The organism is Rhodococcus sp. NPDC060090, assembly GCF_042729855.1.
Lineage (GTDB): Bacteria > Actinomycetota > Actinomycetes > Mycobacteriales > Mycobacteriaceae > Rhodococcus.
This window is the reverse complement of record NZ_JBHWXB010000012.1, coordinates 1-218,393: the sequence shown is the minus strand read 5'-3', so window position 1 is coordinate 218,393 and position 218,393 is coordinate 1. Positions and strand designations below refer to the sequence as shown.

Annotated in this window: 209 protein-coding genes, 1 tRNA gene and 8 pseudogenes; 112 read left to right on the top strand and 106 right to left on the bottom strand. The window is 66.3% G+C overall.

The annotated features are described in order from the left end of the window. Positions 1 to 90: 90 nt before the first annotated feature. Positions 91 to 384: pseudogene (locus tag ACFWCF_RS18170) on the bottom strand (response regulator); the annotation flags it as partial. Between the two features lie 909 nt (positions 385 to 1,293). Between ACFWCF_RS18170 and ACFWCF_RS18165 the strand changes: the two are divergent. Beyond that, positions 1,294 to 1,701, top strand: coding sequence for a four-helix bundle copper-binding protein (locus tag ACFWCF_RS18165; RefSeq protein ID WP_378564044.1), 408 nt, complete (start codon positions 1,294 to 1,296; stop codon positions 1,699 to 1,701). A gap of 66 nt (positions 1,702 to 1,767) precedes the next feature. On the opposite strand, the gene ACFWCF_RS18160 is transcribed toward ACFWCF_RS18165, so the two are convergent. Further along, positions 1,768 to 2,658, bottom strand: coding sequence for a potassium channel family protein (locus ACFWCF_RS18160; RefSeq protein WP_378564041.1), 891 nt, complete (start codon positions 2,656 to 2,658; stop codon positions 1,768 to 1,770). A gap of 372 nt (positions 2,659 to 3,030) precedes the next feature. On the opposite strand from ACFWCF_RS18160, the gene ACFWCF_RS18155 reads away from it, so the two are divergent. Further along, positions 3,031 to 3,594: a DUF421 domain-containing protein gene (locus ACFWCF_RS18155; protein ID WP_378564038.1), complete on the top strand. Its 564-nt coding sequence runs from the start codon at positions 3,031 to 3,033 to the stop codon at positions 3,592 to 3,594. A gap of 7 nt (positions 3,595 to 3,601) precedes the next feature. Beyond that, on the top strand, positions 3,602 to 5,011 hold the full coding sequence (locus ACFWCF_RS18150) for a DUF2254 domain-containing protein (RefSeq protein WP_378564094.1): 1,410 nt from the start codon (positions 3,602 to 3,604) through the stop codon (positions 5,009 to 5,011). A 104-nt stretch (positions 5,012 to 5,115) separates the two neighbouring features. On the opposite strand, the gene ACFWCF_RS18145 is transcribed toward ACFWCF_RS18150, so the two are convergent. From ACFWCF_RS18145 to ACFWCF_RS18110, 8 genes are all read right to left on the bottom strand, one after another. After that, entirely contained in the window at positions 5,116 to 5,535 is a 420-nt protein-coding gene (locus ACFWCF_RS18145) for a PRC-barrel domain-containing protein (protein WP_378564035.1), read from the bottom strand. 300 nt (positions 5,536 to 5,835) lie between these two features. Next, positions 5,836 to 7,062: a glycosyltransferase family 87 protein gene (locus ACFWCF_RS18140; protein ID WP_378564032.1), complete on the bottom strand. Its 1,227-nt coding sequence runs from the start codon at positions 7,060 to 7,062 to the stop codon at positions 5,836 to 5,838. Positions 7,063 to 7,067: 5 nt separating this feature from the next. Further along, positions 7,068 to 8,297, bottom strand: coding sequence for a Na+/H+ antiporter NhaA (gene nhaA, locus ACFWCF_RS18135; protein ID WP_378564091.1), 1,230 nt, complete (start codon positions 8,295 to 8,297; stop codon positions 7,068 to 7,070). A 91-nt stretch (positions 8,298 to 8,388) separates the two neighbouring features. Then, positions 8,389 to 9,294, bottom strand: coding sequence for an alpha/beta fold hydrolase (locus ACFWCF_RS18130; protein ID WP_378564029.1), 906 nt, complete (start codon positions 9,292 to 9,294; stop codon positions 8,389 to 8,391). A 206-nt stretch (positions 9,295 to 9,500) separates the two neighbouring features. After that, positions 9,501 to 10,571 (bottom strand): potassium channel family protein, encoded by a 1,071-nt coding sequence (locus ACFWCF_RS18125; RefSeq protein WP_378564026.1) that lies wholly within the window; start codon positions 10,569 to 10,571, stop codon positions 9,501 to 9,503. Between the two features lie 212 nt (positions 10,572 to 10,783). Further along, positions 10,784 to 11,560, bottom strand: coding sequence for an ABC transporter permease (locus tag ACFWCF_RS18120; protein ID WP_378564023.1), 777 nt, complete (start codon positions 11,558 to 11,560; stop codon positions 10,784 to 10,786). Continuing rightward, positions 11,557 to 12,291 carry an ABC transporter ATP-binding protein gene (locus ACFWCF_RS18115; RefSeq protein ID WP_378564020.1) on the bottom strand — a complete coding sequence of 245 codons (735 nt, stop codon included), beginning with the start codon at positions 12,289 to 12,291 and terminating at the stop codon, positions 11,557 to 11,559. Before ACFWCF_RS18115 ends, ACFWCF_RS18120 begins: the two co-directional genes overlap by 4 nt. Then, positions 12,288 to 12,842, bottom strand: coding sequence for a TetR/AcrR family transcriptional regulator (locus ACFWCF_RS18110; protein ID WP_378564017.1), 555 nt, complete (start codon positions 12,840 to 12,842; stop codon positions 12,288 to 12,290). Before ACFWCF_RS18110 ends, ACFWCF_RS18115 begins: the two co-directional genes overlap by 4 nt. Positions 12,843 to 12,998: 156 nt before the next feature. Between ACFWCF_RS18110 and ACFWCF_RS18105 the strand changes: the two are divergent. After that, positions 12,999 to 13,391: pseudogene (locus ACFWCF_RS18105) on the top strand (potassium channel family protein); the annotation flags it as partial. Positions 13,392 to 13,412: 21 nt separating this feature from the next. Here the strand turns inward: ACFWCF_RS18105 and ACFWCF_RS18100 are convergent. Next, complete coding sequence (locus ACFWCF_RS18100; RefSeq protein WP_378564014.1) at positions 13,413 to 15,074, bottom strand: ABC transporter permease; 1,662 nt, start codon at positions 15,072 to 15,074, stop codon at positions 13,413 to 13,415. Beyond that, the gene (locus ACFWCF_RS18095) at positions 15,071 to 15,991 is read right to left on the bottom strand and encodes an ABC transporter ATP-binding protein (RefSeq protein WP_378564011.1); all 921 of its coding nucleotides are present in this window, start codon (positions 15,989 to 15,991) and stop codon (positions 15,071 to 15,073) included. The genes ACFWCF_RS18100 and ACFWCF_RS18095 overlap by 4 nt, the downstream gene beginning before the upstream one ends. Positions 15,992 to 16,071: 80 nt before the next feature. On the opposite strand from ACFWCF_RS18095, the gene ACFWCF_RS18090 reads away from it, so the two are divergent. Next, positions 16,072 to 16,608 (top strand): GbsR/MarR family transcriptional regulator, encoded by a 537-nt coding sequence (locus ACFWCF_RS18090; protein WP_378564008.1) that lies wholly within the window; start codon positions 16,072 to 16,074, stop codon positions 16,606 to 16,608. Here ACFWCF_RS18090 and ACFWCF_RS18085 read toward each other — a convergent pair. Beyond that, a complete protein-coding gene (locus ACFWCF_RS18085; RefSeq protein ID WP_378564005.1) occupies positions 16,602 to 18,143 on the bottom strand; it encodes a SulP family inorganic anion transporter in 1,542 nt (513 codons plus the stop codon). The genes ACFWCF_RS18090 and ACFWCF_RS18085 overlap by 7 nt on opposite strands. A 200-nt stretch (positions 18,144 to 18,343) precedes the next feature. Between ACFWCF_RS18085 and ACFWCF_RS18080 the strand changes: the two genes are divergently transcribed. Then, complete coding sequence (locus ACFWCF_RS18080; RefSeq protein WP_378564088.1) at positions 18,344 to 18,715, top strand: MerR family transcriptional regulator; 372 nt, start codon at positions 18,344 to 18,346, stop codon at positions 18,713 to 18,715. A gap of 431 nt (positions 18,716 to 19,146) precedes the next feature. Here the strand turns inward: ACFWCF_RS18080 and ACFWCF_RS18075 are convergent, their stop codons facing one another. Next, positions 19,147 to 19,659 (bottom strand): SPW repeat protein, encoded by a 513-nt coding sequence (locus ACFWCF_RS18075; RefSeq protein WP_378564002.1) that lies wholly within the window; start codon positions 19,657 to 19,659, stop codon positions 19,147 to 19,149. An 89-nt stretch (positions 19,660 to 19,748) separates the two neighbouring features. Then, the gene (locus tag ACFWCF_RS18070) at positions 19,749 to 20,075 is read right to left on the bottom strand and encodes a PRC-barrel domain-containing protein (protein ID WP_378563999.1); all 327 of its coding nucleotides are present in this window, start codon (positions 20,073 to 20,075) and stop codon (positions 19,749 to 19,751) included. A gap of 491 nt (positions 20,076 to 20,566) precedes the next feature. Here ACFWCF_RS18070 and ACFWCF_RS18065 point away from each other — a divergent pair, with 491 nt between their 5' ends. Further along, positions 20,567 to 21,340 carry a GNAT family N-acetyltransferase gene (locus ACFWCF_RS18065; protein WP_378563996.1) on the top strand — a complete coding sequence of 258 codons (774 nt, stop codon included), beginning with the start codon at positions 20,567 to 20,569 and terminating at the stop codon, positions 21,338 to 21,340. Here ACFWCF_RS18065 and ACFWCF_RS18060 read toward each other — a convergent pair. Beyond that, positions 21,286 to 22,653, bottom strand: a complete 1,368-nt coding sequence (locus ACFWCF_RS18060; protein WP_378563993.1) for a polysaccharide pyruvyl transferase family protein — start codon at positions 22,651 to 22,653, stop codon at positions 21,286 to 21,288. The genes ACFWCF_RS18065 and ACFWCF_RS18060 overlap by 55 nt on opposite strands. A 190-nt stretch (positions 22,654 to 22,843) precedes the next feature. On the opposite strand from ACFWCF_RS18060, the gene ACFWCF_RS18055 reads away from it, so the two are divergent. Further along, complete coding sequence (locus ACFWCF_RS18055) at positions 22,844 to 24,226, top strand: glutamate-1-semialdehyde 2,1-aminomutase (protein ID WP_378563991.1); 1,383 nt, start codon at positions 22,844 to 22,846, stop codon at positions 24,224 to 24,226. A gap of 5 nt (positions 24,227 to 24,231) precedes the next feature. Here the strand turns inward: ACFWCF_RS18055 and ACFWCF_RS18050 are convergent, their stop codons facing one another. The 6 genes from ACFWCF_RS18050 to ACFWCF_RS18025 form a co-directional block, all read right to left on the bottom strand. Continuing rightward, positions 24,232 to 24,930, bottom strand: coding sequence for a MazG family protein (locus ACFWCF_RS18050; RefSeq protein WP_378563989.1), 699 nt, complete (start codon positions 24,928 to 24,930; stop codon positions 24,232 to 24,234). Then, positions 24,899 to 28,555: a transcription-repair coupling factor gene (mfd, locus tag ACFWCF_RS18045; protein WP_378563987.1), complete on the bottom strand. Its 3,657-nt coding sequence runs from the start codon at positions 28,553 to 28,555 to the stop codon at positions 24,899 to 24,901. Before mfd ends, ACFWCF_RS18050 begins: the two co-directional genes overlap by 32 nt. A gap of 83 nt (positions 28,556 to 28,638) precedes the next feature. Continuing rightward, on the bottom strand, positions 28,639 to 29,241 hold the full coding sequence (locus tag ACFWCF_RS18040; protein ID WP_378563985.1) for a PIN domain-containing protein: 603 nt from the start codon (positions 29,239 to 29,241) through the stop codon (positions 28,639 to 28,641). 24 nt (positions 29,242 to 29,265) lie between these two features. Continuing rightward, positions 29,266 to 29,595: an excisionase family DNA-binding protein gene (locus ACFWCF_RS18035; RefSeq protein WP_378563983.1), complete on the bottom strand. Its 330-nt coding sequence runs from the start codon at positions 29,593 to 29,595 to the stop codon at positions 29,266 to 29,268. Positions 29,596 to 29,604: 9 nt separating this feature from the next. Beyond that, complete coding sequence (locus ACFWCF_RS18030) at positions 29,605 to 30,243, bottom strand: ScbR family autoregulator-binding transcription factor (protein ID WP_378563981.1); 639 nt, start codon at positions 30,241 to 30,243, stop codon at positions 29,605 to 29,607. A gap of 211 nt (positions 30,244 to 30,454) precedes the next feature. Next, positions 30,455 to 31,048, bottom strand: a complete 594-nt coding sequence (locus ACFWCF_RS18025) for a TetR/AcrR family transcriptional regulator (protein ID WP_378564085.1) — start codon at positions 31,046 to 31,048, stop codon at positions 30,455 to 30,457. Positions 31,049 to 31,257: 209 nt separating this feature from the next. Between ACFWCF_RS18025 and ACFWCF_RS18020 the strand changes: the two genes are divergently transcribed. The 5 genes from ACFWCF_RS18020 (at position 31,258) to ACFWCF_RS18000 (ending at position 35,380) form a co-directional block, all read left to right on the top strand. Next, a tRNA-Gln gene (locus ACFWCF_RS18020) sits at positions 31,258 to 31,329 on the top strand. Positions 31,330 to 31,411: 82 nt separating this feature from the next. Next, the gene (glmU, locus tag ACFWCF_RS18015; RefSeq protein ID WP_378563979.1) at positions 31,412 to 32,890 is read left to right on the top strand and encodes a bifunctional UDP-N-acetylglucosamine diphosphorylase/glucosamine-1-phosphate N-acetyltransferase GlmU; all 1,479 of its coding nucleotides are present in this window, start codon (positions 31,412 to 31,414) and stop codon (positions 32,888 to 32,890) included. Then, entirely contained in the window at positions 32,887 to 33,864 is a 978-nt protein-coding gene (locus ACFWCF_RS18010) for a ribose-phosphate diphosphokinase (RefSeq protein ID WP_378563977.1), read from the top strand. Before glmU ends, ACFWCF_RS18010 begins: the two co-directional genes overlap by 4 nt. Positions 33,865 to 33,893: 29 nt before the next feature. Then, on the top strand, positions 33,894 to 34,523 hold the full coding sequence (locus ACFWCF_RS18005) for a DUF2461 domain-containing protein (protein WP_378563975.1): 630 nt from the start codon (positions 33,894 to 33,896) through the stop codon (positions 34,521 to 34,523). 191 nt (positions 34,524 to 34,714) lie between these two features. Beyond that, positions 34,715 to 35,380: a hypothetical protein gene (locus ACFWCF_RS18000; RefSeq protein ID WP_378563973.1), complete on the top strand. Its 666-nt coding sequence runs from the start codon at positions 34,715 to 34,717 to the stop codon at positions 35,378 to 35,380. A gap of 82 nt (positions 35,381 to 35,462) precedes the next feature. On the opposite strand, the gene ACFWCF_RS17995 is transcribed toward ACFWCF_RS18000, so the two are convergent. The 3 genes from ACFWCF_RS17995 to ACFWCF_RS17985 all read right to left on the bottom strand — a co-directional run bounded on the left by ACFWCF_RS17995 (position 35,463) and on the right by ACFWCF_RS17985 (position 39,322). Beyond that, the gene (locus tag ACFWCF_RS17995) at positions 35,463 to 36,527 is read right to left on the bottom strand and encodes a hypothetical protein (RefSeq protein ID WP_378563971.1); all 1,065 of its coding nucleotides are present in this window, start codon (positions 36,525 to 36,527) and stop codon (positions 35,463 to 35,465) included. Positions 36,528 to 36,670: 143 nt separating this feature from the next. Continuing rightward, entirely contained in the window at positions 36,671 to 37,630 is a 960-nt protein-coding gene (locus ACFWCF_RS17990) for an alpha/beta hydrolase fold domain-containing protein (protein WP_378563969.1), read from the bottom strand. A gap of 36 nt (positions 37,631 to 37,666) precedes the next feature. Then, positions 37,667 to 39,322 carry a flavin-containing monooxygenase gene (locus tag ACFWCF_RS17985; protein WP_378563967.1) on the bottom strand — a complete coding sequence of 552 codons (1,656 nt, stop codon included), beginning with the start codon at positions 39,320 to 39,322 and terminating at the stop codon, positions 37,667 to 37,669. A gap of 208 nt (positions 39,323 to 39,530) precedes the next feature. On the opposite strand from ACFWCF_RS17985, the gene ACFWCF_RS17980 reads away from it, so the two are divergent. The 3 genes from ACFWCF_RS17980 to ACFWCF_RS17970 all read left to right on the top strand — a co-directional run bounded on the left by ACFWCF_RS17980 (position 39,531) and on the right by ACFWCF_RS17970 (position 44,605). Continuing rightward, a complete protein-coding gene (locus ACFWCF_RS17980; protein WP_378563965.1) occupies positions 39,531 to 41,801 on the top strand; it encodes a LuxR C-terminal-related transcriptional regulator in 2,271 nt (756 codons plus the stop codon). 354 nt (positions 41,802 to 42,155) lie between these two features. Then, a complete protein-coding gene (locus ACFWCF_RS17975) occupies positions 42,156 to 42,830 on the top strand; it encodes a twin-arginine translocation signal domain-containing protein (RefSeq protein WP_378490429.1) in 675 nt (224 codons plus the stop codon). 2 nt (positions 42,831 to 42,832) lie between these two features. Beyond that, positions 42,833 to 44,605 (top strand): GMC family oxidoreductase N-terminal domain-containing protein, encoded by a 1,773-nt coding sequence (locus tag ACFWCF_RS17970; RefSeq protein ID WP_378563963.1) that lies wholly within the window; start codon positions 42,833 to 42,835, stop codon positions 44,603 to 44,605. Positions 44,606 to 44,700: 95 nt separating this feature from the next. Here the strand turns inward: ACFWCF_RS17970 and egtD are convergent, their stop codons facing one another. Genes egtD through egtA form a run of 4 tightly spaced genes read right to left on the bottom strand, consistent with a single transcriptional unit; the run spans position 44,701 to position 48,932 of the window. Then, the gene (gene egtD, locus ACFWCF_RS17965; RefSeq protein ID WP_378563961.1) at positions 44,701 to 45,657 is read right to left on the bottom strand and encodes an L-histidine N(alpha)-methyltransferase; all 957 of its coding nucleotides are present in this window, start codon (positions 45,655 to 45,657) and stop codon (positions 44,701 to 44,703) included. Continuing rightward, positions 45,654 to 46,403, bottom strand: a complete 750-nt coding sequence (egtC, locus tag ACFWCF_RS17960; protein ID WP_378563959.1) for an ergothioneine biosynthesis protein EgtC — start codon at positions 46,401 to 46,403, stop codon at positions 45,654 to 45,656. The genes egtD and egtC overlap by 4 nt, the downstream gene beginning before the upstream one ends. Next, a complete protein-coding gene (gene egtB / locus ACFWCF_RS17955) occupies positions 46,396 to 47,703 on the bottom strand; it encodes an ergothioneine biosynthesis protein EgtB (RefSeq protein WP_378490453.1) in 1,308 nt (435 codons plus the stop codon). The genes egtC and egtB overlap by 8 nt, the downstream gene beginning before the upstream one ends. Before the next feature lie 2 nt (positions 47,704 to 47,705). Further along, positions 47,706 to 48,932 carry an ergothioneine biosynthesis glutamate--cysteine ligase EgtA gene (gene egtA / locus ACFWCF_RS17950; RefSeq protein ID WP_378564082.1) on the bottom strand — a complete coding sequence of 409 codons (1,227 nt, stop codon included), beginning with the start codon at positions 48,930 to 48,932 and terminating at the stop codon, positions 47,706 to 47,708. Between the two features lie 154 nt (positions 48,933 to 49,086). Here egtA and ACFWCF_RS17945 point away from each other — a divergent pair, with 154 nt between their 5' ends. The 3 genes from ACFWCF_RS17945 to pth all read left to right on the top strand — a co-directional run bounded on the left by ACFWCF_RS17945 (position 49,087) and on the right by pth (position 51,872). Further along, the gene (locus ACFWCF_RS17945) at positions 49,087 to 50,343 is read left to right on the top strand and encodes an aminotransferase class V-fold PLP-dependent enzyme (RefSeq protein WP_378563957.1); all 1,257 of its coding nucleotides are present in this window, start codon (positions 49,087 to 49,089) and stop codon (positions 50,341 to 50,343) included. A 208-nt stretch (positions 50,344 to 50,551) separates the two neighbouring features. Then, entirely contained in the window at positions 50,552 to 51,151 is a 600-nt protein-coding gene (locus tag ACFWCF_RS17940) for a 50S ribosomal protein L25/general stress protein Ctc (RefSeq protein ID WP_378490433.1), read from the top strand. Between the two features lie 148 nt (positions 51,152 to 51,299). Next, entirely contained in the window at positions 51,300 to 51,872 is a 573-nt protein-coding gene (gene pth, locus ACFWCF_RS17935) for an aminoacyl-tRNA hydrolase (RefSeq protein WP_378563954.1), read from the top strand. A 61-nt stretch (positions 51,873 to 51,933) separates the two neighbouring features. On the opposite strand, the gene ACFWCF_RS17930 is transcribed toward pth, so the two are convergent. After that, entirely contained in the window at positions 51,934 to 53,565 is a 1,632-nt protein-coding gene (locus tag ACFWCF_RS17930; RefSeq protein ID WP_378563951.1) for a fatty acyl-AMP ligase, read from the bottom strand. A gap of 205 nt (positions 53,566 to 53,770) precedes the next feature. Here ACFWCF_RS17930 and ACFWCF_RS17925 point away from each other — a divergent pair, with 205 nt between their 5' ends. Then, the gene (locus ACFWCF_RS17925) at positions 53,771 to 55,474 is read left to right on the top strand and encodes a peptide chain release factor 3 (protein WP_378563948.1); all 1,704 of its coding nucleotides are present in this window, start codon (positions 53,771 to 53,773) and stop codon (positions 55,472 to 55,474) included. A 105-nt stretch (positions 55,475 to 55,579) separates the two neighbouring features. Continuing rightward, positions 55,580 to 56,215, top strand: a complete 636-nt coding sequence (locus ACFWCF_RS17920; RefSeq protein WP_378563945.1) for a hypothetical protein — start codon at positions 55,580 to 55,582, stop codon at positions 56,213 to 56,215. A gap of 23 nt (positions 56,216 to 56,238) precedes the next feature. Here the strand turns inward: ACFWCF_RS17920 and ACFWCF_RS17915 are convergent, their stop codons facing one another. From ACFWCF_RS17915 to ACFWCF_RS17900, 4 genes are all read right to left on the bottom strand, one after another. After that, on the bottom strand, positions 56,239 to 57,276 hold the full coding sequence (locus ACFWCF_RS17915) for an enoyl-CoA hydratase/isomerase family protein (protein ID WP_378490438.1): 1,038 nt from the start codon (positions 57,274 to 57,276) through the stop codon (positions 56,239 to 56,241). 63 nt (positions 57,277 to 57,339) lie between these two features. Continuing rightward, positions 57,340 to 57,771, bottom strand: a complete 432-nt coding sequence (locus ACFWCF_RS17910; protein WP_378563942.1) for a VOC family protein — start codon at positions 57,769 to 57,771, stop codon at positions 57,340 to 57,342. Positions 57,772 to 57,812: 41 nt separating this feature from the next. Beyond that, positions 57,813 to 58,313 (bottom strand): nuclear transport factor 2 family protein, encoded by a 501-nt coding sequence (locus tag ACFWCF_RS17905; RefSeq protein WP_378563939.1) that lies wholly within the window; start codon positions 58,311 to 58,313, stop codon positions 57,813 to 57,815. Positions 58,314 to 58,396: 83 nt separating this feature from the next. Then, positions 58,397 to 59,056 carry a TetR/AcrR family transcriptional regulator gene (locus ACFWCF_RS17900; protein WP_378563936.1) on the bottom strand — a complete coding sequence of 220 codons (660 nt, stop codon included), beginning with the start codon at positions 59,054 to 59,056 and terminating at the stop codon, positions 58,397 to 58,399. Positions 59,057 to 59,149: 93 nt separating this feature from the next. Here ACFWCF_RS17900 and ACFWCF_RS17895 point away from each other — a divergent pair, with 93 nt between their 5' ends. From ACFWCF_RS17895 to ACFWCF_RS17865, 7 genes and pseudogenes are all read left to right on the top strand, one after another. After that, positions 59,150 to 60,685, top strand: coding sequence for an acetyl-CoA acetyltransferase (locus tag ACFWCF_RS17895; RefSeq protein WP_378563933.1), 1,536 nt, complete (start codon positions 59,150 to 59,152; stop codon positions 60,683 to 60,685). A gap of 153 nt (positions 60,686 to 60,838) precedes the next feature. Continuing rightward, positions 60,839 to 61,315: pseudogene (locus ACFWCF_RS17890) on the top strand (TlpA disulfide reductase family protein); the annotation flags it as partial. Further along, positions 61,312 to 62,139, top strand: coding sequence for a cytochrome c biogenesis CcdA family protein (locus tag ACFWCF_RS17885; protein WP_378563930.1), 828 nt, complete (start codon positions 61,312 to 61,314; stop codon positions 62,137 to 62,139). The pseudogene ACFWCF_RS17890 and the gene ACFWCF_RS17885, both read left to right, overlap by 4 nt. Further along, positions 62,136 to 63,759 (top strand): annotated as a pseudogene (locus tag ACFWCF_RS17880) (cytochrome c biogenesis protein ResB). The gene ACFWCF_RS17885 and the pseudogene ACFWCF_RS17880 overlap by 4 nt, the downstream one beginning before the upstream one ends. 4 nt (positions 63,760 to 63,763) lie before the next feature. Beyond that, the gene (ccsB, locus tag ACFWCF_RS17875) at positions 63,764 to 64,726 is read left to right on the top strand and encodes a c-type cytochrome biogenesis protein CcsB (RefSeq protein WP_378563927.1); all 963 of its coding nucleotides are present in this window, start codon (positions 63,764 to 63,766) and stop codon (positions 64,724 to 64,726) included. A gap of 80 nt (positions 64,727 to 64,806) precedes the next feature. Beyond that, complete coding sequence (lnt, locus tag ACFWCF_RS17870; RefSeq protein WP_231780572.1) at positions 64,807 to 66,363, top strand: apolipoprotein N-acyltransferase; 1,557 nt, start codon at positions 64,807 to 64,809, stop codon at positions 66,361 to 66,363. 283 nt (positions 66,364 to 66,646) lie between these two features. Continuing rightward, positions 66,647 to 67,408 carry a M23 family metallopeptidase gene (locus ACFWCF_RS17865; protein ID WP_231780571.1) on the top strand — a complete coding sequence of 254 codons (762 nt, stop codon included), beginning with the start codon at positions 66,647 to 66,649 and terminating at the stop codon, positions 67,406 to 67,408. Positions 67,409 to 67,816: 408 nt separating this feature from the next. On the opposite strand, the gene ACFWCF_RS17860 is transcribed toward ACFWCF_RS17865, so the two are convergent. Beyond that, the gene (locus ACFWCF_RS17860) at positions 67,817 to 68,428 is read right to left on the bottom strand and encodes a TetR family transcriptional regulator (RefSeq protein ID WP_378563922.1); all 612 of its coding nucleotides are present in this window, start codon (positions 68,426 to 68,428) and stop codon (positions 67,817 to 67,819) included. 78 nt (positions 68,429 to 68,506) lie between these two features. Here ACFWCF_RS17860 and ACFWCF_RS17855 point away from each other — a divergent pair, with 78 nt between their 5' ends. Then, complete coding sequence (locus ACFWCF_RS17855) at positions 68,507 to 69,961, top strand: MFS transporter (RefSeq protein ID WP_378563919.1); 1,455 nt, start codon at positions 68,507 to 68,509, stop codon at positions 69,959 to 69,961. 200 nt (positions 69,962 to 70,161) lie between these two features. Here ACFWCF_RS17855 and ACFWCF_RS17850 read toward each other — a convergent pair whose 3' ends face one another. The 5 genes and pseudogenes from ACFWCF_RS17850 to ACFWCF_RS17830 form a co-directional block, all read right to left on the bottom strand. Then, a complete protein-coding gene (locus ACFWCF_RS17850; RefSeq protein ID WP_231780568.1) occupies positions 70,162 to 71,487 on the bottom strand; it encodes an MFS transporter in 1,326 nt (441 codons plus the stop codon). Further along, positions 71,484 to 72,596, bottom strand: a complete 1,113-nt coding sequence (locus tag ACFWCF_RS17845) for a PLP-dependent cysteine synthase family protein (protein WP_269456318.1) — start codon at positions 72,594 to 72,596, stop codon at positions 71,484 to 71,486. Before ACFWCF_RS17845 ends, ACFWCF_RS17850 begins: the two co-directional genes overlap by 4 nt. 110 nt (positions 72,597 to 72,706) lie before the next feature. Continuing rightward, the gene (locus ACFWCF_RS17840) at positions 72,707 to 73,126 is read right to left on the bottom strand and encodes a hypothetical protein (protein ID WP_231780567.1); all 420 of its coding nucleotides are present in this window, start codon (positions 73,124 to 73,126) and stop codon (positions 72,707 to 72,709) included. 138 nt (positions 73,127 to 73,264) lie between these two features. Beyond that, positions 73,265 to 74,196, bottom strand: a pseudogene (locus ACFWCF_RS17835) (M56 family metallopeptidase). Next, on the bottom strand, positions 74,193 to 74,555 hold the full coding sequence (locus tag ACFWCF_RS17830; protein ID WP_231780565.1) for a BlaI/MecI/CopY family transcriptional regulator: 363 nt from the start codon (positions 74,553 to 74,555) through the stop codon (positions 74,193 to 74,195). The pseudogene ACFWCF_RS17835 and the gene ACFWCF_RS17830 overlap by 4 nt, the downstream one beginning before the upstream one ends. A gap of 295 nt (positions 74,556 to 74,850) precedes the next feature. Between ACFWCF_RS17830 and ACFWCF_RS17825 the strand changes: the two genes are divergently transcribed. Further along, entirely contained in the window at positions 74,851 to 75,258 is a 408-nt protein-coding gene (locus ACFWCF_RS17825; protein WP_231782058.1) for a four-helix bundle copper-binding protein, read from the top strand. A gap of 126 nt (positions 75,259 to 75,384) precedes the next feature. Here ACFWCF_RS17825 and lgt read toward each other — a convergent pair whose 3' ends face one another. The 3 genes from lgt to ACFWCF_RS17810 all read right to left on the bottom strand — a co-directional run bounded on the left by lgt (position 75,385) and on the right by ACFWCF_RS17810 (position 78,559). Then, entirely contained in the window at positions 75,385 to 76,362 is a 978-nt protein-coding gene (gene lgt / locus ACFWCF_RS17820) for a prolipoprotein diacylglyceryl transferase (protein ID WP_231780564.1), read from the bottom strand. 353 nt (positions 76,363 to 76,715) lie between these two features. Beyond that, positions 76,716 to 77,861, bottom strand: coding sequence for a sensor histidine kinase (locus ACFWCF_RS17815; RefSeq protein WP_378563912.1), 1,146 nt, complete (start codon positions 77,859 to 77,861; stop codon positions 76,716 to 76,718). Then, positions 77,858 to 78,559, bottom strand: a complete 702-nt coding sequence (locus ACFWCF_RS17810; protein WP_378564079.1) for a winged helix-turn-helix domain-containing protein — start codon at positions 78,557 to 78,559, stop codon at positions 77,858 to 77,860. Before ACFWCF_RS17810 ends, ACFWCF_RS17815 begins: the two co-directional genes overlap by 4 nt. Positions 78,560 to 78,771: 212 nt before the next feature. On the opposite strand from ACFWCF_RS17810, the gene ACFWCF_RS17805 reads away from it, so the two are divergent. The 5 genes from ACFWCF_RS17805 to ACFWCF_RS17785 all read left to right on the top strand — a co-directional run bounded on the left by ACFWCF_RS17805 (position 78,772) and on the right by ACFWCF_RS17785 (position 84,410). Then, a complete protein-coding gene (locus ACFWCF_RS17805; RefSeq protein WP_138846397.1) occupies positions 78,772 to 79,053 on the top strand; it encodes an SHOCT domain-containing protein in 282 nt (93 codons plus the stop codon). Then, on the top strand, positions 79,046 to 80,566 hold the full coding sequence (locus tag ACFWCF_RS17800) for a multicopper oxidase family protein (RefSeq protein WP_231780562.1): 1,521 nt from the start codon (positions 79,046 to 79,048) through the stop codon (positions 80,564 to 80,566). Before ACFWCF_RS17805 ends, ACFWCF_RS17800 begins: the two co-directional genes overlap by 8 nt. A 76-nt stretch (positions 80,567 to 80,642) precedes the next feature. Further along, a complete protein-coding gene (locus ACFWCF_RS17795) occupies positions 80,643 to 81,305 on the top strand; it encodes a DUF305 domain-containing protein (RefSeq protein ID WP_231780561.1) in 663 nt (220 codons plus the stop codon). A 51-nt stretch (positions 81,306 to 81,356) separates the two neighbouring features. Then, on the top strand, positions 81,357 to 83,522 hold the full coding sequence (locus tag ACFWCF_RS17790; RefSeq protein WP_231780560.1) for a heavy metal translocating P-type ATPase: 2,166 nt from the start codon (positions 81,357 to 81,359) through the stop codon (positions 83,520 to 83,522). A 39-nt stretch (positions 83,523 to 83,561) separates the two neighbouring features. Beyond that, positions 83,562 to 84,410, top strand: a complete 849-nt coding sequence (locus ACFWCF_RS17785; protein WP_231780559.1) for a F510_1955 family glycosylhydrolase — start codon at positions 83,562 to 83,564, stop codon at positions 84,408 to 84,410. Here the strand turns inward: ACFWCF_RS17785 and ACFWCF_RS17780 are convergent. Continuing rightward, a complete protein-coding gene (locus tag ACFWCF_RS17780; RefSeq protein WP_378563905.1) occupies positions 84,315 to 84,788 on the bottom strand; it encodes a Tn3 family transposase in 474 nt (157 codons plus the stop codon). The genes ACFWCF_RS17785 and ACFWCF_RS17780 overlap by 96 nt on opposite strands. A gap of 132 nt (positions 84,789 to 84,920) precedes the next feature. Between ACFWCF_RS17780 and ACFWCF_RS17775 the strand changes: the two genes are divergently transcribed. From ACFWCF_RS17775 to ACFWCF_RS17745, 7 genes and pseudogenes are all read left to right on the top strand, one after another. Continuing rightward, positions 84,921 to 86,504: a multicopper oxidase family protein gene (locus tag ACFWCF_RS17775; protein ID WP_231780558.1), complete on the top strand. Its 1,584-nt coding sequence runs from the start codon at positions 84,921 to 84,923 to the stop codon at positions 86,502 to 86,504. Positions 86,505 to 87,272: 768 nt separating this feature from the next. Next, positions 87,273 to 87,479 carry a heavy-metal-associated domain-containing protein gene (locus ACFWCF_RS17770; protein WP_231780557.1) on the top strand — a complete coding sequence of 69 codons (207 nt, stop codon included), beginning with the start codon at positions 87,273 to 87,275 and terminating at the stop codon, positions 87,477 to 87,479. A gap of 53 nt (positions 87,480 to 87,532) precedes the next feature. Next, on the top strand, positions 87,533 to 87,715 hold the full coding sequence (locus ACFWCF_RS17765) for a hypothetical protein (protein WP_231780556.1): 183 nt from the start codon (positions 87,533 to 87,535) through the stop codon (positions 87,713 to 87,715). 25 nt (positions 87,716 to 87,740) lie between these two features. Next, positions 87,741 to 90,002 (top strand): heavy metal translocating P-type ATPase, encoded by a 2,262-nt coding sequence (locus tag ACFWCF_RS17760; RefSeq protein ID WP_378563900.1) that lies wholly within the window; start codon positions 87,741 to 87,743, stop codon positions 90,000 to 90,002. Between the two features lie 292 nt (positions 90,003 to 90,294). After that, complete coding sequence (locus tag ACFWCF_RS17755; RefSeq protein WP_378563897.1) at positions 90,295 to 90,642, top strand: metal-sensitive transcriptional regulator; 348 nt, start codon at positions 90,295 to 90,297, stop codon at positions 90,640 to 90,642. A 218-nt stretch (positions 90,643 to 90,860) separates the two neighbouring features. Continuing rightward, a pseudogene (locus ACFWCF_RS17750) lies at positions 90,861 to 91,213 on the top strand (type II toxin-antitoxin system RelE/ParE family toxin). 20 nt (positions 91,214 to 91,233) lie between these two features. Beyond that, positions 91,234 to 91,548: a helix-turn-helix domain-containing protein gene (locus ACFWCF_RS17745; RefSeq protein WP_378563894.1), complete on the top strand. Its 315-nt coding sequence runs from the start codon at positions 91,234 to 91,236 to the stop codon at positions 91,546 to 91,548. 314 nt (positions 91,549 to 91,862) lie between these two features. Here the strand turns inward: ACFWCF_RS17745 and ACFWCF_RS17740 are convergent, their stop codons facing one another. Further along, positions 91,863 to 92,360 carry a DUF2269 domain-containing protein gene (locus ACFWCF_RS17740; RefSeq protein WP_378563891.1) on the bottom strand — a complete coding sequence of 166 codons (498 nt, stop codon included), beginning with the start codon at positions 92,358 to 92,360 and terminating at the stop codon, positions 91,863 to 91,865. 35 nt (positions 92,361 to 92,395) lie between these two features. After that, a complete protein-coding gene (locus ACFWCF_RS17735; protein ID WP_378563888.1) occupies positions 92,396 to 92,650 on the bottom strand; it encodes a hypothetical protein in 255 nt (84 codons plus the stop codon). Positions 92,651 to 92,746: 96 nt separating this feature from the next. Here ACFWCF_RS17735 and ACFWCF_RS17730 point away from each other — a divergent pair, with 96 nt between their 5' ends. The 5 genes from ACFWCF_RS17730 to ACFWCF_RS17710 all read left to right on the top strand — a co-directional run bounded on the left by ACFWCF_RS17730 (position 92,747) and on the right by ACFWCF_RS17710 (position 96,756). Further along, positions 92,747 to 93,316, top strand: a complete 570-nt coding sequence (locus tag ACFWCF_RS17730; protein ID WP_378563885.1) for a TetR/AcrR family transcriptional regulator — start codon at positions 92,747 to 92,749, stop codon at positions 93,314 to 93,316. Positions 93,317 to 93,585: 269 nt separating this feature from the next. Further along, positions 93,586 to 93,963: an ArsR/SmtB family transcription factor gene (locus ACFWCF_RS17725; protein WP_378563882.1), complete on the top strand. Its 378-nt coding sequence runs from the start codon at positions 93,586 to 93,588 to the stop codon at positions 93,961 to 93,963. Next, positions 93,960 to 95,918, top strand: a complete 1,959-nt coding sequence (locus ACFWCF_RS17720; protein ID WP_378563879.1) for a heavy metal translocating P-type ATPase — start codon at positions 93,960 to 93,962, stop codon at positions 95,916 to 95,918. Before ACFWCF_RS17725 ends, ACFWCF_RS17720 begins: the two co-directional genes overlap by 4 nt. After that, positions 95,915 to 96,412 (top strand): signal peptidase II, encoded by a 498-nt coding sequence (lspA, locus tag ACFWCF_RS17715; protein ID WP_378563876.1) that lies wholly within the window; start codon positions 95,915 to 95,917, stop codon positions 96,410 to 96,412. The genes ACFWCF_RS17720 and lspA (ACFWCF_RS17715) overlap by 4 nt, the downstream gene beginning before the upstream one ends. After that, positions 96,409 to 96,756: a DUF3703 domain-containing protein gene (locus ACFWCF_RS17710; RefSeq protein WP_378563873.1), complete on the top strand. Its 348-nt coding sequence runs from the start codon at positions 96,409 to 96,411 to the stop codon at positions 96,754 to 96,756. Before lspA (ACFWCF_RS17715) ends, ACFWCF_RS17710 begins: the two co-directional genes overlap by 4 nt. Before the next feature lie 187 nt (positions 96,757 to 96,943). Here ACFWCF_RS17710 and ACFWCF_RS17705 read toward each other — a convergent pair whose 3' ends face one another. The 5 genes from ACFWCF_RS17705 to ACFWCF_RS17685 all read right to left on the bottom strand — a co-directional run bounded on the left by ACFWCF_RS17705 (position 96,944) and on the right by ACFWCF_RS17685 (position 101,031). After that, positions 96,944 to 97,219 (bottom strand): hypothetical protein, encoded by a 276-nt coding sequence (locus tag ACFWCF_RS17705; protein WP_226435567.1) that lies wholly within the window; start codon positions 97,217 to 97,219, stop codon positions 96,944 to 96,946. 50 nt (positions 97,220 to 97,269) lie between these two features. After that, positions 97,270 to 97,926 carry a translation initiation factor IF-2 N-terminal domain-containing protein gene (locus ACFWCF_RS17700; RefSeq protein WP_378563870.1) on the bottom strand — a complete coding sequence of 219 codons (657 nt, stop codon included), beginning with the start codon at positions 97,924 to 97,926 and terminating at the stop codon, positions 97,270 to 97,272. Between the two features lie 344 nt (positions 97,927 to 98,270). Further along, on the bottom strand, positions 98,271 to 100,067 hold the full coding sequence (arsA, locus tag ACFWCF_RS17695) for an arsenical pump-driving ATPase (RefSeq protein ID WP_378563867.1): 1,797 nt from the start codon (positions 100,065 to 100,067) through the stop codon (positions 98,271 to 98,273). A gap of 58 nt (positions 100,068 to 100,125) precedes the next feature. After that, a complete protein-coding gene (gene arsD / locus ACFWCF_RS17690; RefSeq protein WP_378563864.1) occupies positions 100,126 to 100,521 on the bottom strand; it encodes an arsenite efflux transporter metallochaperone ArsD in 396 nt (131 codons plus the stop codon). An 87-nt stretch (positions 100,522 to 100,608) separates the two neighbouring features. Continuing rightward, complete coding sequence (locus ACFWCF_RS17685; protein ID WP_378563861.1) at positions 100,609 to 101,031, bottom strand: low molecular weight phosphatase family protein; 423 nt, start codon at positions 101,029 to 101,031, stop codon at positions 100,609 to 100,611. A 63-nt stretch (positions 101,032 to 101,094) separates the two neighbouring features. On the opposite strand from ACFWCF_RS17685, the gene ACFWCF_RS17680 reads away from it, so the two are divergent. From ACFWCF_RS17680 to ACFWCF_RS17665, 4 genes are read left to right on the top strand one after another with little or no spacing between them, the layout of a single operon-like run. Further along, entirely contained in the window at positions 101,095 to 101,502 is a 408-nt protein-coding gene (locus tag ACFWCF_RS17680) for an ArsR/SmtB family transcription factor (protein WP_378563858.1), read from the top strand. A gap of 35 nt (positions 101,503 to 101,537) precedes the next feature. Then, a complete protein-coding gene (gene arsB / locus ACFWCF_RS17675) occupies positions 101,538 to 102,578 on the top strand; it encodes an ACR3 family arsenite efflux transporter (RefSeq protein ID WP_378564076.1) in 1,041 nt (346 codons plus the stop codon). Positions 102,579 to 102,603: 25 nt separating this feature from the next. Further along, positions 102,604 to 103,254, top strand: a complete 651-nt coding sequence (locus tag ACFWCF_RS17670; protein WP_378564073.1) for an arsenate reductase ArsC — start codon at positions 102,604 to 102,606, stop codon at positions 103,252 to 103,254. 48 nt (positions 103,255 to 103,302) lie between these two features. Beyond that, positions 103,303 to 103,737 (top strand): arsenate reductase ArsC, encoded by a 435-nt coding sequence (locus ACFWCF_RS17665; RefSeq protein ID WP_378563855.1) that lies wholly within the window; start codon positions 103,303 to 103,305, stop codon positions 103,735 to 103,737. Positions 103,738 to 103,833: 96 nt separating this feature from the next. Here the strand turns inward: ACFWCF_RS17665 and ACFWCF_RS17660 are convergent, their stop codons facing one another. Beyond that, a complete protein-coding gene (locus tag ACFWCF_RS17660; protein WP_378563852.1) occupies positions 103,834 to 104,166 on the bottom strand; it encodes a thioredoxin family protein in 333 nt (110 codons plus the stop codon). Then, positions 104,163 to 105,050 carry a helix-turn-helix domain-containing GNAT family N-acetyltransferase gene (locus tag ACFWCF_RS17655; protein WP_378563849.1) on the bottom strand — a complete coding sequence of 296 codons (888 nt, stop codon included), beginning with the start codon at positions 105,048 to 105,050 and terminating at the stop codon, positions 104,163 to 104,165. Before ACFWCF_RS17655 ends, ACFWCF_RS17660 begins: the two co-directional genes overlap by 4 nt. 100 nt (positions 105,051 to 105,150) lie before the next feature. On the opposite strand from ACFWCF_RS17655, the gene ACFWCF_RS17650 reads away from it, so the two are divergent. From ACFWCF_RS17650 to ACFWCF_RS17625, 6 genes are all read left to right on the top strand, one after another. After that, complete coding sequence (locus ACFWCF_RS17650; protein ID WP_378563847.1) at positions 105,151 to 106,497, top strand: FAD-dependent oxidoreductase; 1,347 nt, start codon at positions 105,151 to 105,153, stop codon at positions 106,495 to 106,497. 5 nt (positions 106,498 to 106,502) lie between these two features. Then, positions 106,503 to 107,738, top strand: a complete 1,236-nt coding sequence (locus ACFWCF_RS17645) for an MFS transporter (protein ID WP_378563844.1) — start codon at positions 106,503 to 106,505, stop codon at positions 107,736 to 107,738. Continuing rightward, a complete protein-coding gene (locus ACFWCF_RS17640; protein ID WP_378563841.1) occupies positions 107,735 to 108,808 on the top strand; it encodes a flavin-containing monooxygenase in 1,074 nt (357 codons plus the stop codon). Before ACFWCF_RS17645 ends, ACFWCF_RS17640 begins: the two co-directional genes overlap by 4 nt. 272 nt (positions 108,809 to 109,080) lie before the next feature. Next, on the top strand, positions 109,081 to 109,263 hold the full coding sequence (locus ACFWCF_RS17635; RefSeq protein WP_378563838.1) for a hypothetical protein: 183 nt from the start codon (positions 109,081 to 109,083) through the stop codon (positions 109,261 to 109,263). Between the two features lie 184 nt (positions 109,264 to 109,447). After that, entirely contained in the window at positions 109,448 to 109,963 is a 516-nt protein-coding gene (locus ACFWCF_RS17630) for a hypothetical protein (protein ID WP_378563835.1), read from the top strand. Positions 109,964 to 111,048: 1,085 nt separating this feature from the next. Then, a complete protein-coding gene (locus ACFWCF_RS17625; RefSeq protein WP_378563832.1) occupies positions 111,049 to 111,237 on the top strand; it encodes a hypothetical protein in 189 nt (62 codons plus the stop codon). Positions 111,238 to 111,631: 394 nt separating this feature from the next. On the opposite strand, the gene ACFWCF_RS17620 is transcribed toward ACFWCF_RS17625, so the two are convergent. The 18 genes from ACFWCF_RS17620 to ACFWCF_RS17535 form a co-directional block, all read right to left on the bottom strand. Then, the gene (locus ACFWCF_RS17620; RefSeq protein WP_378563829.1) at positions 111,632 to 112,525 is read right to left on the bottom strand and encodes a hypothetical protein; all 894 of its coding nucleotides are present in this window, start codon (positions 112,523 to 112,525) and stop codon (positions 111,632 to 111,634) included. Between the two features lie 386 nt (positions 112,526 to 112,911). Next, complete coding sequence (locus ACFWCF_RS17615) at positions 112,912 to 113,034, bottom strand: hypothetical protein (protein ID WP_378563826.1); 123 nt, start codon at positions 113,032 to 113,034, stop codon at positions 112,912 to 112,914. A gap of 173 nt (positions 113,035 to 113,207) precedes the next feature. Next, a complete protein-coding gene (locus ACFWCF_RS17610; RefSeq protein WP_378563823.1) occupies positions 113,208 to 113,534 on the bottom strand; it encodes a hypothetical protein in 327 nt (108 codons plus the stop codon). 20 nt (positions 113,535 to 113,554) lie between these two features. Beyond that, positions 113,555 to 115,504: a Fic/DOC family protein gene (locus ACFWCF_RS17605; protein ID WP_378563820.1), complete on the bottom strand. Its 1,950-nt coding sequence runs from the start codon at positions 115,502 to 115,504 to the stop codon at positions 113,555 to 113,557. Further along, positions 115,501 to 115,734 carry a hypothetical protein gene (locus ACFWCF_RS17600; RefSeq protein ID WP_378563817.1) on the bottom strand — a complete coding sequence of 78 codons (234 nt, stop codon included), beginning with the start codon at positions 115,732 to 115,734 and terminating at the stop codon, positions 115,501 to 115,503. The genes ACFWCF_RS17605 and ACFWCF_RS17600 overlap by 4 nt, the downstream gene beginning before the upstream one ends. Before the next feature lie 77 nt (positions 115,735 to 115,811). Then, on the bottom strand, positions 115,812 to 116,360 hold the full coding sequence (locus tag ACFWCF_RS17595) for a DNA helicase (protein WP_378563814.1): 549 nt from the start codon (positions 116,358 to 116,360) through the stop codon (positions 115,812 to 115,814). A gap of 250 nt (positions 116,361 to 116,610) precedes the next feature. After that, the gene (locus ACFWCF_RS17590) at positions 116,611 to 118,086 is read right to left on the bottom strand and encodes a ParB/RepB/Spo0J family partition protein (protein WP_378563811.1); all 1,476 of its coding nucleotides are present in this window, start codon (positions 118,084 to 118,086) and stop codon (positions 116,611 to 116,613) included. A gap of 155 nt (positions 118,087 to 118,241) precedes the next feature. Then, on the bottom strand, positions 118,242 to 118,601 hold the full coding sequence (locus tag ACFWCF_RS17585; RefSeq protein WP_378563808.1) for a hypothetical protein: 360 nt from the start codon (positions 118,599 to 118,601) through the stop codon (positions 118,242 to 118,244). 514 nt (positions 118,602 to 119,115) lie between these two features. After that, positions 119,116 to 119,439, bottom strand: coding sequence for a hypothetical protein (locus tag ACFWCF_RS17580; protein WP_378563805.1), 324 nt, complete (start codon positions 119,437 to 119,439; stop codon positions 119,116 to 119,118). Next, a complete protein-coding gene (locus ACFWCF_RS17575) occupies positions 119,436 to 120,236 on the bottom strand; it encodes a ParA family protein (RefSeq protein ID WP_378563802.1) in 801 nt (266 codons plus the stop codon). Before ACFWCF_RS17575 ends, ACFWCF_RS17580 begins: the two co-directional genes overlap by 4 nt. Before the next feature lie 86 nt (positions 120,237 to 120,322). Next, positions 120,323 to 120,664 carry a hypothetical protein gene (locus tag ACFWCF_RS17570; protein ID WP_378563799.1) on the bottom strand — a complete coding sequence of 114 codons (342 nt, stop codon included), beginning with the start codon at positions 120,662 to 120,664 and terminating at the stop codon, positions 120,323 to 120,325. 168 nt (positions 120,665 to 120,832) lie between these two features. Continuing rightward, complete coding sequence (locus ACFWCF_RS17565) at positions 120,833 to 121,786, bottom strand: DUF3560 domain-containing protein (RefSeq protein ID WP_378563796.1); 954 nt, start codon at positions 121,784 to 121,786, stop codon at positions 120,833 to 120,835. A 79-nt stretch (positions 121,787 to 121,865) separates the two neighbouring features. Continuing rightward, on the bottom strand, positions 121,866 to 122,078 hold the full coding sequence (locus tag ACFWCF_RS17560; RefSeq protein ID WP_378563793.1) for a hypothetical protein: 213 nt from the start codon (positions 122,076 to 122,078) through the stop codon (positions 121,866 to 121,868). Between the two features lie 25 nt (positions 122,079 to 122,103). After that, positions 122,104 to 122,295 carry a hypothetical protein gene (locus ACFWCF_RS17555; RefSeq protein ID WP_378563791.1) on the bottom strand — a complete coding sequence of 64 codons (192 nt, stop codon included), beginning with the start codon at positions 122,293 to 122,295 and terminating at the stop codon, positions 122,104 to 122,106. A gap of 735 nt (positions 122,296 to 123,030) precedes the next feature. After that, the gene (locus ACFWCF_RS17550) at positions 123,031 to 123,861 is read right to left on the bottom strand and encodes a DUF2637 domain-containing protein (RefSeq protein ID WP_378563788.1); all 831 of its coding nucleotides are present in this window, start codon (positions 123,859 to 123,861) and stop codon (positions 123,031 to 123,033) included. Between the two features lie 431 nt (positions 123,862 to 124,292). Continuing rightward, positions 124,293 to 124,862: a GNAT family N-acetyltransferase gene (locus ACFWCF_RS17545; RefSeq protein WP_378563785.1), complete on the bottom strand. Its 570-nt coding sequence runs from the start codon at positions 124,860 to 124,862 to the stop codon at positions 124,293 to 124,295. 532 nt (positions 124,863 to 125,394) lie between these two features. Then, positions 125,395 to 125,670 carry a hypothetical protein gene (locus ACFWCF_RS17540; RefSeq protein ID WP_378563782.1) on the bottom strand — a complete coding sequence of 92 codons (276 nt, stop codon included), beginning with the start codon at positions 125,668 to 125,670 and terminating at the stop codon, positions 125,395 to 125,397. Next, on the bottom strand, positions 125,667 to 125,930 hold the full coding sequence (locus ACFWCF_RS17535) for a hypothetical protein (protein WP_378564070.1): 264 nt from the start codon (positions 125,928 to 125,930) through the stop codon (positions 125,667 to 125,669). Before ACFWCF_RS17535 ends, ACFWCF_RS17540 begins: the two co-directional genes overlap by 4 nt. Positions 125,931 to 126,178: 248 nt before the next feature. On the opposite strand from ACFWCF_RS17535, the gene ACFWCF_RS17530 reads away from it, so the two are divergent. The 4 genes from ACFWCF_RS17530 to ACFWCF_RS17515 all read left to right on the top strand — a co-directional run bounded on the left by ACFWCF_RS17530 (position 126,179) and on the right by ACFWCF_RS17515 (position 129,221). Continuing rightward, the gene (locus tag ACFWCF_RS17530; RefSeq protein ID WP_378563779.1) at positions 126,179 to 127,078 is read left to right on the top strand and encodes a replication initiation protein; all 900 of its coding nucleotides are present in this window, start codon (positions 126,179 to 126,181) and stop codon (positions 127,076 to 127,078) included. Continuing rightward, a complete protein-coding gene (locus ACFWCF_RS17525; protein WP_378563776.1) occupies positions 127,078 to 127,347 on the top strand; it encodes a helix-turn-helix domain-containing protein in 270 nt (89 codons plus the stop codon). The genes ACFWCF_RS17530 and ACFWCF_RS17525 overlap by 1 nt, the downstream gene beginning before the upstream one ends. Positions 127,348 to 127,503: 156 nt before the next feature. Then, a complete protein-coding gene (locus tag ACFWCF_RS17520) occupies positions 127,504 to 128,100 on the top strand; it encodes a hypothetical protein (RefSeq protein WP_378563773.1) in 597 nt (198 codons plus the stop codon). A 749-nt stretch (positions 128,101 to 128,849) separates the two neighbouring features. Next, positions 128,850 to 129,221: a hypothetical protein gene (locus ACFWCF_RS17515; protein WP_378563770.1), complete on the top strand. Its 372-nt coding sequence runs from the start codon at positions 128,850 to 128,852 to the stop codon at positions 129,219 to 129,221. Positions 129,222 to 130,281: 1,060 nt separating this feature from the next. Here the strand turns inward: ACFWCF_RS17515 and ACFWCF_RS17510 are convergent. From ACFWCF_RS17510 to ACFWCF_RS17500, 3 genes are all read right to left on the bottom strand, one after another. After that, a complete protein-coding gene (locus tag ACFWCF_RS17510; RefSeq protein WP_378563767.1) occupies positions 130,282 to 130,458 on the bottom strand; it encodes a hypothetical protein in 177 nt (58 codons plus the stop codon). 468 nt (positions 130,459 to 130,926) lie between these two features. Further along, positions 130,927 to 131,115 carry a toxin-antitoxin system HicB family antitoxin gene (locus tag ACFWCF_RS17505; RefSeq protein WP_378563764.1) on the bottom strand — a complete coding sequence of 63 codons (189 nt, stop codon included), beginning with the start codon at positions 131,113 to 131,115 and terminating at the stop codon, positions 130,927 to 130,929. Positions 131,116 to 131,253: 138 nt separating this feature from the next. Continuing rightward, positions 131,254 to 131,706 carry a helix-turn-helix domain-containing protein gene (locus ACFWCF_RS17500; protein ID WP_378563761.1) on the bottom strand — a complete coding sequence of 151 codons (453 nt, stop codon included), beginning with the start codon at positions 131,704 to 131,706 and terminating at the stop codon, positions 131,254 to 131,256. A 299-nt stretch (positions 131,707 to 132,005) separates the two neighbouring features. On the opposite strand from ACFWCF_RS17500, the gene ACFWCF_RS17495 reads away from it, so the two are divergent. The 15 genes from ACFWCF_RS17495 (at position 132,006) to ACFWCF_RS17425 (ending at position 152,426) form a co-directional block, all read left to right on the top strand. Beyond that, a complete protein-coding gene (locus tag ACFWCF_RS17495; protein ID WP_378563758.1) occupies positions 132,006 to 133,211 on the top strand; it encodes an insoluble domain protein in 1,206 nt (401 codons plus the stop codon). A 26-nt stretch (positions 133,212 to 133,237) separates the two neighbouring features. Beyond that, a complete protein-coding gene (locus ACFWCF_RS17490; RefSeq protein ID WP_378563755.1) occupies positions 133,238 to 133,978 on the top strand; it encodes a hypothetical protein in 741 nt (246 codons plus the stop codon). A gap of 6 nt (positions 133,979 to 133,984) precedes the next feature. Then, a complete protein-coding gene (locus ACFWCF_RS17485; protein ID WP_378563752.1) occupies positions 133,985 to 135,988 on the top strand; it encodes a cutinase family protein in 2,004 nt (667 codons plus the stop codon). A gap of 148 nt (positions 135,989 to 136,136) precedes the next feature. Beyond that, positions 136,137 to 137,741, top strand: a complete 1,605-nt coding sequence (locus tag ACFWCF_RS17480) for a peptidoglycan DD-metalloendopeptidase family protein (RefSeq protein ID WP_378563749.1) — start codon at positions 136,137 to 136,139, stop codon at positions 137,739 to 137,741. Between the two features lie 66 nt (positions 137,742 to 137,807). After that, positions 137,808 to 138,452: a hypothetical protein gene (locus ACFWCF_RS17475; RefSeq protein WP_378563746.1), complete on the top strand. Its 645-nt coding sequence runs from the start codon at positions 137,808 to 137,810 to the stop codon at positions 138,450 to 138,452. Beyond that, positions 138,449 to 139,057, top strand: a complete 609-nt coding sequence (locus ACFWCF_RS17470) for a hypothetical protein (protein WP_378563744.1) — start codon at positions 138,449 to 138,451, stop codon at positions 139,055 to 139,057. The genes ACFWCF_RS17475 and ACFWCF_RS17470 overlap by 4 nt, the downstream gene beginning before the upstream one ends. Positions 139,058 to 139,067: 10 nt before the next feature. Next, on the top strand, positions 139,068 to 140,471 hold the full coding sequence (locus ACFWCF_RS17465; RefSeq protein ID WP_378563742.1) for a MinD/ParA family protein: 1,404 nt from the start codon (positions 139,068 to 139,070) through the stop codon (positions 140,469 to 140,471). Between the two features lie 102 nt (positions 140,472 to 140,573). Further along, the gene (locus ACFWCF_RS17460; RefSeq protein WP_378563739.1) at positions 140,574 to 140,900 is read left to right on the top strand and encodes a hypothetical protein; all 327 of its coding nucleotides are present in this window, start codon (positions 140,574 to 140,576) and stop codon (positions 140,898 to 140,900) included. A gap of 43 nt (positions 140,901 to 140,943) precedes the next feature. Then, a complete protein-coding gene (locus ACFWCF_RS17455; RefSeq protein ID WP_378563737.1) occupies positions 140,944 to 141,681 on the top strand; it encodes a hypothetical protein in 738 nt (245 codons plus the stop codon). A gap of 3 nt (positions 141,682 to 141,684) precedes the next feature. Further along, entirely contained in the window at positions 141,685 to 143,811 is a 2,127-nt protein-coding gene (locus ACFWCF_RS17450) for a hypothetical protein (protein WP_378563734.1), read from the top strand. Then, positions 143,811 to 145,403: a hypothetical protein gene (locus ACFWCF_RS17445; protein ID WP_378563731.1), complete on the top strand. Its 1,593-nt coding sequence runs from the start codon at positions 143,811 to 143,813 to the stop codon at positions 145,401 to 145,403. The genes ACFWCF_RS17450 and ACFWCF_RS17445 overlap by 1 nt, the downstream gene beginning before the upstream one ends. 182 nt (positions 145,404 to 145,585) lie before the next feature. Next, positions 145,586 to 146,893 (top strand): ATP/GTP-binding protein, encoded by a 1,308-nt coding sequence (locus ACFWCF_RS17440; protein ID WP_378563728.1) that lies wholly within the window; start codon positions 145,586 to 145,588, stop codon positions 146,891 to 146,893. Further along, on the top strand, positions 146,890 to 148,701 hold the full coding sequence (locus ACFWCF_RS17435) for a type IV secretory system conjugative DNA transfer family protein (RefSeq protein ID WP_378563725.1): 1,812 nt from the start codon (positions 146,890 to 146,892) through the stop codon (positions 148,699 to 148,701). The genes ACFWCF_RS17440 and ACFWCF_RS17435 overlap by 4 nt, the downstream gene beginning before the upstream one ends. After that, complete coding sequence (locus tag ACFWCF_RS17430; RefSeq protein ID WP_378563722.1) at positions 148,698 to 149,378, top strand: hypothetical protein; 681 nt, start codon at positions 148,698 to 148,700, stop codon at positions 149,376 to 149,378. Before ACFWCF_RS17435 ends, ACFWCF_RS17430 begins: the two co-directional genes overlap by 4 nt. Positions 149,379 to 149,411: 33 nt before the next feature. Continuing rightward, the gene (locus ACFWCF_RS17425) at positions 149,412 to 152,426 is read left to right on the top strand and encodes a Tn3 family transposase (protein ID WP_039583599.1); all 3,015 of its coding nucleotides are present in this window, start codon (positions 149,412 to 149,414) and stop codon (positions 152,424 to 152,426) included. A gap of 23 nt (positions 152,427 to 152,449) precedes the next feature. Here the strand turns inward: ACFWCF_RS17425 and ACFWCF_RS17420 are convergent, their stop codons facing one another. Continuing rightward, positions 152,450 to 153,118 carry a TetR/AcrR family transcriptional regulator gene (locus tag ACFWCF_RS17420; RefSeq protein ID WP_039583585.1) on the bottom strand — a complete coding sequence of 223 codons (669 nt, stop codon included), beginning with the start codon at positions 153,116 to 153,118 and terminating at the stop codon, positions 152,450 to 152,452. Between the two features lie 189 nt (positions 153,119 to 153,307). Between ACFWCF_RS17420 and ACFWCF_RS17415 the strand changes: the two genes are divergently transcribed. The 3 genes from ACFWCF_RS17415 (at position 153,308) to ACFWCF_RS17405 (ending at position 155,859) form a co-directional block, all read left to right on the top strand. Beyond that, on the top strand, positions 153,308 to 154,819 hold the full coding sequence (locus ACFWCF_RS17415; protein ID WP_096824222.1) for an MFS transporter: 1,512 nt from the start codon (positions 153,308 to 153,310) through the stop codon (positions 154,817 to 154,819). 12 nt (positions 154,820 to 154,831) lie between these two features. Continuing rightward, the gene (locus tag ACFWCF_RS17410; RefSeq protein ID WP_225623914.1) at positions 154,832 to 155,113 is read left to right on the top strand and encodes a universal stress protein; all 282 of its coding nucleotides are present in this window, start codon (positions 154,832 to 154,834) and stop codon (positions 155,111 to 155,113) included. A gap of 128 nt (positions 155,114 to 155,241) precedes the next feature. Then, positions 155,242 to 155,859 carry a recombinase family protein gene (locus tag ACFWCF_RS17405; protein WP_006553200.1) on the top strand — a complete coding sequence of 206 codons (618 nt, stop codon included), beginning with the start codon at positions 155,242 to 155,244 and terminating at the stop codon, positions 155,857 to 155,859. A 749-nt stretch (positions 155,860 to 156,608) separates the two neighbouring features. Here the strand turns inward: ACFWCF_RS17405 and ACFWCF_RS17400 are convergent. The 3 genes from ACFWCF_RS17400 to mobF form a co-directional block, all read right to left on the bottom strand. After that, complete coding sequence (locus tag ACFWCF_RS17400; protein ID WP_378563719.1) at positions 156,609 to 157,205, bottom strand: RloB family protein; 597 nt, start codon at positions 157,203 to 157,205, stop codon at positions 156,609 to 156,611. 2 nt (positions 157,206 to 157,207) lie between these two features. Continuing rightward, positions 157,208 to 158,548 carry an ATP/GTP-binding protein gene (locus tag ACFWCF_RS17395; protein ID WP_378563716.1) on the bottom strand — a complete coding sequence of 447 codons (1,341 nt, stop codon included), beginning with the start codon at positions 158,546 to 158,548 and terminating at the stop codon, positions 157,208 to 157,210. A 138-nt stretch (positions 158,549 to 158,686) separates the two neighbouring features. Then, on the bottom strand, positions 158,687 to 163,114 hold the full coding sequence (gene mobF, locus ACFWCF_RS17390) for a MobF family relaxase (protein ID WP_378564067.1): 4,428 nt from the start codon (positions 163,112 to 163,114) through the stop codon (positions 158,687 to 158,689). Between the two features lie 322 nt (positions 163,115 to 163,436). On the opposite strand from mobF, the gene ACFWCF_RS17385 reads away from it, so the two are divergent. The 3 genes from ACFWCF_RS17385 to ACFWCF_RS17375 all read left to right on the top strand — a co-directional run bounded on the left by ACFWCF_RS17385 (position 163,437) and on the right by ACFWCF_RS17375 (position 164,644). Then, entirely contained in the window at positions 163,437 to 163,850 is a 414-nt protein-coding gene (locus ACFWCF_RS17385) for a hypothetical protein (protein WP_378563713.1), read from the top strand. Between the two features lie 35 nt (positions 163,851 to 163,885). Next, on the top strand, positions 163,886 to 164,356 hold the full coding sequence (locus tag ACFWCF_RS17380; protein ID WP_378563710.1) for a hypothetical protein: 471 nt from the start codon (positions 163,886 to 163,888) through the stop codon (positions 164,354 to 164,356). 123 nt (positions 164,357 to 164,479) lie between these two features. After that, positions 164,480 to 164,644, top strand: a complete 165-nt coding sequence (locus ACFWCF_RS17375) for a hypothetical protein (protein WP_378563707.1) — start codon at positions 164,480 to 164,482, stop codon at positions 164,642 to 164,644. A gap of 230 nt (positions 164,645 to 164,874) precedes the next feature. Here ACFWCF_RS17375 and ACFWCF_RS17370 read toward each other — a convergent pair whose 3' ends face one another. After that, entirely contained in the window at positions 164,875 to 165,867 is a 993-nt protein-coding gene (locus tag ACFWCF_RS17370; protein WP_378563704.1) for a DUF4192 domain-containing protein, read from the bottom strand. Between the two features lie 554 nt (positions 165,868 to 166,421). Next, positions 166,422 to 167,030, bottom strand: a complete 609-nt coding sequence (locus ACFWCF_RS17365) for a recombinase family protein (RefSeq protein ID WP_378563701.1) — start codon at positions 167,028 to 167,030, stop codon at positions 166,422 to 166,424. 517 nt (positions 167,031 to 167,547) lie between these two features. Between ACFWCF_RS17365 and ACFWCF_RS17360 the strand changes: the two genes are divergently transcribed. From ACFWCF_RS17360 to ACFWCF_RS17335, 6 genes are all read left to right on the top strand, one after another. Beyond that, positions 167,548 to 167,964, top strand: coding sequence for a hypothetical protein (locus tag ACFWCF_RS17360; RefSeq protein ID WP_378563698.1), 417 nt, complete (start codon positions 167,548 to 167,550; stop codon positions 167,962 to 167,964). A gap of 159 nt (positions 167,965 to 168,123) precedes the next feature. After that, positions 168,124 to 169,029: a hypothetical protein gene (locus ACFWCF_RS17355; RefSeq protein WP_378563695.1), complete on the top strand. Its 906-nt coding sequence runs from the start codon at positions 168,124 to 168,126 to the stop codon at positions 169,027 to 169,029. A gap of 610 nt (positions 169,030 to 169,639) precedes the next feature. Further along, a complete protein-coding gene (locus ACFWCF_RS17350) occupies positions 169,640 to 169,975 on the top strand; it encodes a hypothetical protein (RefSeq protein WP_378563692.1) in 336 nt (111 codons plus the stop codon). A 54-nt stretch (positions 169,976 to 170,029) separates the two neighbouring features. Beyond that, positions 170,030 to 170,641 (top strand): hypothetical protein, encoded by a 612-nt coding sequence (locus ACFWCF_RS17345; protein WP_378563689.1) that lies wholly within the window; start codon positions 170,030 to 170,032, stop codon positions 170,639 to 170,641. Further along, complete coding sequence (locus ACFWCF_RS17340; protein WP_378563686.1) at positions 170,638 to 171,084, top strand: hypothetical protein; 447 nt, start codon at positions 170,638 to 170,640, stop codon at positions 171,082 to 171,084. The genes ACFWCF_RS17345 and ACFWCF_RS17340 overlap by 4 nt, the downstream gene beginning before the upstream one ends. A 138-nt stretch (positions 171,085 to 171,222) precedes the next feature. Next, a complete protein-coding gene (locus tag ACFWCF_RS17335) occupies positions 171,223 to 172,047 on the top strand; it encodes an SURF1 family protein (RefSeq protein ID WP_378563683.1) in 825 nt (274 codons plus the stop codon). A gap of 461 nt (positions 172,048 to 172,508) precedes the next feature. Here ACFWCF_RS17335 and ACFWCF_RS17330 read toward each other — a convergent pair whose 3' ends face one another. Genes ACFWCF_RS17330 through ACFWCF_RS17315 form a run of 4 tightly spaced genes read right to left on the bottom strand, consistent with a single transcriptional unit; the run spans position 172,509 to position 175,682 of the window. Beyond that, positions 172,509 to 172,856, bottom strand: a complete 348-nt coding sequence (locus ACFWCF_RS17330; protein WP_378563680.1) for a DUF3703 domain-containing protein — start codon at positions 172,854 to 172,856, stop codon at positions 172,509 to 172,511. After that, positions 172,853 to 173,368: a signal peptidase II gene (lspA, locus tag ACFWCF_RS17325; RefSeq protein ID WP_378563677.1), complete on the bottom strand. Its 516-nt coding sequence runs from the start codon at positions 173,366 to 173,368 to the stop codon at positions 172,853 to 172,855. Before lspA (ACFWCF_RS17325) ends, ACFWCF_RS17330 begins: the two co-directional genes overlap by 4 nt. After that, positions 173,365 to 175,323: a heavy metal translocating P-type ATPase gene (locus ACFWCF_RS17320; RefSeq protein ID WP_378563674.1), complete on the bottom strand. Its 1,959-nt coding sequence runs from the start codon at positions 175,321 to 175,323 to the stop codon at positions 173,365 to 173,367. The genes lspA (ACFWCF_RS17325) and ACFWCF_RS17320 overlap by 4 nt, the downstream gene beginning before the upstream one ends. Then, the gene (locus ACFWCF_RS17315) at positions 175,320 to 175,682 is read right to left on the bottom strand and encodes an ArsR/SmtB family transcription factor (RefSeq protein ID WP_378563671.1); all 363 of its coding nucleotides are present in this window, start codon (positions 175,680 to 175,682) and stop codon (positions 175,320 to 175,322) included. Before ACFWCF_RS17315 ends, ACFWCF_RS17320 begins: the two co-directional genes overlap by 4 nt. Before the next feature lie 295 nt (positions 175,683 to 175,977). Between ACFWCF_RS17315 and ACFWCF_RS17310 the strand changes: the two genes are divergently transcribed. From ACFWCF_RS17310 to ccsB (ACFWCF_RS17290), 5 genes are read left to right on the top strand one after another with little or no spacing between them, the layout of a single operon-like run. Then, entirely contained in the window at positions 175,978 to 176,610 is a 633-nt protein-coding gene (locus ACFWCF_RS17310) for a TlpA family protein disulfide reductase (protein WP_378563668.1), read from the top strand. Positions 176,611 to 176,657: 47 nt separating this feature from the next. Further along, positions 176,658 to 177,230 (top strand): TlpA disulfide reductase family protein, encoded by a 573-nt coding sequence (locus ACFWCF_RS17305; protein WP_378564064.1) that lies wholly within the window; start codon positions 176,658 to 176,660, stop codon positions 177,228 to 177,230. Beyond that, positions 177,227 to 178,045 carry a cytochrome c biogenesis CcdA family protein gene (locus ACFWCF_RS17300; protein WP_378563665.1) on the top strand — a complete coding sequence of 273 codons (819 nt, stop codon included), beginning with the start codon at positions 177,227 to 177,229 and terminating at the stop codon, positions 178,043 to 178,045. The genes ACFWCF_RS17305 and ACFWCF_RS17300 overlap by 4 nt, the downstream gene beginning before the upstream one ends. Continuing rightward, a complete protein-coding gene (locus ACFWCF_RS17295) occupies positions 178,042 to 179,664 on the top strand; it encodes a cytochrome c biogenesis protein ResB (protein ID WP_378563662.1) in 1,623 nt (540 codons plus the stop codon). The genes ACFWCF_RS17300 and ACFWCF_RS17295 overlap by 4 nt, the downstream gene beginning before the upstream one ends. Before the next feature lie 3 nt (positions 179,665 to 179,667). Further along, on the top strand, positions 179,668 to 180,630 hold the full coding sequence (gene ccsB / locus ACFWCF_RS17290) for a c-type cytochrome biogenesis protein CcsB (protein ID WP_378563659.1): 963 nt from the start codon (positions 179,668 to 179,670) through the stop codon (positions 180,628 to 180,630). 205 nt (positions 180,631 to 180,835) lie between these two features. On the opposite strand, the gene ACFWCF_RS17285 is transcribed toward ccsB (ACFWCF_RS17290), so the two are convergent. The 7 genes and pseudogenes from ACFWCF_RS17285 to ACFWCF_RS17255 form a co-directional block, all read right to left on the bottom strand. Beyond that, positions 180,836 to 181,429 carry a cadmium resistance transporter gene (locus tag ACFWCF_RS17285; RefSeq protein ID WP_378563656.1) on the bottom strand — a complete coding sequence of 198 codons (594 nt, stop codon included), beginning with the start codon at positions 181,427 to 181,429 and terminating at the stop codon, positions 180,836 to 180,838. Continuing rightward, entirely contained in the window at positions 181,426 to 181,785 is a 360-nt protein-coding gene (locus ACFWCF_RS17280; protein ID WP_378563653.1) for an ArsR/SmtB family transcription factor, read from the bottom strand. The genes ACFWCF_RS17285 and ACFWCF_RS17280 overlap by 4 nt, the downstream gene beginning before the upstream one ends. Before the next feature lie 394 nt (positions 181,786 to 182,179). After that, entirely contained in the window at positions 182,180 to 182,593 is a 414-nt protein-coding gene (locus ACFWCF_RS17275) for a DUF302 domain-containing protein (protein ID WP_378563650.1), read from the bottom strand. A gap of 34 nt (positions 182,594 to 182,627) precedes the next feature. After that, on the bottom strand, positions 182,628 to 182,897 hold the full coding sequence (locus tag ACFWCF_RS17270) for a metal-sensitive transcriptional regulator (protein ID WP_378563647.1): 270 nt from the start codon (positions 182,895 to 182,897) through the stop codon (positions 182,628 to 182,630). Positions 182,898 to 183,015: 118 nt separating this feature from the next. Continuing rightward, positions 183,016 to 183,174 (bottom strand): annotated as a pseudogene (locus ACFWCF_RS17265) (MBL fold metallo-hydrolase); the annotation flags it as partial. A gap of 325 nt (positions 183,175 to 183,499) precedes the next feature. Further along, entirely contained in the window at positions 183,500 to 184,378 is an 879-nt protein-coding gene (locus ACFWCF_RS17260; RefSeq protein ID WP_378563644.1) for a sulfite exporter TauE/SafE family protein, read from the bottom strand. A gap of 2 nt (positions 184,379 to 184,380) precedes the next feature. Continuing rightward, positions 184,381 to 184,980, bottom strand: a complete 600-nt coding sequence (locus ACFWCF_RS17255) for a rhodanese-like domain-containing protein (RefSeq protein ID WP_378563641.1) — start codon at positions 184,978 to 184,980, stop codon at positions 184,381 to 184,383. A gap of 512 nt (positions 184,981 to 185,492) precedes the next feature. Between ACFWCF_RS17255 and ACFWCF_RS17250 the strand changes: the two genes are divergently transcribed. The 6 genes and pseudogenes from ACFWCF_RS17250 to ACFWCF_RS17225 all read left to right on the top strand — a co-directional run bounded on the left by ACFWCF_RS17250 (position 185,493) and on the right by ACFWCF_RS17225 (position 190,711). After that, positions 185,493 to 186,872 carry a rhodanese-like domain-containing protein gene (locus tag ACFWCF_RS17250; RefSeq protein WP_378563638.1) on the top strand — a complete coding sequence of 460 codons (1,380 nt, stop codon included), beginning with the start codon at positions 185,493 to 185,495 and terminating at the stop codon, positions 186,870 to 186,872. Positions 186,873 to 186,903: 31 nt separating this feature from the next. Then, a pseudogene (locus ACFWCF_RS17245) lies at positions 186,904 to 187,278 on the top strand (thioredoxin family protein). A 628-nt stretch (positions 187,279 to 187,906) separates the two neighbouring features. After that, complete coding sequence (locus ACFWCF_RS17240) at positions 187,907 to 188,734, top strand: M23 family metallopeptidase (RefSeq protein WP_378563635.1); 828 nt, start codon at positions 187,907 to 187,909, stop codon at positions 188,732 to 188,734. A 202-nt stretch (positions 188,735 to 188,936) separates the two neighbouring features. After that, positions 188,937 to 189,644, top strand: coding sequence for a DUF3105 domain-containing protein (locus ACFWCF_RS17235; protein WP_378564061.1), 708 nt, complete (start codon positions 188,937 to 188,939; stop codon positions 189,642 to 189,644). 7 nt (positions 189,645 to 189,651) lie between these two features. Beyond that, positions 189,652 to 190,380 carry a DUF305 domain-containing protein gene (locus tag ACFWCF_RS17230; protein ID WP_378563632.1) on the top strand — a complete coding sequence of 243 codons (729 nt, stop codon included), beginning with the start codon at positions 189,652 to 189,654 and terminating at the stop codon, positions 190,378 to 190,380. A 58-nt stretch (positions 190,381 to 190,438) separates the two neighbouring features. Beyond that, positions 190,439 to 190,711 (top strand): DUF4229 domain-containing protein, encoded by a 273-nt coding sequence (locus ACFWCF_RS17225; protein WP_378563629.1) that lies wholly within the window; start codon positions 190,439 to 190,441, stop codon positions 190,709 to 190,711. A 24-nt stretch (positions 190,712 to 190,735) separates the two neighbouring features. Here the strand turns inward: ACFWCF_RS17225 and ACFWCF_RS17220 are convergent, their stop codons facing one another. Together ACFWCF_RS17220 and ACFWCF_RS17215 are read right to left on the bottom strand one after the other, a co-directional pair. Then, positions 190,736 to 191,971 carry an Nramp family divalent metal transporter gene (locus ACFWCF_RS17220; protein ID WP_378563626.1) on the bottom strand — a complete coding sequence of 412 codons (1,236 nt, stop codon included), beginning with the start codon at positions 191,969 to 191,971 and terminating at the stop codon, positions 190,736 to 190,738. 124 nt (positions 191,972 to 192,095) lie between these two features. Then, the gene (locus ACFWCF_RS17215; protein ID WP_378563623.1) at positions 192,096 to 192,677 is read right to left on the bottom strand and encodes a copper resistance protein CopC; all 582 of its coding nucleotides are present in this window, start codon (positions 192,675 to 192,677) and stop codon (positions 192,096 to 192,098) included. A 175-nt stretch (positions 192,678 to 192,852) separates the two neighbouring features. Between ACFWCF_RS17215 and ACFWCF_RS17210 the strand changes: the two genes are divergently transcribed. Together ACFWCF_RS17210 and ACFWCF_RS17205 are read left to right on the top strand one after the other, a co-directional pair. Further along, positions 192,853 to 193,521, top strand: coding sequence for a DsbA family protein (locus ACFWCF_RS17210; RefSeq protein ID WP_378563620.1), 669 nt, complete (start codon positions 192,853 to 192,855; stop codon positions 193,519 to 193,521). Positions 193,522 to 193,556: 35 nt separating this feature from the next. Then, complete coding sequence (locus ACFWCF_RS17205) at positions 193,557 to 194,144, top strand: vitamin K epoxide reductase family protein (RefSeq protein ID WP_378564058.1); 588 nt, start codon at positions 193,557 to 193,559, stop codon at positions 194,142 to 194,144. Between the two features lie 334 nt (positions 194,145 to 194,478). Here the strand turns inward: ACFWCF_RS17205 and ACFWCF_RS17200 are convergent, their stop codons facing one another. From ACFWCF_RS17200 to ACFWCF_RS17175, 6 genes are all read right to left on the bottom strand, one after another. Then, positions 194,479 to 194,991 carry a hypothetical protein gene (locus ACFWCF_RS17200; RefSeq protein ID WP_378564054.1) on the bottom strand — a complete coding sequence of 171 codons (513 nt, stop codon included), beginning with the start codon at positions 194,989 to 194,991 and terminating at the stop codon, positions 194,479 to 194,481. Positions 194,992 to 195,042: 51 nt separating this feature from the next. After that, entirely contained in the window at positions 195,043 to 196,839 is a 1,797-nt protein-coding gene (ctaD, locus tag ACFWCF_RS17195) for a cytochrome c oxidase subunit I (RefSeq protein WP_378563617.1), read from the bottom strand. Between the two features lie 93 nt (positions 196,840 to 196,932). Further along, positions 196,933 to 197,880: a M56 family metallopeptidase gene (locus tag ACFWCF_RS17190; protein ID WP_378563614.1), complete on the bottom strand. Its 948-nt coding sequence runs from the start codon at positions 197,878 to 197,880 to the stop codon at positions 196,933 to 196,935. After that, positions 197,877 to 198,239, bottom strand: coding sequence for a BlaI/MecI/CopY family transcriptional regulator (locus ACFWCF_RS17185; RefSeq protein WP_378563611.1), 363 nt, complete (start codon positions 198,237 to 198,239; stop codon positions 197,877 to 197,879). Before ACFWCF_RS17185 ends, ACFWCF_RS17190 begins: the two co-directional genes overlap by 4 nt. A 47-nt stretch (positions 198,240 to 198,286) precedes the next feature. Continuing rightward, positions 198,287 to 199,222, bottom strand: a complete 936-nt coding sequence (locus ACFWCF_RS17180; protein WP_378563608.1) for a M23 family metallopeptidase — start codon at positions 199,220 to 199,222, stop codon at positions 198,287 to 198,289. 117 nt (positions 199,223 to 199,339) lie between these two features. Continuing rightward, the gene (locus ACFWCF_RS17175) at positions 199,340 to 201,328 is read right to left on the bottom strand and encodes a cytochrome c oxidase assembly protein (RefSeq protein ID WP_378563605.1); all 1,989 of its coding nucleotides are present in this window, start codon (positions 201,326 to 201,328) and stop codon (positions 199,340 to 199,342) included. A 213-nt stretch (positions 201,329 to 201,541) separates the two neighbouring features. On the opposite strand from ACFWCF_RS17175, the gene ACFWCF_RS17170 reads away from it, so the two are divergent. Beyond that, complete coding sequence (locus ACFWCF_RS17170) at positions 201,542 to 202,465, top strand: cation diffusion facilitator family transporter (protein WP_378563602.1); 924 nt, start codon at positions 201,542 to 201,544, stop codon at positions 202,463 to 202,465. Positions 202,466 to 202,608: 143 nt separating this feature from the next. On the opposite strand, the gene arsA (ACFWCF_RS17165) is transcribed toward ACFWCF_RS17170, so the two are convergent. Genes arsA (ACFWCF_RS17165) through ACFWCF_RS17155 form a run of 3 tightly spaced genes read right to left on the bottom strand, consistent with a single transcriptional unit; the run spans position 202,609 to position 205,335 of the window. Beyond that, complete coding sequence (gene arsA / locus ACFWCF_RS17165) at positions 202,609 to 204,405, bottom strand: arsenical pump-driving ATPase (protein WP_378563599.1); 1,797 nt, start codon at positions 204,403 to 204,405, stop codon at positions 202,609 to 202,611. A 57-nt stretch (positions 204,406 to 204,462) separates the two neighbouring features. Then, positions 204,463 to 204,855: an arsenite efflux transporter metallochaperone ArsD gene (arsD, locus tag ACFWCF_RS17160; protein ID WP_378563596.1), complete on the bottom strand. Its 393-nt coding sequence runs from the start codon at positions 204,853 to 204,855 to the stop codon at positions 204,463 to 204,465. A gap of 57 nt (positions 204,856 to 204,912) precedes the next feature. Next, complete coding sequence (locus ACFWCF_RS17155) at positions 204,913 to 205,335, bottom strand: low molecular weight phosphatase family protein (protein ID WP_378563593.1); 423 nt, start codon at positions 205,333 to 205,335, stop codon at positions 204,913 to 204,915. A 53-nt stretch (positions 205,336 to 205,388) separates the two neighbouring features. On the opposite strand from ACFWCF_RS17155, the gene ACFWCF_RS17150 reads away from it, so the two are divergent. From ACFWCF_RS17150 to ACFWCF_RS17135, 4 genes are read left to right on the top strand one after another with little or no spacing between them, the layout of a single operon-like run. Continuing rightward, positions 205,389 to 205,796, top strand: a complete 408-nt coding sequence (locus ACFWCF_RS17150) for an ArsR/SmtB family transcription factor (RefSeq protein ID WP_378563590.1) — start codon at positions 205,389 to 205,391, stop codon at positions 205,794 to 205,796. A 32-nt stretch (positions 205,797 to 205,828) separates the two neighbouring features. Further along, complete coding sequence (gene arsB / locus ACFWCF_RS17145) at positions 205,829 to 206,869, top strand: ACR3 family arsenite efflux transporter (RefSeq protein ID WP_378564051.1); 1,041 nt, start codon at positions 205,829 to 205,831, stop codon at positions 206,867 to 206,869. Between the two features lie 25 nt (positions 206,870 to 206,894). Beyond that, on the top strand, positions 206,895 to 207,545 hold the full coding sequence (locus tag ACFWCF_RS17140; RefSeq protein WP_378564048.1) for a three-helix bundle dimerization domain-containing protein: 651 nt from the start codon (positions 206,895 to 206,897) through the stop codon (positions 207,543 to 207,545). 27 nt (positions 207,546 to 207,572) lie between these two features. Continuing rightward, a complete protein-coding gene (locus ACFWCF_RS17135; RefSeq protein ID WP_064063742.1) occupies positions 207,573 to 208,007 on the top strand; it encodes an arsenate reductase ArsC in 435 nt (144 codons plus the stop codon). A 135-nt stretch (positions 208,008 to 208,142) separates the two neighbouring features. On the opposite strand, the gene ACFWCF_RS17130 is transcribed toward ACFWCF_RS17135, so the two are convergent. Beyond that, positions 208,143 to 209,288 (bottom strand): cell wall metabolism sensor histidine kinase WalK, encoded by a 1,146-nt coding sequence (locus ACFWCF_RS17130; protein WP_064063741.1) that lies wholly within the window; start codon positions 209,286 to 209,288, stop codon positions 208,143 to 208,145. After that, positions 209,285 to 210,061, bottom strand: a complete 777-nt coding sequence (locus ACFWCF_RS17125) for a response regulator transcription factor (RefSeq protein WP_084421683.1) — start codon at positions 210,059 to 210,061, stop codon at positions 209,285 to 209,287. The genes ACFWCF_RS17130 and ACFWCF_RS17125 overlap by 4 nt, the downstream gene beginning before the upstream one ends. A 127-nt stretch (positions 210,062 to 210,188) precedes the next feature. Between ACFWCF_RS17125 and ACFWCF_RS17120 the strand changes: the two genes are divergently transcribed. The 5 genes from ACFWCF_RS17120 (at position 210,189) to ACFWCF_RS17100 (ending at position 215,859) form a co-directional block, all read left to right on the top strand. Continuing rightward, on the top strand, positions 210,189 to 210,476 hold the full coding sequence (locus ACFWCF_RS17120) for an SHOCT domain-containing protein (protein WP_064063740.1): 288 nt from the start codon (positions 210,189 to 210,191) through the stop codon (positions 210,474 to 210,476). Then, positions 210,469 to 211,986, top strand: a complete 1,518-nt coding sequence (locus ACFWCF_RS17115; RefSeq protein ID WP_064063739.1) for a multicopper oxidase family protein — start codon at positions 210,469 to 210,471, stop codon at positions 211,984 to 211,986. Before ACFWCF_RS17120 ends, ACFWCF_RS17115 begins: the two co-directional genes overlap by 8 nt. A 77-nt stretch (positions 211,987 to 212,063) precedes the next feature. Then, on the top strand, positions 212,064 to 212,783 hold the full coding sequence (locus tag ACFWCF_RS17110) for a DUF305 domain-containing protein (protein WP_378563584.1): 720 nt from the start codon (positions 212,064 to 212,066) through the stop codon (positions 212,781 to 212,783). Between the two features lie 49 nt (positions 212,784 to 212,832). After that, on the top strand, positions 212,833 to 214,980 hold the full coding sequence (locus ACFWCF_RS17105; protein WP_084421671.1) for a copper-translocating P-type ATPase: 2,148 nt from the start codon (positions 212,833 to 212,835) through the stop codon (positions 214,978 to 214,980). Positions 214,981 to 215,019: 39 nt separating this feature from the next. Then, positions 215,020 to 215,859 (top strand): F510_1955 family glycosylhydrolase, encoded by an 840-nt coding sequence (locus ACFWCF_RS17100; RefSeq protein WP_064063736.1) that lies wholly within the window; start codon positions 215,020 to 215,022, stop codon positions 215,857 to 215,859. Positions 215,860 to 215,932: 73 nt separating this feature from the next. On the opposite strand, the gene ACFWCF_RS17095 is transcribed toward ACFWCF_RS17100, so the two are convergent. Continuing rightward, a complete protein-coding gene (locus ACFWCF_RS17095; RefSeq protein ID WP_245207826.1) occupies positions 215,933 to 216,265 on the bottom strand; it encodes a thioredoxin family protein in 333 nt (110 codons plus the stop codon). After that, positions 216,262 to 217,149, bottom strand: coding sequence for a metalloregulator ArsR/SmtB family transcription factor (locus ACFWCF_RS17090; RefSeq protein WP_064063735.1), 888 nt, complete (start codon positions 217,147 to 217,149; stop codon positions 216,262 to 216,264). The genes ACFWCF_RS17095 and ACFWCF_RS17090 overlap by 4 nt, the downstream gene beginning before the upstream one ends. Positions 217,150 to 217,249: 100 nt before the next feature. Between ACFWCF_RS17090 and ACFWCF_RS17085 the strand changes: the two genes are divergently transcribed. Beyond that, positions 217,250 to 218,393 (top strand): FAD-dependent oxidoreductase (locus ACFWCF_RS17085; RefSeq protein WP_378563578.1); only part of this gene is annotated, 1,144 nt, incomplete at its 3' end.

Here is a 218,393-nt window from a genome sequence, read left to right as displayed (position 1 = left end):
AACATGACCCTCAGCAAGTCATATTCTTGCAGTTCAGAGCACCTTTCTTTGTGAGCGACACAGGCCCCCTGCCGATTCGGCGTGAAAGCACGAGGTTAGCACCACCACGGGGATGTGGCACAGGTCCGGATCGGTCTTGATCTCTGCGAGCACTTCGCGCCCGTCGTAACGGGGCAGGTTCAGATCGAGCAGAATCAGATCCGGGCGGGGAGCTTCGGTGTACGAGCCGCGCCGGTACAGGAAATGCAGTGCCTGCTCTCCGTCTCGTACCACGTGCACGGTGTTGGTGAGCTTGTGGTCATCGAGTGCTTCCCTGGTCATCAACTCGTCCTGGGCGTCGTCTTCGACGAGAAGGACGACGACAGGCTCGGCGGACGCGGTCATCCCTTTCCTCCTCGACAAGCGACTGTTGTTCCTCGAAGTCTGTCCACAGTACGTGACCATCATCGTCGGACGGCGCGCTCGCGGCCCCTTCCTGCGCATTCCCTCGCAGCTGGCGCGCACCGTTGCGGTAGCTCATCACCCACCGTGCTGGACCGATTCACAGTGAGCACGCTGCATGATCTACGCGGAGGCTGCCGCCGACTCGAAGGAGATCGGGCCACGCATTGTTAGGCCACAACCGTACGAGACGACCATCTCAGAGTTCGGCTGCGGTGCGTTCAGGACGGCAAGGACTCTACGATCGCTACGCTGCACTCATGCGATCCCACTGATTGCGGCGACGTGCTCTACGTCCAAACGGAGTAACACCGGCACTCCCCGCCGAGATCAACCCAGGACTGGGACGTGATCTCAGTGGTGGGCTACCCGTCACCGCAGATCTTCGGTGGCCGGACCAGCGACCTTTTGCCTTCCCGAGACGTCATGTCGATATCCGGTCGAGATTGCAACCTCGCACTCGGCGAGATTGGCTGCGATCGTGGCGTGCGCACCGAAGTGACCGCAGCCAACCCCTCCCCCATGATGGCCTATCATCTACGGCACACGGCGTCCTTCGAGACAACATGCACCGGCCCATGTGATCCTGCTTCCGAATTTACCAACAGCACACCGTGTTCCGTTCAAAGCACTCCACCGCAGACCAAGTCCGACACGCTGCCGCGGATCGTTTTTGGGGCCGAGTGTGTCCCCATTCGCGTTGACTGCGCACCGCTCGCTGCACAGCCACGATGTCGAATCCCACGAGAAATAACGCGTTCGTTCGTTATCACTCCACTTCTCCGGGTACGCGATCAGTACCGGGGCGGCTCATCTGCCGATCGCCCCAGTCACCGACGAGAGGAGAACTCCATGAGCACCGCAGCGAGCATGCTCGAGACTTACCCGAAGGACGTGGGCCGGATAGACAAAACCACACTGTCCGCCTGTATCGAAGCGTGCATCGAATGCGCGCAGACCTGCACCGCATGCGCCGATGCCTGTCTCGGCGAGGAGTCGGTAGCCGAACTGACCTTCTGCATCCGCACCGACCTCGATTGTGCCGACCTGTGCGAAGCTACCGGCCGGGTGTTGTCCCGGCAGACCGGTAACAACACCGCGGTGACCCGCACAGTTCTGGAGACATGTGCTGCTGCCTGCAAGTCATGTGGAGACGAATGTGCTCAGCACAGTTCTCATCACGCGCACTGCAGGATTTGCGCCGACGCGTGCCGACGTTGTGAGCAGGCCTGCCGTGAGCTGCTCACTTCCATGGGATAGTTCCTGCTGCGCGGTTCGTCGTCGTCGAGCCCGACTCGTCTCGTCACCGCCTCGGCGAGACCCTGCTCATGGCCTCCAGTTCTGGTGTCGGTGGTCGGCGGCGAAGGCGGCACAGATCTGCTCGCACGACCCACCGTTGTGCAGATATCGCTCATCGAGGTGCCCGGTCAACCAGCGCACCTGTTCATCGAGCCGGACCGCGGCGCGCCGCACTTCCATTGCCGTAGATCCTTGCCCGGCCTTCGCCAGGTGCGGCACATACGACAACACCGCTGCCAACGACTGACCCGACTCCGATTCCCGGAAGAAATACGTCTCGCCGTACTGCTCGAGATCCAGATCGACAGTGATCAGCGCATCGGTGACGCCGTCGAGCAGAGCGCACGCCACACTCGACTCTCCGGTGGCCGCGACCTCGGACGAATCGGTCGAAGCCAACAGGTACACGCTGCGGGCGGCGGACCGTCTGCGGATCAGCGCCGGATATATCTGCAGCACCCAGGAAATCGCCGCGGTGAACAACACGAAGCCCATCAACGCCTGCAACGGCATCACCAGCCGCAAGGCAGGATAGGCAGGGGTGATGTCGCCGTAGCCGAGCGTCGCCACAGTCACCAAGGACAAATACAGCGCCGCGATCGGATCGGAAGACAGTGATGGCTGCAGCGACGACGCAAAGTAGAAACCGGCCGGCATGTGCGGAAAATAGATCAATGCCCACCCTACGACGATCATCGCCGACCACAGCACCACCGTCGCCACCATGCCCACCGGCCCGGCCAATCCGAGCGCCCGACCTCGCCGCCGAATCCGAGCAGCACCGCGCCACATCACGTCGAACACCCACCGGCATACCGTGCCCACACCACGCGGATGCCACAGCGTCGCGTAGATGTCGCGCAACGCCACCACGATGAGCACCCCACCGAGCACACTGCACACCCACGTCATGGTCATAGCGCCCTGTCGGCCCGCGCAGGTACGGCCGGAAGTTGTCGTCGCGGCCACCCGATCGAGTACGGGCGCCGAGTCGTTGCAGACGAATCCGTCGGCTGAGCCGAAGCACCGAACGGGCGGGCACATCCAGGGAGCCGAGCAGGGATAGCCAGGTGCCCGCGAGTCGGGTGGAATCGACGACGGACAGCACCCTGCCGAGAGCGCAGAACACCGCGGTCACCACGTCGTTGATGATCGAGGCGGTTTTCGTGACGGTTGTCGATCACGACCTGCTCGCGCCCTCCAGGCAGGCGCAGCGGAAAATCATGCTCGGTGGGCTCGGCAACCATGGGCGTGCGAGTACCCCGACCATCTGCGGGGTATGCGAGGACGATGTGGTTCGGAACATGGTCAGATCTCGTGCGGGTGCTGCTCGTCGGTTCGGCCGCCTATCTCTGCCTGATAGTCATCCTGCGGATCTCCGGCAAACGAACCTTGGCCACGCTCAACGCGTTCGACCTGGTGGTCACTGTCGCATTGGGCTCGACCCTGGCGACCATCCTGCTCAGCTCGGACGTGTCCTGGGCCGAAGGCACCGTGGCATTGGTCCTGCTCGCGACCTTGCAGTATCTCGCCGCGTTCGTCTCGTCGCGGTGGCCTCGCAGTCGCGCCGTCCTCACCGCCCGGCCCACCGTGCTCGTCGACCACGGTGTGATGCTCGACGCGGCGCTGCGCGAGCAACGCGTCAGCCCGGGCGAGGTCCGTCAGGCAATCCGCGCCTCCGGCATCGGTGACCTCGCCCAGGTAGGCGTCGTGGTGCTCGAAACCGACGGCAGTTTCAGCGTGATCGATCGCGAGAAACTCGGTGACGGATCCGCACTCGACGATGTCACCCTCCCCGGCAGATATTCCGGTCCACAAGAACCACGCAGCGGTGGGCGCGGACGGTCCCGGTGAGCCCGCAATGACCCACCACGACCCCGGTGAAAAAGACAGCGAGGGACCGATCTCGGCAGTGCTGACGCGTCGCCGCGTGCTCGCCGAAGCAGTGCGCTCGAGACTGTGGCCGATGCCCACCGCTGCTGTACTGCTCGCGGTACTTGCCGGCATCGGCCTGCCCGAACTCGACGCTGTTCTCGACGACCATCTGCCTACCGAGGTGGCGAGATACCTGTTCGGCGGCGGCGCCGACGCTGCGCGGGAGGTGCTCGGCGCGATCGCAGGATCGTTGATCACCGTCACGTCACTGACGTTCTCATTGACCCTGGTGACCTTGCAGTTGGCCAGCAGCCAGTACTCGCCACGCCTGTTGCGGACTTTCGCGGCCGACCGCGTCGTTCAACGCACTCTGGCATTGTTTCTGAGCACGTTCATCTACGCGCTGACGGTGTTGCGGACCGTGCGCAATGACACCGTCGACGCCCCGGCCAGTGGGTTCGTGCCACAGATCGCGGTGACCACGGCGTACCTGCTGACCGTGGCGAGCGTCGTCGCTCTGGTGCTGTTCCTCGGACACCTGGTGCGCCAGATCCGGGTCGAATCCTTGCTCGAACAGGTGCGCGCCGATACCTGCGCGACCGCGGCGCGCGTACTACCTCTTTCCTCTGCGTCAGCGGATACCACCGGCGTGCCCGTGCCCGAGCCGCCGCCGCACATCGTCGAAGCGACCTCGTCCGGATTCCTGGTCGAGATCGACCACCGGGCTCTGCTGGCTGCGGCCATGCAAGCCGACGCGCAGGTGTGGGTGGACCGCCCGATAGGAAGTCCGGTGCTGGCAGGGACTCCGGTAGCGTTCTGCTGGCCATCGCAGCCGAACGCCGCGTGGGACAACGAGGTCGTCGAGACGCTGCAGGGGCAGGTGCATCAGGCACTGCGCACCGGCAGTGAACGCACGGCCGCACAAGATGTCGGATACGGGCTGCGGCAGTTGACCGATGTGGTGGTGCGGGCGTTGTCCCCCGGAATCAACGATCCCACTACCGCCGTCCACGGGCTCGTCGCATGCACCGCAGTCTTGGCGGACCTCCTGCAACGGCAACTCGGTCCATACTCTCTGCGTGACAAGGAAAATCGGATACGGGTCGTGGTGGCCAGGCCGAGCTTCCCGGACCTGCTGGATCTGGTCTGCACACAACCACGGCTCTACGGCACCGACGATCCGGTCGTACTGGCCGCAATACTCTCGATGCTCAGAGATCTGGCGTGGACCACGACGACCGCCGAGCAACGCACCGCGATCAGCGACCAGCTAGGACTCCTGCGGGAGCACTTCGCCGACCACGGCCCCACAGCCCGCCGGCGTCTGGAGTACGCCGCCCGACAAGTGAGCGAGGCTCTCGAGAGGCGGTGGACCCCGAGAAACAGCGGTTCCTGAAGTGATCGGCCTGTCGCCAGGATGGCGAAAACGCCGTGTGACTTCCCTCGACGCGGCTCGACGCGATGCGTGAACCGGTCCACCGCACTCGAGGTGACTTTCTCCTATCTCGGCGGAGGATACGGATAGATGTACCCGCCTGCCCAGAACGGAGTGTATCCGTAATGGGTATAGAGGTTCTGATAGAAATCGGAGACGGGCACCACCGCCGGATCGTAAGGGTCGCTGCCCGCGACGTGCTCCTTCGTTCGATCGATGTAGACCCTGTCATCTTCGATACGCGTGAGCGCGTCCACCGGTACGAGCCGTTTCGTTTTGCCGATTCCGAGGAATCCACCGGAGCCGATTCGGATGAATCGCACCTTGCGCTCCGCCTCATCGATGATGAGCCCGTCGATGTCACCGAGCTCTTCTCCTCCGCGGTCGTACACGCTGCGCCCACGGATGTCCTGGCCCGGATGCTCGAGCAGCATGTCGGCTTCCTCGAGGTCGATCAACGTCGGTTGGGTCTCCTTCTCTGACATGGTGTCTGTTCCTTTCCTCGACGACCTCATCCGGCCGCGTCGCGGACGTTCCTCGGCTCACGGGTTCCCGATTCGAGGCTTCTCAACCGGAATCTCGAGGACGCACTCGGCAAGAAGGCCGAGACGACGTGTGCCAAGTCCCGCGAGGTAGATGATCACTTCCATGGCTGACAACCGTATTGCGGGGACCGACCTTGCGACATGGCAAAGACCGCAGCACAGTTCGAGATGTCCTCCTTCAGGCGATGCGCTCCCATGTTGTACGTCGTCGTGTTCCGCAGAAATGAGGCCACCATCTCGTCAAGAGGCTCTCGAAACCGAGACTGTGCGGGCCTGGTCCCGGCGTCGGCTACTCAGGCGGCGATCGAGCAACACCGCAAAAATCACGATGAGCAAAAACGACCAACCCAAGGTCGGACGCATATACTCCGCGTACCGTCCAGCCTCGACCCACCGCCCCGAATACCATTCGTCGGCACTGAGGAATCCGTACACCGCGAGCCACGCCGGCCAGTTGCGCATCACCGACTGTGGCAACACAACACTCACCAACAAGGGAAACAGCAGCATCGAGTAATACATCTGACCGAGCGAACCGAGCAGGAACGACGCGGTCATCAAAACTCCGGCACCGGTGACGACGAAGAACACCTCGTCGCGGCGATGGTAGCGATAGAGCAGATACATCGTGGCCGCAGCAAGCACCGCGAAACCGACCCGCAGAAGCAGAACCAGCGGTTCGGGCAGACCGTAGTAGGTGCCATTGCCAGTGATCGAGCTGTTGAAGTAATCGCGGGACTGCAGCAGATAGGGCACGGTGCGAACGACGAACTGCCACGGATCAGCGGCCCATGGCCATGCGAGGGCGGTGAGCAGAATCGGCACCGCTGCAGCTGTAATGAGCACTTTGCCTTGGCGCCGCAGCAGCGGGAGAAGCAACAACGGAGCCAGGATCGGTTTGATAGCGAACGTCAGCCCGATCGCCACACCGGCCCACAGATCCCGTCGGGCGAGCAGCAACACCAAGAACGCGATCTGGCCGAGCAGGATGACTCCGTTGATATTGGTGAACACCAGTGTGTTGATCACCGATTCCGAGGCGAAGGAGATCCCGATCACCACGGGCAGCGCCGCCGACCGTGCAGTGAAGCCGAACATCCGCACCACCAGATACACCGCTACCAGCACCGCGACAGCGTTGACACCGATGAACAGCCACCGTGAACTTTCGGGCTCCACCACCGCGAACGGTGCGATCAGCAAGGACCCGGACGGTGGATAGAGGTAGTGCGGGTCGACATGCTGGTAGACGGCCGTGTACACCGGTTCGCGGTTCCAGAACGCGACTGCGGCCCGGTACACCCCAGTGAAATCGTCGGTGCGTGCCCCATTGACGGCCAGAATCACGGTGCGGTGGATCACGAGCATCACCGCGACCGGCCACATCATGCACTTGACCAGCGCCTCCGAGGAGTCGCCGGTAGCCGCTGACCACCAGGGCGATCTGCTGGACGAAAGAGGAGCCATTCCGGTTACCGATCCTGGTAGACGTCCGGAATCCCATCGCCGTCGTCGTCGACCTGTTCGAGGGCGACAATCCGACGGTAGGCGCGATTACGGACGGTCAGGACCACCGAGGCGAGTACCGCGCTGAGCAACGAACCGGCCAGGACCGCGACCTTGACATGGTCCGCGGCGACCGTGCCCGCACCGTATGCGAGATCGCCGATCAGCAGCGATACGGTGAAACCGATGCCGCCGAGCAGCGAGACCCCGAGAACATCGACCCAGCTCAGCTCGTCGTCCAGATGGGCACGGGTGAATCGGGCCACCAGATAGCTGACACCGAAGATGCCGACGACCTTGCCGAGCACCAATCCGGCGATCACCCCCACGGAGATGGTGTCGGTCAGGGCCTCGGTCAGACCGGTGAGGCCACCGACCGTGACACCGGCGGCGAAGAACGCGAACACCGGTACCGCGAGGCCGGCCGACAGCGGCCGGATCCGGTGCTCGATGTGCTCGGCAACGGAGACCTTCTTTCCGTCGACGTAGCGTGAGACGGGGACGAGGAAACCGAGCAGGACGCCGGCGATGGTGGCGTGCACCCCGGATTCGTGCACGAGCCACCACGTGACGGCCGCGAGAGGTACCAGCAGCCACCATGCGTGCATGCCCCGTCTGAGCGCGAAACCGAAGGCGAGCAGCGGGATCAGCGCTGCGCCGAGGTAGAACAGGTTCAGCTCGTCGGTGTAGAAGATCGCGATCACGGTCACGGCGAGCAGATCGTCAACCACGGCGAGGGTGAGCAGGAAAGTTCGTAGGGCAGACGGCAAGTGGGCGCCGATCACGGCGAGGATGGCCACCGCGAAGGCGATGTCGGTGGCTGTGGGGACTGCCCAACCGTTCAAGGCCTCGGCCCCGCCGCGCAGATTGATCACAACGAAGATCAGTGCCGGGACGACCATGCCGCCGAGTGCGGCGGTGATGGGCATCGCTGCGCGCCTCAGATCTCGAAGACTGCCTTCGACGAATTCGCGTTTGAGCTCCACACCGACGACGAAGAAGAACACCGCGAGCAGCCCGTCCGCCGCCCACGTGCCCAAAGACAAATCCAGGTGCAGTGCGGCGGGACCGACGGTGGTATCGCGTAACGCATGGTAGGAATCGGACCAGGCGGTGTTGGCCCAGATCAATGCAGCCAGTGCACCGATCAGCAGCAATACACCACCGACGGTTTCCTTCCGGAGGATCTCCGCCACTCGGCGGGAGTCATCCCAGGAGCCGCGGGAGAGGAAAGGTAGAGCGGAAAGACTTTTAGGCATGAGGTGTCCTCGGGAGTTGCTGTAGCCATCAGCTGTGATCGTTGCGCGGTGTCGACTCAACTGTCGTCACACCGCTGATCAGCTCGGCGAAACGTTCCGGTGCTTCGAGAGGCAGGAAATGCCCGACACCGTCCAGCGTGCGGACCGATGCCTCGGGCAAACGTGCCGGCAGCGCGCGACGTGCCGGGCCGGCCATGAATGGGTCGTACTCGCCGACCGTCGCAGTGATCGGTGTCCGGCGTGTCCACCGGCGAATCGATTCCTGGGGAAAGCGGCGGGGAATGCGGGGCGGCCGGTAGTGCGCGCCGATGACGCAGAGCACGGCGAGTGTTGCCGGGTCGGGCCGAAAGCCGGGGGCGGTGAGGGATTGCAGGAGCCGACCGGTGGCCTGTTCGTCGGCGTTGACTCTCCACAGCGATCGGCGCCATCTGAGTGGCACCGGCTGCCGAATCGGAGACAGTCCGACCGGGTCGATCAAGACAAGCTGGGTGACCTGGTGTTCACAGGACGACGCCAGGGCAATGCCTGCTCCGAGTCCGTGCCCCACCAGCATCACCGGGTCTGTCGTGAGCAACGGAAGCGTCGTGTCGAGCCAGTGCCCGTACGCGGACCAGAAATGCCGTTCCGGTCGTCTCGGTGCACTCAAACCAGGCATCCCGGGTGGGTCGGGGACGAAGACCTGCCTCGACCGGCCGACTGTCTCGATCGCTGCGGTCATGGTCGCGGCCGTGGCCTCTGCGCCAGGAATGAGCACTGCGGGAGGCAATGAGGTTCGCTGTCCGGCGACCAGCACACCGGTGGCTCCCAGCTCAGTGTCGACGAGCCGTACCTCGCATCGAGTCCGCGAGGCTTGCAGCGCACGGCGGCATGCCGCCTGCACCGTGGCGTGGTCGCCGGGACTGCGGTACGGGTACCTCGTTCGAGGGTCGGTCACTGCGCCGATCGCGCATCGCCGCAGTCAGGGCAGGCGGGCACAGGACAGGCGTCTACACGATGGGACGACGAGAACATGGGGGCCTCCGGGGTCGACAGCAACAATGACGTTCTTGCCGACCAGACTTCCCGGCGCACCGCCGCTTACCGTACAGCACGGGAATCGATCTCTGCGCCGTAGCGCGTCGACCACCGGGTTCGACGGTGTCAGTCGGAGTTGCGGCGGATGTAGAGCAACCTGTCGCCGACCTCGATGGTGCTCACCTCAGGGGAACCGACGTGCAGCAGATGGCCGCCGCGCACGACACCGAGCACGATGTCCAGCAGGTCCCGCGGCGCATGGCCGATCTCGTCGGGCTCTACTGGCCGTTCGGCGATGGAGTATCCGGCTTCGGGGGTGAGCAGGTCTTCGAGTGTCTGCACCACGCTCGGTGCGGCGGTGGCGACCCCGAGCAGACGACCTGCGGTTTCAGAGGAGATCACCACGGTGTCCGCTCCGGACCGGCGTACTACGTGGGTGTTCTCCGATTCGCGGATCGCCGCGGCAATCTTCGCGGTGAGGGCGAGTTCGCGGGCGGTGAGGGTGATCAGCACCGCGGTGTCGTCGCGGTCGACGGCGACGACGACCGACCTGTAGCGCGGCACCCCGGCGAGGCGGAGCACGTCGGATTTCGTGGCCGAACCCTGCACGGTGACCAGACCTTGCCCTGCGGCGGTTTCGAGGGCGGTCGGGTCGGTGTCGACGACGACGATTTCCGAGGGGGGTAGGCCGTCGCCGAGCATTGCGTCCACCGCGGCGCGTCCCTTGGTGCTGTATCCAACGACCACAGTGTGGTTGCGCACCCGGCGGCGCCAGCGTTGGACGCGCCACGCGTCACGAGAACTCGCGGTCAGGGCCGACAGAGTGGTGCCGACCAGCACGATGAGGAAGAAGACCCGCAGGGGCGTGATGATCAGAATGTTGACCATCCGCGCGTGGTCGGTCGCCGGGGCGATGTCGCCGTAGCCGGTGGTCGAGAGGGATACCGTGGCGTAGTAGATGCAGTCCAGCAGTGACAGCTCGTTGCCCTGTGAATCGGTGTAGCCGTCGCGGTCGAGGTAGACCACCAGCACCACCAGGGCCAGGGCGGCCAGGGCGTATCCGATCCGGCGGACGATCGCTCGACCGGGGCTGGTCTGGTCCTGTGGCACCTGCAGCACACCTACCAGCGCGAACCAGGGCTGATGAGTGAGGGCGTCTGAGCGTCTCGTGTGTCGACGCCATCTCTCGGCGACCATCACGACACCCGAGCCGGTGTGCGTCCGGCGTCAGTGAGGATCACCCGGGCACCCGGCCCGGGCCTCTGGCTGTGCTCAACGGTGCCTCCTGCGTCTGTCCAGCGCTCATCTGCTCGCCGACCAGACTTCCCGGCACACCGCCGATCACCGTATCTTGTGTAGCGCCCGTTCCGAAACGATTCGTACCGGCGCGCGTATGGTCCGACGACGCCCTAGTTCGCGAGGGTGAGCCGGCGCCACGATTGGACCGTCAATGCCGAGAAGGCGACGGGAACGACGAGAGTGAAGGCCAACTGCGCTCCGGTGACCGTGCCGGCCTGCGGACCGGCCGCCCACAGTCCGGGGGCAGCGAACGGAAACCAGCCGCCGGCCCCGGCCATGACCGCCATCTGGGCGACGAGCACGATGGCGATGACCGTTCCGATCGCGGGAAGGTAACCCCGGCCCACGGTGGCAACCCACGCGCACGGCGTCGCCAACCCCGCGGTCAGCACGGCAATCACCATGAATTTACCTGCCAGTGCGGCAGTGGAGGTATCAGCAGCAGCGGTGTCCAGCAGCAGGCTCACGATCGTCAGCGCCGCAGCGAGCACGGCCGTGGTGGCCAAGCTCCACGCAAGCAGCAGCAACAGTTTGGCGGTGGCGACGGCAGACCGCGCGACTGAGGTGGCCCACAGACCGGTGATCGTACCGTCGGTGAACTCCCGACCGAAGACCCAGCCCGCGACCACTCCGAAACCGAGCAGGCCTCCGGCCGAGACGATCGTGGCGGCGGCGGCGAACAAGCCCGCTTGTCCGCCGCCGTCGACCATCGACTGCGCTTTTCCCGCGATGGCCGGATTGGCGCCATCGACGGCACCGAGGGTGAGGACAGACAAGGCGATCATGCCGATCGTGAGCAATGCGGTCGCTGTCCACACCGGCCGTGCCCGCCGGAATTTCATCCATTCCACGGCAAGGGCGACGCGGAGTTGCTCGGTGGCGGTCATGGTCTCGCCTCGCTGTCGTGGTACACCAGGTCGAAGAACTGCCGCTCGAGATCGATCCCGTCCGGGTCCAGTGAGCCGACAATACGACCGGCATTGACGACCGTGATGCGGTCCGCGACGCGAGCGACCTCATCGAGATGGTGGCTCGACACCATCACCGCCGCACCGCGCTCGCGGCACCGCTGCAACTGGGTGCGCACCAGAATGACCCCGGCCGGGTCGAGTGCGTTGGTCGGCTCGTCCAGGATCAGCAGATGCGGGTCGGCGATCAATGCCGCGGCTAGTCCCAGCCGTTGGCGATTGCCCATCGACAGTTTCCGCACTCGCGCCGTCGCCCACCGTGTCAGCGCCAGTTCCTCGATGCAGCGGTCGGCAGCGGCGTGGGCGTTCCGGATGGACAGACCGGCGAGACGTCCCGCCATGCGCAGGTTCTCTCGGACGGTCAATTCCGGGTAGGCGAAAGGCGTTTCGACCAGGTGCCCGATCCCGGTCCAGTACCGTGCGGGCATCGTCGTCGGCGCACGCCCGTCGACGAGGACGGTGCCCTCGTCCGGTTCGATCATGCCGAGAAACAGGCGCATCAAAGTCGTCTTCCCGGCACCGTTGAGACCGACGAAGGCATGCACTTCCCCGGATTTGACCTCGGTGCTGACATCGTCGAGCACGACGGCCGCGCCGTAGCGGGTGCGCACATTTCGGCATTCGAGTAGCGCAGCTCCGGTGTCGATCATGACTCGGCCTGCGGTACCAGTAGGTGCATCGCCTGTGTGATCCGGGCGCCGAGGGCTTCTTCGCCGTGTCGGGCCCAGTCGGTCAATGCCGCCATCAAGGCCCCCACGCACGCCCCGGCGGCCACGTCGGCATCGAGTGTGGACACTCCGTGGGATCGGAGTGCGCCGGCGATCGCTTCCTGGGTGTCGAGGGTGTTCTCCCACATCCGTGCCCGCAGGACCGGGTGCGATACCGCGATCTGCAGGCGGAGTCGCACGTCGCCGAGGTGCTCCTCGGGAATGCGTGTCCAGGCGGTGAGAATGCCGTGGCAGGCACGTTCGAGGGGGCTGTTGTCGGCCGGTTGCGCGGCCACTGCCTCTGCGATGACCGGGTCGTACGGATCATCCAGTAGCACCGCGTCTTTGGATGGGAAGTGCCGGAAGAACGTCATGTGGGACACGCCGGCGGCGGCAGCGATCCGGTCGACGGTGACCGCGTCGTAGCCTTCCTCGGCGAACAGGCTGACTGCTGTTGCCTGGAGTCGTTCTCGGGTGCGTTCGGAGGGACCCATCTCATTATGTTAGTGACTAACATTAAGCGATGGCAACAGCACACCCGCCCGGGGTTCTTGCGGCCACTGAACGCACGGTTCGCAGGACCTCAATGCGGATATGTTGAGCGGTATAGCGCCCCGGCAGACCTCCCCCTGCCTGCAGACCAACCTAGGGCGCTGATCAACATGGAGGTCCCCAACATCTGGGCCAAGGCCATCAGCAACGCCCACGCCAAGATCCTCACCCAGATCGGCGTGCACCACGTCGTCAGGCCCGAGCACGACATGGGTAAACGTGTCGCGCACCTGGTCCGCGGAAGAATGAGCGATTACATCGAATTCGACGACGGCTTTGCCATGGTCAAGACCGCCCCACCGGCCTTCACGATCGGAAAGCGCCTTGCCGAGACCACCATCCGATCGACGTACAAAGTCACCGTGGTGGCAATAAAACGACCCGGCGAAGGCTTCACCTACGCCACCGCCGATACCGTCCTCGCCCCGGGAGACACCATCATCGTCTCGGGCCAGGTCCGTGACACCGAACGTTTCGCCGACCGGAGCTGAGCTGTCCAGACCAGAGTGTGGTCAGGTGGTCTCCAGGTCGCGGTGGCGGAAACCCGCCAGGCCGATCGCGGAGACCGCGAGCGCGACGATCGTGAGCACGATCAGCGGGGTCCAGGACAGCGTGTCCATCGGCAGGCGCGCGATGTGCTCGAACGGGGACAGATCAGCAACCCACGACGGAAGGTCCATCAGCGGCCCGAAGGTGCCGATGATCATTGCGAACCCGAACACAGCCCATACTGCACCGACAGCCCGCGGCAGGACCCCGTACAGGCACGCCGCGACCGCCAGCACGACCCACACGGCCGGAACAAACGCCAGGTGACCACCGAGAATCGTCCACACGTAGCCGAGGTCGCCGACCGACATCGCGCTCGCCGCCCCCAACGCCACACCGACGACACCCAGCAGCGCGGCCGCGCCTGCGACGAGCACCAGAATGTAGCCGCCCATCCACGCCACGCGCCCGGTTGCGGTGGCCAACACCGGCTCCACCCGTCCTGTGGTCTCCTCACCGCGCAGCGACTGGACGCCGAGGATCACGAAGACGACCACGATGAGGGCATCGAACAACGCCATCGTGGCGAGGTAGCCGTCGAGCATGCGGGTCGGGTCGCCGCCCATGACCTGCACCATCTCTTCGGGCATCTCCTCGAATGCGTCGACCAGGGGTTGGGCGATGGCGCCGTAGACGACGCCGGCCAGAGCGAGGGCGAACGCCCACCACACCAGCGCGGACCGCTGCAGCCGGAACGCCACAGCGGCCGGCGAATTCAACCATGCCGGCGCTTCGCGGTTCCCGCGCCGCGGCGCGATCATGCCCGCGCCCAGGTCGCGCCGCGCCGACAAGGCGTAGCCCACGGCGGCGGTGGCCACGAAGAAGCCCACCGACAGCAGCAACGGCCACCAGCGGCCGTCTGCGTACGGCCTGGTCTGCTGCGACCACGCCAACGGAGAAAACCAGGACAGCGGGCTGCCACCGTCCCGGAGCATGTCACCGGCGGCACGGACAACATACGCTGCACCCAATGCGGCACCGGCCAACCCTGCTGCTGCGCGGGAGAATTCGGTGACCTGAACCGTGACTGCAGTGACACCGGCGAACACCAGACCGGCGGCGCCGACACTCGCACCGAACAGCAGTCCATCGCTGGTGTCGAGACCCGCAGCCGCCATCGCACCGGCCAGCAGCACGCTGAGCACGATGTTGGCCGACGCGGCGACGATCAGAGTTGCCGATAGCGGCGCGTGCCGGCCGACGACATCGGCGCGGACCAGTTCGGCGCGGCCGGTCTGCTCCTCGACTCGGGTGTGCCGCGAGACCAGCAGGATGTTCATCAGCGCGGCGAGCAGCATCACATACAGGCCGTACACGCCGACGATGACCAGTTCCAGAGTGGGGTTCGCGAGTCCGAACCCAGGCCCGGAAATGAGAGCCCCCATGACGCCTCGGCCGAACTGGCCCACCGACTGCAGATCCTCCGGCGTCTGGTAGAGCTGTTGCAGCACAACGCCGTAGTACAGCACCACCAGAGTGATTCCGAGGATCCACGCCGGCAACTTGATCCGGTCGCGGCGCATGATGAAGCGGATGAGGGTGCCGGTGCCGGCGAACGATTCCTTCTGTCCGAAACCGGATCGGGGAGCACGCCCGGCCTTGTGCGCAGTAGCCATCGTGGTCATCGCGGCACCGCTTCTTCGTGGTCGTTTCCTGCGAGTTCGTCTCCGTAGTGACGGAGCATGAGTTCTTCGAGGGTGGGTGGGTGACTGATCAACGACCGGATGCCCGCGTCCTTGAGGACACCGATGGCGGCGTCGATCGCGGCTCCGTCAACGGAGAATCGCACACGATCGCCTTCGGTGACGACGTCGTGGATCCCGTCGAGCTGATCCAGCCCGGCGACGTGCTCGACGGTCACGGCCTCGACCGCTGTTCTTGTCAGGTGCCGCAGTTGCACCAGGGTGCCGGATTCGATGGTCTGTCCGTGCCGGATGATGCTGACCCGGTCGGCGAGTTTCTCCACTTGGGCCAGGATGTGGCTCGACAGCAGTACCGTCGCGCCCGCGGAGGTGGCTTCGTGGACGATGTCCTGGAAGACCACTTCCATCAGCGGGTCGAGGCCGGTGGTCGGCTCGTCGAGGAGCAGCAATTCGGTATGGGACGCCAGAGCGGCGATCAGCGCCACTTTCTGGCGGTTTCCCTTGGAGTAGGTGCGGCCCTTCTTGGATGGATCGAGGTCGAACCGTTCGATCAGGTCGTCGCGCCGTCGCGTGTCGACTCCGCCGCGCAGTCTCGCGAACAGGTCGATCGATTCGCCGCCGGTGAGAGTCGGCCACAGTTCGACATCGCCGGGTACGTAGGCGAGGCGTCGGTGCAGTGACACCGCGTCGTGCCAGGGGTCTCCGCCGAGGATTGTGCAGGTGCCCCGATCGGCTTTGAGCAGGCCGAGCAGAATCCGGATGGTGGTGGTCTTTCCGGCCCCGTTGGGCCCGAGGAAGCCGTACACCTCGCCCTGCGCGACCTCGAGGTCGAGGCCGTCGAGCGGGTGGACGCGACCGAACGATTTGTACAGCCCCGCAACAGCAATGGCGTTGGTCATGAGAGCTATGCTACGATCATTTCATAAGTTTGTGAATGTTCTGAATGCACTGAATGTTGTTGAAACTCGAGGAGGTTCGGGTGCAGTCCACCCATGACGATCCGCACCAAGAGGCGGTGCTGCGGTTTGTCGAGCAGTTCGCCCTCTTACTCACAGATGGCGGCATGCCCCGCATGCCGGCGCGGGTGTTCGCGTTCGTCCTCGCCGACGACGCCGAACGATATACCGCGAAGGAACTCGCCGACGGGCTGCGGGTGAGTCCGGCTGCGATCTCCGGTGCGGTGAACTACCTGGTTCACACCGGTTTGCTCGGTCGTGAGCGCGAGCCCGGCGCCCGGAAGGACAGCTACCGCGTCTACGACGACGACGTCTGGTCTGCGATCAGCCGCCAACGCCAACAGGTGATGGAGCGGTGGGTCGCGTTTCTGGCCGAGGGTGTCGAATTGCTGGATCAGGCCGGCCCGGGGGCACGTCGTGTCCGGGAGACGTTGGAGTACTACCGGTTCATGTGCGCCGAGGTTCCGCAGGTGATGCAGCGCTGGCAGGAACACCGTCTCGAGTTGTTCGCTGGCGCACCCACAGACCCCGGCACGCAGGAACGCGGGGGTGGTCAGTGACTCTCACCGAGACGCCCGGAGAGCCGATCCAAACGATCGAGACTGGCCCCGTCGAGACCGATGATCTCGACGTGCTTGCCCTTGCTCGCGTATTTGCGCTGGATCGAATCGAGGGTCGCTACGGTGGAGGCATCCCAGATATCGGCTCTGGTGAGGTCGATGACCACATTCTCCGGGTCGTCGACATAGTCGAACTGATAGACGAGATCGTTCGACGAGGCGAAGAACAACTCGCCGTGCACCCTGTAGACGCGGGTGTCGAGCGTGCCGTCCTGGTCGGTGTCGGCGTCCCCGATCTTCTCGATGGTGGTCATGTGTGCGACCCGGCGGGCGAACAGCACCATGGCGGTGACCACGCCCAGGATCACCCCGACCGCGAGGTTGTGCGTCACGACGGTGGCGATGACGGTGACGACCATGACGAGGGTTTCGCTGCGCGGCATCAGCTTCAGCGTGCGCGGATGAATACTGCGCCAGTCCAGGGTGGCCACGGAGACCATGATCATCACCGCCACCAGCGCGGCCATCGGGATCAGCGCGACGATATCGCCGAGACCGACCACGAGGATCAGCAGGAACACCCCGGCCAGGAACGTGGAGATGCGGGTGCGGGCGCCGGAGACCTTGACGTTGATCATGGTCTGGCCGATCATCGCGCAGCCGCCCATGCCGCCGAAGAACCCGGTGACCAGATTCGCCACACCCTGTCCCCAGCTTTCACGGGTCTTGTTCGAGTGGGTGTCGGTGATGTCGTCGACCAATTTGGCGGTCATCAGCGATTCGAGCAGGCCCACCAGCGCCATCGCCAGCGCGTAGGGCGCGATGATCGACAACGTCTCGAGATTGAGCGGCACATCGGGGAAGAACAAGGCCGGCAAGGATTCGGGGAGTTCCCCTTCGTCGCCGACGTTCGGGATGTCCCAGCCGAAGACAAGCACCGCCCCGGTGAGCAACACGATCGCCACCAGCGGCGCCGGGACGAGCGAGGTGACCTTCGGCAGGAAGAACATCACGACCAGCCCGACCGCGACCAGCGGGTAGACCAGGATGGGCACGTCGATCAGGTGCGGCAGTTGCGCGGTGAAGATCAAGATGGCCAGGGCGTTGACGAAGCCGATCATCACGCTGCGCGGGAGGAACCGCATCAGTTTGGCCACGCCGAGCACCGAGAGCACTACCTGCAGCAGGCCGGCGAGGATGACGGTGGCGATGAAGTAGTCGAGTCCGTGTTGCTGGGCGACAGGGGCGATGACCAGTGCGATGGCGGCGGTGGCGGCGGAGATCATCGCCGGGCGGCCGCCGACGATGGAGATGGTCACGGCCATCGTGAACGAGGCGAACAACCCGATCCGGGGGTCGACCCCGGCGATGATGGAGAACGAGATCGCCTCCGGGATCAGTGCCAGTGCAACGACGAGACCGGCAAGGACCTCAGTTTTCAGACGGCGTGGGGAACGAAGAGCAGCGCGCACCGAGGTGGTCTGATCGGTGCGCGCCTCGTGGAGGCCCGGGGTGTTTTCGGCAGGTGTGGTCACAGGACTGTCTTCTCTCCGGCGAAGGGATGGGAAACCGGGCGGGGCCCGCATGTGGCCGGGAAGGCGATGTCGCGACCACAGATCGCACGAAACACTACCCTCCCGTAAGGGTAGAGTTCGAATTGGTAGGTCTTGGCCCGCTACGGTGGATGTTCGACCAGGACGAGAGGGTGCAGGCAGTGATGATCGATTCGGGCCACATGCAGATCGGGCAGGTGGCCGCGCGCACGGAGCTGTCGATCAAGACGATCCGTCACTACGACGAGCTGGGCCTGGTCACCCCGTCCGCCCGTAGCGCCGGGGGTTTCCGTCTCTACACCGAGGAGGACGTGCAGCGGCTGTTGGTGATCCGGCGGATGAAACCGTTGGGGTTCACCCTCGAGGAGATGCGTGAGGTGCTCGACGCCCTCGATGTCATCGCTGACTCCGACGCGGCGCGCAAGTCGGTGGTCGCCGCGCGGGCGGTGCTGGCGGTGTTTCATGAGCGCGCCGAGGACAGCTGCGCACGGCTGCGCATCCAGCTCGCGTATGCGGAAGAGCTGACGTCCATCCTGAAGACACACGCCGGTTGAACACGGCAGCATGGTCCGCAGATTCGAGCGTGGTCATTCTCTGCCGTTGATCCGTGGTCATTTCAAGAGTGCTACACCGGGCCGGTACGAGCTGCGCAGAAGCGAGGTCGTGCAGTGCGTCGGCGCCGACCCAGCTCGGTAGCCTGCAGCGGGATCGCTGAGTAACAGTCGGCAAGCTCGCGGCGGACTTCGAGGATCCGGGCGAGTGCCTGGCCCCCTTTACCCGACGCAGCAGCGCCCCGGGCGGTTCGGGGTCCGCGAGGAAAGTTGTTGTCCGTCCATGCTCACGGCTCAATGCCGCGCGTGCGCTTTACAGGTCACGCCCGCCGGGAGCATCGGCACCAACCGAGAGTGAGCCGCGCGACACGGCGCACTGTGCCTCGTGACCCCTACCCGCAGGCAGTGATGACGGCAGGCGCCGATAGGGATGATCAGTCGGTGGCGGTGAGGGTGGCGCGGGCGTCGGCGTGCCCAAGGGCAGTGACAGCAAGAATAGTCAGGCCGACGACGAAGTCGTTGACGGTGGCGGGGGTGGCATCGGCACCGGGACCGTAACCGAATACGAAAGGTGAGAGCATCAGCCATCCCCCGGCCAGCCCACCGAGCGTGGTGGCGGTGAGCACGCGCACGGGCCGGGCCAGCCGGACCAGCCCGAGGACAACGAGTACGGATCCGATCAGGAGCTCGTTCCAGCGGGCAGCGGTCCAGAAGTCGGTGCCGGGTTCGTGCCACAGGAACGGCGACATCGCCACCCAGAACCCGAACAGCATGGTGATGGTGCTGACCATGCCGGGGGTCTGCGGGCCGGGGAGCCGTTGGTGCCAGCGGGTGTTCTGATCGGGGCGTTCGGCCGGACCGAGAACCAGACGCTCGACGTACCCGCGGTGACCGCGGGCGTCGATCAGAGGTAGGGGTCCGGTCGGTGGGTGGTGGCTGCTGGTCATGTCGATTCCTTGGTGGTGGTTCCCCCTTATCCCCGGGTTCGAGTGACTGGATCTGCCGGTTGCGCGAGCCCGAGCATCGGCAGAACATCTCAGCGGGCGTCGACGACCACAGCGTAGGAGCCGACCCCGACCAGGCCGATCCCGGCCACGTCCCCGGCCTCGCCGAGCAAAGCGACGATCGCCCCGGATCCAGGATCGAAATCGACGTCGGCGACGGTACCCAGCTCGTTTCCGGCCGCGGTCAGCATGCGTTTGCCGACCACTTCGTGGTCCTTACCGGTCAGGGACGCGATCGCTGCGTCAGGTTCGCCGACCGCGTCCGGCCCGCGCACGATGACCGCGTCGTCCCCGAACGTGCCGATGCTCGCCCACGGCACGATGGTGCCCGGTCCGGCCTTCTTCAGCCGCACCGCCATCCGGGAGGTCCGTGAGTGAGTGGAGCTTGGCTTGATAGGCGGAATCGTTGAAGATCTCGACGAATCCACGCACCAGCACGGCGTCCTGCTCCGGAGATCTGGCGGAGAGGATCAACGCTGATTTGCCGGTGTAAAGGGTTTCGCTGCGAGCAGTACTTGCGACCGAGGCGAGTGTGGCCAGGAGCGCAATGGCGAGCACCAGCGGCCAGCGACGTAGGACCCAGCCGATCTGGGTGTTGAGCGTGGTCACGGGACCTCCAACGCAATCCGGAGTGTGGAGCGGTTCATAGGTGTCGCATTCCGGTGTCCGGGTGTGGTGCCGGCGACTTCGCGTCGCCACCAACCGACATCGAACTTCAAATCCTGCCGAACACTATGTAACAGGATTGAAGTTTGTTTTACAACAGTTATTGTGTGCTATTCCCTGTTTTCTTGGTGGATTCTCTCCATGACCGACGCGCACCGGCGCGACCCGACGGCAGGAGTTCCCCATGAGCTCGACATTGCCCTCCAGAGCGCTGGCCATCGCGGAATACCGTCTCCGGCCGCTCCGCCGAGCCCTGGCCCCGCACCGGCGCAACCGGAACACGCGTACCCTCGGTCCCGTGAACGTGCACGGACACCACGTGGTTCTTCGCCCCCCTCGGATGGCAGACGCCGCAGAGTGGAGTGCACTGAGAATGCGCGACCGCGCCATACTCGAGCCGTTCTGGGTCACCTCCGAGCTGTCTTGGGAACGACAACATTCCGAGCACGAATGGATCGGTCACATCATCCGCATGCGGATTGACGAAAGATCCGGTACCGGAATCTATTTCGCCCTATCCGTCGACGGACAATTCTCCGGACAGTGCGATCTGCTGCACATCGATACCGCCGCACGCACCGCTGAGATCGGCCTGTGGATGTCGTCCGAACTCGCGCATGAGGGTATCGCTTCGGACACCGCAACCCTGTTCCTCGACTTCGTCTTCGGTGAGCTGGGCATCCGACGACTCGCCGCAGCCATTTGTGTGGACAACGTTCCCGCGCGGCACCTTGCCCTGCGAGCCGGCCTCGAGTACGAAGGCACCATGGCCGACTACCTCGACGTCGGAGGCCGGCGACGAGACCACGACCTGTGGGCGATCACGGAACCGATGTGGCGGGCCGACCACGATCTCCGCGCAAGCACGCCTGCCGACATCGCAGACGGGCCTGCACACGGTGGCTACCGCACAAGCTCGGCGATGGAATCGAATGACCTTCTGCCGGAATCTATCTGAATCACTGCCCGCTTTCGAAGCGGAGCTCGCAGTACTTCCGCTTCATGCCACAGCCGTCGTACAGCGTCGTCCAGTCGGTCCGACAGGTCGGGACTGTCGAGGTGCACGAGGTCGAAACCCAGGCCGAACATATCCCCCAGTCCACCGAGCTTGTCGTCGTAGTACCGCGATGCAGACAGACCGACCACCGGAATTCCCTGAGAAAGCGCGAAGACCGCGACATGATAGGCACCTGTGACGAGAATCCGGCACCGCGATACCTCGGCCGCGAGCCGCTCGGCGCCCACAAACCTGTGCAACGGCCGTAATGCCGAGGGATGCCCCGCAATCAAGGGCATCGTCGCGCGGCGATCCTCATGTTCATGCTCGGACACGATCAACGGCACCAACGCGGCCCCGGTCCGATCCGCGGTCGCACGCACCACCCGCCCGACGGTCTCCTGTGCGCGTGGATGCACAGGTGAATAACCCGCCACCCGCAGGCATACGCCCAGGTCCGTACCGAATTGCTGCCGGCGAGCACCGTAGCCGAGTTCGACCGCGTCGTCGCCGGTTATCACGACCCGTGAGTCGGAAACACCGATCTTCCGAAGAAGATCCGGACCCTTGTGACGTTCCCGCAGGGCGATATGGTCGACGCGGGGCAGTACTCTGCGGGCGTGCGCGAGCAAGGCCGGGTCCTGCATCGGGCCGATTCCCTGCCCGAGCAGCGCAGTCGGCACGCCCCGTTCGACGGCCCGCTCGAGGAGCGCAAGGGTTCGATGCGCCTGGTAGCCGTCGACGTCGGTAAGATACCCGCCGCCCATTGCGATCACCAGCGACGCATCGTCGACGGCGTCAGGCAGCAGACCCCCGTCTCGCCGGACCACGGGAACCTCGAAACTCTCGGCGTCAGGACGGTTCCGCACGTCCGTGCCCCACTCCGACGAACCCCTCGCTGCAGACACCACGTCGCGGGCTCGGCGCACAACGTTTCGCGGAGGTGTCGATGCGCTCCACCACAATTCGGACGCGGTACCGACAACTCGCGGCCCCGCGAATCGCGTGATGCCCCACAGTCCCCCGGCCGTCGTCCAGCTTCCCCCTCTGCGATAGCACACCGGCACGGCCTCGCCTTCGAAAGCACGAAGCAGCGCCGGAGCATTGGTGAGCACACCGATACGCGCCTGCGGCCACCGTTCACGTAACCGTCGCACGGTGACGTGCAAGATCGCCAGATCTCCCTTGTTGTTGAGCCAATACTCGCCGTTGTCCACGAGAATCCGCAGATCCTCGCGAGTACGAAAAGAAGAATCCACTGTGCTGTCGGTCATCACACGTCCGTCGTCGAAGGATCTCGGGTGGCAGGATTCGACAGGCGCGACAAGTGCGATTTCTACGCTACCGTACCGATACCGGTGCGTCCATGGCACTTCCGAAAGGACTTTCGTGCCGGTACTCGACCCGCGACCACAACGGGTGCACACTCGGTTCTACGATTTCTTCTGAGTTCGGAGACTTACCATGGCACGCTACGAATCGCCCGGCGCTCCGGTATTTACTCGCTCCAACGCCCTGCAAGCACGCCTGCACGACCTCGTTCCCGGTGGCGCACACACATATGCGCGCAGCGCCGACCAATACCCGGAGTCGATGGCACCCATAATCGATCACGGCAGCGGGGCGCGCGTATGGGATGCCGACGGCAACAGTTTCGTCGAGTACGGGATGGGTTTGCGCGCGGTCACGCTCGGTCACGGATACGGACCTGTGGTCGACGCTGTCTGTGCCGAGATCGCGCGCGGTACCAGTTTCACGCGTCCCAGCGTTCTCGAAGCAGCGGCAGCCGAGGAATTCCTGACTCTCGTGCCCGGCGCAGACATGGTCAAGTTCGCGAAGAACGGTTCGGATGCGACCACCGCTGCCGTACGCCTGGCCCGTGCCGTGACAGGACGCGAACATGTGGCGGTGTGCGAACAACCGTTCTTCTCGGTAGACGACTGGTTCATCGGCACGACACCGATGCGTGCGGGTATACCGAATTGCACAGTGGAACGGACAGTCCGTTTCCGCTTCAACAATGTCGCTTCTCTCGAAGATGCACTTACCACTCACCCCATCGCGTGCGTCCTGCTCGAAGCTGCCACCGCCACACAGGAGCCCGAACCCGGTTTCCTCGAACAAGTCCGTCGACTCTGCGACCGGCACGGTGCACTTCTGGTCTTCGACGAGATGATCACCGGTTTCCGGTGGTCCGAGCACGGAGCGCAGGGGCTGTACGGTGTGCGCCCCGACCTCTCGTGCTGGGGTAAGGCGATGGGCAACGGATTTCCCATTGCGGCGCTCGCCGGACGCCGCGAGATCATGGAGTTGGGTGGACTGCGAACCGACGCCGACCGGGTTTTTCTGCTCTCGACCACCCACGGCCCTGAAAGCGGTTCGCTCGCGGCCTTCCGGGCGGTCGTTCACGCCTACGCCACCGAAGGCCCCATCACGAAGATGGAACGGGCCGGCCGGACACTTGCCGACGCGATCAATGCCGCGGCCACGGAACTCGGCGTCGACGAGTTCGTCGAGGTGGTGGGCCGGCCGTCGTGTCTGCTGTTCGTCACCCGCGACGCACAGCACCGCCCATCCCAGGAGTTCCGGACGCTGTTCCTCCAGGAACTGCTCATGCGCGGCGTTCTGGCCCAGTCGTTCGTCGTTTCGGCTGCCCACACCGACGATGATCTGGCCGTCACCATCGAAGCGACTCGCGGTGCGATGAGAATCTACCGGCAGGCACTCGACGCCGGCTCCGTCGACGGTCACTTGCGCGGGCGTCCCGTGGCTCCGGCCTTACGCGCCAGAGCCGAACCGCGCCGCCTGGCATCGGGTTCACTGTCGTCCGGCCGGCCCAGCAGCTGACCGGTTCACTCGACCCAGTACCGCGTCCACGCACCCGCGTCGAGGCCGCCGCACCCGATGCCCTCGGCGTGCGCAGCACGTTCGGTTGCCCGGATCGCCGAGATGAAGCGTCTCGTCGCGGTGCGCAGGCTGTCCTCGGCGCTGCCGTCACCACTGATCCGGATCGTGCGCAGTGCGGCCGGTACGAGATGTTCCGGCAGACCTGCCTTCGTAGCACGGTCGATCACCTTGTCTGCCAATGCAAGTGCCGGTTGCGCAAAGGCGATTCCGTCCAGGCACGACACACGGGCTTTCTCTGCGGCCTTCGCCGCCTCCCACGCCGCTTCCTGTTCGGCGACATCGAGCGGACCGGTATGACCGTTGGTCAGGTGCGGACTACGCGCAGCCAGCTTCGCCACCAACGTCGCCGCCACATCGTCGACGGTGAACTGCCCCGCAGCCTCGGCGATCCGCGAGTGGAACAACACCTGCAACAACAGGTCTCCGAGCTCTTCACGCAACAGGTCGGGATCACCCGAGTCGATGGCGTCGAGAACTTCGTAGGTCTCCTCGACCAGGTAGCGCCGCAGGCTCTCGTGCGTCTGGGTGACTTCCCAGCCGCCGAAGGACCAGAGGCGGTCCATCACCTCGGCGGCTCGACTCAGTGCGTCTCCCGTGTCCGTCATCGCTCGCTCAGACCTGCGTCCCGGCCTCGACCCGCACATCCACCGAACCCTGCGGCTTCCCATCCATGGCGAGGAGGAAATCGGCGATGAACTGAAGAAGTTCGACGTCGCGCACGCGATCGGACGCAATCCCACCGGTCCGCGGTAGCGGCAACTGCACGGTGCCGCTCGTGGCGCGGTACTGCGCCGTCGGGTACAGACGCTTGAGTCGCATCTGCTTCGAGTCGGGAAGCTCCATCGGCGAAATCTTCAACTGCGTACCGGCAACCGCTATTTCCTCGAGTCCGTACTCACGCGCGAGCAACCGCAGCTTCGCGACCGAGACGAGCCTGCGCACCTCCTCGGGCAGCGGACCGTAGCGGTCGACGAGTTCGTCGATGACTGCGCTGATCGCCGAGTCGTCGGTGGCGGCGGCGAGCTTCCGGTACGCCTCGAGCCGCAGGCGATCGGAGGTGACGTAATCGGCGGGGATGTGCGCGTCGACGGGCAGATCCACCCGCACCTCCTTCGGGGCCTCGTCCGTCGTGACCGGTGTGCCGTCGGCGGCGGCACGGAACGCCTCGACCGCTTCGCCGACGAGCCGCACGTACAGATCGAAGCCCACGCCCGCGACGTGACCGGACTGTTCGGCGCCGAGCACGTTGCCTGCGCCGCGGATCTCGAGGTCCTTCATCGCGACCGCCATACCGGCACCGAGATCCGAGTTCTGTGAGATCGTCGCGAGCCGGTCGTATGCCGTTTCGGTGAGCGGTTTCTCGGGCGGATAGAGGAAGTACGCGTAGCCGCGCTCACGCGAACGGCCCACGCGGCCACGCAACTGGTGCAGCTGCGACAGGCCGAGCGCGTCGGCACGCTCGACGATCAGGGTGTTGGCATTGGAGATGTCGAGACCGGTCTCGACGATCGTCGTACACACCAGCACGTCGAACTCGCGTTCCCAGAATCCCTGCACGGTCTTCTCGAGGGTGTCCTCGTTCATCTGCCCGTGCGCCACCACGACACGTGCCTCGGGGACGAGCTCACGAATCTTCTTGGCGGCCTTCTCGATCGAGCTGACCCGGTTGTGCACGTAGAACACCTGGCCGTCGCGCAGCAGCTCGCGGCGGATGGCCGCGGCCACCTGTTTGTCGGCGTATCCACCCACGTACGTGAGGATCGGGTGCCGCTCTTCCGGCGGTGTGAGGATCGTCGACATCTCACGGATCCCCGCCATGCTCATCTCGAGTGTGCGCGGGATCGGAGTGGCAGACATGGTGAGCACGTCGACGTGGGTGCGCAACGCCTTGATGTGCTCCTTGTGTTCGACGCCGAATCGTTGCTCCTCGTCGACGATGACCAGGCCGAGATCCTTCCACCGCACACCCGTCTGCAGCAGACGGTGGGTGCCCACCACGATGTCGACCTCGCCCTCGGCCATACCCGCGAGGATTTCCTTGGAGTCGCCCGCGTCGGTGAAGCGGCTCAAACCCTTCACCGCCACGGGGAACGCCGCCATCCGCTCGGTAAATGTCTGGAGGTGCTGCTGCGCGAGCAGAGTCGTGGGCACCAGCACCGCGACCTGTTTGCCGTCCTGCACCGCCTTGAATGCGGCACGCACGGCGATCTCGGTCTTGCCGTAGCCGACGTCGCCGATGACGACGCGGTCCATCGGCACAGCCTTCTCCATGTCGTTCTTGACCTCGGAGATGACCGTGAGCTGGTCCTGCGTCTCGGTGAAGGGGAAGGCGTCTTCCATCTCCTTCTGCCACGGGGTGTCGGGGCCGAACTGATGACCGGGCGAGGCCTGGCGCGCCGCGTACAGCCGTACCAGCTCGCCGGCGATCTCCCGAACTGCCTTGCGCGCTTTACGTTTCGTGTTGGCCCAGTCGGATCCGCCGAGCTTGCTGATGGCGGGCAGCTCGCCGCCGACATAGCGGGAGAGCTGATCGAGCGATTCCATCGGGACGAACAGACGGTCGCCGGGCTGACCACGCTTGCTCGCGGCGTACTCGATCACGAGGTACTCGCGTCGGGCGCCGCCGATGGTGCGTTCGACCATCTCCACGAAGCGGCCGATGCCGTGCTGATCGTGGACCACATAGTCGCCGGCGGTCAGTGCCAGCGGATCGACCTGATTACGACGCTTGACCGGGGTCTTGCGGCCTTCCGCTGCGGTGACGCGGTTGCCGGTGAGATCGGCTTCGGTGACCAGCACCAACCCGGGGACCTGATTGTCGCCGCCCCCTGCGAGCACGAGCCCCTCGTGGAGCGCGCCCTTGATGACCCCGACCTGCCCGCGGACGGGCTCCGCTCCGGGTTCGAGCTTGGCCGCGGGGACCTCGTTCTCCTTCAGCCGCTCGAGGACGCGCAGCCCTGTGCCGGTACCCGCGACCACGATCGCGGCGCGTCCACCTGTGGTGACATGTGCGCGCAGGTTCACGAACAGCATCGACAGCAGGTCCTCGGAGCCGCGCACCTCGGGGGCCGACTGCACGTCGAGCACCGTTTCGGTGTCGGCCCCCGAGGCGAGTGGCGACAGCGTCCACCACGGTGTGCTGTTCGCCTGGGCGGTTTCGCGGACCTGCCGCAGAGACCGGTACGACGATGCCGCGAGGTCCATCGGTTTGCCGTCGACACCCTTGAGGTTGCTTGCATCCAGAGGTGCGGCGCCGCCGATCGACGCCGCCGTCCACGATGCCTCGAGGAATTCCTGGCCGGTGCGCATCAGATCGGTGGCGCGGGTCCGTACTTTCTCCGGATCACACAGCAGTACGTGCGTGCCGGACGGCAGGACGTCGGTGAGCAACTGCAGCTCGCCGGGCTGCAGGACGGGTAGGAGCGCCTCCATGCCCTCGACGGGAATGCCGCCGGACATCTTGTCGAGCATCTCGACGAGCGAGGCGTCGGCCGGGTTGTCCTTCGCGAGTTGTGCCGCCCGTTCCTTGACCGCCTCGGTGAGCAGCAGTTCCCGGCAGGGAGTGGCGATGACGGTCGCGACCTCGACGTCGGGAATCGATCGCTGGTCGGCCACGGAGAACGGTCGCAGCTCGGTGACCTCGTCGCCCCAGAATTCGACACGGACGGGATGGTCGGCGGTGGGCGGGAAGATGTCGAGGATACCGCCGCGGACGGCGAACTCGCCGCGTTTGCCCACCATGTCGACGCGCGCGTAAGCGAGCTCGACGAGGCGCTCGACGAGCGTGTCGAAGTCGTGTTCCGAGCCGACCCGCAGGGTGACCGGCTCGATCTCACCGAGCCCGGGCGCCATGGGCTGTACGAGCGAGCGCACGGTTGCGACGATGACGCGCAATTCGGAACCGAGGTCTCGGTCGTCGGGCCTGGCCAGCCGGCGCAACACCTGGAGTCGCTTACCCACGGTGTCGGCGCTCGGCGACAGCCGCTCGTGCGGCAGCGTCTCCCACGATGGGAACTGCACCGCGGATTCACCGAGTATCTCCGCGAGTTCGGCGGTGAGGTCGTCGGCCTCGCGACCGGTGGCGGTGACGACGAGTAGTGGAGCCTTCTCGGCGAGGGCCGCGGCGACGAACGGACGTACGGCGGGCGGCGCGACCAGTGCTTGTTCGGCGGAACCGGCGAGTTCGGCGACCTTGCGGAACTGGTCGTCGGCGAGCGCGATCCGCGCCAATCCGGACAGAGGGGTGGCGGCCGGGAACACAGCGGACAAGGAAGGCGCTCCTGAGTATGAGACGAAGACCGTGACGAGTCTATGCCGTGGGGGCGACAGGTGTGGACGGCCAGGGCATAGAGCTACCGGAACCGCGCCTCATCGGCATAGGCGGCGAGGAGGCTCGCGCTGCTGCCACCGAGCGCCCGTCCCGCCCATTCGGAGAGCCGGCCCAGCAGCTCGGCGTCGGTGGGGCCGTCGGCCTCGGTGGCGCCCGGCTGCGCCGGCAGCCATCGGCGGCGCACCACACGCAGCAAAGTGCGCTGCGCTGCGTCGGGAGCCGCGTCGAGAACGAAGGTGACGAAAGCGTCTGCGGTCCACGGCTCGACGTCGACTCGCTCGAGGGCCTTCGCGAGCATCGGTGTTTCGGTGACCACGGCGTCGGCGTGGGAAAGCAACGCCACCGACATCATGTGTGTCTCCGCGGGGTCGACGACATACGGCACCTCCCGCAATACGGTGGTCGGCCACGTGACCCGCGCCTCGGGGAACGCCCGCTCGAGTTCCGCGAAGAGATAGTCCCGGGTTGCGCGCGGCAGATCCGACGGCAGCCGACGGTCCACCTCCGCGACGATGCCGTCGCTCCAGAACGGTTGGCAGTGACCGTCTTCGGCGAAAGCCAACGCGATGTCGCGAACTCGCGGTCGGACCAATGCGGTCGCCCCCAAGACCACCCGAACCGGCACGCCCGTCCCCCTTTTTCGAAATCGTCAGAACTCGTCGTACAGACCTTCGCGGCGTGACAGTTCGGCAAGACTGTCGAGCACCTCTGTACGGATCCGCCCCTGTCGATCGGCGTAGGCAAGCACATCGGCACGCGACATCCTGCGGTGCAGTCCGTGAAACTCGGCGGGCAGGGCACCGGTATCGATCAGCTGTGCGATGTGCTGCCGTGAGCCGCCGAGGACATCCGCTGCCTGCCGGACGGTCAACAGAGCAGGCACCGCCGAGAATGTGACCACGACGTCGGGTCCGAGATCGTCGATGGCGCGCGCGAGTGCGCTCGGGGCCTGCTTCGCGTCGAAGGGTCCGAAGTTCACAGCGCGACCTTACGAGACGCGCAACCGTCGCGAGACGAACTGACGGAAATACCCGAGTTTGTCTGCGGGTACGAGCGCGGGCAGCAGGATCGACCACAGCGATTCGATCTGTTCGGCCAGTTGATCCGGACGGCCCAGCGCCTCGGACACGATCCGCGCACCGGTGACCGTCTGCATGAGCAGAAGAGATACCGCGTCGACGTCGACGGACTCCACCAGGTCGTCTTCGTCGCGGGCGCGCTGGATGAGCCCCTGCACAGAGTCGAACCAGAGGCCGAACGGTGCGGCGTCGACCCCGCGGTAATCGCCGATCTCCACGAGCAGCCTGTACATCGCACGCACGATTTGGTCGGACTCGGACAGGGTCGCGTTGAGGACCGAGACCTCGATCGCGGTTTCGAGTGCAGGCGCGCGTTGCTCCATCTTGCTTCGCGCGGCGGCACCGAATCGCTCGACACCTGCATCGATGACACCGCGGGCAAGCTCTTCCTTGGAACCGAAATGGAAGTAGAGCGCACCCTTGGTGACGCCCGCCTCGTCGATGATCTCGTTGAGGCTCGCATTGGCGTATCCGAGCCGCACGAAGACTTCTGCTGCTCCACCGAGTACTGCGTCGCGCGTTACTTCCGCCCGAACCTGGCGCGCCATGCCCACCGCCTCCCTCGTGCAACGACCGTGACAGCCGAACCACCGAACCCAGCGTCAAGTATGAGAATGGGCAGTTTACCTCATACCGACCTTGCTGTGGCCTCGATAGGCGACAGCCCGCATACCGTAACACCGACAGACAAACCGCATGCAGGTGACATAGGTCCCGAAAACGACACAATGCGGTGAAGCAATGAAGATCTACGGCGATTCAGTCGGTTCCCAGCGTCGGATCGGCTTCCAGGCGGGTCAAGCCGTTCCAGCACAGATTGACCAGATGCGCGGCCACCACTTCCTTCGAGGGCGTCCGCTCGTCGAGCCACCACGTGGCCGTCGTCGCAACCATGCCCACCAGCGCCTGCGCGTACAACGGCGCGAGCTCGGGGTTCAGTCCTCTACGTGAGAAGTCTCCGGTGAGCAATTGGCCGACCTGACGCATGGCTTCGTTGAGCAGGCTCGAGTAGGTGCCTTCCTCGGCCGCCATCGGCGAGTCCCGCACGAGAATGCGGAAACCGTCGGTACGCTCCTCGACATAGGTGAGTAGTGCGAGAGCGGCACGCTCCACACGGACGCGCGACCGGTTGCGTGTCAGGGATTCGGTGACCATCGACATCAGGATCGTCATCTCCCGATCCACGACCACCGCATACAAGCCTTCCTTACCTCCGAAATGCTCGTACACCACAGGCTTGGACACCTGCGCCCGCTGTGCGATCTCTTCTATCGACGCCCCTTCGTACCCACGTTCGGCGAACAGGGCACGCCCGATCTCGATCAGTTGTTCACGCCGCTGGGTGCCGGTCATACGGATGCGCGGATTGCGTTCGGCGGAAGGTTGCGATGATCGCGACACCTGACTCCTTCTCCCACGGCACCACACCGGCACCGTTGTCCGGCTTGTTCCGACCACCCTAGCTACACCCGCGATATCCGCCCCCACATTCGACCTCCGTTCCGTCTCGTGCGAGGATCAGGGGCGCACGCCCGGGGATCGATGCCACGGGGGTGTCGTAGTCCGCCGTGGTGTAATCGGCAGCACCTCTGATTTTGGTTCAGATAGTTCAGGTTCGAGTCCTGGCGGCGGAGCGGGGGACATTTGCCGGAGCCGTCGAGCTCCAGTGCGCACGTCGTCGGGGCGTACGCACGCACGCCGCGCCGAGGGAGCTACATGCAAGTGCAGACCGCGATGATCGTCCTGGCCGCTGGAGCGGGAACGCGAATGCGATCCAAGACACCGAAGGTCCTGCACACACTCGGCGGCCGCTCGATGCTCTCGCATTCCCTGCACGCCGCCGCCGCCGTCGATCCTGCTCACCTCGTCGTGGTGGTCGGCCACGAACGCGAACGTGTCGAGGAAGCCGTCGCCGACCTCGCGAAAGAACTCGGACGCACCGTTACCATCGCGGTCCAGGACGCCCAGAACGGCACCGGTCACGCCGTCCAGTGCGGTCTGACGCAACTCCCCGAGGACTTCACCGGCACCATCGTCGTCACCGCGGCCGACGTGCCGCTGCTGGGTGCCGACACCATCGGTGAGCTTCTCGAGACCCACGCCGATCCCGAGCCCGCGGCAGTCACCGTCCTCACCGCGACGGTGACCGAACCCACCGGCTACGGACGCATCGTGCGCACCACCGACGGAGACGTCGCCTCGATCGTCGAGGAGAAGGACGCCACCACCACCGAGCGCGCCATCACCGAGGTCAACTCCGGTGTGTACGCATTCGACGCCGCACGGCTACGGACATCGCTCGGCGAGCTGAGCACCGACAACGCTCAAGGCGAGCTGTACCTGACCGACGTGATCGGCATCGCCCGTGGCCGCGGCGACGTCGTCCGTGCCGTGTACACCGATGACGCGATGCGCGTAGCCGGCGTCAACGATCGTGTGCAGCTCGCCGCGCTGACCTCCGAACTCAACCGGCGTCTCCTCGAGCGCTGGATGCGGGAGGGCGTGACCGTGCTCGACCCGTCGACGACGTGGGTGGACGTCGAGGTCGTCCTCGCCCCCGATGTGACGCTGCATCCCGGTGTCCAGCTCCTCGGCCGTACCGCGATCGCCGAAGACGCCGAGATCGGCCCCGACACCACACTCACCGATGTGCAGGTGGGCGCGGGAGCATCCGTGGTCCGCACACACGGCTCGGGCGCGACGATCGGCGCGTACGCGACCGTCGGCCCGTTCAGCTACCTGCGCCCCGGCACCGAGCTCGGTGCGCACGGCAAGCTCGGCGGCTTCGTCGAGACCAAGAATGCGCAGATCGGCGCCCATTCGAAGGTCCCCCACCTCACCTATGTCGGCGACGCCGAGATCGGTGAACATTCCAACATCGGCGCCTCGAGCGTGTTCGTGAACTACGACGGTGTCGAGAAGTACCGCACGGTGGTGGGATCGCATGTCCGCACGGGTTCCGACACGATGTTCGTAGCGCCGGTGAACGTCGGTGACGGGGCCTACACGGGTGCCGGAACGGTGCTGCGCCGCGACGTCCCGCCGGGGGCACTGGCGGTGTCGGGTGCGCCACAGCGCAATATTGAGGGGTGGGTCCAGCGAAACCGCGCTGGGACCGACGCTGCCGAGGCAGCATTGCACGCACAGCAAGCAGAGCACGATCACGAGCGCCAGAAGGACGGCCAGGACCTGTGACCAATTGGATCGACAACCAGAAGAACTTGATGCTCTTCTCCGGCCGGGCACATCCCGAGCTGGCAGAGCAGGTCGCTAAGGAACTCGGCGTCCCCCTCACCCCGCAGACCGCCCGCGACTTCGCGAACGGCGAGACCTTCGTCCGTTTCGAGGAGTCGGTGCGCGGCTCCGACGCGTTCGTGCTGCAGAGCCACCCGTTCCCGCTCAACGAGTGGGTCATGGAACAGCTCATCATGATCGACGCGCTCAAGCGTGGGTCTGCCAAGCGCATCACTGCGATCCTGCCGTTCTACCCGTACGCACGCCAGGACAAGAAGCACCGCGGACGCGAGCCCATCTCGGCCCGCCTCATCGCCGATCTGCTCAAGACCGCAGGCGCCGACCGCATCATCACGGTCGACCTGCACACCGACCAGATCCAGGGCTTCTTCGACGGCCCGGTCGACCACATGCACGCGCAGGGTCAGCTCGCCGAGTACATCCGCGGCAAGTACGGCGTCGACAACATCGCCGTCGTCTCCCCCGATTCGGGTCGCGTGCGTGTCGCGGAGAAGTGGGCCGACACTCTCGGCGGCGCTCCCCTCGCGTTCATCCACAAGACCCGCGACCCGCTGGTGCCGAACCAGGTGAAGTCGAACCGCGTGGTCGGTGAGGTCGAGGGCCGCACCTGCATCCTGATCGACGACATGATCGACACCGGCGGCACCATCGCCGGCGCCGTCAAGATCCTGCGCGAGGCCGGCGCGGGCGATGTCATCATCGCCGCCACGCACGGCGTGCTCTCCGACCCGGCCGCCGAGCGCCTCGCCGCATGCGGCGCGCAGGAGGTCATCGTCACCAACACGTTGCCGATCCCCCCGGAGAAGCAGTTCGATTCGCTCACCGTGCTCACCATCGCACCGCTGCTCGCGCAGACGATCCGCGAGGTGTTCGAGAACGGCTCCGTCACGTCGCTCTTCAACGGCGTCGCCTGACCGGTTCCAACGCAGGGCAGACTGACGGGATGTTCACAGGATTTCCCGTCGCGGCGCTCGACTTCTACGAGGATCTCGAGGCCGACAACAGCAGAGCATTCTGGGCCGCGCACAAGGCCGTCTACGACGACTGCGTGCGCGGCCCGATGCTTGCCCTGCTCAGCGAACTCGAAGGCGAGTTCGGTGAGGGTAAGGCGTTCCGTCCGTATCGAGACGTCCGGTTCAGCAAGGACAAACTCCCGTACAAGACCCATCAGGGCGGCTACGTCGCTACCGGTCCTGGTATCGGGTTCTACGCCGAGATCAACGCTGCGGGGCTACGGATCGCCGGCGGATCCTATGCCGCGACGTCGGCTCAGCTCGCCGGGCTCCGCTCTGCGATCGACGACGAGCGTCGTGGCAGCGAACTCGACAAGATCGTGCGCCGCATGACACGCGCCGGATATGAGATCGACGGCGAGCAATTGAAGACACGTCCGCGGGGGTTCTCGGTGGATCATCCGCGCATCGACCTGTTGCGGTACAAGACACTGCATGCCGGCCGCACCGAGGTGTCACCGCCGTGGCTCGACACCGCTCGCACCCTCGACGAGGTGCGAGGTTCGTGGCGGGAGTTCCGTCCCCTCGTCGAGTGGCTCACGGCTGCCATGGCGACGTGATCGGCCTCGCGGCCGACCAAACCGTTCGGTTTGCAAATGTCGTGCAGCACAATGGTTTGTCGTCACACTCACGTCACACAACCGTCACCGCACGTACATCGATGATCTTCATCACGCCGCCGTGGAACGTCGCAGGTCGAATCAGACCCCGGGCAGCGGACACCGGGTCGTTTGACCTAGGGTGGCTCCTCGTGATCGACGCGCAGACTCTCGAGGCCTCCCTGGAAACCCCGACAAATCGGATTGCGCAAAGGTGGTCGCCCGGCGCCTGCGTGTGGTGCGGCGACACCGACTCGGTAGAAGAGTTCCGAAACGAACCTCGTTGCACCACTTGCCGCGGACACGAATCTGTGATCGACGAGGCCCGACGTTTCATGGGCACCTACGGCCTGCGTCCCATCGGCGGCACTCTGCAGTCCGACGACGAGGAAGAGTACGACCACCGGGTCGCCGCACGCGATGCGCGCCGTGCCCTCAACGACATTCGCCTCGACGAGCAGCCGGATCCCGCGCTCGTCCGTAAGGCCCTGCGCCCCCGCGCGGCAGCCATCGTCGCCGACAAACCGGCCGCCACGAAGTCGAGCTCCACGTCGCGCTCGTCGAGCCCTGCGGCGTCGGCTTCCCGCCGTACCTCCGCTGCGGCCGCAGCCACTACGAGCGTCGACCTCGACGAGATCCAGAGCCGCGCACTCGCGTTGCTCGATCAGCTCTCCGCGATCGATGCCCAGCTCGCGCTGGTCGCCGAGCAGTCGGGCCTTGCGGCCCGTGCTCGCCGCAGCGATCTCGAGAAGCAGAAGGCGACCGTGCTGCGCACCCTCGCCGCGTTGGAGAAGGCTCGGCTGAGCGCCGCGAAGTAAGAGCACCGCCGCGGCGTTCTCGGGCACTTTTCGATCACAAGCCCGAGAACGCATCCGGCAGGCCGACTACGACGGCGAGCCGTCAGGTCAGAGCACCATCGGCGATTTCGACCGTGAGCGGGACCAGTTCGTCGCAGTTCGGGGTGTCGCTGGTCAGGACGACCACCGGAACGTTGCGTCCACCCGACCAGTTGTGCCGTTCCACTCCGGGCCGATTGGTGTCGATCACCGATTCGACCGGTGCCGAGATCCGGCAGGAATCGCCGGACTCGCGAATGTGCAATGTCAGGCCGTCGAACATCACTTCGCGGGTGTCGTCGCCTTCGGTGGGCACGAATTCGGGCTCGAGTCCGTAGTGGATGCTCCACGTTTGCGGCGCGGCGTTGTCCGCGTGCGGTGTGAGGACACACCGGTACGGATCGCTGCCGATCTGCCATCCGACCAGATCTTCCGGTGCGAAGCTGCCGACGATCTCGCACGGATCGGCCGCTGCCAGCCGGATTCTGCCCTGACCGCTGGTCGGTCGTGCCGGCAACGACGGCACCCGCGCCAGCGTCACCGAGAGGACGTCCGCTGCCACATCGCACACCGGCACCACGTCGCCGATCGATTCGTCGGAGCGGTACTGCGTGGCCTCGATCGTGGCGAACCGCGTGGGTGGAACCGCGTCGGCAGTCACGGTGACGGGGATGTCCAGCGCGAATCTCAACGTGCAGCCTGCGGAGTTGTCGCGCGCTGTGGTGGTCCGATAGACCTCGGTGTCGCCGAACGACCTGTCGAGTCGGCCATCCGTGGTCGGCGCAGGCGACAGGTCGATGGTGACGTTCAGTTCGTCGTGCTTCGCTCCCCCGGGCGGGTGTGCGACGGCCGTGCACGTGTCGAGTGCGAGTTGCGGCCCGAGTTGACGCACTTCGCCGTATCCGGCAATCACCTTTTCCGGTAGCAGTCCGCACGGGTCGAGCCGTCGCAGTCTCTCTGCGACTTCGAGCAGCATCTTGTCGGCCGGGATGATCGAACGACTGTGAGTATTGGGGGCGAGGTACTCGACGGGAGCGGACGGTGTCTCGGTCGGTGTTCCTGCCATGACAGTCGCGCATCCCGTGAGCGCGGACGGCACGACAACGGACGCGACGACGGCAACCGCCATCGACCGTGTGCCTCCCCGCACGCCGACCACCGACTTTCCCAAAGAATCGTCAACCGATCGTCAAGGTCGACGTCACCAACGTACGGCATTTCCGACGAATCGGCTCGCTCGGCGCGCGACATGTCGCGCGCCGGGCCGTCCGTTCACTGCACTGCGCTGGGCACCGTGATCGAGCCGATGTAATCACAGACGGCAGCAAGAACCTCGTTGCTCCGAGGCACCGCCCCCGACATCCAGAACACACCGTGCACGAGCCCGTCGAATCGGCGAACGGTCGCGTCGACGCCCGCGGCCTCCAACCTGGCCGCATAGTCCTCGGCCTCGTCTCGCCCGACCTCGTACTCGTTGGTGAGCACGAGCGCCGGAGGAAGACCACTCGGATCACCGGCGCGGGACGGTACTGCGTACGGGTTGCTCGCGTCGCCGGGCGCGTCCAGATACTGCATCCAGAACCAGTCGAGCCCCCGCTTCGTGATGACGTAGCCCTCCGCATATTCGCGGGTCGACGGGAACTCCGCGCTCGGGTCGATCACCGGATAGATCAGCACCTGCCCACGCAGACTCGGCCCTGCCTCGTTGCGGGCGCGCAGCGCCGTCACGGCCGCGAGGTTGCCACCGGCGCTGTCGCCGGCGATCACGATGTTGTCCGGGTCACCGCCGAAGTCCGCAATGTGCGCGGCGACCCAGTTCAGTGCCGCGCAGGCGTCGTCGGGCGCGGCAGGGAATCGGTGCTCGGGGGCCAATCGGTACTCGGCGGACACCACGATGGCTCCCGTGCCGTTGGCGACCGCACGGCAGGGTTCGTCGGCGACGTCGATGCTCCCGCCGATGAAGCCGCCGCCGTGGAAGTAGAGCACCACGGGCAACGGCGTCTCGGGCACCGGCCCTGCCGCCGCGGGAACATAGATGCGCACCGGCAGATCACCGCCGCCTCCCGGGAAGGTGAGGTTCACGACACGCGCGACGTCCTGCGCGGGAGCCTGAAGTCCGGTGAAAGTGTCGATCACTGCGCGTGCCTGCTCGACGGAGAGTTGTTCGAACGAGGTGAACCCCTGAGAGTTCAGTGCCTCGATGAGCTGGGCTACGTGGTCGTCCAGAGCCATGGGAATTCCTCGATGTCCAGGTGTGGGTAGGTCGGATCAGGACGCGAGCGAGACGCGCTTCGCGCCTGTGTCGGCGCCGACGAGAGTGAATCCCTCGTAGCCGCGTTCGATCACCTCGGCGCACTTGGCCCGGTAGGTCGGCGCGCCACCGAGATACACGAGGCACACTCGGGGTTTGCCCGGAATATTTGCGCCCATGTACCAGGAGTCGGTGTTCGGCATCAACGTCGAGTTCGCGAGTTCCGCGCAGTGTTCGACCCACGCGTTCTCCGCGTCCGCGACCGGTTCGATCGTGTCGAGGTCTCGGCCCCGGAGGTACTCGATGGACGCCGCTGCGAAGTCCACGTGGTCCTCGATCGCCAACGGCATGTTGTAGAGCACCGACGGGGACTGCGGCCCGGTGATCAGGAACAGGTTCGGGAAGTCGTGCATCATCAGGCCCAGATACGTGCGGGGACCGTCCGCGAACTTGTCTTCGAGGCGCAGCCCGTCGCGTCCGACGATGCCCATGGCCAGCAGCGGGCCGGTCATCGCATCGAATCCGGTGGCCAGGACGATCACGTCGAGTTCGTGCTCGATGCCGCCGGTACGCACGCCCGAAGTGGTGATTTCCTCGATCGGTGCGTTCTTGACGTCGACGAGTGTCACGTTGTCACGGTTGTACGTCTCGTAGTAGTTCGTCTCGAGCGGGGGCCGCTTCGTCGCGTACGGGTAGGTCACCGGTGCGAGGAGCTTCGCGACCTCGGGGTCGTTCACCCGCTCGTGGATGCGCTCACGGATGTACTCCGACACCGTGTCGTTGGCTTCCTTGTCGAACAGGATGTCGCGGAAGCTGTCGATGAACAGCCGGAAGCCGCCGGCGTCCCAGCGCTCGTCGAACACTCGGCGTCGCTCGTGCGCGAAGACCTCGAGTGCCGAATCCTGCACCTGGTCGTACGGCACACCGAGGAAGTGCTTGCGCGCGGCGTCGCGCAACTCCTTGTAGTTGGCCTTGACCTGGGCCATCTCTGTCTCGTCCGTCGGGGCGTTGCCGATCGGGGTCGCGTAGTTCGGGGTCCGCTGGAACACGGTGAGGTGCCCGGCTTCCTTTGCGATCTCCGTGATGGCCTGGATGCCACTCGAGCCCGTACCGATGATGCCTACCCGCTTACCGGTGAAGTCGACGCCTCCGTGCGGCCAATTGCCCGTCAGGTAGGTCTCGCCTGCGAATGCGTCGATGCCCGGGAACTCCGGTGTCTTCGGCACCGACAGGTTGCCTGCACCCGAGATGAAGTACCGGCCGGTCACGGTCTCCCCGGTGTGCGTGGTCACCGTCCAGAAGCGGGCATCGTCGTCCCACACCACCGACTCGATGCGGGTCTCGAACGTGATGTCCTTGCGGAGGTCGAATCGGTCCGCGACGTGATTCAGGTACTCGAGGATCTCGGGTTGTGCAGCGAACTTCTCGCTCCAATGCCATTCCTGCTGGAGTTCCTCCGAGAAGGAGTACGAGTAGTGCACCGACTCGATGTCGACGCGAGCACCGGGGTACCGGTTCCAGTACCACGTCCCGCCGACGTCGCCTGCAGCATCGAAAACCCTGGTCGACAGGCCCATCAGGTCGCGGAACTTGTGCAGGGCGTACAGCCCGGTGAAGCCGGCGCCCACCACGATGACGTCGACATCGGGGGTCGTGGAACGGGGGAAAGGCATAGCGTGGCTCCTCGTGAATCGCAGTGGAGAAGGTCGAGAACAACCATGACGCGCATCACACCCGCCGGACACGGGGTGAATTACCCCCTTCGCTACCTGTGTTACCCGTCACAGCGAGTGGGGTATGTTCGGCGGCGTCCCCGAGAACACCCAGGAGTCCGCGCTGCCTTCGCACACATCCCCTCCTCGATCCATGGCCGGTAGGTCCATGACGAGCTTCGTCGGGCGTCGACACGAACTCGACGCTGCCCGCTCATGCCTGCAGCAATCTCGGCTCGTCTCGTTGGTCGGCCCCGGAGGTGTGGGTAAAACGCGGTTCGCCGAGGAACTCGTCGACCGCACCGGGCGTGTCTTCCGCGATGCACCTGCGTGGATCGACCTGGCACCCGTAGGCGATCCGGGGGCGGCCGCGGCTGCCGCAGCTGCGGCCCTGGGGGTGACGGACCAATCGAGCAAACCGGTGGTCGACAAGCTCACCGACCGGGTGCGCGGACGGCAGATGCTCATCGTCATCGACAATTGCGAACATCTGCTCTCGCCCGTCGTCGAACTTGTCGCCGCCATCCTCGCGGCTGCTCCCGAGATCCGGATCGTCACGACGAGCCGTGAGCCACTGCGCATCGCCGGTGAGCAGATCTACGATCTGCCGCCGCTCTCCCTACCGGAGCATTCGGAGCACTACCGTGCAGCCGAGGTCGCTCACTTCGAAGCCGTGTCACTGCTCGTCGAGCGAGTCCGCAGCACGGTATCCGATTTCGAGCTCACCGACGCCAATGTCATTGCAGTGGTTCAGCTGTGCCGAAGACTCGACGGTATTCCGCTGGCAATCGAGCTCGCCGCCGCGAAGTTGCGCTTGCTCTCTCCCGCTCAGCTCGTCGAACGGCTCGACCGGCGTTTCGCCCTGCTCACCGGCGGCGATCGGAGCGCACTGCCTCGCCAGCAGACGTTGCGTGCGCTCGTCGATTGGAGCTACGAATTGTGTTCCGGCCCAGAGCGCTCGCTGTGGGCACGATTGTCGGTTTTCGCAGGCGGGTTCGATCTCGACGCTGCGGAGGCCGTGTGCGGGTTCGGCGACATCCGTTCGGGCGACGTCCTCGACCTGCTGGACCGGCTGATCGCGAAGTCCCTCGTGATCGTGGACCGGTCATCGGATCCGGTTCGCTACAACCAGCTCATGACCGTGCGGGAGTATGGAAGCGAACTGCTCGAGGCAGCCGGCGACACCGACATCCTCTGCCTTCGGCACCGCGACCACTTCGCTGCTCTCGCGTCGACGTCCGTCCGACATTGGTGCGGCCCGGACCAATCCGGGGTTCTGGCGCAGCTGCGAGGCGACCACGCCAACCTCATGGCCGCCCTCGACTGGTCTCTCCGCACGGCCGGCGAGGTACCCGTCGCAGCGGAATTCGCGGTCGCATTGCGCTATCACTGGATTGCAGGTGGCTACCTGTCGTACGGTCGGCGCCGCGTCGAGCAGGTTCTGGACCATCTGGCCGATCCGGTGCGTGAGCGTGGCGATGCACTGTGGGTGGCCGCGTGGATCGCGCTCATCCAGGGCGACCACGACGCAGCCCATCGCTACCTCGCCGAATGCAGCTCTCTCGCCACCGCACTCGGCGACGTCACGCTTCGCGCGCATGCCGACCATTGGCGGGGTCTGCACGAATTGTTCAGCGGGCACACCGCGCACGCGATCACCCTCTTCCACGCCGCAATCGCGGTGCACCGCGACAACGACGACACCGCGTCGGTGCTCACCGCCGAGTTCCAGCTCGCGATGGCGCAATGCTACGAAGGCCTCCACGACGAAGCACTGGCCACCTGCTCCCGGGTGTTCGAACTGGCAGATCGATACGGGGAGAAATGGAACCACGCCTATGCGCTGTGGGTGTCCGCGCTCGTGCACGTCCACCGGGGTGACACCACCGCTGCAGTGGATGCTTCTCAGCAAGCTCTGCGCATCCAGCAGCATTACAAGGACAAGATCTGCACGGCTCTGTCCATTGAGGTCCTTGCGTGGGCCGCGGTCGCCCGCGCCGACGCCGAGCTGTCCGCACGGTTGTTCGGGGTCGCCGCAGTCGTGTGGACACGACTGGGCACCACCGTGGGCGCGTTCGGCCCGCACACGACCGACGATTCGCATGCCGCCCGTGACGCGGCCCGGAATTCCCTCGGCGACAGTACGTTCGACAAGCTGTCATCCCCACCGGAAGGCATGACCATCACCCAGGCCGTGTCGTTCGCCCTGGGTGAGCAGCCGTCGCTGCCAGTCCGGGTGGTCAAGGACACCTCGCCGTTGACCAAACGAGAATTCGAGATCGCCCGGCTCGTCGCAGACGGCATGAGCAACCGCGCCGTCGCCGACAAACTCGTCATCTCTCCCCGCACCGTCGACGGGCATGTCGAGCGAATCCTCGCAAAACTCGGCGTCACGTCCCGGACACGGATCGCGACCTGGGTGACGGCTCACAACGGCTGAGCCTCATGCCGAACCACCACAGCGACGACCCGCCAGCGGCGAGCGCACCCAACGAGGCGATGAGCACGACGACGCCGAACGCGGTGGTTGCCGGGTGCGAAGCCGCGGATACCTCCGCACGAGCGTGACGAGCAACCGGAGGGTCGCGCCGTAACTCTCGTGGTCGAACGGTGGGAGTGCTGGGTGGCAGCATCCGGTCGCGACCGCCATGAGCAAGAGGGTGGGGGCGGGACGTCGTGGTTCCGAAGTTTCCGTGTCGAGGCGCCGCTGTGCAACCGGGCCGGGTGGACGCGCCGTTCCCGGAGATCCGCGGGGAACTTCCGTAAGCTTCGCCCGGACCGAGAAGGGTGGGGCGTGGAGACGAATGCACTGTGGAGTCGACGACGATTCCTTACGGGTGTTGCGGCGACCGGCGCGGCACTGACCAGCGTGGCCTGGTCGTTCAGCGGTGAAGCGGCGGCACAGCCTGCGCAGTCGAACCCTTCCGTCCGCGACACGATCAACGGAATCCTGGCGTTCGTCGTCCCTGGAAGCGACCCGTACTCGCAGCACCAGGGTGTGGCGACCGAGTCACCGGGCGGCGTCACACCGGGCACCGCCCAGACGCTCGAGCGCACGTTCGACCTGGCAGTTCCCATCCCGCTTCTCGGAGATCTCGGCATCGACGTCACGGGCTCTGCCGCGATCGCGGCGCTCGTCGATCTCTTCGCGGTCACTGCCGATCCCGCGTCCGTCGCGGGGCCGTTCGCGTCACCGTTCGCGAATCTGTCCTACGACGTCAAAGCGCACGTGTTCGAATTGCTCGACACCGAGCCGCAATTCCCGGGTCGCCCCATCGAGTACGCGGTCAATGCCATCCCCACGCTGGCCGCGTTCGTCGCCTACTCGGAGGTCTCCGCGTTCGATCTCGAACGCCGTGAACTCACCGGACGTCCGGTGGGCTGGGAGCTGTCGGGCTACGAAGGCGTCAGCGACGGGTGGGACGAGTTCCAGGGCTACTACGGTGGCGTCGATCGAGCGGAGGGGTGACGTTGACCGATGTGATCGTGATCGGCGCCGGAGGCGGCGGGCCGGTCGTCGCGAAGGAACTCGCCGCACGGGGTCTCGACGTGCTGGTGATCGAATCCGGGCCACGCTTCGACGACCCCGAGAACCAGTGGACGCACTTCGAGAACGACGCCAACAACCCGATCACCGGGTTCCTCCGCGAAGGTCCCGGCGACCGGTCGAAAGGGCCGTGGCTGCGCGACCTCCCACAGAATTCGTTCGTGTGGCAGGTCTCCGGTGTGGGCGGCGCGACGCTCCACTACTTCGGCAACTCGCCCCGCGCGATGCCCGGTGTGTTCGAGGGTTACGACGGCGCCGACCGCGACATGTACGACACCGAGCACCTGTTCCCCTTCGGGTACGACGAACTGCGCCGCTACTACGAGTGGGTCGAGGCGACACTGCCCGTGCAGACCGCGCCCATGGGCACGAAGGAGAAAATCTTTCTGCGCGGCGCGGCAGCGATGGGTCTCCCCCACCAGACGTCGCTCGATACCACCGGCCCGGCGCATCGCGCGCAGCAGAACGCGATCCTGCAGCCCGGCGGTACCGCCGGACGCACCCGCGACCCCGCGCTGCTGCATCATCCGCAGGCTCGCGGCTGCACGATGTGCGGGCATTGCTATCAGGGCTGTTCTCTGCCGCTGGGTGCGCCGCGGAATCTCAAGGCCCGAAGATCCACGGACAACTCGTACGTGCCGATGATGCTCACCGCCGACGCGTGGTCACCGCACGGCAGGCCCGTCACTCTCGTGACCGACGCCGCGGTCACGAAGATCCTCGTCCACGAGGTCTCCGGGGAGACGGTGGCGCACGGCGTCCGATTCCTGACGGCGGACGGTGAGGAGCACGAAGCGGAAGCTCCGGTCGTCGTATTGGCTGCGGGAGCAATCGAATCGCCGCGCCTGTGGCTCAACTCGGAACTACCCGACCCACACGAGTGGGTCGGACGCGGCCTGACCGACCACCACATGGATGCGGTGTTCGGCGTATTCGACGAGTACACCGGCGAAACCCGTGGTGCCGGCTCGAATGCGCGTGTCGACCTTCCCGGATACGGTGCGATCGAGCAGGTGGGCATGCCGCCGGCGCTGCTGGCGTACTCGCTGGGCTACAGCGACTCGGGGATCCACGGCTACGGTCGCGCGGGTGGTGTGGTCGATACTGCGGGAGCCGACAGCCTCGGCCGACTGGTCGGTCGCGATCTGCTGAGCACACTCTCCGATGCCGACCGTGTCCTCGGCGCACTCGTGATCACCGACGACGACGTCGAACCCGGCAACCGCGTGAGCGTGCCCGGTCTACTACCTGCCGACGAGCACGGAGTGGTTCCGCGCGTGACGATGCAGCACCGCACGAGGTCCGACCGCACCCGGCGCAACCGGGAGTACTGCACCCGCAAGGCCATCGAGTTGATGCGCGCGGCGGGTGCGAAGTCGGTGCACCGCTGCGACTGGCCGCCGTTGATCCTGCATGCACAGTCGAGCATGAGAATGGGTTCTCGCGAAGAGAACTCCGTGCTGGATGCGTCGGGGGAAGCCCGGTGGGTCAAGCGTCTCTACATCGCCGACAACTCGGCGCTCCCGAACAGCCTGGGCGGCCCCAACCCGACCCTGACGACGCAGGCCCTCGCGACACGCACCGCCGAGAACATCGTCGAGACGTACTTCGGTGGTGAGAGGTGGGTGGGACGCGAGGACCCGGTCTCGTCGATCGACGACCGCGTCACGCATGCGGTGGTGGCGCGAGGGTTGTAGACGCGAAAGCGACTTTCCTCAGGTTGTCCGGGTTTCCGTGGGTCGTGAGTCAACGGAAACCCGCACGACAGGAGGAAACTCTCCTTGATTCGACGCTACCGCCGGGATGCAGCGAACAGCGCGAATCTCCCGTCCGGATCGACCCATTCGTGCCGGACGGTGAATCCCGCCTCGTCGAGCTCCTTCCCGATGCCCGCCAACCGGAACTTCGCGGAGATCTCCGTGCACATCTGTTCCCCCGCAGCGAAGGTCAGTTCCAGATCGAGATCTCGGACGTGCACCGTCATCGCCTCTGTCGCTTCGAGTCGCATCTCGATCCATTCGTTCTCGGCGTCCCACACAGCGCGGTGCACGAACTTGTCGGGATCGAAATCGGCGTCGAGCCGACGGTTCAGCACGCGCAGCACGTTGCGGTCGAATTCGGCTGTCACCCCGGCAGCATCGTCGTACGCCGGGATGAGGACATCGAGGTCGACGACGAGACCGGCACCGAGCACCAGCCATTCGCCGGTGTTCAGGATCGTCCCGAGGTTCGACAGGAATTCGGCGCGCTCGCCGGGCGCGAAGTTGCCGATCGTACCGCCGAGAAACGCGACCATGCGGTGTCCGCCCGCAGGCAGGTGCTCGAGAGAACCGGTGAAATCGCTGACCACGCCGCGCACCGCCAGGTCCGGATACTCGGCAGACAGGCGACGCACCGCCGCGCTCAGTGCCGGCTCGGACACGTCCTGCGGAACATACGTATGGATGTACGGTTCCAGCGCGTCGAGCAGCACCCGGGTCTTCTCCGACGAGCCCGACCCGAGCTCCACCAGCATCTCGGGTTTCGCCGCTTCCGCGATGTCCGCGGCGTGTTTCTGCAGCAACGCGAATTCTGTTCGGGTGGGGTAATACTCGGGTAGCGACGTGATCCTGTCGAACAACTCGCTTCCCCGCTCGTCGTACAGCCACGTCGGCGACAAGCGTTTGGGAGTGGACGTGAGTCCACTGCGCGCATCAGCGCGCAGTGTCTCGTCCAACTCTTCGGGCGTGATGTACACGTCGATGGTCACGTAGCGGACACCTCCAGTGGAGTGACGACGAGCTTGCCGGGTATCGCATGGACGAGGTGCTTGTCGGGGACCTGCTGCCAGCGCTGGTCGTCGTCGAACGGTTCCGAACTCACAATGGCGACATTCTCGTCCACGAGCGTCCACAACGAGTGATACCACGCGGTCGCCCACAACCCGGATCCGTTGCACAGCAACATGTTCAGGCGGGACTCCGGCGACCGCGTGACGACGTCGTGGACGAGCGAGATCAACGCGGGTTCCGGTTCCGCCGAACGCAGTCGCGAGCGCAACAGCATCCACAGCGCAGCAGAATCGGTGGGTGAGTCGAGTTCGAGGAGTTCGGACACCGGGAGATTCTCCGCGAGTTCGACGAGCGAACCCGGCCATCCTCGCACCACCCCGTTGAAACTGAAAGCCCACCGGCCATCCGAAAACGGTGCGCTGGCAGAACGTTCCACCGGCATTCCCACCGTCGCGGAACGGAGCGCGATCATCACGGCTTCGGATCTGATCGTCGGCAGCCCCTCGATGACGAACGGGTCGGCCCAGACCGGTTGCGGCGAGCGGTAACGGCCGAGAACACCGAGGTCCGACCACCAGGCCACCCCGAAGCCGTCTGCGTTGACGGTGCCACCGCCGCGCATGTCGGTCGGTGTCCACGATTGCCGCACGAGCGAATTCGGACCGTCAGTGAGCAGGGACGCCACCGACTCGTCCGGGCCGAGGTACCCCAGGTGTCTACACATCCGGCGCCTCGTCCGACTCCGGCGCATCGTGTGCAAGACGGAAACCGGCGAAGATCTGGCGGCGGATCGGATGATCCCAGTTCCGGAATGTACCGCGACAGGCAACTTGGTCGGTCCCGAAGGAACCACCGCGGAGCACACGGAAGTCGCCGCCGAAGAACACTTCCGAGTACTCCCTGTACGGGAACGCACGAAATCCCGGGTAGGGCTCGAAGCGCGACGACGTCCACTCCCACACGTCACCGATCAACTGATGCACGCCGAGCGGTGATACCCCCGCCGGGTAGGCGCCCACCGCAGCCGGACCGAGGTGGCGCTGGCCGAGATTGGCGTGCTCCGGATCGGGGTCGTCGTCTCCCCACGGGTACCGCCGGCTGCGTCCTGTCTCGGGATCCCACCGTGCGGCCTTCTCCCATTCTGCCTCGCTGGGAAGGCGCGCTCCGGCCCAGCGCGCGAACGCGTCGGCCTCGTGGAAGCACACGTGCACGACGGGTTCGTCCGGATGCACGGGTATCTCACGACCGAAACTGCGCCGCCACCAACGACCCTCGGTGTCGCGACGCCAGAACTGAGGTGCTTCGAGGTCCGCGTCGCAGCGGTGCGCCCACCCCGCGTCGCTCCACAGGTCGCGGCGCCGGTAGCCGCCGTCGTCGATGAATCCGGCGAAGCGCCGGTTGGTCACGGGCACCGTCTCGAGCAGAAAAGCGGGCACATACACCCGGCGCGCGGGTTTCTCGTTGTCGAGCGCCCCCGGGTCGGTCGAGGTGCCCATCTCGAACTCTCCCGCCGGGACCAACACTCGACCATGCTCCGGCGGAGTCGCGGCATGTGGCGCCTCCGGGGCGTCGAGCACGGGAGGACCCACACGCAACTGGTGGGTCGCGAGCATCGTTTCGTCGTGCTGCTGCTCGTGCTGCGCCATCATCGAGAAGACGAAACCGTCGCGAGTGAGCTCGGAGTCGAAGTTGCTGTCTTGCAGAACCTTCCATGACAGTTCGCGCACCTCGTCCGCGTACCGACGCGCCCCGTCGGGATCGAGCAGCGGAAGCTCGGTTCTGCTCGCGCGGGGATGCAGGAACGCATCGTAGAGTTCATCGATCCCCTCGCGCACCGGCCCGCCGCCCGCGACTTCACGCAGCAGCCAGCGTTCCTCCTGATTGGCGATGTGCGCGAGATCCCACACGAGAGGACTCATCAGCGGTGAATGCTGCCGAGTCAGTTCGGTATCTGCGATATCCGTCAGCGCGCATGTCCGAGCACGAGCGCGTTGGAGATCGCGTTCGAGGCGGTCCCGCAGCATCTTCACCGCTCGGCCACCCCCGGCGACTGTCCGCGCATACAACGCGTCGCGGCGGCATCGAGCGCCGCGGTGAATCTCATGTCCGGTGAGGACTCCGCGGCCAACGACAACAACCCCACTGCGGCGGCGCGCAACTCGACGGCAGCCAACCCCTGTCGCGCCGACTCGGCCCACAGCTCACGTACCGGCCGGGCGATCGCCGCCGCCTCCGTCATGACCTCCGAACTCCTCAGCAGCGCTTCGATGGTCGCGATCGGCACCTGCCACAGATCGCCCGGCTGCGCGTCCAGGTACCGGACCTCGAGATGACCGCACGGACGCACGGGCGGAAACAGCGTGGTCAGGTGATAGTCGAGATCGGCGAAAGTCGGCCTGCGACGGAGCTCGTCGTCGAGACCGCCGTCGAGCCACTCCGCGAACGAGGCCCCGGGTGGCGCGTGCCACTCCTGGTCTGCCGATCGGACACACAACAACGGGGCGTCGAGCGCCCACGCCGGATACTTCTGGGGATCGGTCACGATTGCGGTGCGCTCGGGATCGAGCGAGAGCCACGTGCGCATCCGCTGCGACACCCACTCCCCTTCCGGAGCACCTCGCAGCACAGGCGAACACCCGAACGCGGCGATCAGGGCGGGGCCGATCGCGTGGAGCAGCTCCCAGCGACGAGCGAGTTCGGCGTCGTCGACTCCCACGTCGACGCTGACCTGTACCGCGGCCGTGCTGTTCATCATCAGACGCCCGAGGGGGCCGATCCGGTCGAATCGCAATTCCATCGCGGAGTACCGCGGTGTGCGGAGCAGACGGTGCGGCGGCCGGATCTCGTCGGTGGCACTGCCGAGCATCGACACCGCGCGGCGTGCGAGCAACGACCGCAGCATCTTCGCATCGGCACCCAGACGATCCACCGTCTGCCGCGCCGACGTGCAGGGCACGCTCGCCAACTCCACCTGTCCGCCCGGTTCCAGACTGACCGAACTCCCCGACGGCAGCGGGCGAGCCGAGGACGACGGCGCGACGGCCTTCGGAGCGTGAGGTCCGAGTGCTTCGACGATCGACGTGAGTTCCGGCCTGGAAGCCGTTCCGTCGGCACGTGAAGTCAGCCATTCGAGCTCCGCGCCGATCAGCCGCGGCGGGCCGAATCGGAAGCTCACCCGCCGTACGTACTCCTCTGCGGAGGCGCGCGGACCGAGTTCCCTGTCGGCGCGCGGCATCGCCGCATCCATCGCCATCACCACTCGATCCACCCTCCTCTGTCGGTGGGCCCGGTCACTGAGCGAGCCTAACGCGCGTATCGGCGCAACGCCCGTAGAACGCTCCGGCGCCGCATCGACCACACTAGATTCGGCAGGAGATCGTGACGACAGGAGAGGGAGGCCCACTTCCATGCTCGACGTGCAGCAGGCCCGCCGCGACACTCCCGGGTGTTTCGAACGGGTGTTCCTCGACAGTGCGGGGTCGTCGCTTCCACCGGCCCCGGTCGTGGATACCGTCGTCGCTCACCTACGACGCGAGGCCGAGATCGGCGGATACGCTGCCGCCAACGAACGCCTCGACGACCTCGCCGGGGTCAAAACCTCCCTCGGACGGCTGTTCGGAGTCGACGCCTCATCCGTTGCGTTGTCCGACAGCGCATCGCGGGCATGGACGTCGTTCTTCTACGCGGTGCCGCTCGAACCGGGCGACCGCATTCTGCTGTCGCAGGCCGAATACGCCGCCAACGCGGTCGCGGCGCTGCAACGCGCCCGCGCCACCGGCGCGCGAGTCGAGGTGGTCCCCTCCGACGACACAGGACGCATCGACATCGAGGCATTGCACGATCTGCTCGACGAACGCGTCAAGCTCGTCTCGGTGGTGCATGCACCGACGAACGGCGGTCTCGTCAATCCGGTCCGCGAGGTATCCGACGCCGCACACGCCGTGGGGGCGCTGGTGCTACTCGATGCGTGCCAATCGGTGGGACAGTTGCCCGTGAGCGTGCCCGAACTGGACGTCGATGCCCTCTCCGGCACCGGTCGCAAATGGTTGCGCGGCCCTCGGGGTACCGGGTTCCTCCACGTGCGTCCCCGGTTGATCGCCGACCTCGAGCCTGCGGCGATCGATCTGCACAGTGCGACGTGGACGTCCCCCGACACGTACGAGCTCGCTCCCGACGCGTCGCGTTTCGAGATGTGGGAGGCCGACGTCGCGGCCCGGCTGGGTCTGGGCGCCGCCGTCGACTATCTGCTCGATCTCGGAGTCGACGCCGTGGTGGAGGCCATCGCCTACCGAGCCGAGCACACCCGCGACGGGCTCGGACGGATCCCGGGTGTCACCGTGCACGATCGTGGTGCCCCACTCGACGGGCACGATCGTGGTGCCCCACTCGACGGGCACGATCGTGGTGCCCCACTCGACGGGCACGATCGTGGTGCCCCACTCAGCGGGATCGTGTCGTTCACCGTCGACGGCATGGAGCCGACGGCCGTGCGCGACGCGCTGGCCGCACAGTCGATCACCGTGACCGTCAGCTCACGCAGCTCCACACTCCTCGACATGTCGCAGCGGAAACTCGAAGCGGTGGTGCGTGCCTCACCGCACTATTTCGTCTCCCCCGCCGATGTCGATCGCTTCCTCGTCGCGGTGCGCACGCTCGCACAGTGAGGCCCGTTCGCATTGCGCATTCGGATCCGGTAAAGTATGTCGAGTTGTCTCGGCGAGGGTGAACCGTGAAATCGTCGGTTTACCGTGATCGACGCGGCCGCGGCTCCTCAGAGCGTGGAAATCGCTCCTACTGCCGTGCGTGTCCGGTCCCGCATTCGCCGAGAAGACCGACCCCGTGAGAGTTCACTAGCGTAGGAGCCGTTGCATCATGTCCAACGAGAACCGTCTCGTAGCCGCTGTCCGCACCGAGTTCGGTAAGGGCGCCGCCCGCCGTACCCGTCGTGCCGGCCAGGTCCCCGCCGTCCTGTACGGCCACGGCACCGACCCCAAGCACCTGTCGCTGGGCGCCCTCGAGTTCGCAGCAGTCCTGCGTAACCACGGCACCAACGCCGTCCTGACCCTCGACGTCGAGGGCACCGAGCAGCTCGCGCTCACCAAGTCGGTCACCATGCACCCGATCCGCCGCAACATCGAGCATGCCGACCTGCTCGTCGTGAAGAAGGGCGAGAAGGTCACCGTCGAGGTCCCCGTCGTCCTCACGGGCATCGCCGGCTCCGGCGCGCTCGTCGTCACCGAGGCCAACACCATCAAGATCGAGGCCGACGCCTTCAACATCCCCGAGGAGATCTCGGTGTCGATCGAGGGCGCTCCCGTCGGTACCCAGATCCTCGCGGGTGGTGTCGAGCTTCCCGCAGGCGCGACCCTGCAGGACGATCCCGAACTGCTGCTCGTGAACATCGTCGAGGCCGCTGCACAGGCGAACGCCGACGATGCAGCTACGACCGAGGAAGCAGAAGAAGAGGCCTGAGCCTCTCTCCTGCTACCTGAACCTTTCGGGCTCAGTGAAATCTTTCGTGCGGCGCGTCATCCTTCGGGGTGGCGCGCCGTACGCGCATTCTGCCGAGCAGAACGCCGAGCAGAACGCAGCCACACACAGTTCGAGGAAGGACCTGCACGTGAGCGAGGACACCGCGCTCGTCGTGGGCCTGGGAAACCCCGGTCCCAAGTACGAGACCACCCGGCACAACATCGGCTTCATGGTTGCCGACGTGCTGGCCGACCGGGTCGGCGGGAAGTTCGGCGCACACAAGAAGAGCAACGCCGAGATCGTGCAGGCCCGCCTCGACGGACGGCAGGTGATCGTCGCGAAGCCCCGCACCTACATGAACGTGTCGGGTGGCCCGGTCGCAGGTCTGGCGAAGTTCTTCTCGGTCTCGCCCGCGAACATCATCGTGATCCACGACGAACTCGACCTCGACTACGGCACGATCCGTCTCAAGCAGGGTGGCGGCGAGAACGGGCACAACGGTCTGCGGTCCACGTCATCGGCGCTGGGCACGAAGGAATACCTTCGGGTGCGCATGGGGATCGGCAGGCCTCCCGGTCGTCAGGATCCGGCGGACTTCGTGCTGAAGCCGTTCTCCTCCGCCGAGCGCAAAGACCTCGGGGTGCTCTGCGAGGAAGGTGCCGACGCCGTCGAACTGCTCCTGAAGCTCGGTCTCGAAGGCGCTCAGAACCGGATCCACTGACCTCCGTCACCTCGGTGGAATTCTGACCGGTGGACGAACACCGATCCACCGAAGATCCGCATCAGCGGAGCAGTGATGCCGACGTTCCGCGCCGCAGCTTGCCCGACGACGTCTTCGGGATGTGGCCCGGCCCGAGCACCGCAACCGTGCGCGGACGTGCACCCACCTCCGCACACACCGCGTGCACGACGTCGTGCTCGATGCGGCGCACTTCGTCGAGATCGTCGATGAGGTTGGTCTCCACCGCCACAGCGAACGACTCCCGCTTGTCTCCCGCGTCCAGCCGGATCGCGACGGCATTGCCCGGTCGCACGCCCGCCACACCGCACGCGACGCGCTCGATATCGGTGGGATAGATGTTGCGTCCGCCCATGATGATGACGTCCTTGACCCGGCCGCACACGACGACGAGTCCTTCTTCGGTGAAGTAGCCGACGTCGCCGGTGTCGAGCCAGCCGTCGCTGTCCTGTGCGGGTACCAGCCCGTCGACCGTGACGTATCCGTGCGTGACGGCCTTGCCTCGCAGCTGGATGACCCCGACCCCGCGGGTGGGAAGTTCCTGCCCGTCGCGACCCACGACCCGGCCTTCGAGGCCGGAGACGAGGTGCCCGAGTGTCGGTAGACGGCGGGCGTTCGAATGGGCCGACGGCACGGCCATCCCTCCCGACTCGAGCAGATCCGGATCGACGACGTCGAGCACCTGCCCGTGACCGGGATCGGGTACCGACACCGCCAACGTCGTCTCCGCCATCCCGTAGACGGGGGCCAGCGCCATGGGGTCGAGCCCGAAACGGGTTCCCGCCTCCGCGAGCGCATCCATGGTGTCGGGGTCGACGGGTTCTGCGCCGTTCCACATCCACTTGACCGACGACAGGTCCACCGCACCGTCCTCGGCCTGCGCCAGCTTGCGCGCCAGCAACGAGTACGCGAAATTCGGTGCAGCCGTCACAGTTCCGCGATACTTCGTGATGAGATCCGCCCACAACATCGGTGCCCGAAGGAAGTCGAGCGGAGTCACCGATACGACCTCCCCGCCCATCTGCATCGGGACGCTGAGGAAACCGACCATGCCCATGTCGTGGAAGAGCGGCAGCCAGCTGATCATGACGTCGTCGTCGAGCGAGAACTTGATGCGTTCGAACATCGCGTAGCCGTTGACGTAGAAGTTCTCGTGCGTGATCTGTACGGCCTTCGGCGATCCTGTGGATCCGGAGGTCAGCTGCTGCAGCACAATGTCGGATTCCGCGGTCTCGACCGGGTCGATCGCCCTACCCGCGCGCAGATGCTCGACGGTGACGACCTCGATCTCCCGCTCACGCAGCAGTGGCTCTGCAATGTCGAACGGCGCGCCGAGCACCACGATCCGCGCCCCGATCATGTGCAACACGGTCTCGGTGTCGCGCGTCCACCTGTCGAGATCGGTGCGCGGGGTCGGCTGGTGCAGCATCGTGATGCTTCCGCCGCGCATCCATACGCCCTGGCAGATCGGGGCGATGTCGGCCGGGAACCCAGCGAGGATCGCGACTGCATCGCCCGGTCCGATCCCGTCCGCGGCCAGGCAACCCGCCATGCAGCGCGCCTGCTCGTGGATCTGCATCCAGGTCTGCCTGCGCGGCGAGTCCGGCTCGCCGGTGATCAACCCTCGTGTACTCGTGCGCCCCGTCGCGTACATCTCATCAGTGAATCTGCTCACGAAACACTCCTCGCTCCGATGCGGCCGGGCTCTTCCGTGCCGAAATCCCGGCCCTACGAATCAGAGTGGCCCGGAATCGGGCAACCGGAAGCCTCCCCGGAGAAACGTGATCGAATGTGAGGGAAAACGACACCGAATCGCCTAGTAACATGGAGAAGTTGCCTGCGATAGAACACCGACCAAAAAGTTTCGAGAGGTTTCCGCGTTGAGTACCCCGCCCGCCTCCGCCAGCGAATCCACCAACGCCGCGAAGCCCGCTTCGTCGAACGCAGTCCGTTCCGAGGCGCTGCGACGGCGCACGTTCGCCGTCATCTCCCATCCGGACGCCGGTAAGTCCACTCTCACCGAGGCCCTCGCACTGCACGCGAAGGTCATCTCCGAGGCAGGCGCCGTGCACGGCAAGGCGGGCCGCAAGTCCACCGTGTCCGACTGGATGGAGATGGAGAAGGCCCGCGGTATCTCCGTCAGCTCCACCGCGTTGCAGTTCAACTACGCGTCGTCCGAGGCCCCGGAGACGGAAGACGGTGTCACCGCTGTCGACACAGTCAACGTCATCAATCTCGTCGACACGCCCGGTCACTCCGACTTCTCGGAGGACACCTACCGGGTACTCACCGCGGTCGACGCGGCAGTGATGCTCATCGACGCCGCAAAGGGCCTCGAACCGCAGACGTTGAAGCTGTTCCAGGTGTGCCGCCACCGCGGTATCCCGGTGATCACGGTGATCAACAAATGGGACCGGCCCGGTCAGACGCCTCTCGAGCTGCTCGACGAGATCGAGGAGCGCATCGGTCTCACCCCCACGCCGCTGTTCTGGCCGGTGGGTATCGCGGGCGATTTCCGTGGTCTCCTGCGACGCGGCCAGGACGATCATGCGGGCGAAGCCGTCGAATACATCAAGTTCACGCGCACCGCGGGTGGCGCGAAGATCGCCCCCGAGGAGCATCTGTCCCCCGAGGTCGCGCTCGAACGCGAGGGCGACACCTGGGTCGAGGCCGCCGAGGAATCGGAGCTGCTGTCGGCGAGCGGGCAGGATCACGACCAGGAGCTGTTCCTGGCGGGCCAGACGTCGCCGGTGATCTTCGCGTCCGCCATGCTCAACTTCGGTGTCCGGCAGATCCTCGACACTCTCGTCGCACTTGCGCCGCCGCCGCGGAGCCGCCTCGCGATCGACGACACGCCCCGCGAAGTCGACGACCCGTTCAGCGCCGTGGTGTTCAAAGTCCAGGCCGGGATGGACACCGCCCACCGCGACCGGCTCGCCTTCATGCGCGTCGTATCGGGTGTGTTCGAGCGCGGCATGGTCGTCACCCACGCCCAGACCGGCAAGCCGTTCGCGACGAAGTACGCCCTCACCGTCTTCGGACGCGAACGCACCACGGTCGAGAACGCCTACCCCGGCGATGTGGTCGGGCTGGTCAACGCCACCGCCCTGGCACCCGGCCATACGTTGTACGTCGACAAGAAGGTCGAGTTCCCGCCCATTCCGTCGTTCGCGCCCGAGCACTTCGCGATCCTGCGGGCCGAGAGCGCCTCGAAGTACAAGCAGTTCCGCAAGGCCGTCGACCAGCTCGATTCCGAAGGCGTCGTGCAGATCCTCCGCAACGACATCCGTGGCGATGCGTCGCCGGTGATGGCGGCGGTCGGGCCCATGCAGTTCGAGGTGGTCGCGGCGCGGATGAAGGCCGAGTACAACGTCGACCCGAAGATCGAGCCGCTCGGGTATGCGCTGGCGCGCCGCACCGACGCGGGGTCGACCGTGGAACTCAACCGTCAGCGTGGCGTCGAGGTGTTCGAGCGGTCCGACGGTGTGCTGCTCGCGCTCGTCAGTGACAAGTGGCGGCTGCAGTACATCCAGAAGGAACTCCCCGATCTCACTCTCGAGCCCCTGGTCGCCGCGACGGATTGACCCGCCGACGGCAGATACCGGACATACGGGGTGACGCGGACACCCTTCGGCTGGTATTTTGCTGCCGTCGAGCACGCACGCTCGGGTGATTTCAGGAGCTTGTCAATGAACGACGATGCATCGTCCGTGCCGTCGGAAGAACTGCCGAAGAGCGGGGAGACCGAGACCAGCACCAACGAGACCCGACAGTCCGGGTCCGGTGGCCGGTCGAAGGGTCCGAAGAGGTCGGGCACCTTCGTATACCCGCTGCCGAGCACACCGCTCCCGAGTAGTACACCGATGACTGTGCTCACCGTGGAAGACCCCTCGGGTGTGCACGCGATCGACCGCAACCCGGCCGGCGGGGTGGCCGCCGGAACCACGAACGAAGGGACGTCCTCGGTGACGAGCACCAGCACCAACGGCAGCACGACCAGCACCAACGGCTCGACGACCGATACCTCGGGTACGGTCGGCACCACCTCGGCGAACACGCTCGGCACCGCCTCGGCGTCCGGCGTGCCCTCACGCCGCAACTCGATGGGTGTCGCGTCGGTGCGGATCGCTGCGCGTCTGGCCCACGGCGAGCTCGGTTCGCGGTCATCCCACGGAATCGACCCGACCATCGACAACGACGAACTGCTCCAGCTCCTCGGTGAGTACCTCGTGGCCGGTGGTCTCGAGAAGCCCGAGATCCACGCGAAGCTCGGTGGTCAGTCGATCGTGGTCGACCTGCAGTCACCGCATCGCTTCACTCGCTGAGCCACTCGGGACGCCGACCCCGCTCAGGCGAACAGTGCGGCGATGGTCGCCGGGTCGATCTCCTCGACCTGCGATGGCGACCATCGCGGTGAGCGGTCCTTGTCGACGAGCACGGCGCGCACGCCTTCTGCGAAGTCGGGTTCCGCGCTGATCCGCACGGCCACCTCGAGTTCGCGAGCGAGGCATTCGTCGAGGGTGCTCTCGGCACCGCGCCGCATCAGGTCGACGGTGGCGCACACGCTGGTCGGCGACAGTGCGCGCACCGCCGCGCGCGTCCGATCGGCCCACTCGGCATCGATTTCGGAGTCGGCATTCGTGAGCCGGTTCAGCATGTCGTCGATCGTGCCGTCTCCGAACACGGTCTCGATGTCGGCGAAGCGCTGTTCGAGTTCGGATTCCGGTGCAGGCACGACGAATTCGTCGAGCGCATCCTGCCAGTGACCCGCGCGGATGCGCTCGGCAAGGTCGTCGACGCGGTCGCTGGGAACGAAATGGGTGGCGAGGCCCACCGCCAGAGCATCACCGGCTCCGATGCGAGTTCCCGTCACCGCCAGGTACATCCCGACCGCGTCGCACCGCACAGCGGTGCCGCGCAGGCGGGGAAGGAAGTGGCTCGACCCGACATCGGGGATGAACCCGATCGCGGTCTCGGGCATCGCGAACGACGCCTTCTCCGTCACGACCCGCACGGCACCGTGCACCGAGATCCCGAGTCCACCGCCCAGGGTGACGCCGTCGAGGACCGCGAGATACGGCTTCGGGTAGGTGGCCACGAGTTCGTCGAGCCGATATTCGGCCGCGAAGGACGCGCGCACCGTGTCGAAGTCGCCTGCCAACACCGCGTCGCGGGCGGGTTTGATGTCTCCACCCGCGCAGAAAGCCCGGTCGGAGAGGCTCGTGACGAGCACCGCCGTCACGGCGGGGTCGTCACGCCACTGCAACAGTGCAGCGTGCATGTCTCGGATCATCGACCCCTCGAGCGCGTTGAGCGCTTCGGGCCGGTCGAGTTGCACCTCGCCGACCCCGTTGGCGACGTGTGTGCGGATGAACGACTCTTTCACGGGCCGGAGCCTACCGGTCGTGCGCGACTCGAGCGTGAGGTGCGCGCGCGGGTCGGTGGAATTCTACGGTTCGCCGGTCGCTGGGTCGCCGGTGATCGGGCCGACGAGCATCCACCGATGCCCGAACGGGTCGATCAACGTGGCGTTGCGGTGACCGTGGTTCTCCGAGATCCACCGTTCGACCCGACCTCCGGCAGCACGGGCGCGTTCGAGGACGGTGTCGGTGTCGGCGACCGGAAGCATCAGGCTCACCGATGTGGCTCCCCCGGCCGGTGCGGTCATGCCCATCTCCGGGAACTCTTCCGCGAGGTACACCATGCCCGTCGGGAAGCCGAGTTCGGCGTGGCCGAGCCTGCCGTCGTCCATGAAGATCGGCTCGCCCTGCAGAGTCGCACCGAATGCGCTTGTGTACCAGTCGATTGCGTCGCGCCCCCGCGCCACCGTGAGATACGGGATCGCGCCGGCGGGAGGAAACACCGTGTCGGGAGTCGCCATGGACATCTCTCCTTTCGGACGTCACATCACTGTGGTGCAGTTCAGGACGCGCGTGGTTCAGGACGCGCTGGTGGCTGTTGAAGCAGCGTCCATCGGTTACTGCTCAACCGGAACGACGGCATATCTGCGAGGGAGACGACCGTCTCCCAGTTGCGTTCGTATCCGGTGTGCGTGATCCGCCAGGCGCCGTCGTCGCAGCGGACGTACCGGTCGTGGTAGTACGCCGATCCGCGCAGGATCATGCCGTCTTCCGGAACGATCACGGTATCGGCGAGCAGCCAGGTGCCCGTTGCGCTTCGGCCGCTCTCCTCGATCCGGATCTCGGGGTGACTGCAGTGATGTTCTGTGACCATATGGAGTCCGAGCGTGTTCTCGAGGAAGTTGATGAAGACGTCTCGAGATTCGAAACTGAGATGCTCTCCGTACACGGCTGTCGCCTCGGGAACGAGGGTGTCGGAGAGTTCTGCCCAGTTCTTCGTATCGAGAGTTCTCGCGTAGCGATACTTGACCTGCGCAATCTGCTCCATCGCCTCCAGATCCATCGCTGATCTCCTGTCACCGTGTACCTGTTTGCCAGGCTAGCCCGGATGACGGTCGGGCGACGCCCGATTCGAAGACCCGCCGATCAGCTCGATTGCAGTTCGGTCACGGACCGGTTCCGGCGTTTCGGATCGAACCCGCGGGCGGCATTTTGCAGCGCCGCGAGAACCACATCGACGACGAGGTCCGCGTAGGCGTCGTCGTCGCCCGGCGCGGGCTCGGCCAACCCGAACAGTGCGTGACTGAGGACCGCGCCGGTCACGATCTCGAGCAGCAACGTGACCGAGGTGCCCGCGTCGAGTTCGCTGCGCTCGACCGCCCGATGCACAATGGTGCGCGCTGCGAGGACCCGGCTGCGGTTGAGTGTCTCGGTCAAGCGGGCGAGCAGTTCGGGGTTGACCCGCGAGTCGAGTGCCACGCGCAAGCTGACCAGACCTGACGGTGTGCGATACCCGTGCAGGAGTTGTCGTGCCAGCTCGATGAGGTCGGAGCGGAGCGCGCCGGTGTCGATCGGTTCGGGCAGTGGGCTGCGGGCCTCGAGGGCCTGGACGAGGAGGTCGTCCTTGGTGTCCCACCTCCGGTACAGCGCCGCGCGGCCGACACGTGCCCGGCGCCCTACCGCGTCGAGAGTGAAGCCGCGCCAGCTGGTCTCGGCGTAGACCTCGAGCACGGCATCGAAGACCCGGTCCTCGAGGTCGGCGTCGCGGGGTCGGCCGCGACGCCGGGGAGCAGGTCCATCGGTCACGTCACGAGTGTGCCAGACCGCACCCATATATACAGACTGAATCAGTCCGTATTACGCTCCGGGGTGCCACTCCCCGACCATCCGGAGGCAGCCATGACAGATCCGGCACGGACACCCGTCGTCATCGGTGTCGGCGACCTGCGATCCGGACGCGCCGGCTCGCCCGCCGATCCACGAGAACCACTCGACCTCATCGTCGAGGCAACACGCGCCGCGCTGGCCGACACCGGTGCAGCCGACGAACTGACCGCCCGCATCGATACCGTCCGCGCGGTGAAGACGGCGAGCTGGTCGTACGACGACCTGCCCGGACTGCTCGCCGAACGCATCGGTGCCACACCCGAGCACACGTCGACGACCCCAATCGGCGGCCACTGGCCGGCAGCCCTGCTCGACCGCATCGCGCACGACATCGCGGCCGGAACCAGCTCCGTCGCGCTGCTCGTCGGCGGCGAGACGCAGGCCTCGGTCACCAACGCTCTCAAGGCCGGGACCGACCCGACCGCACTCGGCTGGGTCACCGCTCCCGGCGGTCCCCCAGCGTTCGATCCGGACGATCTGGGCAGCGCCGCGATGCAGCACGCCGCGATGGTAGTCCCCACTCGCGTGTATCCGCTGTTCGAGAACCGGTTCAGCCACCGGCTCGGACACTCCCGCGAGAAGTCGATCGAGTGGTCCGCGCAGCTCTACGGCGCCTTCTCCGCGATCGCGGCAGACAACCCCGCCTCGTGGAATCCGGACCTGCGCACCGCCGAGGACATCCGCACCGTCGGACCGAAGAACCGCGCGGTGACCGATCCGTACCCCCTGCTGATGAATGCGATGCCGTTCGTCGACCAGGCAGCGGCCGTCGTCGTCACCTCACTTGCGACCGCACGTGAACTCGGCGTCGCCGACGATCACGTGCTCTACGTGTGGGGCGGCGCGGGCGCGACCGAACCGGCAGACATTCTCGCCCGTGCTGATTTCGGCCACTCCGCCGCGCTCGCCGACGCCCTCCGGCGCACCCTCGACCGCGCCGACCTCCGCGCAACCGACTTCGACGTCATCGATGCCTACAGCTGCTTCCCGGTGGTACCCAAGCTGCTCGTCGAGCATCTCGGCCTCCCGCGCGACACCGTCCCGTCGGTCACCGGTGGCCACTCGTTCTTCGGTGGCCCGCTCAACAGTTACACACTGCATTCGATCGTCGCGGTCGCGCGTCGCCTACGCACCGACGGCGAGCTCGCGCTGGTACACGGCAACGGCGGATACCTCACCTACCAGCATGTCGTGGTGCTCGGATGCGCACCGCACACCGACGGGTACATCGGCGATCCGGAACCGGTACTGATGCCCGCGTCGGCACCGGAGGCCGCAGTCGACTATTCAGGTGAGGTCGAGATCATCACGGCCACCGCGGAATTCGGCCGCGATGGCACCCCTTCGGTCGGCTTCCTCATCGGTGCGACCCCGGATGGGCGACGCGTGTCGGGTCATACCGACTCGGGCGGCGCACAGATTCTCGCCGGTGGTGCCGACATCATCGGCACCAGCGTGCACGTCGTCGACCGCGGTGGCAGTCTGACCCTCACCTCGACGACCGCCGCGGGCAGTCATCACCGCCCGGAGGGCGAGACCCACCGCTGAACCCGAGGGCGCACGACATCGAGATCCGATACCGCGACGGTCCATGCCGTGCAGTTCTGCGTCGGCGACGTCATCGGATCGACGAGGTAAGGCCACGGCCGCAGGAACAGCGGACTGCAGTCGCACGAGATGTCCGGCCGTTTGCTGTGATCGATCGACCACGATCCGCCCTCCGAGCGCGGAACCCTCGGGCCCTTGTCCGGCCCGGACCTGATGGCCGACGATGTCACGGTCGATCTGGCCGACTACGCCGGTCAGGTGGTGGTGATCAATCTGTGGGGCCAGTGGTGCGCACCGTGCCGCAGCGAAACCGACGACCTCGGCCGGGCGTTCGACGCCACCCGCGACCTGGGGGTGCAGTTTCTCGGCATCAACGTCCGTGACCCCCAACGCGATAAGGCGCAGGACTTCGTCATCGACAACCAGGTCACCTACCCGTCGATCTATGACCCGCCGATGCGCACGCTGACCGCCCTCGGCGGCAATTTCCCCACAAGTGTCATCCCGTCCACACTCGTGCTCGATCGGCAGCATCGGGTGGCCGCGGTGTTCCTACGGGCGCTGCTGACCGAAGACCTGCAACCGGTCATCGAACGAGTAGCGGCCGAACCAGGGGCGGTCGAACAATGATCGTGCTTGCTCAAGGAATCGGTGCGAGTTTTCAGGACGCGGCCGCGTCCGGGCCGTTGCTGTTGGCGGTGGGCGCGTGCGTGTTGGCCGGGTTGATCTCGTTCGCTTCCCCGTGCGTGGTGCCCCTGGTGCCGGGTTATCTGTCGTATCTGGCCGGGATCTCCGGCGCTGACGCCCCGGCGCTGACCGCCGAAGAGCGGACCACCTCCACCACCACTACCGGTGTGCGTACCGCGGGACGGTGGCGGGTCACCGGCGCCGCCGGTCTGTTCGTCGCGGGGTTCACCGTGGTGTTCGTGCTGGCCACCGCCTCGGTGTTCGGGGTGATCGGGGCGTTGCGGATCAACCAGGAGTTGCTCCAACGCGTCGGCGGGGTGGTCACCATCGTGATGGGGCTGGTGTTCATCGGGCTGGTTCCGGCGCTGCAGAAAGACACCCGGTTCGCGCCCCGGCGCATTTCCTCGCTCGCCGGGGCTCCCGTGCTCGGCGGAGTGTTCGCCCTCGGGTGGACACCGTGCCTGGGCCCGACGCTGGCCGGGGTGCTGTCCGTGGCCGCCGGCACCGAGGGCACCACCGCGGCCCGCGGAGTGCTGTTGATCGTCGCGTACTGCCTGGGACTGGGCCTGCCGTTCGTGGCCATGGCGTTCGGGTCGGCCTCGGCCCTGCGCGGTGTCGGATGGCTACGTCGCCATTCGCGCCACATTCAGATCGTCGGCGGCGTGATGCTCATCGCCGTCGGGATCGCCTTGACCACGGGAGTGTGGGAGATGTTCATCGCCTGGATCCGGGACGAGTTCGTCACCGACGTGGTGCTGCCGATATGACCGTCACCGACCCCGACCTGCCGCCGGCCCCGCCGCTTTCGCGGCCGTCCCCGGGGCGGCGCGCCCTCGCCGAAGTCCGGAACCTGTGGCGTCAGCTCACCTCGATGCGCACCGCGCTGGTGCTGCTGTTCCTGCTCGCGGTCGCCGCCATTCCTGGGGCGCTGCTGCCCCAGCGCAACCTCAACGCCGGCAAGGTCGACGAGTACATCGCCGACCGCCCGGTTCTCGGCCCGATCCTGGATCGGCTCGAGATGTTCGACGTGTTCGCCAGCTTCTGGTTCACCGCTATCTACGTGCTGCTGATGATCTCGCTCATCGGATGTCTGCTGCCGCGGCTGCGCGAACACCTGCGGGCCGTGCGCAGCGAGCCGGTGCCCGTGCCTCGAAATCTGGTCCGGCTGCCGCATCACCATCAGGGTGAGGTGAATACCCCGATCGACGAAACCGCCGAGCAGGTACAGACCGTGTTGCGGCGGTGGCGCACCATCACACGCACCGGACCTGACGGACAGCAGTCGATCTCGGCGGAAAAAGGGTATCTGCGCGAGGTCGGGAACCTGGTCTTCCACTTCTCCCTGGTGGGGGTGCTGGTGGCCGTGGCCACCGGGCGGTTGTTCGGGTATGAGGGGTCGGTGATCGTCATCGCCGACGGCGGGCCGGGATTGTGCAACACTTCCCCGGCGGTGTACGACTCGTTCCGTCCCGGTACCGCCACCGACGGCACCGGCCTGGATCCGTTCTGCCTCAAGGTCGAAGACTTTTCCGCCGACTACCTCGACAACGGCCAAGCGGAAATGTTCACCTCGAACATTTCCTACCAGCGCGGCGCGGACATCGGCACCGACCGGTGGCACCCGTACCGGCTGCGAGTCAACGAGCCGCTGCGCCTCGGAAACGAACGGGTCTATCTCACCGGCCACGGGTATGCCCCCCCGGTTCACCGTGATCTTCCCCGACGGACAGTCGCGCACCGAAACGTTGCAGTTCGCGCCCGAGGACGCCACCACGTTCCTCAGCAGCGGGGCTATGCGTTTCGATCCTCCCGGCGGTACCTATCCGGATCCGGATGAGCGGCGCCGCAACCAGATCGCGCTCGAGGGGCTGTTCGCCCCCACCGCAGCATTCGACGGAACACTGCTGACCTCGGCGTTTCCCGACATGCTCGATCCGGCCGTGGCCATCGACATCTACAAGGGTGACACCGGTCTGGACACCGGCATTCCGCAGTCGATCTTCACACTGAACTCCGAGATGATCAATCAGGGCCGGTTGGTCAAACAGGCGCGGGTCAACCTGCGGCCCGGCGAGTCCACCACCTTGGCCGATGGCACCGCGGTGCGGTTCGACGGCGCCGAGGAATTCGCCTACCTGCAGGTGTCTCACGATCCCGCTCAGAACTGGGTGCTGGTCTTCGCGATCACCATGATGGGCGGGCTGTTGGCCTCGCTGGTGATCAAGCGCCGCCGGATCTGGGTGCGGCTGCGCCCCGCGGGCGGCGGCACCGCCGTCGAGCTCGGGGGGTTGGCCCGCACCGACCAGGCTGGGTGGGGATCGGAGTTCACCGACCTGTGCCAGCGTCTGCTGCCCGAGACCCCCTCTGCTGCGAAAGAAGGCCGATAGAGCCATGCCGATCGACGAGACCCTCGCTCGCTACTCCGATCTGAGCTTCGAAACTGCCTTTGTCGTCTATCTGCTGGCGCTGGTGCTGTTCGTCGCCGAGTTCGCGGCGGTGCGGGTACGCCGCACCGCACCGGAACTGGTACCTGTGGCCGCTGCTGCTGCCGGTTCGGCCGACGAGCCCGGACGGGTCGTCGAGCCACCCCGACGGGAGGTATCGGACCGGCTCGGCCGCATGGGTGTCAGCGTGCTCACAGTCGCCCTGGTCCTGCACGTCGGTTCGATGGTGCTGCGCGGGCTGGCCACCTCCCGTTTCCCGTGGGGCAACATGTACGAGTTCGTCACCGTCACCTGCGCGATCGGGGTGCTCGCCGGGTTGATCGTGTTGCGCCGCCCGGCGCTGCGGGTGCTGTGGGCTTTCGCGCTGATCCCGGTGCTGCTCCTGCTGTTCGTTGCCGGCACCGTGCTCTATGCCGATGCCGCCCCGGTGGTGCCCGCGCTGCAGTCGTTCTGGCTGCCGATCCACGTCTCGGTGGTCTCGGTCTCGAGCGGTGTATTCCTCGTCTCCGGGGTGGCCAGCACGTTGTTCCTGCTGGCGTTGAAGGCCGAACAACGCCCCCAGACGCGGCTGGCCCGACTCGTGCAGCGCCTCCCGGACGCCCGCGCCCTCGACCGCCTGGCCTACCGCACGACGATCTTCGCGTTTCCGTTGTTCGGGGCCGGGGTCATTCTCGGCGCGATCTGGGCCGAAGCGGCCTGGGGTCGGTTCTGGGGCTGGGACCCGAAAGAAACCGTCTCGTTCATCGCCTGGGTGGTCTACGCGGCCTACCTGCACGCCCGCGCCACCGCCGGCTGGCGTGAGACCCGAGCGGCCTGGATCAACATCGCCGGCTTCGTCGCCACGCTGTTCAACCTGTTCGTCATCAACATGGTCGTCTCCGGGCTGCACTCCTACGCGGGCCTGAACTGACCTCTGTCCGCCGCATCGGGCGGAGCTTCGGACTGCTGCGCGCGGGGGCCGTGCACCGTCTCTCGAGAAAGGGTCCGCCGATGACCGTCGCGACCGGGGTCGTCGACATTCCCGCTGCGGTGCTGCGGCGCCGTGGCTCCTGGCCCGGGGTGCTGTGGCGGTGCGCGGCGGCGATCGTGGCGGGGCTGGGGCTCTATGCGAGCTTTCCGCCCCGCACGTCCTGGTGGTTGGCGCCGATCGCGATCGCGGTGCTCACCGCAGCGGTGGCGCACCGCTCCGCCAAGGGCGGATTCGGCTACGGATATCTCGCCGGCCTGGGTTTTTTCCTGCCGTTGCTGCCGTGGGTCGGGGTGTACGTCGGGGCGATGCCGTGGCTGGCGCTGGCCGCCGCCCAGGCGGTGGCCGTCGGCGCGTTCGGGGCGCTGGCCGCGGTGTTGAGCCGCCGCCCGGCCGCACCGCTGACGATCGCCGGTGCCTGGGTGGTCACCGAGGCGGTGCGGGCGCGGATACCGTTCGGGGGCTTTCCCTGGGGGCGGCTCGCATTCGGGCAGGCCGAGGGGCCATTGCTGCCGCTGGCTTCGCTCGCCGGAGCACCGGGGGTGAGCTTTGTCGTGGCCCTGATCGGGACCGCCGTCGTCGCGGGCGTGGGCCGGGTACGGGCCGGACGCGGCCGCGGCGCCCTGGGGTGTGGGCTGCTGGCCGCGGCGCCGTTGGCGCTTGCTCCGTTCGCCGCGGATCTTCAGATCTCGACCGTGGCCGGGCCGACGGTCACCGTGGCCGCGGTGCAGGGCAACGTGCCGCGGATGGGGTTCGATTTCAATGCTCAGCGCCGGGCGGTGCTCGACAACCACGTGGCAGCCACCGAGCAACTCGCCGCCGAGGTGGCTGCCGGACGGTATCCGCGCCCGCAGTTGGTGGTGTGGCCGGAGAACTCCTCGGACATCGACCCGCTGCGACACCGCGATGCCCGCACCGCACTCGACCGGGCGGCCGCGGCGATCGGAGTGCCCATCCTCGTCGGTGCGGTGCTCGGCAACGGCGATGGCACCAGCAGCAACAGCGCGCTGGTGTGGGATCCGGACACCGGTCCCGGCCAGCAGCATCGCAAACGTCATCTGGTGCCCTTCGGTGAATATCTGCCGCTGCGTCCGGTGATCGAACAGCTCGTACCGGCGGCAACGCAGGTCGGCAACTTCGTTCCCGGCACCGGTACCGGCCGGGTCGACCTCAACGGGGTGCCGATTGCGGTCGCGACCTGCTACGAAGTCGCCTTCGACGACGCTGTGACCGAGTCGGTCCGCGCGGGTGCCCAGTTGATCACCGTGCCCACCAACAACGCCACTTTCGGGCGCACCGAGATGACCTACCAGCAACTGGCGATGTCGCGGGTGCGCGCCGTCGAGCACGGCCGCTCGGTGGTCGTCGCGGCCACCAGCGGGGTCAGTGCGCTGATCACCCCCGACGGGCAGGTCACCGAGCAGAGCGCGATGTTCACCGCCGACGTACTCGTCGGAGAGCTCCCGTTGAGCACCGGGTCGACCTTGGCTACTCGGCTGGGTTCGTGGCCGGAAGCGGTGTTCGCTGTGGTGGTCGTTGCTGCCCTGCTGGGCCGTCGTCGCCAGCGCACCACTCCCTGATGAAGTACTAAGAAACGTAGTTTTTAGCGCCGTCTTCGTATATCGTTTCGTTATCTTCAGTGTCCGGCCTCGTGAAGGGATCGGGCAAACCTGCACGTCAAGGAGTACTTCAGTGGGACGACACCGCCTCTCCACACCCCCCAGGACCGAATATCATTGTGATGAAAATGAGACATTCCGGTCGGGGTATCCGGTTCGTGGCGGCCGCCACCGGGCCCAGCCCGCCCGCGCGACGCACACCACCGCCTGGGCGTCCGCGGTCGCGACCGGGGCGTTTTTGGCGGTGGGCTCGCAGCTCGCTGCCCCGGCCGCAGCCGGCGCACACCCGGTCGAGGAGAGCAGCGATATGTACGCCGCCCCGCCCGCGACAGCGCCCCTCGCGGCAGCCGAGACCGTACTGCCCGGGGTCGGCGCCGCCATCGAACAGATCGCCGCCACACACCGCCTGCACCCCGCGCCGGACCACACTGCCCATGACCCGTGGCAGGCCGCCCCGGATCTTGCGGGTCCGGAAAGCACCCCGACTGTCGATACCGCTGCGACGTCCCCTCCGGCCGGGGACCACGTCCACGCGCCCGCCCCGGACCCGGCGGCCTCGTGGAACTGGACGCCCCCGAGCGTCTCGTCGTGGGTGCCGCAGCCCTTGGCGGTCGCGCCGGTGTCGGGTACCGTGACCTCGGCCTTCGGGCCGCGGTGGGGTGCCACCCACTCCGGGCTCGACATCGCCAACAGCATCGGCACACCGGTCTATGCCGCGGCCGCCGGCACGGTGATCGATTCCGGCCCCGCCTCCGGATTCGGCCTGTGGGTCCAGATCCGACACGACGACGGCTCGACGAGCACCTACGGGCATATCAACGAAACCCTGGTTGCGGCCGGCCAGCAGGTCCAAGCCGGCGAGCAGATCGCCACCGTCGGTAACCGCGGCGAGTCCACCGGGCCTCATCTGCACTTCGAAACCACCGATCCGGACGGCACGAAGGTCGATCCGATCCAGTGGCTGTCCGCGCGAGGTGTCGCCCAGACAGACTTGTCGCGCACCTGACCCACCGCCCACAGCACGATCGTTCTGGTGATGCCGAGTCGTCGTCCCGTCCAGGGGCGGGCTCGGCATCACGCGTGGATGCACTGCTCGCCCAGATTCGGGCGACGCCGGAGCGCGGCTACACCACCGCCTCCGCCGCATTCTGGGGATCCCGGTAGTAACGGCACACAACAACCGATATGACGTAGTCCCTGGTCTGGTTTTGATTCGCCGAGTCGAGCTGTGAGCCGGGCGTTCAGTGGTTGGCGGCCGATGTCGTCAGTCGGCATGTCGGAGGTTGGGATTTGTGGCGACGCGGCATTCGCGGATGCACAGTTGGAACGTCTGCGGAATTTCCTGACGGTCAGCCGTACGGAGCTGTTCCCGTTTTACTCTGATCCCGACTGAGCTGGCGTTCCTCGTGTTGCTCTAGACCGGTCGATGATCTGAAGGATCCGGTTGCGCCTGCACCAGGGCGCGCAGCGCCGGTTCGAGGATTCTCTCGAGGTCGCCTCGGTCGGCTTGGGCCATCGCTGGGACTTTCAGCAGGTACCGCGCGATGGTGACCCCCAGTGTGCAGGCGTTCAATACCGCTGCCCGCAATTCGGCGTCGGTGCCGCCGATGGTCGCGGCGACGGTCGCTTGAGCCGGCGCCATGACCTGATCGCGCAAAATCTTCCCAGCCAGGGGGTGAGTCAGGCAGCTGCGCAGCAGCGCCTCGGAGCCCTCTCGCCGTGAAGGGTCCTCGAATCCCGAGAACAGGTGCGCCGCCGCCGCTTCGGGTAGGTCAGCGGCCGGCGCCTCGACCAAGCTGTGCAGGTCGACGCTGGCATGAGCTGCTGCACTGAACAGCTGCTCTTTGTTGCCGAATAGCTGCATCACCAGTGCTGGGTCGATCCCGGCGTCGGCGGCGACGGCCCTGATCGTGGTGCGTTCGAAGCCATGCTCGGCGAACTGTCTGCGGGCCGCCGACAGGACCGCTGCCTCGGTTCGCTTGCGGCGTTCTGCCCGCGAAACCTGCCCCTGATCTGCCTCCACCATGCCGCTCACTCTACGCGCGTTGACCGACTGCGGCGTTCGCTCTACGCTCGTTGAGTAAACGATCGGGAGGGGCAATACATGACCAACGAGGCGAGCGCGGCCCCGCCACAGCCGCACCGAACAGCGCCGGCCCGAAAGCATGGGCGCTGGGCGCTCGCGGTGCTGGCGGGCAGCCAACTACTGATCGTGATCGACGCGACGATCGTGAACGTGGCGTTGTCGGCCATTCGCGACGACTTGGGCTTTCCACTCCAGGACCTTCAGTGGGTGATCACCGCCTACACCCTCGCCTTCGGTGGGCTGTTGCTGCTCGGCGGGCGCCTGGCCGACCGGTTCGGGCGGCGCCGGATGTTCGTCACCGGAGCACTGACCGTCGCCGGTGCCTCACTACTGGGCGGCTGGGCCGATACGGCTGCGCTACTGGTAGCAGCACGGGCGGTACAAGGTATCGGTGCGGCCCTGATGGCACCAGCAGCGCTGGCGTTGCTGCTGATGGTCTTCCCCGTGGGCCGGGCCCGGGCAGTGGCCCTGGGAGTGTGGGCCGGTGTCACCGCTGGCGGCACCGCGCTGGGCCTGATCCTGGGCGGCCTACTGACCCAGATGCTGTCGTGGCCTTGGGTGTTCTGGATCAACGTCCCTGTCGCGATCGCAGCCGCTGGGCTGGCAATTGTCGTCTTGCCGACCGGGGAGGGCGGCCGGGTCGGCAGGATCGATATGGCAGGGGCCCTGACCGCGACCGGCGGCCTGATGGCCCTGGTCTACGGCCTGGTCCGAACCACCGACGCGGGATGGGCCTCGACCGACACACTGGTTGCGCTGGGAGCGGCGCTCTTACTGCTGACCGCATTCGGGTTGTTACAAGCCCGCCACGACGATCCGCTGGTGCCGTTGCGCCTGTTGCGGAACCGCACTGTGCTGGGGGCGGATGTGGTCGGCTTGATCTTCGGCGTCGCGATCTACGCCTTGTTCTACTTCCTCAGCATTTTCCTGGCCACTGTTCTCGGGTACAGCCCGGTGAAGGTCGGGCTGGCGTTTCTACCGATGACGGTCGCCCTCGCGATCGCGGCACGGCTGGCTGGAGGGCCGTTCGCTTCGGCCCGAGCTCACAAACTCGTTGCCGTCGGATCGCTGCTGGTTGCCGCCGGTGTCGGACTATTGATGCGCATCGGGCCGGACGCCGGTTACCTAGGCACTGTGCTGCCAGGGGTGGTGCTGGCCGGGCTCGGCCTGGGCTTGGCCTTTGTACCGCTGACCACGGCCGCTGTGTCGGGCGCGGATCCTGATGATGGTGGGGTCGCTTCGGCGCTGTTCAATGCCGGCCAGCAACTCGGCGGCGCTATCGGACTCGCGGTGCTCACCACGGCCAGCGCCACCAGAACCACCCATCTGGCCGCCGACGGGGAAGCCACACCCGCGGCCATCACAGCCGGGTGGAGCCTCGGGTTCGGCATCGCCGCCGGGCTCGCCCTTGCCGGGGCGGTGATCGCCGCCGTCACCCTCAGGCCATCAGCAAGCCCCACGGATCACCGATGAAGGTGCCCAGCGGTGACCGTTCCGCCGGCCGACCCGTCCGGGCTCGCGGGCGGGCAGCGATAGGCGGGACGAGTCGCTCCTCGGCCCCTGGCCCTCTTCGCGCCTGAGTCGAAGTAGTCGACTCGCCCAGCACGGCGGCCCGCTCACTGCCTCGACGCAGTGAGCGGGCCGCCTGACCGGGAGATTGGCCGGTGGCCGGGTCACCGGCGAGCGCGCACCTCACCGCTGGCCGCCGAATCGGTGCCCGTTTCCCTCTCCGGCTGCACCGCGGCCGGAACCTCCTGCGTTGGTGGGCGCAGCCGCCCGGAGCGATCCAGGACGAGCAGCGCGGCCACACAGATGGCGCCGACACCGGCAAGCGCCACCCAGATCAGCGAGCCCAGTCCCGCGCCGGTGAGAAACCCGAACACCGCCCCGGTGCCGAAGTTGCCCACCAGGATCCCGATGCCGACGATCGTGTTGTAGAACCCGTAGTGAGTGGCCACCAACCGGCCGCCGGCGAGGGCGACGACGGTGTCCATCTCGAACGGGAACACCGCCGCAGTGCCCACGGCCAGCAGGGCTGCCGTGAGGATCAATGCGCCCGCCGCGACCGCGCCGCCCAGCGCCTCCGGGCTGGGGACCAGCACCAACGGCACGAACGCGGACGCCATGATGAGCATGCCGATCACCAGACTGCGTCCCGACCCCCACCGGCGAGCGAACCAGGAGGTGATCCGCAACTGCCCGACGATCGCGACGATCCCGGAGACCACGAACAGGGAGGTCACCAGTGCGGTGTCGGAGCGGCCGTCTCCGACGATCCGCGCCGCTTGCAGCGGCAACGCCAGATACACCTGGAACGAGAGCACATAGGACCCGATCATCGCGACCGCGAACAGCACGAATGGGCGGTTCGCGGCGACGACCCGCCAATCGTCGAGCACGGAGGTCTTGTCGGCGACCGGGGCAGCGCGGTGGGCCGGCAGCGCCCAGATCTGCACCACGGTCAACACGGCGAACACCGCGGCCGCCGCCAGCGCGGTGACCCGGAAGTCGAAGGTGGTCAGGGCGAGCCCGACCAGCGGACCCAGCAGAATCCCGGCCTGGTAGAAGACGTTGAACACCGCGAACGCCTCCACCCGTCGCGCACCGGCATCGGCAGCGAGGTAGGCGCGCACCGCCGGATTGAACAGCGCCCCGGCAAATCCGGTGGCCACCGAGGCGATCAGGATCGCCGGAAGGGACTCGACGGCGGCGAGCAGTCCGAACCCGGCCACCCGCAGCAGGCATCCGGCCACGATCAACGGCTTGTATCCGAGCCGATCGGCGAGGGTGCCGCCGACCAGGAACATGCCCTGCTGGGAGAAGTTGCGCATCCCCAGCACCAGCCCGACCACCCACGCCGCCAACCCGAGCGGCCCGGCGAGGTATCCCGCCAGGTACGGCATCAGCATGTAGAAACCGATGTTGATGGAGAACTGGTTGACCATCAACACCTGTGCGGGCCGGTCGAAGCTGCGGAACTGCGTCACCAGGGCGGTCATGACGCGCCGTCGGTGGGATCGATGACGGTGGCGCACCGGGTCCACGACGACACGACGTGCTCGGTCGGATGGTCGATGGTTGCCGGTGCGGTGGGCGGGTTGGCATCGAGCAGGCCGTGCTCGGCGCAGTAGTCATCGTTGTAGATGGTGTCGAAATAGCGTTGCGGGCCGTCCGGGAAGATCGCCGCCACCCGGGTTTCCGGGGCGCTGGTCCGGGCGATCCACCCGGCTGCCAACGCGACGGCCCCGACACTCCATCCGCCGCTGGCGTGGTGGGTGGCCGCCAGGGTGCGGCAGGACCAGACTGCCTCGTGCGGGGCCACCCAGTGCACCTCGTCGAAGGCCGGGTAGTCGATGTTGTCGGGGTAGATGCTCGATCCGAGTCCGCGCATGAGCCGGGTGTGGGCGGGTTGCCCGAAGATCGTCGAGCCGATGGTGTCGACCCCGACCAGTTTCAACTCCGGGCAGAACCGGCGCAGCACCCGGGCCACCCCGGCGGAGTGTCCGCCGGTGCCCACCGAACAGACCAGCACGTCCACGCGGCCGAGCTGGGCGGCCAGTTCCAGGGCAAGGGTCTCATAAGCGTCGACGTTGTCCGGATTGGTGTATTGATCGGGGCACCAAGAGCCGGGGTGCACGCCGAGCAGTTCGGCGACCTTGTCCCGACGCGCCTGCTGCCAACCGCCGGTCGGATGCGGATCGGTGACCAGTTCGACAGTGGCGCCGTAGGCGGCGAGCATCCGGTGCACGATCGGCTCGAGTCCGGGGTCGGTGACCAGGGTGACCGGATGGTGATGAGTGATCCCGGCCAGGGCCAAACCCAGGCCGAGGGTGCCGCTGGTGGATTCGATGATCATCGCCCCGGGCGCGAGGTCACCGCGGGCTTTGGCGCGTTCGACCATGTGCAGGGCGGGCCGGTCTTTCATTCCGCCCGGGTTACTGCCTTCGAGCTTGGCCCAGAAACCGCGGCCGGTGCCGGCGAACGGTTCCCCGATCCACAGGACGGGAGTGTTGCCGACCATGGTGGCCGGTTGCGGGCAGCGGTGGGCGGTGGTCAGCAGGTGTGCAGACGTCGGTGCAGCGGCTGTGGAGTGAACAGCACTAGTCATATGAGGTGTAATCCCTGTATCGGACTGCGCCGGGCGCAGTTGTGTCGGTGACGGGCAGCGCGAAGCGGGCCACCAGGGGAAGCTCCCGGAGGTGGCCTGCGAGCTGCTGATCAGCACCGATTGATACAGAGTGCGGTGAGAATGGTGCGCCCGGATCGGGCGGGGGGTATCGGCTCCGGTGGGGCCCGGGCGGGCGGCGCCGCAGGGACGAGAATCCCCACCATGATCAGCGCAACGAGAGCGATCACAGCGGCAGTACTCGACAGGCGCAGCGGAGTGTCCGACCGGGACGTGGCGACGACGGTGTGCCCCTCGTGGGCCTGATGCTCTTTTTCCTCGATGTGTGCGTGCCCGGGGGCCTGTTCCTGCGCCGCGACCGCCGTCGACGTGGTCACCACGTGCACGTCTGTGTCGTGGCCATGGATGAGGAAGAGACCGCATTGGGCGATCGTGTGCACGAGCAGATACAACACAGCAGCGGCCGCGATGACCGTCCGCACCCGAGGGGTGCGTATCGCAACTGCGCTCACAACTCCCCGACTGTAGCAGCGGAAAACAGGCCGACCGGTTGGCTTGTGCGCAGCTCACGGCGACGCCCGGAGAACGACACTGCTGTCGTCAGAGGCGTCGTCCACCCGGCCGAGGCACGCACGGTCAGCACCACCGGCTCAGGCGCACACAACGGCGGCCGTGGCGCTGACCCCGAGCATGACAGTGAACACAGGACCGAACATCGAGACCGTGGCCACGGCCGTGTTGGACAGTCGGGGCCAGCGGGTGCGGCCGGCGGTGCGCAGAGCCCACAGGCGCAGCGACATGTCGTTGCTCAATCCCAGGGTTCCGGCCGGCCGGGGCAGTGACGAGTCTGACACCGCCGTCAACGCCGAGTGGACCGTGGCGGCGCTGGTGACCCGGGCCGCATACTGATCAGCGGTCAGTTCGATCAGTATCTTGACGGCAGTCGGCGCCGCGACGAACAGCGGCACACGCGGAAACACCTCGGCGAGAATGGCGCACACACTGACCATGCGATGGTGCTGGCCGCGCAGATGAGCCCGTTCATGGGCAAGCACGGCCTCACGTTCGCCGACGCTCAGGCACGCCGCCAATCCGTCGGTGGCCACCACGATTCCGGGACGACCACCGACGCTGTAGGCCATCGGCACAGGATGATCGAGCCACATCACACCGTCACCCCGCGACCGGGCCACGATCGCCAGCACCTCGCGGTGATACGCCCGCACCCGGGACTGTTCGCGCGTGTGCCGACGTCCCACCACGGTTGCCCGCATCGCTACGGCGGCCAGGGCGAGAACTCCGAAACTGCGCCCGCCTCGATGATCCACGGTGCTGCAGCGTGCGAAATCACCGACCAACACCGCGCCAGTGTCTCGACAGCCGATTCGGCGGGCGCATGATCGGGCCACAGCAGCACAACCACCGCAGAGACACCGAAGAACACCGCTCCGCCGATGCTGCCGAGCCATGCCGAGAGCACCGTTGCCGGGGCCATCGACGTGTCGGTGAGCCGCCGCAACAGAAGCGGCGCTGCCAGCGCGATCGATACGGCACCGATCAGGAGCACCATCGCCAGGATCATCGATCCGGGCTTCCTTCGGCGCGTCCCCGACGCAGCGCATCGAATTCCGGGTCGGTCACCGTCTTGGCGAAATGCAGCAGCACAGCACCCGGGTCTGCGCTGCTGTCGAGCAACGCCCGCAAGGCTTGCGAGGTGGCTTCCTCGCGGCTCCGCGACGGGGAGTAGAAGTAGGCACGACTACGTTTTTCCCGGAGCACCCACCCTTTTTCGTGCAGGTGTGTCACCACGGTCAGGATGGTGGTGTAGGCGAACTGTTTGCGGTCGCTGAGGCGTTCGACGAGGTCATGCACCGACAAGGGCTCCTCCGTGGACCACAACTCGTTCATAACTTCGGCCTCGAGGCCGCCCAATCCCTGCATGGCTCCCCACGTAGACATCGCCGACTATCCGTCCGTCGAGCGCGCATCCCGCACGCTCAGGACTCCACCCGGAATTCAACCATGCCGGAGGCGATGACTCGAGATCCTCGAACTGCCACGTAGGCGATGGGCGTGCACGACGCCATCGGCGTACTGGGCCGGTGCCACTCGCAGATCGGTGCACCCCGACACGAAAAACTATGTCAGACCGTTTTTGGTGGATCGCCGGGGGTATGCGACCGGGACACGGAGTCGACCTCCCGTCGACCCATACTGTTCCTGGAAGGACGAACAGATGAGCACTGTATCGACCATGCTCGAGACCCACCCGAACGATCCGCGTGGGATCGATCCCGCACACCTGACCGCCTGTATCGAGGCGTGTGTCGAATGCGCCCAGACCTGCACCGCGTGTGCCGATGCGTGTCTGAGTGAAGATAAGGTGGCCGACCTGGTCACGTGCATCCGCACCGACCTCGACTGTGCCGACATCTGCGAGGCCACCGGGCGGGTGCTGTCGCGACGCACCGGCTTCGACGCCGCCCTGACACGCTCGATTCTGGAAACCTGCGCGGCCGCGTGCAAGGCCTGCGGTGACGAATGCGCGCGCCACGCCTCTGATCATGCGCATTGCCGCACCTGCGCCGAGATGTGTCGCCGGTGCGAGCAGGCCTGCCGGGAGCTGATCGGCTCACTCGGGTGACCACCCGGGTGCGGTGAGAGCACCCGATGGGCCGCGAAAGAGGACGTGCGCCCGCTCGATTCCCGGCCGGGGCGCCTCCCGCGGGTCGGGGCGGGAGCAGTCGGTGCTGCTGTGGACCTCATCGGTCTAGTCGTCCCGGTCCGGAGTTGCTGCCGCCGGAGAGGGCGGTGCCGCGGCCTTGGCGAGGGTGGTGTCGTCGGACGCGGGCGTCGAGTGGGTCGATGCGAGGTCGTCGGCCGATTCGCGTCCTTTACGGGCGAGCAGGACGTAGGCCACCGCGAGGACGAACACCACTGCGGAGGTGATCGAGTTGATACGGATGCCAGCGATCTCGGTGGCCGGATCCGACCGCATCAGCTCGACCACGAACCGCCCGGCACAGTATCCGGCGACATAGAGTGCGAACAGTCGGCCGTGGCCGATGCGGAAGCGCCGGTCCACGACCACGAGCACCAGCACAATGAGCAGGTTCCACAGCACCTCGTACAGAAATGTCGGATGCACAACCGCGACAACTTGCCCGGTGGAGACGCCGTCGATCAGGTCCGGACCGGTCAGACCTGTGTCGGTGCGACGCTGGTAGATCTCGAGGCCCCACGGCACCGTGGTCTCCCGGCCGTACAGTTCCTGATTGAACCAGTTGCCGAGGCGGCCGATGGCCTGGGCCAGCAGGATCGGTGGTGCGAGCGCGTCCCCGAAGGCGGGCAGGGGAATACCGCGCCGGCGGCAGCCGACCCAGGCGCCGACACCGCCAAGGGCGACCGCACCCCAGATACCGAGCCCGCCCTCCCAGATCTTCAGAGCGTCGAGAGGGTCGGCGCCCTGACCAAAGTAGGTCTGCCAATCGGTGGCGACGTGATAGAGCCGGCCGCCGATCAGCCCGAACGGCACCGCCCACACGGCGATGTCGAGGACGGTGCCGCGCTGGCCACCGCGGGCGATCCAGCGGCGTTCCCCCCAGAAGATCGCCACCGCGATGCCGATAATGATGCACAGTGCGTACGCGCGCACTGCGATCGGACCGGCGAACCACACTCCCTGCGCAGGGCTGGGTAAAGACGCCAGGACAGTGGTGGCGGAGGAGGAGGCGACAGTGAAGGTCACGAGGTGACGGTAGAAGGTCATCGTCGTCGTTCGGTGTTCGCTTGATGAAGGTTTGCTCAAGAACGGCGGTGACCACCCTTCGCGTCTGCCCCGTGCACAGGCACGGGGCAGGAGCTCATCGGATGTGACCGTGCCGAGGGGGCTCGGGCCGTCACGCGTCTGCAGGCGGCGGCGACGTGAGGGCAGGCGCGTGGCGTGGCGGCGACAGAACCGGCAGGACTCGACTCGCCGTCAACCGCCGAATCGAGGTGAACGAGTCCTGCGGCCTGCTTCCCCTACAAATAGGGGAAAGCCCTCTCCGTCTCATCCTACGGCGCATAGCGGGGCGTGAAACCGCGTGATGCACCTGCAGTTCAGAGCCTGATGATCGGCAGATCGAGGGTGAAGCGAGCTCCATGTCCCGGCCCGTCGCTGTCGGCCCGGATACGACCATGGTGGGCTTCGACGAGGGCGCGGGTGATGGTCAACCCGATGCCACTGCCGCCATGCCTGCGGTCGCGGGCGGTGTCGGCCCGGTAGAAGCGGTCGAAGACATGGTCGAGGTGATCAGCGGCGATGCCCTCGCCGGTATCGGCCACCGTGATCTCCACCCGATCATTGTTCGCCCGTCTGCTGGTCACGGTGACCGTGCCGCCGGCCGGGGTGTGGCGCAGGGCATTGTCGAGCAGGTTACCCAGGACTTGGCCGAGCCGATCGGGATCGACAATCACGACCACGGAGTCGTCGAGACGGCTGTGCAATTCGACGCCTTTGCTCTCGTACCGTTCACGCACCGCATCGACCGCGGTGGTGACGAGGGTGCCGGTGGTGGTCGGCACCGGCCGGATACGGGTGAGGTGTTCTTCGGCGCGCGAGACCGCGGTGATGTCCTGGGCGAGACGCCCCAGCCGGTGGGTGGCGCCGCGCAACACCTGCCGGGTGTCGTCGTCGAGGGTGCGGACACCGTCGTCGAGGGCTTCGAGATAGGAGTCGAGGGTCGCAATCGGGGTGCGCATCTCATGGCCGAGATCGGCGAGCATCCGGCGGCGGGTGGCCTCGGTGGCGTCGAGGCGGCGGGCGAGTTCGTTGACGGTGACGGCGAGTTCGTCGAATTCGCGGCCGAGACCGGGGCTGGGTACGCGGGTGTCGTAGTGGCCGCCGGCGATCCGGGCGGTCGAGGTGGTCACCGCCGTCAGCGAGCGTTGGACCCGACGAGTGATGTACCAGCTCACCGCCAACGCCAGCAGCACCGCGATCCCCACCGCCAGGCCCCACGCCAAGACGATCGCCCAGGCAAACGCTTCTTCGACGTGGGCGGCCTGGCTGGAGTTGTGGTCGATGCCGGCCTGGCCGAGGTGATCGTGGAAGATGCCCGGCGCGAGGGCGGAGGCGACGAGCCAGGCGCTGGCGGCGCAGCCGACCACCACCACGGTCAACGCGAGGAACAGTCGGGTGCCGAAACTCGACCCGGTCAGGGCCCGCCGCATCGACGGCCTCGATGGGCGGGTCTGGGGATTCATGCTCCGGTGCCCATCCGGTAGCCGACGCCGCGCACGGTGCGCACGTAGCGGCCGCGGGTCGCGTCGTCGCCGAGTTTGCGGCGCAGATGACCGATGTGCACGTCGACCAGGTGTTCGTCGCCGGTCCAGCTCGGGCCCCACACCGTCTCGATCAGCTGGGCACGGGTGAGCACCACGCCGGGATCGCGCGCCAGCGCGGCAAGGACGTCGAATTCGGTGCGGGTCAACGCCACCGGCATCCCGGCGACGGTGACCTCGCGGCCGTCGACATCGAGGGTCAGGTCACCGACACGGTGAATCAGATCAGCGGTGGTGGTGGTGTCGGCCGGCCTCGGTGCGGCGATGCCGGTGCGGGGGCGGCGCAGCATGGCCTGGATTCGGGCCATCAGCTCGCGGGGGCTGAACGGTTTGCTCATGTAGTCATCCGCGCCGACCGACAGCCCGATGAGGGTGTCGATCTCTTCGGTGCGGGCGGTGAGCATCACGACGTACGCGTCGGAGAAGGTGCGTAGTTGCCGGCACACCTCGACCCCATCGAGTCCTGGCAGGCCGAGATCGAGGACCACCACGTCGGGGTCGACCTGCCGGGCGAGGGTGACGGCGTCGGCGCCGTCACTGGTGATCGCGGTCTCGAACCCGTCGCGTTCGAGATACGAGCCGATCAGGTTCGCCAACGGTGCCTCGTCCTCGACGACCATCGCCCGCAACCCCGTCGGTGGCCGCGGCGGCGCCGGGTCGCCGGCCGGGGTGGGCTGCGAGTGAGAGGAGTCCATGGCGTCCATCATCACCAGCCATTCCTGGTGTCGACGCTGCGGCGGGGCTTCTTGAGCAAATCTTCATACGACCTCCACAGGAATCGGGGGGTACACGCGCCAGGCTGAAGACACGAACTTTGGGAAAGGAGGCGACCATGATGGGCTGGGCAGGTGAGCTGACCTGGACCGGATGGATCGTCATGGCCGTGTGCATGTTCGCGTTCTGGGCGGTGGTGATCTATCTGGTGGCCATGATGTTCCGCACCGACCGCGCCAACGGACCGGGCCGCACCACTGAGGAGGCCGATCCACTGCGACTGCTCGAGGCACGGTTCGCGCGCGGCGACATCGACTCCGACGAATTCGTGGCTCGCCGACAGGTGCTGACACAGACCACCGGCACGCCCGAATTCAGGCAGGCGCAGGGCCGTGGCTAGCGTGACCCGCCGGGCTTTCGTGCTCGGCTCGTTGCTCGCCGGCACCGGAGTCCTGGCGGCCTGCTCCGGATCGGGCTCGCCAACCGGCGCCCCCGTGCAGCCCTCGTCGACTCTGGTGCGCCGCGCCGAGCAGGCGCGCCGCAGCCCGGGCGGCCAGCAGGTGGTCTCGGCCCGGTTGACGCCGCGCCCGGTCCAGGTGGACCTCGGCGGACGTGTCGTGTCGACCTGGGGGTACGACCAGAGTCTGCCCGGGCCGTTGCTCCGCGCCCGCGCCGGGGATCTGCTGCGGGTCGAGGTCGACAACCAACTGCCGGCGCAGACGAGCGTGCACTGGCACGGGCTGGCGTTGAGCAACGACATGGACGGGGTGCCCGGGCTGACCCAGGACCCCATCGCGGCCGGGGGCCGGTTCGCCTACGAGTTCACCGTCCCCGATCCGGGCACCTACTTCTATCATTCGCATTCCGGGCTGCAGCTCGATCGCGGCCTGTACGGGCCCCTGGTCATCGACGACCCGAACGAGCCCGGCAACTACGACCACGAATGGATCGTGGTGCTCGACGACTGGCTCGACGGCACCGGCCGCACCCCCGACGACGTGGCCCGCGACCTCGGCATCGGCGCCGCCACCGGTGACAGTGGCGACGGCGGGATGGGCGGGATGGACCACGGCGCCATGGACATGGATGGCATGGACATGGGTGAGGAGACCATGCTCTCCCCGCTGCTCGGCGGCGCCGGGGACGTGAGCTACCCGCACTTTCTGGTCGGCGGCCGGGTCCCGGACGACCCGATCGTGTTCACCGCGACACCCGGACAGCGGGCACGGATCCGGTTCATCAACGCCGGCGCCGACACCGCGTTCCGCGTCGCCCTCGGTGGGCACCGGATAACCGTCACCCACACCGACGGCTTCCCCGTCGTGCCGCAGGACACCGACGCGCTGCTGATCGGGATGGGCGAACGCGTCGATGTGCTCGTCACCCTCGGCGACGGCGTCTTCCCCCTGTTCGCACAGGCCGAAGGCAAGACCGGGCACGGGCAGGCCCTGGTGCGCACCGCCACCGGCGCGCTGCCCGCCCAGCCTCGCCCCGGCGAGCTGGACCGGCAGGTGCTGCTCGGCACCGACCTCGCGCCCCGGGACTATGTGCGCCTGCCCGAGAAGGAGCACGATGTGTATCACAGCGTGGACATGGGCGGGACCATGTCGCCGTACCGGTGGACCCTTAATGGCCGCGCCCACCCCGACATCCCGCCCCTGAACGTCAACGAAGGGCAGCGGGTGCGCATGCGGATGCGGAACATGTCGGACATGTTCCATCCGATGCACCTGCACGGACACACCTTCGCGCTCACCGACACCGGCCTGCGCAAGGACACCGTCACGATCGGGCCGATGCGCACCGTGGAGATCGAATTCGACACCGACAATCCCGGCCAGTGGGCGCTGCACTGCCACAACGCGTATCACCAGGAAGCCGGGATGATGACCACCGTGTCCTACCTGGCCTGATCCCAGCACGCCGACCGGCCGTGCCCGGGCTCCGTGCCACGGCGGTCTGTGACCGTTCGAGAAAGGAACATATCCCATGAACAAGAAGACTCTCGCCGTCGGCGCGATGGCGCTCGCGGTGGTGTTCGCCGCGGCGGCATGCAGCGATACCGGCGGCGATACCGGCACCACTGCCACCTCGCCCGCCACGACCTCGGCCACCACCACCGCCGCCGACGACGAGGCCGCGGCGCACAACGACGCCGACGTGATGTTCGCGCAGATGATGCTGCCGCACCACACCCAGGCCATCGAGATGAGCGACATGCTCCTCGCCAAAGAGGACATTCCCGCGGACGTGACCGCCCTGGCCGAACAGATCAAGGCCGCTCAAGGCCCGGAGATCGCGCAGCTCGAATCCTGGCTCGAGCAGTGGGGCGAGCCCACCGCGATGCCCGAGACCGGCAACAACGACATGCCCGGCATGGACATGGACGAGGGCATGGACGGTATGGAGGGAATGCAGATGGAAGGGATGATGAGCGAGGAGGACATGCAGGCGCTGTCCGAGGCGCAGGGCGTCGACGCCGCTCGCCTGTTCCTCGAGCAGATGATCGCCCACCACGAAGGCGCAGTCGACATGGCGCAGACCGAGATCGAGGACGGACAGTTCCCCGACGCGGTAGAGATGGCCCGCACCATTGTCGAGACTCAGCAGCAGGAGATCGAGACCATGCGTGAGCTGCTGACCACCCTGTAACCGGGCGCCGCCCGGTTTCCTCTCGGCCCTGCCATCTCAAGGAGGCTTTCGATGTCGCACCCGCAGCACGGACACCCCCACCCGGACCCGGCGCCCGCCGGACACGATCACGGCGCCGATGTCCAGAGCCCGCCACCCGACGAGCATGATGCGCACGCCGGGCACCTCGCCCACGTCGGGCCGAGCGAGCACACCGGGCACGGGGGCCACGATCGGCACGCCGGGCACGGGGCACACGGGGAGATGTTCCGCCGCCGGTTCTGGGTGTCACTGGTGCTGGCGATACCGGTGGTGTTCTTCAGCCACATGGTCGCCGACCTGCTCGGCTACACCATGCCGGACTTCCCCGGCGCCATGTGGATCGCCCCGGTACTGGGCACGGTGATCTTCGTCTACGGCGGCACCCCGTTCCTCACCGGAGGCTGGGCCGAACTCAAATCCCGACGTCCCGGGATGATGCTGCTGATCGCCATGGCGATCACCGTCGCGTTCCTCGCCTCCTGGGTCACCACCTTGGGTCTCGGCGGGTTCGACCTGGACTTCTGGTGGGAACTCGCGCTGCTGATCGTGATCATGCTGCTCGGGCACTGGCTCGAAATGCGGGCCCTCGGCTCGGCGTCGGGCGCCCTCGACGCGCTCGCGGCGATGCTGCCGGACACCGCAGAGAAAATCACCGATAACGGCACCACCGATGTTCCTTTGTCGGAACTGGTGCTCGGGGATCGGGTGCTGGTACGCGCCGGGGCGCGGGTGCCCGCCGACGGCACCGTCACCGACGGCCGCGCCGAGGTCGACGAATCGATGATCACCGGCGAATCCAAGGCGGTCACCCGGCAGGTAGGCGACACCGTGGTCGCCGGCACCGTCGCGACCGACAGCGCCCTGCGGGTGCAGATCACCGCCGTCGGCGAGAACACCGCCCTGGCCGGCATCCAACGGATGGTCGCCGACGCCCAGGCCTCCTCGTCCCGCGCCCAGGCACTGGCGGACAAAGCCGCCGCGTTCCTGTTCTACTTCGCCACCCTCGCCGGCATCCTCACCTTCACGATCTGGACACTGCTCGTCGGCAACGTCGACGAAGCGGTGGTCCGCACCGTCACCGTGCTCGTCATCGCCTGCCCCCACGCCCTCGGGTTGGCGATCCCGCTGGTGATCGCGATCTCCACCGAACGCGCCGCCAGATCCGGGGTGCTGGTCAAAGACCGGCTCGCACTCGAACGCATGCGCACCGTCGACGTGGTCCTGTTCGACAAGACCGGCACCCTGACCCAGGGCCGGCACCAGGTCACCGGCGTCGCCGCCGCCCACGAGGTCACCGACGAGCATCTGCTGGCGCTGGCCGCGGCGGTCGAATCCGACAGCGAGCACCCCGTGGCGCGGGCCATCGTCGCCGCCGCCGACGACCGGGTCCCGGCCGCAGAGCGGATTACCGCCACCGACTTCCGCTCGCTGCCCGGCCGCGGGGTACGCGCGCTCGTCGACGGCACCGAGGTGACTGTCGGCGGCCCGGCGATGCTGGCCGATCTGCGGTTGTCGGTGCCCACCGACGTCACCGCCGTGACCCAGCAGTGGGTAGCGCGCGGGGCGTCGGTGCTGCACGTCGCCGAAGGGGACCGCGTCCTTGGGGCCATCGCGCTCGAAGACGCCGTCCGCGAGGAATCCCGTCAGGCCATCGACGCCCTGCACGCCCGCGGGGTGAAGGTCGCGATGATCACCGGCGATGCCCGGCAGGTCGCCGATGCGGTGGCCGCCGATCTCGGGATCGACGAGGTGTTCGCCGAGGTGCTACCCGAGCACAAGGACGCCAAGGTCACCGAACTGCAGACTCGCGGGCACACGGTGGCGATGGTCGGCGACGGTGTCAACGACGCCCCCGCGTTGGCTCGCGCCGATGTGGGTGTCGCGATCGGTGCCGGCACCGATGTGGCGATCGAATCCGCCGGGGTCGTCCTGGCGGCGAACGATCCGCGGGCGGTGCTGTCGATCATCGCACTCTCGCATGCCAGTTACCGCAAGATGTGGCAGAACCTGGTGTGGGCGACCGGCTACAACCTCATCGCCGTTCCACTTGCCGCCGGGGTGCTGGCGTTCGCCGGGGTCGCGATCTCCCCGGCGGTCGCCGCGATCCTGATGTCGGTCTCGACCATCGTCGTGGCGCTCAACGCCCAGCTGTTGCGGCGCCTCGACCTCGACCCCACCCACCTGGCTCGGACCTGAGCCGCCGCCCGATCGATCCGAAACGAGTTTCTGCTTCTCATGTCGAGTTTTCTCCTGCGCCGGTGGGCGCGTGTCCTGGTGCCTGTTGCTGCTGTGGTTGTGCTCGCCGGTTGTGCGACCGGCGAACAATCCACAACCCCAGCGGATGCGGATTCGCCCACCCCGGCATCGGAAGTGCCTGGCACAGCGTTGGAACCGGCCCTCGACCATCTGCACGGTCTGCACCTGGATGCGGACGGTGTGATACTGGCTGGCACCCACACCGGCCTCGTCGAGATCGCCGACAGCGGGCGCACCAGCCTCGTCGGCGTCTCCGACGACGACTTCATGGGACTGACCGGGGAACCGGGCACCGACCGTCTCTTCGCGTCCGGGCATCCGGGGCCGTCGAGTTCGGCGCCGAATCCGTTGGGGCTGATCGACAGCGCCGATGGCGGCCGCACCTGGATACCGAAATCCTTGACCGGCGAGGTGGACTTTCACGCTCTTGCTACAGACGGTGAGTTGCTGGTCGGATTCGATGGCGTCACCGGATTGCTGGTCTCCACCGACGGCGGCAGCAGCTGGACCCCGGGTGCCCCGGTGGCCGCGGCCGCGCTCGCCGTCACCGACGGCGGGGTGTGGGCGACCACCACCGCCGGACTCCAGCACAGCACCGACGCCGGACTCACCTTCACCGTGGTGCCCGACGCCCCGCGGCTGGCGTTGCTGTCCGCCGCGCAGGACGGCTCATTATGGGGTATCGACACCACCGGCACCGCGTGGCGTAGCCGCACCGGACAGGCCTGGGAGTCACGCGCGGTGGTGGGGCCGGTCGAAGCGGTGCTCGCCGTGGATTTCGACACCGCCTACGCCGCGACCGCCGAGATGCTCTACCCGCTGAACTGACCCGATGAGCACTGGGCTGACCCGATGAGCACTGGTCCGGGTCTTGTTGCGGGAATGGTGGCCCAGTGTGCGCAGCAGCGTCACCGACGACAATCGCCGCTCCCGGATCGAGAGGACAGTGCGCACCAGGTTCGGCCGGTGGGTCTCGAGCAGCGCCCAGTCGAGGACGTTGTCGTCGAACAGCGAATCGATGTGCGGAGAGCGGGCACTCGCCTCGGGTCGGTTGACGTTCAGGTCGTGCCAGTTGCGGATGCGGGCAGCAGATCGAACCCCACCAGAGCGCCTCGGCCGAACACCGGCAGCGACATCGCCTGGAGCGACGCAGTGGGCCTCGGTCGGTGGCAGCCCCTGCCAGCGTCCGGTGTGGAGATTCTGCACCTCAAATGTGTCCTGCGCACGTGATCGGCTCCGACCCGACCTGTGTCCTTCCGATACGGAGTCCGGTCAGCTGTTCTGTTCCCAGCGCGCCCCACATGCCGGCGCGTACCGCATTCTCTTCAGGAGAGTTTCGTGACCCCCTCTGGCAACTTCGGTCCCCGCGTCAGCAGGCGAACATTCCTCACCGCCACCTCGGTGGGCATCGGCGGTCTGGCGCTGACCGCGTGCAGCAAGACACCATCGACGACGCCCGGCACCACAGCAGCGAGCGTCGAGCAGAGCGCGATTCTCGCTGCCGAGGCGAAACGCCCTCACACCGGCCGTACCGTCACCGCCAACCTCACCGCGCAACTGACTGAACTCGACCTCGGCGGACCAACAGTGCGTTCCTACGCCTACGGCGCCACGGTGCCGGGACAGGTGATCCGCGCCGGTGTCGGTGACGAGCTGGCCGTCACGGTCGACAACAAGATGCCTGATCCCACATCGGTGCACTGGCATGGCATCGCTCTGCGCAACGACATGGACGGCGCCGCCCCCGCAAGCCCCGACATCGCGCCGGGCGAGTCCTTCACCTACCGGTTCTCGGTGCCGCACTCGGGCACCTTCTGGGCCCACCCACACGTCGGTGGGCAAACGGACTACGGGCTGTATGCGCCGGTGATCGTCGACGACCCCAACGAACCCTTGTCGTACGACGCGGAATGGATCGTGGTCCTCGATGACTGGACCGATGGTGTCGGTCGCAGCCCTCAACAGATTCTCGACGAACTCCGCCAAGGCGGGATGGGATCGATGGATCACGGCTCCATGCCCGGGATGAGCATGCCAGGTATGTCCAGCATGCCGGGCATGTCGGGCATGGCTCAGCCGCCCACCAGCGGCTTGTCCGATGGGACGAGCGACAACCTTCTCGGCGGTGACGCCGGGGATGTCACCTACCCGCTCTACCTGATCAACGGCCGCGTCCCGGAGTCTGCTTCTTCGTTCACCGCCAAGCCGGGCCAGCGGATTCGGATTCGTCTCATCAACACCGGCGCCGACACCGCGTTCCGGGTTGCGCTCGCCGGGCACCGCATGACCGTCACCCACACCGACGGCTTCCCCGTGGTCCCCACCGAGGTCGATGCACTGTTGGTCGGAATGTCCGAACGCTACGACGTCATCGTCACGGCCGCAGACGGTGTCTTTCCGCTCGTCGCCGCGGCAGAGGGTAAGAACGCGCAGACCCGCGCCCTGCTCCGGACAGGCGCCGGCGCCGTGCCGGATCCCGGTATGCGGCCCACCGAACTCGCCGGGCAGGTCGGCACCGTGCACTCGTTCTCGGCCACCGGAGACGTGATGCTTCCCCAGGGACCGCCGGATGTGAACCTGACGGCCGATCTCGGTGGCGACATGATGAGCTATCAGTGGACGATCAACGGCCGGATGTTCGACCAGATGGAGCCACTGACCATCCGGGAAGGCCAGCATGCCCGATTGACGTTCACCAACATGTCGATGATGTGGCATCCGATGCACCTGCACGGGCACACGTTCCAGGTCATCCGCGCCGATGGCACCCCAGGACCGCGTAAGGACACCGTGATCGTCCTGCCGATGCAGAAGATCGAAGTCAACCTCGTCGCCGACAATCCCGGTTACTGGATGCTGCACTGCCACAACGGCTACCACCAAGACGCGGGCATGATGACCAGGCTCGACTACCGGAGCTGAGTGCCGTGCGGGGGTGCGTCACCGGCACCGGGCACCGGTGATGCACCCCGCCGGGCGCGTTCTTCTCGGTAACCCGGCCGGTTCGGTAACCCGGCCGGTGCGGACCCGATGTCCAACGCCGGATGTAGAGGGTCTGATGGTGTCGTAGAGCATCCGCCACGGGTGTGTGGCCGTGCTCGCGGGGCACCACGCCAGCCAAGACGGACTGCAGGGCCTTGCCCTGATCTCCGGAACTCCCGACGTCGCTGCAACTCCTCGCTCCCGAATACCCGCGTCGCCACGAACCCCAGCCTCCCGAAACGCCGACCACCCTCATCGGCAGCCACGCCAAGCGCCCACCATCCCGATCCGCAGCCCGAACCGAGAAATCACCGCCGACCAGGCACTACGCGAACCTCGTTGTTTTTGCGCCATTACTCCCGGGACCCCTCTCCGATGCGTCAGGCGACGATCGACAGCAGCTGCGGTCCCGCGCTGCGTTGACACAACGGGTACGGGTACAGCTACACAGCGAGACATCCGTAGCGGCATCCAGTATCCAGCGCGTCGGGCCATCGATACCGCTGCATCGTCCTGACTTCGCGCGGACAAGGCGTTGCTCTCCCCACCTCCCAGTCATGCGAGGGCAACGACACGCCTGCACGGCAGGCGGCTGCCTGGCCATTTACATACCCTAGGGGGGTATGGTACACATGGTTGTGGCCCCGATCAGGGGGCCACCACGACACGGATTCCGTGTCCCTGCCCCGATCGAGAAGAGGTATCGACATGAGCACCACCACCATCACCGTGACCGGCATGACCTGCGGACACTGCGCGTCGTCGGTACGCGAGGAAATCGGCCGGATCCCCCAGGTGACCGGCGTGAACGTCGATGTAGCCAGCGGCCGGGTCGAGATCGACGCGACCGCCGAGATCGACCGCGCCGCGATTGCCACCGCGGTCGACGAAGCCGGTTATCAGCTCGCCGACTGACCGACCCGCCTGGAGCAACCCCACCTATCGGACCCGGACAGGAGATTCTCACGATGAAAACATCGACGAAGGTTGCCGGATTCACCGTCGGCCTGGCCGCGGTCTTCGCCCTCGGCCTCGGGGCCGGCGCCGTTCTCGGCCCCGAGGCCACCCCACCAGCGGCCACCCATAGCACCGATACCGCACCCGGTACCGACGCGGCCACCGATCCGGTTCCCGCCGGGCACGGACACTGACCACCGCAGCTCGAGAGGAGTACCAGTGAATCCCGTCACGCATCCCGCCGACGGCCGGATCGAACTCGACATAGGTGGCATGACCTGCGCGTCCTGCGCCAACCGGATCGAGAAGAAGCTCAACAAGATGGACGGCGTCACGGCCTCGGTGAACTATGCCACCGAGAAGGCGCGCGTCGACTACGTCGGTGCAGTGGCGGCCGGGGATCTCGTGGCCACCGTCGAACAAGCCGGCTACACCGCCACACTCCCCGCGCCCCCCGCAACCTCCGGATCCGAGCCCACCGCCGAGGCCGTTGCGCAACCCGATCCGACCGCCGCCCTCCGGCAGCGACTACTGGTCTCGCTCGTCCTCAGCGTTCCGGTGATCGCCATGGCCATGATCCCGGCGTTGCAGTTCCCGAACTGGCAGTGGCTCTCGCTCACCCTCGCCGCCCCGGTGGTCGTGTGGGGAGCGTGGCCGTTCCACAAGGCCGCTTACACCAACCTCCGGCACGGCGCCGCCACCATGGACACACTGGTCTCCATCGGCACCCTCGCCGCTCTCGGCTGGTCGATCTACGCGCTGTTCTGGGGCACCGCCGGCGTCACGGGCATGACGCATCCCTTCGAACTCACCATCGCCCGCACCGACGGCACCGGCAACATCTATCTCGAGGCCGCGGCCGGGGTCACCACCTTCATCCTTGCCGGCCGGTACTTCGAGGCCCGCGCCAAACGCCGCGCCGGCGCCGCACTGCGCGCCTTGCTCGAACTCGGCGCCAAGGAGGTCTCGGTGCTCCGGGGCGGAGTCGAGCAACGAATCCCGGTCGACCGGTTGACCGTCGGAGATGAGTTCGTCGTCCGCCCCGGCGAGAAGATCGCCACCGACGGCATCGTCGTCGAAGGCTCCTCCGCAGTGGACGCCTCGATGATCACCGGCGAATCCGTCCCGGTGGAAGTCGGGCCGGACGACCAGGTCGTCGGTGCCACCGTCAACGTGGGCGGACGAATCATCGTGCGCGCCAACCGCGTCGGATCCGATACCCAACTCGCGCAGATGGCCCGGCTCGTCGAGGACGCCCAAACCGGCAAGGCCCAGGCCCAGCGACTGGCCGACAGGATCTCCGGTGTCTTCGTCCCGATCGTGATCGCCCTGGCGGTGGCCACCCTCGGGTTCTGGCTCGGCACCGGCGGCTCGGTCGCCGCCGCATTCACCGCCGCCGTCGCCGTGCTGATCATCGCCTGCCCCTGCGCCCTCGGCCTGGCAACCCCGACCGCGTTGATGGTCGGCACCGGTCGCGGCGCCCAGCTCGGCATCCTGATCAAGGGTCCCGAGGTACTCGAGTCGACCCGCCGCGTCGACACCGTCGTACTCGACAAGACCGGCACCATCACCACCGGCAAGATGACCCTGCTCGACGTGATCACCGCCGAGGGCGAGGACACCGCCGAGGTACTTCGCCTCGCCGGAGCATTGGAAGACTCCTCCGAACACCCCATCGCACAGGCCATCGCCAAGGACGCCCGCGACAAGGTGGGCGACCTGCCGGCAGTGGAACAGTTCACCAACCTCGAGGGACTCGGGGTACAGGGCACAGTGGACGGTCACGCGGTACTCGTCGGCCGCACCCGACTGCTCGCCGACTACGCGCAACACCTGCCCGGTGACCTCGCCGACGCCATGCAGAGCGCCGAAGCCGACGGCAAGACCGCCGTCGCAGTCGGCTGGGACGGCGTGGCCCGCGCGGTACTGGTGGTCGCGGACGCCGTCAAACCGACCTCCGCCGAAGCAATCACCCAGCTACGTGATCTCGGGCTGACACCGATCATGCTGACCGGCGACAACGCCGCTGCAGCCCGGACCATCGCGGGTCAGGTCGGAATCGACGAGGTCATCGCCGAGGTTCTGCCGGCGGACAAGGTGGACGTCGTCAAGCGTCTCCAGGATCAGGGCAAGGTCGTCGCCATGGTCGGTGACGGGGTCAACGACGCCGCCGCCCTCGCCCAGGCCGATCTCGGGCTCGCGATGGGCACCGGCACCGATGTCGCGATCGAGGCCAGCGATCTGACTCTCGTCCGCGGCGACCTGCGGGCGGCAGTCGATGCGATCCGTCTGTCCCGTCGTACCCTCGGCACGATCAAGGGAAACTTGTTCTGGGCCTTCGCCTACAACGTCGCCGCACTGCCACTGGCGGCGATGGGTCTGCTCAACCCGATGATCGCGGGGGCCGCGATGGCCTTCTCGTCGGTGTTCGTGGTCAGCAACAGCCTGCGGCTGCGCCGATTCCGTTCCACTGCACGCTAACCGGACCGGAGGCGACCGACGGATGAGGACAGGGTGGGTGGCGCGGCCGCGCCACCCACCTGCCTCGCTCTGCACCACACGACCAGGAAGAACAAATCATGTCGACAGTGACCACCGCTCTGATACGGATCGTCCGCCATCCCGCCGCCCGGGCGGCGGCCCGGTGTGCAGCCGGATGCGCCGCGGCCGCGGTCGGCCGCCGCATGGAGGCCTCGCACCCGAACCGCCCGCATACCCCCGGCGGGCATACTCGACAATGCTCGACCTGACAGCCGGATTCCAGGAGGACACCATGGCCACCCCCACCCCCGCGGCCACGCCACCCGAGGTTCCCGCGACCGACTGCCATGAGCACGCCGGACACGGATACATCACCGCCAAGGACGACTACCTCAAGCGACTCAAGCGCATCGAGGGCCAGGCCCGCGGACTACAGCGGATGGTCGACGACGAGAAGTACTGCATCGACATCCTCACGCAGGTCTCGGCGATGACCAAGGCCCTGCAGGCCGTCGCGATGGGGCTGCTCGAAGACCACATCAGTCACTGCGTCGTCGACGCCGCCGTCGCCGGCGGGCCGGAAGCGGACGCGAAGATCAAGGAAGCCACCGACGCCATTGCCCGGCTGGTCCGCTCCTGATCGAGACGCAGGCGTAGCTCTCACCCTGCCGCCACCTGCCCGATCACAGTAGCTCCCCTGTGATCGGCCACCGATCGGAGGAGCGGCCGAGACCTCCCTGCCGTGGCAGCATGTGAGGCGCACCTCTACCAAAATTAGAAGGCAGGCGTTATATTATGGGTGGTTCGCCTGGCCACCAGGGATCACACAGGAGTGCAGAAGCGGAGGTCGGTCGGTCCATGGAGTGCGAAGTTGTACTCCTCGACGACGTGGAGCAGTGGTACCTCTCCCTGGTCGAATCCGGCGACGACGACGCGACTGCGGTGACCGCCGCCATCGACTACTTGGAACGTGAAGGGCCGACACTGGGTCGGCCGGTGGTGGACAAGGTCAAAGGTTCCCGTGTCCACAACATGAAAAGCTGCGCCCCAGCGGAACCTCCATCCGGATCCTGTTCGTGTTCGATCCCCAGCGGCAGGCGGTCCTGCTGGTCGCGGGAGACAAGGCCGGCGAATGGACGCGGTGGTACACCGACAACATCCCCATAGCCGAAGACCGCTACGAATCGTGGCTCGAAGAGCAAGAACACTAAGAAATCAGGAGGTGTGGAACATGGCTCGACATTGGCGCGAGGTGCGGGCGGAGGTCGCCGAGCGGCTCGATGAGCAGGCCGTCAGCAATGCCGGCAAGACGATGCAGGAAGAGGTCCGGGCCCACCGACTGGTGGAGATCCGTCGCGAACAAGGATGGACTCGCCAGGACGCGGTGGCCGAGGTGATGGGGATCTCCCAGTCCCGGGTCTCCCAGATCGAGCGAGGCGACCTCCGGCACACCCAGCTCGGAACACTGGAGTCCTATGTGGAAGCCCTCGGTGGTCACCTGCGCGTCGTCGCCGACTTCGGCGACCGCTCCTTGACCTTGGGTTGAGGACTGGTACCTGGCCCAAGCGCCTCCGCACCCGGCGCTGCTGCATGCGGGGATCGATTTCGGCTATCGCGCCGCTACCCTGCTCCCACGGAGCCGGGTGTCGGTGACAGTCAATCCCACTCCGACCTTCCACGGTGTCGAGCATGGGTCCCACGAGGAGCGGATTGCGGCCACGAGGGCCGGCTGGATGGAGCGCTCCGTCCCGACGATCTCGCGTTCGTCGCCTGTGTGCTGGTAACGCAGAATGGGGCGGACCCCACCCGGGCATACCTTCTCGGGGTCACCATGCCGGGAATCGAGCGCGCCGCCGCGACTCAGGCCGACACACTGGGCACCGCCCGGTTCCGCAGTGCTCTGCGGTGCCCGTATGCGGTCACCCCGCGCGGCTTGTACACCGCCAGCACCAGCGCAACGAGCACCACGATCAACGCGGCGGTGGCATGCACCAGATGGGTCGGGTCCTGCAGGGCGGCCCGGTCGGCCTCGGACCAGGTCGGCTGCGCCGCGACGGTCGCGGCGTACTCGATCGAGCGCGTGTAGAGCACCAGGACGACAGTGGCGACCAGGTTCAGCACCAGCTTGAACAGCACCCAGTAGTGGCGGAGCAATCCCCACGCGGTGCCGAGCGAGCAGATCAACCCGGTGCCCAGTGAGACCACCGCAAACGGCAGCAGCACCGCGTCGGCGAGCATCGCCATCACCTGATAGCCCCCTCGGACCTGTTCCGGATCGGCGCCGATCAACGTGGCCGCGGCCACCACGAGATAGGTGATGACGGCGCCGAGCCACCCTCCCGAGGCACCAATGTGCACGGCTCGCGCGAGGGTGCGCGCCCGTGGCGACAGCGTCACTGCGGGACGGGTCCGGTCCGTGCGTCCGGTGAGAACTCGACGCCGTCAGCGCTGATCATCGGGTGCGCCGCCGCGGCAGGAGCGGACAGATGTCGGCCCGGACCGTGGTTGCCGCCACCGAACAGCATCACGGCAACGACCAGCACGAGGAGAACGCCGACGACGGCGGCGACCATCTTCACCCAACGCGGCATGCGGTGCTCCGGGCCGCCGACGGCGCGGCGCGGTGGCGGGGAGGTGGGATCGGTCATCGGCGGGCTCCCTCATACGCAAGACAACTTTTGCGATACACACTGTCACATAAGGCGTCGGCGTGTCGATAGGGCGCCGCTGCGTACACTTCGGGGGTGCCGAAGCTATGGAACGAGACGATCGCCTCGCATCGCCATGCCGTGCGGGAGGCGACCATGGATGCGGCCGCGGCAGTGGTTGCCGAGTCCGGGCTCGCCGCAGTGACGATGTCGAAGCTCGCCGAACGCACCGGAATCGGCCGGGCCACGCTGTACAAGTACTTCGCCGACGCCGACGCCGTCCTGGCCGCCTGGCACGAACGTCAGATCGCCCACCATCTGCACCATCTCGCCGAGGTCCGCGACCGTGCCGCCGGTCCCGGCGCCCGGCTCGCGGCAGTGCTCGAGGCATACGCGCAGATCCTCGCCCACCATCACAGCGGGGCGATGGCGGCCGGGCTGCACCGTGGTGAGCACGTGGTGCGCGCTCAGCAACGCCTGCACGAGTTCGTCCGTGACCTGCTCACCGACGCAGCGGAAGCGGGGAAGGTCCGCGACGATGCCACCGCCGACGAGCTGACCCGGTACGTGCTGCACGCGGTCTCGGCGGCCGAAGGGCTCGACTCTTCCGCTGCCGTGCACCGGCTCGTCGCGATCATCCTGACCGGGCTGGGGCCGCAGCGCTGACCGCGCTCTCCGCACTGCCGACCGAGGGCCGAATGCGGTCTCAGGGTCGGTCGGCGTGCGCGAGAAACAGCAGAATCGCCACGACCCGCCGCGGTGACGCCAAGGTCGGCGAGTATTTGTCGGTCCGCTGACCGACACGTCGATGCCGTCGAGGATGACGCGCATGCCGCGGTGGCCGAGGTCGATCCGGGATGCCTCCACGACACCCCACAGGGGTATCGCATTGATCGACGCTTTCTTATATCGCCGTATCCGGATATTATCGTCATATGACGATTGATAGTACGGAGGGGTGCCTCGCCGCGGCGGGCACCGGCTCGAACCTCGACGCGGCGGTGGCGCTGTTCCACAGCCTCTCCGACGGCACCCGACTGGCGATCGTGCGCAGCCTGGCCAACAGGGAGTCCCGAGTAGCGGACCTGGTCGGCGAGCTGGGGTTGGCACAGTCGACGGTCTCGGCCCACGTGGCGTGCCTGCGGGACTGCGGGCTGGTGCAGGGCCGCCCCGAGGGCCGGCAGGTGTTCTACTCGCTGACCCGACCGGAACTGCTCGATCTACTCGCCTCGGCCGAAACCCTCTTGGCCGCGACAGGCAACGCCGTCGCGTTGTGCCCGAACTACGGCACCGACACCGGAGAAAAGCCATGAGTGACGCGTGCGGGTGCGGCCCCGACGAACCCCGCGTCGAGGGCGAGGACGACCACGAGCCCGACAAGTGGTGGCAGGTCACCGAGATCCGGGCCGCTGCCGCCGCGGGTGTCCTGCTGATTGCGGCCCTGATCGTCCACGTCACCGGTGGGCCCGACGCTCTCGGGACGGGCTTCGAGGCGGTGGCGCTGATCGTCGCCGGCTACACCTTCGTCCCCTCCACCCTCACACGTCTGGCCCGCGGCAGGATCGGGGTCGGGACCCTGATGACGATCGCCGCCGTCGGCGCCGTGCTGCTCGGCGAGGTCGGCGAAGCCGCGATGCTCGCGTTCCTGTTCGCCATCAGTGAGGGCCTCGAAGAATACGCGGTCACCCGCACCCGACGCGGCCTGCGTGCCCTGCTCAATCTGGTGCCGGACACCGCCACCGTCCTGCGCGGCGGCCGCGAACAGACCGTCGCCCCAGCGGATTTGAGGCTCGGGGAGATCATGATCGTCAAACCCGGGGAGCGGCTCGCCACGGACGGCACCATCCGCACCGGGCGCACCGCCCTGGATACCTCCGCGATCACCGGGGAATCGGTCCCGGTCGAGGCCGGACCGGGCTCCGAGGTGTTCGCCGGGTCGATCAACGGCACCGGTGTTCTCGAGGTCGAGGTCACCGCTGGCGCACAGGACAACTCGCTGGCCAAGATCGTGAAAATCGTGGAGGCCGAGCAGTCCCGCAAGGGCGAGGCCCAGCGCCTGGCCGACAAGATCGCCAAGCCCCTGGTTCCCGGGGTTATGGTCGCCGCGGCACTGATCGCCGCGATCGGCAGCATATTCGGCGATCCGCTGGTGTGGATCGAACGCGCCCTCGTCGTGCTGGTCGCCGCCTCCCCGTGTGCGCTGGCCATCGCGATCCCGGTGACCGTGGTCGCCGCGATCGGCGCCGCTTCCAAACTCGGCGCCCTGGTCAAGGGCGGCGCAGCACTCGAAGCATTGGGCCGGATCCGCACCGTCGCGTTGGACAAGACCGGCACCCTGACCCGCAACCGCCCCGAGGTCATCGACGTCGCCACCACCGGCGACGCCACCCGCGCCGACGTCCTGAATGTCGCCGCCGCGCTCGAGGCACGCAGCGAACATCCCCTCGCTGCAGCGATCCTCGCCGCCGTCGACGACTACACCCCCGCCGAGGACGTCGACGCGCTCCCCGGTGCCGGACTGACCGGACACCTCGGCGGCATCCCCGCCCGTCTGGGCCGGCCCGGGTGGATCGATCCCGGCCCCCTCGCCGCCGATATCGAGCGGATGCAGCACGCCGGAGCCACTGCGGTGCTCATCGAACACGACGGCACCCTGATCGGGGCGATCGCGGTGCGCGACGAACTGCGTCCCGAAGCCCGCGAGGTCGTCGCGGGGCTACGCCGCGACGGTTACACCGTGGCGATGCTCACCGGCGACAACGAGCGCACCGCACGAGCGTTGGCAGCCGACGTCGGTATCGACGAGGTGCACGCCGATCTGCGTCCGGAGGACAAGGCCCGCATCATCGACAGCCTCCGCGGTACGCAGCCGACGGCGATGGTCGGTGACGGCGTCAACGACGCGCCTGCCCTGGCCACCGCCGACCTGGGGATCGCGATGGGCGCGATGGGCACCGACGTGGCCATCGAAACCGCCGACGTCGCCCTGATGGGTGAGGACCTGCGGCACCTGCCCCAAGCCCTGCAGCATGCCCGCCGATCACGAACGATCATGTTGCAGAACGTCGGCCTCTCGCTCGCGATCATCACCGTCCTGATGCCCCTGGCTCTGTTCGGGGTGCTCGGGTTGGCCGCCGTTGTCCTGGTTCACGAGGTCGCCGAGATCGTGGTGATCGCCAACGGGGTCCGCGCCGGCCGTGCCCGCGCCCTCGCCGACTCGTCGCCGGGCACACCCGCACCGGTCCCGGCGCCTACGGCCAGCGCATGACCGGCACACCGATCTCGAGAGCGCGACGGTCGCGGCGCCTGCTGATCATTGTCGCCGCCGGGTTGCTCGCGGTCGCGTTGCTCGTCGACCCCATCGCCCGGCAGGTCCTGACCGGGGGCCGCAGCATCGACCTCGAAGTACTGCAACTACGGCTGATCTACAACACCGGGGTGGCGTTCAGCATGGGGGATCACGTGCCGAGCCCGGTGTTGCTCACAGTGACCGGACTGATCACCACCGCGATCGCGGTATATGCCTGGCGGACCGCCCCTGCCAGTAGTTGGCTCGCCGTTGTGGGGCTCGCCGCGCTTTTCGCTGGCGCCGCCGCCAACGTCATCGACCGCACCCTCGACGGGAAGGTCACCGACTACCTGCACACCGGCTGGTTCCCCACCTTCAACCTCGCCGACACCTTCCTCACGTGCGGTGTCGCCCTGCTGCTCGTGTCCTTGTTCGTCGACGCTCGCACTGAAGCCAAGGAGTCCGCGCGATGACCGAGATGCCCACCGCCCTCCGCGCCGCCTACACCGCCGAGATGACAGCTGCCCGCGCCACGTCCGTGGACACCGAGCGGTGGGCGCACCTCGAGCGCGCGCACATCCTGTCCCAGCCCTATCCGTGGCCGCACACCCGCAACCACATCGCCATGCTCGGCCTTGCTCTGCGCCAACGTGACCGCCGTGAGGCCCTCGGCCAGGTGGTGCGAATCATCGTCGCCGCTCCCGGATCCGCGCTGGGCCGCTATCCCGAGGGCAACACCGGCCGTACCCGCGCCGGGCTCATGACGCCGATGCCCATCCCTGAGGACCTGGCGCAGACCATCGCCCGTGCCATCTGAATATGCTGCGCTGCACCACCGCCGGCCCTCCACGGAGAGCGGCGGATCCAGTGGTCCCGGCACGCTGAAAAGGCGTGCTCGGTGAGGAGTTCGGAATGCCCGCGAGAGCGCCATACGCGTCACGACCTGGGGTTTTGCGACTAATTTTGGGCAGACTTCTCCCCCAGAAGTTTTGGGTGCGTTTTCGCTACTTGCTCTGCTTGCGCTGCGCCTTGGCAAGTCGGACGGCGCGTTCATTCGCTTTGTCCGACACCAGGGGCAGTACCCACACCAGGCCGCGGCCGAGTGCAAGGAGCAGAGCGGGAGCGAACAGATGTTCCGCGACAGTTGCGAGCATCGACGCCACCTCCGCTTCTGGGGTGGTGCCCAGAGAGTCCTGGGCATTGACCGCAGCGGAGGTTTCCGCTGCGGAGTTCGGGGGCGCCGTCGGCGACGCCGAGAAATCCGGTGCTCCGTTCGCCAAAGCGAAGTCGGGTGCCGGACACGCTGGGTGTTACGGGAGTTCCTGCGGGGTCAGCTGCGGTCGATGTGCTTCTGGGCTGTGTCGAGCACATCTCCGACTGCGAAAAGATGGCCGCGGTGTCGTCCTGCCGGTGTGAGGTGCCCGCGCGTCACCCAGCTACGAATAGTGGAGGGGGCGACGTCGAGGAGTCGGGCGGCTTCGGCAGTAGTGATCAACCGGTTGTGGTACTTCTTCGGCAGGTACAGCACCGGACCCGACAGAGGGGGCCTATTTGTCCTGCTGCGGGTCAGGTGCTTGACCTGCCAAAGTTCGTCTCGGTCGTACAGCGCCGCTCGCCCACGACTGCCGATTCTCTGTAGGTATCCGCGCGAGGCCCACTTGCGGATGGTGGCCGGTCGTATCCTCAGGGCCTCCGCTGCTTCTTCGACAGTGAGGAGTTGCGGAAGTGCATCAGCGGACGTCAAGCGACGCGGTCGGGGCAGGGCGGGCGCAGTCGCAGATGGCTGCGGCTCCGTGATTGGGTCCAGAGTCGTGAGCGGGCGCCCAAGCGTCCGGGTGAAGGAGTCCCTCACCTGCTGGGCGAGAGATGCGTCCAGCATCGACGATGCCGACTTCACGAATTCGCCTCGTGCCTTGAGCCGATGAAGTAGTTCCTTGCTCGGAACGTCGAGTTCTTTGGCTAGTTCGTGTACTCGGATACCTGTCACGAGTGCATCCTCACCTGGCGAGAAGAGCCGTGTCGGCTCGAATGAGCCCGGTAGAAGTGTGACACTGCGTCAGGTGACGGAGAGTGCGATCTGAACACTGACGGCTTCTTCGCTGATCAGGGCATAAAAATACCCCAGGTGACCCTGGGGTGATTTGATTTTGGGCGCACGAGTACGACCACTTGAGATTGTGCGGAAAAACGCGACGGTTGTCAACCGACGCACGGAAGACCACCGAGGTGGTGTGATCGCCACGTCGGAAACACGTCCCCACCACAGTCCACACGGTCGAGGTGTGCACGTTCTTGTTGTACGAGAGAGGAACGCTCACTCGGCCAATGCGGCTACTGCACTGGTGACAGCTCCACCTGCGAGACGGTGAGCGATTCCAAAGCGGCGATCCCGACAGGCTCGGCAGTGGCCAGCGCGATCACCGCGTACCGATCCGCGAGTTCGTCCCGGACCGTGTCGATCTGCTCGAATTCGGTGACCGCTCGCAACCGCAGCAGCGGCGCGGTGGGCGCCGCCGCGGCCAGGGAATTGTTGACCACCCACGCCCACGGTGCGATACCGGCGCGCCGCAAATCATCCTGCAAACCGGCCGCCTCGAGCACCGGGGTGGTCTCGGCAAGAGTGACCAGCACAATCTTGGTCTGCGCCGGGTCCTGCAGCCGCATCAGCGGTGTGATGAAGCGCCCGCCATCGCCCATCTGCCGGGCGATCTCCCGGTGATACGAACCGGTCGCGTCGAGCAACAGCAGGGTATGCCCGGTGGGGGCGGTATCGACGACGACGAACTTGCGGCGTGATTCGTGAATCACCTTCGAAAAGGCCTGGAACACCGCGACCTCCTCGGTGCACGGGGAGAGCAGGTCCTCGGCGAGAGTGGCGCGGCCGGCCTCATCGAGTCCGGCGCCCTTGGTAGCCAGCACCTGGTCGCGGTAGGTCTCGCTCGCTTCATGCGGGTCGATGCGGGACACCTCGAGGTGGTCGAGTTCCCCGGCGAGAGTCTCGGTCAGATGCGCGGCGGGGTCGGTGGTGGTCAGATGCACATCGTGGCCACGGCAGGCCAGGGCCACCGCGATCGCGGCGGCAACAGTGGTTTTGCCGACCCCGCCTTTGCCCATGCACATCACCAGTCCGGGCCCGTCGGCCTCGATCGCATCGACCAGATCCGCTAACGGGGCGTCGGCGACCGCGGCAAGCCCCGGATCGGTCCCGGTGGTCATTGCCGTGGTGGTGGTGTCGAACAGGGTGCTCAAAGCGTCGAGGCCGACCATGTTGACCGGCTTGAGTTCCACCAGATCGGTGGGCAGCGCGGCGATCGCGGCGCCGCGACCCGCCAGTGCGGCCTGTTCATGCTGGTACACGGCGGTAGCCAGCGGGTCGGTGTCCTCAGCCGGGGCAGGCAGTACGCCGTTGATGACCACATGCTGTCTGGTCATGCCGATCGCGGCGAGTTCGTCGTGGGTGCGGGCGATCTCGGCCAGGGCGACGCGGTTTGCGCGAGCGACCAGCACCAGGCGGGTACGTTCAGGATCCGATAAGGCCTCGACCGCGCCGGCGTACATGGCTTTCTGCTTGTCGAGCCCGGCGAGCGGTCCGAGACAGGACGCGTCGCCTTTGCCGTGGTCGAGGAATTCGGTCCAGTTGCCGGGTAGTTGCAGCAGTCGGATGGTGTGGCCGGTGGGGGCGGTGTCGAACAGCACGTGATCGAACCCGGCGACCTGGTCGTCGGGATCGGTGAGCAGCGAGGTGAATTCGTCGAACGACGCGACTTCGGTGGTGCACGAGCCGGACAGCTGTTCGGTGATCGAGGCGATTTCCGCATCCGGTAGCAGTCCGCGGACGGGGCCGACGATGCGTTCGCGGTAGGCGGCGGCGGCCTGCTCGGGGTCGATCTCGAGCGCGGAGAGTCCCGGCACCGCGGGGACCTCGGTGATCGTGTTGCCGATGCTCAGACCGAAGACCTGCCCGACGTTCGACGCGGGGTCGGTCGAGACGAGCAGCACTTTCTTGCCGGCCCGGACGAGGCGCAGCGCCGATGCGCTCGCGATGGAGGTCTTGCCGACTCCGCCTTTGCCGGTGAAGAACACGAACCGGGGCGGGTCGGTCAGGAACGTCGGGTCGGCGGCAGTCATGAAAGCGGGGTACTCCTCGTCGGACGGGTGTCGGCGGGCAGGGTGCGGGGTTGGGTGGTCAGCAGCAGGTGGACTCGCCCGGGGTGCAGCAGGAGTCGTTGTCGTCGGCGAGCCCGAGCATGGTCACGCCGGACGGCGGCGCGGCGGGCACCTCGAGGCCGGCCCAGGTGGCGAGCTCGGTGCGGGTCGGGTAGCGCCCGGTAGCCACGGTGACGTCGTCGACGAGCACGAGCGGCAGCCCGTCGGATCCGGCGAGTTCGAGGAATTTCTTGACCGTGTCGTTGTGGGCGAACGCGAGCGGGTCGTTGGCCAGGTTGTGGCGGGTGATGGCGGCGCCCTGCTCGGTCAGCGCGGCCATGTCGGCGGTGAAGGCGACCAGGTTCTGGTCGAGGTCCTCGCCGCACACGCCGGTGTTGCAGCACAGGGCCGGTTCGAAGACTGCGATGGTGCTCATGCTGGTGATGCTCCTCAATAATCTGTGCGAACTTGCCGTAATGAACTTGCCGTAGTGGAAAGCGGGCGATGCCGCTGGTGACGGGCGTTATCGGGCGTCGGTGGCGGCGAGCAGTCGGGCGGCGAGCTCGCCGACCCGGGTGGCGATGTCGTCGCGGACCAGGCGCATGCGCTCGATGCCGTCGATGCCGCGTTCGGACGGCTCATCGGTGTCCCAGTTTTCGACGACCGCCCCGGCGGGCGCATCGACGTGGGCTTCGCCGCCGAGGGTGACCACTAGGTCGACTTCGGTGAGGAGTTGCGGATCGATCGGCTTGGGATACTCACCTGCGGTGGGGGCGTCGACCTCGCCGAGGACCTGCATCGACAGTGCGTTCAGCGACGATCCGGGCGTGGTGCCGGCGGAATGGACAGCGATCCGGTCGCCTGTGGTCTTACGCATGAGGGCGGCAGCCATCTGGGATTTTCCGCCGTTCTTCACGCACACGAACAGCACCGAAGCAGTGGGCACGAGAGTGGTCCTTCCCGAGGTTCTCGGATTGACTACTGGATTGATGACAGTCAATATAAACGCATGTCGAATCAGTTGTCGAGTGAGGCCGAGCCGTGCTGCCCGCCGCTCGCCCGTGAGCCCCTGACCTCGGATTGGGCCACCGACCTGGCCCGCATGTTCAAGGCCCTCGGTGATCCGGTGCGTCTGCGCATGCTCAGCATGATCGCCAGCCATCAGGGTGGGGAGAGCTGTGTGTGCGACATCAGCCCCGCGTTCGACCTGTCGCAACCGACCATCTCGCACCACCTCAAGGTGTTGCGCGAAGCCGGACTGCTCGACTGCGAGCGCCGGGGCACCTGGGTGTACTACCGGCTGCTCCCTGCAGCGCTGGAACAACTGTCCGCGGTGCTCGCCACCGAATCCGGGGTCCTGCCCGGATCGGCCTGCACCTGCGCCCCGACCGAACCTCTTCAGGAGACCGCCTCGTGACCACCGCCACCGACAACCGGTCCGTCGCCGGCAAGATGTCGGTCCTCGACCGGTTCCTGGCCGTGTGGATCGGCATCGCCATGGTCGCCGGCCTGCTGCTCGGCCGACTGATCCCCGGGCTCGGCGACGCGTTGAGCGTCATCGAGATCGACAACATCTCTCTGCCGATCGCGCTCGGTCTGTTGATCATGATGTACCCGGTGCTCGCGAAGGTGCGCTACGACCGCCTCGACACCGTCACCGGCGATCGCAAGCTGTTGATCTCCTCGCTGATCCTCAACTGGGTGCTCGGCCCGGCATTGATGTTCGCCCTCGCCTGGCTGCTGCTCCCGGATCTGCCCGAGTATCGCACCGGACTGATCATCGTCGGCCTGGCTCGCTGCATCGCGATGGTCATCATCTGGAACGACCTCGCGTGCGGCGACCGTGAAGCCGCCGCCGTACTGGTCGCGATCAACTCGGTTTTTCAGGTGATCATGTTCGCGGTGCTCGGCTGGTTCTATCTGTCGGTCCTGCCCGGCTGGCTCGGGCTCGAACAGACCACCCTCGATGTCTCGCCGTGGCAGATCGCCAAGTCGGTGCTGATCTTCCTCGGTATCCCCCTCGTCGCCGGTTTCTTGACCCGCCACTTCGGCGAAAAAGCCAAGGGCCGCGAGTGGTACGAGGACACGTTCCTGCCGAAGATCGGCCCGTGGGCGCTCTACGGGCTGTTGTTCACGATCGTGATCCTGTTCGCCCTGCAGGGCGAGCAGATCACCTCGCAGCCCTGGGACGTGGTGCGGATCGCTCTGCCGCTGCTCGCGTACTTCATCCTCATGTGGGGTGGCGGGTTCCTGTTCGGGGCGGCGGTCGGGCTCGGTTACGAGCGCACCACCACACTGGCGTTCACCGCCGCCGGAAACAACTTCGAGCTCGCGATCGCCGTCGCGATCGGCACCTTCGGTGTCACCTCCGGCCAGGCTTTGGCGGGGGTGGTCGGTCCGCTCATCGAGGTGCCCGTCCTGGTTGCTCTCATCTACGTCTCGCTCGCACTGCGGAAACGCTTCACCCGCTCGCCCGCCCCCGCTGTGTCGTAAGGACCGACCACCTCAGGAGTCGATGATGTCCCAGCACGCTGCCCAGCCGGAACTACTGATGCCTCAGGCGGTGCTGCACCGCGCTGCCGAACATCTCGCGGAGAAGTACGCCGGGATGTTTTCCCCTCAAACGGTCGAGCGGATGGTGTTCGAGTCGTATGCGGCGCTGCGCCGCACCGCGAAGATCCACACGCATCTGCCCTCGCTGGCCACCCGCTTCGCGGGCGAACGTCTCACTGCTCTGGCGCAGGCCGAAGGGGCCGTGCCGAAGGATGTGCCGGAGGTGCTGTTCGTGTGCGTGCAGAACAGTGGCCGTTCGCAGATGGCCGCGGCATTGCTGGCTCATCACGGCGGTGGGCGGGTGCACGTGCGCTCCGCCGGATCGGCCCCTGCCTCGTCGATCCATCCCGTTGTCGTCGAGGTGATGGCCGAGGTCGGGCTCGATCTCGGCGCCGAATACCCCAAACCGCTCACTGACGATGTGGTGGCGGCCGCGGACGTGGTGGTCACCATGGGGTGCGGTGATGCGTGCGCGGTGTATCCGGGTAAGCGCTACCTCGACTGGTCGTTGATCGATCCGGACGACGAGTCACTCGAGACGGTGCGGGCGATCCGCGACGACATCGACACCCGAGTGCGGGCTTTGCTGGCCGAATTCGACACCGTCTCTGCCTGAATCACCGTCTCAGCCCGAATCCCTCTTTCGAAAGGACGTTGCACTTCCATGACCGCAGATTCCTCCACCGACCGCACACCCTCGGTGTTGTTCGTGTGTGTGCACAACGCCGGCCGTTCCCAGATGGCCGCGGGGTTCCTCACCGCGCTGGCCGGCGACCGGGTCGAGGTTCGCTCCGCTGGCTCCGCCCCCGCAGATGCGGTGAATCCCGCCGCTGTCGCGGCGATGGCCGAGGTGGGTATCGACATCTCCGCGCAGAACCCGAAGATCCTCACCGTCGATGCGGTGCAGGCCTCCGATGTGGTGATCACTATGGGGTGCGGCGACACCTGCCCGGTGTTCCCGGGCAAGTCCTATCGCGATTGGGTGCTCGAGGATCCGGCCGGGCAAGGAGTGGAGGCGGTGCGTCCGATCCGCGACGAGATCAAAGTCAAGGTCGAGGCGCTGATCGCCGAGCTCGTTCCCGACGTCGCCCGCGCCTGAGTGTCCTGGCACTCTCGATGACCTGATCATCGCCCGGTTCGATGCTTCCCGGGAGCCCTTCGGCGGCGCACCGCTCACACGGTCGACGCCGGATCTCTACTGGTCTTCGGCCTGCCGCAACGCGAGGATCAGATCGGCGGTACTCGGGGCGCCCCCGAGTCCGGTGGCGGTGCGGTAGACGCGGCAGGTCAACCCGACGCCCTCGGGTGGAGCGAACGGGTCGATCCCGTCGATGCGGATGGTCGGGGAGCCTGGGAATGCTGCGCGGTCGGCGGCCTCCGGGGTCTCGATACGGCGCAGCCGGATCGGGGTACCGGCGTTGCCGGTCGCGGCCAGGGCCTCGGCGAGGCGGTCTCGGGCCGGCTCCCAGTTCGGGCAGCCGTCGAAGTACAGCAGTTCGATGTCCATCTCCACCCGCGTCGCTGTCACTCGTTCTCGGCGGCGGGAACGGCCTCGGAGCGGCGTTCGAGCAGCACCGTGTCGCGCCAGATGCCGGCGAGCCGGCCGATGCGTTCGCGCACCCCCACGGTGCGGAAACCCGCCGAATGATGCAGCGCCAGGCTGGCCCGGTTCTCCGGGAAGATCGAGGTCTGCAGCGTCCACAATCCGCCCTGATCGGCGGCGATGACCTGAGTGCGCAACAGCGCCTTGCCGACGCCGCGCCCGCGCATCCCGTCGCCGACATACACCGAATTTTCGGCCACCCCCCGATAGCACTCGCGGCTCGACACCGAGCTCAAGGCTGCCCAGCCCACCACCTGTCCGTCGATCTCGGCGACCCAACGATGCTCGGGCAACCACTGGCTCTCGAGATGGTCGCGGCTGGGGACCTCGGTGGTGAACGTCGCGGCGCCGGTGGCGATGCCGTCGGCGTAGATGCGGCGCACCGCCTCCCAGTCACCGCCTGCGAGTGGGCGCACCGTGACGTCCGCGGGGACGTCCTCGGGACAGCACGGGCGGGCAGCGAGCACCCCCATGACCGCATCGGCGGCACTCGGCAGGCCGCTGCAGCAACTCGGGTTGACCCGCACCACGGTGCTGGTGCCCTGTTTGCCGGTGGTGACGAAGCCGACATCGGCGAGTTTGCGGACGTGATGGGAGATGGTGGGCTGGCCGATCCCAAGCCTATCGGCGAGCTCGCCGACGGTAATGCCCGACGGATGGGCGGCGACATGGTGCAGCAGCCGCACCCGGGTCGGTTCGGCCAGGCAGGCGAACCATCCGGCGTAGGTGGCCGCGTCCTGCGGGCTCAGGGCGTCGAGGTCCACCTCCGCGCCGGGGGGCGCCGTGAGCGGTAGGCCGAGTGCTGTCATACCCCCACTATATCGATCGGCATCGATGGTTGCATACATCGACGACCATCGATACTCTGACAGCAGCTTAGATCGATACCCATCGATGAAAGGATCTGTCATGAGCGAGTTGCCCGTCGTCGTCATCGGAGCCGGACCGATCGGCCTGGCCGCCGCCGCCCACCTACGCGAACGCGGCCTCGAACCGCTGGTACTCGAACGCGGCGACGCCGCCGGAGCCGCCATCGCACAATGGCACAGCGTCCGCACCTTCTCCCGCTGGGCCGAACTGATCGACCCCGCCGCCCGCCGCCTCCTCGACACCACCGGCTGGACCGCCCCCGACGACGACGCCTACCCCACCGGCCAGGACTGGACCGCCCGGTACCTGACCCCACTGGCGGATGCCCTCGGCGACGCAGTCCGCCTCGATCACGAGGTCGTCGGCATCGCCCGCCGCGGCCGCGACCGCATCGTCGACGCCGGCCGCGACACCGAACCACTATCGGTGCACATCCGCCACCGCGACGGCACCGAAACCCGCCTGCTCGCCCGCGCCGTCCTCGACGCCTCCGGCACCTGGAGTACCCCCAACCCGCTCGGCGGCGAAGGCCTGCCCGCTCTCGGGGAACGCGCCGCGGCCGAGAAGATCACCTACCGCGTGCCCGACCTGGGTGACGATGCGGTGCGCACCCGCTACGCCGGCCGGCGCACCGTCATCGCCGGCAGCGGCCACTCGGCACTCAACGCCATCGTGGCGCTGGCCGAGCTCGCCCGCACCGCCCCCGGCACCCGCCTGACCTGGGCGGTCCGCCGCGGCGAGATCGGCGCCGCGTTCGGCGGCGGCCAGGACGACCAACTGCCCGCCCGCGGCGCCCTCGGACTGCGCGCCAAGAAAGCCGTCGACGACGGGCTGCTCACCGTGGTCACCGGGTTCCGCACCGCCACCGTCGAACCCGCCACCGACGGTCAGGTCGTCATGGTGTCCGATACCGGCGCCCGCATCGAGGCAGTCGACGAGATCATCGCCTCCACCGGCTTCCGGCCGGACCTGTCGTGGCTCTCGGAAATCCGTCTCGACCTCGACCCGGTGCTGCAGGCCCCGACCGCACTCGCCCCGCTGATCGACCCGAACGTGCACTCCTGTGGCACCGTCTACCCGCACGGGGCCGCCGAGCTCACCCACCCCGAACCCGGCTTCTATGTGGTCGGGATGAAGAGCTACGGGCGGGCCCCGACGTTCCTGGCGATGACCGGCTACGAGCAGGTCCGCAGCATCGCCGCCGCCCTGGCCGGCGACCACGATGCCGCCGCCCGCGTCGAGCTGACCCTGCCCGAGACCGGGGTGTGCGGCGGCGCCGGAGTGTTCGACGACCCGGCCGCCGACACCGCCACCGAGGCCGCGGTCGGTGGGTGCTGCGGTGCGCCCGAGCCGCAGTTGGTCACCCTCTCCCGCACCGGCGGATAACGCCGGTGACCGACACGTCGACCCGCCCGCAGCCCGGCGCTCTCACCGGCGCCGGGTTGCGGCGGGTGCTGGCGGTGCTGTGCCTGACCGAGATCACCAGCTGGGGCATCCTGTACTACGCGTTCCCGGTCCTGTCGGTCTCGATCTCTGCCGAGACCGGCTGGTCGCCCACGTCGATCACCGCGGCGTTCTCGCTCGGGCAGCTCGCCACCGCGCTCGCGGGTATCCCGGTCGGGCGCATCCTCGACCGGGTCGGACCGCGCACGATCATGACCGCCGGCTCGGTCCTCGCGGTCCCCGCGCTGGTCCTGATCGCGCTCGCCCCCACGCTGTCGGTGTTCTACGCCGGGTGGCTGCTGGCCGGCACCGCGATGGGCGCGGTGCTCTACCCACCGGCGTTCGCAGCGCTGACCCGCTGGTACGGCGAACGCTCCGTCCACGCCCTGATGATCCTGACCCTCGCCGCGGGGTTGGCCAGCACCATCTTCGCCCCGTTGACCTCGGTCGTGGATCAGCAGTCGGACTGGCGCACCACCTACCTGATTCTCGCGGCGATCCTCGCCGCGATCACCATCCCCGGGCACTGGTGGGGACTGCGCGGATCCTGGCCTACCGCGACCCTGCCGGCGAACGGCGCGGCCCTCGGTCACCGGGAGATCGCCCGCAGCCCCGCGTTCCTCGCACTGGTGGCCGCGTTGGCTCTCGGTGCGTTCACCGCCTTCGCCGGGGTCTTCAACCTGGTGCCGTTGCTGCTCGAACAGGGCTTCACCCCGTCGGTGGCGGCGTGGACGCTCGGGCTCGGCGGCGCCGGACAGGTGCTCGGTCGTCTCGGCTACCTGACCCTGGTGGCCCGCACCAGCGTCCGCAGCCGCATCGTGGTGATCCTGGCCGGCACCGCGGCAACCACCGCACTGCTCGGGGTGGTGACCACGGCCGCTGCGTTGATCGGCGCGGCGATCGGCGCGGGACTGGTGCGCGGATTGTTCACCTTGATCCAGGCCACCGCCATCACCGACCGGTGGGGCTCGACCCACTACGGCCGGCTCGGGGGGCTGATGTCCGCCCCGATCGTGGTGGTGATGGCGTTGGCGCCGTGGGCGGGAACCGCCCTGGCGTCGGCGACCGGCAGCTACGCCACCGCTTACCTCGTCCTCGCAGTCGTTGCCGTGATCGCCGCGCTCCTCGCGGTCGCGTCCGTGCCGCGCCTGACCACCACCGACACCCTCGAAGGAAAACCATGACCGACTATGACGCTCTCGTCGTCGGCGGTGGCCAGTCCGGCCTCGCCGCCGCCCACGCCCTGTCTGCTCGAGGCCTGCGCACCGGACTGCTCGAAGCCGGCGACGAGCCGGTCGGGGCGTGGCCGCACTACTACGACAGCCTGACCCTGTTCTCCCCGGCGAAATACAGCGCCCTACCGGGCGTGGCGTTTCCCGGCGATCCGGACCGCTATCCGCGGCGCGACGAGGTGATCGACTATCTGCGCCGCTACGCCGCCGGACTCGACGTCGACATCGTGACCGGTTCCCGCGTCGAGACCGTCACCTGCGAGCGGGGCGTCTACACCGCCCACACCGCCGCTGGCGATAGTGTCACCGCGCCGATCCTGATCGCGGCCACCGGCTACTTCGGGTCCCCGAATATCCCACCACTGCCGGGTCTGGACACCTTCGGCGGCACGGTGCTGCACACCAGCGACTACCGCGAGCCTGCTGCGCTGGCCGGTCAGAACATCATCGTGGTCGGTGCCGGTAACTCCGCAGTGCAGATCGCCACCGAACTCGCCGAGGTCGCTACTGTGACTCTGGCCAGTCGCCGACCGCCGAAGTTCCTGCCGCAGCGCCCGTTCGGCCGTGATGTGCATTATTGGTTGACGGTCACCGGATTCGATCGCGCTCCTCTCGGGCCACTGCTGCGCACCCCGCCGACCCAGCAGGTTCTCGACACCGGCCGTTACCGCCGCGCCCTGGCGAGCGGCAACCCGCAGCCGCGGCCGTTGTTCACCGGTCTCGACGGCGACCGTGTCACCTGGCCCGACGGCACCACCACCACCGCTGACACGGTGCTGTTGGGCACCGGTTATCGCCCGCACCTGCCCTATTTGACGGGTCTCGGCGCCCTCGACGAGACGGGCCGGCCCCGGCGCCGGCAGGGCCTCTCCACCACTCCCCCGGGGCTGGGGTATGTCGGTCTCGAATGGCAGCGCAGTCTGTCGTCGGCGTCGTTGCGCGGTGTCGGTCGCGACGCGGGCCGGGTCGCCGATCGGGTGGTCGCCGCCCGGTCCCGACGCGCATTGCCCACCGGTCCCTGACCGGCGCTGCCCCTCGGGGACCGGTCCGACCGGCCGGTGCCCGAGACGACAGCGAGAGGCTCTGATCCCTGCCTGCTGTGCGAGGGTGGCATCATGAGAGGCACACTGCCCGTCCCTCTGGGGGCGGGTTTACCTCTTCTCTCGCGTTTCGTGGCCGGTGCGGTGCGGGGGGGCGGCGTGTCTCCCACATGGTGGTATCGCCCCGGTTATCGTTCAGGCGAACCTGCATCGTCGGACGAGGCCCGTCCGACACGACCGCGGGAGCGGCGCTGATGGACATGGACGAACAACTGCACCAGCTGGCGTGGCAACTCCAGCGCAACGGACATGACTGGAGTGAGGTCGCCGCCGAACTCGGCTGCGACGAAATCGTCGCCCGAGCGATGGCCGACCGGTATCTCGCCGACACCGAGTCTCGAGCACAGAAGGACCAGTTCTCGCTGTTCGATCTCTGAGTTTGTTCAAGCACTTCTCGAGATGCTGCCGCTACGCCAACCGTCCGGCGCTCGCGGCGCCGCGAGCCGCCCATCCGCTCGTGTGCGCCCTCGGCCCGACTGCAGACCGGCTTCGGCGAGAAGACCGGGTCGTGGCATCGTTTAGCTTCCTGATCATCGAACACCGAGGGAGCTGGACGAGCTGATGCACGCGTTCGCCGACGAGTCGCGCCGCGGCGACTATCTGGTCTGTGCGGTCACCATCGCGCCGTCGGACCTGGACTCGGCCCGCAAGACGCTCAAGTCGCTGCGCGCTCCGCGATCGGCGCGGATCCACATGTCCCATGACAGTCGTCGCGCGTCCCAGATCATTCGTGGAGTGGTGGCGCTGGACCTGCAGGCACATCTGTATGTTGTCGACCTCGGCGGCCGGTCCGAACGCCACGCCCGCGACCGGGCTTTGGCGGCGATGGCCACCGACCTCGACACCCTCCACGTCCGCCAGCTCTGGCTCGAATCCTGCGATCAGGACCGTCGCGATCGCGAAGTGATCCGAACAGCGTTGGCCACCTCACCGGGATCCGGCTTCGCGTATCGGCATACCTCCCCTACCAGCGAACCGATGCTGTGGGTGCCCGACGTGCTCGCCTGGGCATGGGGCAAAGGTGGACACCACCGTAAAGCTGTCGCCGACACACTCGAGGTCCACACCGTGTCGTGATCCGGGTGTTGTGATCCGGCTTCTGAATGCGCAAAACCCGGGCGACTCACCGTCCAGTGAGCTCCCGGGTCCACTTCCCACGAACGCTGTGCCGTGGGCACTGTCTAGTATCCACTGAGATAGTAGATAGATCAACCGCCGCCCTCGACGAGCGGAAAGGTATGAAAGCGCCCTGCCGCGGGGGGGGTTCGGCAGGGCACCTCGACTGGGGAATTCGGGCTCCCACTACAGCGAGATTGCTGCGGCAAGAACCACGCTCTCAGCCGGGTTGTCGGCCTGACAATATCCGATCGTTACCTATCGAGAGCCGGCGCGCTCTGAACTGCTGGTTCGCCGACGGCGGAGCGGAACGCACGCGAAGGAGTGCACTCTGCGACGTGCTATTCCGGAATCAGGTCTTCTTCCCGCATCGGAAACCGATACCCGGCCGGGATTCCATCGACCGACTCGAGGACACACCGGCCCTCATCGTCCACGTCGACAATCGAGAACACCGACGCACCGGCCGGACGGATGCGAACACGATCCCCACGCTTCACTGCAACCTCACGCACTCTCGGTAAGGGATGTTTCCCCACGTTGGGCGACCGAAGTTGAATCGCTGAGCATGAGTGGACTCTCCCTTCGTTTCGGCGGGCCACCCACCCAGGAAATCGCGGCAGCTGCGACGCTTCCCGAGCACCCGTGTCCGGGGCTCCGCCGCAGCTACCGCAGGACCACGATATCGAATGTGTGTGCGAAAATGAAACGATGGCGCTCCACCGGGAACCGGCCCCTGATGCCTGCCCGAACGGCCATGAGCTCGGACCGAACTTGATCTTGGTGGGGTGGGTCCCCTGTACGTGCGCGACCTCGACGACCTCGGCGGGAAGTCACGGACACCGGACCTTCCAGTGCAGACGGTGCTCGGCCACCATCTACCGGCCACCACATGTCGGCCCGGCATGGCAGGGAGTCCAGTGGCCACGAGATGACGACCACGGCCAGGTCGAGGCCTAGAAACCGGTCCTTGTGGCGGACGCTCCCAGCTCTCCGGCGGCCGTCGCCCACTCCGTGTGGCTCGGTCCTGTGGTTACTGTCGGCGCGTGAACCTCGAAGACAGCATCGTCGCAGCCGCAGCGGAAGCCATGAGCGACAACGAACTTGTTGCAGCCGTCGCGGTCCTGCACGCTCACGAACGAGAACTGCTCATCGCCGACGACGTCGAGGGCGCATTCCGCGTCATGCGAGACAAGTTTGTTCTGCTGGCCATTCACAACGAGCGCCAACAGTGACCCGATGAACACCAAAAGTTCTGGATTCCTTATTTTTCCGTTCAGTTCGGTATCCGATCACGTTGGACTCATCCGTCCTGTGCACCTCAGGAAGTGAACGAGGCCGTGCCGACCGGATAGATCCGCACCGCGGGCACAGGCCGCGGTGTAGCCCACGAACCGCACGGCCCTGCTCGGTCTCGAACGGTCCTCTCCCAGCCCTACCAGCTTGTCGATCGCATACTGTTCGGCGGCGCGACGGGTGGGCTGTACACATTCACCGAAGAACCCCCGTAGGGATGTGTTGGAAGCCGGCCTCATGCGGGATCTGCGCGTCGAGCGTCATAGACGATCAGGTGTCCTTGATCTGGTCGGTCGACCACTGCTCCGACTGGGTGCGCCAACTGTGGGGAGGCTACGACTCGGCGGCCGCCACGCGGGCGCGGTAGCTGTGTCCGGCTGCTCGGATACGTGCAGCGAGATCTTCAGACGGGGCACTCATGGTTCCGACCAGGTCCGTGAGTTCAGGGTTGGTCGGATGCAGCGTCCGCTGTGCAGCGAGTCGCTCGATGCTCTCTTCGAGGCCGGGCCTGTCGACGGGGTACTCCTTCTCCGTCGCCCAGGTCAGGACAGTCACGGTCACCGGCGTGGTGACGCCGAGTTCTACGGCTGCGATGCGTGCCTGTTCAGTCCAGGCAGCGATGTACGCGGCGCGATCTTCTTCTTCCAGATCGTCGATGGCTACGACTTCGTCGTCGAGCGCCTCGTCCTCGCTGCTGCCTTCCGCATGGCCGGCACGGTCCCGGTCGATTTCGTCGCGGTCCTCGGTGTACACGTCGTCGAGGCCGGAGGCGAGCCAGTAGTCGTCGATATTGAGCAACAGTTCGATAGGATCGGTGCGCCGGAACGGGAGTTCGTCCTCCGGTGCGGTTCCTTCGACGAGCCGGGCGACGAGGTCCGCTTCCCAGGATGTGGGCCGGCCGAGAAGCAGCTGCTCGAGTGAGCCGACGTTGGCGGCGACTGTGGTGACGATGTCGGCCATCGCATCGGCGAAGTCCACTGGGGAACCGCCGGGGTGGGTACTGCGTGCGATCGCAGTCAGGGCGGTGATCGCCGCGGACCTGGTCTGTGGGTCGATACCGTTGGTGGACTGGCGGGGCACCGGCTGCGTGCTGGTGGGGGTCGTGTTCATCCGGGATTCCTTCTTTTTGCCGGTGGTGACGGCGCGCAGCGCTTCCGTTAGCGAGGCTCCGGGATGCTGCTGTTGGTATGCGCGGGCGGCTTTCTTCCGGGCGGAGTTTTTGGTCATGCGCGTGTGCTCCGTTCACGTAGCAGGGCGACGTCCCACATCCATCGCCGCTGGTCGTGACGGGTGAGTTGGTGTTGCAGATCCGGGGGACCTTGTCCTCGATCGCCACCGCCGTGATGATGTGGGCACCTGTCGGGTGGCGTCGGAGTCAAGCCGTGCAACGCGGCTCTGATTCGTAGCTAACCACAGCGGCCCGACATGTTCTGGGCGATCGCGGTGTCACGGTGGGGGCGGCGCAACCATGTTCGTGGTGTGGAGGTCCGTGCTGCGGAGCCGCTGCTTCTGGGTTGTGTCCTCCGAGCAACTCCGGTGTGAGCTGGTGCGTCGTCTGGCAATAGGCTGGGGGTTCGAACTGGGCGGTTGCTGCGCCCCGGTCCGAACCTTTCTCAGATGGTGAACAGACCGACCAGTTGCCAGATGGTTCGGGCGGTCTCGCGGGGACATTCGAGGCTGATCGGCCAGTCCCCTTCTGCGGTCAGGGCGGGGCCGGTGAGCACCTGGACGTACATCCCGTCGATGCCGCCCGGGCGACGAAGGTCAGGCGCTCGACTCCGGCGTCCCGCACCAAGGTTCCGTCCTCTTCGAGGGTGACGGACTCGGCGACCCAGCCTCGTTGAGGTTCCTGGTAATGAGGCCTTCCACGTCGGCTGGCCAGCAGGAGTTCGATCGTCCTGGGTGGGATTCAGATGTCGGGACTTGCACTGGTCACAGAGGCGCGGATACTTTCGGCTTCGGCGCGGATGTCAGCAGCCGTCCGCAGAGGTCCGCTCCTGGGCGGTCCGCTGCGGTAGCAATGGAACACGGTGGTGATTCCGTATTGCTCGTAAGCCTGTTTGAGTTCTTTGGCTGCGGCGAGGAGGTCTTTCTTGGCCTCGTCGTCGAGAGCCTGCCAGGCGGCGGTGACTTCCTCGGAATAGCGGGCGTCAGCCTCGGACCAGGCCGCCCCGGCGGCTGCGGGATCCGACTTGTTCCGGTTGAGGCGGCGGCGCGGTCGGAAGCGTTCGAGCATCGTCGATCCTTTCGGTCGGGTCAGAGTTCGTGGCCGAAGTGTCGTTCTTGGGCCGGACCGTGGTGGTCGTGGGTTGACGGCGGTCGCCCGTCTGGTTGGACGGGTCGGTGCAGTTGCGTCGGTGCGGCCGAGGGTGATTGGGACTCGACCGAGGCCGCGCGTTCGTTCCGAATGCCGGTGTCGCGGTGCAGTGTTTCCTGGTGTTGTTCGAGTTCGTCCTGACCTGACCAGTTGTTGTGGGTGGTGATCTGGTCGTGCTCGGGTTCGGGGCTGAAGTCTGCAGGGGTCCATCGCTCCGGCCCGTCTGGAGCAAGGTTGGGGGCGGTGACCGGCGCGAGTAGGTCGTCCTGGTCGAGAGTGCCCTCCTGGAGTTTGGGGCTGCGGTATTCGGCCAACTCCTCCCAGTGCCGCTCATACCGGAGGTTCGGGTCGAGATCTCCGGGGCCGGGGACGACGGTCGGGAGTTCGGTGGTGACGGCGCGCTCGAGTTCGGCGGCGAACGCTTCGCGGCCGACGGTCCGCATGGCGTCTTCGAGTGCGAGGTCCGGGTCGGCGTCATCGGGTGGGTTGTCGTGGAAGTTCGCGGCGTGGGTGGCGGCGCGGAGTGCTTCGGGGTCGATCACGCGCCAGTCGATCGTGCGGTCGGGGATGCGGTGGGCGAGCTGGTCTGCGACGAGCAGTACGGCGACGGATTGGATGCCTTCGGTTTCTTCCTGGATGGCGGCGATGTGGCGGCCGAGCTGGCGCGGGTCGGCGATCGTCTGTGCGTCGGCCGCCGGGATCTTCGGTTCGGTGTAGGCGGCGGTGTCGCTGATGATCGGCATGAAGTCGGTGTGCAGTTCACGGTGCACGACGCTGGCGTGCAGTTCGCTTCCGTCGCCGAGGATCTCGCGGTGGGCGAGGTAGTCGGCGGTTCGCAGCGCCAGCTCCCAGGTGACGAGCTCGTGCAGGCGGGCGGGGTCGCGTTCGTCGAATGCGTTGACCACGGCTCCGGTGTCGTAACGCATGGTGGTCTTGCCTGCGAGTGGGTCGAACAGGTCCTTGTAGCGGTCGTTCGGCTCGGGTAGGCCGGCGGCGGCGCGTTCTGCGGCGAAGGTGGAGGTGCCCTCGAGGATGCGGTGCACGGCGGCGGCGTGGGCGTCGCCGTAGTTGGTTCGTTCTGCGAGGGTCAATCCGAGGCGCACCAGGGCGTGCGCGTTGTCGAGCTGGACTCCGCGTAGTGGTCGTTCTCTCATCCGGGGTACCTCTCTGAAAGTCTCTGGTGCGGTGTAGGGGCCACTGCGGTCGCGGTCGTAGTCCCGCATGATCGCCAGATGGCTGGTCAGGGACAGAACAGGGCGGCCGGGCTCGGGTGGGGTCGGTGTGTACCCGTCCGCAGGCACGACGGCCGGGGCAAGTACATCGGCGAGCAGTCGGGGGTCTCCGCTTTCGGCGGTGACGTAACGGGATGCGGATAGAGCGGCCAAGTCGATACGCGCAGTGTCGATTTCCCATCCGGCGTTTTCTGCGATGCGTCGAAACAGCTCGTACTGCGATCGTGAATTTCCGTCGGCGAAGGGGTGGATCTCTGTCATCCGCGCCCAGTAGTCGGCCAGTCGGGTGACGAAGGGACCCTGGTCGAGTCCGGCAAGGTTGTTCTCGGCGGCGAGGTCGGCGAACAGGTCGTTGACGTCGGCGGCGGTGTCCTCGGGGCTCGAGTGGGTGATCGGCAGGTTTCCCTGGCTGGTGGGCACGGTCTTGTATTGACCAGCCCACGAGTACAGTCCGTCGAATCCTCGACGGTGTATCTCCCGCAGGAAGTCTCCGGTGAACTCTTCCGGGGACGGGACGGTGGCGAACTGCCATATCGCCTGGGTGAACAGTTGCTTCTCGACTTCGGCGAGTTCTTGCGCGTCGGTGATGCCGAGCAGGTTGACTCGCGTGTCCGTTCCGGGGATGTAGCCCTCGACCGAGGGTGATGCTGTGGTCACTCCTCGCCTCGGTCTGTGCGGCGGTAGGCGTTGAGGATGTCCTCGCGGGTCTGGCCGGCCTCGAGTCGGTCGATGATCGTGCGGGGATCTTCGCCTCCGAAGTCCCCTGCCATTGCGCAGGCGGCGCGGACATGTTGTGCGACGGTCTCTCGCGCTGCGTCCTCACCGAATGGCTCGAGCCGTTCTCGGAGTGAAGGTCGAGGGTGGGTGTCGTCGGTGCTGCCGGTCATGGTGGCCTCCTGTGGTGGTCGGACGGTCGGGTCGTGAGGCAGGCTCGGCTCCGGAGTCCCCTCCCCCTCCCCTATGTCTACTCGGCGGTTCCGACGGTCGGTGCGGCGCCGATGCGGGCTCGAACGCGGTCGAGTCGGCGGGTTGCGGCGCGTTGCGCGTAGCCGATGGTGAGCAGGTGCTCGAACAACTCGTGCTCGGGCAGGGTTTCGGCGGCGGAGGTGATGACGGCTCCGGCGGTGCGGAAGCTGCGGCGGTAGGCGGCGCTGACAATGGCGTGGGCGTAGTAGAGGGCTGCGGTGGGGTCGGCTCCTGCTGTGGTGGCGGTGGTCAGTGCGTAGGCGAGGCGACGTCCATGGTGTCCGGCGAGTTTTCCGTGGCGCTCGAGGTGGGTCAGGACCATGGCGGGGTCGGGCTGGCCGGTGGGCGCAGCGGCGAGGGTGGCGTGGGCTGCGGGGCGGCTGTCGATGGTGATGGTCACTTCGCTACCGGCGGGCGCAGCGTAGACGAGCGCGAGCGTGCGCGCTGCTTCTGCGGCGGCGGATGCCGCGGCAGCATGTGAGAACGCGCAGCCGGAGTCGGAATGTGTGAAGGCGGGCGCGGTCAGTGCGGCGGTCCAGACGATCATGTCGGTACTCCTTCTGCGGAACAGGGTTTTGCCAGGTCTCGATCCATTGTCGTCCAAATATCATCCTTTATGAAGCCTTTCAGGTGCGTATTTATCTATTTTCAGGTGTTTTTTTGATTATCTTTTGATGATTTAGGATTCGTGCGGTGGTGCGGAAGGGGCCGCAGGCCGGGGCTCGACGCCCCGGTCGGCGGCTACCGCCCGAGCCGGGTCCCGGCGGGCAGCATGGAGCGGCCCGCCGGGACGGTGGTTACTGCTCGTCGGTCAACGGCTCGAGTCCAGCGGCGCGTCGTTCGATGTCGGACAGCGCGTAGCCCTGGTCGGCGACGGCGCGCAGGTAGAACTGCGCGAAGTCGGCGGGCGTGCGCCAGTGGTCGGCGTTGACCTGGGATTCAAGGGCGATCAGGATTCGCGCGCGGAGCAGGACCAGAGCGCGGGCGTCGGGCGCGGTGGCGAGCTTGGCGAGGGCGCCCGCGGCGGGAATCATCTGTTCGGTCAGTGCGCGGGCGTGGTACGCGGAGGGGATCTGCGGCCACTTCACCAGTGCCGTGGCCACGAATGCGGCCGTGCCCTTGGGGGCCGTCTTACGGGTGCTCTGCTGGGCGAGCCAGGTCCGGCGGACTTCGGTCGCAGCGCGCCATGCTCGGTTGTTCTCGATCACCTCGCGGCGCTGGGCGGCGCGGGTCTCGGCGTCGACTTCACCAGCGGCGGGGATAGCGCTGCGGTTGCCCCAGTAGGTGCGCCACGGGGAGTCTCCGCAGCGGATGACATGCCAGTAGCGGATGGTTTCCTCGGTCTCGGTGACCTGTTCGCGGGGGATCATCCATTCTTCGCGCTGATCCTCGGCGGGTAGCTCGTCGACGAGATCGTCCGCGTCGACCTCCTCGCCGGTCTCGCGGTGGTAGCAGGCGCTCCGGCTGTCGACGTAGAGACCGAGGTGTCCTGCGGCAGCGACTTCTTCGATCGTGGGTGTGTTGCCGTCGACATCGGTGACACGCTCGATCGTCGCGCTGTTGGCCTCGTCGATCCATTCGTGCATCGATCCCATTGCGACGGCGTCGATGCCGGTCTCGGCGAGGACTGCGGCGGCGCGGGCGAGGGCTTCGGTGCGTTCGGTCCGGCGCAGGCGTTCGGCGGCGAGTGCGTGGTCGAGTCGCCTGCTTCGGATGGCCCATTCGATGCGGCCGACAGCGGCGGGGTCGTCGCTGAACTCGGCGATGGCTGCGGCCTGCTCGATGGTCAGCTCTCCACGCTGTACGGCATCGCGCTGTTCGGTGCCCCGCAGGGTCAGCGCGGCGTCGACCTCTGCGCGGCGGGCCTTGGTGCGGCGGGTGATCTTCGCGGAGTCGAGTCCGTGGTCTGCCAGGGTCTCGAACAATGCCAGGCGCTCGCTGGTGGTGATGGCGGCGCGGTGTTCGTTCTCGCTCCATTGGGTCACCAGTCGGTCGACTGTGGCCTCGGTGCCGTCCTGTTCGTCGCCGACGATCATGGCAGGGATCTGGGCCAGTCCGGCGTCGAGGGCGGCGGCGGTGCGGCGATGTCCGGTGAGTACGCGCAGCGCTCCGGTGGCGGTGCGGCAGACGGTGATGGGGGTCAGGACCCCTTGTTCGGCGATGGATTCGCGGAAGTCGTCGGTCAGGTGCAGGTCGTGGCGGATGTTGGCGTCGGTAAGCAGGGCGGCGGGGTTGATGGTGCCGAACTGCGGGACCGTTCCGTTCTTGTTCATGTCACCAAGTTTACATCTGTTTTGGTGTTTTTTCGATGTTTTTTTGATGCCTTATTGGATATTTTTTGGTGACTTATTTCACCCGTTTCGGCAGTTGACCTGGGGATTTTCGCCTGAACGAACTCCGGCCCCGCCATGGGGCGGGGCCGGGATGTTCAGCGTTCTACGCGGTCGTGGATGGGAAGGACGCTGGCCCGATAGTGGAGAAAGTGGGCGGCGAGCTCGGGTAGTCGAGTGTTGGAGGTGGCGGCGTAGTTGCCGCCGAACATCACCCACGAGTGTGTGCGGCGGTAGCAGTTGGTCTCGTCGTCCCATTCGACCGGTACCAGTGCGGCGTAGTTCTCGTTCGCGAAGAAGCTGCGGGCGCGGATCTGTAGCGCGACCGTGGGGGCGGGTCGGGCCTTCTCCGTCGAGGAAGTGGCGCCGGGGGCCGTGCGGGGGGTGTATTCGGCGGGCAGGACGTCCGCCGTGGCGGTGAAGGTGCGGCGTTCATCGAGGATGCCGACTAGAAGCAAGTCGCCGTGCGCGCTGCCCCCGTTAATGCAGTCGCCGTACTTGGAGGTGCGGTAGACGTCGAGTGTAAGGCCCGATGGTTGATGCGCATCACTGTGCATGCCTCAAGTTCACATCTATTTTGGTGGTTTTTCGATGTTAAATAGATATTTTTTTGGTGATTATGGTAGCATTTTTTGGCTTTGACCTGGGATTTTGTGGTGTTTCGGGGGAGGGGTGGTGTGGGGGTGAGGTGGGAGCGGGTTCCTAGGTCGGTCGGCGTGGCCTGGTAAACCAGGGCGCGGTGGCCGGCCGGGCAAGGGTGGGTTTTCCCTTGCGTGGTGGTCGGCGGGCGCGCATGTGCGGGTGCAGCGTCCGGGCGAGGGGCACGCGGGAAGCGGGGACCTTGGGAGTGAGGTCGGGGGTCCGGGGCGGAGCCTTGGGGATCAGTGGTCCGACGGTCTGAGGTCGGGCGGCCCTGCATAGACCGAAGGCCCCGAACAAGTCGAGGCCTTCAACGGTGGTGGCGTTGACCGGTCAGTCGTCGGAGTCCTTGGCCTTGCGGCGGCGGATCTTCTCGACATCAGGGAAGGGTTGGCCGTCGTTGTACTCGCGTTCGAGGTTGGCGGTGTATTCGGCGATGGCTTCTTCGATGTAGCTGTTGATGCTGCGGTGCGATCCGGGGTAGGCGCCTCGCAGGGTTTTCTGGGCATTGGTCGCTGCATCGATGACGGATTCGGCGAGAGTGAAGGTGCGTCGAACCAGACTGGGCTGCTGTACGACCTTCTTGGGCGTCCGGGCGGCAGCGGTGGTGTCCTCGTCGGGTTCGTCGGCGTCGAACATGCTGCGGATCTCGCTCATGACTTCTTCCTTTGCGTGATGGTGGCGGCGAGCTCGTCGTAGACCAGTGCGTGGCGCCAGCCGTCTTTGGTCTCGGCCAGGGCAATTCCCGCTTCGATGGCTGCTTTGATTGCTTCTCGGTAGCCGATGGTGGCCAGGATGGGGATGCCGGCCTCTGCGAGGTCGGTGGTCCATTTCTGGGCAAGCTTGGTATTGGTCTTGTACATGTTGAAGATCGCTCCGCGTACCCACAGACCTGAGTTGCTGCGTTTTTTGATGCGCTGCGCGTATGCGGTGACTCTCTGCATCGCGTCGACGCTGAACTGTGTGGGTTCGTTGATCACAACGAGCTGATCGGCTGCTACGAGCGCGCACAGTTCGAGGGCGTTTCGGGTGGGGGAGCAGTCGACGAGGATGTAGTCGTAACGCTCACGGATCGATTCGAGCGCTTCGCGCAGGATGTGCGGGCCTTCGAGGGGATCGTTCGAGATGTTTTTTTCCGCGCTGATCAGGTCGGCGGGGTTCTTGGGTGCGGCGATCAAGTCCATTCCGCCGCGGATTTCCTTGATGACGGCGTCGGAGGCAGACTGGCGTCGATCGGCGTGCAGCTCGATGATGTGGTCGACGGTCACCGTCGCGTCGTCGCGGCGGCCGGGTTGCGTCTTGGTGACGGTGAGGGTGAGGTTGCCGGAGGGGTCCAGGTCGACCAGGAGCACGGTTTTTCCGGCTCGGGCGAGGGCTTCACCGAGGTTCAGCACGGTGGTGGTTTTGCCTACGCCGCCTTTTTCGTTGGTGAGCAGGATGATCTGTGAGCTCATGGCCGTCCTTTCTTGGTGCAAGAATACATCACTTCTGGTTCACATCAGGTGCTGTTTTCGTGTGTTTGGCGGATTTGGTGCTTATTTCATGTTGTTTCGGTGCGGTTTAGGTGTTGGTGACCAGATGAAATGCCGACGGCCAGGGCTCGATGCCCTGGCTGTTGGCCACCGCCGGCGTGAGGCTGGGGGTAGGTGGTCTGGAGGCAGTCGCTGCATTCCCACCTTTGCGGGGTCTGGGTGCAGATGCGGCGCTGTTCACACATCCAACACCATTGGTTGGCGCGGCGGGTGGTGGTGGGTTCGGTGTCGGTGGTCTGGGCGGCGGGGGTGTGCAGGCGGCGGGCGCGGTAGATGGCGCGGACGTGGTTGTCTCGGGCTTCGATGTCGGCGTGGGTGAGGGTTCGGGGGCGGTGGGTTTTCTGCAGCATGGGGCCGAAGATGGTTCGGCAGGTCTGGCAGGGGGGTGAGCTCGGCGGCGACTGGTTGTGTGCAGCCGGGCAGGATGCATACGGCGAACAGGGATTCGGTGGTCATGGGGTCCTCGCGGCGACGACTTCGGCGGCCGCGATCGGGTCGCGGCCGCCGAAGGGGTGTGGTTATTGGCCTGGTCGGATGGTGGTTTTGGCGTCTTCGGCGCGGGCGTCGGTGATCTTGTCGTAGGGGATTTTGTCGTTCCAGCCGGGGTCGGTGTCGACGGTGACGGTTTTTGCGTTGACTCGGCGGACTCGGTACCAGGAGTTGTGGCAGCAGATGTAGTAGCCGGGGCGTAGGTCGGTGCGGTTGTAGAGCTTGGGGCCGTCTTGGGCGTCTTGTTCGGCGCGGACTGCGGTCCAGTATTCGATGTCGGATTCGAGCTCGGCTTTGTTGAGTTGGAGTTGTTCGATGTGGCGGGCTCGGGCGGGGTTGTCGGTGTCGTTGTGGTGGGTCTGTTCGTATGTGGTGAGTTGGCGGTCGATGCTGCGCAGTTCGGCGGATTGTCGTTCGAGGCGGCGGTGGATTACTGCGGGGTTGTAGCGGTGCTCGGTGCTGCGGGCAGCGGCTGCGGCGCGGCGGGCGGTTTCGGCGGCGAGGGCGTCGGCGTCGCGGGCTGCGCGGGCGGTGGTGTGGGCGCGGTCGAGTGCTCGGCGATGTCCGGTTTCGCTGTGATGTCCGATTTTCACGGGTTCGCCTCCGGGGGGCAGGGAGTCGCAGGCGCGGTCGTGGCGGGCGTGGGCGGCGTTTGCGGCGTCGGTTTTGCGGTTGGCTTTGGTGGCGAGGACCTCGGCGCGGTCGGTGAGTCGGGCGTTTCGGTCGCGGTGTGCGTCGGCGGCGTCGCGGAATGTGGTGTCGATGTCGGTTTCGACGTCGTATCCGGCGGCGCGCAGCGCGTCGACGGTGCGGTCGATGCGGGCGAGCTGGGGTGCGCGGTCGCGGCTGAACGGTAGGTACCACGCGGTGATGCTGCGGCCCCATTTCCAGCCTGCTGCTTTAAGGATGGCGGCGGTGCCGTCGCCTTTGCTGGTGCCGTCGATGATCGTTCCGTCGGCGGGGGCGTGGGTGATGGCGAGCATTCGGGTGTTTCCTGTCGGTCGGTGGTGGGGTGGGGTGGGGAGCCTGTGGTGAGGCTCCCCACCTGGGCATTGGGTGTGGTCAGTACTCGGCGAGGTAGTACGGCCAGAGGTCGCCGGGTTGCGCGGTCATGCGGGTGATGGGTCGCCAGTAGGTGGTTGTCGAGTAGGCGGTTTCTTCGTGGCGGGGGCACATGACGAATTCGCCGTCGGTGTGGGTCGGCTCGGCGATGCAGCCGTTGTAGTCGCAGTACGGCTGGGTGAGGCCGATCGTCTGACGGGTGGTGTTGTTCATCGCGTGTCTCTCCTTGGGGGGGTCGTCAGCTCAGGCCGGACTGGAATGCGGCGCTGATTTCGTCTTCGGCCATGCCTGCGGCGCGGGCGACATTCTTGGCCTCGCGGGATTCGGCGAGGACGACCGCGATGTCTTTTCCGGTCGAGATGTTGGCGAGCAGGTCGTCGACGTCGCGGGCGACGTTGCGGAGTTTGGCGGTGATCTCTGCGTTGCTCATGCCTTAAGTTTACATCTGTTTTGGTGCTTTTTAGATGTTTAATAGGTGCTTTTTTGGTTCCTTTTTGGTGATGGTGGTCACAGTGCTTTATGGCTTTGAACTGCGGTTTTGTGGCGTTTCGGGGGTGGTGTGGGGTTGAGGTGGGAGCGGGTTCCTCGGTCGGTCGGCGTGGCCTGGTGAACCGGGTGCGGTGGCCGCCGGGCAAGGGTGGGTTTTCCCTTGCGTGGTGGTCGGCGGGTCCGGTAGGGCCGTGTACGGCGTCCGGGTGAGGGGCACGCGGGAAGCGGGGACCTTGGGAGTGAGGTCGGGGGTCCGGGGGCGGAGTCCCTGGGATCGGTAGACCGCCACTATCGGCAGGCGGGCCGGGGCACGCTACTGGCCCAGGGCGAGGGGGCACCGTCCGCCAGCCGCGGGAGCATACGTTTGCCGGCCCCGAGACCAGGGAGGCCCCCATCCGAATGCGCAGCAGACCCCGGACCGGGGTCTGCGTTGATGCCGGTGCCGACCGGAAGGGGGTCCGGGGGCGGATCGCCCCCGGTTATCTCCTTGCAGACATGACTCGGCGCACCGAACCGGGGGGCGATTCCGGGTTCGATGCGCCGAAGGGAGTGACGATGTGGTTGCCAATCACCTGATACTCACTTCATTTGCACCTGTTGTGGTGATGTTGTGGTGCTTCAAAGGAGATTTTGAGGTGTTCTTTTGGTGAATGGCCTGCTGCGCTGGGTTTTCAGGTCATGCTGCGGTGTGTTCGACTTCCGGAGCTTCTGAGAACCAGCGGTAGACGGTGGCGATGGAACGGTCGACTTCCTGAGCAATGACCGGCACGTCGACTCCGGCTTTGCGGCGGGCGAGTGCCCACTCTCGGCGTTCTTCATGAGAGCCGAAGTTCGGCATTGCGGTGGCCTCCGAGACGGTGCTCCCGGAGGTGTCGGCCAGGTGGGTGAGGGGGACTTCGAGCTGGTGCGCGATGGTGCGGGCGCCGGGCTCAGTGACGGGGTGCGGAGCTGAGCTTGGTGGCGGTGTGAGGTTGTCCGCGGCGCTCTTCGAATCCTTGGTGGCCTCTGCCTTGGTCTCGGTTTCGAGAGTGGCGTGACGGCCGAGCTTGGTCAGAGCGTGGGTGGACGCGAGAAGGGAGATCGGCGGGAGGGCCGCGATCACGGCGGCGAGAACGACATTGAATCCGGGTGCGTGGGTGAGAACGGCGTGGATGGCGTTGCCTGCGATCGACACGGCGGCGGCTCCGATCAGGATCTTCCAGAAGAATCGGCGGGCCTGGCGGTCGTGTCGGCGGGTGACCACGCCCATCGTCGCTTGCAGGATCGTCCCGTCGATGATGACGGGGAACAGGAAGGCGATTTCTCGCGGTTGGCCGGCCTGGATCGACAGGTCTCGTAGCGCGATGAAGCTGAGAATGAATGAGGCTGCGGCGATTCCCACGGTGATGGCGACCGAGCCGATCCACATGGGTGTGCTCACGCTCGGGGTTGCTGGGCTCGCAGCGAGGGAGGTTTTCTCGGCGCGCGATTCGTGGCGCCGGTGCCGCACCGCTTTGAGGGGTCTCATGCGTCGCATCCGTTTCATAGTTCCCATAATAACAATGGGAACTATGAAACGCGAAGTTTCTCGTCTCGGATGAGAGTCGCTGGTCGCGGCGCGATTCTCACGCGGGATTCGTCGCCTGGTCGGTGCGACGTTCCGCGAGAGTGACGAAATGATGCAGCTGAGCCCTAGCCCGGTACATGATGCGACCTGGTCAGGCCGATGTTCTCACTGCGACGGGTGTCGCTCTCACGTTCCGTGCGTGAGACCCATTCCGGCAATGCTCAACATGGCGGTCCTGCGGTGGTCTCGCGGGCGGCAAGGCTGTCGGGGCGGCTGTGAGAAGTCCGCAACGTGCTGCGGTACCGACTGTCAGGATGCTGCGACCGGCGATAATTCCGATAGGCCAGGAGGCCCCGTCCGGCAGATTCCTCTAGGTGTTCGGTGAGGAGCGCCTACCGGGACTGCGGGTTGCGGGTCATTGAGTACACGATGGGGCCGTCCGGGATCGTCGTCGTCGCGGCGGTGGCGAATCCGAGCCGTTGGTACAGGCGGACATTTCGCTTGTCCGAGGTTTCGAGAGCGGCGGAGGCTCCCTGTTGGTCCAGCATCGCGAGACCTTCCGCCGTCACCGCTGTCCCCAGCCCCGATCCTTGATGGGCTGGATCGACCCCGGCTGTCTCGAGCGTCCAGCATCCTGCAGGAGGATCAGGTCGGGGCAGGGCTGAGAGCGCAGCGAGGCGTGATCCGTGCAGCTCGACTATCCGCTGTTGGATCCGCTCGGCGGGTGCGGGAGTGTCCGGTGGAAGGAATGCCGCTACCGCGCGCACCTGGTCGTCCACGAGCACGATGCCGTGGTCGAGCGCGTGGCCGAGGTAGAGACGCTGAATCTCTTCGAGACGCTCTGCGTATCGGTCCTCGGGCAGGGCCCATCGCGTCCACGGGTACCTGTCGAACGCTGCAGCGAGGACCCTCGCTGCGGAATCCAGATCTGAAGGCACGGCGGGGCGTACGCGGTGGCTCATGCAGCGACCTCCTGTGACGTCCGTGGCAGCGCGAGCGAGTGTCCGCGTCCGCATGTGAGTGTAGGTCGGCTGACGTATTCGCTTCCCAGCCGAAAAAGCGGTTGTCGTTCTCAGGTTCCGAAGTTCAGCTCACGGCGGTGAGTATCACGGCGAGCCGTCCGAGGGTGGACGGGCGCCGGCGTCGGTGCGTGAGCGCGACTGTGTCAGCGAGAATCGCGGTCGCAGTCGCGACGCTCGGAAATGTGATTGTGGGGGGGGGTGGGACGTCGGCCTGGACAGTGAGATCTTGCGGGAATAGGAAGCCGGCAGCAGCGATGAGTACGCCGCGCAGGATTGCTGGGGTGCGTATCGATGGGGTCGCACTGTGGTTCTCGCCGTTCTCGCAGGTGGTCCGGCGTGGGTCTCGTGCTGGTCTCCGGATTCTTGCGAGTCGTTCTCATTCATGGGCCCCTGATCACAGTGGAACTGTGAGAGGAGAGAGGTCTCGGGACACAGCGTGGGATTCTCGCTGCAGCAGTGATGACGAGAGTGGTCACCCTCGGTGCCAGCGGCCGACTCCGGTTTGGGACGTGGACTTGATCTCGCCTTCGGTGGGGGTCTCCCATGACTTGCCGTCGTGGTGCTCGGCTTCGAGGCGTTCGATCTTCTCGAGGACTGCTGCTTCGAGGAATTCGCCGAAGGTGCTCGCTGGAAGGTGTGGGCGGGTGCCGAGGTAGGCGGCGCGGATGCGTTCGGCTTGGTCGGTGTGGAAGCCGAGTTTGGGCCGTGGGGTGCGCGGATTCTTGGGTCCAGAGGGATCCTGGGTCATTCGGAGGCTCGGTGCCGAGATGTCGGCGCGTTGCGGCCGACGCCGGTCTGGGAGAGGGATTTGAGCTCGCCTCGGGTGGGGGTGCGCCAGGGCCGGCCTTCGTTGTGGGCTTGTTCGAGTCGACGGGTGCTGTCGAGTAGCAGTTCGGTGATGAACTCGCTGAGCGTGGCGGGGGGCAGGATGCCACGAGTGCCGACGTATGCGGCGCGCACCCGATCGGCATCGTCTTCGGTGATGTCGAAGGCCATGCGCTTTTTCATGGTCACAGTGCCCATCGTAACTTCGGTTCGCGGCGGTCGGGCCCGTGCCTTCAACACCTGATGCGCGGATCCCTCCCTCACAGGGCAGAGCCGCCATTGCGAGCGGACATGTTTCCAAAGCCTTGTAGAGAAGGGATATGGGTGGATACCTGATATGGCTTCGGCATGACGTACCCGAATAATTTTCCCTATATGGCTTCGGTGTGTCGTACCCGAATAATCGATCTTGGTGGTGCACAGTACTCAGCATGGACACAGTGGGGGAGTCGCTTCTTAGTGACGAGCAGTGGGGGAGCGAGGTGCTGCTGCCGCACCGACCGTTCGCAACGAACTATCTTGAGCACGGTCAGTACCGGATGAGCCGCGATCAGGCGTTAATGATGCGCTATGTCCAGCATTCTCCTCACGCGTTGCTCGGGTCGATCGTGATCGACTGTGACCATCCCGATGCGGCCGTACGCGCGTTCGAGCAGCCTTCGGATCATCCGACTCCGAGTTGGGTTGCCCAGTCGCCCTCCGGGCGGGCCCACCTGGGTTGGTGGCTCGGCGACCATCGTGTCTGCCGCACCGACTCGGCGCGGTTGACTCCGCTGCGTTATGCCCATCGCATCGAGCGCGGTCTGTGCATCTCTGTGGATGGGGATTTCTCCTATGGCGGGCAGCTGACCAAGAACCCGATCCACCCCGAGTGGGAGACCATTTACGGTCCTGCGGACCCGTATTCACTGCGGGATCTGGCGACCATCTACACCCCTCGTCAGGCGCCACGCCGGCCCGATCGCTCGGCGGGTCTGGGTCGCAACGTCACGATGTTCGATACGGCTCGCAAGTGGGCGTATCCGCAGTGGTGGCATCACCGCCATGGCACGGCTGACCAGTGGCTCCAACTCGTGCTGCAGCGATGCCATGCCATCAATACCGAGTTCGCCGACCCGCTGCCTTTCGTCGAAGTGCGCGCCACCGCTTACTCCATCGGCAAGTGGATCTGGCGTAACTTCGATGAAGACAGCTTCCGTGCCCGCCAGGCTGCACGTGGCAGAAGGGGTGGCAAGGCCAGCGCCAAGGTTATGACCTCCGCCAAGATCGAGGCCAACCGAAAGCGTGCCACTAAGTTCGACGAAAAGACCATGTGGGAGGCGATCATCTGATGGGCGCTAAGAACCCTGTCCGGCGCAAGTTGACTGCGAGAGAAGCGGCCGAGAAGTTCGGCGCCTCCACTCGAACAATTCAAAGGTTATTCGCTGAACCGCGAGAAGAGTTCCTCGAGCGAGCGGACCTTCGTCGTATGCAGGTGGTGGGGCTACGCGAGCAGGGGCTGAAGTACCGCGAGATCGCCGAAGAGATGGGGATCTCGACCGGTGCGGTGGGTCGGATCCTGCATGATGCCCGCAAGCTGGAGTTCCGGAGTAATGGCTAAACGATGGACGAATATGCAGATCAACGCATCTATATAGGTTCAACCTAGACGCGAAGCGTCTCACCGTGCTCGTCTCAATGTTTTGGATTTGAGACAGCCCGAAACCAATACCGTGCGACACCCGACATGTCCGACCGTGCCGCTACGGTCCAAGCCATGGACGAGAAGCGCGGCGGGTATTGGGATGACTTCCGCGTGGAGTTCAACAAGCCGTATCGACCCGCGACTCTGATCGACGTCCTGTGTCGACTCAAAGTGAACAACGCCCCGGAATCGGTACAGGTCGAGGCTGTACGGGCATGGCTGCTGAAAAACGATCCGTCAGACGCTCTACGGCGGAACTTCGCACGCAAGGGTGGGGCCTGGCCGTCAGTCCTCAAGTGGTACGACCGTGGACCAGAAACCCTCGCTGAACTGCTACAGGACCTCGGGATCGAGGACGCCGACGACGATGAACAGTTCGAGGCTGTGTGTGAATGGTGGAGCAACGATGGCGCGGGCAGGGTACGCCGCCCGTTGTGGCGCGATGTCGCAGCCAAAGGGGGACGTTGGTTCGAGTTCGTGGACAGCCGGCGATCTATGAATGCACCGATGTTCCTCAGGCACCATCCGGCACCCACGCCGCAGGAACGGACAGCAACCCGACGCAAAATGGAAGCCCAACACAACGGCCGTTTCAGGCAGCTACGCGAAGCCGAGCGCCGGCACTACATCGAGGCCGGCCTCACCCCACCCAACGACCTCGACGAATAGTTGACCCTCTTGGCTGAATAGCAGGTGCCTCAACCCCGCCCGCTGATGGCGAACGGGAACAGCGAGCGGGGCGGCTACACGGGTGAAGTGCCTCAGGCTGCTGCTGGATTCAGAGAAGGAACATAGGCCAACGACGTGACCACGACATCGCGGGCAGTTCGATAATCGGCGCGGCCCTCGCCATCCGTGGGGAATCGTCCGTAGCGTGCTCGTGCGGGAGCCGCGATAGGCAGGGGGAGTGTGTTGGAGGGAGTGGCTCGGACGCCGCGCTTCTTTCCGCGTCGGCTGCGCCACTCAAGTTCTTCGGCCCACCAGCGGTGTAGTTCCCGGTCGACTAGGTGTCGGTGGGTTCTAGTGGCTGCTGTACCTATCACGCCACGAGAGTGGGCAGCGCGATCCATTTGCTCGGTCGACGTCGCTGCCGATGTGGGTAGAAGTTGTAGGTCGCGCAAATTGCAGAGGGTTCGGATGACGGTCTCGCTGGTGTATCCAGTGGCTGTCGACACAAAAGAAACCAAAGTTGTTCTGCGATGGACGGAAATCATTGGTTTTCCGAATTTGAGAGCTGCCCAGTGGATACGTGCTGCGACACCTCCAAGACCTGTTCGATACGTCCAGGCATCGTGGGTGTGATGAGCCAGTAGTGCATGCGATGTTCCGGGTGGAAGTGCGGGGGCGGGTTCCCCTTGTGTTGCACCTGTAGAGGGGAGATTCAACTCCCAGGTCGATGCGCGGGTACCCGATCCTGCGTGAATGCGGGTGACCCACTGTTCCCCCGCAAGGATGCGGAGGCGACGGGAAACGGTGCATGCGGCGACGGCAGCTGCTTCGGCGAGTCTGCGGACGTCGACGTCGAGGGTGCGGGTGCGGGCGGTGCGGGCAAGGACGATCAAAGCGTGGAGGATTCGTTCGTCACTGGCACCTCCTGGGCGTGCCCAGCGTGTCGGATCTGCCATTACGGCGGCTTCGACTTGGTCGAGTTCGTCGTCTATCGGTGCGCGCTCGTCCGCAGGGGGAGGTGCGAACCTGGCCGCGACGTCGAGGGCTCGCTGCCATTGCCGGGTGGTGTCGTCGCGGCCGCGGTCGTGATCGTCGCGGAGCCGTACGAGGCCGGGGGCTGATGCCACGGCAGTTTCGACGTCGAGGAGGCTGTGGCCGGCTTTGGCCATGCCGAGCAGGATGCTGTGTGCGAGAGCCGACCGGTCGGTGCCTGGCGCAGGCGTTGTGCCCAGCAGTGCCTGGGTGCGGATGCTCAGCGGACGTCGGGGCCTGTCCAGGTGCGGTCCGGCCTGATCCTCGACGATGCGGACCGTACGGGTGCGATCGTGGTGTTTGGGGAGCTCTGTGTGGGGGTGACGGGCAAGTAGCCACTCCACGACATCGTGGGGAGCACCCGACGACATGCGCTTCAGGGTGTTTCTCAGAGCGGGTCCATGCAGGCAGGGGAGCGAATATCCGCCATTGCGGTGGGGAGCGCCTGGGGGCCGGACGGCGCCGGTCACGGGGTTGGCCAGCGGGGAGGTATCCAGACTGGGATAGTGCTGGCGCAGTGCATGTGCGAGCGTGCGTACGCTGTCCGCGCTCGCCCCTGGGTCGGAGAGCCGGATCCACACGTGCTGGCCGCCTGCCGGGCCGGAGGCTGTGTGCAGGTGCGCGACACCGAGCTCGTCGAGCACCGTGCAGAGCCGGTGTGCGTCGCCAGCGGCGACGTCGGCGCCATGTGGGCCGCTGTCGAAGTCGAATGCGAGTAGTCGGTATCGGTGGTCCGCGGCGGTCAGATGGATCGCCCATGGGACTTTCGGTGCTGTCGTAGGCATCGATGCCGTCGCCAGGTAGTCGTGAGTGCACTGCGTGTCGAGGCGAACACGGGGCCGCGGCGACCATGCTCGTGTGCACATGTCGAACAGGTGGCTGAGGAGATGCGTTGAATGCGGCTCGTTTATCGGGTCGTTAGCAACGACACGGAGCGCGTTGATTGAAGCTGTTTCAGGGAATGCGCTACCCTGAGACCTGTCTGGCACGACAGTCCCTTCGGGGATATAGCAGTACCTGAGGAGGAGCTGGTAACTCCGCCTCTACGCCTTGAGAGCCCTCGTCAGCCCGGTCGCTGCGGGGGTTTTCTCATGTCGGCAGTAGGCACTGGATTTTGTTGGGCTGGTTAGGCCCTCTGGCAGGGTGCCTCTATGCCGCGTCGATCACCTCCTGCGAGGTGCTGGAGAGGTCGTTGGGGTCCAATTCGACGGCAAGGTCGGCACGCCCCAGGTGATGGCAGACGAGGTCTGCCAGGTATTGGCTGCGGGAGGTCACTCCTCGCGCGTTGAGTGCGGCATCGAGCGCGGGTGTGATTTCCTTTGGCACGCGGATCGTCACATAGTCACGCTCGCCTTTGCTTGGGCGTCCCATTCGACCTCCTCGTATCAGCACCAGATATGAATGCGGTCCCATCTTGCGCGACGAAGCTCGCGGACGTGTAGGCAACACGCCGACGTCCCGCGACCTTGCCAAGTGCGTGGAAGGCGGCGCACAGGCCGGTACTACCGCAGCTCCTACGACGTCGTACAGCAGAACTGGGACCAGTTCGTCGACGGGTTCCCCTCGTTGCGCACTGGACGACACGCTGGGTGTAGCTGAAGCGAAAGTTGAAGTACACGAGCCAAGCTCGCTAATATGCATAACGACGGCTTTCTCTGGTGAGGAAGTACGAAAGCCCGAGTGGTTTGGCGACTGGTCGGGCAATGGTTTCCTTGAAGGCCCTCTGCTGGCAGGCAGGGGGCCTTCTGCTTTTACGGGATTCTTCCAATGGTCTGGACATCCCCGGCGCGGCGCCTACATGGCAGACACCTTTCCGACTTCGCGAGCGAGGTCCGGTCTGCCGGCTTGAAGTGCGAGTAGGTCGGCGATGTACTGAGACAGCGCGACCTTGGCATTTTCGGCGTCCTTGCTGAGCTGTTGATGCAGCTCGGCGGGGATACGTAGAGTCATCGCGGCGCGGTCGCCCTTGTGTGGCTGTGCCATTGCGCGAACTCCGTCCTTCAAGATCGTCCAATCAATCTGAATCAGATTAGCGGCCCGAGCCCCCCATGTCAGTTACCGTCGCCATCGGCGTGGCGCGGATCTATTCTACGGTTTTAACTTCAATACAGTGAGATCGACTCAGATCTTGTCGAGCATGTCGAGACGAATTTTCCGGGTGCGATCCCATACCGCACGAAGCTCACCGGCCTTGACCTTGTAGATGCGCGCAAGCTCACGGGCGACGTCGGGGTCGTAGTCGCGCCGCCCCTTCTCCATCCGTGTGAGCGTGGTGGTGCCGACACCGAGCTTTTCCGCGACGTCGGCCTGGTTGAGGCCGGCAAGAGTGCGCAGGTCGGGGAGAGTGAGCTCGTCGGACCGAAGAACAAGCATGTCACCAATAGTCACACGCAGTTTCTTGGCGACGGCGCCGAGCAGGGCGGGGGTAGGGGTGGCGCGCCCGATCTCCCAGGAACGCAGCGTCGCCTCGGAGATCCCGGCGGCGTCGGCCAGGTCATCACCGGTCAGTCCGCGTGCTTCACGTAGGCGACGAAGCCGGGCTCCGCTGAAGCCGCGCACGGTACTTCTCGACAATCGCCCTCCCTGGTGAGGCTGATTCTGGGCTAGGAACTCACCCATCTTTGCACCCCTCCTGACATGCGGATTTGAGGTTTGGTGTCAAATTACGGTGGTATTATGATACAAATGCAGGCGTGCAGTTGATCAGTACGCTCAACTGGCCCATCAAGGGCAAGGTCGGGGGACCCACTTCATCTCTCCCGGCGCGTCACGACACAGGACGTGGCGCGTCGCTGCTTTGCGATGCGCCATGCGTAAACGGGAGGGGCTATTTCGTGAGCACACATCGCCGCCGGAGGGCAACGAGCGCGGTCTTGGGCACCGCAACGCTGGCTCCAGCTGCTGCCGGGTTGATGATCGCCCTGGCGCCGACAGCATCAGCGGCTCCGGTCGACAACTCCGGCGGGGGACAAGCCGGAATCACGTCCACACCGGAATCCGGCGGTGGTCAGGCCGGTATCACCTCGACGCCGCCGCAGTCGGCACCTGAGCCCACACCCGCGCCGTCCTCGCCGCAGCCGTCCGAGGACTTCTGGGTCGCGCCGCCTGCCGAGTACAACCGCGGTACCCGCGCCTACGACCCGCAGACCGGCGGCGGCGTCTCGATGACGCAGTACAGCGACTATTCGGACGACTATTCCGGCGGTGGCACTGGGAACGCGGGTCCGACTCCGCAGGCTCCGGCCGTGGTCGCCGGGCCGACACTGCCGATCGAAGCTCCGGCCAAGAAGATGCGTTTCGGCCGCGTGATCTTCGATCAGCCGGACTGGGTATCGGACCCCGACGCCGAACGCACCAACCGCACCACGGCGGTGGTCGAGGCGATGGTGACCGACATCCACAAGTCGACCGGCAACATGGACTCCGAGGAGGCCGAGAAGCTCGCATCCGCGCAGGTCGCCGGGACGGCGGTCGGCACGGGCCTCGGTTTCGTGACCGGATGCGCGGCGGCGGGTGTACCCACGGCTCTGGTGTTGGGCACGGTCGGCGGTATCGGCGGTGCCGGGTTGGGCACGATGGTCCCGCTCCCGGTCCCGGGGGTTGCGCCGATCACCTCGGGTGTGGCGGGAACCGCCCTTGGGACGGGTATCGGCTTCGGTGTGGGTTGCGCCGTCGGTGGCGGTCTCGGCGCGGTCGGTGGTGGCCTGGCCGGATACGGCCTCGGTACCGCCTACGGCGCGGGCGAGGATGCCACGCCGATCGAGGTCGAGGTGCCCGAGGTCGAGTCCGAGCAGATCGCCGAGCAGGTCGACACCACGCTGGTCCAGTGGTCGGAAGATCCCGTCGGCGCGGCTGCGGTCGAGGCGGTGCAGACCTTCACTAACGAGACCGCTCCGGCAATCGATTCGCAGGTTCGCGACTTCGTGCAGGCACAACCGGGTGGTGAGCAGATCGTCGAGCAGGTTGATCAGGGGCTCGACACGTTCTTCAACGACGCAACGGCGGGCCGGGCATCGCGTCTGATCAGCGAGGCCGTGGGTCTGGGCCTGGGCACCGACGAACCGACGCTCGACGCCTGAGTGACAGTCGAGGGGGAGACACACCGATGAAACGGAACAACCGACCGGGTTCACGTGTCCTCGACGCGACGGCACCGCGAACCCGCACGGTCCGGCCGTCGGTGTCGGCGCCGACGACCAGGGAGCGCTTCTCCTCCGCGGGGGGAGCGAGCGCACGTAAATCGGAGTCTCGGGTGGTGGCGGCGGTCGAGGGCGGCCGCCGCCCTGCTCGCCAGACTGCATCGGCTCCGTCGACCAAGGCCGGGAGACGGACGCCCGTCGGTCGCGGACTGCTGTACGGCGGGGTCGGTATCGCTGCTGTGGCGGTGGTGGGCATGGTCGGCTGGGGCGCATCGGCACTGATCGGCGCCGATGGTGCGGATTTCGTCGGCCCGGCTTCGGTGACTGCGACGACTGCTACTTCGGCGGCTGCTGCTGTGGCGGATGATCCCTGCGCGCCAGGGGAAGGCGACCAGCTCTCCGGCGAGGGCGTGATTACCGCACTCGAGCACAGGTACTACTTGCTGCGGGACGGCGGCGCAGCGCGGGAGCTGATGGCATCCGATACGTCGTTGCCCAGTGCTGCGGTGATCCAGCAGGGGATCGACTCTGTTCCCCTCGGGACAACGCATTGCCTCGAGGTGACTGCGATCGGCCCGGATACCTACAGCGCGCAGATCACCGAGGTCCGTCCGGATCGCCGCAACGAGTTTAAGCAGCGCATCACTACGACCACGGCCGAGGACGGCCGTGTGTTGATCCGCTCCATCGAAGAGGTCGGGGGGTAGTCCGGAATGAGGAAAGCAGGAATCGCCCTGGCGGCTGCGGTGATGACGACTGCGGCCGGGATGACCGTTCCGGCTGTTGCCCATGCTGCCGAGCTGAATGGGTGTGCTCGCACGATCGCGATGATGATTCCGGGCACGACGGAGACCTCGGCGCATGCCGATCCGAACGTGCCGACGGGGATGCTCGCTGCGGTCGGTGATGCGCTCGAGCAGCGGTTCGGCAACAACTTCGACGCGGTGTACGTGCCGTATCCGGGGGAGGCGTTCTTCAATGGCACCTCGTATGCGGAGTCCAAGTCGAGGGGTGACAAGGCCGCAGCGGAGCTGATGGAGCGGTGCCCGTCATCGAAGTACCTCATTGCCGGGTACAGCCAGGGCGCGCAGATCGGCAACGATCTGGCCGTCAATATCGGGCACGGCCTCGGCCCGGTTGCCGCGCAGCAGGTCAAAGCGGTGATTCTGCTCGCCAACCCGAAGCGAGGCACCGAGGGTGCAAAGTTGATCGGCCCGCCGCTGCCCGGGCAGGGGATCGCGGGGCCGGCCCCGGAAGGATTCGGTCAGCTCGCAGGCAAGGTGTTCGACATCTGCCACCCGGATGATGCGTACTGCAACACCGATGGTGAGGCGACTCCGTTCCTGGCTTCACTGGGCCGGATCATCGCCAATCCTCCTGGTGCGGTGGATGTCTCGGCGCAGCTTGCCTCGACCGCAGCGCCGGAAACACCGACGCTGGCCGGTGGGTCGACGGTGGCCGATGAATCGACGGCGACGCAGTCGTCCTCGCTGGTCGAGGCACTGTCTTCACCGGGACGGTGGCGCAATGCCGATCTGTCGGCGGTCGTCGGCGCGGCCACCCGGCTGGCCGAGTCCGTGGCCACGCTCGATGCGGGCGGTCCGACGTCGACCACCTCGGCGGCGAACATCGCCCGGATCACACAGCAGGCCAGGCTCGTGTCGGAAACCCTGACTCCAGTCGGCCAGGCCAGCGCGTGGATCGACAGCAACCCCGGTGCACGCGAGACCTTCACCGCAGCTCCCGAAGGCTCACCGGAGGCGACGACCGCGAGTGTTCTCGACACGCTCAAGCAGGTCGACGTTCCCGCGGTGTTCTCGGCCGCGGAGGCGGTGACGAGCACGAGCACCGCGTTGCTCAAGTCGCGGACATCGGGGGAGCCGGTCAATGTCTCCACGCTGGCAAGCTCGGCGGACACGCTGGTTGCCGGCCTGTCGCCGTTGGCGGCCTCCGGTCCGCCGGAACTCCGCACGGCCACGCAAGTGCTCTCCGTCGCCAAGCCGACCACAATCATCAACCAGCTGCTCAACGTCGTATCCGGAGTGACATCGGTCGACTACCAGGCAGTCGCAGCCGGATTGCAAGCACTGCCCGGCAAGGTCGCCACCGGTGACGTGCGCGGCGCGCACGCTATCGCGGGAGATCTGAACAACCAGCTCTCCCCGCTGGTGAAAATGGCCGCCGGGGTGGACTTCAAGACACTCTCTCGTCTGGTGGCGATGGTGCCGGACCCATCCGGCACGGCGGCGATCGCGACGCTGGTGCTCGATCTTCTCGGCAATGTCGATGTCATTCGGTTGGCCCGCAATGTCGGTGAGATTCAGGAAATCGCCTGGTCCATCGCCGAGACCGGGAACGTACTCGAGCTGTCGCGGCTGATGCCGGTTGCGGTGGAGCTGGCGCAGGTGGCCTTAGGGGTGCTCACGCCGGGGCAGAAGATGAGCCCCGATCAGCTGCACGATCCCGACGATCCGATCGGATCGCTGATGTCCGTGCAGGCACAGAACAGCGATCTCGCCGGTCTGAGCTCGTCGGTGATGGCGCTGGCCAGCAGTGATGATGCCGCCCAGCTCGGACAGCTCGTCTCCGAAGGGTTCACCGCCGCAAGTTTCTACGCCTCGAATTCGCATATCGCGTATCCGAGCTGGTCCCCGAACGGAGAGGACAACGCGATCGACACGATGGTGAACATTTTCGCGCGGGCGATCGGCGGATAACGCCGGTGGCCCTGGCGGCGGGTGGTGCCGCCGCCAGGGCCGAGCCCTTCACGAATCGGCATCCGACCTCGGGCGGGCGGATGCGAAGTCACACACGGTGCATGGCCTGGGCGGGCTGTGAAAACACTCATGCAAGGGGGTGAGAAACGTGGCTTCTTCGACTGCAAAATTCGCGCTGGCGGCGGGCGTCGTCGTGCTGATGGGGTCGCTGGTCATGTGCGGCAGCGACAATCCCGAACCGGACAACTGCCTGCCGACGCAGGGATCGTCCCGGTCGCCGAACAGTCTGCGGGCTGCCTCCGGCAAGAAAGTGCAGCCGATGGTGACCGGCACCTACACGTTCACCTCCGGCTTCGGCCCGCGATGGGGTGCCCCGCACAACGGCATCGATCTCGCAGCCCCGATCGGGACACCCTTCTATGCACCGATGGATGGGATCGTCGTCGCTGCTGGTGACTCCGGTCCCGGCGATGAGGGCGGCTTCGACAACTGGATCATCGTCGACTCGATTACCTCGGATGGGACGACCCTCTCGACGGTCTACGGCCACATGCACTCGGACGGCGTGCTGGTGGGCGTCGGCGATGAGGTGCGCTCCGGGGACCTGCTCGGGCAGGTCGGCAATGCCGGTGGTTCGACCGGCCCGCACCTGCACTTCGAGGTCTGGCCCGGTGGACGGCTCGACGGCGGGTCGCCGATCGACCCGATGCCCTGGCTCGCCGATGCGGGCGAACTCGACGCCCCCGAACAGGCTCCGGGTGCTCCGAACGTGCAGCTGGTGGCGACCGAGACTCCACTCGGAGCGGGCTGCACCGGCTTGAGCGGTCCCGGTGGGAGCACCCTCGACGACGGTTCGGTACCCGAGGAGTTCCGCGAGTGGATCCTCGAGGCGGCGAACACCTGCGAGGCGGTCGACGCGCCGTTGCTCGCTTCCCAGTTGTATGCAGAGAACCAGTTCCGCCACGGACCGAGCTCGCCGGTCTCACCGGCCGGGGCACGCGGACCGGGCCAGTTCATGCCCGGCACCTGGGCCGAGATCGGCAAGGACTACGACGGCGACGGCGTGGCAGATGTGAACTCGATCGGCGACTCGGTGATGGCGATGGCCGACTACGACTGCCAGATGTGGGATCTGACGCAACAGTGGCTCCGCGACGGGAAAGTCCAGGGCGACGGCACCGCGCTGATGCTCTCGGCCTACAACTGCGGTCCCGGCGGCACCCTCGCGTCCAGCGGGGTCTGCGGCAACTCCGAAACGACGAACTACGTGCGCAGCATCATCGACCGCCGCCCCGACTTCACGGGGGTAGAGCAGGCTCCGCGGCCACCGGCTACCGACTCGCGGGTGGTCGATGCAGCCCTCGGATGGTTGGGCACCGATTACGCCTGGGGCGGTGGTGATGTCAGCGGCCCGACTCGCGGTATCAGTGATGGCGGGGTGGCAGACGCGCACGGTGACCACAACAAGCTCGGGTTCGACTGCTCGGGCCTGGTCCTCTATGCAATCGCGCAGGCGACGGACGGTCGAATCGTTCTGCCGCACCAGGATTCAGCGCAGGTCAGCGATCCTCGCGGCACCCCGATCACCAAGTCCTCGGACTTGCAGCCCGGAGACGTTGTGCAGCCACGTCCTGGTCATGTGTGGATCTGGATGGGGGACAACGAAGTTGTCGAAGCGCCCCAATCGGGCGGCAAGGTCCAAGTCACCGAATGGACACCACCGGAAAGTGTCAGAGCCATGCGATTTACTTGATACACAACAGTTTTCATACACCAGAACATCGGAAACGATGAGACACCAGAGAGAGGACACTACGGCGTGAGCGACGAATGGGACAAAGCCGAAGCAGCGGTACGCAGCCTCGCAGCCACCCGGAAGGTCGAGTCCATGATGGCCTCGGACCTGAGGGCATGGGCGTCGGAGAGGGGGCTCATGACACGCACTCAGTGGCCGAAAATCAAGCGCGAGCTCTACAAGCAGTTCGACGTGGACTACGACGCACTGCGCGAGCGCGAGCAAAGCGAACGGGCCGAGTCGCTGGCGGCGGCCGCCGCGACGGCTCCGGTGATCTCGCTGTCGTCGGCCGGCGACGAACGCGGATCGTTCGCAGTGGTCGGCGACGCCGACACCAGCGACGTCGCCTGGTACGGCTCGTTCCACAAGGACGACCGAGTGTTCCGCCCGGGCCATCAGGACTCTGCCGATGAGGCCAGCGCCGGCAAGGCAGTGTTCCTCGCCTCGAAGGTGCGCGAACATCTCGACGCGCACGCGGTGCGGCTGCGCCTGCGGGTGAGTAGCGAACGCATCAACGGAGTGAAACTGGCCGATCTGGCGGCGAAGAAGCAGGTCATCCTCGATCTGGACGTGGTTCCGACCGGGAATATCGCCGAGCAGTGGTGCCTTGAGCCCGGCTTCGGCGAGTGGCGCGCAATTCGCCTGACAGATCTGGTGGTGACCCCATGATCTGGCGGATCGCGCTGATCGGCGTCGCAGTCGGGGCACTGACCATAGCGGGGTGCAGCTCCGACACCGAGCAGGATCAAGCATTCTCGAGTTCGTCGGCTCCGCCGTCGACCTCGACGGCGGCGTGGCCCCCCACCGAGGACACCGCGGCCTCGGAGACGCCGAAGGCTTCAGCCGCCCCAGGGTCACCGACGGTAGACACCGATGATCCGGGCGAACTCGGCGGCACGGTCGTGCAGACATGGTTCTCGTACGACACCAATACCGACACCAATCGCAACGACGCCCCGGTCCGCGCCGCTGACCTGGGTGTGCTGACCGACGAACTCGATACGAAGGTCCGCGCCGACGCCGAGGTACAGGTCAAGGCCACGGGGGAGTGGGCCCTGTGGGCGTCGCAGGGCGCGACGGTCACAGCTGTGGCGGTCGAGGTCCCCAATCAGGGGCAGGCGAACACCGAGACGAAGTACCACGGCATGTACGAGGTGACCAGCACGGTCACCGATTCCAGCGGCACCGAAATCAGCAGTGATGTGCAGTACGTCGCTGTGGTGCTGACCGACAACGGCGACGGATGGCGCGTGTCGTCCGTCTCCACTGTGTGAGGTGAGCGTGATGGCTGACATCGCTGATTACAACCACGAACCAACGGTCGATCCACGTCGATTGCGGTTGCGCACCAACCGCCCAGCTGAACCGGACACGCACGAGCCGGCGACCGAGGAGATCCCCGATCCGTACGGAGTCGGGGTGGACGCTCTCGCGGCCGCCGAAGGACAGAGCGTTCGTACTCCGACCCCAACTCCGCACGGATCACTGTTCGACGAGGCAACGTCCCCGGCATTGACTCAGCCTGCTCAGTGGGGATGGCGCGGACGAATCAATGCAGCCCTAGGCACGAAAATGGCACCCAAGCAGGACTCGACCGAAACCGGTTACCGGGCGGCGATCGAAGCGATCCAGCGCACCCTGCCGGGATCGGGTGTGGTGACAGTGGTCAACACCAAGGGCGGTGCTGGAAAGACGTCGACTGCGATCGCCTTGGGAGCGACACTCGGCAAACATCGCGGACGTGGGGTCGTCGCGGTGGATATGAGCGAATCCGGAGGCACCCTCGGCATTCGTGCTGCACGCACCACAGATATCGAGCGCACGACCTGGGACGTACTGGGCGATGCCAGCCGACTCGTCTCTGCCGAGGCCGAAGCCGGTGAACTGGCCTCGTATCTGCGATTGCAGCCCACACACGACGAGATCTTGGCCGGCGACACGGACGCCTCCTACGACGGCATCCTCGGGAAGAACGAATGCGCAGCTCTGGGCGCGGTGCTCCGACGCCACCGCGACCTGCTGATCATCGACACGGCCACAACTCCTCAGGCAGAAGCCTGGCAGTGGGCAGTGCACAACGCCGATGTGCTGGTCGTTCCGCTGCCGATGCGGCGAGACATGGCCCAGCACGCCTACGCGATGCTCGACGGCCTGGTCAAGCGTGGTCTCGACCATCTGGTGCGCACTGCGATTGTGCTGTTGTGCGCGACACCGGAGTCCGATCCGAGCCTCGAATCAGTCATCGTCGACGAGTTCGACGCTCTGGGCGTGCAGACCTACGTGCGGGTGCCGTTCGAGCCGGTGTTCGCATCGGGGGAGCGGATCACGCTCGAGACGCTGTCGCAGACATCGATCATCGCGTGGACGAATGTCGCGGCGATGGTGACCGATGCGTTGGCCGAGGCGATCAGTGAACGGCGAGTATGGCAGCGGCCGCAGCCGGTCCCGGTAGCAACCGAGGAGCCGGAAACTCCGACGTTCACGCCGGAGGAACCGGAGCCCACACCCCCACCTGCACCTGCACCTGAGCCGGTCGTACTCGTGACGGTCGATCCGGCCGCACTCACTGAATCTCCGGTAGAACCCGCAGCCGACGACCCGGAACCCGATGCCGAGGTACACCAACCACCGGTTCACTCGCGTCGTCCGCAGCCGCCCCAGCCGTCGAGCTTCAACCCCTACGCCTGAACTGTGTTTGTGAAAGGAATTTTGATGTCCCGCAATGATTCTGCCAGTTCGCTTCCTCGGAGGGCGGCACGTACTGCGACTGTGTCCGCGGTTGCGGTCGGCATGCTGTTGCTGACCTCCGGCATCGCTTCTGCACAGGGAGCCGAAAACCCGTTGGACGGCATTACTCCGAACCTGGATGTGTTCGGCGGCGCGCTCAATGATGTGTGGGCACGCGTGGTTGCCGGTATCTGGGCTGCGTTTTTGGCTGCATCCGGGATCAACTTGATCGCGGCGCTCTACAAGATCCGCAAGGCCCGAGCAGGGGGCTACCAGAGCGAGCTGAGCGATTCGATGGATTCCGCCAAGACCGCAGCGGTCGCGTTCGGTGCCATCGCCGCGGCAGGCGTCATCATGGGCGCCATTTTGTTCGTCGTCAACGGCAGCTGACCGGCCGCATCACCGAGCTCGATTCGACTTCTAGGAGATTCGCATGGCACCCGATTTCAGTTCGATCAAGCCAGGTTCCTCACCATCGGTGGCGGCCACATCCTCGAGTACCGCAGAACCGGGTGGTTGGAAAGGTGCGTTCGGCCGCATCCCCAACTGGCAGAAGTACGGCTTCCTCGCCTTCTTCGTTCTCTCGATCGTCGTGATCCTTGTGGCGGCGACGATGGGCGGTGGCGGAAGCACGAGCTCCGATACCGTGCGGACTGGTCACGGCCCGAACGAGATCACCAATGGCATCCCGCACGGCTACGACCACACGCAGGCTGGCGCACAGACCGCGGCCACGAACTTCGTCCAGGTAGCGAACCAGGTGTCTCTTGGACGCATCACCGCCGAAGATGCGAAGAGCAATCTGGTGGGCAGCGAGGCGACCGATGCCCTGACCGCTGTTCTCGACGACAGCGCATCGCAGGACGAGGAGACGGTGATGAACGTTCTCCCGGCATTGGTGAACGTCACCGACTATTCGGACGATCGCGCGGTGGTGTCGGTCTGGGCGGTCTCGGCAAGTCAAAACGACCTGAGCGGCACCGGCAACGTCAGCGTCATCACGATCTGGGCAACGACGACCGTGACCGTGCAGTGGGAGAACGACGACTGGAAGGCGGTCGACTGGTCATTCCGCACCGGTCCCGAACCGTCCGAGGTGTCGTTCCCCGAAGGTGATTCCACGCTGGCCGAGTTCGGCGCAAACGGCCTCTACACCTTCTTCGTGGAGTAGCTGATGCGAACCCTTGCCCGTACATTTCTTGCGGCGTTGCTGGCGACGCTGGCGCTGGCCTCGAGTGCTACACCGGCGTTGGCGCAGCCGCTCGATGCCGCCGCTGAGGGGTGGCCCGCCGGGATGCCCGAGGAACTGAAACAGTTCTTCCCTGGCCACCCGGAGTTCGACGCGGCCGGGTGGTCGACCGACCCGGAGTGCGCGGACAAGGGTGGCGACTACGGTCTGTATCTCGGCCAGTACCTCCGCTACGACCAGCGGATCATGTACTGGGCCGCGCCAGTGACACAGCGCGCCGCTCAATACTCGGAGCTGATGGGCGTCTCGGAAGACGAAGCCCGCCAAGCCGTGCTCGACGGTAAGGAGCCGACGACCTGGCCTGACTCCTTCCCCGCAGGCGACAAGAACTACTCACCTCCGGCGGGTATGTGCGCCGGTGACCTGGCGAAGTGGTCCGCACCGGCCGGAAACCACTGGGGTTTCACCTGGGCTACCAAGCCTGATGCCGCGTCCATCACGTCGATGAAGCAGCAGGAGTATGTGGACAACCTGCCCGACGACATCTTCGAAAATCCGTGCAGCGATCACGAGATGCTCTGCAACCGTGCATATTTCCTGGACTGCGACAAGGCAAACGCACTCAACAATGTGAACCAGTGCCGTGGTTGGAATATCCAAATAGGCAAGATGTTCGGCGGTATCTGGAACTGGAAGGAACAGAACAAGGACATCGCTGACAGGTTCGTGGATCTAGCGAACCTCGGTGGGGTCGTCCTTGAGGCGGTCACGCCGTTGCACATCAAGCTCGGCGTCAGCGCAGGACTCGCGGGTATTGACAACGCAGCCGCGACGATCGCGTTCATCAGTGATCCCGGCAACGTGATCGACGACTGGGCCAACAGCACCAAGGAAAGCGCGGTGTCACTGACCACCTCGGTCCTCGAGGGGTTGTCGAACATCAGCGAGTTCAACCCTCGTGATGAGAATTTCCTGAAGTGGTACGCGATCAGTTGCGGCATAGGCGTATTGGTCATGTCGATCACCGCCTTCTTCACGATCTACCGCACGTCCACACAGAAATCGACCCGAATGGAACTGGCCCACAGCCTCATCGGATACGCACCCATGGGGCTGGTCTGCATGATGTTCGCGCCGGCCGCCGCCGAGCTGCTGGTCCAGCTCTCGCACGGCCTCACCACAGTGCTGTCCGGCCTGCTGAAACAGGACATGGAGCAGGCCGTGGTGTCGGTGTCGACAATGCTCGGAGGTATCACCGAAGACACCCTGGTCGGCGGCCCCATCGCCGCGATCGTGTTCTTCGGTTTGCTGTTCCTCGGCGCGCTGAGCTTGTTCTTCGGCATGTTGATGCACGCAGCGGCATTGCCGATCCTGGCGGGTCTGGCCGGAGTTGCTTTCGGGCTGTGGATCCATCCCGTCCAGCGGAAGAAGGCCATGCGGCCGATCTTCGTGTTCGTCTCGATCGTGTTCTCCAAGCCGGTCATCTTTCTCGGCCTCGGGTTTTTGACCGCCGTGTTGATCGACAGCAGCTCGGGTGCCTACGTCGGTGGCGACCTCGCCTCGCTCGGAGCATTGGCAATGACCGCAGTGTGCATCGGCCTGGTCGGATTGGCACCGTGGTCGCTGCTCAAGTACGCCCCGTTCATGCCGTCGAGCGAGGATTCGGAAGGGTTCGGCGACACGGGATCTGCGACCGGTGAGGGGTTGGGCAACACGTTGCAGACCGCTCAGATGGCGATGATGGGGCGGCATGGCGGTGGTGGAGGTGGCGGTGAGATCGCCTCGGCACGATCGGCCAGTGCCGCACCGTCGCCGTCCGGCGGTGGTGGCGGTGGGGGGAGCTCGCATTCGTCGTCGAGCGGGTCGACGCACCACTCCGGAGGGTCCGCGTCCCACCACTCGGGTGCTGCCGCAGGTCACAGCGGCAGCGGTCACGGCGGCGCACACTCACGCAAGCTCATGTCCGCGGCCAAGGGTGCGTCGGGCACGCTCGCGACGGCCGGGGTCGGTGCGGTCATGGTGGCTGGCACCGTCGGCGGCGCAGCACTGAACAAGGCGGCGCAGGCAGCGCAGAACGCCCCTGAACAGGCCGACAACACAGGAGATCAGTGATGAGTGACAGTGAGCAGCGCACGTCGATCCTCGGCTCGGAAATCGCTCGTCGGGGACTGATCCCCGTTCCCGAGCCGGTGCTCGCTGCGTACGGAGCGGCGTTGGTGCTCTCCATTTTGCTCTTCATCAATTTCGGATCGACGATCTGGACCTTGGGCGGTGTCCTTGCAGTGGTGGCCACCACGTTGGGTGCGACCACCGACATCAACGGCCGCCGATCGTGGGCCGCAGAGAAGCTGCGCCGACTGCGTGACCGCTGGCGACGCAAGGCCGGTGAGCACATCTTCCGCGCGCCGGGCGACGAGTTGTACGGGGTGGCCGGGGCGGATCCGGGCTGGGAGCTTCCGGTGCCGCTGGGTGACGTCGTACCGCTGGATCTGACCGACACCGGCCTCGACGACATGTTCATCCTCGAGCACAAGACCCCCGGCGACAACAACTACTACTCGGTGGTTCTGTCGATCCAAGGGCTGGCTGAGGGGCTCCGCGGTGCGGCGGAGTGGGCGGTGACCTCGCAGGCGTTCTCGCGGGCGGCTGCGTCCTTCGCTCGCCGGTCCTCGCTGATCCGGGGCCTGGAAATGGTGCATCGGTCGGTGCCGGCGGATCTGACTCCGCATGTGGCGTGGATGGAAGGTGTCGTCAAAGCGAACCCGCACGTGGACCGGGTGCTGCCTGCGATCGAGTCCTACGGCCAGCTCATCGACAACTTGGCTCCCGAGTCGGAGGAGCATCGTTGCTACGCGACGTTGATCTTCCCGAAGTCGATCGAGCTGTTGTCAGCGGCCGGGGCGGTGTCCAAGCGTAAGGACGTGAGCGTCAAGGCTGGTATTGGCCAGGTCATCGTTGACGAGACGATGCGGGCGGTCGGTGCCCTACAGGCGGCTCGGCTCGGGCAGGTGCAGGTGCTCGGCCAGCAACGGGCCTGTGCGGTGTTCCGGGCGATGCTCGATCCGTCCTACGCGCTCGATGCCCATCGTGGCGCCAGCTGGGAGAACTGCTGGCCGTCCTATGTCGGTGGGGATCTGTCGGCGCGGGTATCCGACCGTTGGGACACCCGCGTCGGGTTGATCCGGCCTGGGTCGATCGAACCGATCCCGCTGCACGCGGAATGGCTCTCGCCGCTGTTGACCGGAGTCGATCCGGACCCCGGCGATCCGGTGGACGGGGTACCGGCGCAGCCGACGATCCGCACGGTTAAGGTGCGGATGGATTTCGTCGATGCGGTTAAGGCTCGGCAGGCAGCGCGCAAGGACGCTACCGAGGATGCGGCGCGCCAGTACAAAGAACGCAAGAAGGGCCAGGTCACCGACGGGGCTTCTGAGGTCATGGCATCGGCGTCGATGCGGCGCCGGGAAGACCTCAAACCGGGATCGGGCCACCACGGGGTGATCTGGTCGATGGCCGTAGCGGTCACCGCGCCGGATGAGGACGCGGTATTGCGGGCGTGTGCGCGGCTCGAGCAGGCCGCCGACCAGGCCGCGATCAAGGAATTCACCTGGTACGACGACAGCCACGATGTCGCGCAATTTCTCACAGTGCCACTCGGTCGCGGCCTGGCGGCCACCAAGTTCACGCGGATCAAGGGGATCTGATGCCATCACTGCGAAGTCGCAAGAAGCCCGCGCCGACACCGCCGGAGAACGCGGAGACTGCCTCGGCCATTGTTCCGCGGAGGCGGGCACCGAAGCGCAATAAGTGGCTCGATCGGTGGGGTTGGTATGAGCCTCGCCCTGAGGGGGTGTGGTCGACGACCCGCCAGTCTGAGGCGCTGAATTTGGCGACCACCCGCAAGAACGTGCGCCATGAAGGGCTGGTCTCCGGCCGGAACCTGATGTCGAATGCGCTGGTCATTACCGATCCTTTCGCCCTGTACGGCAGCGAGATCGAAAACATCAACGTCGCGGTGGTCGGCGATATCGGTAAGGCGAAGTCCTCGCTGATCAAGACCGCTCTCGGGCTGCGGCAGATCGCGGCGGGCCGACAGGTCGTGGTGATCGACAAGAAGCGTCAAGGCGATCGAGGTGGCGAGTACACCGAGCTGGCGAAAGCGCTCGGGGTGCCGTCGATCAAATTCAAGACCGGCGGCGATGGGGCACGTCTGAATCTGATGGACCCGGCGATTTCGTCGTCGGTGACCACGTCGGGCGGCATCGTGCCCGCAGGTCAGGAGGTGTTGATCGCCGCTGTCCTCGAAGACACGATGCAGCGAACGCTGGTGCAAACGGAGATCGCGGCGCTGAACCTGGCGTTGCGGCTGGTCAACGAACGGGCGCGTCAGACCGGCACCGAGCCGATTCTCCGCGACGTCGCCGACCTGTTGCTGTCCACTCCCGACGAGGCGACCGAGACGTTCGGTCAGGTGTGGGCAGAAGAGTCGCGCCGGTGGGGACGTGATCCGGGTTTGGCGCTGCGGCAGCTCTGCGACGGTGATCTACGCGGGCTGGTCGATCAACCGACCTCGGCCGATGTTCGCAATGCGCTCGATCATCCGCTCGTGCACTTCGACGTCTCCGAGCTGCCGAACAAGGGACCGGCGCTGCGGGTAGTGATGACCGTCATCAATACGTGGCTGTCGAATGTGCTGGCTGCGCGGTCGTCGGAGCGTAAGCAGACGGTGTTGATTGTCGAAGAGGGCTGGCACATCGCCGAGGGGTCGACCGGCAAGGTCTTCCGCGACAATATGAAGCTCTCGCGCGGTCTCGGACTCTCGACGGTCTCGGCGTTTCATCACATCGCGGACCTACCTCCGGATTCCCCGGCGCGGGCGTTGATGCAGGAAGCGGGCATCGTGTTCTTGTACGGGCAGGATCGCGTCGATGATGCCGAGCAGACGGTGCGGATGTATCACCTGCCCGAATACTGCGTTGATCTGCTGATGTCGATGCACAAGGGCCAGTGCCTCGTGGTGATGGGCAAGTCCGATCCGATGCTGATGAAGCACGAACGATCCCCGCTCGAGATTGCGCTGACCGACACCGATGAGGTCATTCGCGGCGAGTCGACCACGCTGGTTGAGCAGATCCGTCTGCCCGACATGCTCGAGCCAGAAGCGATCGCTGATCTGGTGGGGGCGGCGCAGTGACCGAACATCCAGAGATGAGGCCGGCTCGGCCGGTGATCCCGGTCGGGACCGGCCCGGTAGTGGCGCTGGTGGGTGGGGTTTTGTGGACGGTGTACGTCGGCGGCGCAGCCGCCGGGGTGGTCACCGGCGCGGGCCTGGTGTGGCCGGAGGGGCTCTACGGGTCGCTGGCGGTGATGCGGGCGTTGATCCTCACCCCGGGGGATCCGACCGTGGGCTGGCCGGAAGGCGATCGGCCTGGCTCGGCGACCGCAACATGGGTATGTCTGATCGTGGCGATGTTGCTCTACATGACCGCGGTGGTGATGATCGTCGGCGAGATCTCCGCACGTCAACGCGCCACACGTCGCCGACAGCAAGGGTTCGCGGACCCGGCGGAGCTGCGGCGGCGGGGGTTGGATCGCAAGAGCGCGGTCAAGGCGGCCAAGGCGAATCGGCCGAGCCTGAGTGATACACCGGCCCGCAAGCTCGACGCGCACGTGGTGGCGACACGGGTCGGCACGCTCTACGGCGAGCACAGCACCGATGCCGAGGTATTCACCCAGTACCGGGACGGCGCGCTGGTGGAGGGGCCGACCGGGTCGGGTAAGAGCTGGCGTTTGGCTTGGCAACGGATCGTCGAGTCGGTCGGGTTCGTGCTGGCCACGACGACAAAGCCGGATCTGTTGTGGTCCTCGGTTGGGCAGCGGTTGGCGGTCGGGCCGGTCGAGGTGTTCGACCCGGAGGGCATCACGCGGTGGCCGACGCCGATGCGGTGGTCTCTTCTGGCCGGCTGCGGTGACCCGGACACTGCGATTCGGCGTGCGGATGCGTTGGTGCAGGCTGTTCCGCTCGGAGATACCAAGAACGGCGGCTATTTCTCGGCGAACGCGGCGAAGTATCTGCGGTGTTGTCTGTATGCGGCTGCGGTGTCCGGTGGTGATGTGACGGTGTTCTACCGGTGGGCGATGCAACGGCAGGTGCCGAAGGTCAAGGAGATTCTGGACCGGGATCTGCCGACGTGGAGCGTGGAGTACTCCCAGCTCGGCGGGTCCGGCTCCGATTCGGTCGATGATGTGATGTCGACGGTCTCGACGCTGCTCGACCCGTTGGCCTCGCCGAAGTTGATGGCGGCAGTCAATGTCACGGCAGCGGAGTCGGTCAACATCGAGCAGTTGATCCGCGACGGTGGGACGCTGTATCTGCTTTCGGAGGGCTCGTCCGGTTCGAGCGCGCCGATCGTCTCGGCACTGGCATCCGAGGTGTATTACCTGGCCAAAGAGATTTCGCGGGAATTCCCGGATGAGCGGTTCGATCCTCCGGTGCGGCTGGTGCTCGATGAGGTCAACAACGTCGCTCCGATCCCGGATCTGCCGGACAAGATCACCGACTCCGGGGGGCGGGGTATCTCGATCTGGGCGTTCTCTCACGGTCAGGAACAGAACATCCGGCGGTGGGGTATGAGCGCGGGGAAGATGTTCACGACGAACTCGCCGGTGCGGATCGTTCTGCCCGGCCTCGGTGACGTGAACGAACTCGAGCAAATTTCCCGGCTGACGGGCGAGCGCGAGGAGTGGTGGTCACCGAAGCAGGCTCCCCGGCAAAGGAAGGTGATGGCCGACTCCGAGATTCGGGGGATGCCCGCCGATCAGGCGTTGATGATCTATCGCGGATCGGCTCCGATCCTGCTCCACCTGCCGCTGGTGTGGGACATCGAGCACTGGAAGAAGCGCGTGCTCGAGTCACAGGAGGTCTACGAGTGGATCTGCGAGACGGGCGAGCTGCCTGATTGGGCGTGGTCGTGCGCAAGGGGTGAGGTGGTGATCGGGTGAGCGGGTACCGGCCGGGTCGGCTGTCGTGGCGGCATCTTGACCAGGAGCAAGCGCAAGCGTTGTGGGTCGAGCTGATCGACTGGGTGGAGTGGTTTCGCGGCTGCTATCGGCTGACCGATCGGGTCAAAGGCTGCTGGTACCGGCATCCGAAGATGGTCGAGGAGCTCACTGCGGCGATGTCTGCGCACAAGGTGGCCTACGAGCAGCTCGCCGAGGAGGCGACGCATTCGTGGTCGCCGGGGAGCTGGCATTACCAGGTGTATATGCCGCTTTTGCAGCGTTTGGCGGCGAACTCGGAGGAGTTCGCGGACTGTATCGACGGGAACTGTGAACCGCCGAAAGTGCAGGTCAAGCTGTTCGACGGGGTGCAGGAGTGGATCGCGTCGGACATCGCGGCGCGACCGACACCGATCGCGGCGGCGGTCGCCGCGAGCGGATCGCTCCCGGACTCGGCTACCGGAGCGGGGTCTGCGGTGATCGACGCTGCGCGGATAGTCGATCTGATCGACTCCGGCGAGGCTGAACCGGTCGATCCTGACGACGAGTTCGGGCCGGTCTCATATGGGGTAGCCGTAGCATCCGCCGGAAATCGGGCGGATTTGGCGTATCCGACTGGTGGGCACGGGGTTTCGAGTTCGGCATGCACTGTCGACTGGTTGGTGCTTGACTGCCGATGATGATGTTGGTCGGTGCTGGTGGAGGCTGAGGTCGTGGCGACGCGGATGTTCGCGGACGAGGAGTTGGAACGACTGCGGGGATTCCCGGAGATCAGCCGCGAGGAGCTGTTCCGGTACTTCACGCTGACGCCTGCGGATCTGGCGTTCGTGGATCCGGGCCGGGGCCGGGGCCCAGCCGAGCGGCTGGGCTTGGCGATCGCGTTGTGTACGCTGCCGTGGCTGGGATTCGTGCCGGATCGGCTGGTCACGGCTCCGCCGGTGGCGGTGGCTCGTGTCGCCGAGCAGTTGCGGTTGGATCCGGTGGTGATCGGTGCCTACGGCAGGCGAGCCAAGACCCGCACCGAGCATGTGCGCCTGGCCGCGCGGTACCTGGGATGGCGTGCGGTCGGTGCGCTCGAGTTCAAGGAGCTCGATGAGTTCCTGCTCGCGCGGGCGATGGAGCACGATTCCCCGACTCTGCTGTTCCGGCTGGCGTGTGAGTATCTGATCTCGGCGAAGGTGATCCGGCCAGGCCCGGTCACCGTGGTCGAGCGGGTCGCCCACGCCCGCCACCAGGCCCAGACCGAAACCTATGACCGGCTCGCTCACGAGTTCACTGCGGCGCGGTGCGCGGAGTTGGACGGCTTGCTTGTCACCGACGCTTCGCTGGGGATCTCGCGGTTGCGGTGGCTGTCGACCGGGCCGGTGGAGGCCTCGGCGGCCGCGGTCCGCGCCGAGGTCGACAAGCTGGGTTTCCTGCGCGGGTTGGGCGCTGATCGGCTGGATATGTCGGTGCTGCCCGCCGAGCGGCGCCGGTTTTTGGCCACGATGGGCCGGCGCCTGAGTCCGCAAGCGCTGCAACGTCGGGATCCGCAACGCCGGTATCCGATCCTGCTCACGGTGCTGGCCCAGTCCGGCACCGATGTCCTCGATGAGGTCGTGGCGTTGTTCGATCAGGCGATCTCGGTGAAATTCGGTGCTGCCGAACGGAAGATGCAGCAGCGGCTGGCCGAACGAGGAAAGACTGGAGAGGACCGTCAGGCGCTGCTGGACGATCTGTTGGAAATCGTCACCGACCCCGGCGTTCCGGATGAGGAGATCGGTGCGCTGATCCGCGGCGAGAAGATCGGGTGGGAGCGCCTGCGCGCGGCGATCGCCCAGGCCAAGCCCAGGTTGCCGCGTGATCACGGGCATCTGGCGGCGTTGGATTCCTCCTACAACTACCTGCGTCAGTTCACCCCCGCGGTGCTCGAAGCGGTGCGCTTCTGCGGCGGTACCGCCGCGACCGAGTTGCTGATCGCGGTGAACATGCTGCGCGAGTTGAACGCGACCGGGCGGCGCAAGGTCTTCGATGACGCCCCGACCGGGTTCGTGCCGATGAAGTGGCGCGGCTACCTCGACGAGGCCCGCAAATCCGGCAGCGCGACCGCGTATCGGCACTACTGGGAGTTGTGTGTGCTGCTCGGATTGCGTGACGGGTTGCGCAGCGGGGATGTGTTCGTGCCGGGCTCGCGCCGTTACGCCGACCCGGCCGCCTACCTGCTCACCACCGGGCAGTGGGAACCGCAACGCGTTGAGTTCTGCGGCCTGGTCGGGCGATCCGCCGATCCTGGCGTCGCGCTGGCCACCGTGGTCGCCGAACTGCACGACGCTCTCGGTGAGCTGGAGGAGGTGCTGGCCGGCGGGGACGGCCCGGTCCGGCTGGACGAGGGCGGGGATCTGGTGATCTCGCCGCTGAGCGCGGAAGATGTTCCCGCCGAGGCGATCACGCTCAAGGCCGAGCTGACCGAAATGCTGCCGTTCGCGCCGATCGTGTCGCTGCTGATCGAGCTGGACAAACGCACCGGCTACCTGGACTGCTTCACCCACGCCGGCGGTCAGGCCACCCGGACGCCGGAGCTCAAACGCAACCTGATCGCGGTACTGCTGGCGCACTCGACGAACCTGGGGTTGACCCGGATGGCCGAGGCGTGCGGAATCACCTACGACATCCTGGCCTGGACCGACGAGTGGTATGTGCGCGAGGAGACCCTGCGCGCGGCCAACCTGGTACTGGTCGGCTACCACCAGCGGCTGCCGCTGACCGCGGTGTTCGGCGCCGGAACACTGTCGTCGAGCGACGGGCAGCGTTTCCCGACGCGCGGTAAGTCGACCACGGCGCGGCCGTTGAGCCGCTATTTCGCCAGCGAGGGCCTGTCGACCTACACCCATGTCAGCGACACCCACGCCACCTACGGCACCAAGGTCATCGTGGCGACCAAACGCGAAGCCCACTACGTGCTCGATGAGATCCTGGGCAACGCCACCGATCTGCCGATCACCGAGCACGCCACCGACACCCACGGGGTCACCCTGGTCAACTTCGGGTTGTTCGACCTGCTCGGGATGCAGCTCTCGCCACGGATCCGGGATCTGGGGCGGATCACCCTGTACCGGCCGGGCCCGCGCGCCGAGGCCGAGGCCCGGTTCCCGCACGCGGGCCCGCTGATGACCCGCAAGGCCAACCTGGGTTTGATCGCCGAGCACTGGGACGATCTGCTGCGGTTGGCCGGATCGCTGAAGTTCGGGCACGCCACCGCGTCGCTGTTGGTCGGCAAGCTGTCGGCGTCGGGGCGGCAGAACACCCTGGCCGCGGCGCTCAAGGAGTACGGGGCGCTGCGGCGCACCATTTACGCCGCGAGATACCTCTCCGATCCGGACTACCGGCGCAAGATCTCGCGGCAGCTCAACAAGGGCGAGTCGCTGCACGCGCTGCGCCGCGACCTGCTCTATGCCCATGAGGGGATGATCCGGGCGCGCCACCTCGAGGACCAGACCGAGCAGGCCTGGTGCCTGACCTTGACGACCAACGCTGTGATCGCCTGGACCACAGAGTATTACGGGTTCGCTGTCGAGCAGATGCGCCGGACCGGGCAGCGTATCGATGACGAGGTCCTGGCCCACATCAGCCCGGCCCACAGTGCCAACATCAACTTCTTCGGCGCGATCGAGGTCGACATCGACGCCGAGCTGGCCCAGCTGGGCCCGACCGGGTACCGGCCGCTGCGGGTGCGCGACACCTTGTTCTGACCGCGCGGAACCGGGGCCCGTGGTTACGGCGTGGCGATGTCGATAGCGGTGTCTGCTGGCGTGGGTGTTCGGTGGGCGGTGAGGAAGTTGTCGACGAGCCGGGTGCAGTCGTCGTGGTCGATGCTGCGTAATCCGGTGAGACGGGCGAACACGATCGGGCCGAGGAGTTCGATGATGGCGAAGGTGGTGTCGAGCTCGCCGAGCATCGCGCGGGCCTCGGGACTGGTGAGGATCTGGTCGAACGGGTGGCGGTACTGCTCGATGACGCGCGCGCGCAGCGAGGTGACCGCGGCCGGGTCGGGGTGGTCCTCGCCGATGGAACCCATCGCCAGCCAGGCCAGGGTGGTCATCTGCACCGGAGCCTGTTCGATGAGGTCGGCCTGGCTGGCGAGCAGCGCCAGGAGCCGCTCACGCACGGGCCCGGTGCCGGTCGGTGTGTCGACCTGGGGAAGTAGTCGTTCGAAAGTCGCCGCGAGCAGCTGGGTGGTGCTGCCGAAGTGCCGGTAGAGGGTGGCGCGGGCGACCTTCGACACGCGGGTGACCGCCTCGACGGTGACCGCCTCGACACCGCCGGTGGACAGCAGATGGGTGGCCGCGTCGAGCAACCGGTTGCGTGAGCGCGCCAGTCGCGGATCGGCCTGCTCGTCGTCCGCGGCGAGCGGGTCGGTCGCCGCCGGGCCTGAGTCGGTCATGGACGCGCCTTCCTCCGAATTCGTGTCGTTGAACTCTTGATATGGGTGAACTCTATCCCACCCCCCAACCACTATGATACGAATGGTCTCGTACAGATACCGTTGGTCTTCAAAGTCGGGGAGGTGCCGGTGGCCACACCCGGAACGGACACTGTCGAGATCGCCCGCTGGACCAGGGCCCAGTGGTGGATGCTGGCGGTGTCGTGCCTGGCGGTGGCGCTGGTGGTCGCGGCGATGGCGGCGTTGTATTCGGCGTTGCCGCAGATCGCGCTTGCGACCGGGGCCACCCAAGCCCAGCTGACCTGGATCGTCGACGGCTACACGCTGGTGCTGGCGTGTCTGGTGCTGCCCGCCGGCGCCGTCGGTGACCGTTACGGGCGCCGCGTGGTGCTGGTGGTGGGGTTGGTGGTGTTCGCCGCCGCCTCGGCGCTGCCGCTGCTGCTGTCCGACCCGGCCTGGTTGATCGCGACGCGCGCGCTGGCCGGGGCAGGCGCCGCGCTGGTGATGCCCTCGACGCTGTCGATCCTCACTGCAGGGTTCGCCCCCGCTCATCGCGGCCGGGCGGTGGGGATATGGGCCGGGGTCGCCGGATCCGGGGCGATACTGGGGATTCTCGGTGCCGGGGTGCTGCTCGAACGATGGTCGTGGCTATCGGTGTTCGTAGGGTTGACCGTGGCCGGGGCGGTGCTGGCGGGGTTGGCGTGCACCATCGCCGAGTCCCGCCAGCGCGAGCATCCGCAGGTGGACTGGGTGGGCGCGGTGGCGGTGGCGGTCGCTGTCGCGGCGATCGTGTTCGCCGTGATCGAGTTCCCCGCGCGCGGCTGGGCCGACCCGCTCGTCGCCGCCGCCGCCGGGGTCGGCGTGGCCGCGACGGCGGCCTTCGTGGTCGTCGAGCTGCGCTCGGCGGCGCCGCTGCTGGATGTGCGGTTGTTCGCCCGCCGTGGTTTCGGTGCCGGGTCGCTGTCGGTGACCATCCAGTTCCTGGTCACCTTCGGGGTATTCCTGCTGCTTGTGCAGTACCTGCAGCTGGTCTTCGGTTACGGGCCGCTGGCCTCGGCGCTGGCGTTGGCGCCGATGGTGGTGCCGCTGGTCGTGATCTCGGTGATCGCGCCGTGGCTGTCGAGCCTGGTCGGGTTACGGGTGATGACCGTGGCCGGCCTGCTCACCATCGCCGCCGGGCTGGTGCTGGTGAGCCGGCTGACACTCGCCGCGCACTACCTCGACCTGCTGTGGCCGCTGCTGATCATGAGCGCGGGCCTGGGATTGTGCACCGCGCCGGCGACCTATGCCATCGTCGCCGACACCCCCGAGGCCAAACACGGGGTCGCCGCCGCGGTCAACGACGCCGCCCGCGAGATCGGCGCCGCGATCGGGATCGCCGTGGCCGGCAGCGTGCTGGCCGCCGGCTACACCCACCGCATCCAGCCCGCCCTGCCCCAGTTGCCCGAGCCCGCCCGCGGCCCGGTCGCCGATTCCCTGGCCGCGGCGCTGCAGGTCGCCGACCAGGCCGGACCGGTGGCCGCACCGCTGGCCGAGTTCGCCAAGGCCGCGTTCGTGCACGGCAGCGGCCAGGCCGCGCTCGCCCTGGCCGCCCTCACCACCGTCGGGGCGATCGTGCTGGCAGTACTGGCCCCCGGCCGCGCACCACGCCGCCGATACATCTCGACCATTTCCCCCGCAAAACACGCTCCCTTCTCGTGAAAGACGCCCGTCATGACGGCCTATCGCACGATCATCGTCGACACCGACGGATCCGACCGCTCCTACCGTGTGGTCGACCACGCCGCCGAACTCGCCCACGCCACCCACGCCCGGCTCCTGATCATCTGCGCCCGCCACCCCATCGACGCACGTGAGCTCGGGGCGGACCTCGACCGGCTCGGACCCGACGCCTACCAGCTACGCGGCACCACTCCCACCGAGGCCATCCTGCGGACCGCCCACCAGCACGCCCTCACCCACAACACACCCCCACACACCGATAACACCCCCTGACCTGTTCCGTAACCGGATCGGCCACCGGAACACCACGCAGAGCCAACGTCGGCCCAGCTCACCGGTGTTCCGTAGAGGTGTTCCGCTGACTGTGCCGGTCAGCCCCCGCTATCTGGAACACTTTCGGCATGGGTGAGCCGTTCCGCGTCGGATACTGCCGCTGCTCCACCGACGAACAAGACGTCGAGATCCAAACCGAGCAGCTATTGGCGCTCGGAGTGCCGCGTGAGCGGATCTTCATCGACAAAGGGTTCTCCGGGACCACCCGCAAGAACCGGGCCGGGCTCGACAACGCACTCGCCGCCGTCACCTCCGCCGCGGCGGCCATCGACGGGCGACAGGTAGTGCTGACCACGCCGAAGTTCGACCGATTCGCACGCAACATGGCCGAAGCAGGCCAGACCCTGACCGAACTGCGCGAGCGCGAGGTGCTGTTCGGACTCGGGAGCTCGATCTACGACTGGAACGACCCGTTCGGCAAGCTCTTCCTGCAAACCTTGGCCATGGTCGCCGAATTCGAGGCCAACCTCAACCACCTACGCACCCGCGAGGGCATGGCCAAGGCCCGCGCGAAAGGCAGGCTCAAGGGCAAGCAGCCGAAACTTCCTCTCACGGCACGGAAAACAATCCACCGCCGCTACCACGACCCCGCCGACGACGCGAGCCTGGCGGACCTGGCCGAGGAATACAGCGTCGGCCGCTCCACCATCCACCGCATCGTCAGCAGTGCTGCACCACGAGCCTGAGAATTCACCAGCCTGTCGTCAGGATCCCGCTACTTTGCACTTCCTGACAACCTTGGGTTGCGGGCCCTTACGTCCCACACGAGTTCTGGCCCGAATCGGATCGTCGGCGAGCTGGGCGGATACGCCGCGCCCGCCAGGAGCCGGTGGCGAGACAGACGATCGTTTCGACCCAACAGGCCGAGCGGATCACCGACCGGGCACTACGCCATATCCGCCCGATTTTCGGCAAATGCTACGGCTACCCCCATATGACGGTCACGTTTGGGAGTGGTCCGACGATACGAAGGGGTACGTGCGGACCTAGAAGAGACTGCCGAGGACAACGAGGGCCGGACTCACCACCCGGTCGTTCTTCGGTGTGGTGGCCGGTCCCTCGGTGGTGCCTGCCCAGGCTCCGAAGATCGGCCACCACGACAACAGAACGAGGCGTTTATCGGAGCGTCCTTCAACTGATTCAACACTAACTTAGGTGGTCGATCAATTGCTCAAGCTGCAGCAATACTGATTTGTGATGCGGTGCGGGCAGAAGCGTGGCGCCGGACGGTTTTTGGGTCAAGCCTGGCCAGCTGTGCGGTGAAATGCGTGCGGGCCCTTGGCACATCGTGTCGAGATAACACGGCTGGCAGAATTATGAGTACGCGCTGAAACGAATGATCAATCCCCCCAATAGCTCCCTTCAATCGAAGCTCACAGCGGTTGCCCGTCGAAATAACCATGGTCTCTTGGCGGGCATCGACGAGCTTCCCTGCTCACCGCCCAAGCATGAGATCGACGAGGATCGGCATCGCCGATGAGGGATCGGGGCCGATCCGCCCGGCCTCCAGATCAGGATCCGCTCGGCGAGCGGTCTCGCAGGCTTCGTGTACAGCGTGGAATGGGAATGACGGTGAAAGTATCTTTTTCGTGATCAGCCCGAGCTTCGTGGTGAGCTCGTCGAGCTGCGAACTACTCAGGGGAGATCGTTTGTCCTCAACATGCCATCGCAACCAAGCCTCGAACTTCAGGTTCGAGACGAGTAACAGGATCGACTCGCGAGCGGCGAGCTGACAGGCAGCTGACAATGTCTCATGTTCGTCGACGTCGACTAGGCAGAGACAGACGTCGTAGCCTTTCTCATCCTTCACCGCTTTGTCTCGGACTTCGATGGCTTTCCGGACGACCGTTCTTGGATCCCTGCCGACGGGGACTGGCTTCACGACAGCAGTCGTGCCTGTGCTGCGCAAGTAACGATTCAATCCCTCGACGTATTGAGGCTCCGTCCGCGTTCCTTCGGTAACTACAAGGATGCGCCGGACAGGCTGTCTCTTGGGACGATTGGTGCGCCTACCTGACTTGCGTGGTGCCACCCTCAGATCTCCTCAGAACTAACGAGTGCAGCCAGCGTGCTTGGCGAAAGCCGTGGGGTACCGCCATATCGCCCGGTGAGGTAGCGCCGTGCAACATTTGCGTCGGGGTGCCTCGGGAAGTCGGCGAGACAGGTTAGCTCGGTGACACCCTCATAAGACTTATCCGTAAACCAGACTTGCTCGGGCTCTAAGTTCACCTCGCTTAGTGGCGAGAGGACGTACGACTCATGGCTCGTGAAGATGAGCTGCGCGCCACGGGTGTTAACCAGTGGATCCGCAAACGCGCTCAGCAGCACTTCGAGCAGATGGGGATGCAGGCTTGCATCGATCTCGTCGACGAGGAGCAGTCCTCCTCCGCGTAACGCTTCCAACGCTGGCACGGCGATGGCGAGCCAGGCGATTGTCCCGTCACTTTCGTCTTGAACGGAAAATTCGGGGCAGTCGTCGGTAGCGCCGCGGTGGGTGAAGACCAGATGCCGCACCACCTGGGCGAGCTCGTCATCATCCAGGTCGCTGAGTTCGCCATCGTCATCATCGGCGCTCGTCTCACTGGGCTTGTCCTTCTCGTCCTCGCGTAGCTCGCGTCGGAGTCGGTGGAGCGCACGGCGTACGTGCTCGGGGATGTTAGTCTCCTCGATGCTGACCTTAACGACACCGATATCGGCAACTTGGAGTAGGGCTTCGAGGTCAAAGAAGGTGATGCTTCCTTCTGCAAGTGAGTCCGCGATGCTTGATAGGCGCGCCTCGCGGTGAGAGTCCTTCACAAGCACGCAGTCAAAGCCAGAAACTAAACCACGGGCCAAAGAGTGCAAGGGTGAATCGCGCAATAGTAGCGCCCGGCTGAGTACGAGCTCGCGCTCGGTCACTTCGATCTTCCCGCGCAGACTCTGGTGGAACGTGAACTTGTCTGCGTCCCGATTTCGCTCTAGCAACGTACGCCACCGTGAACTGGGCACGTCGCGTAACCATTCACGCTTGATGCCGTCATAGTCGACCTCGAAGCCGTAAAGATACCGACGCCCATCGTGGACGAAGTCCAGCTCATAGGTACTCGATGACGTGCGCGCTGTCCCGTCCAGCTGGAATGGCACCCGTTGCATCGACTTTGACGCCTGCCAGACGGTGGCGGATAGACGGATCGCCGTAAAGGTGTAGCGGAGTGCATCCAGCACGGCGGACTTACCGGTCGCATTGCCACCGAAGACTCCCAGAATCGGGTACGTCACAGAGCTCCAGTCGTCGTTCCGGGGGCGGAGGGTCCGCAGTGACGGACGCGCAAGATCGATGGTGATCTCGTCCCGGATGCTTTTGTGGTTGCGCACCGTGAAGCTCAGCAGGGCCATGCGGGGACTTTAGCATGCGGAACGTGTCGATTCCTATGATTTTCGAGCAGGCGGCGGCTTTCAGAAAGGAATTCTGTGTCAATGGTAGAAGTTGTCGAGGAAGAACCTAGCACCGCAAAACGTTTGCTGAAGCATGATCTAGGCGCGCCAGCCTCTTTCTGTCCTCTGCTCGAATCCGGGCCAGAGATGCGGTTGCGGATCGGGGCTACGGTGCTGACGTTCGCGATCTTCCTGCTGCTCGCGTAGTTGTACGCGCTGACGTTCAACGTGTGTCCAGTCGAGCACTGCGCGGCGGTCCTCCGGCCGGCCACCGGCGACGGTGTCGTCGTCGGTGACGTGGTGGGTGCTGCGGTAGGCGGCGGCATCGGCGATGGTCGCCCGCCACAGGGCAGCGTGTTCGGGATCGTCGGGGCAGAGGCCGAGGCTCGACTGTGCCCAGGTCGGGGCGGTGTCGTCGGTGAGCTGGTCGCGGTAGTCGCGGTGCAGGTCGGTGATGGTCTGGTAGTCCTGCCGGATCTGCTGGGCGAGGTCGGCGTCGATGGTGTCGGCGTCGGAGACGGGCGCGACGATCCACTCGGGTGCGTCGGGGTGGGTGAAGTCGCGGCCGTCGGCGGCGATGCGGTCGAGTTCGGCGAGCAGTGTGGTCGCTGGGGCGGTGGCTCCGGCCCGTTGTGCGAGGTCGGTGACGATCTCGTCGACGGTGGCACCGCTGATGTGGTGAATGTGCTCGACACGTCCGGCGATGGTGTGCGCCCGCTCGTCGTCGGTTTGCAAGGCGAGGGTGGGCAGGTGCTCCGCAATGATGTCGTGGTGCGCTTCGAGCCACTCACCGTTGCGGCGGGCAATCAGCTCGGTCAACGGGCGGGCCATGTCGGAGCGCAACGCAGCGGCGGTGATGTCGATGCCCTGTTCGGTCAGTCTTTCGCGGTGCCAGGTCAGCAGGTTGATCGGGTCGACACCGGCCTGGGAGGCGCGGTGGAACTGGCGGGCGAGCAGGCGCGCGGAGGCTTCCTCGGCGATCCGGTCGCCGATCTCTTCTCCTAATGCGGTGGTGGTGAGGGTGCGGACTCGCTGCGTTTCGAGTAGCGCGGAGGTGTCGCGGTAGCGGCGGATCACCTCGCCGATTCCGGTGTCTTCGGCGGCGGCGTGGTCGGTGGCCTCGGTGTAGCGGCGGGCGCATTCGACCGCGAACTCGTACATCTCGGTATCGGTGTCGAGGAGACTGCGGATCGGCAGCGGCGGCAACGCCGGATGGTCGTGGAACTGTCCAACGATGGTGCGGGCACGGTGGGCCAGGACCGCGCCGACGTCCTTCGCACCCCGCAGCGGGCCGATGGCGACGGTTTCGCCGAGCACGGCGCGGGCACTGTATCCGTGGTCGTGGGCGTCGGCGAGCACCTGTCGTAGTCGCGCCCATCCTTCCGTTCCGTCGACCATGCGCACGATCGGCTCGGGCAGAGTGCGGCGCATTTCTGTGTCGAGTGCGTCGTCGCGCAGGCGTCGCTGCGCGGCGAGGTATGCCTCGCGCAGGCGCTCCGGATCGGCCGCGTGGGCGGCTTGTTCGGCGAGCTCTTCGGTGGCGGTGCGGTGGCTGTTGTCGGTGGCCACGATGGTCTCGAGGATCATCCGGCCGGTCGAGATGTTCTTGTCTGCCAGGTGCGGACGCTCGGTGTCCTGGTCGACATCGACGTCGACGGGGACGTAGAGATGATTGTCGGTGCGGGCTCGGGTGACGGCGACGTAGAGACCCGAGCAGTCCATACCGGGGGTGGTGACTGTGTGTGCGGTGTCGACGGTGACGCCCTGGGCGCGGTGCACGGTGGAGGCGTAGCCGAGCTCGACCCGGCTGGTGATGTAGTCGGCCGGCAGGGTGATCACGCCGCCGTGTTCGAGGTGGCGCACGGTCAACGCGCCGCGGTCGGGTAGTACGTCGACGACCTCCCACAAGTCGCCGTTGCGGACGAAGGCCCCGGCTTTCTTGCCGCCGGAGGGGACCAGATCGTGGCGGTTCTCGCGGGTGAGCACGATGTCTCCGCGACCGGCTCGAAGCTCGTCGGACAGCTCGATCACCACGGTGGTGTCGGCGGTTCGGTCGTGCTGGCGGGCGGTTTGGACTTGTAGGTTCGCTGCTCGCACGTCTTCGCGGGTGGGCAGCATGACGAGGGAGTCTTTTCCGTCGGCGAGGTCGTGCAGGTAGTTCTGCACTGCGTGGCCGATCATTTCTTCGCGTGTTCCCTCGCGCACGAGCTCGCGTTCGTAGAGCAGATCCAGGCCGGTGCTGTCGCCGGAGCGCAGCAGCAGTGAGTTCTCGGCCTGGGCGATGTCGTCGCCGAACCGGACGACGGTGGTCAGCTGGGGTGCGTCGGTGTGCTCGGCCAGGTAGCGCAGCAGGCCGCCGGTTTCCACGGCGTCGAGCTGCGCGGGATCGCCGACAAGACGCACGACGGCACCACGTTCTTTGGCGATGTCGACGACGGCAGCGAGGTCGAGGGTGGAGGCGAGGGAGGCTTCGTCGACGAGCAGCATGGTGCCCGGTGCAATGTCGACTCGGCTGGTGATGGTGCCGGGACGATTGCCGATGAGTCCGCGCCAGGGGAAGGTCAGCGAGGCCAGGGTCAGGCCAGGAACACCAACTTCTTCGCCGAGAGTGTCCGCTGCAACAGCCGAGGGGGCAAGGGCGATGACGTTGTGTCCTTCGGCCTTCCACGCGTCGACAACAGCCTTCATGCTGGTGGTTTTTCCGGTGCCTGCGGGGCCGATTCCGGTGGCAAGTAGCGCCCCGGATTGTAGGAAGTGTTCGGTCAGGGTGCGTTGTCCAGCGTTGAGGTCGCGTCCAGTGTCGGTGCGCATCTGCTCGTAGACGGACGTGATTGTGGTGGTTCGGGCGGTGAAGACGGTGGGCTCGCTGGTCGCCGAGATCATCATGGATTCGGCGTCGAGCAAGGTCTGGGAGCTGTGCTTGTGGCTGCCGTGGTGGGACAGGACGAAGTCGCCGTCGCGGCGGCGTAGTCGTCTCGGTGTGGCGGGAAGTTCCGTCCGGGGAGTGGTGACCGAGAGCTCCAATACTCGCGCGGTGAGCTGGTCGATGGCCGTGCGGTACGTGTCGATGCTGGGGAACTTCTGTCCGGCCAGGTGCGCTTGGGCGGCGGAAAGTACGTGCGGGAGCTGCCAGCGGGACCGCTTGGACTCGAGTTTGGTCAGTACCGCACGGGCATCGTTGTCGAGGCTGCGGCCTTCCGGCTGTGCGGCGTGATCGGTGGAGAGTGCGTCGTGAACAAGTTGATCGAGAGCTGCATGTCCGCCGAGCAGGTCGGCGGCTCGGGTGCGCCATTCGGCGCGCATTTCGGCCAGGGATTTCGGCTCGGCCTTGCCTTCTCGGGTGTCCAGAGTGGCCTGTTGGTAGAGCTGGTACATCACCTTGGCGGTGGGCATTCGCTGATATTTGGCGCGGTAGTCGGCGACTAGTTCGTCGCGGCGAGCCTCGATTGCGGTGCGGCGGGAGCTGAACATGTTCAGTACTTCCGCCGGGATGGCGGCCAGTTCCACGATGGGTTGCTTGCCTTGTTCGACCTGTCGAGTGGCGAGGTCGAGGCCGAGTTCGGTGTTCATTCGCTGCATGACTTCGGCGTTGAAACGTTGTGAGGCGGAGACGGCGAAGCGAAAGAGCGTGGACCCGTCGACTGCGCGCCACTTTCCATCCTCGGTGGCCTGCGTCTTGATGGAGACGACCGCGTGGGTGTGCAGGTTCGGGTCGCCGGCGCGGGAGTCGAAGTGCTTGTACAGCGTGGCCACGAAACCGTTGGCGTCGATCTGCTCCTCACTACGGAGCCCCACTCTGGTGAAGCATGCGTTCTGTTCGAGCCAGAGCAGCGTGTCTTTTACGGTCTGGTCAACGATGCGTTCGATCTCGACACGCAGATCGTTCGGGGCGATGGCCCACAGGCTCGATACGCTCTTCGGTGGGGTAAATACAAGATCTTGTCCGGCCACGGGGTGTCGAACTTTTCCCTTCTCGTGGGCGATCCAGTTGCGAAGTTCGGCTTCGTTGGCGACCGGGCGGCCGTGCTTGTCCTGGAACATTCCTCCGGCGATCCGGTCGAGGATCGCGGACGATTCTTCTGCGGTTGCGGCGCGATTGTGTGCCTCGACGAACTCCGCAAGTTCGGCAGCGTGCCGGGTGATGAGCTCGACATTGTTCTTGAAGGTGGGGAACTTGCGACCCAGGCGGGCGAGGCGGATCGCATCCTCTGATGGCACTCCGCGACGCTGCAATTCCTCGATGATGGTGTCGGCATCGGGGTGCAGTCCTTCACCGAAGAGCGCCTTCATTTGGGCTTCGGTGACCTCATCACCGGCGCTGATTCGTCCGAGACTGTCGGCGTGCAGATCGTCGAGAGTGTCGTTCAATCCGTCGAGTCCGGAGCCGAACCATTCTCCGGGCGGGGTGCCGTGGGCGGTGTAGTAGTCGGTCAGCTCTCCGCCACGTTCACGCTCGCGATCGGCTGTCGCTACCTGACGTGTCAGGTACTCGTAGCCGTCCGCTGCATGCAGGACATGGAGGGTCATCACGATCAAGATCGTAGCGTCAGAATCACGCTGGTCGGCGGCAACTCTCCCGAATATCTGTAAAACAGCAAGAGGTGTGTCCCTTTCTATGCTGCATGAGTGCATACGGGGGGGTGAGATTCCGATACGGCGAATCCGGCGAGCTGCGCTCGCTGCATGTCACTACCGGATGATGTCGGCCTGCCCGGTTACGATCTTGAGAGATTGTTGTCTTCGGAAGGTAGGTCGCGTGAGTGGGTCGGGGGATTCAATGAGCACCGAATCGAAGGTTGTTTCGGCTCGGAGTCGGGCGCGATCGAAGCTGTCGGAGCGTCGAGCCGAAATGCTCAAACGCATCAGCGACAATCAGACTGACCTCGAGCGCGCGCTGGCGGCGCTCGCGAAGATCGACAAGGCGGAGGAGCGGCGGGATGCCGCGATCGCCAAAGTCACTGAGGATTTCGAGAAGCGCAAGCACACCGCGGAGCTGGCGGCAGGAAGGTCGCTCGCGAAGGTGGCCGAACGGGGTGAGACGTCGACCTCGATCTCGGATCTGGCGGGTCTCGATGCGGCGACTGTTCGGCGTTTGGTGAAGCTGGGCGAAGGCGCGGGAGCGTCGACGGCGCAGACTGTCAGCCGGGGCAAGACGACTGACCCCGATCAGAGTATCGACCGGGAGTCGTCCACTCAGGCGAGCTCGAGTGCGGCGCCTGCGTCGTCGGACCCAGTCCCTGACTCGACGGCTGCGAGCGAATAGAGGTCAGCAGCGGCGTGCGGCGGGAGCCGGGTGATGTGATCGAGCGGACCCGATTTTTCCGTCGCGTCGTGTACGGACCGGCTCCGGATTCCTGCCATCTATGGGTCGGCGCTCTGGGCGATGACGGATACGGGCGCTTCTGGATTTCTCGCGGCGGGCACCAGATCGTCGTTCGCCCGCACCGGTACGCACTCGCGCTCGAACTGGACCGGGCGTTGGAAGAGAACGAGGTAGCGATGCACCGGCGTTGCGACAATCCTCTATGCGTCAACACAGGAACCGGCGATCCATTCCTCGCGCACGTGGTGCTGGCGACCTCCTCGGAGAGCATGTCAGACATGGGCCGCAAAGGTCGCGGCGGTGGACGTCGATGGCGGTTCGGTGCCGACCGCGCCGAACGTGCTCGACGTTCCAGAGCGGTGCGGGAGGCCGTTCTCAAGCACGGCTGGAGCCAACAAGCGATCGAAGCGGCGTTATACGAAGAAACTCAAGGCACCCTGTGGTAGCCGTCGATACCGTCAGCAGACGGGTGCCCGGACTGAGATCTGGCTTCGGGACAGACGAACGCAGATGATGAAAGTCGACCGCGCCTGTTTCGGCGGTTGCGGTCGCAGACGTTAGGAGTTCGAATGCAGCGAAGTGCGGTGGAGTCGGCATTGCTCGATGCGGTGCTCGATGCGATGCCGGTGTCGGACGTAGCACTCGAGGCTGCGGTGGCGGGCATCCCGATTCTCGACGTCCGGCGGTCTTCGGGTGTCGATGTGGCGCAGTCCAAGGAGGGTTGGGACATCTGATCGGCTTTCCTGATCCTTGTGACGCGGAGACAGTGACCGGCGCGCATTGTTGCGACGGCCTGGCACCGGGTGGACTGTTCTGCGCAGGTGTCACGGGAGGGGCCGGCCGAGGGGCTCGATGCCCCGAGGTCGGCGATGCGCATGCGTGCGGGTGGTCGGGCGTGGTGGTGTGTTGATGGGGCGAGGCCCCGCACCGGATCGGTGCGGGGCCTCGTGTGTTCTGTGGGGGTTTAGTTCTCGTCGGTGAATCCGAATTCGGGTAGTACGGTACGGCCTGCTTCGAGGACTGTTTGCACTTTGTCGGGGTGCACGACGTTGTCGACTGCGGCGCGCATGAGTAGGGCGAGTTTGGGGATCTGGGTTTCGTGGGCGACTTCGGCCTCGATCGCTTCGAGTGCGACGGCGGCGCGTGCGCCGTTTCCGTTCGCGTAGGCGACGGTGGCGAGGATGGATAGCACGGCGAATCGTGCGTATCCGGCGGTGTGGCGGGCGGCGGCGGTGAGGATCGCGTCGGCGCCGGTGGGCTGGGAGAAGTAGAGGGCGACGTCGCGGGCGCGGGGGTTGTCGGCGAGGGTGACGGCGAGGGCGATGGCCTCGGTGGGGGTGAGTGCGCGGTGGTCGGTGACGGCGGCGCGGTAGGTGTCGAGGTTTTCGGTGTCGGTGGCTTGGGGGGACTCGGCGCGGGTGTGGCGGGCGTCGAATTGGCGGGCGAGCAATTCGGCGGTGTCGTCTGCGGGGGTGAGTTCGTCGGCGAGAGCGTCGCGGCTCTCTGCAATGGGTGCGCTTCCGGCGACGATGCGGGCGGTGGCTACTGCGCTCGTGTGGGGGTCGGCGAGGTGGGCGGCGGTGCCGCTGGGGAAGTCGAAGAAGAATTCTCCGGCGGTGTACTCGCTGAGGACGGTCGCGATGGGGACCTCGAGACCGAGTGCGTGGGCGCGCTTGGTGGCGGCGAGGAGTGTGTCCTCGGCGGTGTCGCCGTTGGGGTGGGCGCTGATCAGTGCGACGCTCACGGCGTCGGCCTGGGCTGTTTGCTTGAGCGTGTCGACGGCGCGGATGGCGGCGGCGGTGTCGTGGTCGACGCGGGCGATGGCGCCGACTCGTCCGGTGAGGGTCAGTGTGGCGATGACCAGTGAGTTGTTGGGGATCATGCCGAGCATGGCGGGCACGCTGGCGATGAACTGGGCGAGGTTGACGGTGGTGGGGTTGCTCTCTGCGTTGTTCACGCCTCAAGTTTACATCTGTTTTGGTGCTTTTTCGATGTTTAATAGGTGCTTTTCTGGTGCTTTTTGGTGATGGTGGTCACAGTGTTTTAGGGCTTTGACCTGCGGTTTTGTGGTGTTTCGGGGGGTGGTGTGGGGGTGAGGCGGGAGCGGGTTCCTCGGTCGGTCGGCGTGGCCTGGTGGACCGGGCGCGGTGGCCGCCGGGCAAGGGTGGGTTTTCCCTTGCGTGGTGGTCGGCGGGTCCGGTAGGGCCGTTTACGACGTCCGGGCGAGGGGCACGCGGGAAGCGGGGACCTTGGGAGTGAGGTCGGGGGTCCGGGGGCGGAGCCCCTGGGATCAGTGGACCGCCGCTGTCGGCAGACGGGCCGGGGCACGCTACTGGCCAGGGCGAGGGGGCACCGTCCGCCGGCCGCGGGAGCATACGTTTGCCGGCCCCGAGGCCGGCAAGCAGCGTTCCCAACGTCACCCACCATTTGATCCGATCACGCACCAGGAACTAGTAGATCGCGGGCAGTGCACAATGATTCACTGTGTGCCCCGCCCGCGCCTTCTCGCAGTCACACCGTTTCGAGCTGCCGTGTCTTTCCTGCTTCTTCGCGTGCTCGTCGTAGTGCCGCGTACATCGCCGACCTCGAGAGCCCACTGATCTCGCAGAGCTGCGCGGCGCTGTACTGACCGGACTCGTAGTCGTCGAGCAGTCGCTTGTGTTGCAGAGCCGAGAGTTTCGGCTGCTTACCTTTGAGTCGGCCGGCCTTCTTCGCTTCGGCCATTCCTTCCTTCGTCCTGGCCCTGATCAGGTCGGACTCGAACTCGGCCATCAATGCGAGCATGCCGAAGAAGAGCTTGCCGGTCGGGTCCGTGGGGTCATGGATGGACCCACCGATGTTCAGCCGGGTGCCTTTCGCTTCGAGTTCGTCCGCGATGGCACGAAGATCGACGGCGGAGCGACCCAACCGGTCGAGTTTCGCCACGACCAACGTGTCACCGGCACGGCACGCGGCCAGTGCTTCGCGCAGGCCGGGTCGTAGGCGGTTGCGGCCGGTGTAGCCCTTGTCGGTGTAGATCCGGTCCGGATCGACGCCGAGGCGTTTGAGCGCTGTGCGCTGCGCTCGCAGATCTTGGCCTTGAGTGGAGCATCGGGCATACCCGACGAGGATTTCGGTCACCACGCGACGATAGTCCGTCATAGGTCACCTATCCCGGACCAACATGCAGGAGGGTTAACCAGCACAGCCTGCGAGGCTGTGATCGGCGGCGGGATTCGGGGGCGTGGCCGTTTTCGGGTGTGCTGGTAGAGGACCGCCTTACAGGACACCTTCTCGCCGCAGGAATCGTTGTCATGAACGCGATCAGAAAATGCAAGCAGAAGGTGGAAGAGAGCTAGGCCCGATGCGAGTTTTGTTCAGAATCGAGCGTCCGATGCTCTGGTCGGCGACCTGGCCGACTTAGAAGCCCTATCGGATCCGTTCCGTGGACATCCCGCCGATGGCGGCCGTCGTGCGTCCAAACAGACAGCGGCGATACACGAAGTCACGCTCCATCGCCTAACCGTTGAAACCTCAAACCTACGGTCCCGTAACTTTTGGAATTGCGATGAAAAAATTCATCATGACTTCAGCTGGACGTTCAACAAGGCAGTTGATGCACCTCGTTTGGTACACTCAACACAAGGTAGGAGGAGTAATGGGATTCGAAGTGTTCGACAAGAGGATGGCCCCACTGGCGAAAGCTCCCAGTGTGACCATCCAGAAGCGTGGAATCTTCTCCATCAACAAAGCCGCACACAAGCTCATTGGAGAGCCCGCGTCGGTGGAGCTCCTGTTCGACAAGGACAACCAGGTCATTGCGTTGCGTGAATCCGATCAACCGCACGCATACACGGTTCGGCCTCAGTCTGCACGGAAAGACACAGGACAGGTCATCATGTCGGCGACTGCATTTACGCAGTTCTATGACATTGACACGACCATCAGCCGCCGATACAAGCCATACGAGCAAGACGGAATGCTTTGCATAGACCTCAAGGGTCCGAGCATAGAAATCGTGGGGAACCGCTCGAAACGCACTATGGATAACCATTCGGAGGGCGACGACTCTTAAAAGACTTCTGGCCTGGTCCCGTTGGCGCGGGGCCAGGCCAGTAACCGGTCCGAGGGCGCGGTTGATGACTGTGCAAGTCTTCTCCAGCGTAGCGGAGTCCCTAGGGACGCGTGTCTCTACTCCTCATCCTCGGGCCAACTACCTGATGAGGAGGGCCTCATGGCTCCTATCACCAGCGCGTACGGGATCACTGGTCCCGTACCGTTCCTGGATGTCGATGTCACTGTCGACAACAAGTGGTTCCTTGATCCACGGGCCATTCGACTCCACCAGCGAGCGGATCCCTTCGCGGTCAAGGCGAACGAGTGCACAGAGACGTTCTTCGAGGAAGTCCTCGATTGTGTCACTCGAGGAGACGTCCGGCGCGGACTGTGGCTTCTTCAGCAGTTTCCCGAGCCATGGGAAACCCGGTTGGGTCTTGCAAAGAGTGGGTTCAGCGGCCATGGCGGCGCTAGCGAAGTCGGATCCTGGATCTGGAGGTCACTCAATGAAGACCTCAAGGCCTTCATTGTGCTTGGTCTTTTCAAAGAGATCGAGGAGTTGCCACTCTTCATAGAGGGCATCGACAAGGACATCACATCGGACATCACGACACGTATCATTTTCGACGCGCTGGCCGAGTTCACGTCCTACATGGTGGATCAATACCCGGAGTTCACGTCCGGTGGGCATCGAGTAGAGACGTTCGGGTGCCAAGCGTGGGATCCTTCAACTCGCGGCTGGGTTGTCAAAGCGTTCGAGCTTCCCGTTGCAGCTGGCAAACCTCTTCTTCTCGTTCCCCGGGGTTGGGCGCGTCAGAATCTGCTGATGTCTGCCTCTCGCTATTACGAGACGAAGGTGCTGGGTTATGCCCAGCTCGAGCGGTCGGTACCACTGAGTACAGGCAAGCTGCTCAAGATTCCGAAGGATCGATTGAAGACTGTGCCGGGGTTGGGACGCGGCCGAGTCACCAACCTCGATGTCACTCGTCGGGCGCATGAGAACAACAACGATCTCATCGCTGAGTTCAAGCAGTTCGTCGACATGAAGTGGACGCCGCCCGACGGCGACCAGCGTATCGCGTAGGACTGTTGTCGCGGCGGGCCTTGGCCCGCCGCGACGTTTTTCGCCAACCTATGTCGACTTCCAGGAAGGGGCTCGAGCAGCCTTTCAGTCATGAGTGAGTCGACAATGGCTATGGTTTGACGCTCACCGTGGTCACCTTCTGGACAGCTCCACGATGCGACTCGGGTTGTTGTTCTCATCGCACCAATCGTGTGAGCCATTGATGCTTCTAAAGTTTCAATCGGTGTTCACATGGTGCGGTGCGCTTCGCACGCAGATCACCAGGTCGAACCGGTCCACGCCCTGCTGGGTGGCCGCCACGACCAGGAGCGGTCAGTGGCAAACTCCTGTTGCGATCGTCGTCCTGCTGGAACGGAATCGTGCCGGTTGCCGCTGATTCCCCGGAGCCTCGAGCTGATGCGTATCGCGTGGTGGGGAGCCTGCGAAAGCATGTTCGTCGCCGACAGCACTCAGGAAGAGGACACCTCGAATGCGTGACGGACCGACGCGCTCTCGATGACGGCGCCGAACCCTACACTGTCCACGCAGCGCAAGACGACCGAGAACGCGCGGCCCTGGCCGCGGCGGCCGGACGACATGAAGGGTGGCATTCCGATCGACCCCGAACTCGGTGAGTGCTGGAGACCTGGAACACGCACCCACGACCTCCACCGCCCTGCCGCAGCAGGAAGCCCGACGCATGAGTGAGGCGTGGAACGAGGCCAGCCTCAAGGACGCACGGGGCTCACTCGACAAAGAGGTCTACGCCGTGGTCGAGGACCTCGTGAAGAACAAAGGGTGGCGCCTGCGGGCGCAGGGCCACAAATACGCGGTGTACTGCCCGTGCATCGACGGCCGGGCCAACTTCATCACGCTGCCAGGAACGTCGAGGAACCCGGGAAACGCCGCCAAGCGTGTGAAGCGCTCCGCATCACGCTGCCCGGATCGGCACGAACTGATGAAGTGAGATCGACCGCTGTTGCCAATTGACAACAGAAGAGGAAGTGCGCATGCTGAGGGCATGTCCCCGACCGAATTCGAGCTCATTTTCGTGACCCCTGACCTCACCGGCCCGGGCGACGACCGAATCGCGATGGTCGAGGAGCATCTGGACGTTGTGGTCGAATCCCACAGCGGCCTCACCCTCGCCACCGTCACGACGGAGGGTGCCGACGCGGTCACCGCGGCCATGTCCGCGGCAGCAGTGCTGTCCGCGTGTGAGCTCTCACCGGTGCGGTCCTACCCGGACATGGTCACCCGCCAAGACATCGCCGACCGGGCCAACGTCTCACGCCAGGCGGTCGGCAACTGGGTGCGCGGGGAACGTATGCCGTCCGACCCTTTCCCCACCCCGGTCAACCTGGTCGGCGGCGGGGTCTGGTTGTGGGGCGACGTCGTCGCCTGGCTCCGGCGACACGGACATGACGTCGAGGACCTGATGTTCCCCTCGATCGCCGATCATGCCCGCATCGACGCTGCACTGCCACAGACCCCGGCACGCCCGGCGACGTTCGCTGGGCACGTGACCCTGTCCGGCGAACGGGCCACTGCCTTGTACTCCCCCTCCGTCAGCGCACCCAACCGGCACTGGGCTGGGGAGAGCTTCCAGTCGAGCTACGCCCTCGCCATATGAGCGCTACTACCCCGCAACCTCGCACGGTCACCGACGCCCGCGAGCTGCTCGAGCTCGCCGAACTCACCGACATCGTCTTCTATGAAACCTACGCGCGACGCACCCCGGACGGCGAGGACAACCCCCTGGCCATCCAGATCGCGCTGCGCCGCGAGGAACTCATCCTCGAGATCCGCTGCCGGGCCACCGTCGCCGGCGCCGGAGGCGAATACCTGACCGACGCGTCGGCCGTGTTCACTTTGCACGAACCGATCGAAGCTCCCGACACCGTTACCGCCGAGTTCGTCGAACGCGTCGGGGTGATGTCTGTCTACCCCTACCTCCGCGAGTCCATCACGCAGTCCGCGGCCAAGCTGGGTCTCGACCGTCCGATCCTGAAACTGCTTCGCCCTGGCGATGTGCACGTCACCCCCGACGGTCAGGACCCGAACGCCGCTGATTGATGTAAGGACCGGTCCCCACATGTGGCCTCGGCGAGATCGAGTAGGTGTGGGGCAGAGCGAAGACGCGGTATCCCGGTCCCGGCCTGTTCGATTCGGGTGCGACGACACAGGGCACTCCACGCTGTCTACTGTGAGCAGGTGCGCCGTTTGATGTTTCTCCTCCGCCCGAGCTGGTTGATTCTGGCCGTGGTGGTAGCCGGCTTCGCGTATGGGTGCTTCACTATGCTCGCCCCGTGGCAGCTGAACAAGAACGCGAACACCGAGGATCGGAATGCGCGGATTTCGGCGTCGATGGAACAGGATCCCGTCCCTGTCGCCGAACTGCTCGACGGTGACGGTCCGGCGATCTACGACGAGTGGGGCCGCGTCGTCGCGCAGGGCTCGTATCTACCCGACTCGGATGTGCTCGTCCGGTTGCGCAGCGTCGAATCCCAGCCCGCGTATGAGGTTCTCACCCCGTTTGCGCTCGAGGGCGGTCGGACGGTTCTCGTCAATCGGGGTTATGTACGTCCGGTGCGCGGCAGTGAGGTGCCCGCGATCCCGGCGGCGCCGAGCGGGACCGTCTCGCTCGATGCCCGGATCCGCAGGTCCGAAGGCACAATGGAAAGCAAGGAGCCGTTCACCGACTCGGGTTATCAGCAGGTGTATTTCATCGACGCGCCGCAGATCGCGGCCGTGACAGGCCTCGACCTCGAGGACGTCTACCTGCAACTCGACGCCGATCAGCCGGGTGGGCTCGGGGTCATCCCGCTCCCTCAGCTCGACGCCGGTCCCTACCTGTCGTACGGGCTGCAGTGGCTCGCATTCGGAATCATGGCCCCGCTGGGCCTGGGATATTTCGTGTGGACGGAGCTGCGGGAACGCCGCAAGACGAAGACCGATGCGGGGGTCGGCGACGCCACCGAGAAGTCCCCGCTCTCCACGAGCGACAAGCTCGCCGATCGATACGGCCGACTTCGGTAACCGTGCCCAGCATTGTGGTCCGCTTCGATCACGCGAGGGGACGGCTAGCGCCGAGGTCGGCGTATCGGGCTGCCTTGGCGCATTCTCCGGCCCGCTGACCGGCAGCCTGTGCATAGATAGCGAAGGCAACGCGCAAGTGCCCGTGCCGGTCCCGGGTTTTCCTCGTAGCATGACGGAGAAGGTTCTTCCCTTCTCGAGGGAAGGGAGGTCAGGTCGCAGGACTCGTTCGCCTCGACTCGGCAGTGCGAGGGAGAGTCGAGCCCTGCGACTCTGATGTGCCGCGTCGTTTCCTTTTCGCCGCGCGGTTATCCGTGGCGCGCAGCACATGTGCAAAGTTGCTCTCTGACCGGCGCTGTCGAGCCGAGGCAGAGCGGACGGTGCAGGAACAAGCGCTGGAGGCGGTCAACTAGCCGGAGGTGTCTCCGTTTCGATGTGGCACAGTCGCTGCAAGCAACGCGGTTTCAGGCGGGCCGAGTGAGCAGTGAGGCCAGATCGGCGGGGATCGGCATCGGGGTCATCAACCCAGCTGCAGTACGTCCGGTGTTTCCTTCCGGGTAGCGGCCTATCGCTGAGCCGGGGGCGGCGACCAGGATCCTGATGACCTGGCCCATGGCCTCGCGGCGATCGCGCTGGCGCAGTGCGAGGCCGAGCATGGCGAGGTGGTTGCGGGTGTGCGGCCAGGGGTAGGGCTGGGACAGGATGTGGGCGCGTTCGAGGTGGTGCCAGCGTGCGGTGTCGTCGTCGGTGTGGCGGGCGGCGGTCATTTCCGCGATGTAGACCGTGCGTAGAGAGTCGGGCATTCGGCTCATGGCGTGGGGTCCTTCCTGGTGGATTCGAGGAGCAGTGCGCCGAGGACGAGGACGACACCGCCGGTGATGTAGGTGTCGGCGAGGTTGAAGGTGGCAAACCATCCGGTGTGGAAATAGTCGGTGACTTTGCCATCGAGGAAGCGATCGATGACGTTGGCGGTGGCGCCGGCGACGATCGCGGCGAGACCGAGGGTCTGGATCGGTGGACTGTGGGGTGCGGTGCGCCAGGCGTACACAGCGATCGTCGCAGTGATGGCCGCGGTGACGGCGAGAACGACGGCAGTGGGGAGCTGGTCGCCGAGGCTGAATGCGACCCCGGTGTTGTAGGTCAGGCGCAGTTGCAGCAGACCGAGATCGATTGCCCGCCCGTCAGATAGCGCGTCGCGTGCCACCGGATCGAGGATCAGCGCGAGAGCAGCCAGCGCGCCGGCGAGTACTACGAGACTGCCGCGTCTGCGACGCTGCCCGGCCGTGGCACCCGAGGGTGTGGCGGAGCTGTCATCCAACGTCATGGCCTGACTCCGGTGGCCGATTCCGGCGTCTTTGTCGATTGTGTGACGGCGGTGAGGGTTCGGGCACGTCCGGCGCGGACGCCGTTGGCGATCACGATGATCTCGGCGACCTCGTGAACCAGGACGACCGCCGCCAGGCCGAGTACCCCGAACAGGGCCAGGGGCATCAGGACGGTGATGATCGCGAGCGACAGGCCGACGTTCTGCAACATGATCGTCCGCGAGCGTCGGGCATGCTGCAGGGCTTGGGGCAGGTGCCGCAGGTCCTCACCCATCAGCGCGACGTCGGCGGTCTCGATCGCGACATCGGTGCCCATCGCGCCCATCGCGATACCCAGATCGGCGGTGGCCAGGGCCGGCGCGTCGTTGACGCCGTCGCCGACCATCGCCGTCGGCCGCATACCGCGGAGGGCGTCGATGATGCGGGCCTTGTCCTCAGGACGCAGATCGGCGTGCACCTCGTCGATACCGACATCGGCGGCCAACGCTCGTGCGGTGCGCTCGTTGTCGCCGGTGAGCATCGCCACGGTGTAACCGTCGCGGCGCAGCCCCGCCACGACGTCGCGGGCTTCGGGACGCAGTTCGTCGCGCACCGCGATCGCCCCGATCAGGGTGCCATCGCGTTCGATGAGCACCGCGGTGGCTCCGGCGTGCTGCATCCGCTCGATATCCGCGGCCAGAGGGCCCGGGTCGATCCACCCGGGCCGGCCCAGACGGGCGGGAATGCCGCCGAGGTGACCGGTCAGTCCGGCGCCGGGGACGGCGTCGACATCCTCGGCCGCGGTGTAGTCGTCGACGGCGGCGAGGATCGCTGCAGCGAGGGGATGTTCGCTGCGGGCCTCGAGCGCGGCGGCGACATTCAGGACGTCGGCGCGGGTGGCATCGCCGGTGGTGGCGACGTCGATGACCTCGGGACGGTTGCGGGTCAGGGTGCCGGTCTTGTCCAGCGCGACGGTGCGGACCCGGCCCAACGCTTCGAGTGCTGCGCCGCCCTTGACCAGGACGCCGAGCTTGGAGGCGGCGCCGATCGCGGCGACCACGGTCACCGGGATCGCGATGGCCAGCGCACACGGGGAGGCGGCGACCAGCACGACGAGGGCGCGTTCGATCCACACCAGCGGATCGCCGAATATGCTGCCGATCGCGGCGATCAACGCCGCGGCGACCATCACCCCGGGAACCAGGGGCTTGGCGATCTTGTCGGCCAGGCGCTGGGCCTCGCCCTTGCGGGACTGCTCGGCCTCCACGATCTTCACGATCTTGGCCAGCGAGTTGTCCTGCGCGCCGGCGGTGACCTCGACCTCGAGAACGCCGGTGCCGTTGATCGACCCGGCGAACACCTCGGCGCCCGGTCCGGCCTCGACCGGCACCGATTCCCCGGTGATCGCGGAGGTGTCCAGGGCGGTGCGCCCGGTGCGGATGGTGCCGTCGGTGGCGAGCCGCTCCCCGGGTTTGACGATCATGATCTCCCCGAGCGTCAACTCTACTGGGGCGACGGTCTGTTCGCGGCCGCCGCGCAGGACGGTGGCGGTGTCCGGCACCAGATTCAGCAGGGCGCGCAGGCCGCGTCGGGTGCGGGTGACCGCGTATTCTTCGAGGCCCTCGCTGATGGCGAACAGGAACGCGAGCATCGCGGCTTCGCCGACCTCGCCGAGCAGCACGGCGCCGACGGCGGCGATCGTCATCAAGGTGCCGACCCCGATCTTGCCGCGGGCCAGCCGCTTCAGGGTGGAGGGGACGAAGGTGTAGCCGGCGACGATCAGCGCCACCGCCTCGAAGCCCGTCCCGAGAGCGTCGGGCCCACCGGTGACGCGGACGATCAGGGCCGCAATCAGCAGGACACCCGCGGCGGCAGCCGCTCGGATCTCGGTGACCTGCCACCACTTGTCGGGCTCGTGGTCGTCCTCGCCCTCGGGGCGGGGTTCGTCGGGGCCGCACCCACATGCGTCGCTCATGCCGTCACTCCCGTGTCGGTGCCGTAGTTCGGGCACAACGCGACGGCGTTGCCTGTGGCGGCCAACAGGGTTTCGGCCGAGGCGAGCAGGTCGAGCAGTTCCGGTCGGGCTAGCGAGTAGAACACCTGCCGGCCCTCGGGTCGGCCTTGCACCAGGCCGCAGTCCCGCAGGCACGCCACGTGCGCCGACACCGTCGACTGCGCCAATCCCAGCTCGCCGACCAGGTCCGCTACTCGGGATTCCCCGGCGGCGAGGCGGCGCACGATCGCCAGCCGGGTGCCGTCGGAGAGGCTGTGGAACAACGCCACCGCCGGATTCACTGCGTCGTCGGCGAGACAACCGACTTTATTGATCGTCATATGGCGATAATAACCGGCTTCCATCGATATGAGTAGGGAGGGGGCGGCGCGGAGCTTTGCATCGGAGTCGCGCCACACGGCTGACGTCCCCACGGGCCGGCGACGATTCGTCAGTGCGGACGCGCCACCCCCGAAACGAAGGCGCACGCAGGGGCGCCTCAGCACAATCGGGGCTTTACATGCGTTTCCGGCGCGTGAGAACCCGGCGAGGCACGTCTTCCTGCTCACCTACCGACGTCCGACCAAAATACTATCTCACGTAGTATTTCGGTCGGACGACAACGGAAGAGGGCCCATGTCCGCCAGAACTGCATGGTCGATCGCATGTCTACTCGCCATCGCCGTGCTCATGGTGGCGCTGTGGCCCCGACAGGAGGACCACGCCGTGACCCCAACGGATTCCGGGCTACATCCGACGGCGGTGTCCTCACTGCCCGCTCCGGCACGCAATGCTGAGCCCGGCCCGGTCGCCACACCGCCCTGCCCGACCGGCACCGCTGCCGAGGCCACCGGCCCTCTGGCGGACGTCACGGTGCGGTGCCTGGGCTCGGACCACCTCGTCGATCTCGGCAGCGCTCTGGCCGGGGAACCGGCCCTGCTCAACCTATGGGCGTCGTGGTGCGGGCCGTGCCGGGAAGAGATGCCGGTGCTCGACGTCTACGCCCGCGAGCCCGGCGCGGTGCGGGTGATCGGTGTCAACGTGCAGGACACCGGGTCCTCCGCCGCGGCGCTGATGACCGACCTGGGCATCGGTTACCCCTCGTTCACCGACACCGACGGCCGGGTGCAGCAGGCACTGGCCGGCCCACCCGTGCTGCCGTTGACCTTCCTTCTGCAGCGGGACGGTGCGGTGGACCGGATCACCACTCCCGCGGTGTTCTCCGACCCCGAGCAGGCCCGTTCCGCGGTGAACGGGCTGCTGCGATGACCGGCGCGAACCCGGCAGGCGGACAGGTGTGTCGCCTGCTGGGTCGAATGGTCCTCGCCGTGATGGTGCTGGTGGGGGTGAGCGCGTGCGGCACCGGATCCGACGCCGTCGCCCAGGGCGGCACCTTCGATTTCGTCGCCCCCGGCGGCCAGACCGACATCTTCTACGATCCACCGGCAGAACGCGGCGCTGTCGGCTCACTCTTCGGCCCGGACCTGATGACCGACGGGGTGACCGTCGATCTGGCCGACTACGCCGGAGAGGTGGTCGTGCTCAACCTGTGGGGCCAGTGGTGTGCCCCGTGCCGCAGCGAAGCCGACGATCTCGAACGCGCCTATGAAGCCACCCGGGATCTGGGGGTGCAGTTTCTCGGCATCAACGTCCGCGACCCGCAACGCGACAAGGCCCAGGACTTCGTGATCGACAACAACGTCTCCTACCCCTCGATCTACGACCCGCCGATGGCGACCTTGACCGCCCTCGGCGGCACCTTTCCCACCAGCGTCATCCCGTCCACGCTCGTTCTCGACCGTCAGCATCGCGTCGCAGCGGTGTTCCTGCGGGCGCTGCTGACCGAAGACCTGCAACCGGTCATCGAACGAGTGGCGGCCGAACAATGATCATGCTTGCTCAAGGAATCGGTGCGAGTTTCCAGGAGGCGGCCGCGTCCGGGCCGCTGCTGTTGGCGGTGGGCGCCTGCGTGTTGGCCGGGTTGATTTCGTTCGCCTCCCCCTGCGTGGTGCCCCTGGTTCCCGGCTATCTGTCGTATCTGGCCGGGATCTCCGGTGCTGACGTACCGGCGCTGACCACCGAGGAGCGGGCCACCACTACCCAGGTGCGTACCGCGGGCCGATGGCGGGTCACCGGAGCCGCCGGCTTGTTCGTCGCCGGCTTCACCGTGGTGTTCGTACTGGCCACCGCCTCGATATTCGGGGTGATCGGGGCATTGCGGATCAACCAGGAGCTGCTCCAACGCCTCGGCGGGGTGGTCACCATCGTGATGGGCCTGGCGTTCATCGGTCTGATTCCGGCGTTGCAGAAAGACACTCGTTTCGCGCCCCGGCGTATTTCCTCGCTCGCCGGCGCACCACTGCTCGGTGGGGTCTTCGCGCTGGGATGGACACCGTGCCTGGGACCGACGCTGGCCGGGGTCCTGTCCGTGGCGGCCGGCACCGAAGGCACCACCGCCGCCCGCGGCGTGGTGTTGATCGTCGCGTACTGCCTGGGACTGGGACTGCCGTTTCTCGCCTTGGCATTCGGCTCGTCCTCGGCCCTACGCAGCGTCGGATGGCTTCGCCGACATTCCCGCACCATCCAAATCGTCGGCGGCGTGATGCTCCTCGGGGTCGGCATCGCTCTGCTGACCGGAGCATGGGAGCTGTTCATCGCGTGGATTCGCGACGAGTTCGTCACCAGCACGGTACTACCGATATGACCGTCACCGACCGGAGCCCGGCACCGACACCGCCGCTCCCGCAACCTTCTTCGTGGCAGCGCATAGTCGCGGCCGCCCGGAACCTGTGGCGCCAGCTCACCTCGATGCGCACCGCCCTGGTGCTGCTGTTCCTGCTCGCCGTCGCCGCAATCCCCGGGGCACTGCTGCCGCAACGCAACCTCAACGCCGGCAAGGTCGACGAGTACATCGCCGCCCGCCCGGTCCTCGGCCCACTCCTCGACCGGCTCGAACTGTTCGACGTGTTCGCCAGCTTCTGGTTCACCGCCATCTACGCGCTGCTGATGATCTCGCTCATCGGGTGCCTGCTCCCACGCCTGCGCGAGCATCTGCGCGCACTGCGCAGTGCTCCGGTCGCGGTACCACGCAATCTGTCCCGACTGCCCCATCACCATCAGGGGTTCCTCGAGACCCCGGTCGACGCCACCGGCGCGCAGGTACAGACCATGCTGCGGGGCTGGCGGACACTCACCCGCACCGACGACGACGGGAACCAGGAGATCTCCGCCGAGAAGGGGTACCTGCGTGAGGCCGGCAATCTGGTCTTCCATTTCTCCCTGGTGGGGTTGCTGGTGGCGGTGGCCACCGGCCGGTTGCTCGGCTACGAGGGCGCGGTGATCGTCATCGCCGACGGCGGCCCTGGGTTCTGCAACACGTCCCCGGCGGTGTATGACTCGTTCCGCGCCGGCACCGCCACCGACGGCACCGGACTCGATCCCTTCTGCCTGAGGGTCGAGGACTTCTCGGCCGACTACCTCGACAACGGCCAAGCGGAAATGTTCACCTCGAACATCTCCTACCAGAGCGGAGAAGATCTGGGCACCGACCGCTGGCAGCAACACCGGTTGCGGGTCAACGAACCCCTGCGGCTCGGCAACGAACGGGTCTACCTCACCGGCCACGGCTACGCCCCCCGATTCACCGTGACCTTCCCCGACGGACAGTCGCGCACCGAAACATTGCAGTTCGCCCCGCAGGACGCCACCACGTTTCTCAGCAGCGGAGCCATGCGTTTCGATCCGCCTGGCGGTACCTATCCGGACCCGGACGAGCGCCGCCGCAACCAGATTGCGCTCGAAGGGTTGTTCGCCCCCACCGCAGCATTCGACGGCACCCTGCTGACCTCGGTGTTTCCCGACATGCGTGATCCGGCCGTGGCCATCGACATCTACAAGGGCGATACCGGTCTGGACACCGGTATCCCGCAGTCGATCTTCACGCTGAACTCCGAAATGATCAATCAGGGCCGGCTGGTCAAGCAGGCCCGGGTCAATCTGCGACCGGGCGAGTCGACGACACTCGCCGACGGCACGAGTGTGCGGTTCGACGGCGCCGAAGAATTCGCCTACCTGCAGGTCTCCCACGATCCCGCCCAGAACTGGGTACTGGTCTTCGCGATCACCATGATGGGCGGGCTGCTGGCCTCGCTCGTGATCAAGCGCCGCCGGATCTGGGTGCGGCTGCGCCCCGACGGCACCGGCACCGCCGTCGAACTCGGCGGATTGGCCCGCACCGATCAGGCCGGATGGGGATCGGAGTTCACCACGATCTGCCAGCGCCTTCTTCCCGACATTCCTCTTCCTGCGCAGAAGGACCGATAACGCATGCCGATCGACGAGACCCTCGCCCGCTACTCCGATCTGAGCTTCGAAACCGCCTTCGTTGTCTATCTTCTGGCGTTGGTGTTGTTCGTCGCCGAGTTCGCGGCCGTACGGGTACGCCGCACCGCGCCCGTCCTCGTCTCTGCCGCCACCACATCCGCGTCCTCGCCGGAAGTGCCGGGCCGGGTCGTCGAGCCGGTTCGGCGGCAGTGGTCGGACCGGCTCGGCCGCATGGGTGTCAGCGTGATCGTGGTTGCGTTGATCCTGCACATCGGTTCGATGGTCCTGCGCGGGCTGGCCACTGCGCGCTTCCCGTGGGGCAACATGTACGAGTTCGTCACCGTCACCTGCGCGGTGGGGGTATTGGCCGGTCTGATCGTGCTGCGCCGTCCGGGGCTGCGCGTGCTGTGGGCCTTCGCTCTGATCCCGGTGCTGCTGCTGTTGTTCGTCGCCGGCACCGTGCTCTACGCCGACGCCGCCCCGGTGGTTCCGGCGCTGCAGTCCTTCTGGCTGCCGATTCACGTCTCGGTCGTGTCCGTCTCGAGCGGAGTGTTTCTCGTCTCCGGGGTGGCCAGCACCTTGTTTCTGCTGGCGTTGAACGCCGAGACACGCCCGCACACCCGGCTGGCGCGATTCATGCAACGGCTCCCGGACGCCCGTGCCCTCGACCGTCTCGCCTATCGGACGACGATCTTCGCGTTCCCGTTGTTCGGGGCCGGGGTCGTCCTCGGCGCGATCTGGGCCGAAGCTGCGTGGGGCCGGTTCTGGGGATGGGACCCGAAAGAAACCGTCTCGTTCATCGCGTGGGTGATCTACGCCGCGTATCTGCATGCTCGGGCCACCGCCGGCTGGCGGGAAACCCGGGCGGCCTGGATCAACATCGTCGGCTTTGTGGCCATGCTGTTCAACTTGTTCATCATCAACATGGTCGTCTCCGGTCTGCACTCCTACGCCGGACTGAACTGACACCTCCGGTACAAGGGGACTGTAAGACGGGAATCTGCGCGTGCGTGGGCTACGTCGGGCTCCGCGCGGTCTGTGGACTTTGATCGCTCAGTGGCGGCCTTCTGTAGCTACTCCATGGCGGCGGCGTACTTAAGCGGGTGTTCTGTGGCGAGGGCTAGAGCAGGCGGCGGCTCACATGTGAGCGGTGGGGTTTGCGTCAGTCTTGTCAGAGGCCGAATGCTCCGCCGCTGATCAGGATGAAAGCCCCCAGGCCGATCAGGACAATCGGGAACAGTATGTGTTCCCAGCGCTCCAGGATCTCGGCGATAGGCCGGCGGGTGGCGACGAACTTGGCCAGGCCCACCAGTCCCGCCACCAGCACCAAGAACACGATGCAGTAGGCGACCACGGCTCCCGGGCCCACGTTGAGAAAGACGGGGACGTAGACGCCGATATTGTCCCCGCCGTTGGCGAAGGTTACGCCGGCCACGGTCCACACGGCGACGTTCTTGCCCTCGATCTTTGCGTCGTCGTCATCGTCCCCGCGCCAGGCCTGCCACGCGGCCCACAGTCCCAGGCCCAATGGGATCAGCCCGAAGTAGGGGATGACCTCCGGAGGCAGGAAGGCTCCCGCGCCCAGGGAGACGAGCACAGCGGCGCCGAGGATCCCGACGAATCCAAGATACTGGCCGGCCAGAATGCGTGCGGTGGTTCCGCGTTGGCCCGCGCCGCGGGCGAAGAACAGTGAGAGGACGATGATGTCGTCGATGTTGGTGGCGATGAAAAGACCGATCGCCTGCAGGGCCGAGGACAGGATCACGCCTGCACCTCCGTGGCGTAACAGCCCGGAACTGAGCAGGCGGGGTCCAAGCAGGGGGCGTTCTCATTGACCGCGAGGGTGACCTCGATCAAGGAGGACAGCGACCGCGCCAAGTGCGGATCGGCGATCTCATACCGGGTCTGGCGGCCTTCGGGCACGGCCACGGCGATCCCGCAGTCGCGCAGGCACGCCAGATGGTTCGACACGTTCGAACGGGTCAACTCCAAATCCCGGGCCAGCTCCGCCGGGAAGGCCGGCCGCTCCAGCAAAGTCAGCAGTATTCGCGACCGCGTTGGATCGGCCATCGCCCGCCCCAACCGGTTCATCACATCCATACGAGAATCGGTAGTCAGCATCTACTGAACTATACAGTAGATGCTGAACTCACCGAGACGCCTTAAAACCTATCGATTTTCGACGCCATCGACCGAGAACTCACTGTGATCTTCCGCCTTAATGGCACGACTTTGCGAGCGAACTGACCGGGTGTCCGGAAGTCCATCGGGTATCCGGGGGTCAATTGCGTCACGTTAAGGGCAGACAGGCCATCGACTATCCACACGAGGCTCGTAGATGCCAAGCAGGTGATCATTGCTGGCATGGCAAGCCGGCACCATGGACAGGGGGCCTCCCGACGATTTTGGCCCGGACAGTCTTCGATCGATCCGCACCTTCGAAAGCGGTGCCCTGCCCTTGAGAAACTAGCGTGGCCGTAATCAGGAAGGACCCGCCGCCGAATTTACGAGGGCATCAGTTCTTGGCCGTGTCCGCTTTGAGGGAGTCGATGGCGGTCTGCAACGCGGCGGTGGCGTCGTCGGCGACCTCCGCGAGTCCCGGCTGGTCGGCGACCTGCACCATCATCTGCGGGTTCATCGCGTCGACCACGACCGTATTCGGATCGTTCGGGTCGGTGCGGACCACGACGTTGCAGGGGAGCAGGAGCCCGATCTGCCGGTCGACCGTCACTGCGCGATGCGCCAGCGGCGGATTGCAGGCGCCGAGGATGACGTAGTCCTCCATGTCCTCGCCGAGTTTCGCCTTCAAGGTGGCCTTCATGTCGATCTCGGTGAGCACTCCGAACCCCTGCTCGGACAGGGCCTTGCGGGTGCGCTCGACGGCGTCGTTGAACGAGGTGTGCAGAGTGGTCGACAGTGCGAGTGCCATGGGATGTTCTGCCTTTCTCGTGGGAGGGCCCTGATCAGGCCAGGGTGAGGAAGAGTTTTTCGAGTTCGGCCTCGGTCATGGGTTCCTTGCCGTCCTGCGGTGTGTCGGTCAGGCATTCCTTCAGGCCGGTCGCGACGATCTTGAATCCGGCGCGGTCCAGTGCGCGTGACACGGCGGCGAGTTGGGTGACAACGTCCTTGCAGTCGCGGCCCTGCTCGATCATCGAGATCACTCCGGCGAGCTGGCCTTGGGCGCGGCGCAACCGGTTGAGTACCAAAGCGATGCTGTCTTCGTCGCCGACCATGGGGAGGTCCTTTCCTAGTCTTCACATCAGCGTACCCCTGGGGGTATCCGGACAGGGTATGAGGTGTGCGACCGCCGGCGCCCCGACCGACCACGATTGTGCCATTCCCGGTGTGCGGGTATTCGGCATCGCGGGTGCGGGACAGTTCGAGACCGCCGGTGACGTAGTCGTTGTGGATGTGTGTTTCGAGTACATGGGTGATACGCACCCCGTGTTCGGCCGCCAGTTTCAGCACGCGGAGGTCTGTTTGTGGATTCAGGCCGCGGTAGCCATCTGAGCGTTGTGATCGGCTCGGGCTTCTGCGGGAGTGCGGTAGCCGAGGATGGAATGGAACCGCTGTCGGTTGTGAAACACCTCGATGTACTGCCTCGCCTTGAACCTCGCCCGCACCCCGGGCGGCGAAGATCAACTGGGCGCCGGGAACATGACCTTGGATGTTCTCGTAGTCTTCGCGGACGTTTAGCACCGGAGCTCCGGACTCCCACGCCTGGATCAAAGCGGCCGTGTCGACTTCGTGCATGGTGATTCCTTGGATCGGGTCTGTCGAAGAGGGCGACTTGCGGTGCTCCGGAGGGTAGGTCGATTGCTTCCGATTTTTCCTGTCAGCCCGCCGCCACGGAGGCGCGACGGCGCCCTCCGAGTCGTTGCAAGGGGCAATGCTCCATGCGGGGACAGGCATAGGTGGCGCCGGCGGCAACCACCGTGAGTGCCGCTGCGGCGACCCCCACGCCGGGGTGGATCTCCTGCGCGAGGATGACCGAAGACATGATCAGCACGAACCAACCGAAGCTCTTGCGCAGGGTGTCCGGATCGACGAGCGAGGTCAGGCGACCGCCGATCAGGCTGCCCACGACGGCAGCCCCGGTGACCATCGCCGCCAGGCGCCAATCGATCTGCACGGTGGACAGGTAACCGCCGAGGCCGGCGAAGGACTTCATGGCGATCACGATCAGCGACGTGCCGACAGCAATCGGCATCGGTAGCCCGCCGAGCAATGCCAGGGCCGGCACGACGAGGAAGCCCCCACCGGCACCGACGAGGCCGGTGACCAGGCCGACGGCCGCACCGTCGAGCAGAATCTTTCCGACCGACATCGAAGGATTGCCGCCGCCCGGCGTGGCCTTGCTCTTGCGGCCACGGAGCATCGCGATCGCCGTGGCGATCATCATCACGGCGAAGCCGAGCAGCAGAACGGTGCCCGGAATGAAGCGCGAGAGCAGACCACCACCGTAGGCGCCGACCATGCCGGCCAGACCGAACAGAAGTCCGGTACGCCACTGGACACGGCCAGCGCGCGCGTGAGAAATTGCGCCGACCGCGCTGGTGACACCCACGACCAGCAGCGAGGTGGCGATCGCCTCTTTGGCGTCCATGCCTGCGACATAGGCCAGAAGTGGGACGGTGAGGATCGAGCCCCCACCGCCGAGCAACCCCAGGGTGACACCGACCAGGACTGCCAGCGCCACGGTCAACGCAATCATGATCAGTTCCTCCCGGCGCGTTCGGTCTTCGACTCGACCAGCTGTGCGACGATGCTCCGGGCGTCGCACGAGGCGCCGCGGTTGTAGGGCAGCCTGGACAGCAGCATGCCCATCGCGCAGGCGTTCGACAGCGCGGCGAAGGTCAGCCCGCCGCCGATTCCGGCGGCAAGCCACTTGAGCTTCGGCACGGCGAGGCTGCCGAGAACCGAGCTCAGCACGAGCGAGCCGGCGACGAGCCGGACCTGACGTTCGAGATCCCAGCGTTCGGCACCGCGATTGATGGGAAGGCCGGCCGATTCCCAGGCGAGCATGCCGCCGCCGAGGATGTGGAGGTTGAACAATCCCGCTTCGCGCAAGGTTTGTTCGGCCTGACCGGCGCGCTGTCCGGAGCGGCACACCAGCACGACGTGCTCGTCTAAATGGGCGCAGAACTCGTCGCGGTGCTCGCGCAGCAGGTCCAGGGGGACGTTGTAGGCGCCGGGGATGTGCACGGACTCGAATTCGCCCGGAGTGCGTACGTCGATGATCCGCACGTTCTTGCCGGACTCGATCGACTCGTGCAAGGAATTCGGATCGACAGTGACGGCGGGAGACTCGGTCATGGGTGGCCTTTCGATGGGGAAATCGGGGCGGCTTACGAAGGTGCCCCCGGGGGTATCCTCGACTATCGTACATATACCCCCATGGGTATAAGAAAGGAGCGTCGTTACCCAAGGCCAGGCGAGGCGGGAACAACTTCTCGGGGTGCGCTTCAGTGAGACGGCCAGCGCATGCGGTGTCCCGCCCGTCGAGGACGCATCGGCGGAGCTGATCCGAGATGGTCATGAAGCTGGCGCGATGCAGCGCACGGGATGCCGCCGCGAGTTGAATGACGACCTCACAGAACTCGTGGTCAGTGTCGAACCATTGGGGTCACCGCTGAGCCGGCCTTGCGCTCGACGCAGACGCCGACGCGCCCGGCTACGGCATGGTCCATCGACAACTTCCCGCTCGACCACATCCGCGAAACGCCTCCCTCTCATACCCCCAGGGGTACTTGACATACCCTCGGGGGTATATGACACGATGTTTACATCCCCGGAACACCACCCCAATCCCAGCAACGGAGGAAGCCATGATTCTCGAGCAGTACTACATCGAGTGCCTCTCCCACGCGTCCTACCTCATCGGCGACCCCGGCACCGGCCGGGCGATCGTGGTCGACCCACGCCGCGACATCACCGAATACCTCTCCGATGCAGCGAAGTACGGACTGACCATCGAAGGTGTGATCAACACCCACTTCCACGCCGACTTCGTCTCCGGACACCTCGAGCTGGTCGAGGCCACCGGCGCGTGGATCGGATTCGGGGAGGCCGCCGAGACCGACTTCCCGATCCGCCGCCTACGCGAGGGCGAGAAGCTGTCCTTCGGCGGGGTGGAGCTCGAAATCCTGTCCACACCGGGCCACACCTGGGAATCGATCTCGGTGCTGGTGCGCGAACATCCCGGCGCCGTCCCGACCGCAGTTCTCACCGGCGACTCGCTGTTCATCGGCGACGTCGGCCGTCCGGACCTGGTCAACCTCGGAGACGGCTCGGCCAGCGATCTGGCGCGAGCCATGTATCACACCGTGCACGAGAAGCTGCTGACGCTGCCCGATCAGGTCGTCGTCATGCCCGCTCACGGTGCCGGTTCGTCGTGCGGGAAGAACTTATCGACGGAACTGACCTCGACCATCGGGGAACAGCGCGTCACCAACCCGTCCGTGCAGCCGATGAGCGAGGACGCCTTCGTTGCCCTGGTCACCGAGGGTCAGCCGGCGGCCCCGTCGTACTTCTCGGTCGATGCGGCCATGAACAAGCGGATGCATCCGCTTCTGGTACAGGACCGCACGATTCCCGAGTTGAGCCCGGAACAGGTCAAGGCCGAGCTCACCGCCGGTACGCGCGTTCTCGATGCGCGTAGTGTCGACGATTTCGCTGCCGGACATCTACGCGATTCGGTCAATGTCGGATTCGACGGTCGCTTCGCAGAGACCGGTGGCATGGTTGCCCAGGTCGGTGAGAAGATCGTGCTGATCACCTATCCCGGTGAGGAGCAGGACGCCGCGGTGCGTCTAGCTCGAATCGGATCCGACGGCGCGGCAGGCTATCTGAACCTCGACCGGGATGGGGTCTTCCCTGCGGAGCTGACCGATCTGGTCGAGACCGCAGCCAGGAGGACGGTTGAAGAGCTCGACCGGTTGCTCGCCGCCGATGCCGTCACCCTCATCGACATCCGCAATCCCGGTGAGCGCGAATCCGGGGTCATCCCGGGCGCGGTGCCGATCCCCTTGGCGCAGTTGCGGTCCCGTCTGGACCAGGTTCCGGCCGGCAAGCCGATCGTGGTGCACTGTGCCGGTGGATGGCGTTCGAGCGTCGCGGCGTCGCTACTGCGCGCCCAGGGCTTCGAGAACGTCACGGATCTGCTCGGCGGCTACAACATGTGGGCCGAATCCCACGTCCCCGCCTGATCATTCCGGCCTCGCGAAAGGGGCGGAAAACATGGCGACGAAGAACCTCACGATGGCAGACTTCGGATCCACCATTGTGGGCAACGGCATCGTGCTCGTGGACTTCCGGGCATCGTGATGCGGCCCGTGCCGCGCCTTCGCCCAGGTCTTCGACAAGTCGTCACAGGCGAACCTCGAGATCGTGCATGCCAAGGTCGACACCGAAGCCGAACAGCAGCTCGCCGCCATGGCGCACATCCGCTCGATTCCGACGAGCATGGCCTTCCGCGAGGGTGGGCTCGTCTACTCACAGTCCAGCGCGTTGCCGGCGCCGGCTCTCAGGGCCCTGATCACCCGGATCGAGGCCCTCGACATGGCCGAGATCCATACGAAGGTTGCCGAACAACGCGCAGCCTCCCACTTCTGACCCTTCTGGGTCCGTAATGATCTCTCATCGAGGATGCCTCCCATGTGTTACCCCGTCGACTGCACGAACTGCGGAAAGACCGGATGGGGCGGATGCGGACAGCATGTCGACGCCGTCATGCGTTCCGTGCCCGCCGCCGATCGCTGCACCTGCGGTCAGGACACCGTCCCGGCCCGAGCCGAGCGTCGAAGCGTGCGTTCACTCTTCCGTCCGTTGACCTCGGTCGTAACGGGCCGTGGTCGACGGCATCGCCACCACCGCTTTCATCGCGCACCGACCGACACTGTCGAGCACGGCATCCGTAAACCGTCGCGGTGATAGAGGGTCCGTGCGCTGCTCGACCGAGCCGTCGTCACCGACCGCAGCGCGATGTTCAGGTCTCTGCTCTCTTCGCGTCCTGCCGGTGAGTACCCCAGGGGCTCGGGCGACGGCACCCGGGCCCGGTTCGGTTTTCGAAGCGTTCACGTCCGCGGCGGGTGGCGGTGTTGCTGCGCGACCGATCGCCGAAGAACCCCCATCAACTACTAAGTTGGGTAGTTTTTACAGCCCGAGTCGTATATCGTTTCGTTACCTTGTCCGTCACGACAACGACAGATCTACACCAAAACCGCTTGTCAGGAGCATTACTGTGGGACGGCACCACGCCACCAATCCGCACCGAAACCGTGACCTTCCCGAGATATCGCCGGAGTTCACGCGAGACTCGCTCGGCAGCGGGGGACGTCACCGGGCCCCGGCCAAGCGCACCGCCACCGCGACCTGCGCCTCGACGGTCGCCACCGGCGCATTGCTGATCGTGGGATCACAGCTCCTCGCTCCGGGCACCGCCGCCGCGTCGACATCCGACGGCGTGCAGACCGCAGCTCCGGCCCCGTTGCCGCCCGAACTCGCCGCGATTACCGCGATTCCGGAGGTCAAGGCAGTGCTCGATCAGCTCGCCGCGATTCCGGACGTGCCCGCGGTGGCACCTCCTGCCGCGGTTGTTCCGGCCCCGCCGTCGGCCGGGGCGGCGCCGGCAAGCCAGGCCCCCTGGTCAGTGCCGAGGCCGCAGCCTCTCGCGGTCGCCCCGGTGTCGGGCACGTTGACCTCCGCGTTCGGTCCCAGGTGGGGGTCGTCGCACGCCGGTCTGGACATCGCCAACACCGTCGGCACCCCGGTCTACGCTGCCGCATCGGGCACCGTGATCGACTCCGGGCCGGCGTCCGGGTTCGGCCTGTGGGTCCAGGTGCGGCACGAGGACGGGTCCACCAGCACCTACGGCCACATCAACGAAACGCTGGTCGAGGTGGGACAGCGGGTGCAGGCCGGTGAGCAGATCGCCACTGTCGGCAATCGAGGTCAGTCCACCGGACCGCACCTGCACTTCGAGACCACCGATCCGGCCGGTGCGAAGGTCAATCCGACCCAGTGGCTGCAGCAGCGAGGTGTCCCTGCGACCGATCCGTCGCGGATGTGATCGTCGCCGGCTCGGCAGTAACGGGGTAACCCGGCATGGCCCCCATTAAATACTATGATCAATAGTATTTAATGGGGGCCATGCCCCATCGGTGCCGAGGAAGGCTCTCGCGGTGAACAGTTCAGACAGACCGACGTCACAGGCGCCCCCCACGCGACGCAGACCGCTCACACTGGCCGACTCGCGCCGGGTGCCGTGGCCCATGATCGGCGCTGTCGCGGTGATCATGGCCTTGATCGGCGTCATCGCGTACACCCTCGCTCCGAAGGTCGCCGACCGCGCCGAGGCCCAGCAGTACGTGCCCAGCGCCGACAATCCCGATCCGTCCACGGCGATCGACGGGGTGGAGAAGATCGACTACCCGGCCGGAACCCACGTGCAGGCACCCCAGCGGGTGGCCTACGACCAGAGCCCCCCGATGGGAGGCCCGCACGATCAGTACTGGGCGACCTGTACCGGCACGATCTATCCCGAACCGATCCGCAGCGAGAACGCGGTGCATTCACTCGAACACGGCGCGGTGTGGATTACGTACGACCCGCAGCAGGTCGCCGGTGACGAGGTGCCGACGTTGCAGGCCTTGGTCGACGGCCAGCCGTACACCCTGCTTTCGCCCTACCCCGGCTTGTCATCCGCGATCTCGGTGCAGTCGTGGGGCCACCGCCTCGCGCTCGACGACTCCGAAGACGATCGACTCGACCAGTTCATCACCGCCTTGCGCCGAAACCCCAACACTCACCCGGAGGCAGGCGCCACCTGCTCCACCACGCCGGGCAGTTTCGATCCGAGCTCACCGCCGCCGTTCGATGCCTCCCCGCCGGGGCCTGACGCCGTCCCCATGGCAGCTGGCGGGCAATCTGCCCCCACCGCACCGGCGGTGGGCTCGAACCTGCAGCCCCGCAATGGCTGAGCCTGCGATGACTGAGGTCGGCGACAGCGTCGTCCCTGTCGCTCCTGCCCCCGGTGGGCCAGCCGGGCTCGGCCGCCTGCTCGCGGTGGCGGTGTTCGCGCTCGTCGTCGGTCTCTATCTGGGCATCAGCGCCAGCGGACTGGGATCCGGTCATTCCGAGCCGCCCGCACAGGATTCGGTGGACGTGGGTTTCGCCCAGGACATGTCGGTGCACCACAGCCAGGCTGTGGAAATGTCGGCGATCGCCCTGACCAACGCCACCGACCCGGCGGTGCGCACCCTCGCCTACGACGTGATCACCACCCAGCAGAGCCAGTGGGGCACGATGCAGGGCTGGTTGGCCATGTGGGACCGACCGCTGCAGACTCCCGGCACACCGATGACCTGGATGGACGGCACCGAGGGCGGCCCCGAGACGATGCCGACCATGGCCGAGCACGCGGCGAGCCCGACCGCGTCGGGAACGCCCGGATCATCGATGCCCGGGATGGCCACCACCTCCGAACTCGACACACTCCGCCGCACCACCGGTCCCGTCTTCGACACCCGGTACCTGCAACTGCTGCTCCGGCACCATCAAGGCGGCCTGCCGATGGCGCGCTACGCCGCGGCCAACGCGTCCGAACACGTGGTCACCACGCTCGCACAACAGATCACGGACACTCAGGAAGCCGAATCGACGACGATGCAGCAACTGCTCACGGCCCGAGGCGCCGCACCTCTACCGATGAAGTGACCGGTGAACCCGCCACCAGCCCGGACGGCCTCGTCCGGATCAGCTCCGAGGAGTACTCATGAAACAGTCGTCGACGATGCGTCTGCCCCGTCTGATGTTCCTCTACACCGGGGCCCGGCTTGCCCTCGTGGCCGGCTGCGCCGCTGCCGCAGTGGCCGGTGTCCGCATTCTCGGGCTCGACGTGTCGCTGACGTGGGTGCTCATCGTCGGCGTACTCACCGGCATGGCCGTGTCGTTGGTGGCTCTGCGCCGGATGCGCACACGCATCAACGATGAGATTCGCCTCGTCGATGGCCAGCGGAAATACCGACCGGCGCCGCCGCGGCCCTGATCCGGATCGTCGGCAGCGACGCAGTCACGGCCACACCGTCAGGTAGATCAACACCAGATTGAGCGCCGTGATCGTGCCGACAATCATCCAGGCCACCGTGGTGGTGAGCCGATGGTTGACCTCGGTACCCATCAGCGCCCGATCACTGGTCAGACGCACCAACGGAATCAACGCGAACGGAATACCGAACGACAGCACCACCTGCGAGAGCACCAGCGCCCGGGTCGGGTCCGTCCCGAGTGCGACCACCACCAACGCCGGCACCAGGGTGATCAGACGACGCGCCAGCAGCGGGATCCGTCTGCGCAGCAGCCCGTCCATGATCAACGCCCCCGCATAAGCTCCCACCGAGGTCGACGCGAACCCGGAGGCCAACAGCCCCAGGGCGAACAGCAGCGCCACGGTGGGACCGAGTTCCTGACCCAGTGCCGTGTGCGCCCCGTCGATCGAATCGACCCCTTCTCGCCCGCGCAACGTCGTCGCGGCCATGAGCAGCATGGCCAGATTCACCGTTCCCGCCACCACCATGGCCAATCCGACATCCCAGCGCGTGACCCGCAGCAGCAGGGTTCGTCGTGGACCGGGTTCGGGATGCCCATGACGGTCCCGGGCAAGGCCCGAGTGCAGGTAGACCGCATGCGGCATCACGGTCGCACCGAGCATGGCCGCGGCCAGCAGGACCGATTCGGCGCCGTCGAAGCGCGGCACGAGTCCGTCGACGACAGCGTGGGCCGGGGGCGGGGCGACGAAGATGCTGGTGACGAAGCCGATCGCGATGACTGCCAACAGACCGGTGATCACCCGTTCGAATCCGCGCTGACCGCGTGTGTCCTGTACCAGCAGCAGGATCAGCGAGACCGCCCCGGTGATCAGCGCTCCGACCAGCAGCGGGAGATCGAAGAGCAGATTCAGGGCAATGGCGCCGCCGATGACCTCGGCCAGGTCGGTGGCCATGGCGACCAGCTCCGCCTGCCCCCAGTACGCCAAGCGCACCGGCCGAGGCATGCGTTCACGCAGCGCCTCGGGCAACGACCTGCCGGTGACCAGACCCAGTTTGGCGGACAGGTATTGCACCAACGCGGCCATGACATTGGCCGCCACGACCACCCACACCAGCAGGTAGCCGAACTGAGCGCCGGCGCTGACGTTGGAGGCGACGTTGCCCGGGTCGACGTAGGCGATGGAGGCGACGAATGCCGGTCCGAGAAGTGTCCAGCGGCGCCATCGCTGCGTGCGCCCGAGGTCGTGTGTCAGCGTCATCCGCCACTCTTAAGGTTCCCCTGAATTAAAAATCAGGGTAACCGAAATTTCAAGGCGTCGCGCACGTGCGTCGGGACGGAGCGAGAAGGTCGGCGGTGTACAGACCGTTCCGTCGGTCTGCGTGTCAGCTCTTGCGGGAGGCGCGTACCGCTGCCCAGGTGCCGCCAGCGACGACCAGCACTCCCAGCACGGCGAAGATCAGCAGTAGTGGCACCGACGAGCCCGAGGATTCCGCGTCTGCGGACTCGGCCTGCGCCTCTGTGGTCTCAGTGGTCTCGGGTGTGGCCGCGGCCGACGTGGCGGACGAGGCCGCCGGAGCATCAGGAGCCGAGGCTTGCCCGGCCGCCGCGGTGACGGTGAAGGCGTAGGAGCCGGTGATGGGATGGCCATCGGCGGAGATGACCCGGTAACCGACGGTATAGTCCCCTGCGGCCAGGGATTCGGGGATCGACAGCCGCACCCGGTCTCCGTCGACGATCGACTCGGAGCTTCCGCGTTGCGTACCTTCACCGTCGGTGAGGGTCACAGTGGCGAACGCGGTATTGATGGACTGGTTGAACTGCAGCTCGATTTCCTGCGGGGAACCTGCCACCGCGGCGTCGGCCGCGGGGATGGAGCCGATCAACGTGCTGTGCGCTTGTGCGGGCGTGACGCCGAGGAGCAGCACTGCTGCGGCGGCGGCGAAGATCGTGACGAGTTTCTTCATGGGTGCATACTTTCTCGGCCTCCCTGGCACCGGCATGGCGTCCGGGGCGGTGGCCTGTCGATAGAACGCGAAGGGCGCTGACCGGGCTCTACCCTAGCCCATCTACTATGTAGCGTAGTTTTACGGTGGGTCGGTGACACTGCCGGCTCGCTCCCGGTACCGAGACGGACGAAACATGAAACTGACGCCCAATATGAAAGTCTCCGCGGCACTGGTGGCCGTGTTCGTGGTGGTGCTGGCGGTGGTGCTCTACGCCAACCGCGCCGAATCGAACGGACAAGACGGGCAGGAGTCGTCCGGTGCTGCCGCGACACCGGTGTGGACAACGGACATCCGCACCTTGTCCACCGCCCCCGACGACAAGGTTCAGCTGGTCGAATTCCTCGATTTCGAGTGCGAGTCCTGCAGAGCGTTGTACCCGGTGATGGAGCGGATCCGCAGCGAGTACGCCGGACGGATCGACATCGGCATCCGCTATTTCCCCATTCCCAGCCACACCAACAGCCATCTGGCGGCCCGGGTCGTCGAGGCCGCGGCCCGGCAGGGCCGTCTCGAGCCGATGTACCAGCGTATGTATGAAACGCAGGCGCAGTGGGGCGAGTCGAGCCAGTCTCAGGCAGCAGTGTTCTGGGGTTTTGCCGAACAGCTGGGGTTGGATATGGCCGCATTCGAGCGTGACGTCAACGATCCCGCCGTCAGCGCGCGCGTGGACCAAGATTTCGACGACGGCCTCGCCCTCGGTGTGCAGGGCACGCCCACACTGTTCCTCAACGGCGTCGAGCTGCCGACCATGCCCAGCTACGAACTGCTCAAGGCCAGGATCGACACGGCGTTGGCAGAGTGAGCGCCCCGACGCGTTCGGCGACGGTCGCCGGCGAAATGTCGGGGCGGGCACTCGGCCGCAAAGGGGTGGGCTGGGTTCTCGGTGTCTGCGGCACTGCGGGTCTGATCGCTTCGCTGGTGCTCACCATCGAGAAGTTCGCTGTGCTGGCCGATCCGACCTATCGGCCCTCGTGCAGCATCAATCCGGTCATCAGTTGCGGATCGATCATGACCTCGTGGCAAGCGGAATTGTTCGGCTTTCCCAACCCGCTGCTGGGGCTGATGGGTTTCGCGGTCGTGCTCACCACTGCCGCCGTAGTCCTGGCCGGAGCCAGCTTGCCCCGATGGTATTGGAACGGCCTGTTCACCGGACTGAGTGCTGCGGTCGCCTTCGTGCACTGGCTGGCATTCCAGAGTCTCTACCGGATCGGGGCGTTGTGTCCGTACTGCATGGTGGTGTGGCTGGTGACTGTGCTCGCCTGGTGGTACTGCCTGCTGTACCTCGAGGCGGTGCATACGACCCGGCCGTCGCGGACATGGCAGCTGCTGCACCGTCACCATTCGGTACTACCGACGGTGTGGGTGTTGGCTGTGCTCGCCTTCGTTATCGAAGCCTTCTGGCCGTACTGGCAGACCCTGATCTGACACGGGCCGCACGAGGCCAGCAACAGCTCTGTTGTCCCGGCCGTGACCTTGGCCTTTGCGCACATCGACGCACCGACCGCGTCGCCCGGCCGTGAGATGCGCGGCGACCACGTTGATGTTCTGCGGCCGGTCGAGAGTCGAGTCCTATGGATTCTCGCCCGGACAGCGAAACACCCCTGACTCACCTCACACTCCTCTCGGATTCAGGGATGTTCCGGGCAGTGCCCGGCCGCGCCTGCCGCCGTACGGGCCTGTCTCGGGCGGATCCAGCCCGATCCGTCCGAGACAGGGCCCCGCAGCCCGGCCGGGTATCCCACTGCAGTGACCTCGATCGCTATCCGGGATCGACGAGCACCTGCGCCTGCGGCTCGTCGCACCACAGCTGCGTGATGAATGCGCAATACGACTGTGCGGTAGCCGACCAATTTTCGGTTGCCGAGGTCATCCCCCATCCCTCGCCGATCACTGCAGCCGAGATCAGAACCGCCCGATTGGCCAGAGCGGCAGCCGGGCTGCCGTAGTCGGCGACGGTCCCGGCCACATCGGCCGCCACATCGAAGACCTCGTCGGGCACGGCAGGGGCCGCCTGGGCGCCGTACCCACAGGGAGGCGTGCTGGCATGGAGGTGCCGGTTCACCTGTCCCAGAACCTGTTCCAACGCGCGCACATGCCGACGCAGTTTGCTCGGCTTGCCGATGTGGGCGGCAGTGACGGTCGGCAGGCGACGCAGCCTCTGAGGATCCGGAAGTCCGGCATGCTCGAGCATCAACGCGGTCAGGTCCCTGATGACCCAGTCGGCCAATGCCGCGGTGGCCCGGTCTGTTGCCGGCACAGTCACCACCGGCATGTTGGTCTTCAACAGTGTTTTCCGATCTTTCGGCGCCGAGACGGCGAACGACTATTCTTTCGCGTCGGTAGGTGTCGAGGTGTCGCTGTGTGTCGATGGCTCGCCGGAGCTCTGCAGCTCGGCAGGATCACGATCGACGATCGTGGTGCTCTTGGGTGCACCGCTGAATCCCACGTGCGCCTCGTCTCGCATGCGTTTGACCATGTGCGGGTAGTGCAGCTCGAACGCAGGTCGTTCGGAGCGGATCGGCGGTAGCTCGGTGAAGTTGTGGCGCGGCGGCGGGCAGGTGGTGGCCCATTCGAGCGAGTTTCCGTAGCCCCACGGGTCGTCGACGGTCACGATCCGGCCGTAGCGGTAGCTCTTGAAGACGTTCCACATGAACGGCAACACCGAGGCACCCAGGACGAAGGAGCCGATGGTCGAGATCACGTTCAAGGTGGTGAACCCGTCGGTGGGCAGATAGTCGGCGTACCGGCGGGGCATGCCCTCGTTGCCGAGCCAGTGCTGCACCAGGAATGTGGCGTGGAAGCCGATGAAGGTCAACCAGAAGTGCCACTTGCCGAGGCGCTCGTCCATCATCCGGCCCGTCATCTTCGGGAACCAGAAGTAGACGCCGGCGTAGGTCGCGAACACCACGGTGCCGAACACCACGTAGTGGAAGTGCGCCACCACGAAGTATGAGTCGTGCAGCTGGAAGTCCATCGGAGGGGAGGCCAGGATGACGCCGGACAGACCGCCGAACAGGAAGGTGATCAAGAACCCGACGGAAAACAGCATGGGCGTCTCGAATGTCAGCTGGCCTCGCCACATGGTGCCGATCCAGTTGAAGAATTTCACGCCGGTGGGGATGGCGATCAGGAAGGTCATGAACGAGAAGAACGGCAGCAGTACTGCGCCGGTGGCGTACATGTGGTGCGCCCACACCGCGATCGACAGCGCGGCAATGCCCAAGGTGGCATAGACCAGACCGGTGTAGCCGAAGATCGGTTTGCGGGAGAACACCGGGAAGATCTCGGAGACGATACCGAAGAACGGCAGCGCGATGATGTAGACCTCGGGGTGGCCGAAGAACCAGAACATGTGCTGCCAGAGCAACACACCGCCGGTGGCGGGATCGAAGATGTACCCGCCGAGCATTCGGTCGTACAGCAAGCCCATCAGCGCCGCGGTCAGCAGCGGGAAGGCGAGCAGGATCAGGATCGAGGTGATGAAGATGTTCCAGGTGAAGATCGACATCCGGAACATCGTCATCCCCGGGGCACGCATGCACACGACGGTGGTGATGAAGTTGACCGCGCCCAAGATGGTGCCCAGACCGGACACGACCAGACCCACGACCCACAGGTTGGCGCCCATCCCCGGCGAATGCAGTTCCGAGCTCAACGGCGCGTAGGCCGTCCACCCGAAGTCGGCGGCCCCGCCCGGGGTGAGGAAACCGCTGACAGCGATGAGGGAACCGAACAGATACAGCCAGTAGCTGAAGGCATTCAAGCGGGGAAAGGCGACATCGGGTGCCCCGATCTGCAGCGGCAGGATGTAGTTGGCGAAACCGAACACCACCGGGGTGGCATACATCAGCAACATGATCGTGCCGTGCATGGTGAACAGCTGGTTGTACTGCTCGTTCGACAGGAACTGCAGACCGGGTACGGCGAGCTCGCTGCGCATGAACAGCGCCATCAGTCCGCCGGCCCCGAAGAACGCGAACGAGGTCACCAGATACATCAGACCCAGAACCTTCGGGTCTGTCGTGGTGATCATCTTGTAGAGGAAGGCGCCCTTGGGTCTGCGCCGCGCCGGCATCGGACGGGTGGCGGCAGGTAAGGGTGGTGGGGCGAGAGCGGTCATGAGGTGCTGTCCGATCCGGTTTTTGCGCGTGCGCACAACGATGAGACGTCACGAGCGTACCTAATTACTACGCAGCATAGTTTTTAGGGTGGATCAGACCGTGGTGGCGACCAGGCACACCGACGCAGAGATCACGGCCAGCCCCGCCAGCGCGGTGGCCATGGGCATGGTCACCGACAACGCTGCGGCAGTCGCGTACGACAGCCGCGGCCATCGGGTCCGCCAGCTGAGGTTCAGGGTGCGCAGCCGCAGCGTCGTCTCGTTGCTCAGCCCCAGGGTCCCGGCCGGCTGCGACAGTGTCGATGCGGAGACCACGGTCAGCGCCGAGCACACGGTTGCTGTGCTGGTGGCGTGGGCAGCGTGCTGATCTGCGGTGAGTTCGACCAGAGTTTTGACCGCGGACGGGGCGGACGCGAACAAGGGCACGACCGGGAAGACCGCAGCGAGGATGTCGCACGTGGTGACGATGAGGTGGTGACCGCCTCGCAGGTGCGCCCGTTCGTGGGCGAGCACCGCGTCGCGTTCACCCGTGGTCAGGAAATCCGACAACCCGTCCGTGGCGACGACGAACCCGGGTCGGCCGGCGACGCTGTAGGCCATCGGCATCGGGTGTGCAAGCCACATCACATCGTTGTCGCGGGATCGGGCGACGATGGCGACCACATCCCGGTGGTAGGTGCGCAGACGGGTCTGCTCGCGGGCGTATCGCCGACCCAGGATCCCGGCTCGGACCACCACGGCGAGCAATCCCAGAGCCCCGACTGCTGCCATGGTTTCGGTGATCCACGGCTGCACCGCATGTGACATGGCGGTAAAACATCGCACCACGGCTTCGACCGCGGTCTCAGCGGGCGCATGGTCGGGCCAGGCCAAGGTGACCACCGCAGAAGCCCCGAGAAACAGCGCCCCGCCCAGGCTGCCGAGCCAGGCAGCCAGCAGGACTCCTGGAGGCAGGGAGGTGCCGGCGAGCCGGGCGAGCATCCGCGGTGCGGCGATCGAGATCAGAGCAGCGCCCAGCAGCAGGACCAGGGCCAATGTCATTGGTCGGCGGTCCGGTTCGTCCTACCCCGGCGCAGGGCATCGTATTCGCGGTCACTGACCGTCTTGGCGAAATGCAGCAGCACTGCGCTGGGGTCGGCGCTGCTGTCGAGCAGCGCACGCAGCGCCTCGGAGGTCGCCTCTTCCCGGCTGCGGGAGGGCGAGTAGAAATACGCGCGACTACGCTTTTCTCGTTGCACCCACCCCTTCTCGTATAGGTGGGTGACCACGGTCAAGATGGTGGTGTAGGCGAACTCTTTGCGTTCGCTGAGCCGATCGACGAGATCGTGCACCGACTGCGGATCCTCGGTCGACCACAGTTCGTTCATCACCTCGGCCTCGAGGCCCCCCAACCTATTCATGGCTCCCCTCGCAGACATTCACCGATCATCCCTTATCCATGCGCTACCTATGCGCGCGCATCCGGCGCGACCTGAACTCCTCGTGCGCTCAACCATGCCATGGGATCCCCTTTACGACCGTCCGGCTCCCAGACCTCGTAGTGCAGATGCGGTCCGGTCGACTGCCCTCGGTTGCCGACAGTGGCGATCTGCTCACCGGCACGCACACGCTGTCCCGCAGAGACCAAGGCCTGGTCGATGTGCCCGTACACCCCGATGGTGCCGTCGTCCTGCAGAACTCGCACCCACAGGCCGAAACCGGAGGCCGGCCCGGCCTCGAGTACCGTGCCGTCGGTCACCGAGACGATGGGGGTGCCGATCGTGTTGGCGATGTCGAGACCGTAGTGGGTGGTTCCCCATCGCGGCCCGACACTCGAGGTGAGCGTGCCACTGACAGGCATCAGCGTCTTCGGGCGCCGTGCCTCGGCCTCTCGCGCGAGCCGGCGCTCTTCGCGCAGCCGAGCCCGGTCGAGTTGGTCCGCGAAGTCCGCCAGAGTCGGTACCTGCGCCACCTGCAGCACCTGCGGCGCCTGCGAGAGCGATTCCGGCGGGGTCGACGGCTCCGGTGCGGTCTCGAATTCTTCGACGGCCGCGGGATGGACCGACGCGGCGTGGGCACTCGAGGTCGTGGCCGCAAACAATGCCCCGGCAGCCACCGACACTGCCAGGACACGTCCGCTGGCCCCTGCGCTCGTCCGGCGATGTGCGCCTGCGCTCCGGAGCGGGGCGGGCACGTCGGTCTCCGCCTGCTCTTCGGGGGACTCCCGGTTCTCGGCATCGAGACGTGCGTCCGAGTCCAGGACCGGCGGTGTCGGCGCAACGGACTCGATCGTCCTGCCCGCGTCGACGGTCTCGGTCGGCTCGGGACGACGCCAGGTCGGAGTATCACAGCGAAAGCGGCGGGGATCAGCGAGTTCGGGTTCTGGTCTACGGTGTCGGGCCAAGATGCATCCTCAGGAAGGCACCCGCTCGCGTGATAACGAAACGGTGACGGACATCGACACCGTACTACTATGTTGCATAGTTTCAATAACCGGTCGGTGTGCAATCCCCGTGGATGGTCATGATCTGGAACTATTCCGGCCGCGGCCGTCGGCGGCGCTCTCCGGATCAGACAAGCTGTGCAGCATGGCGTTGTAGGAGGCGAGTTCGTCGTCACCGGTGTGAGCGACCTGCTCGTCACGCCGACGAGCACGCCGCTGATCGGCAGAGCCCCACTGCACGATCGCGAGCACCGTCGCCAGCAGCAGCGGCAACTCACCGACACCCCACGCCAGGTTGCCCCCGAGCCGCTGATCGGCCGCCAGGTCGTCGAACCACCCCAGTCGCAGCGAATCGTAGAACTCGCCGGCAACCACGAAATCCGCCATGATCACGGCCACCAGGAAGAACGCATACCCGGCCAGCGCCGCTCCCGCCGCGGCCACCCGCACCACCGGCGCCGGCGGGCGGGGCACCGGATCGATGCCCACGATGCTCCAGAAGAACACCCCTCCCACCATCAGCAGCCACACATTGATCGACACATGCGCGGTGTGCGACCCGGCAAGTCCGTCGTACATCCCCCCGAGATACAGCACATAGAAGGTGCCCAGGAACACGGTCACCGTGACCGCCGGGTGAGTCATCCACCGCAGAGCGGTGCTGGTGAACAGCGCCCGCATCCAGTCGCGGGCGCCCGGAACTGCGCCGCCCGAGCAAGGCCGCACCGTCGCTGCCGCCAAGGTGAGCGGAGCTCCCAGTACCAGGCACAGCGGTACCACGATCGCCAGCGCCGCCGTCGCGGCGAGGTGCACACTGAATGCCGCTGGAGCGTAGCGCCCGACGCCCGACGAGGTCGCCACAAGCAGCACGACACAGCCGAGCAGCCAGGAGACGATCCGACCCACCGGCCAGTGCTTTCCCGAGGCACGCAGTCGGCGCACCCCCCACAAGTAGACCGCCGCCAGCACCACCGCAGCGGATCCCAGCAGTAGATCGAACCGCCATTCGGTCACCAAACGGGCCATCGTCGGCGCCCCGTCGAAGCCGTACCCCAGCACTTCCTCGACCAGGCTGGGTGCGCCGCGTTCACCCTGCGGCGGCGGCGTGCGACCCAATGCCACCCCGAGCCCGACCGTGACGGCCAGCACTGCCGACTCGATCAACGCCAACCGTACGAACGGGCCCCGATTCGACGGGTCGGCAGCCAGAGCAGTGACGGCCACCGTCCGCTGGCGCCACCCCAGCCACCCCACCACGGCGAATGCGAGCACCTTGGCCATCACCACGAATCCGTACGGGCCGGACAGCAGTTGCCCGATCGGAACTCGCACCAGGGCGTTGACCGTCCCCGAGGCGGCCATCACCACGAAGGCCACCGTCGCCATCGCGGAGAACCGGCGCGTGGCCACATCCAGGTGCCCACCTCCGCGCACAGCGTGCAGCACCAGCGCCGCCAATCCACCGACCCAGAGACCGGCCGCCACCAGATGCAACACCAGACTGTTAGTGGCCAGGTCATGCGATCCCCCTGCCGAGGAATGTCCGGTCAACGCACGGGGCATCAAGCTCAGCACCGCCATCACCAGCAGCACCGGCGTCCACCGATGCTGCAGCACGAGGCGAGATCCCAGCCCCACGACAGCGGCCAGACCGGCGGTCCACACCCACGCGGTGGCGACCTCGATTTGCCCCACCGCCTGTACGAACGGGAGCGGATCGGCGAACACGGTACTCAGCGGCTGGCCCGAGGTATCCGACAACGTCAGAGGAACGAGCGCCACCGCGGATCCGGCCCACAGCGCTGCAGCCGCTCCCGCAGTGCGCACCGCCCGGTATCCGTCGACATCGAGCACCCCGGACCGTTGCGGCGGTACCAGCACCGCCGCAACCAGCAGCGACCCGATCATCACCACCGCCGCCACTTCCCCTATCGCGGTGGCGGCCGGAAGGCCGTACCTCGTCAACACCCCGGGATCGGGCAGCCCGAGCAACCGCAGAACCTCACTGCTCGATACGGCCGCCAAGGCGGTCGCTACCAGCGCCGCCCCTACTGTCCAGCCGGTCATCACGCCGACTACAGCTCTCTTAGTGCCTGCCACGGAAAACCTCACTCGTCCGTTGTTCGCCCGTTCCCGCCGGCCGAACCTGCAGGCGCGTGCCTCGCCGCCGAAATACTATGAAAGATAGTTCATCGCTGATCCTCACCCCCCTCAGGTGCATTGCATGCATAGATGCGCATATGACAATATTGTTCATGTCGTCAACGGAAAGGTGCCGCGATGAGCCACGGACACGGACATGGTATTTCCCCCGGCCAGGCCACCAGCGCCTCCGGTCGACACGTCCGACGACTGTGGATCGCCGTGGCCCTCGGACTGACGACCTTCGTGATCCAACTCGTCGTCGGGTTATCCACCTCGTCGCTGGCTTTGCTGTCCGACTCCGCGCATGTGTTCACCGACGTGTTCGGCATCTTGATGGCAGTTACGGCCATCACCGTCGCGCAACGCGCCCGCAGCCGACCGAACCGCACCTTCGGCCTGTACCGCACCGAGGTGTTCGCCGCCCTGCTCAACGCGCTCCTACTGTTCGGCGTCGCCCTCTGGATTCTCTACGAGGCCCTCCACCGGCTGTCCGAGCCGCCCGAGGTCCCCGGCCTTCCCGTCACCATCGTCGCTGTGGTCGGCCTGACCATGAACGTGATCTCGTTTCTTCTGCTGCGCGACGGGGCCAAGGAGAGCCTCAATGTGCGCGGGGCTTACCTGGAAGTCCTTGCCGACATGCTCGGCTCGGTGGGCGTGCTCGTCAGTGGTGTGGTGACCCTCGTGTTCGGCTGGCGGTATGCCGATCCGATCATCGGTGTCGCTATCGGGTTCTTTGTCCTGCCGCGGGCCTACAACCTCGGCCGACATGCAATCGGCATTCTGCTCCAGCAAGCACCGAAGAGTATCGACATCACCGAGGTCAACGCGGCACTCGATGCTCTTCCCGGAGTACACGAGTCCCACGACCTGCATGTCTGGACTCTTACCTCGGGAATGGAGGTGGCCTCCGCGCATCTGGTCACCGAGTCCGGCACCGACTCCACTGCGGTGCTCACAGCAGCACAAACTCTGTTGGCAGAACGCTTCCACCTCGAACATGCCACCTTGCAGGTCGAACCCCACGACGGCGAGGGCCGCTGCCACGAACTCTCCTGGTGACTTCCGCAGCCCCACCGAATGCATGACAGACCCAATCTGTCCCAGCATCGAATTCCGAGAATCGAACGGCTGGTAGGTCAGGATCACGGAGAGACCGGTCGGAGACTTCCACGGAAGACTTCCAGTGGCTGCCCTGTAGAGGGCTACCGCACTGATGAGGGCTGCAACTGTGCGGTGGTGAGCGATTCGAGGGCTGCGATTCCGACCGGTTCGCTGACGGCCAGCGGAATCACCGCGCACCGATCGGCGAGCTCACCCCCAACCGTGTCGATCTGCTCCAATTCGGCGACCGCCCGCTGCCGCAGCAACGGCGCGGTCGGTTCTGCGGCGGCCAGGGAATTGTTGACCACCCACGCCCACGGTGCGATACCGGCGCGCCGCAGATCATCCTGCAAACCGGCCGCCTCGAGCACCGGGGTGGTCTCGGCAAGAGTGACCAGCACGATCTTGGTCTGCGCCGGGTCCTGCAGCCGCATCAGCGGGGTGATGAAGCGCCCGCCATCGCCCATCTGCCGGGCGATCTCCCGGTGATACGACCCGGTCGCATCGAGCAGCAATAACGTGTGGCCTGTGGGGGCAGTATCGACGACGACGAACTTGCGGCGTGATTCGTGGATGACCTTCGAAAAGGCCTGGAACACCGCGACCTCCTCGGTGCACGGGGAGAGCAGGTCCTCGGCGAGAGTGGCGCGGCCGGCCTCATCGAGCCCGGCACCTTTGGTGGCCAGCACCCGGTCGCGGTAGGTCTCGCTCGCTTCATGAGGGTCGATGCGGGAGACCTCGAGGTGGTCGAGTTCCCCGGCGAGAGTCTCGGTCAGATGCGCGGCGGGGTCGGTGGTGGTCAGATGTACATCGTGGCCACGGCAGGCCAGGGCCACCGCGATCGCGGCGGCAACAGTGGTTTTGCCGACCCCGCCTTTGCCCATGCACATCACCAGTCCGGGCCCGTCGGCCTCGATCGCATCGACCAGATCCGCTAACGGGGCGTCGGCGACCGCGGCAAGCCCCGGATCGGTCCCGGTGGTCATTGCCGTGGTGGTGGTGTCGAACAGGGTGCTCAAAGCGTCGAGGCCGACCATGTTGACCGGCTTGAGTTCCACCAGATCGGTGGGCAGCGCGGCGATCGCGGCGCCGCGACCCGCCAGTGCGGCCTGTTCACGCTGGTACACGGCGGTAGCCAGTGGGTCGGTGTCGTCGGCCGGGTCGGGCAGCACGCCGTTGACGACCACATGCTGTCCGGTCATGCCGATCGCGGCGAGTTCGCGCTGGGTGCTGGCGATCTCGGCCAGAGCGGCGCGGTTCGCGCGTGCCACGAGCACCAGGCGGGTGCGGCCGGGGTCTGACAAGGCCTCGACCGCGCCGGCGTACATGGCTTTCTGCTTGTCGAGCCCGGCGAGCGGTCCGAGGCAGGATGCGTCGCCTTTGCCGTGGTCGAGGAATTCGGTCCAGTTGCCGGGTAGTTGCAGCAGTCGGATGGTGTGGCCGGTGGGGGCGGTGTCGAACAGCACGTGATCGAACCCGGCGACCCGGTCGTCGGGATCGGTGAGCAGCGAGGTGAATTCGTCGAACGAGGCGACTTCGGTGGTGCACGAGCCGGACAGCTGTTCGGTGATCGAGGCGATCTCCGCATCCGGGAGCAGTCCGCGGACAGGGCCGACGATGCGTTCGCGGTAGGCGGCGGCGGCCTGCTCGGGGTCGATCTCGAGCGCGCAGAGCCCCGCCGCCGCGGGGACCTCGGTGATCGTGTTGCCGATGCTCAGACCGAAGACCTGCCCGACGTTGGAGGCGGGGTCGGTCGAGACGAGCAGCACCTTCTTGCCAGCCCGGGCCAGGCGCAGCGCCGACGCGCACGCGATGGAGGTCTTACCGACCCCACCTTTACCGGTGAAGAACACGAACCGGGGCGGGTCGGTCAGGAACGTGAGGTCGGCGGCAGCCATGAAAACAGGTACTCCTCGTCGGACGGGTATCGGCGGGCGGGATACGGATCTACATGGTCAGCAGCAGGTGGACTCGCCCGGTGTGCAGCAGGAGTCGTTGTCGTCGGCGAGCCCGAGCATGGTCACGCCGGACGGCGGCGCGGGTACCTCGAGGCCGGCCCAGGTGGCGAGTTCGGTGCGGGTCGGGTAGCGGCCGGTAGCGACGGTGACGTCGTCGACGAGCACGAGCGGCAGCCCGTCGGATCCGGCGAGTTCGAGGAATTTCTTGACGGTCTCGTTGTGGGCGAACGAGAGTGGGTCGTTGGCCAGGTTGTGGCGGGTGATGGTGGCGCCCTGCTCGGTCAGCGCGGCCATGTCGGCGGTGAAGGTGACCAGGTTCTGGTCGAGGTCCTCGCCGCACACGCCGGTGTTGCAGCACAGGGCCGGTTCGAAGACTGCGATGGTGCTCATAGGTATCAGGTATTCCTTCAGTGCTCGAGGGCGAACAGAGTTCCGGGACGAACTCGGTTATCGGGCGTCGGCGTCGGAAAGCAGCCGGGTAGCGAGGTCCTCGACGCGGACGGCGATGTCGTCGCGGACCAGGCGCATCCGCTCGATGCCGTCGATGCCGCGTTCGGACGGCTCATCGGTGTCCCAGTTCTCCACGCGTACCCCGGTGGGCGCATCGACGTGGGCTTCGCCGCCGAGGGTGACCACCAGGTCGACTTCGGTGAGGAGCTGCGGGTCGATCGGCTTGGGATACTCGCCTGCGGTGGGGGCGCCGACCTCGCCGAGGACCTGCATCGACAGTGCGTTCAGCGACGATCCGGGCGTGGTGCCGGCGGAATGGACGGCGATCCGGTCGCCTGTGGTCTTACGCATGAGGGCGGCCGCCATCTGGGATTTGCCGCCGTTCTTGACGCACACGAACAGCACCGAAGCAGTGGGCACGTGGAGGTCCCTTCCCGTTTGACGACTGGATTGATAACAGTCAATATAGACGCATGTCGAATCAGCTGTCGAGTGAGGCCGAGCCGTGCTGCCCGCCGCTCGCCCGTGAGCCGCTCACCTCGGATTGGGCCACCGACCTGGCCCGCATGTTCAAGGCCCTCGGTGATCCGGTGCGGCTGCGCATGCTCAGCATGATCGCCAGCCACCAGGGCGGCGAGAGCTGTGTGTGCGACATCAGCCCCGCGTTCGATCTGTCGCAACCGACCATCTCGCATCACCTCAAGGTGCTGCGTGAAGCCGGACTTCTCGACTGTGAGCGCCGCGGCACCTGGGTGTACTACCGGGTGATCCCCGCCGCCCTCGAGCAACTGTCCGCGGTGCTCGCCACCGAATCCGGGGTGTTGCCCGGTTCGGCCTGCACCTGCGCACCGGCCGAACCTTTCGAGGAGGCCGTCTCGTGACCACCACTGAACACCGGTCCGTCGCCGGCAAGATGTCGGTCCTCGACCGGTTCCTGGCCGTGTGGATCGGCATCGCCATGGTCGTCGGTCTGCTGCTCGGCCGCCTGATCCCTGGGCTCGGGGACGCGTTGAGCGTCATCGAGATCGACAACATTTCCCTGCCGATCGCGCTGGGCCTGTTGATCATGATGTATCCGGTGCTTGCGAAGGTGCGCTACGACCGCCTCGACACCGTCACGGGCGATCGCAAGCTGTTGATCTCGTCGCTGATCCTCAACTGGGTGCTCGGCCCGGCGCTGATGTTCGCCCTCGCCTGGCTACTGCTGCCCGACCTGCCCGAATACCGCACCGGCCTGATCATCGTCGGCCTGGCCCGCTGCATCGCGATGGTCATCATCTGGAACGACCTCGCGTGCGGCGACCGCGAAGCCGCCGCCGTACTGGTCGCGATCAACTCCGTCTTCCAGGTGATCATGTTCGCCGTCCTCGGCTGGTTCTACCTGTCGATCCTGCCCGGCTGGCTCGGACTCGAACAGACCACCCTCGACGTCTCCCCGTGGCAGATCGCGAAATCGGTGCTGATCTTCCTCGGCATCCCTCTGGTCGCCGGCTTCTTGACCCGCCACTTCGGCGAGAAAGCCAAGGGCCGCCAGTGGTATGAGGACACGTTCCTGCCGAAGATCGGACCGTGGGCGCTCTACGGACTGTTGTTCACGATCGTGATCCTGTTCGCCCTGCAGGGTGAACAGATCACCTCGCGGCCGTGGGACGTCGTACGGATCGCGTTGCCGCTGCTCGCGTACTTCATCCTCATGTGGGGTGGTGGGTTCCTGTTCGGTGCTGCGGTCGGCCTGGGTTATGAGCGCACCACCACGTTGGCGTTCACCGCTGCCGGAAACAACTTCGAGCTCGCCATCGCGGTGGCGATCGGCACTTTCGGTGTTACCTCCGGTCAGGCTTTGGCCGGGGTGGTGGGTCCGCTGATCGAGGTGCCCGTCCTCGTGGCTCTGATCTATGTCTCGCTCGCCCTGCGGAAACGTTTTACCCGTTCGCCCGCCCCCGCTGTGTCGTAAGGACCGATCACGTCAGGAGTCGATGATGTCCCAGCACGCTGCCCAGCCGGAACTACTGATGCCTCAGGCGGTGCTGCACCGCGCTGCGGAGCATCTCGCCGAGAAGTATGCCGGGGTGTTCTCGGCGCAGACCGTCGAGCGGATGGTGTTCGAGTCGTATGCGGCGCTGCGGCGCACCGCCAAGATCCACACGCATCTGCCCTCGCTGGCCACCCGCTTCGCCGGTGAACGTCTCACTGCTTTGGCGCAGGCCGAAGGGGCCGTGCCGAAGGATGTGCCGGAGGTGCTGTTCGTGTGCGTGCGCAACAGCGGACGCTCGCAGATGGCCGCGGCATTGCTGGCTCATCACGGCGCGGGGCGGGTGCACGTGCGCTCCGCCGGATCGGCTCCTGCGGCGACGATTCATCCTGTCGTGGTCGAGGCGATGGCCGAGATCGGGCTCAATCTCGGCGGCGAATATCCCAAACCCCTGACCGACGATGTGGTGGCAGCCGCCGATGTGGTGATCACCATGGGGTGCGGCGACGCGTGCGCGGTGTATCCGGGTAAGCGCTACCTCGACTGGTCGTTGCTCGATCCGAACGACGAGTCGCTCGAGACGGTACGCGCCGTCCGCGACGATATCGACACTCGCGTGCAGGCTTTGCTGGCCGAACTCGACACCGTTTCTGCCTGAATTCTCTTCGAAAGGACGTCTGTTTTCATGACCACCGATTCCTCGACCGCACGCACACCCTCGGTGTTGTTCGTGTGTGTGCACAACGCCGGCCGTTCCCAGATGGCCGCGGGATTCCTCACCGCGCTGGCCGGCGACCGGGTCGAGGTCCGTTCCGCAGGCTCCGCACCGGCCGAGCAGGTCAACCCGGCCGCCGTCGAGGCGATGGCCGAGGTGGGTATCGACATTTCCGCGCAGAACCCGAAGATCCTCACCGTCGACGCGGTGCAGGCCTCCGATGTGGTGATCACCATGGGGTGCGGCGACACGTGCCCGGTGTTTCCGGGCAAGTCCTATCGGGATTGGGTGCTCGAGGATCCGGCCGGGCAAGGGGTCGAGGCGGTGCGTCCGATCCGCGACGAGATCAAAGCCAAGGTCGAGGCGCTGATCGCCGAGCTCGTTCCCGACGGCGCCCACGCCTGACAGAGGTGGTCCGTCGGCGCCGACGACAACAAACATGGCGGAGGCGTTCAGTCCCCCAGTCGAGGGCCCGCACTCGGAGGTCGTGAGTCCACGGATTGAGATGTGCCGGATACGGCAACACCGAAGACTCCGAGGTCAGACTGCAATGACGGGCAGTTCGATCGTAAAGCGTGCCCCACGGCCCGGCCCGTCACTGTGTGCTCGGATGCGCCCGTGGTGGGCTTCGACGAGGGCACGGGTGATGGTCAGGCCGATACCGCTGCCGCCGTGTCGGCGATCGCGGGCAGTATCGGCGCGGTAGAAGCGATCGAAGAGGTGGTCGAGGTGCTCAGGAGCAATGCCCTCACCGGTGTCGGCCACCGTGATCTCCACCCGATCGCGGTTCGCTCGTCTGCTGGTGACCGTGACCGTGCCGCCACAAGCGGTGTGGCGCAGGGCATTGTCGAGCAGGTTGCCCAGGACCTGCCCGAGCCGGTCGGGATCGACCGACACGACCATCGAGTCGGTGATCCGGCTGTGCAGTGCGACGCCTTTGCTCTCGTACCGTTCGCGCACCGCATCGACCGCGGCGGTGACCAGGGCGCCGGTGGTGGTGGGCACCGGCCGGATGCGGGTGAGGTGTTCTTCGGCGCGCGAGACCGCGGTGATGTCCTGGGCGAGACGACCCAGCCGGTGGGTGGCGGCGCGGAGGATCTGTCGGGTGTCGTCGTCGAGGGTGCGGACGCCGTCGTCGAGGGCTTCGAGGTAGGAGTCGAGGGTAGCGATCGGGGTGCGCATCTCGTGGCCGAGATCGGCGAGCATCCGGCGGCGGGTGGCCTCGGTGGCCTCGAGGCGGCGGGCGAGTTCGTTGACGGTCAGGGCAAGGTCGTCGAATTCGCGGCCGAGACCGGGGCTGGACACGCGAGTGTCGTACCGGCCGCCGGCGATCCGGGCGGTCGAGGTGGTCACCGCGGTCAACGAGCGTTGAACACGGCGGGTGATATACCAGCTCACCGCCAACGCCAGCAGCACCGCGACCGCGACCGCCAGACCCCACGCCAGGACGATCGCCCAGGCGAACGCCTCTTCGACATGGGCGGCCTGACTCGAGTTGTGGTCGATGCCGGCCTGACCGAGGTGATCATGGAAGATGCCGGGCGCGAGGGCGGAAGCGACGAGCCAGGCGCTGACGGCGCAGCCGACCACCACCACGGTCAAGGCGAGGAACAGCCGGGTGCCGAAACTCGACCCGGCCAGTGCCCGCCGTACCGACCCTCGTGGAGCGGGGCTCTGGGGATTCATGCTCCGGTGCCCATCCGGTAGCCCACACCGCGGACGGTGCGCACGTAGCGGCCGCGGACGACATCGTCGCCGAGTTTGCGGCGCAGATGACCGATGTGCACGTCGACCAGGTGGTCGTCGCCGGTCCAGCTCGGCCCCCACACCGCCTCGATCAACTGGGCACGGGTCAGCACAACACCGGGATCGCGGGCCAGGGCGGCCAGGACGTCGAATTCGGTGCGGGTCAAGGACACCGGCAGCCCGGCGACGGTGACTTCCCGTCCGTCCACATCGATGACCAGGTCCCCGACGCTGCGGATCAGGCCGGGGGCGGCCTCGGCCGGTGCGGCGATACCGGTGCGGGGACGGCGCAGCATGGCCTGGATGCGGGCCATCAATTCGCGGGGGCTGAACGGTTTGCTCATGTAGTCATCCGCGCCCACGGACAACCCGATGAGGGTATCGATTTCTTCGGTGCGGGCGGTGAGCATCACGACATAAGCGTCGGAGAAGGTCCGCAGTTGCCGGCACACCTCAACCCCGTCCAGATGAGGCAGCCCCAGATCGAGGACCACGACATCGGGGTCGACCTGCCGGGCGAGGGTGACGGCGTCGGCGCCGTCACCGGTAATCGCGGTCTCGAACCCGTCGCGTTCGAGATACGAGCCGATCAGGTTCGCCAACGGTGCCTCGTCCTCGACGACCATCGCCCGCAACCCGGTCGACGGGCGCGGCGGCGCCGCAGGATCGCTGGTCGCGGTGGGAGTGCGAGCGGAGGAGTCCATGGTGTCCATCTTCACCAGCGGGCACCACTGTCGACGATGCCGTGGGGCTTCTTGAGCAAATCTTCATACGACCTCCACAGGAATCCAGGGGTAGGCACACCAGGCTGAAGGCACGAACCGGAGAAAGGAGGCGACCATGATGGGCTGGGCAGGTGAGCTGACCTGGACCGGATGGATCGTCATGGCCGTGTGCATGTTCGCATTCTGGGCGGTGGTGATCTATCTGGTGGCCATGATGTTCCGCACCGACCGCGCAAACGGGCCTGGCCGCACCAGCCCGGAGTCCGATCCGCTGCGGCTGCTCGAGGCGCGGTTCGCCCGCGGTGACATCGACTCCGAGGAATTCGTGGCCCGTCGCCGGCTGCTGATGCACCCCGGCGACACCACGTCGGTCGAGCACCGGCGGGGGCAGGTTCATGACTGAACTCGGCCGTCGATCCTTCCTTCTCGGATCAATACTTGCCGGAGCCGGAGTCCTGATGGCCTGTTCCGGGTCGGGCTCACCGACCGGCGCCCCCGTGCAGCCCTCGTCGACTGCGGTGCGCCGTCTCGAGCAACAACGCCGTCGCCCGGGTCAGCAGATGGTCTCGGCGCGGTTGACGCCGCGTCCGGTCGAGGTGGACCTCGGCGGGCGCATCGTCTCGACCTGGGGATACGACGACACTCTTCCTGGTCCGCTGGTGCGTGCCCGCGCCGGGGATCTGCTGCGGGTGGACGTGGACAACCAGCTGCCGGCGCAGACGAGTGTGCATTGGCATGGGCTGGCGTTGAGCAACGACATGGACGGAGTGCCCGGGCTGACCCAGGACCCGATCGCCGCCGGGGCGCGGTTCGCCTACGAGTTCACCGTCCCGGATCCGGGCACGTACTTCTACCACTCGCATTCGGGATTGCAGCTCGATCGCGGCCTCTACGGCGCCCTGATCATCGACGATCCGAATGAGCCCGGCGACTATGACCACGAGTGGATCGTGGTGCTCGACGACTGGCTCGACGGCACCGGCCGCACCCCCGACGATGTGGCCCGCGACCTCGGCATCGGCGCCACCGGCGAGAGTGGCGACGCCTCGATGGGCGGGATGGACCACGGCGCCATGGGCGGTATGGGCGGGATGGATATGGGGGCGGAGACGATGCTCTCCCCGCTGCTCGGCGGCGCCGGGGACGTGAGCTATCCGCTTTTCCTGGTCGGCGGACGGGTCCCGGAGGATCCGATGGTCTTGACCGCGACACCCGGGCAGCGGGCACGGATCCGGTTCATCAACGCCGGCGCGGACACCGCGTTCCGCGTCGCGCTCGGTGGGCACCGGATGACCGTGACCCACACCGACGGCTTCCCCGTCGTGCCGCACGACACCGATGCGCTGCTGCTCGGCATGGGTGAGCGTGTCGATGTGCTCGTCACCCTCGGCGACGGCGTCTTCCCCCTGTTCGCGCAGGCCGAAGGCAAGACCGGGCACGGGCAGGCGCTGGTGCGCACCGCCACCGGCGCGCTGCCCGCACAGACCCGCCCGGGCGAGCTGGACCGGCAGGTGCTGCTCGGCACCGACCTCGCGCCCCGGGACTATGTGCGCCTGGCTGAGAAGGAACACGATGTGTATCACAGCGTGGACATGGGAGGGACCATGTCGCCGTACCGGTGGACCCTCAACGGCCGCGCCCACCCCGACATCCCGCCGCTGAACGTGGCCGAAGGGCAGCGGGTGCGCATGCGGATGCGGAACATGTCGGACATGTTCCACCCGATGCACCTGCACGGCCACACCTTCGCGCTCACCGACACCGGCCTGCGCAAGGACACCGTCACGATCGGGCCGATGCGCACCGTGGAGATCGAATTCGACACCGACAACCCGGGCCAGTGGGCGCTGCACTGCCACAACGCGTATCACCAGGAAGCCGGAATGATGACCACCGTGTCCTACCTGGCCTAGTCCGGGGTGCGCCGGCTGCGGGGATACCCCGTCGTTGGTTCACCTGGGCTCTGACCGTTCGAGGAAAGGATCCACTCATGAACAAGAAGACTCTCGCCGTCGGCGCCATGGCGCTCGCGGTGGTGTTCACCGCAGCCGCGTGCAGCGACTCCGACACCGGCACCACCGCCGCCACATCGAGCGCCACCACCTCGGCCACCACCTCCGCCGCCGACGACACGGCACCGCACAATCAATCCGATGTGATGTTCGCGCGCATGATGATCCCGCACCATGCCCAGGCGATCGAGATGAGCGACATGCTCCTCGCCAAAGAAGGTATCCCCGAGGAGGTGACCGCCCTGGCCGAACAGATCAAGGCCGCCCAAGGCCCGGAGATCGATGAGATGAACTCCTGGCTCGAACAGTGGGGCGAACCGCAGATGCCGGGTGGCATGCCCGGGCCGGGGCACAACATGCCCGGAATGACCTCCATGCCCATGACCTCTATGCCCGGTATGGGCCGCGGCATGCCCGATTCGGACGACATGCCCGGTATGGGTGGCATGGGCGGCATGGGCGGCATGGGCGGCATGATGAGCGCGCAGGATATGCAGGCTCTGTCCGACGCGCAGGGCACCGAGGCCACCCGTCTGTTCCTGACCCACATGATCACCCACCACGAAGGGGCGATCGACATGGCCGAAGCCGTGATCCGAGACGGGCAGTACCCCGACGCCGTCGAGATGGCCCGCACCATCGTCGAGACCCAGCAGCGGGAGATCGAGACCATGCGCCAGTTGCTGACCACCCTGTAACCGGTACCACCCGGTTTCCACTCGGCCCGCCACCCCAGGAGGCTTTGCGATGTCGCACCCGCAGCACGGACACCCCCACCCGGACCCGGCGCCCGCCGGACACGTTCACGGCGCCGAGGTCCAGAGCCCGCCCCCCGACGAGCATGATGCTCACGCCGGGCCGGGTGAGCACACCGGGCACGATGGTCACGATCGGCATGCCGGGCACGGGGCACACGGAGAAATGTTCCGCCGCCGGTTCTGGGTGTCGCTGGTGCTGTCGATACCGGTGGTGTTCTTCAGTCACATGGTCGCCGACCTGCTCGGCTACACCATGCCGAATTTCCCTGGGGCCATATGGATTCCCCCGGTGCTGGGCACGGTGATCTTCGTTTACGGCGGCATGCCGTTCCTCACCGGCGGCTGGGCCGAACTCCGCTCACGCCGGCCCGGGATGATGCTGCTGATCGCCATGGCGATCAGCGTCGCGTTCCTCGCCTCGTGGGTCACCACTTTGGGTCTCGGCGGGTTCAACCTGGACTTCTGGTGGGAACTGGCCCTGCTGATCGTGATCATGCTGCTCGGGCATTGGCTCGAGATGCGTGCCCTCGGCTCGGCCTCCGGCGCCCTCGACGCGCTCGCCGCGATGCTGCCGGACACCGCCGAGAAAATCACCGAGACCGGCACCACCGACGTGCCCTTGTCGGAACTGGCGCTCGGGGATCTGGTGCTCGTGCGCGCCGGAGCCCGGGTGCCCGCCGACGGCACCGTCACCGACGGCCGCGCCGAGGTCGACGAATCGATGATCACCGGCGAATCCAAGGCGGTCACCCGCGAAGTGGGTGACACGGTGGTCGCCGGCACCGTCGCGACCGACAGCGCCCTGCGGGTGCGCATCACCGCGGTCGGCGAGAACACCGCCCTGGCCGGCATCCAGCGGATGGTCGCCGACGCGCAGGCCTCCTCGTCCCGTGCCCAGGCGCTGGCGGACAAGGCCGCGGCGTTCCTGTTCTACTTCGCCACCATCGCCGGCGTCCTCACCTTCGCGGTCTGGACGCTGCTCGTCGGTAACGTCGACGAAGCGGTGGTGCGCACCGTCACCGTGCTCGTCATCGCCTGCCCCCACGCTCTCGGATTGGCGATCCCTTTGGTGATCGCGATTTCCACCGAACGCGCCGCCAAATCGGGGGTGCTGGTCAAGGACCGGCTCTCGCTCGAACGCATGCGCACCGTCGATGTGGTGCTGTTCGACAAGACCGGCACCTTGACCCAGGGTCGGCATCAGGTCACCGGTGTGGTCGCCACGGCCGGCACCTCCGAAGAAGACCTGTTGGCGCTCGCTGCGGCGGTCGAGGCCGACAGCGAGCACCCCGTTGCCCGAGCCATCGTCGCCGCTGCGGAAACTCGGGTCCCGGCCGCCGCGCAGGTCACCGCCACCGACTTTCGGTCCTTGCCCGGCCGCGGGGTCCGCGCGCTCGTCGACGACACCGAGGTGACGGTCGGCGGACCGGCCATGCTGGCCGACCGGCACCTGTCGGTGCCCGAGGACATCACCGCGGTCACTGCCGGATGGGTCCGGCGCGGGGCCTCGGTACTGCATCTGGCCCACGGGGACCGGGTGCTCGGTGCCGTCGCGCTCGAAGATGCCGTGCGCGAAGAATCCCGTCAGGCCATCGATGCCCTGCACGCCCGTGGGGTCAAGGTCGCCATGATCACCGGCGACGCCCGGCAGGTCGCCGACGCGGTGGCCGCCGACCTCGGGATCGACGAGGTGTTCGCCGAGGTGCTGCCCGAGCACAAGGACGCCAAGGTCACCGAACTACAGAATCGCGGGCACAAGGTTGCGATGGTCGGGGACGGGGTCAACGACGCCCCCGCATTGGCCCGCGCCGATGTCGGTGTCGCGATCGGTGCCGGCACCGATGTGGCCATCGAATCCGCCGGGGTCGTGCTGGCGGCGAACGATCCGCGGGCGGTGCTGTCGATCATCGCACTCTCGCATGCCAGCTACCGCAAGATGTGGCAGAACCTGGTGTGGGCCACCGGCTACAACGTCATCGCCGTGCCACTGGCCGCCGGGGTGCTGGCCTTCGCCGGGGTTGCGATCTCCCCCGCGGTCGCCGCGATCCTCATGTCCGTCTCGACCATCGTCGTGGCGCTCAACGCCCAACTGTTGCGCCGCCTCGACCTCGACCCCACCCGTCTGGCTCGTACCTGAACCGCCGTCCGATCGATCCGAAACGAGTTCCTTCTTCTCATGTCGAGTTTTTCCCTGCGCCGGTGGGCGCGTGTCCTGGTGCCTGTTGCTGCGGTGGCTGTGCTCGCCGGCTGTGCGACCGGTGAACAATCCACCACGACCACCGAGCCGGCGGCGGTCTCGGAGGTGCCCGGCGTCGCGTTGGAACCGGCCCTCGATCATCTGCACGGTCTGCACCTCGATTCCGGCGGTGTGGTGCTGGCCGGTACCCACACCGGCCTCGTCGAGATCGCCGACAACGGGCGCACCACCCGCGTCGGCGTCTCCGACGACGACTTCATGGGACTGACCGGGGCGCCGGGCACCGACCGTCTGTTCGCCTCCGGGCATCCGGGGGCGTCGAGTTCGGCGCCGAATCCGCTGGGGCTGATCGACAGCACTGATGGCGGCCACACCTGGATACCCAAATCCTTGAGCGGCGAGGTGGATTTTCACGCCTTGGCCACCGACGGTGAGCTGCTGGTCGGCTTCGACGGCGTCACCGGATTGCTGACCTCCACCGACGGCGGCAGCAGCTGGACCGCGGGCGCCCCGGTGGCCGCGGCCGCCCTCGCCGTCACCGACGCCGGGGTGTGGGCGACCACTACCGCCGGGTTGCAGCACAGCATCGACGGCGGGCTCACCTTCGCCGTGGTGCCGGACGCCCCACCGCTGGCGTTGCTGTCCGCGGCGCCGGATGGCTCGTTGTGGGGTATCGACACCGCCGGCACCGCGTGGCGTAGCCGCACCGGCCAGGCTTGGGAGCCACGCGCGGTGCTCGGGCCGGTCGAGGCAGTGCTGGCCGTCGACTTCGACACCGCCTACGCCGCGACCGCCCAGATGCTCTATCCGCTGAACTGACCCCGGAGGAGCATGCTCACTCCGCGACGGTGAACCCTCGAGTCGACTCGAAGGTCAAGCCGATACCCGGTCTCTACCGGTGTTCGGCCTGCCGCAGCACGGTGATCAGATCGGCGGTGCTCGGGACACCCCCGTGCCCGTCGGCGGTGCGGTAGACGCGGCACGTCAATCCGACGCCCTCGGTGGGGCCGAACGGATCGGTCCCGTCGATGCGGATGGTCGGGGATCCGGGGAAGGCGACGCGCTCGGCGGCCTCCGGGGTCTCGATACGGCGCAGCCGGATCGGGGTACCGGCGTTGCCGGTCGCTGCCAGGGCCTCGGCGAGGCGGTCGCGCATCAGCTCCCAGTTCGGGCAGCCGTCGAAGTACGGCAGTTCGATGTCCATCTCCACCCGATTCGCTCTCACTGGTTCTCGGTGGCGGGAACGGCCTCGGAGCGGCGTTCGAGCAGCACGGTGTCGCGCCAGATGCCGTCGAGCCGGCCGATGCGTTCGCGCACCCCCACGGTGCGGAAACCCGCCGAATGGTGCAGCGCCAGGCTGGCCCGGTTCTCCGGGAAAATCGAGGTCTGCAGCGTCCACAATCCGCCCTGATCGGCGGCGATGACCTGGGTGCGCAGCAGGGCCTTGCCGACGCCGCGCCCGCGCATGCCGTCGCCGACATACACCGAATTTTCGGCCACCCCCCGATAGCACTCGCGGTTCGATACCGGGCTCAAGGCTGCCCAGCCGACGACCTGTCCGTCGATCTCGGCGACCCAGCGATGCTCGGGCAACCACTGGTGCTCGAGGTGGTCGCGGCTGGGGACTTCGGTGGTGAACGTCGCGGCGCCGGTGGCGATGCCGTCGGCGTAGATGCGGCGCACCGCCTCCCAGTCACCGCCTGCGAGTGGGCGCACGGCCACGTCGGCGGGGACGTCCTCGGGGCAGCACGGGCGGGCGGTGAGCACCCCCATGACCGCATCGGCGGCACTGGGCAGGTCGCTGCAGCAGCTCGGGTTGATCCGCACCACGGTGCTGGTGCCCTGTTTGCCGGTGGTGACGAAGCCGACGTCGGCGAGTTTGCGGACGTGATGGGAGATGGTGGGCTGGCCGATCCCAAGCCTGTCGGCGAGCTCGCCGACGGTGATGCCGGACGGATGCGCGGCAACGTGGTGCAGCAGCCGCACCCGCGTGGGTTCGGCCAGGCAGGCGAACCATCCGGCGTAGGTGGCCGCGTCCTGCGGGCTCAGGGCGTCGAGGTCCACCTCCGCGCCGGGGGTCGCCGTGATCGGTAGACCGAGTGCTGTCATACCCCCACTATATCGATCGGCATCGATGGTTGCATACATCGACGACCATCGATACTCTGACAGCAGATTAGATCGATACCCATCGATGAAAGGATCTGTCATGAGCGAGTTGCCCATTGTCGTCGTCGGAGCGGGACCGATCGGCCTGGCCGCCGCCGCCCACCTGCGCGAACGCGGCCTCGAACCGCTGGTGCTCGAACGCGGCGACGCCGCCGGAGCCGCCATCACGCAATGGCACAGCGTCCGCACCTTCTCCCGCTGGGCCGAACTGATCGACCCCGCCGCCCGCCGCCTCCTCGACACCACCGGCTGGACCGCGCCCGAGGACGACGCCTACCCCACCGGCCAGGACTGGGCCGGGCAGTACCTGACCCCACTGGCGGATGCTCTCGGTGACGCGGTCCGCCTCGATCACGAGGTCGTCGGCATCGCTCGCCGCGGCCGCGACCGCATCGTCGACGCCGGCCGCGACACCGAACCCCTGTCGGTGCACGTGCGCCACCGCGACGGCACGGAAACCCGCCTGCTCGCCCGCGCCGTCCTCGATGCCTCCGGCACCTGGGGCACTCCCAACCCGCTCGGCGGCGAAGGCCTGCCCGCCCTCGGGGAACGCGCCGCAGCCGAGAAGATCACTTACCGCGTCCCCGACCTGGGCGACGATGCGGTGCGCGACCGCTACGCCGGCCGGCACACCGTCATCGCCGGTAGCGGCCACTCGGCACTCAACGCGATCGTGGCGCTGGCCGAGCTCGCCCGCACCGACCCCGGCACCCGGCTGACCTGGGCGGTGCGCCGCGGCGAGGTCGGCGCCGCGTTCGGCGGCGGCCAGGACGACCAACTGCCTGCCCGCGGCGCCCTGGGACTGCGCGCGAAAAAGGCCGTCGACGACGGGCTGCTCACCGTGGTCACCGGGTTCCGCACCGCCGCCGTCGAACCCGCCACCGACGGTCAGGTCGTCATGGTGTCCGATACCGGCGCCCGCCTCGAGGCGGTGGACGAGGTCATCGCCTCGACCGGCTTCCGGCCGGACCTGTCGTGGCTCTCGGAAATCCGTCTCGACCTCGACCCGGTGCTGCAGGCCCCGACCGCGCTCGCCCCGCTGATCGACCCGAACGTGCACTCGTGCGGGACCGTCTACCCGCACGGCGTCGCCGAGCTCACCCACCCCGAACCCGGCTTCTATGTGGTCGGGATGAAGAGCTACGGGCGGGCCCCGACGTTCCTGGCGATGACCGGCTACGAGC

What these genes read in the sequence shown, in the direction of transcription:
- ACFWCF_RS18165 (WP_378564044.1), top strand. Translation starts at nt 1,294, where the DNA reads ATGAGCACCGCAGCGAGCATGCTCGAGACTTACCCGAAGGACGTGGGC.
- ACFWCF_RS18160 (WP_378564041.1), bottom strand. Translation starts at nt 2,658, where the DNA reads ATGACCATGACGTGGGTGTGCAGTGTGCTCGGTGGGGTGCTCATCGTG.
- ACFWCF_RS18155 (WP_378564038.1), top strand. Translation starts at nt 3,031, where the DNA reads ATGTGGTTCGGAACATGGTCAGATCTCGTGCGGGTGCTGCTCGTCGGT.
- ACFWCF_RS18150 (WP_378564094.1), top strand. Translation starts at nt 3,602, where the DNA reads ATGACCCACCACGACCCCGGTGAAAAAGACAGCGAGGGACCGATCTCG.
- ACFWCF_RS18145 (WP_378564035.1), bottom strand. Translation starts at nt 5,535, where the DNA reads ATGTCAGAGAAGGAGACCCAACCGACGTTGATCGACCTCGAGGAAGCC.
- ACFWCF_RS18140 (WP_378564032.1), bottom strand. Translation starts at nt 7,062, where the DNA reads ATGGCTCCTCTTTCGTCCAGCAGATCGCCCTGGTGGTCAGCGGCTACC.
- ACFWCF_RS18125 (WP_378564026.1), bottom strand. Translation starts at nt 10,571, where the DNA reads ATGGTCGCCGAGAGATGGCGTCGACACACGAGACGCTCAGACGCCCTC.
- ACFWCF_RS18120 (WP_378564023.1), bottom strand. Translation starts at nt 11,560, where the DNA reads ATGACCGCCACCGAGCAACTCCGCGTCGCCCTTGCCGTGGAATGGATG.
- ACFWCF_RS18115 (WP_378564020.1), bottom strand. Translation starts at nt 12,291, where the DNA reads ATGATCGACACCGGAGCTGCGCTACTCGAATGCCGAAATGTGCGCACC.
- ACFWCF_RS18110 (WP_378564017.1), bottom strand. Translation starts at nt 12,842, where the DNA reads ATGGGTCCCTCCGAACGCACCCGAGAACGACTCCAGGCAACAGCAGTC.
- ACFWCF_RS18100 (WP_378564014.1), bottom strand. Translation starts at nt 15,074, where the DNA reads ATGACCACGATGGCTACTGCGCACAAGGCCGGGCGTGCTCCCCGATCC.
- ACFWCF_RS18095 (WP_378564011.1), bottom strand. Translation starts at nt 15,991, where the DNA reads ATGACCAACGCCATTGCTGTTGCGGGGCTGTACAAATCGTTCGGTCGC.
- ACFWCF_RS18080 (WP_378564088.1), top strand. Translation starts at nt 18,344, where the DNA reads ATGCAGATCGGGCAGGTGGCCGCGCGCACGGAGCTGTCGATCAAGACG.
- ACFWCF_RS18075 (WP_378564002.1), bottom strand. Translation starts at nt 19,659, where the DNA reads ATGACCAGCAGCCACCACCCACCGACCGGACCCCTACCTCTGATCGAC.
- ACFWCF_RS18070 (WP_378563999.1), bottom strand. Translation starts at nt 20,075, where the DNA reads ATGGCGGTGCGGCTGAAGAAGGCCGGACCGGGCACCATCGTGCCGTGG.
- ACFWCF_RS18065 (WP_378563996.1), top strand. Translation starts at nt 20,567, where the DNA reads ATGAGCTCGACATTGCCCTCCAGAGCGCTGGCCATCGCGGAATACCGT.
- ACFWCF_RS18060 (WP_378563993.1), bottom strand. Translation starts at nt 22,653, where the DNA reads ATGACCGACAGCACAGTGGATTCTTCTTTTCGTACTCGCGAGGATCTG.
- ACFWCF_RS18055 (WP_378563991.1), top strand. Translation starts at nt 22,844, where the DNA reads ATGGCACGCTACGAATCGCCCGGCGCTCCGGTATTTACTCGCTCCAAC.
- ACFWCF_RS18050 (WP_378563989.1), bottom strand. Translation starts at nt 24,930, where the DNA reads ATGTGCGGGTCGAGGCCGGGACGCAGGTCTGAGCGAGCGATGACGGAC.
- ACFWCF_RS18030 (WP_378563981.1), bottom strand. Translation starts at nt 30,243, where the DNA reads ATGGCGCGCCAGGTTCGGGCGGAAGTAACGCGCGACGCAGTACTCGGT.
- ACFWCF_RS18025 (WP_378564085.1), bottom strand. Translation starts at nt 31,048, where the DNA reads ATGACCGGCACCCAGCGGCGTGAACAACTGATCGAGATCGGGCGTGCC.
- glmU (WP_378563979.1), top strand. Translation starts at nt 31,412, where the DNA reads ATGCAAGTGCAGACCGCGATGATCGTCCTGGCCGCTGGAGCGGGAACG.
- ACFWCF_RS18005 (WP_378563975.1), top strand. Translation starts at nt 33,894, where the DNA reads ATGTTCACAGGATTTCCCGTCGCGGCGCTCGACTTCTACGAGGATCTC.
- ACFWCF_RS17995 (WP_378563971.1), bottom strand. Translation starts at nt 36,527, where the DNA reads ATGGCGGTTGCCGTCGTCGCGTCCGTTGTCGTGCCGTCCGCGCTCACG.
- ACFWCF_RS17990 (WP_378563969.1), bottom strand. Translation starts at nt 37,630, where the DNA reads ATGGCTCTGGACGACCACGTAGCCCAGCTCATCGAGGCACTGAACTCT.
- ACFWCF_RS17985 (WP_378563967.1), bottom strand. Translation starts at nt 39,322, where the DNA reads ATGCCTTTCCCCCGTTCCACGACCCCCGATGTCGACGTCATCGTGGTG.
- ACFWCF_RS17980 (WP_378563965.1), top strand. Translation starts at nt 39,531, where the DNA reads ATGACGAGCTTCGTCGGGCGTCGACACGAACTCGACGCTGCCCGCTCA.
- egtC (WP_378563959.1), bottom strand. Translation starts at nt 46,403, where the DNA reads ATGTGTAGACACCTGGGGTACCTCGGCCCGGACGAGTCGGTGGCGTCC.
- egtB (WP_378490453.1), bottom strand. Translation starts at nt 47,703, where the DNA reads ATGCTGCGGGACCGCCTCGAACGCGATCTCCAACGCGCTCGTGCTCGG.
- egtA (WP_378564082.1), bottom strand. Translation starts at nt 48,932, where the DNA reads ATGGCGATGGATGCGGCGATGCCGCGCGCCGACAGGGAACTCGGTCCG.
- ACFWCF_RS17945 (WP_378563957.1), top strand. Translation starts at nt 49,087, where the DNA reads ATGCTCGACGTGCAGCAGGCCCGCCGCGACACTCCCGGGTGTTTCGAA.
- ACFWCF_RS17940 (WP_378490433.1), top strand. Translation starts at nt 50,552, where the DNA reads ATGTCCAACGAGAACCGTCTCGTAGCCGCTGTCCGCACCGAGTTCGGT.
- ACFWCF_RS17920 (WP_378563945.1), top strand. Translation starts at nt 55,580, where the DNA reads ATGAACGACGATGCATCGTCCGTGCCGTCGGAAGAACTGCCGAAGAGC.
- ACFWCF_RS17910 (WP_378563942.1), bottom strand. Translation starts at nt 57,771, where the DNA reads ATGGCGACTCCCGACACGGTGTTTCCTCCCGCCGGCGCGATCCCGTAT.
- ACFWCF_RS17905 (WP_378563939.1), bottom strand. Translation starts at nt 58,313, where the DNA reads ATGGATCTGGAGGCGATGGAGCAGATTGCGCAGGTCAAGTATCGCTAC.
- ACFWCF_RS17895 (WP_378563933.1), top strand. Translation starts at nt 59,150, where the DNA reads ATGACAGATCCGGCACGGACACCCGTCGTCATCGGTGTCGGCGACCTG.
- ACFWCF_RS17885 (WP_378563930.1), top strand. Translation starts at nt 61,312, where the DNA reads ATGATCGTGCTTGCTCAAGGAATCGGTGCGAGTTTTCAGGACGCGGCC.
- ccsB (WP_378563927.1), top strand. Translation starts at nt 63,764, where the DNA reads ATGCCGATCGACGAGACCCTCGCTCGCTACTCCGATCTGAGCTTCGAA.
- lnt (WP_231780572.1), top strand. Translation starts at nt 64,807, where the DNA reads ATGACCGTCGCGACCGGGGTCGTCGACATTCCCGCTGCGGTGCTGCGG.
- ACFWCF_RS17860 (WP_378563922.1), bottom strand. Translation starts at nt 68,428, where the DNA reads ATGGTGGAGGCAGATCAGGGGCAGGTTTCGCGGGCAGAACGCCGCAAG.
- ACFWCF_RS17855 (WP_378563919.1), top strand. Translation starts at nt 68,507, where the DNA reads ATGACCAACGAGGCGAGCGCGGCCCCGCCACAGCCGCACCGAACAGCG.
- ACFWCF_RS17850 (WP_231780568.1), bottom strand. Translation starts at nt 71,487, where the DNA reads ATGACCGCCCTGGTGACGCAGTTCCGCAGCTTCGACCGGCCCGCACAG.
- ACFWCF_RS17845 (WP_269456318.1), bottom strand. Translation starts at nt 72,596, where the DNA reads ATGACTAGTGCTGTTCACTCCACAGCCGCTGCACCGACGTCTGCACAC.
- ACFWCF_RS17830 (WP_231780565.1), bottom strand. Translation starts at nt 74,555, where the DNA reads ATGCAGGGATTGGGCGGCCTCGAGGCCGAAGTTATGAACGAGTTGTGG.
- ACFWCF_RS17825 (WP_231782058.1), top strand. Translation starts at nt 74,851, where the DNA reads ATGAGCACTGTATCGACCATGCTCGAGACCCACCCGAACGATCCGCGT.
- ACFWCF_RS17815 (WP_378563912.1), bottom strand. Translation starts at nt 77,861, where the DNA reads ATGAATCCCCAGACCCGCCCATCGAGGCCGTCGATGCGGCGGGCCCTG.
- ACFWCF_RS17810 (WP_378564079.1), bottom strand. Translation starts at nt 78,559, where the DNA reads ATGGTCGTCGAGGACGAGGCACCGTTGGCGAACCTGATCGGCTCGTAT.
- ACFWCF_RS17805 (WP_138846397.1), top strand. Translation starts at nt 78,772, where the DNA reads ATGATGGGCTGGGCAGGTGAGCTGACCTGGACCGGATGGATCGTCATG.
- ACFWCF_RS17795 (WP_231780561.1), top strand. Translation starts at nt 80,643, where the DNA reads ATGAACAAGAAGACTCTCGCCGTCGGCGCGATGGCGCTCGCGGTGGTG.
- ACFWCF_RS17790 (WP_231780560.1), top strand. Translation starts at nt 81,357, where the DNA reads ATGTCGCACCCGCAGCACGGACACCCCCACCCGGACCCGGCGCCCGCC.
- ACFWCF_RS17785 (WP_231780559.1), top strand. Translation starts at nt 83,562, where the DNA reads ATGTCGAGTTTTCTCCTGCGCCGGTGGGCGCGTGTCCTGGTGCCTGTT.
- ACFWCF_RS17770 (WP_231780557.1), top strand. Translation starts at nt 87,273, where the DNA reads ATGAGCACCACCACCATCACCGTGACCGGCATGACCTGCGGACACTGC.
- ACFWCF_RS17765 (WP_231780556.1), top strand. Translation starts at nt 87,533, where the DNA reads ATGAAAACATCGACGAAGGTTGCCGGATTCACCGTCGGCCTGGCCGCG.
- ACFWCF_RS17755 (WP_378563897.1), top strand. Translation starts at nt 90,295, where the DNA reads ATGGCCACCCCCACCCCCGCGGCCACGCCACCCGAGGTTCCCGCGACC.
- ACFWCF_RS17745 (WP_378563894.1), top strand. Translation starts at nt 91,234, where the DNA reads ATGGCTCGACATTGGCGCGAGGTGCGGGCGGAGGTCGCCGAGCGGCTC.
- ACFWCF_RS17735 (WP_378563888.1), bottom strand. Translation starts at nt 92,650, where the DNA reads ATGACCGATCCCACCTCCCCGCCACCGCGCCGCGCCGTCGGCGGCCCG.
- ACFWCF_RS17725 (WP_378563882.1), top strand. Translation starts at nt 93,586, where the DNA reads ATGACGATTGATAGTACGGAGGGGTGCCTCGCCGCGGCGGGCACCGGC.
- ACFWCF_RS17720 (WP_378563879.1), top strand. Translation starts at nt 93,960, where the DNA reads ATGAGTGACGCGTGCGGGTGCGGCCCCGACGAACCCCGCGTCGAGGGC.
- lspA (WP_378563876.1), top strand. Translation starts at nt 95,915, where the DNA reads ATGACCGGCACACCGATCTCGAGAGCGCGACGGTCGCGGCGCCTGCTG.
- ACFWCF_RS17710 (WP_378563873.1), top strand. Translation starts at nt 96,409, where the DNA reads ATGACCGAGATGCCCACCGCCCTCCGCGCCGCCTACACCGCCGAGATG.
- arsA (WP_378563867.1), bottom strand. Translation starts at nt 100,067, where the DNA reads ATGACTGCCGCCGACCCGACGTTCCTGACCGACCCGCCCCGGTTCGTG.
- arsD (WP_378563864.1), bottom strand. Translation starts at nt 100,521, where the DNA reads ATGAGCACCATCGCAGTCTTCGAACCGGCCCTGTGCTGCAACACCGGC.
- ACFWCF_RS17680 (WP_378563858.1), top strand. Translation starts at nt 101,095, where the DNA reads ATGTCGAATCAGTTGTCGAGTGAGGCCGAGCCGTGCTGCCCGCCGCTC.
- arsB (WP_378564076.1), top strand. Translation starts at nt 101,538, where the DNA reads ATGTCGGTCCTCGACCGGTTCCTGGCCGTGTGGATCGGCATCGCCATG.
- ACFWCF_RS17670 (WP_378564073.1), top strand. Translation starts at nt 102,604, where the DNA reads ATGTCCCAGCACGCTGCCCAGCCGGAACTACTGATGCCTCAGGCGGTG.
- ACFWCF_RS17665 (WP_378563855.1), top strand. Translation starts at nt 103,303, where the DNA reads ATGACCGCAGATTCCTCCACCGACCGCACACCCTCGGTGTTGTTCGTG.
- ACFWCF_RS17655 (WP_378563849.1), bottom strand. Translation starts at nt 105,050, where the DNA reads ATGACAGCACTCGGCCTACCGCTCACGGCGCCCCCCGGCGCGGAGGTG.
- ACFWCF_RS17650 (WP_378563847.1), top strand. Translation starts at nt 105,151, where the DNA reads ATGAGCGAGTTGCCCGTCGTCGTCATCGGAGCCGGACCGATCGGCCTG.
- ACFWCF_RS17640 (WP_378563841.1), top strand. Translation starts at nt 107,735, where the DNA reads ATGACCGACTATGACGCTCTCGTCGTCGGCGGTGGCCAGTCCGGCCTC.
- ACFWCF_RS17635 (WP_378563838.1), top strand. Translation starts at nt 109,081, where the DNA reads ATGGACATGGACGAACAACTGCACCAGCTGGCGTGGCAACTCCAGCGC.
- ACFWCF_RS17630 (WP_378563835.1), top strand. Translation starts at nt 109,448, where the DNA reads ATGCACGCGTTCGCCGACGAGTCGCGCCGCGGCGACTATCTGGTCTGT.
- ACFWCF_RS17620 (WP_378563829.1), bottom strand. Translation starts at nt 112,525, where the DNA reads ATGACCAAAAACTCCGCCCGGAAGAAAGCCGCCCGCGCATACCAACAG.
- ACFWCF_RS17615 (WP_378563826.1), bottom strand. Translation starts at nt 113,034, where the DNA reads ATGTACGTCCAGGTGCTCACCGGCCCCGCCCTGACCGCAGAAGGGGAC.
- ACFWCF_RS17610 (WP_378563823.1), bottom strand. Translation starts at nt 113,534, where the DNA reads ATGCTCGAACGCTTCCGACCGCGCCGCCGCCTCAACCGGAACAAGTCG.
- ACFWCF_RS17600 (WP_378563817.1), bottom strand. Translation starts at nt 115,734, where the DNA reads ATGACCGGCAGCACCGACGACACCCACCCTCGACCTTCACTCCGAGAA.
- ACFWCF_RS17595 (WP_378563814.1), bottom strand. Translation starts at nt 116,360, where the DNA reads ATGATCGTCTGGACCGCCGCACTGACCGCGCCCGCCTTCACACATTCC.
- ACFWCF_RS17590 (WP_378563811.1), bottom strand. Translation starts at nt 118,086, where the DNA reads ATGAACAAGAACGGAACGGTCCCGCAGTTCGGCACCATCAACCCCGCC.
- ACFWCF_RS17580 (WP_378563805.1), bottom strand. Translation starts at nt 119,439, where the DNA reads ATGAGCGAGATCCGCAGCATGTTCGACGCCGACGAACCCGACGAGGAC.
- ACFWCF_RS17575 (WP_378563802.1), bottom strand. Translation starts at nt 120,236, where the DNA reads ATGAGCTCACAGATCATCCTGCTCACCAACGAAAAAGGCGGCGTAGGC.
- ACFWCF_RS17570 (WP_378563799.1), bottom strand. Translation starts at nt 120,664, where the DNA reads ATGCTGCAGAAAACCCACCGCCCCCGAACCCTCACCCACGCCGACATC.
- ACFWCF_RS17565 (WP_378563796.1), bottom strand. Translation starts at nt 121,786, where the DNA reads ATGCTCGCCATCACCCACGCCCCCGCCGACGGAACGATCATCGACGGC.
- ACFWCF_RS17560 (WP_378563793.1), bottom strand. Translation starts at nt 122,078, where the DNA reads ATGAACAACACCACCCGTCAGACGATCGGCCTCACCCAGCCGTACTGC.
- ACFWCF_RS17555 (WP_378563791.1), bottom strand. Translation starts at nt 122,295, where the DNA reads ATGAGCAACGCAGAGATCACCGCCAAACTCCGCAACGTCGCCCGCGAC.
- ACFWCF_RS17550 (WP_378563788.1), bottom strand. Translation starts at nt 123,861, where the DNA reads ATGAGACCCCTCAAAGCGGTGCGGCACCGGCGCCACGAATCGCGCGCC.
- ACFWCF_RS17545 (WP_378563785.1), bottom strand. Translation starts at nt 124,862, where the DNA reads ATGAGCCACCGCGTACGCCCCGCCGTGCCTTCAGATCTGGATTCCGCA.
- ACFWCF_RS17540 (WP_378563782.1), bottom strand. Translation starts at nt 125,670, where the DNA reads ATGACCCAGGATCCCTCTGGACCCAAGAATCCGCGCACCCCACGGCCC.
- ACFWCF_RS17535 (WP_378564070.1), bottom strand. Translation starts at nt 125,930, where the DNA reads ATGAAAAAGCGCATGGCCTTCGACATCACCGAAGACGATGCCGATCGG.
- ACFWCF_RS17530 (WP_378563779.1), top strand. Translation starts at nt 126,179, where the DNA reads ATGGACACAGTGGGGGAGTCGCTTCTTAGTGACGAGCAGTGGGGGAGC.
- ACFWCF_RS17525 (WP_378563776.1), top strand. Translation starts at nt 127,078, where the DNA reads ATGGGCGCTAAGAACCCTGTCCGGCGCAAGTTGACTGCGAGAGAAGCG.
- ACFWCF_RS17520 (WP_378563773.1), top strand. Translation starts at nt 127,504, where the DNA reads ATGGACGAGAAGCGCGGCGGGTATTGGGATGACTTCCGCGTGGAGTTC.
- ACFWCF_RS17505 (WP_378563764.1), bottom strand. Translation starts at nt 131,115, where the DNA reads ATGGCACAGCCACACAAGGGCGACCGCGCCGCGATGACTCTACGTATC.
- ACFWCF_RS17490 (WP_378563755.1), top strand. Translation starts at nt 133,238, where the DNA reads ATGAAACGGAACAACCGACCGGGTTCACGTGTCCTCGACGCGACGGCA.
- ACFWCF_RS17485 (WP_378563752.1), top strand. Translation starts at nt 133,985, where the DNA reads ATGAGGAAAGCAGGAATCGCCCTGGCGGCTGCGGTGATGACGACTGCG.
- ACFWCF_RS17470 (WP_378563744.1), top strand. Translation starts at nt 138,449, where the DNA reads ATGATCTGGCGGATCGCGCTGATCGGCGTCGCAGTCGGGGCACTGACC.
- ACFWCF_RS17465 (WP_378563742.1), top strand. Translation starts at nt 139,068, where the DNA reads ATGGCTGACATCGCTGATTACAACCACGAACCAACGGTCGATCCACGT.
- ACFWCF_RS17460 (WP_378563739.1), top strand. Translation starts at nt 140,574, where the DNA reads ATGCTGTTGCTGACCTCCGGCATCGCTTCTGCACAGGGAGCCGAAAAC.
- ACFWCF_RS17455 (WP_378563737.1), top strand. Translation starts at nt 140,944, where the DNA reads ATGGCACCCGATTTCAGTTCGATCAAGCCAGGTTCCTCACCATCGGTG.
- ACFWCF_RS17450 (WP_378563734.1), top strand. Translation starts at nt 141,685, where the DNA reads ATGCGAACCCTTGCCCGTACATTTCTTGCGGCGTTGCTGGCGACGCTG.
- ACFWCF_RS17445 (WP_378563731.1), top strand. Translation starts at nt 143,811, where the DNA reads ATGAGTGACAGTGAGCAGCGCACGTCGATCCTCGGCTCGGAAATCGCT.
- ACFWCF_RS17420 (WP_039583585.1), bottom strand. Translation starts at nt 153,118, where the DNA reads ATGACCGACTCAGGCCCGGCGGCGACCGACCCGCTCGCCGCGGACGAC.
- ACFWCF_RS17415 (WP_096824222.1), top strand. Translation starts at nt 153,308, where the DNA reads ATGCTGGCGGTGTCGTGCCTGGCGGTGGCGCTGGTGGTCGCGGCGATG.
- ACFWCF_RS17410 (WP_225623914.1), top strand. Translation starts at nt 154,832, where the DNA reads ATGACGGCCTATCGCACGATCATCGTCGACACCGACGGATCCGACCGC.
- ACFWCF_RS17405 (WP_006553200.1), top strand. Translation starts at nt 155,242, where the DNA reads ATGGGTGAGCCGTTCCGCGTCGGATACTGCCGCTGCTCCACCGACGAA.
- ACFWCF_RS17395 (WP_378563716.1), bottom strand. Translation starts at nt 158,548, where the DNA reads ATGGCCCTGCTGAGCTTCACGGTGCGCAACCACAAAAGCATCCGGGAC.
- mobF (WP_378564067.1), bottom strand. Translation starts at nt 163,114, where the DNA reads ATGACCCTCCATGTCCTGCATGCAGCGGACGGCTACGAGTACCTGACA.
- ACFWCF_RS17385 (WP_378563713.1), top strand. Translation starts at nt 163,437, where the DNA reads ATGCTCAAACGCATCAGCGACAATCAGACTGACCTCGAGCGCGCGCTG.
- ACFWCF_RS17375 (WP_378563707.1), top strand. Translation starts at nt 164,480, where the DNA reads ATGCAGCGAAGTGCGGTGGAGTCGGCATTGCTCGATGCGGTGCTCGAT.
- ACFWCF_RS17360 (WP_378563698.1), top strand. Translation starts at nt 167,548, where the DNA reads ATGGGATTCGAAGTGTTCGACAAGAGGATGGCCCCACTGGCGAAAGCT.
- ACFWCF_RS17355 (WP_378563695.1), top strand. Translation starts at nt 168,124, where the DNA reads ATGGCTCCTATCACCAGCGCGTACGGGATCACTGGTCCCGTACCGTTC.
- ACFWCF_RS17345 (WP_378563689.1), top strand. Translation starts at nt 170,030, where the DNA reads ATGTCCCCGACCGAATTCGAGCTCATTTTCGTGACCCCTGACCTCACC.
- ACFWCF_RS17340 (WP_378563686.1), top strand. Translation starts at nt 170,638, where the DNA reads ATGAGCGCTACTACCCCGCAACCTCGCACGGTCACCGACGCCCGCGAG.
- ACFWCF_RS17330 (WP_378563680.1), bottom strand. Translation starts at nt 172,856, where the DNA reads ATGAGCCGAATGCCCGACTCTCTACGCACGGTCTACATCGCGGAAATG.
- lspA (WP_378563677.1), bottom strand. Translation starts at nt 173,368, where the DNA reads ATGACGTTGGATGACAGCTCCGCCACACCCTCGGGTGCCACGGCCGGG.
- ACFWCF_RS17320 (WP_378563674.1), bottom strand. Translation starts at nt 175,323, where the DNA reads ATGAGCGACGCATGTGGGTGCGGCCCCGACGAACCCCGCCCCGAGGGC.
- ACFWCF_RS17315 (WP_378563671.1), bottom strand. Translation starts at nt 175,682, where the DNA reads ATGACGATCAATAAAGTCGGTTGTCTCGCCGACGACGCAGTGAATCCG.
- ACFWCF_RS17310 (WP_378563668.1), top strand. Translation starts at nt 175,978, where the DNA reads ATGTCCGCCAGAACTGCATGGTCGATCGCATGTCTACTCGCCATCGCC.
- ACFWCF_RS17305 (WP_378564064.1), top strand. Translation starts at nt 176,658, where the DNA reads ATGGTCCTCGCCGTGATGGTGCTGGTGGGGGTGAGCGCGTGCGGCACC.
- ACFWCF_RS17300 (WP_378563665.1), top strand. Translation starts at nt 177,227, where the DNA reads ATGATCATGCTTGCTCAAGGAATCGGTGCGAGTTTCCAGGAGGCGGCC.
- ACFWCF_RS17295 (WP_378563662.1), top strand. Translation starts at nt 178,042, where the DNA reads ATGACCGTCACCGACCGGAGCCCGGCACCGACACCGCCGCTCCCGCAA.
- ccsB (WP_378563659.1), top strand. Translation starts at nt 179,668, where the DNA reads ATGCCGATCGACGAGACCCTCGCCCGCTACTCCGATCTGAGCTTCGAA.
- ACFWCF_RS17280 (WP_378563653.1), bottom strand. Translation starts at nt 181,785, where the DNA reads ATGCTGACTACCGATTCTCGTATGGATGTGATGAACCGGTTGGGGCGG.
- ACFWCF_RS17275 (WP_378563650.1), bottom strand. Translation starts at nt 182,593, where the DNA reads ATGGCACTCGCACTGTCGACCACTCTGCACACCTCGTTCAACGACGCC.
- ACFWCF_RS17270 (WP_378563647.1), bottom strand. Translation starts at nt 182,897, where the DNA reads ATGGTCGGCGACGAAGACAGCATCGCTTTGGTACTCAACCGGTTGCGC.
- ACFWCF_RS17260 (WP_378563644.1), bottom strand. Translation starts at nt 184,378, where the DNA reads ATGATTGCGTTGACCGTGGCGCTGGCAGTCCTGGTCGGTGTCACCCTG.
- ACFWCF_RS17255 (WP_378563641.1), bottom strand. Translation starts at nt 184,980, where the DNA reads ATGACCGAGTCTCCCGCCGTCACTGTCGATCCGAATTCCTTGCACGAG.
- ACFWCF_RS17250 (WP_378563638.1), top strand. Translation starts at nt 185,493, where the DNA reads ATGATTCTCGAGCAGTACTACATCGAGTGCCTCTCCCACGCGTCCTAC.
- ACFWCF_RS17235 (WP_378564061.1), top strand. Translation starts at nt 188,937, where the DNA reads ATGATCGGCGCTGTCGCGGTGATCATGGCCTTGATCGGCGTCATCGCG.
- ACFWCF_RS17230 (WP_378563632.1), top strand. Translation starts at nt 189,652, where the DNA reads ATGACTGAGGTCGGCGACAGCGTCGTCCCTGTCGCTCCTGCCCCCGGT.
- ACFWCF_RS17225 (WP_378563629.1), top strand. Translation starts at nt 190,439, where the DNA reads ATGAAACAGTCGTCGACGATGCGTCTGCCCCGTCTGATGTTCCTCTAC.
- ACFWCF_RS17220 (WP_378563626.1), bottom strand. Translation starts at nt 191,971, where the DNA reads ATGACGCTGACACACGACCTCGGGCGCACGCAGCGATGGCGCCGCTGG.
- ACFWCF_RS17215 (WP_378563623.1), bottom strand. Translation starts at nt 192,677, where the DNA reads ATGAAGAAACTCGTCACGATCTTCGCCGCCGCCGCAGCAGTGCTGCTC.
- ACFWCF_RS17210 (WP_378563620.1), top strand. Translation starts at nt 192,853, where the DNA reads ATGAAACTGACGCCCAATATGAAAGTCTCCGCGGCACTGGTGGCCGTG.
- ACFWCF_RS17205 (WP_378564058.1), top strand. Translation starts at nt 193,557, where the DNA reads ATGTCGGGGCGGGCACTCGGCCGCAAAGGGGTGGGCTGGGTTCTCGGT.
- ACFWCF_RS17200 (WP_378564054.1), bottom strand. Translation starts at nt 194,991, where the DNA reads ATGCCGGTGGTGACTGTGCCGGCAACAGACCGGGCCACCGCGGCATTG.
- ctaD (WP_378563617.1), bottom strand. Translation starts at nt 196,839, where the DNA reads ATGACCGCTCTCGCCCCACCACCCTTACCTGCCGCCACCCGTCCGATG.
- ACFWCF_RS17190 (WP_378563614.1), bottom strand. Translation starts at nt 197,880, where the DNA reads ATGACATTGGCCCTGGTCCTGCTGCTGGGCGCTGCTCTGATCTCGATC.
- ACFWCF_RS17185 (WP_378563611.1), bottom strand. Translation starts at nt 198,239, where the DNA reads ATGAATAGGTTGGGGGGCCTCGAGGCCGAGGTGATGAACGAACTGTGG.
- ACFWCF_RS17175 (WP_378563605.1), bottom strand. Translation starts at nt 201,328, where the DNA reads ATGACCGGCTGGACAGTAGGGGCGGCGCTGGTAGCGACCGCCTTGGCG.
- ACFWCF_RS17170 (WP_378563602.1), top strand. Translation starts at nt 201,542, where the DNA reads ATGAGCCACGGACACGGACATGGTATTTCCCCCGGCCAGGCCACCAGC.
- arsA (WP_378563599.1), bottom strand. Translation starts at nt 204,405, where the DNA reads ATGGCTGCCGCCGACCTCACGTTCCTGACCGACCCGCCCCGGTTCGTG.
- arsD (WP_378563596.1), bottom strand. Translation starts at nt 204,855, where the DNA reads ATGAGCACCATCGCAGTCTTCGAACCGGCCCTGTGCTGCAACACCGGC.
- ACFWCF_RS17150 (WP_378563590.1), top strand. Translation starts at nt 205,389, where the DNA reads ATGTCGAATCAGCTGTCGAGTGAGGCCGAGCCGTGCTGCCCGCCGCTC.
- arsB (WP_378564051.1), top strand. Translation starts at nt 205,829, where the DNA reads ATGTCGGTCCTCGACCGGTTCCTGGCCGTGTGGATCGGCATCGCCATG.
- ACFWCF_RS17140 (WP_378564048.1), top strand. Translation starts at nt 206,895, where the DNA reads ATGTCCCAGCACGCTGCCCAGCCGGAACTACTGATGCCTCAGGCGGTG.
- ACFWCF_RS17135 (WP_064063742.1), top strand. Translation starts at nt 207,573, where the DNA reads ATGACCACCGATTCCTCGACCGCACGCACACCCTCGGTGTTGTTCGTG.
- ACFWCF_RS17130 (WP_064063741.1), bottom strand. Translation starts at nt 209,288, where the DNA reads ATGAATCCCCAGAGCCCCGCTCCACGAGGGTCGGTACGGCGGGCACTG.
- ACFWCF_RS17125 (WP_084421683.1), bottom strand. Translation starts at nt 210,061, where the DNA reads ATGGACACCATGGACTCCTCCGCTCGCACTCCCACCGCGACCAGCGAT.
- ACFWCF_RS17120 (WP_064063740.1), top strand. Translation starts at nt 210,189, where the DNA reads ATGATGGGCTGGGCAGGTGAGCTGACCTGGACCGGATGGATCGTCATG.
- ACFWCF_RS17115 (WP_064063739.1), top strand. Translation starts at nt 210,469, where the DNA reads ATGACTGAACTCGGCCGTCGATCCTTCCTTCTCGGATCAATACTTGCC.
- ACFWCF_RS17110 (WP_378563584.1), top strand. Translation starts at nt 212,064, where the DNA reads ATGAACAAGAAGACTCTCGCCGTCGGCGCCATGGCGCTCGCGGTGGTG.
- ACFWCF_RS17105 (WP_084421671.1), top strand. Translation starts at nt 212,833, where the DNA reads ATGTCGCACCCGCAGCACGGACACCCCCACCCGGACCCGGCGCCCGCC.
- ACFWCF_RS17100 (WP_064063736.1), top strand. Translation starts at nt 215,020, where the DNA reads ATGTCGAGTTTTTCCCTGCGCCGGTGGGCGCGTGTCCTGGTGCCTGTT.
- ACFWCF_RS17090 (WP_064063735.1), bottom strand. Translation starts at nt 217,149, where the DNA reads ATGACAGCACTCGGTCTACCGATCACGGCGACCCCCGGCGCGGAGGTG.